This is a genomic window from Flavobacterium nitratireducens (genome assembly GCF_029625335.1).
Taxonomy (GTDB): domain Bacteria; phylum Bacteroidota; class Bacteroidia; order Flavobacteriales; family Flavobacteriaceae; genus Flavobacterium; species Flavobacterium nitratireducens.
The window spans coordinates 1,960,691-2,191,376 of sequence record NZ_CP121111.1 but is presented as its reverse complement, the minus strand read 5'-3'; the positions used below and the strand labels follow the sequence as shown (position 1 = coordinate 2,191,376).

Annotated in this window: 194 protein-coding genes, 3 tRNA genes and 14 pseudogenes (2 of these 211 cut by a window edge); 88 read left to right on the top strand and 123 right to left on the bottom strand. The window is 33.1% G+C overall.

The features are described from left to right. Positions 1-2,419, bottom strand: a pseudogene (locus P5P90_RS10365) (UvrD-helicase domain-containing protein); it reaches 750 nt to the left of the window's first position. Positions 2,420-2,594: 175 nt separating this feature from the next. On the opposite strand from P5P90_RS10365, the gene rbfA reads away from it, so the two are divergent. Both rbfA and P5P90_RS10355 read left to right on the top strand, forming a co-directional pair. Then, on the top strand, positions 2,595-2,987 hold the full coding sequence (gene rbfA, locus P5P90_RS10360; protein ID WP_278034619.1) for a 30S ribosome-binding factor RbfA: 393 nt from the start codon (positions 2,595-2,597) through the stop codon (positions 2,985-2,987). A gap of 4 nt (positions 2,988-2,991) precedes the next feature. After that, positions 2,992-4,191 carry an ABC transporter permease gene (locus P5P90_RS10355; RefSeq protein ID WP_278034618.1) on the top strand — a complete coding sequence of 400 codons (1,200 nt, stop codon included), beginning with the start codon at positions 2,992-2,994 and terminating at the stop codon, positions 4,189-4,191. Positions 4,192-4,199: 8 nt separating this feature from the next. On the opposite strand, the gene dusB is transcribed toward P5P90_RS10355, so the two are convergent. Then, positions 4,200-5,192 carry a tRNA dihydrouridine synthase DusB gene (dusB, locus tag P5P90_RS10350; protein WP_278034617.1) on the bottom strand — a complete coding sequence of 331 codons (993 nt, stop codon included), beginning with the start codon at positions 5,190-5,192 and terminating at the stop codon, positions 4,200-4,202. A 284-nt stretch (positions 5,193-5,476) separates the two neighbouring features. Here dusB and lepA point away from each other — a divergent pair, with 284 nt between their 5' ends. Further along, positions 5,477-7,273 carry a translation elongation factor 4 gene (gene lepA, locus P5P90_RS10345; RefSeq protein ID WP_278034616.1) on the top strand — a complete coding sequence of 599 codons (1,797 nt, stop codon included), beginning with the start codon at positions 5,477-5,479 and terminating at the stop codon, positions 7,271-7,273. A gap of 89 nt (positions 7,274-7,362) precedes the next feature. On the opposite strand, the gene P5P90_RS10340 is transcribed toward lepA, so the two are convergent. Then, the gene (locus P5P90_RS10340) at positions 7,363-8,295 is read right to left on the bottom strand and encodes a 1-phosphofructokinase family hexose kinase (RefSeq protein WP_278034615.1); all 933 of its coding nucleotides are present in this window, start codon (positions 8,293-8,295) and stop codon (positions 7,363-7,365) included. 144 nt (positions 8,296-8,439) lie between these two features. Between P5P90_RS10340 and thiL the strand changes: the two genes are divergently transcribed. After that, positions 8,440-9,486: a thiamine-phosphate kinase gene (thiL, locus tag P5P90_RS10335; protein ID WP_278034614.1), complete on the top strand. Its 1,047-nt coding sequence runs from the start codon at positions 8,440-8,442 to the stop codon at positions 9,484-9,486. A 63-nt stretch (positions 9,487-9,549) separates the two neighbouring features. Here thiL and P5P90_RS10330 read toward each other — a convergent pair whose 3' ends face one another. From P5P90_RS10330 to P5P90_RS10310, 5 genes are all read right to left on the bottom strand, one after another. Next, positions 9,550-10,230 carry a response regulator gene (locus P5P90_RS10330; protein WP_278034613.1) on the bottom strand — a complete coding sequence of 227 codons (681 nt, stop codon included), beginning with the start codon at positions 10,228-10,230 and terminating at the stop codon, positions 9,550-9,552. 8 nt (positions 10,231-10,238) lie between these two features. Further along, positions 10,239-12,257, bottom strand: a complete 2,019-nt coding sequence (locus P5P90_RS10325) for an ATP-binding protein (RefSeq protein WP_278034612.1) — start codon at positions 12,255-12,257, stop codon at positions 10,239-10,241. A 273-nt stretch (positions 12,258-12,530) separates the two neighbouring features. Further along, positions 12,531-12,770, bottom strand: coding sequence for a hypothetical protein (locus P5P90_RS10320; protein ID WP_278034611.1), 240 nt, complete (start codon positions 12,768-12,770; stop codon positions 12,531-12,533). A 179-nt stretch (positions 12,771-12,949) separates the two neighbouring features. Further along, positions 12,950-13,786, bottom strand: a complete 837-nt coding sequence (locus P5P90_RS10315) for a LytR/AlgR family response regulator transcription factor (RefSeq protein ID WP_278034610.1) — start codon at positions 13,784-13,786, stop codon at positions 12,950-12,952. A 365-nt stretch (positions 13,787-14,151) separates the two neighbouring features. Beyond that, positions 14,152-15,693 (bottom strand): glycine--tRNA ligase, encoded by a 1,542-nt coding sequence (locus P5P90_RS10310; protein WP_278034609.1) that lies wholly within the window; start codon positions 15,691-15,693, stop codon positions 14,152-14,154. Positions 15,694-15,790: 97 nt separating this feature from the next. On the opposite strand from P5P90_RS10310, the gene P5P90_RS10305 reads away from it, so the two are divergent. Further along, entirely contained in the window at positions 15,791-16,474 is a 684-nt protein-coding gene (locus P5P90_RS10305) for a ComF family protein (protein ID WP_278034608.1), read from the top strand. Positions 16,475-16,669: 195 nt separating this feature from the next. Continuing rightward, positions 16,670-17,278, top strand: coding sequence for a superoxide dismutase (locus P5P90_RS10300; protein WP_278034607.1), 609 nt, complete (start codon positions 16,670-16,672; stop codon positions 17,276-17,278). Between the two features lie 333 nt (positions 17,279-17,611). Here P5P90_RS10300 and P5P90_RS10295 read toward each other — a convergent pair whose 3' ends face one another. The 4 genes from P5P90_RS10295 to purN all read right to left on the bottom strand — a co-directional run bounded on the left by P5P90_RS10295 (position 17,612) and on the right by purN (position 21,741). After that, positions 17,612-19,510 (bottom strand): amidophosphoribosyltransferase, encoded by a 1,899-nt coding sequence (locus P5P90_RS10295; RefSeq protein WP_278034606.1) that lies wholly within the window; start codon positions 19,508-19,510, stop codon positions 17,612-17,614. Positions 19,511-19,689: 179 nt separating this feature from the next. Further along, on the bottom strand, positions 19,690-20,613 hold the full coding sequence (locus tag P5P90_RS10290) for a PfkB family carbohydrate kinase (RefSeq protein WP_278034605.1): 924 nt from the start codon (positions 20,611-20,613) through the stop codon (positions 19,690-19,692). A gap of 76 nt (positions 20,614-20,689) precedes the next feature. Further along, positions 20,690-21,169 (bottom strand): ribonuclease HI, encoded by a 480-nt coding sequence (rnhA, locus tag P5P90_RS10285; RefSeq protein ID WP_278034604.1) that lies wholly within the window; start codon positions 21,167-21,169, stop codon positions 20,690-20,692. A 2-nt stretch (positions 21,170-21,171) separates the two neighbouring features. Next, entirely contained in the window at positions 21,172-21,741 is a 570-nt protein-coding gene (gene purN / locus P5P90_RS10280) for a phosphoribosylglycinamide formyltransferase (protein ID WP_278034603.1), read from the bottom strand. A 175-nt stretch (positions 21,742-21,916) separates the two neighbouring features. On the opposite strand from purN, the gene P5P90_RS10275 reads away from it, so the two are divergent. From P5P90_RS10275 to P5P90_RS10250, 6 genes are all read left to right on the top strand, one after another. Then, positions 21,917-22,153, top strand: coding sequence for an acyl carrier protein (locus P5P90_RS10275; RefSeq protein WP_007137004.1), 237 nt, complete (start codon positions 21,917-21,919; stop codon positions 22,151-22,153). 171 nt (positions 22,154-22,324) lie between these two features. Further along, positions 22,325-23,578: a beta-ketoacyl-ACP synthase II gene (gene fabF, locus P5P90_RS10270; RefSeq protein WP_278034602.1), complete on the top strand. Its 1,254-nt coding sequence runs from the start codon at positions 22,325-22,327 to the stop codon at positions 23,576-23,578. 9 nt (positions 23,579-23,587) lie between these two features. Further along, on the top strand, positions 23,588-24,331 hold the full coding sequence (gene rnc, locus P5P90_RS10265) for a ribonuclease III (RefSeq protein WP_278034601.1): 744 nt from the start codon (positions 23,588-23,590) through the stop codon (positions 24,329-24,331). A gap of 108 nt (positions 24,332-24,439) precedes the next feature. Next, positions 24,440-24,934 (top strand): IPExxxVDY family protein, encoded by a 495-nt coding sequence (locus tag P5P90_RS10260; RefSeq protein ID WP_278034600.1) that lies wholly within the window; start codon positions 24,440-24,442, stop codon positions 24,932-24,934. A gap of 8 nt (positions 24,935-24,942) precedes the next feature. Further along, positions 24,943-26,376 carry a pyruvate kinase gene (pyk, locus tag P5P90_RS10255; RefSeq protein ID WP_278036513.1) on the top strand — a complete coding sequence of 478 codons (1,434 nt, stop codon included), beginning with the start codon at positions 24,943-24,945 and terminating at the stop codon, positions 26,374-26,376. 186 nt (positions 26,377-26,562) lie between these two features. Beyond that, entirely contained in the window at positions 26,563-27,330 is a 768-nt protein-coding gene (locus P5P90_RS10250) for a Bax inhibitor-1/YccA family protein (RefSeq protein WP_278034599.1), read from the top strand. A 52-nt stretch (positions 27,331-27,382) separates the two neighbouring features. Here the strand turns inward: P5P90_RS10250 and dinB are convergent. Further along, a pseudogene (dinB, locus tag P5P90_RS10245) lies at positions 27,383-28,467 on the bottom strand (DNA polymerase IV). 10 nt (positions 28,468-28,477) lie between these two features. Then, entirely contained in the window at positions 28,478-30,562 is a 2,085-nt protein-coding gene (locus P5P90_RS10240) for a recombinase (RefSeq protein ID WP_278034598.1), read from the bottom strand. Between the two features lie 233 nt (positions 30,563-30,795). Between P5P90_RS10240 and P5P90_RS10235 the strand changes: the two genes are divergently transcribed. Continuing rightward, the gene (locus P5P90_RS10235; RefSeq protein WP_278034597.1) at positions 30,796-31,263 is read left to right on the top strand and encodes a CYTH domain-containing protein; all 468 of its coding nucleotides are present in this window, start codon (positions 30,796-30,798) and stop codon (positions 31,261-31,263) included. A 1-nt stretch (position 31,264) separates the two neighbouring features. Here P5P90_RS10235 and P5P90_RS10230 read toward each other — a convergent pair whose 3' ends face one another. The 8 genes and pseudogenes from P5P90_RS10230 to uvrC form a co-directional block, all read right to left on the bottom strand. Beyond that, on the bottom strand, positions 31,265-31,768 hold the full coding sequence (locus tag P5P90_RS10230; RefSeq protein WP_278034596.1) for a septal ring lytic transglycosylase RlpA family protein: 504 nt from the start codon (positions 31,766-31,768) through the stop codon (positions 31,265-31,267). An 83-nt stretch (positions 31,769-31,851) separates the two neighbouring features. Next, positions 31,852-32,277, bottom strand: a complete 426-nt coding sequence (locus P5P90_RS10225; protein ID WP_278034595.1) for a hypothetical protein — start codon at positions 32,275-32,277, stop codon at positions 31,852-31,854. A 150-nt stretch (positions 32,278-32,427) separates the two neighbouring features. After that, the gene (gene pgi / locus P5P90_RS10220; RefSeq protein ID WP_278034594.1) at positions 32,428-34,071 is read right to left on the bottom strand and encodes a glucose-6-phosphate isomerase; all 1,644 of its coding nucleotides are present in this window, start codon (positions 34,069-34,071) and stop codon (positions 32,428-32,430) included. 174 nt (positions 34,072-34,245) lie between these two features. Beyond that, complete coding sequence (locus P5P90_RS10215) at positions 34,246-35,478, bottom strand: peptidoglycan DD-metalloendopeptidase family protein (protein WP_278034593.1); 1,233 nt, start codon at positions 35,476-35,478, stop codon at positions 34,246-34,248. Between the two features lie 33 nt (positions 35,479-35,511). Continuing rightward, positions 35,512-36,446 (bottom strand): annotated as a pseudogene (locus P5P90_RS10210) (tryptophan 2,3-dioxygenase family protein). A 6-nt stretch (positions 36,447-36,452) separates the two neighbouring features. After that, a pseudogene (locus P5P90_RS10205) lies at positions 36,453-37,217 on the bottom strand (DUF3108 domain-containing protein); the annotation flags it as partial. A gap of 429 nt (positions 37,218-37,646) precedes the next feature. Continuing rightward, positions 37,647-39,848, bottom strand: a complete 2,202-nt coding sequence (locus tag P5P90_RS10200) for a patatin-like phospholipase family protein (RefSeq protein WP_278034592.1) — start codon at positions 39,846-39,848, stop codon at positions 37,647-37,649. Between the two features lie 40 nt (positions 39,849-39,888). Beyond that, positions 39,889-41,689 (bottom strand): annotated as a pseudogene (uvrC, locus tag P5P90_RS10195) (excinuclease ABC subunit UvrC). A 124-nt stretch (positions 41,690-41,813) separates the two neighbouring features. Between uvrC and P5P90_RS10190 the strand changes: the two are divergent. Beyond that, positions 41,814-42,383 carry a 5-formyltetrahydrofolate cyclo-ligase gene (locus P5P90_RS10190; protein ID WP_278034591.1) on the top strand — a complete coding sequence of 190 codons (570 nt, stop codon included), beginning with the start codon at positions 41,814-41,816 and terminating at the stop codon, positions 42,381-42,383. Positions 42,384-42,455: 72 nt separating this feature from the next. Here P5P90_RS10190 and P5P90_RS10185 read toward each other — a convergent pair whose 3' ends face one another. From P5P90_RS10185 to ileS, 3 genes are all read right to left on the bottom strand, one after another. Continuing rightward, a complete protein-coding gene (locus P5P90_RS10185) occupies positions 42,456-43,058 on the bottom strand; it encodes a lipoprotein signal peptidase (RefSeq protein WP_278034590.1) in 603 nt (200 codons plus the stop codon). Positions 43,059-43,168: 110 nt separating this feature from the next. After that, positions 43,169-43,549: a TraR/DksA family transcriptional regulator gene (locus P5P90_RS10180; RefSeq protein ID WP_278034589.1), complete on the bottom strand. Its 381-nt coding sequence runs from the start codon at positions 43,547-43,549 to the stop codon at positions 43,169-43,171. An 8-nt stretch (positions 43,550-43,557) separates the two neighbouring features. Beyond that, entirely contained in the window at positions 43,558-46,959 is a 3,402-nt protein-coding gene (ileS, locus tag P5P90_RS10175; RefSeq protein ID WP_278034588.1) for an isoleucine--tRNA ligase, read from the bottom strand. Positions 46,960-47,564: 605 nt separating this feature from the next. Between ileS and P5P90_RS10170 the strand changes: the two genes are divergently transcribed. Continuing rightward, on the top strand, positions 47,565-47,828 hold the full coding sequence (locus tag P5P90_RS10170) for a hypothetical protein (protein ID WP_278034587.1): 264 nt from the start codon (positions 47,565-47,567) through the stop codon (positions 47,826-47,828). A 391-nt stretch (positions 47,829-48,219) separates the two neighbouring features. Here the strand turns inward: P5P90_RS10170 and recO are convergent, their stop codons facing one another. Next, on the bottom strand, positions 48,220-48,933 hold the full coding sequence (gene recO / locus P5P90_RS10165; protein ID WP_278034586.1) for a DNA repair protein RecO: 714 nt from the start codon (positions 48,931-48,933) through the stop codon (positions 48,220-48,222). Positions 48,934-49,095: 162 nt separating this feature from the next. After that, positions 49,096-50,439 (bottom strand): NADP-specific glutamate dehydrogenase, encoded by a 1,344-nt coding sequence (gdhA, locus tag P5P90_RS10160; protein WP_278036512.1) that lies wholly within the window; start codon positions 50,437-50,439, stop codon positions 49,096-49,098. A gap of 273 nt (positions 50,440-50,712) precedes the next feature. On the opposite strand from gdhA, the gene P5P90_RS10155 reads away from it, so the two are divergent. Next, positions 50,713-51,519, top strand: a complete 807-nt coding sequence (locus tag P5P90_RS10155; RefSeq protein WP_278034585.1) for a THC0290_0291 family protein — start codon at positions 50,713-50,715, stop codon at positions 51,517-51,519. 210 nt (positions 51,520-51,729) lie between these two features. On the opposite strand, the gene P5P90_RS10150 is transcribed toward P5P90_RS10155, so the two are convergent. The 3 genes from P5P90_RS10150 to P5P90_RS10140 form a co-directional block, all read right to left on the bottom strand. Continuing rightward, entirely contained in the window at positions 51,730-52,698 is a 969-nt protein-coding gene (locus P5P90_RS10150) for an IS256 family transposase, variant Zn-binding type (protein ID WP_422851737.1), read from the bottom strand. Positions 52,699-52,876: 178 nt separating this feature from the next. After that, positions 52,877-53,332, bottom strand: coding sequence for a DinB family protein (locus P5P90_RS10145; RefSeq protein WP_278034583.1), 456 nt, complete (start codon positions 53,330-53,332; stop codon positions 52,877-52,879). Between the two features lie 33 nt (positions 53,333-53,365). Continuing rightward, positions 53,366-53,821 carry a DinB family protein gene (locus P5P90_RS10140; protein ID WP_278034582.1) on the bottom strand — a complete coding sequence of 152 codons (456 nt, stop codon included), beginning with the start codon at positions 53,819-53,821 and terminating at the stop codon, positions 53,366-53,368. Between the two features lie 80 nt (positions 53,822-53,901). Between P5P90_RS10140 and P5P90_RS10135 the strand changes: the two genes are divergently transcribed. From P5P90_RS10135 to nadD, 4 genes are all read left to right on the top strand, one after another. Beyond that, entirely contained in the window at positions 53,902-54,258 is a 357-nt protein-coding gene (locus P5P90_RS10135) for an arsenate reductase family protein (protein ID WP_278034581.1), read from the top strand. Positions 54,259-54,522: 264 nt separating this feature from the next. Beyond that, positions 54,523-55,383 (top strand): YicC/YloC family endoribonuclease, encoded by an 861-nt coding sequence (locus P5P90_RS10130; RefSeq protein WP_278034580.1) that lies wholly within the window; start codon positions 54,523-54,525, stop codon positions 55,381-55,383. Between the two features lie 71 nt (positions 55,384-55,454). Continuing rightward, a complete protein-coding gene (gene gmk / locus P5P90_RS10125) occupies positions 55,455-56,027 on the top strand; it encodes a guanylate kinase (protein WP_278034579.1) in 573 nt (190 codons plus the stop codon). A 91-nt stretch (positions 56,028-56,118) separates the two neighbouring features. Further along, a complete protein-coding gene (gene nadD, locus P5P90_RS10120) occupies positions 56,119-56,700 on the top strand; it encodes a nicotinate (nicotinamide) nucleotide adenylyltransferase (RefSeq protein ID WP_278034578.1) in 582 nt (193 codons plus the stop codon). Position 56,701: 1 nt separating this feature from the next. On the opposite strand, the gene P5P90_RS10115 is transcribed toward nadD, so the two are convergent. Beyond that, on the bottom strand, positions 56,702-57,598 hold the full coding sequence (locus tag P5P90_RS10115; protein ID WP_278034577.1) for a LysR family transcriptional regulator: 897 nt from the start codon (positions 57,596-57,598) through the stop codon (positions 56,702-56,704). A gap of 90 nt (positions 57,599-57,688) precedes the next feature. Between P5P90_RS10115 and P5P90_RS10110 the strand changes: the two genes are divergently transcribed. The 3 genes from P5P90_RS10110 to P5P90_RS10100 all read left to right on the top strand — a co-directional run bounded on the left by P5P90_RS10110 (position 57,689) and on the right by P5P90_RS10100 (position 60,950). Next, positions 57,689-58,447, top strand: a complete 759-nt coding sequence (locus P5P90_RS10110) for a type 1 glutamine amidotransferase domain-containing protein (protein ID WP_278034576.1) — start codon at positions 57,689-57,691, stop codon at positions 58,445-58,447. Positions 58,448-58,531: 84 nt separating this feature from the next. Then, on the top strand, positions 58,532-59,689 hold the full coding sequence (locus tag P5P90_RS10105) for an iron-containing alcohol dehydrogenase (RefSeq protein WP_278034575.1): 1,158 nt from the start codon (positions 58,532-58,534) through the stop codon (positions 59,687-59,689). 265 nt (positions 59,690-59,954) lie between these two features. Next, the gene (locus tag P5P90_RS10100; RefSeq protein WP_278034574.1) at positions 59,955-60,950 is read left to right on the top strand and encodes an NAD(P)H-dependent glycerol-3-phosphate dehydrogenase; all 996 of its coding nucleotides are present in this window, start codon (positions 59,955-59,957) and stop codon (positions 60,948-60,950) included. Between the two features lie 211 nt (positions 60,951-61,161). On the opposite strand, the gene P5P90_RS10095 is transcribed toward P5P90_RS10100, so the two are convergent. The 5 genes from P5P90_RS10095 to P5P90_RS10075 form a co-directional block, all read right to left on the bottom strand. Continuing rightward, a complete protein-coding gene (locus P5P90_RS10095) occupies positions 61,162-61,476 on the bottom strand; it encodes a GIY-YIG nuclease family protein (RefSeq protein WP_278034573.1) in 315 nt (104 codons plus the stop codon). Between the two features lie 185 nt (positions 61,477-61,661). Continuing rightward, a complete protein-coding gene (locus P5P90_RS10090) occupies positions 61,662-62,012 on the bottom strand; it encodes a hypothetical protein (protein ID WP_278034572.1) in 351 nt (116 codons plus the stop codon). Positions 62,013-62,147: 135 nt separating this feature from the next. Beyond that, complete coding sequence (locus P5P90_RS10085) at positions 62,148-62,555, bottom strand: hypothetical protein (RefSeq protein WP_278034571.1); 408 nt, start codon at positions 62,553-62,555, stop codon at positions 62,148-62,150. Positions 62,556-62,639: 84 nt separating this feature from the next. Next, on the bottom strand, positions 62,640-63,659 hold the full coding sequence (pheS, locus tag P5P90_RS10080) for a phenylalanine--tRNA ligase subunit alpha (RefSeq protein WP_278034570.1): 1,020 nt from the start codon (positions 63,657-63,659) through the stop codon (positions 62,640-62,642). Between the two features lie 111 nt (positions 63,660-63,770). Continuing rightward, complete coding sequence (locus P5P90_RS10075) at positions 63,771-64,127, bottom strand: hypothetical protein (RefSeq protein WP_278034569.1); 357 nt, start codon at positions 64,125-64,127, stop codon at positions 63,771-63,773. A 131-nt stretch (positions 64,128-64,258) separates the two neighbouring features. Between P5P90_RS10075 and P5P90_RS10070 the strand changes: the two genes are divergently transcribed. Continuing rightward, entirely contained in the window at positions 64,259-64,789 is a 531-nt protein-coding gene (locus tag P5P90_RS10070; RefSeq protein ID WP_278034568.1) for a CvpA family protein, read from the top strand. A 53-nt stretch (positions 64,790-64,842) separates the two neighbouring features. Here P5P90_RS10070 and P5P90_RS10065 read toward each other — a convergent pair whose 3' ends face one another. The 9 genes and pseudogenes from P5P90_RS10065 to P5P90_RS10025 form a co-directional block, all read right to left on the bottom strand. Continuing rightward, the gene (locus P5P90_RS10065; protein WP_278034567.1) at positions 64,843-65,589 is read right to left on the bottom strand and encodes a tetratricopeptide repeat protein; all 747 of its coding nucleotides are present in this window, start codon (positions 65,587-65,589) and stop codon (positions 64,843-64,845) included. A gap of 31 nt (positions 65,590-65,620) precedes the next feature. Continuing rightward, entirely contained in the window at positions 65,621-67,372 is a 1,752-nt protein-coding gene (locus P5P90_RS10060) for a BatD family protein (protein ID WP_278034566.1), read from the bottom strand. Between the two features lie 47 nt (positions 67,373-67,419). Beyond that, a complete protein-coding gene (locus P5P90_RS10055; protein WP_278034565.1) occupies positions 67,420-68,178 on the bottom strand; it encodes a tetratricopeptide repeat protein in 759 nt (252 codons plus the stop codon). Positions 68,179-68,220: 42 nt separating this feature from the next. Continuing rightward, positions 68,221-69,255 carry a VWA domain-containing protein gene (locus P5P90_RS10050; RefSeq protein WP_278034564.1) on the bottom strand — a complete coding sequence of 345 codons (1,035 nt, stop codon included), beginning with the start codon at positions 69,253-69,255 and terminating at the stop codon, positions 68,221-68,223. 88 nt (positions 69,256-69,343) lie between these two features. After that, positions 69,344-70,345, bottom strand: coding sequence for a vWA domain-containing protein (locus P5P90_RS10045; protein ID WP_278034563.1), 1,002 nt, complete (start codon positions 70,343-70,345; stop codon positions 69,344-69,346). Continuing rightward, a pseudogene (locus P5P90_RS10040) lies at positions 70,345-71,969 on the bottom strand (hypothetical protein). Before P5P90_RS10040 ends, P5P90_RS10045 begins: the two are co-directional and overlap by 1 nt. 81 nt (positions 71,970-72,050) lie before the next feature. Next, on the bottom strand, positions 72,051-72,410 hold the full coding sequence (locus tag P5P90_RS10035; protein WP_278034562.1) for a four helix bundle protein: 360 nt from the start codon (positions 72,408-72,410) through the stop codon (positions 72,051-72,053). Between the two features lie 96 nt (positions 72,411-72,506). After that, positions 72,507-73,370 carry a DUF58 domain-containing protein gene (locus P5P90_RS10030; protein ID WP_278034561.1) on the bottom strand — a complete coding sequence of 288 codons (864 nt, stop codon included), beginning with the start codon at positions 73,368-73,370 and terminating at the stop codon, positions 72,507-72,509. Between the two features lie 77 nt (positions 73,371-73,447). After that, positions 73,448-74,452 carry an AAA family ATPase gene (locus P5P90_RS10025; protein ID WP_278034560.1) on the bottom strand — a complete coding sequence of 335 codons (1,005 nt, stop codon included), beginning with the start codon at positions 74,450-74,452 and terminating at the stop codon, positions 73,448-73,450. A 368-nt stretch (positions 74,453-74,820) separates the two neighbouring features. Between P5P90_RS10025 and P5P90_RS10020 the strand changes: the two genes are divergently transcribed. Next, positions 74,821-75,573, top strand: coding sequence for an SDR family NAD(P)-dependent oxidoreductase (locus tag P5P90_RS10020; protein WP_278034559.1), 753 nt, complete (start codon positions 74,821-74,823; stop codon positions 75,571-75,573). Positions 75,574-75,615: 42 nt separating this feature from the next. On the opposite strand, the gene P5P90_RS10015 is transcribed toward P5P90_RS10020, so the two are convergent. Beyond that, a complete protein-coding gene (locus P5P90_RS10015) occupies positions 75,616-76,431 on the bottom strand; it encodes a DUF4382 domain-containing protein (protein ID WP_278034558.1) in 816 nt (271 codons plus the stop codon). A 137-nt stretch (positions 76,432-76,568) separates the two neighbouring features. On the opposite strand from P5P90_RS10015, the gene P5P90_RS10010 reads away from it, so the two are divergent. Then, on the top strand, positions 76,569-77,633 hold the full coding sequence (locus tag P5P90_RS10010; RefSeq protein WP_278034557.1) for an ATP-binding protein: 1,065 nt from the start codon (positions 76,569-76,571) through the stop codon (positions 77,631-77,633). A 62-nt stretch (positions 77,634-77,695) separates the two neighbouring features. Here P5P90_RS10010 and P5P90_RS10005 read toward each other — a convergent pair whose 3' ends face one another. From P5P90_RS10005 to P5P90_RS09995, 3 genes are read right to left on the bottom strand one after another with little or no spacing between them, the layout of a single operon-like run. Beyond that, on the bottom strand, positions 77,696-78,106 hold the full coding sequence (locus tag P5P90_RS10005) for a response regulator (protein WP_278034556.1): 411 nt from the start codon (positions 78,104-78,106) through the stop codon (positions 77,696-77,698). Further along, the gene (locus tag P5P90_RS10000) at positions 78,103-78,576 is read right to left on the bottom strand and encodes a sensor histidine kinase (RefSeq protein ID WP_278034555.1); all 474 of its coding nucleotides are present in this window, start codon (positions 78,574-78,576) and stop codon (positions 78,103-78,105) included. Before P5P90_RS10000 ends, P5P90_RS10005 begins: the two co-directional genes overlap by 4 nt. After that, entirely contained in the window at positions 78,557-79,186 is a 630-nt protein-coding gene (locus tag P5P90_RS09995) for a PAS domain-containing protein (protein ID WP_278034554.1), read from the bottom strand. The genes P5P90_RS10000 and P5P90_RS09995 overlap by 20 nt, the downstream gene beginning before the upstream one ends. Before the next feature lie 325 nt (positions 79,187-79,511). Between P5P90_RS09995 and P5P90_RS09990 the strand changes: the two genes are divergently transcribed. Together P5P90_RS09990 and P5P90_RS09985 are read left to right on the top strand one after the other, a co-directional pair. After that, the gene (locus P5P90_RS09990; protein ID WP_278034553.1) at positions 79,512-80,237 is read left to right on the top strand and encodes a metallophosphoesterase; all 726 of its coding nucleotides are present in this window, start codon (positions 79,512-79,514) and stop codon (positions 80,235-80,237) included. Positions 80,238-80,274: 37 nt separating this feature from the next. Beyond that, complete coding sequence (locus tag P5P90_RS09985) at positions 80,275-80,760, top strand: DUF6646 family protein (protein ID WP_278034552.1); 486 nt, start codon at positions 80,275-80,277, stop codon at positions 80,758-80,760. Between the two features lie 69 nt (positions 80,761-80,829). Here the strand turns inward: P5P90_RS09985 and amaB are convergent. From amaB to P5P90_RS09970, 3 genes and pseudogenes are all read right to left on the bottom strand, one after another. After that, positions 80,830-82,384: pseudogene (gene amaB / locus P5P90_RS09980) on the bottom strand (L-piperidine-6-carboxylate dehydrogenase). A gap of 109 nt (positions 82,385-82,493) precedes the next feature. Continuing rightward, complete coding sequence (locus P5P90_RS09975) at positions 82,494-83,033, bottom strand: 3-hydroxyanthranilate 3,4-dioxygenase (RefSeq protein WP_278034551.1); 540 nt, start codon at positions 83,031-83,033, stop codon at positions 82,494-82,496. A 172-nt stretch (positions 83,034-83,205) separates the two neighbouring features. Next, positions 83,206-84,299, bottom strand: a pseudogene (locus P5P90_RS09970) (endonuclease/exonuclease/phosphatase family protein). 234 nt (positions 84,300-84,533) lie between these two features. Between P5P90_RS09970 and P5P90_RS09965 the strand changes: the two are divergent. From P5P90_RS09965 to P5P90_RS09955, 3 genes and pseudogenes are all read left to right on the top strand, one after another. Further along, positions 84,534-85,432: pseudogene (locus tag P5P90_RS09965) on the top strand (S66 peptidase family protein). 67 nt (positions 85,433-85,499) lie between these two features. Then, a complete protein-coding gene (locus tag P5P90_RS09960) occupies positions 85,500-85,859 on the top strand; it encodes a YraN family protein (RefSeq protein WP_278034550.1) in 360 nt (119 codons plus the stop codon). A 118-nt stretch (positions 85,860-85,977) separates the two neighbouring features. Continuing rightward, positions 85,978-86,634: an aspartate kinase gene (locus tag P5P90_RS09955; protein WP_066325704.1), complete on the top strand. Its 657-nt coding sequence runs from the start codon at positions 85,978-85,980 to the stop codon at positions 86,632-86,634. 89 nt (positions 86,635-86,723) lie between these two features. Here P5P90_RS09955 and P5P90_RS09950 read toward each other — a convergent pair whose 3' ends face one another. The 4 genes from P5P90_RS09950 to P5P90_RS09935 all read right to left on the bottom strand — a co-directional run bounded on the left by P5P90_RS09950 (position 86,724) and on the right by P5P90_RS09935 (position 93,881). Then, positions 86,724-87,593: a TorF family putative porin gene (locus tag P5P90_RS09950; RefSeq protein WP_278034549.1), complete on the bottom strand. Its 870-nt coding sequence runs from the start codon at positions 87,591-87,593 to the stop codon at positions 86,724-86,726. Positions 87,594-87,603: 10 nt separating this feature from the next. Further along, a complete protein-coding gene (locus P5P90_RS09945) occupies positions 87,604-89,688 on the bottom strand; it encodes an ATP-binding protein (RefSeq protein ID WP_278034548.1) in 2,085 nt (694 codons plus the stop codon). A gap of 172 nt (positions 89,689-89,860) precedes the next feature. Beyond that, positions 89,861-93,235: a transcription-repair coupling factor gene (mfd, locus tag P5P90_RS09940; RefSeq protein WP_278034547.1), complete on the bottom strand. Its 3,375-nt coding sequence runs from the start codon at positions 93,233-93,235 to the stop codon at positions 89,861-89,863. After that, positions 93,228-93,881 carry a hypothetical protein gene (locus P5P90_RS09935; protein ID WP_278034546.1) on the bottom strand — a complete coding sequence of 218 codons (654 nt, stop codon included), beginning with the start codon at positions 93,879-93,881 and terminating at the stop codon, positions 93,228-93,230. Before P5P90_RS09935 ends, mfd begins: the two co-directional genes overlap by 8 nt. A gap of 191 nt (positions 93,882-94,072) precedes the next feature. On the opposite strand from P5P90_RS09935, the gene P5P90_RS09930 reads away from it, so the two are divergent. After that, a complete protein-coding gene (locus P5P90_RS09930; protein ID WP_278034545.1) occupies positions 94,073-94,537 on the top strand; it encodes a hypothetical protein in 465 nt (154 codons plus the stop codon). Positions 94,538-94,664: 127 nt separating this feature from the next. Here the strand turns inward: P5P90_RS09930 and P5P90_RS09925 are convergent, their stop codons facing one another. The 3 genes from P5P90_RS09925 to P5P90_RS09915 all read right to left on the bottom strand — a co-directional run bounded on the left by P5P90_RS09925 (position 94,665) and on the right by P5P90_RS09915 (position 99,174). Further along, positions 94,665-96,539, bottom strand: coding sequence for a M1 family metallopeptidase (locus P5P90_RS09925; protein ID WP_278034544.1), 1,875 nt, complete (start codon positions 96,537-96,539; stop codon positions 94,665-94,667). Between the two features lie 64 nt (positions 96,540-96,603). Beyond that, entirely contained in the window at positions 96,604-98,235 is a 1,632-nt protein-coding gene (locus P5P90_RS09920; RefSeq protein WP_278034543.1) for a S8 family peptidase, read from the bottom strand. A 78-nt stretch (positions 98,236-98,313) separates the two neighbouring features. Further along, positions 98,314-99,174, bottom strand: coding sequence for an MBL fold metallo-hydrolase (locus P5P90_RS09915; RefSeq protein WP_278034542.1), 861 nt, complete (start codon positions 99,172-99,174; stop codon positions 98,314-98,316). Between the two features lie 247 nt (positions 99,175-99,421). On the opposite strand from P5P90_RS09915, the gene P5P90_RS09910 reads away from it, so the two are divergent. The 11 genes from P5P90_RS09910 to P5P90_RS09860 all read left to right on the top strand — a co-directional run bounded on the left by P5P90_RS09910 (position 99,422) and on the right by P5P90_RS09860 (position 108,335). After that, positions 99,422-99,751 (top strand): HesB/IscA family protein, encoded by a 330-nt coding sequence (locus P5P90_RS09910; RefSeq protein ID WP_278034541.1) that lies wholly within the window; start codon positions 99,422-99,424, stop codon positions 99,749-99,751. A gap of 132 nt (positions 99,752-99,883) precedes the next feature. After that, complete coding sequence (gene sufB, locus P5P90_RS09905) at positions 99,884-101,335, top strand: Fe-S cluster assembly protein SufB (protein ID WP_278034540.1); 1,452 nt, start codon at positions 99,884-99,886, stop codon at positions 101,333-101,335. A gap of 34 nt (positions 101,336-101,369) precedes the next feature. After that, positions 101,370-102,122, top strand: a complete 753-nt coding sequence (sufC, locus tag P5P90_RS09900; protein WP_278034539.1) for a Fe-S cluster assembly ATPase SufC — start codon at positions 101,370-101,372, stop codon at positions 102,120-102,122. Positions 102,123-102,196: 74 nt separating this feature from the next. Next, on the top strand, positions 102,197-103,513 hold the full coding sequence (gene sufD, locus P5P90_RS09895) for a Fe-S cluster assembly protein SufD (RefSeq protein ID WP_278034538.1): 1,317 nt from the start codon (positions 102,197-102,199) through the stop codon (positions 103,511-103,513). Between the two features lie 215 nt (positions 103,514-103,728). After that, positions 103,729-104,943, top strand: coding sequence for an aminotransferase class V-fold PLP-dependent enzyme (locus tag P5P90_RS09890; protein ID WP_278034537.1), 1,215 nt, complete (start codon positions 103,729-103,731; stop codon positions 104,941-104,943). Between the two features lie 7 nt (positions 104,944-104,950). Beyond that, a complete protein-coding gene (locus tag P5P90_RS09885) occupies positions 104,951-105,391 on the top strand; it encodes a hypothetical protein (protein ID WP_278034536.1) in 441 nt (146 codons plus the stop codon). Next, positions 105,381-105,800: a SufE family protein gene (locus P5P90_RS09880; protein ID WP_278034535.1), complete on the top strand. Its 420-nt coding sequence runs from the start codon at positions 105,381-105,383 to the stop codon at positions 105,798-105,800. The genes P5P90_RS09885 and P5P90_RS09880 overlap by 11 nt, the downstream gene beginning before the upstream one ends. 77 nt (positions 105,801-105,877) lie before the next feature. Next, positions 105,878-106,291: a GxxExxY protein gene (locus P5P90_RS09875; protein ID WP_278034534.1), complete on the top strand. Its 414-nt coding sequence runs from the start codon at positions 105,878-105,880 to the stop codon at positions 106,289-106,291. 201 nt (positions 106,292-106,492) lie between these two features. Then, positions 106,493-106,816: an SUF system Fe-S cluster assembly protein gene (locus P5P90_RS09870; protein ID WP_278034533.1), complete on the top strand. Its 324-nt coding sequence runs from the start codon at positions 106,493-106,495 to the stop codon at positions 106,814-106,816. 82 nt (positions 106,817-106,898) lie between these two features. Next, the gene (locus P5P90_RS09865) at positions 106,899-107,411 is read left to right on the top strand and encodes a DUF2480 family protein (protein ID WP_278034532.1); all 513 of its coding nucleotides are present in this window, start codon (positions 106,899-106,901) and stop codon (positions 107,409-107,411) included. A 72-nt stretch (positions 107,412-107,483) separates the two neighbouring features. Then, entirely contained in the window at positions 107,484-108,335 is an 852-nt protein-coding gene (locus P5P90_RS09860; protein ID WP_278034531.1) for a DUF3078 domain-containing protein, read from the top strand. 35 nt (positions 108,336-108,370) lie between these two features. Here P5P90_RS09860 and P5P90_RS09855 read toward each other — a convergent pair whose 3' ends face one another. From P5P90_RS09855 to P5P90_RS09820, 9 genes are all read right to left on the bottom strand, one after another. Continuing rightward, positions 108,371-108,958 carry a hypothetical protein gene (locus P5P90_RS09855; RefSeq protein WP_278034530.1) on the bottom strand — a complete coding sequence of 196 codons (588 nt, stop codon included), beginning with the start codon at positions 108,956-108,958 and terminating at the stop codon, positions 108,371-108,373. Positions 108,959-109,195: 237 nt separating this feature from the next. Further along, a complete protein-coding gene (gene hflX, locus P5P90_RS09850; protein WP_278034529.1) occupies positions 109,196-110,422 on the bottom strand; it encodes a GTPase HflX in 1,227 nt (408 codons plus the stop codon). Positions 110,423-110,523: 101 nt separating this feature from the next. Beyond that, positions 110,524-111,003 carry an FKBP-type peptidyl-prolyl cis-trans isomerase gene (locus tag P5P90_RS09845; RefSeq protein WP_278034528.1) on the bottom strand — a complete coding sequence of 160 codons (480 nt, stop codon included), beginning with the start codon at positions 111,001-111,003 and terminating at the stop codon, positions 110,524-110,526. Positions 111,004-111,055: 52 nt separating this feature from the next. Next, the gene (locus tag P5P90_RS09840; protein WP_278034527.1) at positions 111,056-112,405 is read right to left on the bottom strand and encodes a DUF5689 domain-containing protein; all 1,350 of its coding nucleotides are present in this window, start codon (positions 112,403-112,405) and stop codon (positions 111,056-111,058) included. An 18-nt stretch (positions 112,406-112,423) separates the two neighbouring features. Next, positions 112,424-115,261 carry a peptidase associated domain and porin domain-containing protein gene (locus tag P5P90_RS09835; protein ID WP_278034526.1) on the bottom strand — a complete coding sequence of 946 codons (2,838 nt, stop codon included), beginning with the start codon at positions 115,259-115,261 and terminating at the stop codon, positions 112,424-112,426. A gap of 310 nt (positions 115,262-115,571) precedes the next feature. Continuing rightward, the gene (locus P5P90_RS14205) at positions 115,572-115,820 is read right to left on the bottom strand and encodes an MFS transporter (protein ID WP_340696394.1); all 249 of its coding nucleotides are present in this window, start codon (positions 115,818-115,820) and stop codon (positions 115,572-115,574) included. A gap of 8 nt (positions 115,821-115,828) precedes the next feature. Beyond that, complete coding sequence (locus tag P5P90_RS09830; protein WP_340696393.1) at positions 115,829-116,785, bottom strand: MFS transporter; 957 nt, start codon at positions 116,783-116,785, stop codon at positions 115,829-115,831. A gap of 413 nt (positions 116,786-117,198) precedes the next feature. Further along, positions 117,199-118,239 (bottom strand): Gfo/Idh/MocA family protein, encoded by a 1,041-nt coding sequence (locus P5P90_RS09825; protein ID WP_278034525.1) that lies wholly within the window; start codon positions 118,237-118,239, stop codon positions 117,199-117,201. A 244-nt stretch (positions 118,240-118,483) separates the two neighbouring features. Next, positions 118,484-119,557: an NADH:flavin oxidoreductase/NADH oxidase gene (locus P5P90_RS09820; protein ID WP_278034524.1), complete on the bottom strand. Its 1,074-nt coding sequence runs from the start codon at positions 119,555-119,557 to the stop codon at positions 118,484-118,486. A 187-nt stretch (positions 119,558-119,744) separates the two neighbouring features. On the opposite strand from P5P90_RS09820, the gene rseP reads away from it, so the two are divergent. From rseP to P5P90_RS09805, 3 genes are all read left to right on the top strand, one after another. After that, entirely contained in the window at positions 119,745-121,088 is a 1,344-nt protein-coding gene (gene rseP / locus P5P90_RS09815) for an RIP metalloprotease RseP (protein ID WP_278034523.1), read from the top strand. Positions 121,089-121,222: 134 nt separating this feature from the next. After that, positions 121,223-121,296 (top strand) — tRNA-Asn (locus P5P90_RS09810). Positions 121,297-121,361: 65 nt separating this feature from the next. Next, positions 121,362-121,646 (top strand): GIY-YIG nuclease family protein, encoded by a 285-nt coding sequence (locus tag P5P90_RS09805; RefSeq protein ID WP_278034522.1) that lies wholly within the window; start codon positions 121,362-121,364, stop codon positions 121,644-121,646. Between the two features lie 321 nt (positions 121,647-121,967). On the opposite strand, the gene P5P90_RS09800 is transcribed toward P5P90_RS09805, so the two are convergent. The 9 genes from P5P90_RS09800 to P5P90_RS09760 form a co-directional block, all read right to left on the bottom strand. Beyond that, positions 121,968-122,822: a carbohydrate kinase family protein gene (locus P5P90_RS09800; protein ID WP_278034521.1), complete on the bottom strand. Its 855-nt coding sequence runs from the start codon at positions 122,820-122,822 to the stop codon at positions 121,968-121,970. A 441-nt stretch (positions 122,823-123,263) separates the two neighbouring features. Next, positions 123,264-124,451, bottom strand: a complete 1,188-nt coding sequence (locus P5P90_RS09795) for a RagB/SusD family nutrient uptake outer membrane protein (protein WP_278034520.1) — start codon at positions 124,449-124,451, stop codon at positions 123,264-123,266. 32 nt (positions 124,452-124,483) lie between these two features. Beyond that, positions 124,484-125,002 carry a RagB/SusD family nutrient uptake outer membrane protein gene (locus P5P90_RS09790; RefSeq protein ID WP_278034519.1) on the bottom strand — a complete coding sequence of 173 codons (519 nt, stop codon included), beginning with the start codon at positions 125,000-125,002 and terminating at the stop codon, positions 124,484-124,486. A gap of 9 nt (positions 125,003-125,011) precedes the next feature. Next, positions 125,012-128,161: a SusC/RagA family TonB-linked outer membrane protein gene (locus P5P90_RS09785; protein ID WP_278034518.1), complete on the bottom strand. Its 3,150-nt coding sequence runs from the start codon at positions 128,159-128,161 to the stop codon at positions 125,012-125,014. Positions 128,162-128,292: 131 nt separating this feature from the next. After that, a complete protein-coding gene (locus P5P90_RS09780) occupies positions 128,293-129,894 on the bottom strand; it encodes a glycoside hydrolase family 32 protein (RefSeq protein WP_278034517.1) in 1,602 nt (533 codons plus the stop codon). A 3-nt stretch (positions 129,895-129,897) separates the two neighbouring features. After that, positions 129,898-131,217: a sugar porter family MFS transporter gene (locus P5P90_RS09775; protein ID WP_278034516.1), complete on the bottom strand. Its 1,320-nt coding sequence runs from the start codon at positions 131,215-131,217 to the stop codon at positions 129,898-129,900. A gap of 598 nt (positions 131,218-131,815) precedes the next feature. Continuing rightward, the gene (locus tag P5P90_RS09770; protein WP_278034515.1) at positions 131,816-132,478 is read right to left on the bottom strand and encodes a glycoside hydrolase domain-containing protein; all 663 of its coding nucleotides are present in this window, start codon (positions 132,476-132,478) and stop codon (positions 131,816-131,818) included. Continuing rightward, on the bottom strand, positions 132,447-133,352 hold the full coding sequence (locus P5P90_RS09765) for a glycoside hydrolase family protein (RefSeq protein ID WP_278034514.1): 906 nt from the start codon (positions 133,350-133,352) through the stop codon (positions 132,447-132,449). The genes P5P90_RS09770 and P5P90_RS09765 overlap by 32 nt, the downstream gene beginning before the upstream one ends. Positions 133,353-133,686: 334 nt before the next feature. Next, positions 133,687-136,407, bottom strand: coding sequence for a substrate-binding domain-containing protein (locus P5P90_RS09760; protein ID WP_278034513.1), 2,721 nt, complete (start codon positions 136,405-136,407; stop codon positions 133,687-133,689). Between the two features lie 237 nt (positions 136,408-136,644). Here P5P90_RS09760 and P5P90_RS09755 point away from each other — a divergent pair, with 237 nt between their 5' ends. After that, positions 136,645-137,526 (top strand): IS982 family transposase, encoded by an 882-nt coding sequence (locus P5P90_RS09755; protein ID WP_278036511.1) that lies wholly within the window; start codon positions 136,645-136,647, stop codon positions 137,524-137,526. A 122-nt stretch (positions 137,527-137,648) separates the two neighbouring features. On the opposite strand, the pseudogene P5P90_RS09750 reads toward P5P90_RS09755, so the two are convergent. Next, positions 137,649-137,780, bottom strand: a pseudogene (locus tag P5P90_RS09750) (ATPase); the annotation flags it as partial. 310 nt (positions 137,781-138,090) lie between these two features. Here P5P90_RS09750 and P5P90_RS09745 point away from each other — a divergent pair. Continuing rightward, positions 138,091-138,164, top strand: a tRNA-Asn gene (locus tag P5P90_RS09745). A gap of 116 nt (positions 138,165-138,280) precedes the next feature. On the opposite strand, the gene P5P90_RS09740 is transcribed toward P5P90_RS09745, so the two are convergent. The 3 genes from P5P90_RS09740 to P5P90_RS09730 all read right to left on the bottom strand — a co-directional run bounded on the left by P5P90_RS09740 (position 138,281) and on the right by P5P90_RS09730 (position 141,512). Then, positions 138,281-139,108, bottom strand: coding sequence for an SMP-30/gluconolactonase/LRE family protein (locus P5P90_RS09740; protein WP_278034512.1), 828 nt, complete (start codon positions 139,106-139,108; stop codon positions 138,281-138,283). Positions 139,109-139,226: 118 nt separating this feature from the next. Beyond that, complete coding sequence (locus P5P90_RS09735) at positions 139,227-141,212, bottom strand: glycoside hydrolase family 97 protein (RefSeq protein ID WP_278034511.1); 1,986 nt, start codon at positions 141,210-141,212, stop codon at positions 139,227-139,229. A 156-nt stretch (positions 141,213-141,368) separates the two neighbouring features. Further along, complete coding sequence (locus P5P90_RS09730) at positions 141,369-141,512, bottom strand: hypothetical protein (protein ID WP_278034510.1); 144 nt, start codon at positions 141,510-141,512, stop codon at positions 141,369-141,371. A gap of 452 nt (positions 141,513-141,964) precedes the next feature. On the opposite strand from P5P90_RS09730, the gene P5P90_RS09725 reads away from it, so the two are divergent. The 9 genes from P5P90_RS09725 to P5P90_RS09685 all read left to right on the top strand — a co-directional run bounded on the left by P5P90_RS09725 (position 141,965) and on the right by P5P90_RS09685 (position 151,628). After that, positions 141,965-142,363: a (deoxy)nucleoside triphosphate pyrophosphohydrolase gene (locus tag P5P90_RS09725; protein WP_278034509.1), complete on the top strand. Its 399-nt coding sequence runs from the start codon at positions 141,965-141,967 to the stop codon at positions 142,361-142,363. A gap of 81 nt (positions 142,364-142,444) precedes the next feature. Then, positions 142,445-145,732: a DUF3427 domain-containing protein gene (locus tag P5P90_RS09720; RefSeq protein WP_340696467.1), complete on the top strand. Its 3,288-nt coding sequence runs from the start codon at positions 142,445-142,447 to the stop codon at positions 145,730-145,732. Positions 145,733-145,816: 84 nt separating this feature from the next. Then, a complete protein-coding gene (locus P5P90_RS09715) occupies positions 145,817-146,941 on the top strand; it encodes a PQQ-dependent sugar dehydrogenase (protein ID WP_278034508.1) in 1,125 nt (374 codons plus the stop codon). Between the two features lie 210 nt (positions 146,942-147,151). After that, entirely contained in the window at positions 147,152-147,610 is a 459-nt protein-coding gene (locus P5P90_RS09710; protein ID WP_278034507.1) for a c-type cytochrome, read from the top strand. A 109-nt stretch (positions 147,611-147,719) separates the two neighbouring features. Beyond that, positions 147,720-148,745: a hypothetical protein gene (locus P5P90_RS09705; protein ID WP_278034506.1), complete on the top strand. Its 1,026-nt coding sequence runs from the start codon at positions 147,720-147,722 to the stop codon at positions 148,743-148,745. An 18-nt stretch (positions 148,746-148,763) separates the two neighbouring features. Further along, complete coding sequence (locus tag P5P90_RS09700) at positions 148,764-149,621, top strand: polysaccharide deacetylase family protein (protein ID WP_278034505.1); 858 nt, start codon at positions 148,764-148,766, stop codon at positions 149,619-149,621. A gap of 277 nt (positions 149,622-149,898) precedes the next feature. Beyond that, entirely contained in the window at positions 149,899-150,087 is a 189-nt protein-coding gene (locus P5P90_RS09695) for a hypothetical protein (RefSeq protein WP_278034504.1), read from the top strand. Further along, entirely contained in the window at positions 150,068-150,766 is a 699-nt protein-coding gene (locus P5P90_RS09690; protein ID WP_340696466.1) for a circularly permuted type 2 ATP-grasp protein, read from the top strand. Before P5P90_RS09695 ends, P5P90_RS09690 begins: the two co-directional genes overlap by 20 nt. Beyond that, positions 150,696-151,628 (top strand): transglutaminase family protein, encoded by a 933-nt coding sequence (locus P5P90_RS09685; protein ID WP_278034503.1) that lies wholly within the window; start codon positions 150,696-150,698, stop codon positions 151,626-151,628. Before P5P90_RS09690 ends, P5P90_RS09685 begins: the two co-directional genes overlap by 71 nt. Before the next feature lie 73 nt (positions 151,629-151,701). Here the strand turns inward: P5P90_RS09685 and P5P90_RS09680 are convergent, their stop codons facing one another. The 16 genes from P5P90_RS09680 to porW (P5P90_RS09605) form a co-directional block, all read right to left on the bottom strand. After that, on the bottom strand, positions 151,702-153,033 hold the full coding sequence (locus tag P5P90_RS09680) for a murein hydrolase activator EnvC family protein (protein ID WP_278034502.1): 1,332 nt from the start codon (positions 153,031-153,033) through the stop codon (positions 151,702-151,704). A gap of 24 nt (positions 153,034-153,057) precedes the next feature. Continuing rightward, complete coding sequence (gene lolB1 / locus P5P90_RS09675) at positions 153,058-153,834, bottom strand: lipoprotein insertase outer membrane protein LolB1 (RefSeq protein ID WP_278034501.1); 777 nt, start codon at positions 153,832-153,834, stop codon at positions 153,058-153,060. Between the two features lies 1 nt (position 153,835). Continuing rightward, positions 153,836-155,158, bottom strand: coding sequence for a tetratricopeptide repeat protein (locus P5P90_RS09670; RefSeq protein WP_278034500.1), 1,323 nt, complete (start codon positions 155,156-155,158; stop codon positions 153,836-153,838). A gap of 129 nt (positions 155,159-155,287) precedes the next feature. Continuing rightward, positions 155,288-156,298: a sugar nucleotidyltransferase gene (locus P5P90_RS09665; protein WP_278034499.1), complete on the bottom strand. Its 1,011-nt coding sequence runs from the start codon at positions 156,296-156,298 to the stop codon at positions 155,288-155,290. Between the two features lie 204 nt (positions 156,299-156,502). Next, complete coding sequence (gene dut, locus P5P90_RS09660) at positions 156,503-156,937, bottom strand: dUTP diphosphatase (RefSeq protein WP_278034498.1); 435 nt, start codon at positions 156,935-156,937, stop codon at positions 156,503-156,505. 30 nt (positions 156,938-156,967) lie between these two features. Beyond that, positions 156,968-158,443 carry a lipopolysaccharide biosynthesis protein gene (locus tag P5P90_RS09655; protein WP_278034497.1) on the bottom strand — a complete coding sequence of 492 codons (1,476 nt, stop codon included), beginning with the start codon at positions 158,441-158,443 and terminating at the stop codon, positions 156,968-156,970. Positions 158,444-158,605: 162 nt separating this feature from the next. Beyond that, positions 158,606-159,466, bottom strand: coding sequence for an ATP synthase F1 subunit gamma (gene atpG, locus P5P90_RS09650; RefSeq protein ID WP_278034496.1), 861 nt, complete (start codon positions 159,464-159,466; stop codon positions 158,606-158,608). 77 nt (positions 159,467-159,543) lie between these two features. After that, positions 159,544-161,121 (bottom strand): F0F1 ATP synthase subunit alpha, encoded by a 1,578-nt coding sequence (atpA, locus tag P5P90_RS09645; RefSeq protein ID WP_278034495.1) that lies wholly within the window; start codon positions 161,119-161,121, stop codon positions 159,544-159,546. A 37-nt stretch (positions 161,122-161,158) separates the two neighbouring features. Continuing rightward, entirely contained in the window at positions 161,159-161,692 is a 534-nt protein-coding gene (gene atpH, locus P5P90_RS09640) for an ATP synthase F1 subunit delta (protein ID WP_278034494.1), read from the bottom strand. A 4-nt stretch (positions 161,693-161,696) separates the two neighbouring features. After that, on the bottom strand, positions 161,697-162,197 hold the full coding sequence (locus P5P90_RS09635) for a F0F1 ATP synthase subunit B (RefSeq protein ID WP_278034493.1): 501 nt from the start codon (positions 162,195-162,197) through the stop codon (positions 161,697-161,699). A gap of 121 nt (positions 162,198-162,318) precedes the next feature. Further along, complete coding sequence (atpE, locus tag P5P90_RS09630) at positions 162,319-162,510, bottom strand: ATP synthase F0 subunit C (protein WP_278034492.1); 192 nt, start codon at positions 162,508-162,510, stop codon at positions 162,319-162,321. A 98-nt stretch (positions 162,511-162,608) separates the two neighbouring features. Continuing rightward, positions 162,609-163,769: a F0F1 ATP synthase subunit A gene (gene atpB / locus P5P90_RS09625; RefSeq protein WP_278034491.1), complete on the bottom strand. Its 1,161-nt coding sequence runs from the start codon at positions 163,767-163,769 to the stop codon at positions 162,609-162,611. Positions 163,770-164,307: 538 nt separating this feature from the next. Further along, positions 164,308-164,538: an AtpZ/AtpI family protein gene (locus P5P90_RS09620; RefSeq protein ID WP_278034490.1), complete on the bottom strand. Its 231-nt coding sequence runs from the start codon at positions 164,536-164,538 to the stop codon at positions 164,308-164,310. Continuing rightward, a complete protein-coding gene (locus P5P90_RS09615) occupies positions 164,539-164,907 on the bottom strand; it encodes a bactofilin family protein (RefSeq protein WP_278036508.1) in 369 nt (122 codons plus the stop codon). 2 nt (positions 164,908-164,909) lie between these two features. Continuing rightward, positions 164,910-166,175 carry a type IX secretion system periplasmic lipoprotein PorW/SprE gene (gene porW / locus P5P90_RS09610; protein ID WP_479724211.1) on the bottom strand — a complete coding sequence of 422 codons (1,266 nt, stop codon included), beginning with the start codon at positions 166,173-166,175 and terminating at the stop codon, positions 164,910-164,912. 29 nt (positions 166,176-166,204) lie between these two features. Continuing rightward, on the bottom strand, positions 166,205-167,527 hold the full coding sequence (gene porW, locus P5P90_RS09605; RefSeq protein ID WP_278034488.1) for a type IX secretion system periplasmic lipoprotein PorW/SprE: 1,323 nt from the start codon (positions 167,525-167,527) through the stop codon (positions 166,205-166,207). Positions 167,528-167,890: 363 nt separating this feature from the next. Between porW (P5P90_RS09605) and P5P90_RS09600 the strand changes: the two genes are divergently transcribed. After that, positions 167,891-168,940 (top strand): ferredoxin--NADP reductase, encoded by a 1,050-nt coding sequence (locus tag P5P90_RS09600; protein WP_278034487.1) that lies wholly within the window; start codon positions 167,891-167,893, stop codon positions 168,938-168,940. Positions 168,941-169,016: 76 nt separating this feature from the next. Here P5P90_RS09600 and P5P90_RS09595 read toward each other — a convergent pair whose 3' ends face one another. The 4 genes from P5P90_RS09595 to P5P90_RS09580 all read right to left on the bottom strand — a co-directional run bounded on the left by P5P90_RS09595 (position 169,017) and on the right by P5P90_RS09580 (position 174,566). Continuing rightward, positions 169,017-169,781, bottom strand: coding sequence for a GLPGLI family protein (locus tag P5P90_RS09595; RefSeq protein WP_278034486.1), 765 nt, complete (start codon positions 169,779-169,781; stop codon positions 169,017-169,019). A 67-nt stretch (positions 169,782-169,848) separates the two neighbouring features. Continuing rightward, on the bottom strand, positions 169,849-170,850 hold the full coding sequence (locus P5P90_RS09590; RefSeq protein ID WP_278036507.1) for an outer membrane beta-barrel protein: 1,002 nt from the start codon (positions 170,848-170,850) through the stop codon (positions 169,849-169,851). A gap of 1,986 nt (positions 170,851-172,836) precedes the next feature. After that, positions 172,837-173,844 (bottom strand): glycosyltransferase family 9 protein, encoded by a 1,008-nt coding sequence (locus P5P90_RS09585; RefSeq protein WP_278034485.1) that lies wholly within the window; start codon positions 173,842-173,844, stop codon positions 172,837-172,839. Between the two features lie 116 nt (positions 173,845-173,960). Then, the gene (locus P5P90_RS09580) at positions 173,961-174,566 is read right to left on the bottom strand and encodes a DUF4254 domain-containing protein (protein ID WP_278034484.1); all 606 of its coding nucleotides are present in this window, start codon (positions 174,564-174,566) and stop codon (positions 173,961-173,963) included. Positions 174,567-174,664: 98 nt separating this feature from the next. Here P5P90_RS09580 and upp point away from each other — a divergent pair, with 98 nt between their 5' ends. After that, complete coding sequence (gene upp / locus P5P90_RS09575; protein ID WP_278034483.1) at positions 174,665-175,318, top strand: uracil phosphoribosyltransferase; 654 nt, start codon at positions 174,665-174,667, stop codon at positions 175,316-175,318. Here the strand turns inward: upp and P5P90_RS09570 are convergent. After that, entirely contained in the window at positions 175,313-175,966 is a 654-nt protein-coding gene (locus P5P90_RS09570) for a DUF6427 family protein (RefSeq protein ID WP_278036506.1), read from the bottom strand. The genes upp and P5P90_RS09570 overlap by 6 nt on opposite strands. Further along, positions 175,957-176,241 (bottom strand): hypothetical protein, encoded by a 285-nt coding sequence (locus P5P90_RS09565; RefSeq protein WP_278034482.1) that lies wholly within the window; start codon positions 176,239-176,241, stop codon positions 175,957-175,959. Before P5P90_RS09565 ends, P5P90_RS09570 begins: the two co-directional genes overlap by 10 nt. Before the next feature lie 136 nt (positions 176,242-176,377). Here P5P90_RS09565 and P5P90_RS09560 point away from each other — a divergent pair, with 136 nt between their 5' ends. Further along, positions 176,378-176,608: a DUF6341 family protein gene (locus P5P90_RS09560; RefSeq protein ID WP_278034481.1), complete on the top strand. Its 231-nt coding sequence runs from the start codon at positions 176,378-176,380 to the stop codon at positions 176,606-176,608. Positions 176,609-176,871: 263 nt separating this feature from the next. Here the strand turns inward: P5P90_RS09560 and purD are convergent, their stop codons facing one another. Continuing rightward, positions 176,872-178,146, bottom strand: a complete 1,275-nt coding sequence (gene purD / locus P5P90_RS09555; protein WP_278034480.1) for a phosphoribosylamine--glycine ligase — start codon at positions 178,144-178,146, stop codon at positions 176,872-176,874. 148 nt (positions 178,147-178,294) lie between these two features. On the opposite strand from purD, the gene P5P90_RS09550 reads away from it, so the two are divergent. Together P5P90_RS09550 and P5P90_RS09545 are read left to right on the top strand one after the other, a co-directional pair. After that, positions 178,295-179,605: a phenylacetate--CoA ligase family protein gene (locus P5P90_RS09550; RefSeq protein ID WP_278036505.1), complete on the top strand. Its 1,311-nt coding sequence runs from the start codon at positions 178,295-178,297 to the stop codon at positions 179,603-179,605. A 42-nt stretch (positions 179,606-179,647) separates the two neighbouring features. Then, positions 179,648-180,166, top strand: coding sequence for an ORF6N domain-containing protein (locus P5P90_RS09545; RefSeq protein WP_278034479.1), 519 nt, complete (start codon positions 179,648-179,650; stop codon positions 180,164-180,166). A gap of 168 nt (positions 180,167-180,334) precedes the next feature. On the opposite strand, the gene P5P90_RS09540 is transcribed toward P5P90_RS09545, so the two are convergent. The 5 genes and pseudogenes from P5P90_RS09540 to P5P90_RS09520 all read right to left on the bottom strand — a co-directional run bounded on the left by P5P90_RS09540 (position 180,335) and on the right by P5P90_RS09520 (position 185,903). Further along, the gene (locus tag P5P90_RS09540) at positions 180,335-181,135 is read right to left on the bottom strand and encodes a glycosyltransferase family 2 protein (protein WP_278034478.1); all 801 of its coding nucleotides are present in this window, start codon (positions 181,133-181,135) and stop codon (positions 180,335-180,337) included. 1 nt (position 181,136) lies between these two features. Next, entirely contained in the window at positions 181,137-182,120 is a 984-nt protein-coding gene (locus P5P90_RS09535) for a UDP-glucuronic acid decarboxylase family protein (protein ID WP_278034477.1), read from the bottom strand. A 56-nt stretch (positions 182,121-182,176) separates the two neighbouring features. Further along, positions 182,177-183,856 carry a DUF6909 family protein gene (locus tag P5P90_RS09530; RefSeq protein ID WP_278034476.1) on the bottom strand — a complete coding sequence of 560 codons (1,680 nt, stop codon included), beginning with the start codon at positions 183,854-183,856 and terminating at the stop codon, positions 182,177-182,179. Between the two features lie 6 nt (positions 183,857-183,862). Then, positions 183,863-185,345 (bottom strand): annotated as a pseudogene (locus tag P5P90_RS09525) (GH3 auxin-responsive promoter family protein). Between the two features lie 51 nt (positions 185,346-185,396). Then, positions 185,397-185,903, bottom strand: a complete 507-nt coding sequence (locus P5P90_RS09520) for a peptidase (RefSeq protein ID WP_278034475.1) — start codon at positions 185,901-185,903, stop codon at positions 185,397-185,399. Between the two features lie 212 nt (positions 185,904-186,115). Here P5P90_RS09520 and P5P90_RS09515 point away from each other — a divergent pair, with 212 nt between their 5' ends. Continuing rightward, positions 186,116-186,301 (top strand): Sec-independent protein translocase subunit TatA/TatB, encoded by a 186-nt coding sequence (locus P5P90_RS09515; RefSeq protein ID WP_278034474.1) that lies wholly within the window; start codon positions 186,116-186,118, stop codon positions 186,299-186,301. A 68-nt stretch (positions 186,302-186,369) separates the two neighbouring features. Here P5P90_RS09515 and P5P90_RS09510 read toward each other — a convergent pair whose 3' ends face one another. Further along, complete coding sequence (locus P5P90_RS09510; protein WP_278034473.1) at positions 186,370-188,493, bottom strand: Tex family protein; 2,124 nt, start codon at positions 188,491-188,493, stop codon at positions 186,370-186,372. A 55-nt stretch (positions 188,494-188,548) separates the two neighbouring features. Here P5P90_RS09510 and P5P90_RS09505 point away from each other — a divergent pair, with 55 nt between their 5' ends. Continuing rightward, complete coding sequence (locus P5P90_RS09505; protein ID WP_278034472.1) at positions 188,549-188,812, top strand: DUF1294 domain-containing protein; 264 nt, start codon at positions 188,549-188,551, stop codon at positions 188,810-188,812. 66 nt (positions 188,813-188,878) lie between these two features. Here P5P90_RS09505 and rpiB read toward each other — a convergent pair whose 3' ends face one another. Both rpiB and P5P90_RS09495 read right to left on the bottom strand, forming a co-directional pair. After that, on the bottom strand, positions 188,879-189,310 hold the full coding sequence (gene rpiB, locus P5P90_RS09500) for a ribose 5-phosphate isomerase B (protein ID WP_278034471.1): 432 nt from the start codon (positions 189,308-189,310) through the stop codon (positions 188,879-188,881). A gap of 667 nt (positions 189,311-189,977) precedes the next feature. Beyond that, a complete protein-coding gene (locus tag P5P90_RS09495; protein ID WP_278034470.1) occupies positions 189,978-190,217 on the bottom strand; it encodes a putative signal transducing protein in 240 nt (79 codons plus the stop codon). Positions 190,218-190,335: 118 nt separating this feature from the next. On the opposite strand from P5P90_RS09495, the gene rnr reads away from it, so the two are divergent. The 3 genes and pseudogenes from rnr to P5P90_RS09480 all read left to right on the top strand — a co-directional run bounded on the left by rnr (position 190,336) and on the right by P5P90_RS09480 (position 193,926). Further along, entirely contained in the window at positions 190,336-192,528 is a 2,193-nt protein-coding gene (rnr, locus tag P5P90_RS09490; protein ID WP_278034469.1) for a ribonuclease R, read from the top strand. Positions 192,529-192,539: 11 nt separating this feature from the next. Then, the gene (locus P5P90_RS09485) at positions 192,540-193,208 is read left to right on the top strand and encodes a head GIN domain-containing protein (RefSeq protein ID WP_278034468.1); all 669 of its coding nucleotides are present in this window, start codon (positions 192,540-192,542) and stop codon (positions 193,206-193,208) included. 38 nt (positions 193,209-193,246) lie between these two features. Next, positions 193,247-193,926 (top strand): annotated as a pseudogene (locus tag P5P90_RS09480) (LysE family translocator). A 261-nt stretch (positions 193,927-194,187) separates the two neighbouring features. Here P5P90_RS09480 and P5P90_RS09475 read toward each other — a convergent pair. Then, positions 194,188-194,258 (bottom strand) — tRNA-Cys (locus P5P90_RS09475). 127 nt (positions 194,259-194,385) lie between these two features. Continuing rightward, on the bottom strand, positions 194,386-194,745 hold the full coding sequence (gene folB, locus P5P90_RS09470) for a dihydroneopterin aldolase (protein ID WP_278034467.1): 360 nt from the start codon (positions 194,743-194,745) through the stop codon (positions 194,386-194,388). A 142-nt stretch (positions 194,746-194,887) separates the two neighbouring features. Here folB and P5P90_RS09465 point away from each other — a divergent pair, with 142 nt between their 5' ends. The 4 genes from P5P90_RS09465 to P5P90_RS09450 all read left to right on the top strand — a co-directional run bounded on the left by P5P90_RS09465 (position 194,888) and on the right by P5P90_RS09450 (position 198,373). Then, positions 194,888-197,005 carry a glutamine--tRNA ligase/YqeY domain fusion protein gene (locus tag P5P90_RS09465; RefSeq protein WP_278034466.1) on the top strand — a complete coding sequence of 706 codons (2,118 nt, stop codon included), beginning with the start codon at positions 194,888-194,890 and terminating at the stop codon, positions 197,003-197,005. Between the two features lie 434 nt (positions 197,006-197,439). Then, entirely contained in the window at positions 197,440-197,739 is a 300-nt protein-coding gene (locus tag P5P90_RS09460; protein ID WP_278034465.1) for a YtxH domain-containing protein, read from the top strand. A gap of 26 nt (positions 197,740-197,765) precedes the next feature. Beyond that, complete coding sequence (locus tag P5P90_RS09455; RefSeq protein WP_278034464.1) at positions 197,766-198,116, top strand: competence protein; 351 nt, start codon at positions 197,766-197,768, stop codon at positions 198,114-198,116. Between the two features lie 2 nt (positions 198,117-198,118). Further along, positions 198,119-198,373 carry a DUF6327 family protein gene (locus tag P5P90_RS09450; RefSeq protein WP_278034463.1) on the top strand — a complete coding sequence of 85 codons (255 nt, stop codon included), beginning with the start codon at positions 198,119-198,121 and terminating at the stop codon, positions 198,371-198,373. An 18-nt stretch (positions 198,374-198,391) separates the two neighbouring features. Here P5P90_RS09450 and P5P90_RS09445 read toward each other — a convergent pair whose 3' ends face one another. Next, positions 198,392-199,372: an SPFH domain-containing protein gene (locus P5P90_RS09445; protein WP_278034462.1), complete on the bottom strand. Its 981-nt coding sequence runs from the start codon at positions 199,370-199,372 to the stop codon at positions 198,392-198,394. A 77-nt stretch (positions 199,373-199,449) separates the two neighbouring features. Here P5P90_RS09445 and P5P90_RS09440 point away from each other — a divergent pair, with 77 nt between their 5' ends. Continuing rightward, complete coding sequence (locus tag P5P90_RS09440; protein ID WP_278034461.1) at positions 199,450-200,091, top strand: outer membrane beta-barrel protein; 642 nt, start codon at positions 199,450-199,452, stop codon at positions 200,089-200,091. Positions 200,092-200,125: 34 nt separating this feature from the next. Here the strand turns inward: P5P90_RS09440 and gltX are convergent, their stop codons facing one another. Next, the gene (gene gltX, locus P5P90_RS09435; protein WP_278034460.1) at positions 200,126-201,631 is read right to left on the bottom strand and encodes a glutamate--tRNA ligase; all 1,506 of its coding nucleotides are present in this window, start codon (positions 201,629-201,631) and stop codon (positions 200,126-200,128) included. A 157-nt stretch (positions 201,632-201,788) separates the two neighbouring features. Between gltX and P5P90_RS09430 the strand changes: the two genes are divergently transcribed. The 16 genes from P5P90_RS09430 (at position 201,789) to P5P90_RS09355 (ending at position 223,456) form a co-directional block, all read left to right on the top strand. Beyond that, positions 201,789-205,067, top strand: a complete 3,279-nt coding sequence (locus tag P5P90_RS09430; RefSeq protein WP_278034459.1) for a hypothetical protein — start codon at positions 201,789-201,791, stop codon at positions 205,065-205,067. Then, positions 205,064-205,483: an rRNA maturation RNase YbeY gene (gene ybeY / locus P5P90_RS09425; RefSeq protein WP_278034458.1), complete on the top strand. Its 420-nt coding sequence runs from the start codon at positions 205,064-205,066 to the stop codon at positions 205,481-205,483. Before P5P90_RS09430 ends, ybeY begins: the two co-directional genes overlap by 4 nt. 164 nt (positions 205,484-205,647) lie before the next feature. Then, positions 205,648-207,519: a tRNA uridine-5-carboxymethylaminomethyl(34) synthesis enzyme MnmG gene (gene mnmG / locus P5P90_RS09420; RefSeq protein ID WP_278034457.1), complete on the top strand. Its 1,872-nt coding sequence runs from the start codon at positions 205,648-205,650 to the stop codon at positions 207,517-207,519. Positions 207,520-207,728: 209 nt separating this feature from the next. Then, positions 207,729-208,589, top strand: a complete 861-nt coding sequence (locus P5P90_RS09415) for a class I SAM-dependent methyltransferase (protein WP_278034456.1) — start codon at positions 207,729-207,731, stop codon at positions 208,587-208,589. 234 nt (positions 208,590-208,823) lie between these two features. Continuing rightward, a complete protein-coding gene (locus P5P90_RS09410; RefSeq protein WP_278034455.1) occupies positions 208,824-209,390 on the top strand; it encodes an OmpH/Skp family outer membrane protein in 567 nt (188 codons plus the stop codon). Between the two features lie 111 nt (positions 209,391-209,501). Further along, positions 209,502-211,772, top strand: coding sequence for a helix-turn-helix domain-containing protein (locus P5P90_RS09405; RefSeq protein WP_278034454.1), 2,271 nt, complete (start codon positions 209,502-209,504; stop codon positions 211,770-211,772). A 189-nt stretch (positions 211,773-211,961) separates the two neighbouring features. Continuing rightward, a complete protein-coding gene (gene trhO, locus P5P90_RS09400; RefSeq protein ID WP_278034453.1) occupies positions 211,962-213,320 on the top strand; it encodes an oxygen-dependent tRNA uridine(34) hydroxylase TrhO in 1,359 nt (452 codons plus the stop codon). Positions 213,321-213,326: 6 nt separating this feature from the next. Next, a complete protein-coding gene (locus P5P90_RS09395; protein ID WP_278034452.1) occupies positions 213,327-214,568 on the top strand; it encodes a peptidase U32 family protein in 1,242 nt (413 codons plus the stop codon). After that, entirely contained in the window at positions 214,568-214,798 is a 231-nt protein-coding gene (locus P5P90_RS09390; RefSeq protein WP_278034451.1) for a ferredoxin, read from the top strand. The genes P5P90_RS09395 and P5P90_RS09390 overlap by 1 nt, the downstream gene beginning before the upstream one ends. Before the next feature lie 113 nt (positions 214,799-214,911). Further along, complete coding sequence (locus P5P90_RS09385; RefSeq protein ID WP_278034450.1) at positions 214,912-216,447, top strand: hypothetical protein; 1,536 nt, start codon at positions 214,912-214,914, stop codon at positions 216,445-216,447. A gap of 183 nt (positions 216,448-216,630) precedes the next feature. Beyond that, positions 216,631-217,938, top strand: coding sequence for a PSP1 domain-containing protein (locus P5P90_RS09380; protein ID WP_278034449.1), 1,308 nt, complete (start codon positions 216,631-216,633; stop codon positions 217,936-217,938). After that, positions 217,922-218,407 carry a gliding motility lipoprotein GldH gene (locus P5P90_RS09375; protein ID WP_278034448.1) on the top strand — a complete coding sequence of 162 codons (486 nt, stop codon included), beginning with the start codon at positions 217,922-217,924 and terminating at the stop codon, positions 218,405-218,407. The genes P5P90_RS09380 and P5P90_RS09375 overlap by 17 nt, the downstream gene beginning before the upstream one ends. 2 nt (positions 218,408-218,409) lie before the next feature. Further along, entirely contained in the window at positions 218,410-220,713 is a 2,304-nt protein-coding gene (locus P5P90_RS09370; protein WP_278034447.1) for a penicillin-binding protein 1A, read from the top strand. A gap of 118 nt (positions 220,714-220,831) precedes the next feature. Beyond that, the gene (locus P5P90_RS09365) at positions 220,832-221,533 is read left to right on the top strand and encodes a CoA transferase subunit A (protein WP_278034446.1); all 702 of its coding nucleotides are present in this window, start codon (positions 220,832-220,834) and stop codon (positions 221,531-221,533) included. A 91-nt stretch (positions 221,534-221,624) separates the two neighbouring features. Further along, complete coding sequence (locus P5P90_RS09360; RefSeq protein ID WP_278034445.1) at positions 221,625-222,284, top strand: CoA transferase subunit B; 660 nt, start codon at positions 221,625-221,627, stop codon at positions 222,282-222,284. Between the two features lie 17 nt (positions 222,285-222,301). Then, a complete protein-coding gene (locus P5P90_RS09355) occupies positions 222,302-223,456 on the top strand; it encodes an esterase (RefSeq protein WP_278034444.1) in 1,155 nt (384 codons plus the stop codon). A 56-nt stretch (positions 223,457-223,512) separates the two neighbouring features. On the opposite strand, the pseudogene P5P90_RS09350 reads toward P5P90_RS09355, so the two are convergent. The 7 genes and pseudogenes from P5P90_RS09350 to P5P90_RS09315 all read right to left on the bottom strand — a co-directional run. Continuing rightward, a pseudogene (locus P5P90_RS09350) lies at positions 223,513-225,114 on the bottom strand (fumarate hydratase). Between the two features lie 619 nt (positions 225,115-225,733). Next, positions 225,734-226,195 carry an IS200/IS605 family transposase gene (gene tnpA, locus P5P90_RS09345; protein ID WP_278034443.1) on the bottom strand — a complete coding sequence of 154 codons (462 nt, stop codon included), beginning with the start codon at positions 226,193-226,195 and terminating at the stop codon, positions 225,734-225,736. Positions 226,196-226,345: 150 nt separating this feature from the next. Next, positions 226,346-227,784 (bottom strand): annotated as a pseudogene (locus P5P90_RS09340) (nucleoside recognition domain-containing protein). A 97-nt stretch (positions 227,785-227,881) separates the two neighbouring features. Continuing rightward, the gene (locus tag P5P90_RS09330; protein ID WP_278034440.1) at positions 227,882-228,505 is read right to left on the bottom strand and encodes a HEAT repeat domain-containing protein; all 624 of its coding nucleotides are present in this window, start codon (positions 228,503-228,505) and stop codon (positions 227,882-227,884) included. A gap of 95 nt (positions 228,506-228,600) precedes the next feature. Continuing rightward, positions 228,601-229,314 carry a 3'-5' exonuclease gene (locus P5P90_RS09325; RefSeq protein WP_278034439.1) on the bottom strand — a complete coding sequence of 238 codons (714 nt, stop codon included), beginning with the start codon at positions 229,312-229,314 and terminating at the stop codon, positions 228,601-228,603. Between the two features lie 20 nt (positions 229,315-229,334). Then, the gene (locus P5P90_RS09320) at positions 229,335-230,486 is read right to left on the bottom strand and encodes a serine hydrolase domain-containing protein (protein WP_278034438.1); all 1,152 of its coding nucleotides are present in this window, start codon (positions 230,484-230,486) and stop codon (positions 229,335-229,337) included. A gap of 180 nt (positions 230,487-230,666) precedes the next feature. Further along, positions 230,667-230,686, bottom strand: partial view of a methylated-DNA--[protein]-cysteine S-methyltransferase gene (locus P5P90_RS09315; RefSeq protein WP_422851710.1) — the final stretch only. 466 nt of this gene lie beyond the right edge of the window; the window shows 20 of its 486 coding nt (coding positions 467-486); its start codon lies off the right edge, out of view — the gene reads right to left on this strand; the stop codon is at positions 230,667-230,669.

Below are 230,686 nucleotides of genomic sequence, written 5' to 3'. Positions count from 1 at the left end.
CTCTTCCTGTTTTTTCTGTTCATAAATCAACTTCGCATCTTCCCCAAAACCTTCTACAGCTTTACTATTATCCACCAAAGCTTTAGGCATATCCACATCTTCAACATTCAGCCACAATTTATCCTTTGGTTTCTTGACATAATCTTCTTCTGCGAAAGGCATAATTACCACTGGAAATTCCAAACCTTTTGATTTATGAATTGTCATAATTCGAACTGCATTATTTCCTTCCGGAGATGGGATACTATATTTATGGCTGCTTTTATCCCAAAATTCCAGAAAATCTGCAATTCCAGCCTGATTGCGAACATCGCGTTCCAATACAATATCTAAAAAATATTGCACATAAGCGTTCCCTACCTGATTCATATTTGACAAAAACTTGGACACAATAATTTCTGCCGTTTCATACAACGATTTTTTACGGATATTTTGAAACGAAATCGAAATAGCAAAACTTTGCAACCATTTTTCAAAATCATCTTCACTTTTCAGTACCATACCAGCAGCAATAAAATCATGAACTGCCAATTGATCTTGCATATTTCCGGCAACATAATGCAAGAAAAATGCTTTCGATTCTAAATCGGCATTATTTTTTAAGTATTTCAAAAGATGGATAATCAATCGAACTTCAGTCGCATTTTGAATCATTAAAGTTTCCGAAGACAACAAAGGAACACCTTGTTCTGTTAAATAATTTGCAATCGCAACTCCCTGATCGCGTTTACGAGTTAAAATCACAATGTCTTTGTATTCAAAACCTTGTTGTACAACCTTCTGAATGGTATTTAAGGTAGCCAATACATACAAATCCGTTTTATCCAATGCTTCCTCATCATTTTCCGTAGCTTCCACTTTAGGGATAAATGAGATATTTACATATCCACCCTTTTTAGCATTAGTATGCTGAAAACTATGATTTTCGTATAAATCCTTATAATCTGGGTGCTCAAATTCAGTAGCAATTAATTTAAAAAATTCGTTATTAAATTCAATGATCTGAGAATAGGAACGGTAGTTTTTATCTAAATGCTCTATTTTTTTATCCGGATTATTAAAAGGATTTTTATCCTTGCTCAACTCGATAAACTGCTCCGCTTTCCCTCCACGCCAACGATAAATGGATTGTTTTGGATCACCCACAATCATTAAAGTTCCTTTATTCCCATAATCATCCTGACCCGAAAGCGCATTATCAATAAGTGGAATTAAATTTTGCCATTGCATCTCAGAAGTATCTTGAAACTCGTCAATAAAAAAATGACGGTAACGTTCGCCCAAACGCTCATATATAAAAGGCGCAGGCTGATTTTGAATTTCGCGATGAATAATAGCATTAAACTCCGAAATGGAAAGTACATTTTGTTCTTCCTGAATTTTAGCCAACTCATTATTTACCGTATTCAATAAAGAAAGCGGTGTAATATTTTTTAGAAAGGCTTTATAAAAATCTCTTTTTTCAAAATTCTTATAAATAAAAGCTAAAATTTGCAATAATTCAGGAATGATATTTTCAATTAAAGCGCGGTCTTTAACAGTTTTATTGATGGCAATATCATCAAATTCGTGAAAGGTTTTGTTCTTTGGATTGAATTTCCCATCTCGAATACTGGTCAAATGATTTGGAAAAGTTCCTCTGGAAAAAGATTCTCAAATCTATTCCGTTTTTTTCAATCAAATCCAATGCAATGGTTGCTTTTTCTGCATTTTCCTTTTCTAATTCCTTACAAACCGCATTTAGCTTCTTTTTGATTTCAACAAATTCAGCGATGGATTTTTCTTGAAATTGCATAATCTCATTTCGATTATTCTCATTTTGAACCAATTTTCCAGTTTCCAGAATTTCTCTGGAAATATCCCAAGATTTATCATCATCGGTTTTTTCCATGGTAAAATCAATCAGTAAATCGGTCAGCGTTTTATCTTCACCAGCCTGAGCAATAATCGCATCTACCGCTTCAATTAAAAGATTTTCAGTATCCAAAGTAACTTCGAAAGTCATAGGTAAATTCAAATCATGTGCAAAAGCACGAATCACCTTATGCGTAAACTTATCAATGGTAGAAATATCAAAAGCAGCATAATTATGAATAATATGCTTGATGATTTGCTGTGATTTGGTTTTAATGAACTGCAATGACAATTTCACCTCCCAATCCTTAGTATCATTAACCAAATCCTGCATTAAATCCAGTGCTTTTTTGGAAGGTTCTTCTTTGGCAAATTCTGACAAACTGCCTACAATACGGCTTTTCATCTCATGCACTGCCTTATTGGTAAAAGTGATGGCTAGAATATTTCGATACGCATCATTTTTAGGTGAAGTCAGAATGATTTTAAGGTATTCTTTGACCAAAGTATAGGTTTTACCCGAACCTGCTGATGCGTCGTAGATTGAAAAGGAATGTCTTTGCATAAGTTTTTGTTATTGATTTCCCGATTTCTTAGCCCTGATAGTCCCGAAACTTCGGGAGCATCCTCTTGTATGGCGACAGCAAATACAAGAGATAGAGCGGATAGCAGGAAATAGCTCCTAAAAACAGAAGTTATAAATTTGCTTATTTAATGCTTAAAAGTAGTATTTTTGCTGTATGGAAACAAACAGACAGAAAAAAATAGGCGGCGTTATCCAAAAAGATTTGGTGGATATCCTACAAGGTGAAGTGAGAAAAAATGGAGTTAGCAATTTGGTTATTTCGGTATCCAAAGTTTCAGTAACTACCGATTTATCTGTGGCTACAGTTTACTTGAGTATTTTTCCTCAGGAAAAAGCAAAAGAAACATTGGAAGGAATAAAGTCGAATACACCATTGATTAAACATGATTTGGCGCAACGAGTTCGCAAACAATTACGTAGAGTTCCTAATTTAGTTTTCTTTATCGATGATTCTTTGGATTACATTGAAAAAATAGACAATGCTTTGAAAAACAAAGAAAATCCAATTGAAAATAGAGATTTATTAGAAAGAAGAAAACAATTTTAAGAACTTGAATTTTCCGCTATACATAGCCAAACGTTACATTCTTAGTAACAGTAAAAACAATGCCATCAACATCATAAACCGCATTGCCAGTATGGGCATCATTGTGGGGGCTATGGCTTTGTTTGTGGTTTTATCAGTTTTTAGCGGATTAAAAGTTTTTAGCCTTTCGTTTAGTAACGATATTGACCCCGATTTAAAAGTTGCAAGTATCTTAGGAAAATCATTTTTTGTGAGTCCTGAACAAGAAGCCGCAATTAAAAAAATTGATGGTGTAGCCTCTTTTTCAAAAATTATTGAGGAGCGTGTGTTATTTACTTTTGACAACAAACAAGAAGTCACTTATTTAAAGGGTGTTGACCCTAACTACAGCAAAGTCAATAATAGCCAAAAAATCCTTTACAACGGTCAATGGATTGAAGAAAACACCTATCAGGTTGTGGTGGGTTTTGGTTTAGTTCAAAAGCTTTCATTAGGTTTAATGGACTTTAACAAACACCTAGAGGTTTTAGTTCCAAAAGCAGGTAAAGGAAACATAGAAAATGCCGAACAGGCTTTTAATAAATCTGAAATTTTCCCTGTGGGTATTTACGCCATTAATGAAGATTTGGATTCTAAATATGTTTTTGCTGACTTAGGTTTGGCTCAGGAATTATTAGAATACAAAACCAATCAGGTTTCGGGAATTGAATTGAAAAAGAAACCAAATGCTGATGAAACAGCAATAATCAATCAGTTAAACAGCATTTTTAAAGGAAAAGTTACGGTTAGAAATCGGGCACAACTCAACGAATCTCTTTATAAAATGCTCAATACCGAAAATATAGCCGTGTACCTAATTTTTACCTTGGTAATAATTGTAGCGCTTTTCAACCTTATTGGTGCTCTTATTATGATGATTCTGGACAAAAAAGGAAATCTAAAAACTCTTTTTAACTTAGGAACGGAAATTAAAAATTTACGAAAAATATTTTTATTGCAAGGCACTTTACTAAGTATAATTGGAGGAATTATCGGACTTGTATTAGGAATCATAATTGTTCTTTTACAACAACATTTTGAATGGATTATGATTACCCCTACGCTGGCTTATCCGGTGGTTTTTTCGATAGAAAATGTACTGATTGTCATGGGAACCATCGTCACGCTTGGCTTTATTGCTTCACTTATTGCCAGTAGTAGTGTAAGTGAAAAGTTATTGGACTAGATAAAATCTTAAACCACTTCATAACCAGCATAAGACTGTGTAATTTCATCTAAAACAGCAAATAATTCCTCTGGATGATCCAAAGTAACTAACTTTTGTTTAAATGTTTTAAACGAATGAATTCCTTTGAAATAATTAGTATAATGCGGACGGGTTTCTACAATTCCCAATCGTTCCCCTTTCCAATCCATTGCCCAAGTTAGATGATTGCGAACTGCTTCTACTCTGTCAGCAACAGTTGGTTTAGCCAAGTGGTCACCAGTCTTAAAATAGTGTTTGATTTCGTTAAAAATCCAAGGATAACCAATAGCAGCACGACCAATCATGATTCCGTCGATACCATATTTATTTTTGTATTCTAAAGCTTTTTCAGGCGAATCAATATCTCCGTTACCAAAAATAGGAATGTTAATTCGAGGATTGTTTTTTACTCGAGCAATGTGCGACCAGTCAGAATGTCCTTTGTACATTTGAGCACGAGTTCGGGCATGAATACTCAAAGCCGCCACACCAATATCCTGTAAACGCTCGGCCACCTCATCGATATTAATGGAATTATCATCCCAACCCAAACGAGTTTTCACGGTTACAGGAAGATTAGTACTATCAATAACGGCTTTGGTTAAACGCACCATCAAATCGACATCTTTCAACACTCCGGCACCGGCACCTTTACAAACCACTTTTTTGACAGGACAACCAAAGTTAATATCAATCAAATCAGGATTTACCGTTGATACAATTTTTGAAGACAAACCCATAGCCTCCTCATCACCACCAAAAATCTGGATTCCAACAGGGCGTTCGTAATCAAAAATATCCAATTTCATTCGGCTCTTTATCGCATCACGAATCAAACCTTCTGAAGAAATGAATTCAGAGTACATCATATCGGCTCCATGCATTTTACACAAACGACGAAATGGCGGATCGCTCACGTCCTCCATAGGCGCTAATAATAGTGGAAAATCAGGTAATTCTATGTTGCCAATCTTAATCATCTTCTCAATTTTGCTGCAAAATTACGTTTTTTAGATGAAACGATAAAAGAAGAAATAGGAAAGACTTATCACTTAAGCAATTAGTTTACTAAATATACGCTTTGAACGTATAGAATTTAGCGTATATTTGCAGATTAAATGCCTTGTTTTTTTGGCATTGCGTGAGGGATAGTAGTGGAAATCCTTTTCCTTTTTAAAGAAAAAAGGAAAAGATTGTAGCGGATAGCCCGACCCGTAGTTTTTACGGAGGGTCACGCCCAAGTAATTATTGATATTTAGACAAAATGAAGCATATTAGGAATTTTTGCATTATTGCACATATTGACCACGGAAAAAGTACGTTGGCTGACCGTTTATTGGCGGCTACGCAAACCGTTACGGCTCGTGAAGAAAAAGCGCAGTTGTTGGACAATATGGATTTAGAGCGTGAGCGTGGGATTACCATTAAGAGTCACGCCATTCAAATGGAATACAAATACAAAGGCGAGGAATATATCCTGAACCTGATTGACACTCCGGGACACGTGGATTTCTCTTATGAGGTTTCTCGTTCTATAGCAGCTTGCGAAGGTGCTTTGTTGATTGTTGATGCTGCTCAAAGTATTCAGGCGCAAACTATTTCGAACTTGTATCTTGCTTTGGATAACGATTTGGAAATTATTCCAGTATTGAACAAAGTGGATTTACCAAGTGCTAATCCGGAAGAAGTAAGTGACGACATCATTGACCTATTAGGTTGTGATTTGGAAGATATTATTCACGCTTCAGGTAAAACCGGTTTTGGGGTTGAAAATATTTTGGCTGCTATTATCGAAAAAATTCCACCTCCAAGTGGAAACAAAGAAGAGCCTTTACAAGCTTTAATTTTCGATTCACACTACAATCCTTTCCGTGGAATTGAAGTTATTTTTAGAGTGGTTAATGGTGAAATTTCTAAAGGTCAGAAAATTAAATTCATGGCTACCGGTAATGAATATTTTGCAGATGAAGTAGGTACTTTAAAACTGAATCAAGTCCCTAAAAATGTTATTTCGACTGGTGACGTAGGTTACTTAATTTCAGGAATCAAAGAGGCTAAAGAAGTAAAAGTAGGTGATACCATTACTGATGCCAAAGTTCCAACTACCAATATGATTACAGGTTTTGAGGATGTAAAACCAATGGTATTTGCTGGAATTTATCCTGTTGACACGGAAGATTTTGAAGACCTTCGTGCTTCGATGGAAAAACTACAATTGAACGATGCCTCTTTAGTATTTTCTGCTGAAAGTTCGGCAGCTTTAGGATTTGGTTTCCGTTGTGGATTCTTAGGAATGTTACACATGGAAATTATTCAGGAGCGTTTGGAGCGTGAGTTCAACATGACGGTTATCACAACAGTTCCGAACGTTTCTTATTTGGCTTATACTAAAAAAGAACCAGATACACCTATCATCGTAAACAACCCAAGCGACTTACCGGATGCCACAAAATTAGACCGTGTAGAAGAGCCTTATATTAAGGCTACGATTATCACTAAAGCTGATTTCGTAGGTAACGTAATGAGTTTGTGTATTGAAAAACGTGGATTGATTACCAACCAAACCTATTTAACTACAGAGCGTGTGGAATTGAATTTCGATATGCCTTTGGCTGAAATTGTATTTGATTTCTACGACAGATTAAAAACGGTTTCTAAAGGTTATGCTTCATTTGATTACCACCCAATTGGGATGAGAGAATCTAAATTGGTTAAAATGGATATTTTATTAAACGCCAACCAACTGGATGCTCTTTCTGCTCTAATTCATGCTGACAACGCCTATACTATTGGTAAAAAGATGTGTGAAAAATTGCGTGAGTTAATCCCAAGACAACAATTTGAGATTCCAATCCAGGCTTCTATTGGAGCTAAAATTATTGCCCGTGAAACCATCAAAGCTTTACGTAAAGACGTAACTGCAAAATGTTATGGTGGAGATATTTCGCGTAAACGTAAATTATTGGAAAAACAGAAAAAAGGTAAAAAACGTATGCGTCAGGTAGGAAACGTAGAAATTCCACAAGAGGCGTTTATGGCTGTACTTAAATTGAATGATTAAGATTTCTGAGTATTAAGAATTAAGTACAAAGAATTAAAATAGAAAACCTGACGATGAAAATTGTCAGGTTTTTTTTGTTTCTTCCAATTCTATCTTTCCTTTAACAAATCAAACAATCTCAAAGCATCTTCTTTTTTAAAAAGTTGTGTCCCTTCGTTCATTGTTGCAGCAGAACCACAGGCTACTCCCCAACGAATAACTTCTTTCAGGCTTTTATTTTGCGAAATCGCCCAAGTCATTCCTCCTACCATACTATCACCAGCACCCACAGTACTTTTCTTAAGGACATTAGGAGCTGGTACAAATTCATATTCTTTATTAGTCACTAAAACAGCCCCCTGAGGACCCAATGAAACCACCACAATTTCGGCTCCTCCTTTTGCAATAATTTCCTTTGCCGCTTCTCTGACTTCATTCAATTCCAGCTGTTCTTTCCCTACTAATTTTGCCAACTCTCCGATATTCGGTTTTATCAAATAAGCCCCTGTTTGCAACACTTTTTTCAAGGCTTCGCCCGAAGTATCCACAATAAGTTTTGCATTGGTATCCTTGGCTATTTTTGCTATTTCCTGATAAAATCCATCTGTCAAACCTTCGTTCAAACTTCCGCTTACCACCAAAAATTTTGTTTTCAAATCAGCTACTACGCTCAAAATATTTTCTACCTCCTCTTCAGTAATTTTTCCTCCAGGAAACCCAAAACGATACTGAGAATTCGTATTATCGTCCACCGCAATAAAACTTTCTCTGGTCCATGCTTCTACTTCTATGGCTTTTGTTGCAATAGCTTCTTTTGCTAATAAATTTTCCAACATTTTTCCTGTTGGCCCTCCTGTCGTAAAAACAGCCAACGAAGCTCCTCCTAATCTAGAAATAGCTTTGGAAACATTAATTCCGCCTCCACCAGCGTCATATCTGGGTGCCTCACATCTTATTTTTTGTTCTGGAACCAAACCTTTTAAATGGGTGCTTTTATCTACTGCTGGATTTACTGTAAGCGTAACAATATCGAATGTATTCATTATTAAAATTTTAGTTTTCTAAAGATGCAAAAAAACAGAACTATAAGCAAGTAGAAACAATTATATTACGCTATTTTAAAATTAGCTAAACCTTTGCTCCCGAAGCTAAGGGATTGTATCTTTGCACCTTTGAAACTTAAAACTATGATTGAAGATAAAAACCCACAACGTACCAGCATTGCTCAATTGGGCGAATTTGGATTGATCGAACATTTGACTAAACATTTTGAAATCAATCAGGCTTCTACTTTAAAAGGGATTGGTGATGATGCAGCTGTTCTAGATTTTAAAGACAAAAAAGTAGTTGTTTCAACCGACATTATGGTCGAAGGCGTTCACTTTGATTTGGCCTATATGCCATTGAAACATTTAGGTTACAAAGCAGTTGTAACCAATGTATCCGATATTTGTGCCATGAACGCAAAAGCAACACAAATCACGGTTTCTATTGCCGTTTCCAATCGTTTCCCTTTGGAAGCCTTAGAAGAATTATACGAAGGAATTACGCTCGCCTCTAACGAATACAAAGTAGATGTTATTGGTGGTGACACCACTTCTTCTCAAAAAGGTTTAATTATTAGCATCACCGTTTTAGGTGAAGCAGACGCCGAAGAAATTGTATATCGCAATGGTGCTAAACCAACTAATTTATTAGTAGTCACGGGCGATATTGGCGCTGCCTATATGGGATTACAGGTTTTAGAAAGAGAGAAACAGGTTTTTCAAGTAAACCCAAATTCGCAACCTGATTTAGAATTATACACCTATTTAATAGAACGCCAATTAAAACCAGAAGCCCGAAAAGACGTTCGCACTTTATTACACGCATTAGAAATAAAACCTACTGCCATGATTGATATATCAGATGGTCTATCTTCAGAAATTATTCATTTGTGCAAACAATCTAAAGTAGGCTGTAATTTATACGAAGACAAACTACCTCTAGATCCACAATTTATAAATGTTTGTGAAGAATTTGATATCGACAGCACAACTGTTGCTATCAACGGAGGTGAAGATTATGAATTACTATTCACTATTCCAATTGAAGATTTTGACAAAATCAAAGGAAATCCAAACTTCACTATTATTGGACACATGACTGAAGAAAGTGAAGGCATTCATTTAGTTACTCGTGCCAATACCAAAATAGCTTTGAAAGCTAGAGGTTGGAATCCTCTTGGGGAATAAATTTAAAACAAAAAAAACCGCAAACTCATTTAGTACTGAATTTGCGGTTTTTTGTATCCTTTTTTAGAAAATCAAACCTTTATTTTTAGCTGCTTTAACCAAATCTAAATCATCTTGAACTTCAAGTAAATTTCTTAGATTTGCTTTGCGTGACTCGATCGCATTTAATGAAATTGGCACAAACTGAGGGATATCATCCAACTTTGTTCCTTTAGATAAATGAAATAAAATTTGTTTATCAAATAAATCAATCTCTATAGAATCATCATGTGAACTAAGCATTTCCAGTATTGATTTACTATAATACAATTCATTATTAATCACCTTGTCAAAAGCACTCAATAACTCGTCAAACGTTAAATCGTTTTTAATAACTATTCCGCTAGGACTTACTTTGTTTATTAAGGTTTTTAATTTTAAAAACTCTGTAAACATAGTCAGCATAATAATCTTGCAATTAGGCATATATTCCAAAACTAATTTAGCTAAATCTTCGCCAGAATACAACTCTTTCTCTTCATAATCAGGCATACTAATATCTAAAAATGCGATATCAAAATTCATTTGATCATTAGTAATTAGATTGTAAGCCGACTCGCAATCTTTAGCTTCGAAAATTGTAAATTCAAATTTATCTGGATTATACCTCGCTATGGCATTTTTGTATCCTTGAATAATAAATGGATGATCATCTACAATTAAGATGTTCATTTTAAGCCTAGCTGTAGCTGTTTCAATAGTCATTTTATTTGTTATGATATTTGATTTTCTAATGGTATTCTCACTGTAATAGTAGTACCCTCACCAATTTTAGATTGAACATGAAACTCTCCCTTACATTCTTTGGCTCTGGATATCATATTCTGTAAACCAATTCCTTTCTTCTTTAGATTTGCATTAAATCCAGCTCCATCATCAGTAATTGTTAACACTAACGTATTCTCCTTTCTTTTCAATTCGACATGAATAGTGGTTGCATTAGCATACTTATTAATATTTTGCAATGATTCTTGGATAATTCGGTACAAATTAATCTTCACTGAATTGACCGCTAAATCCCATCTAATTGTCGAATCGATAGTCGAAAATAATTTTGCTGAAAAAGTTTTTCTTTGTTCCTCAAAAAGATTATCAACAATTGCGACGAAGTTATTAATTAATTCTGATTTTTCCCTATTCAAATCATGTGAAATTTCACGAACATCCTGTTCAATTTTTTTCAATTCAACCAAATAATCAAGTCGCTGGGCAATTGCTAAATCATCATTAAATTGATTCAAACCTTCTAAATTCATTCGTACACCAAACATTCTACCCAAAACACCATCATGTAATTCTTGAGCGACACGTTTTTTTTCTTGAACCCTATTAGCTTCAATAGTATTCTGCTGGGAAATCATCAAATTATAAATTTCTTCATTGGCTTTTTGTTGCTGTTGTTTGTATAAAAGTTCTCGGTTCTTAGCCTTTTGTGATTTAATGACAAAGATAAATATCCCTAAAATTGCTATAGCTGTGAAAAAATATACTAATTTTCTATTCTTTGCTTCTAAATCAGAATTTTCACCTTTTATCTGGTCGGTTTCATATTGAATTCGAGAGAATTTTTCTCCTATTTTACGTTCTTCTTTTTGTAATTCTTCGTTGATAGCTATATATTCTTTGGTATACTTACCCGAATTTTGAGAATCAACTGTAGCAATATTTTTCAAAGAAGCTAAAATTTCACGTGGAGCTTTAATTTCACGAGACAACAAAAGAGCTTCTTTTGCAAATTTCAAAGATTTTATTGTATTTTTTTCAGATGCATAATATTCTGAAAGATGAATCTTATTTATTGGAATTTCAACATTTACCTTTAAACTATCCCTTATTCTTAATGATTGATAAAACAAGTTAGGCAAATCATCTTTTTCATTTAATTTAAACTTAGAATATCCTAGATTATCCAACAACAACGCATAAACTTTAGGATCTTGATTATAAATTTTCTGACGTTCGATTCCCAAAACAAAGAAATCCTTAGCTTCTTGATAGCTCTTTAAATTTACATATACCAACCCAAGATTTAAATATGAAACCGCCTCTAATTGACTTTTTCCTATTGATTCTAATTTACCAATTATATTTAAAGCCTTTTTCTGATAATCTATTGAACTTTCATAATCTTCCAAACTATTATAAACAATTCCTAATGTATTGTAGGCGTTGTAATAAATTTCATTCACGAGTTCTTTATTCGAATCTTCCTTAATGATACGCAAAGCTTTAAATACCTCTTTTTCACTACTAATAAAATCTCCAACTTTGAATAATAAATCAGCTTTATTGAGAAATGTTTTAGCCAATAGATAGTTATTATTTAACTTATCGTACATTTTCTCCGCTTTATAATAAAATAAAAATGCAGAATCTTCTACAGATTTTATCCTATAATAATCCCCAAGATAAACATATGCTTTAGCAATACTTTCGGTATCTTTAACTTTTTCTGAATTCTCTAAAACCGTTTTCACAGTATTCTTATATCCTTCCCAGCTATTTAAATTATTATACCTATTAGCTATTTTAAAAAGATTAACTCGATTCAAAGAATCATTTTTTTGAGAATTTACAATATCTTTAGCTTTCTCAATGTAAGATTTCCTCTTTTCATTAGAAAGATTGAAATCGTTAGCCAAAGAAAAATAAACAGAAAGACTATCGTCTAAAACAATGTTATCGCCAATATTATTTGTTTTCTTTTGATTACAACAAAAACAAACAAACAATAAAACCGTTAAAAAAAAATTACAATATTAGTTTTCAATAGTAAAAATTGATTTTTTCAAAAATACTAATTTTAAAGTTGTCATATTAAAAAGCTTAAAAAAAATGCTATCAATTCGAAAACACTAAACATTAAAATAGAAAAATTTCAATCAATACTTTTAAAATAAAATATTAAATCAATAATAATATTATATCTAATAAAAAAACCCAAAGAGTAGATAGCTCTTTGGGTTTTTTTAATATATTAATTAAAAATGTATTTACATCAGTAATTAATCATTTTTAATCTCACTTCTTGTTCCTCCTATTGAAGAATAATCATTTTTAATCTCACTTCTTGTCCCTCCTATTGAAGAATAATCATTTTTAATCTCACTTCTTGTCCCTCCTATTGAAGAATAATCATTTTTAATCTCACTTCTTGTCCCTCCAATATCTTCTTTAGAAACTGTGAAAGAAGTTAAAACTAACATTAATGTAAATAATCCGAATGTTACGATTGATTTTTTCATGACTTGGGTTTTTTATGTTTTTTAATACTTTTTGACTTGTTTTAATGAAAGCGTTTGTGCGTTTTCGTGAAATAAAATTACATAGCGAACCCTTATTTCAAGCGTGTTTTCAAGCGTTTATGGTAGAATGTCGTCATTTGTGAGTGAATGAACCTCAAATCTGGGTAGATGACTATTTTTTAAATTTCCAGATAATTTCCATTAGAAATTTCCGAAATTATAAGATCTATATTTGCCTTATAGGATTTAGAGAAAGGTAATTTTATAGCTGTGTTTTTAATGTAACACAATGCATTTCCTGTATGTATTCTGGAAATACAATTACTATTAACAATATAGCTGTTATGTATACGAACAAAAGGATAAGGCAGCACTCCTTCAAAAAGTTTAAGTGTTTTAAAAGCTGTAACCATTTCTCCATTGATTAAATGAATATCGGTAGAATTGTTATCTGCTTGAAAATAGGCGATGTCTCTAGTATCTATATACCGGTAATCGCCATAGGATTTAACACATAAGATAAGAGGCTCTTGCTGAATTCCAAGTGTTTCAGTTCTAACAACACTTGGTACAATAATTTCTTCAGGTTCAGGATCAGTTTCTTTAGAAGTAATCTTTAGTGGTTCCGTTTGATCTATTATATTAGACTTACCAATTTTTAATAGAGACTTCACCATATCAAATCTGGTTACCGGTTTGATAAAATAATCCGAGACCTGATATTGAATAGCCTCAAAAGCCAAATCCTTCTTAGAAGTAGTAACAATAATTTGAGGAATTACATTTAAATAACGATATAACTCATTAATTAAAGCTAAGGAAAGATTACTCTTCTTATTTTTAGGATCAATTTCAAGAAAAACCAGTTGCGGTTTATTTTCTAGAATGAGATTTAAACCTTCTTCGTAGTTATTTGCAGAGCCGACAAAGCTAAGTTCAGAAAAACTGTCAGCCATAGCCTTAGTTTCGATGACACTTTCTTGATTGTCGTCAATAATAACGTACGAATAATTCATTTGAGGCACATTCTAATAAAATTAGATCGCACAACATTAGCTCAAGTTAAATAATTTCAACTCAAATTATAGATTAAAGTATGTATAGTAGTTTTGGGAACTAGATTAAGAAGCTAATTTTCGGCTTAGAAAATGAACTTTTTAACTAGCTAAAAATAAACATTTAACTTTTTTTTTCGATTAATTCCCCTTACAAATCGATAAAGTACCCATTGTAGTTGATAAAGAGCAAATAAATCCGACCAAGAACATTCTTTAAAAATTTTAATATTCAAAATTCTACAATTTTTAAAGAAATAAATGAGCAAAAAACAAAAAAAGCTCCCCAAAAAGGAGAGCTTTGTTCTATATAGCTGTAAAACTATTTACATTTTCATCAGCCAGTTTCTCATCGAAACTTCGTTTTCAATAATTTCTCTTAATTCAGAAATTTTCACACGATCTTGTTTCATTGTATCTCTGTGACGTATAGTTACTGTTTCATCTTCGATTGTTTGATGATCTACAGTAATACAAAATGGAGTCCCTAAAGCATCTTGTCTTCTATAACGTCTTCCAACAGCATCTTTTTCATCATAAGCTACATTGAAATCCCATTTTAAATCGGCAATAATTTGATGTGCAATTTCAGGCAATCCATCTTTTTTTACCAACGGTAAAACAGCCGCTTTAGTTGGTGCTAGAACAGCTGGTAACTGCAACACTGTTCTTGTAGAACCGTCTTCTAAAGTTTCTTCTTTCAATGAAGTTGCGAAAACTGCCAGGAACATTCTGTCTAATCCTACTGAAGTTTCTACTACATAAGGAACATAGTTTTCGTTTAATTCTGGATCAAAATATTGTAATTTTCTTCCAGAATATTGCTCATGTGCTTTTAAGTCAAAATCAGTACGAGAGTGAATTCCTTCTAACTCTTTAAATCCAAATGGGAAATTAAACTCGATATCAGCTGCTGCATTTGCATAGTGAGCTAATTTCTCATGGTCATGGTATCGGTAATTTTCTTTTCCAAGACCTAACGATAAATGCCATTTTAAACGCGCTTCTTTCCAGTGCTCATACCATTTCATTTCTTCTCCCGGACGCACAAAAAACTGCATTTCCATTTGTTCAAACTCACGCATACGGAAAATAAACTGTCTAGCTACAATCTCATTTCGAAACGCTTTACCAGTTTGAGCAATTCCGAAAGGAACTTTCATACGTCCTGATTTTTGAACATTCAAGAAGTTCACAAAAATCCCCTGAGCTGTTTCTGGACGCAAATACAAATCCATTGCATTATCAGCAGAAGCACCTAACTTCGTTCCAAACATCAAGTTAAATTGTTTTACTTCTGTCCAATTTCTAGAACCTGATTCAGGACAAGCAATTTCTAACTCTTCGATTAATGCCTTTACATCAGCCAAATCTTCATTTCCTAGAGAACGAGCCATTCTTTCCAGAATTTCTCTTTCTTTAGCTTTATATTCTTTAACACGGGCATTTGTTGAAACAAATTCTTCTTCATTAAAAGCCTCTCCAAAACGCACTCTTGCTTTTTCGATTTCTTTGATTGCTTTTTGATTTAGCTTTTCAGCATAATCTTCAATCAAAACATCGGCTCTATATCTTTTCTTAGAATCTTTATTATCAATTAATGGATCATTAAACGCATCAACGTGGCCAGAGGCTTTCCATGTCGTAGGATGCATTAATATCGCAGCATCAAGTCCTACAATATTTTCATTCATCTGAACCATTGCTTTCCACCAATATTCACGGATGTTCTTTTTTAACTCCACTCCGTTTTGTGCATAGTCATAAACCGCACTTAAACCATCGTAAACTTCGCTTGACGGAAAAATAAATCCGTACTCTTTTGCATGCGAAATTACATTCTTAAATATATCTTCTTGTTTTGCCATAATGGTGCAAAAATATAAAAAGTGAATTTAAAAAAAGAAAATTATTAAAGTTTGAATCATTGATTTTTATATTTTTAGAATAAATAAACCTTAGAATATGTTACAAAGCATTCTAAATCTATTTTTTCCTAAAACTTGTATGGGTTGTGATAGTTTATTGACCCAGAACGAAATCGTGATTTGTAGTATTTGCAGACATCATATTCCATTAACCAATCATCATTTATGGAAAGAAAATGAAGCTTACAAGAAATTCTATGGTCGAATACCAGTGGAACACGCATCTGCTTTTCTTTATTTTCATAAAAAAGGAATCGTTCAAAAACTCATCCACAATCTGAAATATAAAGGACAGCAAGAAATAGGCCCTCTTTTAGGCGAATGGTATGCAGACGAATTAAAAGAAACATTCCAAAACAACATGGATTGCGAAATTATTATTGTTCCATTACATCCTAGAAAATTCAAAGAAAGAGGCTACAATCAAGTTAGTACTTTTGCAAAATCACTTTCAAAACAACTTCATTTTACCTACAACGATACTATCTTGTATCGAAAAGTATATTCGAAAACACAATCCAAAAAAAATCTATTAGGAAGAACCGAAGGCATAGACACTGTTTTTGATGTGCATTTTTCCGAGAAAGATTATAACAAACATTTCATACTTATTGATGATGTTATTACAACTGGAGCAACTCTTGAGGCCTGTTCGAGAGCGCTACTAAAAATCCCTGGTGCAAAAATTAGCATTATTTGCATAGCCATGGCACAATCGTAATCTTTAACAACAAAGAAAATTAGAATAATGCCGCTTTTGACAACTACTTAATTTATTGTTAAAAAAACTACTTATTGTCTAATAAAACAACAAAAAAACGCAATATTAAATTTATTTAACGAATCAGAGTTTCCGATTCCAAACTTAAATGTTTAATTTTGAATAAATTTTTATAAATCTTTAAACAAAAATATCATGGCTTTTGAATTACCTAAATTACCTTATGCGTATGACGCACTAGAACCACATATTGATGCTCGTACGATGGAAATTCACCACACAAAACATCACAATGCTTACACAACTAACCTTAACGCTGCTATTGCTGGTACAGACATGGAAGGTAAAACCATCGAAAACATATTAATTAACATTGATATGTCTAATGCTGCTGTTCGTAACAACGGTGGAGGTTTTTACAACCACAATCTATTCTGGACAGTTATGTCACCAAATGGAGGTGGACAACCAACAGGTGATTTATTAGCTGCTATCGAAGATGCTTTTGGAACATTTGAAGAATTCAAAGCTAAATTCAGTAAAGCTGGTGCTACTCAATTTGGTTCTGGATGGGCTTGGTTATGTGTTCAAAAAGGTGGAAAATTAGACGTTTGTGGTACTCCAAACCAAGACAACCCATTAATGCCAGGTGTTGGATGCGGTGGAACTCCAATTTTAGGAATGGATGTTTGGGAGCACGCTTACTACTTAAACTATCAAAACAGAAGACCAGATTACATCGAAGCTTTCTTTAATGTAATCAACTGGACTGAAGTTGCTAGAAGATACGCTTTAGAAAAATAATAGCTTTTTAATTAGCTCTATTTTTATTCAAAATAGACAAATTGACTCAAAGTTAATTTGTCTATTTTTTTTATTCTTTTCCAACACCAACTTGTAATAACAAAAAACGGACGATAATATATCGTCCGTTTTACTATTCAACTATTTTCAGTTTTTATATCTCACTTAATTATAATAAAAAAGGTGGAATTTCTTCCACCCTTTTTGCCCCAAATCTACCATAAACTTAACCTACTAATATTATGGTATTACAAATGTATTTTAGTTCTAACTTACCGGCAAATATTTAAGATAAACAACCTAAAAAAACCGACAAATAACTTAAATCAATCATTAATACGCTCTAGCGTCCTTACCTTCATAAAAATTCATAAAAGCTCGGTTTACTACTCTATTCCCTCCAGGAGTAGGATAATCACCTGTAAAATACCAATCTCCAAGATTTTTAGGACATGCTACATGTAAATCATCGACAGTTTGAAAAATAATTTTCACTTCTGCTTTAATTTCTGGAGAACTTAACATTTCAGCGATTTTATTTGAAATTTCCTGATCTGTAAAAGGCTCATATATTGCCGTCACATAATTTACTACATCAACATCTTTAAAGTCTTCTTGCGATTTACATTTTGCATAAACTTCATCTACGATATGATACATGTTTCTTTCTTTCAAGAGAGCCAATGCAGCTCTAAAAGCAACTAAACCTTCTAATTTAGCCATATCAATACCGTAACAATCCGGATAACGAATCTGTGGTGCAGAAGATACAATAACAATTCGTTTTGGATTTAATCGATCCATCATTTTGATGATACTCTTTTTAAGAGTAGTTCCTCTTACAATACTATCATCAATAATAACCAAGTTATCTTCTGGTTTAATCACGCCATAAGTGACATCGTATACGTGAGCCACTAAATCATCGCGACTATCATCCGCTGTAATGAAAGTTCGTAATTTAGCATCTTTAATTGCTACTTTTTCAGTACGAATCTTAACTGCTAATAATTCCTTTAAAGTTTCAGCTGTTAAAATATTTCTATTTTCTAAAATATAATTATTCTTTCTTTGATTTAAGAAATCCTGAGCCGCTTCAACCAATCCAAAAAATGAAGTCTCTGCAGTATTTGGAATATAAGAGAAAACCGTATTGTCAGTATCCTGATCAATTGCTTCTAAAACTGCTGGTAAAATTAATTTACCCAAATCTTTCCTTTCTTGATAAATCTCAGCATCACTACCTCTAGAGAAATAAATACGTTCAAAAGAACATGCTTTTTTTACAGTTGGAGTCACAATTTCTTTCATGGAAACTGTTCCATTCTTCTTAATAATCAAAGCACTTCCTGGATCAATTTCATTTACTTGATCAAAAGGAACATTGAAAACTGTTTGAATAACTGGTCTTTCTGAAGCTACAACAACCACTTCATCATCTTGATAAAAATATGCCGGACGAATACCTGCAGGATCTCTAAAAACAAATGCATCTCCATGACCTAATAAACCAGCCATTGCATAACCACCGTCGAGATTTTTCGCCGAACGAGCTAAAATTTTGGCCACATCTAATCTTTCAGCTATTACCGGCGAAGCACTTTGTTTAGAATAACCTTCAGCCTTGCAATCTTGATATAATTGCATTACTTCTTTATCCAAGAAATGACCTATTTTTTCCATCACAGTTACAGTATCTGCCATTTCTTTTGGATGCTGACCTAATTCAACCAAATTTTGAAAAAGCTCTTTAACATTAGTCATATTAAAGTTACCCGCCAAAATAAGATTTCGATGCATCCAGTTACTTTGTCTCAAAAACGGATGTACACTTTCGATACTATTTTTACCAAAAGTACCATAACGCACGTGACCCAAAAACAACTCCCCTATGTATGGAATATTTCTTTTTTGAGCCGCTACATCATCAGCATATTCAGGATTTGCAGTCAACTCTTCGTTAATACGCTCATTAATTTGAGCAAACACATCCTGAATAGGTTGCGCCTGATTAGAACGCACTCTACTAATATATCTTTCCCCTGGCTCAACATCTAATTTAATACTTGCAAAACCAGCTCCATCTTGCCCGCGATTGTGCTGTTTTTCCATCATCAGATACATTTTTTGTATCCCATAAAAAGCAGAACCGTACTTTTCTTTGTAAAATTCAAGCGGTTTAAGTAGTCTAACTAAAGCTATTCCACATTCATGTTTTAAAGCGTCGCTCATTGTAGTTGTGTTTGTTATTTTGTTTAATCTATGCTAGCAAACTTTAATAAATTTACTATTTGTTGTTTTTTGAATGTACAAAGTTCGTTTTTTCATTCCTTTTTAAGGTTAATCTAGATTAATAAATCCAGAAAGTACTAGTTACGGAACAAAAAAACCCCGTTTCCGAGGTTTATCTATTATAATTCTATATCAAATTGTGTCAATGATTTAAATTGTCTCAATCGAGACACAACTTCTTCTTTCTCTAAACTAAGCATTCGTTCCGTTCCAAATTTCTCCACACAAAAAGAGGCTAAATTCGACCCATAAATAATTGCATTTTTCATGTTTTCAAACGAAACATTCTCACTTTGAGTGATAAATCCAGTAAAACCTCCAGCAAATGTATCACCCGCTCCTGTTGGATCAAAAACTTCCTCTAATGGTAAAGCTGGCGCAAAAAACACATTGGTTTCATGGAATAACAATGCTCCATGCTCACCCTTTTTTATCACCACATATTTAGGTCCCATTTCCTGAATTTTAGCCGCAGCTTTTACAAGTGAATATTCACCAGAAAGCTGTCTTGCTTCTTCATCATTGATTGTAATTACATCTACTCTTTTAATTACATCTAACAATTCAGGTAATGCACAATCCATCCAAAAATTCATAGTATCTAAAACTACTAATTTTGGTTTACTTTCTAATTGATCTAAAACACCACTTTGCACTAATGGATGCAAATTTCCTAGCATTACTACATCGGCATTTTTAAAATTTTGAGGAACTTTTGGCTGAAAATCGGCCAAAACGTTTAATTGAGTGTCTAAAGTATCTCTTGAATTCAAATCGTTATGATAACGCCCACTCCAAAAGAATGTTTTTCCACCTTTCACAACTTCTAATCCAGAAATATCAATATTTCTTTCTATCAATAAATCAATGTATTCTTGTGGAAAATCATCGCCTACGACTGAGACAATGGCTGATTGTAGTTTAAAAAAAGCCGCAGAAAGACCAATATACGTTCCAGCACCACCTAAGATCTTATCCGTTTTCCCAAATGGGGTTTCAATTGCGTCGAAAGCGACTGTTCCAACAATCAATAATTTATTCATTTTATGAATTTCAAATTAAAGCTGCAAAGATAATTTATATGTTGCAATCTTGCAAAAGTTAAAATCTACAAAATTATCACAAAATACGCCCCTCTTCTTTTTCATAAAATGCATCAATGGATAAGTTTTTCTGACTAGATGCAAAAACAGCCAGTTCATCGCAACGTTCATTTTGAGGATGACTATTATGACCTTTTATCCATTTAAAATCAACAAGATGTTTTCTATACACAACTAAAAAACGCTTCCACAAATCTGCATTTTTCCGTCCAGCGAATGATTTTTTTTCCCAACCTAAAACCCACTTTTTAACAACTGAATCAACCACATATTTAGAATCTGAAACAACTAACACCTTCATGTTTGGCTTTTTTAATTTCTCAAGACCTACAATCACAGCCAATAATTCCATTCTATTGTTTGTAGTATACCTAAAACCCTCATAAAATTCTTTTCGATGAGAAGAACCTACTAATTCCATCACAATCCCATAACCTCCAGGACCAGGATTTCCCTTGGCCGCCCCATCTGTATATATGTGTACTTGATAATCCAATTTTACGATTTAGATTTAAGTATATCCTCGATTACACTAGGAAAATATTTTTGTTCTAGTTCGTGAATTTTTTCCGCAACCACTTCTGCGGTGTCAGTCCCTAAAACAGTAACTGATTTTTGAAAAATTATTGCACCTTCATCATAATGTTCATTTACATAATGAATACTAATACCTGTTTCTTTCTCTTTATTTTCCACTACAGCTCTATGTACATGCATACCGTACATCCCTTTACCACCATACTTAGGCAATAATGCTGGATGAATATTTATGACCTTATCAGGGTAAGCACTGATTAATTCATCTGGAAATTTCAACAAAAAACCAGCTAAAACAATTAAATCAGGCTTGATTGCGTTAATTTTATGTACAAAATTACTTTCATAAAGTTCGGTCTTTGTAAAAATTTCTACTGGCACTGCATTATTTTTTGCTCTATCAATCACCTTCGCATTTGCATTATTGGTAAAAACACTTACAACCTCTCCAATTGCACTTCCTTTAAAATATTTTATAATATTTTCAGCATTTGTCCCAGATCCAGAAGCAAAAACAACTATTTTTTTCATAATTCATCACGTTAATTTGACACAAAAAAAGAATAAAAAACCAAATAATACGGCATTAAGAACTCTTTGTTCAAAAATATTTTCTAATTTAGATGTTACATTTATCAACTTAATGGTGGTTTTAAAATAAAGTTTTTTATTTTTGCCTCCAAATTAAATTCTAAAATTAAAGATTATGTCAGACATTGCATCAAGAGTAAAAGCGATTATCGTAGACAAATTAGGCGTTGACGAAAACGAAGTTGTAACAGAAGCAAGCTTCACTAATGATTTAGGAGCTGACTCATTAGACACTGTTGAGCTTATTATGGAATTCGAAAAAGAATTTGACATCCAAATTCCAGACGATCAAGCTGAAAACATTGCTACTGTTGGTCAAGCTATCTCTTATATCGAAGAAGCAAAAAAATAATACACGTACACCCGATTACATAAATCTGTTGTCGGGTGTTATTATTTTTAAAAATTAAAAATACAGATTGAATTTCAATCTACATAGATAATACAGCACCCCATGGCTCTTAAGTAAACACAAAAGAAAGCGTGGGTTTTGTTTGTTTAAAGATAACAAAATACAGAATATATGGTATTAAGACGAGTTGTTGTAACAGGTTTAGGTGCACTTACTCCTATTGGAAACAATATTGAAGAGTATTGGAATGGCCTTATTAACGGAGTTAGCGGGGCTGCACCAATAACTTATTTTGATGCTTCAAAATTTAGAACACAATTTGCTTGCGAACTTAAAAACTTCAACGTTGAAGAATTTATCGACCGAAAAGAAGCCCGTAAAATGGACCGTTATGCTCAATACGCCATGGTTTCTTCTGAAGAAGCAATGAAAGACGCAAATTTTGATTTAGACAAAATTGACAAAGATCGTGCAGGAGTAATTTGGGGATCAGGTATTGGAGGTCTGGAAACTTTCCAAATTGAAGTTCTTAATTATGCTGCAGGTGACGGAACACCTCGATTCAACCCTTTCTTTATCCCAAAAATGATTGGAGATATTGCTTGTGGACACATTTCAATTAAATATGGTTTTAGAGGACCAAATTTCGGAACCGTTTCCGCATGCGCTTCTTCTACAAACGCTATTATTGATGCTTTCAACTATATTAGATTAGGTCATGCCGATGTAATGGTAACTGGAGGTTCTGAAGCCGCAGTGACTATTGCTGGTATGGGTGGATTTAACGCTATGCATGCTTTATCTACAAGAAATGAGGACCCAAAAACAGCTTCTAGACCAATGGACAAAGACAGAGATGGATTTGTACTAGGAGAAGGTGCAGGAGCAATCATTCTTGAAGAATACGAACATGCAGTAGCTCGTGGTGCTAAAATTTACTGCGAAATTGGAGGTGGAGGTATGTCTGCCGATGCACACCATATCACTGCTCCACACCCAGAAGGTTTAGGTGCTAAAAATGTTATGCTAAACTGCTTAAGAGATGCTGGTTTAAAACCAACAGATGTTGACGGAGTTAACATGCACGGTACTTCAACACCTCTAGGAGACATGGCAGAAAGTAAAGCAATCGAGCAAGTTTTTGGCGAACACGCCTACACAATGAACTTAAACTCAACTAAATCTATGACAGGTCACCTACTAGGTGCTGCCGGAGCTATTGAGACTATTGCTGCCATTCTTTCTATCAAACACGGAATAGTTCCTCCTACAATTAATCATTTCACTGATGATGAACATATAGATCCAAAGTTAAACTTTACTTTCAACGTTGCTCAAAAAAGAGAGATGAATGTTGTTATGAGTAATACTTTTGGTTTTGGAGGTCATAATGCTTGTGTATTAGTAAAAAAATTAGGATTCTAATTTGATACTATGAGTATATTCAAAAAAATATTTACAAAGTCCCGTCGTCCTCAAGAAGACGGGATTTTTTTTGAAGCTATTCAAAAAATTCTAGGCTTTGCTCCTAATGAATTAAATCACTATCACAAAGCATTTACACATCGTTCTTCGGGAAAAACCGATTCTAACGGCAACCCAATAAGCTACGAGCGACTGGAATTTTTAGGAGACGCAATGCTTAGTTCAGTAATAGCAGCACATTTATTTAACGAAGTACCACATGGCGACGAAGGGTATTTAACGAAAATGCGTTCTAAAATTGTAAGTAGAGAACACCTAAATGAATTAGGCAAAGACTTAGATCTTATCCGATTTGTGGACAGCAAGGTTCCAGTACAACATTTTGGTGAAAATATACACGGAAACATCTTTGAATCGCTCATAGGAGCAATCTACCTAGATAAAGGTTATCCATTTTGTGAAAAATTTATTCAAAAAAAAGTAATTCTTCCTTATGTTGATATCGCAAGACTCGAAGGTAAGGTGATTAGCTACAAAAGTTTAATTATCGAATGGTGTCAAAAAGAAAAAAGACAATTCCATTATGATATTTTTGAAGACAATGCACTAGATGGACAACGTTTATTTGGGGTAAAATTAAGCATCGATGAAAAAGTAGTTGCCAAAGCAAGAGCGACCTCTAAAAAGAAAGCTGAAGAAAAAGCTTCTCAAAGAGCCTATTTTGCATTTCAAGAAAAAATGAACAAAAAATAAACACAAATACACATTAGCTATATCGATTTCGTTTTAAATTTAACGAAATGATTATTTTTTAAACAGTTAAACTTCGGGAGAAATAGTATATTTACAACCTTATTTTTAATGAAGATGGCTGTTCATAAATTAAGTATTGATGAATTCGATGAAATTGATTACAATCTTATTGCAATTCACACTTCTTTAGAGGATTATAGATTGGCATATTTTATCAATCAAAAACTTCCCATAAATCTAGCTAAAAGCTCAGATGAAGTTCATATCAATATTAAAGAAGGGGAAACAAAATTTTCAAGGTTTTACTTTTATGACGAAGAAAGTACTGTGGGATGGAACTTAGTAGAAAACATTAATGAAGTAATACAAAAAAATAACGGTTCTACCCAAGATTTATTTTCAGATACAAATGAAGGGATTACTACTAAAGTATACCTTTTACCTGAATTTAAAAAAGCAGATTATTTTTTAAAAATTGAGAACGCAGATGATAGCATTGACATAAACAAAATAAAGACAATATTAAATACTATAGAAAACATAACAACGGTATATACTGTTGAAACAAAACAAATAAAATCTAAAAACAATCTAATTTTTTAATGCAAATGATTACTACAAACAAGAAAACTAAAATTGTGGCTACCCTTGGGCCTGCTTGCAGCACAAGAGAAACCATTAAAGATATGGTTGAAGCAGGTGTAAATGTGTTTAGAATTAACTTTTCTCATGCTGATTACAATGATGTAAAAAACAGAATTGAAATCATCAGAAGTCTTAATGAAGAATTTGGATACACTACAGCAATTTTAGCTGATTTACAAGGACCTAAACTTCGTGTTGGAGTAATGAACGACGGTGTGGTTGTTAATGATGGAGACCTAATCACTTTTACTACAGCTGAAGACATTATTGGAACAGCCGAAAGAGTTTTCATGAAATATAAAAACTTTCCTAACGATGTTAATCCAGGAGAAAGAATCTTATTAGATGATGGAAAATTAATTTTCGAAATCGTTTCAACAGATAAAAACACAGAAGTTGTTGCCAAAGTTATTCAAGGTGGTGAATTAAAATCTAAAAAAGGGGTAAACCTTCCTAATACTAAAATCTCTCTTCCTGCTTTGACAGAAAAAGATATTGCTGATGCTATTTTTGCAATTGAGCAAAAAGTAGACTGGATTGCGCTTTCTTTCGTAAAAACACCACGTGATTTACAAGACTTACAAGACTTAATTGCTGAACATTCAAAATACAAAATTCCAATTGTTGCCAAAATCGAAATGCCAGAAGCATTAGAAAACATGGATAAAATTGTAGCGTATTGTGATGCTTTAATGGTTGCTCGTGGTGACCTAGGTGTTGAATTACCAGCGCACGAAGTTCCATTAGTACAAAAAGACTTAATCCGCAGAGCAAAAACAGCTAGAATTCCTGTTATCGTTGCTACACAAATGATGGAGACAATGATTACTAGTTTAACTCCTACTAGAGCTGAAGTAAATGACGTAGCGAACTCAGTAATGGATGGTGCAGATGCTGTAATGCTTTCTGGAGAAACTGCAACTGGAAACTACCCAGTACAAGTAATCCAAAAAATGACTCAAATTTGTGAAGCAGTTGAAAACTCTCCACTTATCCAAGTTCCTCAAAATACGCCACAAATTAAAACGAATCGTTTTATTACAAAAACAATTTGTCGTCATGCAGCGGTTATGGCTAACTCAATCGAAGCTAAAGCCATTTCTACAATGACTAACAGTGGTTATACTGGATTCCAGTTATCAGCTTGTAGACCTACAACTGCTGAAATTTTAGTATTTACTTCAAACAAAAGAATCCTTACACAATTAAGTTTGCTATGGGGAGTTAGAACTTATTTTTACGATAAAGAAGAAAGTACAGATACAACAGTAACCGAAATCAACTCTATCGCTAAAGAAAAAGGACACGTTCAAGCTGGTGATTACATTATAAACCTTGCTTCTATGCCTATTAAAGATAAAGGAATGGTTAACACTTTGAGAGTTTCTGAAATTAGCTAATTTTTCGACTATTCTAATAATATAAACCCGTCTTGTCATCCAAAACAAGACGGGTTTTTTTGTAAAACAACTTTCAATCTATCTCATTAATAAAAACAAGCTAAATTCTTTAAGAAAATTAAGAAGATTTAAACAATGACCTAAGAAAATATCTTTTATATTTGACTAACATAAAATGAATACAGTATGAATTTTAAATCTAGAAACCCATTTTTAAACAATAAAAGCTTCTCACCTACTTCGAGAGCTGAGCAAATTCACGAAGCAACCGTTATTGGTTATGATCAAGAAATGTCATTATCAGGAACCATAAACAAAACCATTTTACTGTTCTTGTTATTAACTGCATCTGCAATGGTAATTTGGTGGCTAACATTTAATGGCATGAACCCTATTCTTCCTGCTATTGGTGGTGCAATTGTTGGTTTTGTATTAGTTATTATTTCCGCTTTCAAACCACAATATTCAGGATATCTAGCTCCAGGATACGCATTATTTGAAGGTTTATTTATTGGCGGAATTTCAGCTATTTTTGAAGCAAAGTATCCAGGTATTGTAATTCAAGCTGTAGGAGCTACATTCGTAACGTTTGCTGTGTGCTTAGGATTGTATAAATACCGAATTATCAAAGTTACAGAACAATTTAAATCAGTGGTAGTAGCAGCTACTTTGGCGATTGCTACTTATTACCTTATCTCTTGGCTTTTTTCTTTATTTACAAGTTACCAACCTGTGCACTACGGAAATTCGTTATGGAGTATTGGTATTAGTGTTTTTGTAATCGTGATTGCTGCATTAAACTTATTCTTAGACTTTGACCGAATCGAAGAAGGAGTACAACAAAGAATGCCAAAATACATGGAATGGTTTGGAGCCATGGGATTAATGATTACATTAGTATGGCTGTATATCGAATTCTTGAGATTATTATCAAAACTATCAAGTAGAGATTAATTGACCTCCTATATCATTACAAACCCTTCTTTCTCAGAAGGGTTTTCTTTTTTTAGAAATTAAATTTCAATTGCACAGCTACTACTGCTTTCTTGACTTCCGTATTTAAATTACTCATTGAGATCCCCAGTAATCTAACCGAATCTTTCATTCGTTCTTGATACAACAACTCTTTTACTATTTCCAGAATTAACCCTTTGTCAGCAATAAAATAAGGCAACGTTTTACTTCGAGTTTGCTGTGTAAAATCACTATACTTTATTTTTAATGTTACAGTCTTACCTGAAACATTGTGCTTTTTGAGTCTTCTTTCTAAACTATTAGCAATGAGTTCTAATTGCTCCAACATAAATACCTCCGAAGACAAATTAACATCAAAAGTATGCTCTGCGGCTACAGATTTGGCAATACGAGTCGGTTTAACTTCGCTATTATGAATACCCCTAACTACATTGTAATAGTATTGTCCTGATTTTCCAAAATGTTTCTCAAGAAACTCTAATGATTTACTTTTCAATTCTAATCCCGTAAAAATCCCTAGTTGATACATTTTCTCGGTAGTCACTTTGCCTACTCCATAAAATTTTCGAATAGGTAAAGCTTCTAAAAAAGGAATTATTTCCTCAGGAGTTACTGTTTTTTGACCATTAGGTTTATTATAATCACTGGCTATTTTTGCGACAAATTTATTAATAGAAATACCCGCCGAGGCAGTTAAACCAACTTCATTATAGATGCGATTTCTAATTTCTTGAGCTAATAAACTAGCGCTTGGATTCCCTTTCTTATTTTGAGTTACGTCTAAATAGGCTTCATCTAAAGAAAGAGGTTCAACTAAATCAGTATATTCTCTGAAAATTTTATGAATTTGATTCGAAATTTCTTTATACCGTTCAAATCTTGGTCTTACAAAAATTAATTCCGGACAATTTCTTTTGCTAAACTTCCACTTATAGCACTTCGAACACCAAATTTTCTAGCTTCATAACTTGCCGCAGCAACTACACCCCTGTTTTCTGAACCACCAACAGCAATAGGTTTCCCTCTCAATTCTGGATTATCCATTTGCTCCACCGAAGCAAAAAAAGCATCCATATCGATATGTATTATTTTTCTGTTGGGATTAAATTCTTGCATCTTAAAAAAATCAATGGCTTGTATCTTTCTTTGTTTGCAAATAATTTTCAATAACTTCTGTTTTTACTTTTTGCTCCATTGGAAAAAAGAAACTAAAAGGTCTGGATTTAAAATGACTCCAAATGGAAGATGAAATAAAACGAAGTTCTGATAGAGGTATTGCTCTAGAGCGAAATGCTAACCCTAAAGACAAAGTGAAACTAACCATAAAATTAACCAATCCTATAACTCCAATTCCAAAAATCCCCCAAAACAACATGGTATCACTAACCTGATAATTGGCGCCATACAATGCCAATGCTAAATTACCACTAGCAAAAGTAATATGTCTAATATCAAGATTTAATCCGAAAAAAAGTCCCAAAGCAGAAGTACTACCCATAAAAACACCAAACCAAAAATTAGAAACAATGCCTGCCCATTTTTTCTCATACAAAGCAGAAAATTTCAGCGTTCTTTTCTTTCCAAAACTCTTTTTCAACAAAGGATGTTCCGCAATTCTAAAATAAACCTGATTGTGTTTATCCCTATTCGCTACACTTCCAGAAATAATTCCCGATAAAAACAAAAACAGTCCTGCAATTGCCGCATGAAAAATAGCTAATGAATGTACAGGACTCAAATCACTTAAGAGGGTTTGCCATTTACTGGAAGCAATATTATAACCTAATGAATAATCAATAAGCCAAATCCCTAATAAAGAAACTGGAAATGCCAAAATTACATTCCCTATAAATGCTATAAATTGAGACCTAAAAACCCGAGCAAAAAGAATTGCAAATGCATTATATTTTTGCGTATTATTCCCCTGTTTAGACATTCCTTCCTCTAAAGCTTTGATTAATGCAGAAGCTGTCATAGCTGGTTGTTTTGTTGCTAATGTATAGCCCATTAAATAAATAGCGATGAAACCTAATGCATAATTCATACTATACAAGAAAGCATGACCAAAAATACTTGTATCGACTTTAGAAAGTAAAATTTTGATAATACACAAAAAACCAACAATTATTCCGCCACCTGAGGCATTCCAAAACATTTTGAAATATTCATTACGATTCTCTGTAATATATTTTTCGCCTGTTTTAGCTGTATGCTGGGTAATTTCATAAGAAATCAACTGAATGCTTTCGGCTATAAACTGCCGCACATTGTTTTTATAACAATTGAACTTAATTAACTGTAAGCCCATTAAAATTCCATTGATTTTTTTATCTTCTTCCTTCTCTACTTTTAACAATGAAATTAGAAACTTAAGCCTTTCTAATTGCTGCTTAATTTTTAATAAATTTTGATTTACACGAAGGGAAATTCCATATTTTGAACTATTACGAAAAGCTTTTTCTACAAACTCTTCACATTGTTTGAGTAAAACAATTAATTGAGCAAAAGACAAATCATCAGAATCAACATAATGCTTTTCTAAATTTTTGATTTGATCTTCGATTAAAAACAATTCTTTTTCAAATGCCGAAAAAGGACTTTCTAAACCATCAAATTCTGGAACCATCTTAATTACATCCGTCTCCATTGCACGACCACTAATGCGCTGAGTGATTAAGTGCATAGCTGTTAACACCTCTGATAAAGCCGAATTTAGTGTAACACTTTCATACATGGAAGTAAACCCAAAGAGATCATACAATTCATGCAACTGATGTAAAGGAATTTTATCAATCCAAACCCCATCATTAGCCAGATAAAACACCTGATTTAAAACATATTCTAAAGTTTCCTTCTCAGGTTGATAAGGTAAAAATTTGGCGATAATTCTTTTTCTAACTTCGAATACAAAATCTACATCTTGTAAAATAGCCGCATCCGAAAAAATTTTATTAAACTTCCTGTCTTCAAGAATATCTTTCAAATAGAAAGAAAAAGCATCTCTATAAGACGGATTATCCTTTAACAGAGTAATAAGAGGCTCCAAATCTACTATTTGTAAATTTCTAATCTTCAAAGGACGAATCAATTGAACCAATTCAATTAAAGGCTCCAAATTGTCTTTTTCCTCAAGCCATAACTGACTTCTATCGAAAAAATCAGTTAACAACTCCTGTAACGATGGTTTATTCTTTACTTTAAAAAGCGGCATAATTTATCAATTCAATTCCTGTAAAAATACAAATCACCCCTTGAAAAAGCTCTAACTATATCATAAAAAAAACACCGAAAGCTGTTTTATAATCTACTTTAAAAAGAAAAGGAGACAATAACAGTACTTTAATTTATGTATATAAAATACATAGGAATAGAAAAAAAGTATCTTTACACCAGATTTCTTACCCCAAAAAAAGAATTTAGAAAACAACACTAAAAACGGTCAAAATGATAGAAATAGAACGAAAATTTTTAGTCAATTCTGACGCTTACAAAAAAGAAGCCTTTTCTAAAAAAAGAATTATTCAAGGCTATTTGAGTTCAAATCCTGAACGCAGTGTTCGAATCCGAATAAAAGAAGATAAGGCCTATATTACGGTAAAAGGAATTTCAAATACTTCAGGTATATCGCGTTTTGAATGGGAAAAAGAGATTCCTGTTGATGAAGCCGAAAAATTATTATTGTTATGCGAAAAAGGAGTTATTGACAAAACTCGTTTTGAAGTAAAATCAGGATCTCATGTTTTTGAAATAGATGAGTTTTACGGCGAAAATGAAGGTCTTGAAATGGCGGAGATTGAATTGCAATCGGAAGATGAAAATTTTGAAAGACCTACTTGGTTAGGTGAAGAAGTAACTAATGACAAGCGTTATTATAATTCGTATTTAAGCAAAAATCCTTTTAAAAGTTGGTAAATTAATCTACAATTTCTTCAATAGTTACGATCATTGAACCCGTTCCTTTATTAGTTGCAATTTCCATGAAAGCTCTTTTTGTCAAATCAATTTCTCTTGATCTTACAAAAGGTCCTCTGTCAATAACCTCAACAATCACTGACTTACCATTGGATTCATTGGTAATTTTCAATTTAGTCCCGAAAGGAAATTTCTTGTGCGCTGCCGTATAACCGCTGTTGCTAAATCTCACACCACTGGTGGTACGTTTTCCATTAAATTTATCTGCATAATAAGAAGCATGTACACTTTTTTTATACAATTTTAATTTACGTGGCGGTTCAATTGATGAAATTGTATCCTTAAGGATTCCTTTTTTTAAATTAAAAGAGATTTTTTTATCTACTGTATCTTTTGCTTCTATATTTTTTTTCACAGGAGACTTTTGCAGCGTTGATTTTGATGATTGAGCATTAACCAAAACAACCGAAAGAAATAAAAAAAATAGTGTAATTGATTTTTTCATATTAACCTTTTTAGTTCGAATCTTATTTAAAACAAAAACTATACCTCGATAAAAAAAGCCCTTTTCAGGACTTTTTTTAAGTTTTATTTAAACCATAACGACCATGGGATCCTACTTAGTATAAGCACTAATCCTAATCCGTAAAAAATAGAAAAAGTTTTAAATTTTGATTTGCTTGTCGTTAATTTTTTATGTTTTGACCATCCAATTGTAATCAAAGTAATCGCAATTAAATTGATTAACGGATGCTCTAATGAAGTTAAACGCAACATTTTATCTGACATTTGCCCAAATGAATCAAGTCCTAGAGGAGAAACAAAATATAAAATCAAACCAATTAATAATTGTGTATGAGTTCCAATTAATCCAAAAATTGCAATCTTTCTATCTTTAGCCGTAAACTCTTTCGTAGAAGTGAAACCAATTAAAGCATTGACTACTGCAATTACTAATAATAAAAGTGCTAAATAAGCCCAACCAGAATGAAACTTTTGAATAAATGCGTACATGTTTTTGAATGTTTTTTTAACAAATATAAACAAAAAGGGATGAAAAAAACCTCATATAACTAAAAGCTAATGAGGTTTTTACTAATGCAATTTATCGTTTTTAAAAATAAGTATTGAAAATCAAATACTTACAACAAAAACAATGATATGTTATTTATTTCTTAAAAAATGACGTAATAAAGAAGTAGTTGAACTGTCATGATTTTTCACATCATTCGAATTAATTTCATCTAAAATCGAATTGGCTAATTGTTTTCCTAATTCAACTCCCCATTGATCATAACTGAAAATATTCCAGATAAATCCTTGTACAAAAATCTTATGTTCATATAATGAAATTAATGAACCAAGAGATTTTGGAGTTAATTTTTGAATCAAGAAAGTATTTGTTGGTTTATTACCTGAAAACACTTTAAATGGCAATAAAAATTGAGCAGCCTCTGCTGATAAGCCTTGTTTATCAAATTCAGCTTGAACTTTTGCTTCCTCTTTTCCGTTTAACAAAGCTTCTGTTTGCGCAAAAAAGTTAGACATTAATTTATCATGATGATTGTTATCTCCATACAAAGGCTGAACATAACCAATAAAATCAGTAGGAATTAGCTTTGTCCCTTGGTGAATTAATTGAAAAAAGGCGTGTTGAGCATTGGTTCCAGGCTCTCCCCAAATAATTGTTCCTGTTTGATAATCTACTGCTTTACCATCACGACCTACACTTTTACCATTGCTCTCCATTGTTCCTTGTTGCAAGTAAGGTGCTAATTTTTGCAAGTATTGGGTATACGGAATCAAGGCTTCACTTTCGGCTCCAAAGAAATTGTTATACCAAACACTTAATAAAGCCAAGACAACTGGTATATTTTCATCAAAATCAGCAGTTTTGAAATGTTCGTCCATTTCGTTAGCCCCATTTAATAGAGATTCGAAATTATCAAATCCAACCGCTAAACTAATTGACAATCCAACGGCACTCCAAAGTGAAAAACGTCCACCAACCCAATCCCACATTGGAAACACATTATCAGGATTGATACCAAATTCTGTTACTTTTTGCAAATTTGTAGAAACAGCCACAAAATGTTTGGCTATATCTTGTTGCTTAGCCGATTGTAAAAACCATTTTTTAATAGTCTCAGAATTACTCAAAGTTTCCTGAGTTGTAAATGTTTTAGAAACGATAACAAAAAGAGTTGTTTCTGGATTTAATTTTTTTATTACTTCTTGAACATGATCTCCATCAACATTAGACACAAAATGAACATCCAAGTCGTTTTTATAATATTTCAATGCTTCTACCACCATTGCTGGTCCTAAATCTGAACCACCAATACCTATGTTCACAACATCGGTAAAAGCTTTACCTGTATATCCTGTTTTTACACCTGAAGTAATTTCGTTTGTAAAAGTTTTAATCTTGTTTTTAACTTCATAAACTTCAGGAACTACATTCACTCCATTTACATTAATCACAGCCGATTCTTTGGCACGTAAAGCAGTGTGCAAAACTGCTCTTCCCTCTGTTTGATTGATAATTCCTCCCTCAAAATATTCTTGAATCCCATCTTTAAGACCCATTTCGTTTACTAATTCAAGTAACAAATTCATTGTTTCTTGATTAATGATATTTTTAGAATAATCGATCAAAAATTCATTCCAAAGAATACTAAATTTCTCTGCTCTTGTTGCATCTTCTTTAAACATTTCTTGCATCGTAACATTTTGCAATTTTTCAAAATGTTGTTCCAGCTTCTTCCATGAAGCAGTTTGTTTTGGGTTTAAAGTACTTAAAGCCATTTATTTTTTGTTTTTTAGTTTTTTAGATGGCCGTAAAAATACTCAAATTAGTTGTATTTATCGAGTGCTTTACAACTATATAACACATCTGTAAATTATTTTTATAAAAAATTAGGAGAAAGAATTGAATACCCAACTCTTTCTCCTTTAAATTTTCAACTTCAATAGATTCGATTAGAGGTTTCCTATACTATCTAATTCACGTTTTAAAGGTTCCATCATTTTCATAAATCGAGCTTTATTTCTTCCTTCCATTGGAGTCCCAGTAGGCAATTTTAATTTTAAAGCATCTACTTGCACCCCATTTTTCCAAAAACGATAACAAACGTGTGGTCCTGATGCTAAACCTGTACTCCCTACTCTTCCAATGACATCACCTTGATTGACTCTCTGACCACGTCTAACTAAAATCTTAGACATGTGTAAATATTGGGTTGCATAGGTACCGTTGTGTTTTACTTTTACAAAATTTCCATTTCCTGCTGTATAACCCGTTTTTTCAACAACACCAGAAGCAGTTGTCATAATAGGCGTTCCTCTAGGCGCAGCATAATCTGTTCCTTTATGAGCTTTCCAACGATGTTGTACCGGATGAAATCTATTCATGGAAAATCTTGATGTAATTCGGCTAAACTTAATAGGCGATTTCAAGAAAAAGTTTTTCATTGTTTTCCCTTCTTCGTCATAGTATTCAACTTTTCCAGATGATTCATTTTGAACAAAAGGGAAAGCATACATAATTTTTCCTTTGTATTCAAAAAAGGCCGCCTCAATATTACTAACACCGTTATATACCGTATCGTTAATGTAACGTTCATTAAAAGCAATTCCAAAACGGTCTCCTTTTTTTAATTTAAAAAAGTCGATAGACCATGAGTATATTTTTGTAATTTGATTAGCTAAATTAGCTTCAACTCCTGCATTAGATAACGTCTCAGACAAAGATCCTTTTAAGACTCCAGTTATTACTCTTCGTTTATAGCTAACTGGCCTCACTTTTTTATGAGCAACGACTAGTGAATCACGAAGATCAAAAACATAATACATTAAATCATTTGGTTGGTAAACAAAAACCTGAAGTTTATTGGTTTTATCCTTAGAACGCAACATTGTAAAGGCTTTATTAGGCCTAATGGATCGCACATCAAAAGTATCTTTAATACTACTTACAATTTCATGAATTTTTCGCTCTCCAATATTTTGTTTATTTATAATTATTCCAAAAGTATCTCCTTTTCTAACAGTATCCTGAACAACATTAAAATCGGAAAAATTAAACCCAAAATCAGACTTGTCTTTTTCTGGAGCTGATTTCTTAACCAAATTTTTAGCTTCCGTTTCCTTATCCGAATTTTTACAAGATACTACTAGTGTTAGTGCAATTATAAATGTTAAAACGTATTTCAAACTTTTTCAATTTATTCAATTCTACATAAAACTTTATTGTTCTTGACCCCAATTTTCTAATTCAATCTCAGACCATAATTCTGGAAAAAATATTCTTTTTTGATATTTTGGATGCATATATTTTCTCCAATCACTACCTCCGGTTGCTTCACCGTCACCCATACCACTTTGATCAATATACTTTATGGCTACATTTAGATGTTTCATAACCCAAGTTATGTTAACCGTATAATCTAAATGCCTCATAGCTTCCTTCAAAGCAGTTGACTCTTGATCTTCAACTGGTAATTGTTTATATTTTTGCCAAATATTAACTAATTTACAGGCTTCCATATATTCTAAAAATACCGTTTTGTATTTTTTTCAAATGCTTCTAAAGTATACGTCTTTTTTCCTGTTTGATAATCTTTACCAGCTGCTTGCCAATACAAAACTTCAAACGCTTCTTCATTAGAAATAGTATCATTGTAACTAGCTATAAAACGATTATCTATCAAATTAACTAAATCAGTAGCGCAAAATTCTATTAAACGATATTGAGCACTTTGAAATCCACTAGCTGGAGTAAGTGTATTTCTAAATTTCATATACTGATCTACATCCATACCATTTTCCATGATAGTAAATGAAGTAGAAAGCATATCAAAATAGCGACTTATACGTGATAATCGGTCGGTAAAAAAATCAACTTGAATAGTAACCATGGAAGAAATTTGATTCATCTCCCAAAGTATCATTTTGAATATTAATTCATTTACTTGATGATAGAGAATAAAAACCATTTCATCGGGAAGTGTTGTTTTTTGAACTTGTAAATTCAACAACGCGTCTGTTTGAATATAATCCCAATAAGTAGTAGGTTTAGACCACAACAATCCTTCTAATTGCGTATCTGTTTTTAGATTGATGGAATCGTATTTTTGTTCTATTTCCTTTAAAATACTTAGTGTATTCTCGTTAATATTCATTATTTCTTTATTTTTAAATGGTGCTTTCAATCCTTTGAAAGCATCCAAATCGGCTTTTAGTGAACCTACAGCCAAATCTGCCTTGATGCGAATAGGCAATCTATTCTCGTCATCTGAAACCCAAACAGTTAAACTTTCTTGTTCTTTAAAAACACGACCTGATTGAACCAATGGTCTAAAAATCATTGAAGATACAACTCCAAATTTAGTTTTAATATCCTCACGACCCATAAATTTTAACTTAAATTTTGTGGTTTCGTCATCAAAAAACATATCGATTTCCACAAACTCACCTGGTCTTATTTTATCAATAGTAGGATAATTACGTAAATAGTAAAAAGCGGAAAGAATATCCTGTGTGTTTTTAGGAACAACAAAAGTTTTTTCAGTCTTATTTTTATAGTCCTTTACAGTTACCCTATGTAATGGTTGATTAAAAAAGCCTTCTTGATTTTTAGTGTAGCCACCTTCATTAATATTTCGTACAAATTGATATGGATTACCCGTTTCTTTGTCTATATAACTTTCGTAAATATCTACAACTTTGAAGAAAAAGCGTGAAACACCAGTAGTATATCCTTTTCCTACTACATGAAAAACTTTTCTATTGTTTATGACTGCATCTTTTACTTCGAGAGTAGCATATCCTGCATTTACAAATCCGTAATGTATACGAAATTTAAACCACTCACCTACATCAAAAGCGTCATCAGAACGAGAGTCAAAACTAACGGTCAAAATCAATAATAAGAGTAACATTATTTTTTTCATAATTTACTGAGTTTTCTATTATTGATCGAATTTGCAAATTTTGTTCCAAAGATATTAAAACAAAAAAACTCAGTCAAATGATGACTGAGTTTTTATGCTATTAACCAACCAAAAAATTATAAACTATTATTTTATATAACCCAAAAGGAAACCACCCCTTTTGTTTTGATGTTACAAATATACGGCAACAAAATGCGATATTCACAACAAAAATTAAGTTTAACAAAATTTTAATCTAAGATTCTGAATATTTAGTCTTTTTTTTAATAATCATAAAAAAAGCAACAATAAAAAATTAAAATGATAATTTTTAATTTACCCCAGAAGTTAAAAAAGTGTTGAATTTGTAATTTTTAAGATATTTTAAAGAAAAAAATAGCTGTTCTGAATGGATTTAGCCACCGAATAATAGACTTTTTTAGAAAAAAATTAAAAAGGAAAACCTACACTGAACCAAGTATAACTTTTTTTGGTTTCTGGAGACCAACTGCGTTTTATTTCTATAGGACCTAACATGGTTTTTAATCCATAGCCTAAAGCATAACCCGATATTTTAGGAATGGATATCCAACTTACCGATTCAAAAATATCATTACCAATATTAGCATAGTTAGCCGTAAGATTGATATGATTGTTTTTAAAAATTTCATAATCAAAAGTAACCGCTGTCTTTATATAACTATTAGCGCCCAAACTCAAAAAATCATAGCCATAAAAATGACTAAAGTTATTAGAAATAGCATATCCGTATCCTCCCAAAACAAAGTTAAAAAACGATACACTATTACCACCAATAGCAGAACCGGCTTCGGCTTGAACCTTCATTGCTCCTGATTTGAATAAAGGAAAAGCGATTCCAAAATTAGCCTTGAAAATTGAAAATGGATTAAAATCGTTAGTATAATTCGAGGAATACAAATAAGAATGAATATCTCCCGAAAAAGACCAGCCTGTTTTAGGAAAAAATTTATCATCCATAGAATCATAATCTAATCGAGCAAAAACACTTAAATAATCGCTTTTATCAATTTTTGCACTAGCATTCGACAATGTTTTAGAATCGATATTCAAATATTTGTACTCTAAACCTCCTCCAATTAAAAATCGTTGTAAAAATTTTGTTTGAAAATACAACTGATTGGTTAGATCTAACAAATCAACATTCAAAGAATTGATCCCCAAATCCTCAAAATTGACATTACTGATTTGACCTTCAATATTTCTATTAAAATTATTTAAAAAGGATTTGAAACCTACGCTAATATTGTATCCATTTTCAATATAATAATCAAAATTATACCTGAAATTATCACCTAAAATCACATCCAGAGAGGCAACATCATTCTTAAAAATATTTTTCTTGTGCGTCACGTTTACTAAAACAGCACTTTTATAAAGTCCATCATAATGCAGTCCGAATTTTAAAAAACCATCTATGGGATTTTCTTTTAAAATCAAATTCAAATCATCCTTTCCGTTATTGTTTTCAAAATAATAATCTATTGCGCTAAAGTTTTCAGTAGCATTCAAATTATTAATTCCAGTTTGCAATTGGGAATAACTGATTTTAGTTCCTGGCTTAAATCGTAACTTACCATAAACATATTCTTTTGTATAATTCTTTAACGTATTGCAATTGATGTTGACAATATCCAAACTATCTATAGAATTTGATAATTGGGGTTTTTTGTAGTTGTTAGCCAATTCTCCAAGCTGTTGTAATCGTTCAAAAACAGAAAAAGCGGCTTCCTCTCCCTTAGCTAATATTTTTTGACCGCTATCAAAAGACATCACACTGTAATCGTTTATATCTGGTCGAATGTAAATATCCGTTTTCAAAACGTTGTTTTTCATTTTTTCAATTGAATGTAAATTGGTGATTTGCACTAAAATTTTAGTCGCATCATTCAATTCTTTTCTATTCAATAAATTACTTTGTACATCAACCCCAATAATTATATCGGCTCCTAATTTTCTTATCTCATCAACGGGATAATTATTAATCACACCACCATCTACCAAAAAATGATTTTGATATTCAACCGGAGAAAACAAAGAGGGAAAGGCGGAACTAGCCAACATAGCACGAGCCAAATTACCTGTATTCAACACCACCTGTTCTCCTGTTTCAATATCCGATCCAATACATAAAAAAGGGATAGAAAGTTGATTAAAATCCCTAACATGCCTAACATGGCTTGTTATTCGACTTAATAAATTGAAATTATACAAGCCTTTAGAAAGCGCATCTGGAATACCTAATCTATATTTATCAAAAGGCAAAACAACAGAATACACTTCATCATTTCGTTTTTCGTAAGAATTTTTGGTATACCTAGGAATATAATCATTTAGTAATTCATCAAAATCAGTAGCTTTAAATATAGAATCGAGTTGAGCAGCATTATAACCCGCAGCGTACAAACCACCGACTACAGCCCCCATACTCGTACCTCCAATATAATCGATTTTAATTCCCGCTTCTTCAATTACTTTAAGCACACCAATGTGTGCAAAACCTTTGGCACCCCCACCACTCAAGACTAACCCAATTTTAGGTCTATCTTTTACTTGAGAAAAAACCGCTAGACTACAACAAAAAAGGAGTAACAAAAAGAAATATTTTTTCATAAAAAGGTCTCTTTTTTGAGATTAAACAGCCACTATCCAATCAAGGCGCTGATGTTTTGTAAAAATCGGTAATTTTTTTAGCTTTTGATATACCTACAACGTCTGAAATTTCTTTTTCTGTTGCCAATTGCAATCTTTTAACACTTTTGAAATGTTTTATTAATGTTAACATCGTTTTTTCACCAATTCCAGGTATCGATTCTATCGAAGAATTCAAAGCAGCTTTACTTCGCTTATCTCTGTGATGAGTGATCCCAAAACGGTGAGCTTCATTTCGTAAATGCTGAATTACTTTTAAAGTTTCTGATTTTTTATCTAAATAAAGTGGAACCGGATCTTCTGGATAAAACAATTCTTCCAAACGTTTAGCAATCCCTATAATACTTATTTTACCACGCAATCCTAAATCGTCAATACTTTTTAAAGCCGAAGACAATTGTCCTTTTCCACCATCTATAATAATTAGTTGAGGCAAAGGTTCGTTTTCTGCCAACAATCGTTTATAACGTCGATAAACCACTTCTTCCATCGAAGCAAAATCGTTTGGCCCTTCTACAGTTTTGATATTAAAATGACGATACTCTTTTTTACTTGGCTTTCCGTCTTTAAAAACCACACAAGCCGAAACTGGATTCGTTCCTTGGATATTCGAATTATCGAAACATTCTATATGTCTAGGTTCTACTGGCAAATGCAAATCTTTTTTCATTTGCACCATAATCCTATTGGTATGTCTATCTGGATCCACTATTTGCAATTGTTTCATTTGTTCAATGCGATAAAACTTAGCATTACGAACAGACAAATCTAAAATTTGCTTTTTATCACCTAATTGTGGAACGGTAACTTTTACAGTTTCGCCCAAATCAACCTCAAAAGGAACAATCACTTCTTTAGACAACAACTGAAACCGATCTCTTAACTCAACAATAGCTAATTCTAATAATTCTTCATCAGTTTCGGCTAATTTTTTCTTGATTTCCATTGTATGCGAACGAATAATCGAACCATGAGAAATTTGTAAAAAATTCACATAAGCGGCACTTTCATCAGAAACTATAGAAAACACATCTATGTTAGTAATTTTTGGATTTACAATAGTTGAACGAGATTGATAATTTTCAAGAACTTCAATCTTTTCTTTTATTTTTTGGGCTTCCTCAAAATGCATATCATTAGCTAATTGCATCATCAATTTCTTGAAATCTTTAAGGGTTTCTTTGAAATTTCCTTTCAAAATTTCCCGAATCGCATTGACCTGTTTTTGATATTCTTCTAGGGATTCATAACCCTCACAAGGTCCTTTACAATTACCAATATGATATTCCAGACAGACTTTAAATTTCCCACTGTTTATATTCGATTCACTTAAATCAAAATTGCAAGTACGCAGCGGATAGAGTTCTTTAATGAGTTCCAAAATAGTATTCACCGTTTTAAAACTGGTATAAGGTCCAAAATATTCCGAACCATCTTTCACCATTCTTCTAGTGGAAAATATTCTGGAAAAAGGTTCCTTTTTAATACAAATCCAAGGATAACTTTTATCGTCCTTCAAATTGATGTTGTAACGCGGTTGCAAGGTTTTAATCAAATTGTTTTCCAGCAAAAAGAGCATCTGTTTCTGTTGGAACCACAATATGTTTTATGGTTACGATTTTCTTAACCAAGACATTTGTCTTAGCCGTATCGTGTATTTTATTAAAATAAGAAGAAACCCTTTTCTTTAAGTTTTTGGCTTTCCCTACGTATAATATTTTGCCTTCTTTATCAAAATATTGATATACTCCGGGACTATCGGGTAAGGTTTGTATTTGTAGTTCGAGGGCAGTTTGTTGCATTAAAATTTATTTCAAAAATGGTGAATCTATAGAAAATAACATCTATTGGGAATTCTATTCAAATTTACGAATTACAAATAATTTATTTCTACATTTAAGTTTTAATTGAGTAGTATAATTTAAAATGGAAAACACAAAAAAAGAATTACGTTCTAAATACAAAGACTTGCGTAAACAACTTTCTGAAAATGAAATTGAAGAAATGAGTTTAGCAATTTGCAATCAATTATTAAAACTCAAGATTTGGGACAAAAATTACTTTCATATTTTTCTTCCTATCGCTGAGCATAAAGAAGTAGATACCGAAATGATTTTGCATTTGCTTTCAGGAAAAGACAAGGAGATTCTAATTTCAAAATCTAATTTTGAAACAAGAGAAATGACGCATTTTCTTTTGACCGACAATACTAAAATCAAAAAGAACGAATATAATATTCCAGAACCTGTTGACGGAATCGAAGTGGCATCAAAAAAAATAGAAGTGGTTTTTGTACCTCTTTTGGCCTTTGACAAAAAAGGAAATCGCGTAGGTTACGGTAAAGGATTTTACGACAAATTTTTAAGCGAATGCAATCCAGAAACCTTAAAAATAGGACTTTCTTTTTTCGAAGCCGAAGAACAGATTGAAGATGTTTTTGAAAGCGATATCCAATTAGATTATTGCGTAACTCCAAAAAGCATTTACCAATTTTAATTCATAAAAAAATCCGTCTTGAAACCGATAACAATCGTAACAAGACGGATTTAATTTTTATTTTGGTTATAATTAATGCTTATGAAAAGCTTTTTTATTAAATACAATTAAAATCCCAACACCTGTTGAAATGGCTACATCAGCCACGTTAAAAATAGCATTAAAAAACGTAAATGGTTTACCTCCTAGAAATGGAACCCATTCTGGCATTGGATAATCTTTTATTATTGGAAAATAAAACATATCTACCACTTGACCGTAAAACCAAGTACCATAAGGTTGATCTGTAAATAGAGTTGCTAATTGAGCCGTACTATCATTGAAAATTACCCCATAAAAAACAGAATCGATAATATTCCCTAAAGCTCCCGCAAAAATAAGTGCTATGGCAACAATTAAATAATTACTACTGTGTTTACGTTCTACCGAATCCCATAACCAATAGCCAATTCCTCCTACAGCCACTAATCGAAATAAAGTAAGAATCAATTTTCCGTACTCACCAGGAATTTTTGTTCCCCAAGCCATTCCTTCATTTTCAATAAAATGAATTTTAAACCAATCAAAAACCTCAAATTCACCGCCTAAAACAAAGTTGGTTTTGACATATATTTTGGAAATCTGATCCACAAGTAATACTACGAAGATGAGTAGATACGCTTTTAGTAATGACATTTTTTAAATTTTAATTGCGCAAAAATAAGTAATTTATAAAAATCAAATTCCAAATTCCAACTTTAATTAAATCATTGGAATTTGGAATTCTACTATTGAAAAATCAATTGTTATCGTTGAAGATTTTTAGCCTCGATACTCATCGTAGCATGAGGAACGATTTTCAATCTTTCTTTACTAATTAATTTTCCTGTTACTTTACAAACACCGAAGGTTTTATTTTCTACGCGAAATAAAGCATTCTTCAAATCGCGAATAAACTTCTCTTGACGGGTTGCTAATTGAGAGTTTGCTTCTTTAGACATTGTTTCACTTCCTTCTTCGAAAGCTTTGAATGTAGGTGATGTATCATCCGTACCATTATTCAAGTCATTCATATAAGCACTTTTTATCAAATCTAAATCGGCCTGTGCTTTCTCAATTTTCTTTTGAATTATCTCTTTGAACTCTGCCAAATCGGCGTCGGAGTATCGTGCTACTTCAGCTACCATAATCAATATTATTTAGTAATTGTTATCTTCGTTTTAATATCATCAAACTCAATTTCTATACCATTTTCAATTTGAACTTCAAACACTAACTCTTCTGTCAATGTTTCTGATTTGATATAAGCCTTATTCGTATTTACAGCTAGTTCTAGGGCTGGATTACTTTGTAAACTTACTTTAATCTTATCAGTCACTTCAAATCCAGAATCTTTTCTGATGTTTTGAATTCTATTTACCAACTCTCTCGCAATCCCTTCATTTCTTAAATCATCAGAGATTGTGATGTCAAGCGCTACGGTAATTCCGTTAGAATTAGCAACCAACCATCCTTCAATATCCTGAGATGTGATTTCTACATCCTCTAAGGATAAAGTTACGTCTTTTCCTGCTACTACAATACTTATGCTTCCTTCCTTGTCTAATTGGTTAATTTGCTCCGAAGTAAAACTTTGTATCTCTTTGGAAATCAATCCCATATCTTTCCCAAAACGAGGCCCAAGCGCTTTAAAATTAGGTTTAATTTGCTTTACCAAAACTCCTGAAGCATCGTCCAAAAGTTCGATTTCTTTCACGTTTACTTCGGCTTTTATCAGGTCAGAAACAGCCTCTATTTCTAGTCGCTGATTCTCGTCAAGTACTGGAATCATTACCTTTTGCAAAGGTTGACGCACTTTGATCATCTCCTTTTTACGTAGTGATAAAACTAGTGATGAAATGGTCTGCGCTTTCTGCATTTTGCTCTCTAACAATTTATCAACAAAGTTTTCAACGTATTTTGGAAATTCCGCCAAATGTACACTTTCAAATTTTTCTGTTTGTGTAGCCTGTGTTAAGTCTCTGTAAAGCTTATCCATAAAGAAAGGAGCTATTGGAGCACTTAATTTACTTACGGTTAACAAACAAGTATATAAGGTTTGATAAGCCGCAATTTTATCCTGTGCATATTCTCCTTTCCAGAAACGACGACGACACAAACGAACGTACCAGTTGCTCAAGTTTTCCTGTACGAAATCAGAAATAGCACGAGCAGCTCGCGTTGGTTCATAATCGGCATAAGCTTCATCCACTAATTTGATTAAAGTATGTAACTCCGATAAAATCCAACGGTCGATTTCTGGTCTTTCGTTCAATGGCACCTCAGCCTCATCAAATTTAAAACCATCAATATTGGCATACAAACTAAAGAAAGAATAGGTATTGTAAAGTGTACCAAAGAACTTCCTTCTTACCTCAGCCACTCCTTCTATATCAAATTTCAAGTTATCCCAAGGATTCGCATTCGAAATCATGTACCAACGCGTAGCATCTGGTCCGTACTCTTTTAAAGTTTCAAATGGATCAACAGCATTACCTAAACGCTTAGACATTTTTTGTCCGTTTTTATCCAAAACCAATCCGTTTGAAACTACATTTTTATAAGCAATGTTATCAAAAACTAAGGTTCCGATAGCATGCAAGGTATAAAACCACCCACGTGTTTGATCCACACCTTCGGCAATAAAATCAGCCGGGAATGATTTATTATTATCAATTAAAGCTGCGTTTTCAAAAGGATAGTGCCATTGTGCATAAGGCATCGCACCTGAATCAAACCAAACGTCAATCAAATCCGACTCACGTTTCATTGGTTTTCCAGATGCCGAAACCAAAGTGATTCCGTCAACAACATTTTTATGCAAGTCAACCAAATCATAATTACTTTCGCTCATGTTTCCAATTTCAAATCCTTTAAATGGATTTTCGGATTGAACACCTGCAGCAATTGCTTTTTCAATTTCATTGTACAATTCTTCAACAGAACCAATCAAGATTTCTTCCTGTTTGTCTTCTGTTCTCCAAATCGGCAATGGAATTCCCCAATATCTTGACCGTGATAAGTTCCAATCGTTGGCATTTTTCAACCAATTTCCAAAACGTCCTTCTCCGGTAGCTTTAGGTTTCCAGTTGATTGATTCGTTCAAATCAAACATTCTGTCTCTTACCTCAGTGATTTTGATAAACCAAGAATCCAAAGGATAGTATAAAATAGGCTTATCCGTTCTCCAACAGTGTGGATAACTGTGCACGTATTTCTCTACTTTGAACGCTTTATTTTGTTCTTTTAAAAGGATAGCAATTTCTACATCAACCGAACGCTCTGGCGCCTGATCGGCATCATAATATTCGTTTTTCACATATTTACCTCCAAAGTCCCCTAAACTAGGAACAAATTTACCTTGTAAATCTACTAATGGAACCGGAGTACCATTTTCATCTAAAACCAACATTGGCGGTACTTCAGGTGTAGCTTCTTTGGCTACCTTAGCATCATCAGCACCAAAAGTTGGAGCTGTATGTACGATACCTGTACCATCCTCAGTAGTAACGAAATCTCCCGAAATTACTCTAAATGCATTTTCAGGATTTTGGTATGGCAACGCCCAAGGCAATAATTGCTCGTAACGAATGCCTACCAAATCAACACCTTTAGCCTCTGTTAAAATTTGGTATGGAATCCTTTTATCTCCTGCTTTGTAATTTTCAAAATCAGCTGCTTCTTCAGTAGCAAAATATGTTTTACCAAACTGTTTCCCAACTAAGTTTTTAGCCAAAATCACATTGATTGGCTCAAAAGTATATTGGTTGAATGTTTTAACTAAAACATAGTCGATTTTAGGACCAACAGTCAAAGCAGTGTTCGATGGCAATGTCCAAGGAGTTGTCGTCCAAGCCATGATGTGAATAGTTCCAAAACCTTCTAAAAAGCCAGGTAAACTTTCAGCAATCGCTTTAAACTGAGCTACAATCGTAGTATCTGTTACATCACGGTAAGAACCTGGTTGGTTTACCTCATGTGAAGACAATCCCGTTCCTGCCTTTGGAGAATACGGTTGAATCGTGTACCCTTTGTACATCAAATCTTTGTTATAGATTTGTTTCAAAAGCCACCAAACACTCTCCATATATTTTGGTTTATAAGTCACATACGGATCTTCCATATCTACCCAATATCCCATTTTTTCGGTCAAATCATTCCATACGTCAGTATAACGCATTACGGTTTTTTTACAGGCTTCGTTGTACTCAGCAACAGTAATTGTTTTCCCGATATCTTCTTTTGTAATTCCAAGTTCTTTTTCAGTACCTAATTCTACTGGTAATCCATGAGTATCCCAACCTGCTTTACGCTTCACTTGGAACCCTTTTTGAGTTTTATATCTACAAAAAATATCTTTAATCGCACGTGCCATTACGTGGTGAATTCCAGGTAATCCATTTGCCGAAGGTGGCCCTTCAAAAAACACATAAGGAGCATTTCCTTCGCGAGTGCTCACACTTTTTTCAAAAATATTTTCTTTCTTCCAAAAATCAAGAACTTCCGACGCTACCGTTGGCAAGTCAAGTCCTTTGTATTCAGTAAATTTTGTACTCATTTTATCCTTTTCTTAATCGAGGTGCGAAAGTAAGGAATTTTGAGGAAATTAGAGAAAAGAGGAAAGAAAAAAGAGCGAATAAACACAATAATAGAAGATTTTTGCAAAAAACAAGAAAGTTGCAACAATTAAAACGGTTACAACTTTCTAGATTTTACCGCAAAGCTAGTCGTTGCGAGGAACGAAGCAATCTCATCCTGTAACTCCACAAAGTGGCTCCTCTTTGCGGTCACAGAATACAATTTTGCGCTAACGTTTACGTATATCAGAGCGATTGGGTTAACCCTATACTTTTCAAGTTAAATTAAACCGCTAATAACGTTAAAAAGCCAAATAATTATGAGTAAATTTATATGTACCTCATTATAAAAAAAATCTAAAAATAAATATATTAAACAAAAAGAACCTTCTTATTCACACCCAAAAACAAGGTTAAAATATTCCCGAATTTACCTAAAACTGATTTTACTCTTTATAAATTTTTCTGAGAACATTTATATAAAAAACTAAAATCATGAAAACAATTACGCTCATTATTTTTTCAACAATTTTGATAGGATGCGCCCCCTGTGTACTATGTACCAAATACGCAAAACATTCCTATTATGAAAACGAAAGGTCAAACCAATTTAGGTATTGCTTATAGCGAAGGTGAATTTACCAAAGGCTACGAACTTCAGGCTGCTCATGCAGTTACAAATCATATCGCTTTACAGTTAAACACCGATTGGGTGAAAAATTTTGAAAACATGACTACAAATGACTATTCCGAAGAATTCAAAGCATCCGGTAATATGTTAGAAGTAGGTATTGGCTATTTTAATGATATCGCTCCTAATTTTACTTTTGAAACCTATGGGTTAATATGATTTGGCAAACTCAAATACGAACCTATCTCCGCAACAGACAATCAATATTTTTCAGCCAAATTCAATCGTATAGGAATACAACCTAGTTTAAGTTATAGCAGAAAATATTTTACCGCTTCTTTTTCATCAAGAATTGTCCATTTAAAATACAACAATGTAAATGGAAATTTAAATGATATCAATCCTAATTACTTAAAAGAAAATAATGCCTATTGGCTATTAGAACCTGCGCTTACTCTTCAGGCAGGTTTTGAGGATGTAAAATTTCAATTACAAAATATACACAGTTACAATCTAACGAATTCTTCATTCGAACAAGAGACAGACATTATTTCTTTTGGTATTAAGCTAAATATTAATCCTTAAAACATCACATTAATAAATAAGCAATCTAAGAAAAAACCTCTTTGAGCACTTCTAAAGATTTTGGACGTTTAAAACCATCCAAATGATAGACATAATAATCAATCAGGATTTTTAAAAGCAGTTGCCTTTCGACCACATGAAATACTTTTTGATGGTTGTCTAATTTTAAATGAATAAGTTTTTTGAACAATTGGGTCTCGTGTTCGCTCAAAGAACCTATGGCTTGAAAAGGAGTAAAAACGCCTTCGTTCATTTCGAAAAAAGGCATGTCAATATCGGAAACATCGGGGTAAAAACCAAAGTATTTGGTCATTTCCATCATTAGATTCAAGTGAAAATTAGCCATTTCGTCATGTTCGTCTAACCAATGCAAAGCGGTTTCCAGAAAAACAAAAAGGGCTTCGTTTTTTTCTTCTTCATGAATAGAATGATGCAAAATCTCTGAAAGAAATAGGACAATCGTACTCTTGTAAATATCGGAATGGATGGTATGAAAAGGATTTGCAATTTTAATTTCCTTGAAATGCTCCAGCGTTCCTTTGTTTTTGTGAGTAGCTTCGATTTCAATAATAGTCATGGGCTGAAAATAGGCCATTTTCTGATTAGACTTTCTACTCGAAAAAGCATCTCGAACAAAATAGGATTTCAATCCATGCGACAAAGTGAAGCATTTTACAATCAGGCTTTTTTCTTGGTACTTTAAAGCCGAAATAACGATTGCCTTGGTTTTAATTTGCATGAATTGGATGTTGCTAAAATGAATTGCGAAGATAGTTAAAAGTCCTTAGTCCTTAGCTTTACAAATATAAAGTCCTTAGTCCTTAGTAGTTAGCCCTTAGAAAACACTAAAAAAGAAACTAAAACTAAGGACTAGGGACTCACCAACTAAGGACTAAAAAAACTAAACCACCCCTTGAGCCAGCATCGCATCGGCTACTTTTACAAAACCAGCAATATTAGCGCCTTTTACATAATCAATATAACCCTCTTCTGTACTGCCATATTTTACACAGGCAGCATGAATATTGAGCATAATGCCTTTTAATCTTTCATCGACTTCTTCGGCTGTCCAACTCAAACGTAAGGAGTTTTGCGACATCTCTAAGCCCGAAGTAGCTACTCCACCGGCATTAGAAGCTTTGCCTGGTGAGAATAAAATTTTAGCCTTATGGAATACAGCTATACCTTCTGGAGTCGTTGGCATATTAGCGCCTTCGGCCACACAAATACAGCCATTGGCAACAAGGTTTTTGGCTTCTTCTTCATTCAGTTCATTTTGAGTAGCACATGGCAATGCGATATCACATTTTACTTCCCAAGGACGTTTCCCTTCAACGTATTTTGCATTTGGAAATTTCGAAACATATTCACTAATACGCCCCCGTTTTTCATTTTTCAATTCCATAACAAAAGCCAATTTCGCTGCGTCGATTCCGTCAGCATCGTAAATATATCCGTTAGAATCCGACATCGTTATCACCTTAGCCCCTAGTTGCGTTGCTTTTTGAACGGCATACTGGGCCACATTTCCAGAACCAGAAACAACAATGGTTTTTCCCTCCAGACTTTCACCTTTATTTTGAAGCATACTTTGTGCAAAATAAACCACTCCATAACCCGTAGCTTCAGGACGAATTAAGGATCCCCCAAAAGAAATTCCTTTTCCGGTTAAAACTCCTGTAAATTCATTTCGAAGTCGCTTGTATTGACCAAAAAGATAACCTACTTCTCGACCTCCTACTCCTATATCTCCTGCAGGAACATCGGTATCAGCCCCAATGTGTTTGGCTAGTTCGGTCATGAAACTTTGACAAAAACGCATCACTTCATTATCCGATTTCCCTTTTGGATCAAAATCCGAACCGCCTTTTCCACCACCCATTGGCAAAGTGGTTAAACTGTTTTTAAAAGTTTGCTCGAAAGCTAAAAATTTCAAGACACTCAAATTCACCGTAGGATGAAAACGAAGTCCGCCTTTGTAAGGACCAATCGCCGAATTCATTTGAATGCGATACCCTCTGTTAACTTGAATTTCTCCTTTATCGTCAATCCAAGTTACGCGAAAAGTAATAATCCTTTCGGCTTCTACCATTCGCTCTAAAAGCATTTTGTTTTGGTACTTTTTATGCTTTTCAATAAAAGGAATCACCGTTTCAGCCACTTCAAAAACAGCTTGTAAAAATTCAGGTTCGTTGGGGTTTTTTAAAGTAACCCCATTCATAAAATTTTGGACAGCTTGAGACATAATATTTAATTGATTAATAGAGTTAAGAAAACGTTTTCGTAAAGGTAAAACAAAGTTACGTTTTATACTCATTACTACACTCGTTTAGCCCCTTTTTAGACTACGAATTATCTAAAGTTAAAACTTCTTCCCAAAATTCAAAAATTACTATACCAACTCTTATAAAAACATTAACATTACAACAACTAAAAGGCTGTTTTACAACTTTATTTTAATTGCTATTATCCCATTTAAAGTTTTTCATATCTTTGTTCCACCCTGACTCACACTAAGATGCTCCGAAATAATTGGCTAGGTTTGTTTATCATATTTATTTTACTTGGAATTTCAAGTAAAATGAAAGCTCAGTTTGGGTTTTCTCATGAAATAGGTGTAATTGCTGGACCTGTAGCTTTTCAATCCGATTATGGTGTTCGTCATGATTTTGAAACCAATGTAGGAAACACAGGAAATGGAATAGGAATAATTCATTACCTCAACTTCTCCTATAAAGCAGAATGTAACTGTTACACACCTGAAACCTATTTTAACGACCACTTCAAGCTACGAAGTGAACTATCGTATAACAAAACCAATTTTGAACATTTAGGAGAATGGGTAAAAAGGACTTCTCTTGAGGCGATGCAATTACGAGAAATGAAAGGAGAAAGTGCCGTAACCAATATTGGAATGCAATTAGAATACTTCCCTCTGAGTATTCGCGACTTCACAGCACGTATTGGGAGTCTTGGTCCTTTTGTGAGTCTTGGTGCTCAATTTAGTAATTACAATGCTAAAGCTTATTCTACAATGGGTCCCTTAGGAACTCCGCTTACCACTTATCCAAAATACCTCACCCCTACAGATGATAGACAATATGGTTTTTCTACGGAAAACGGAACCGTATGGTCTATTGTTTCCAGTGTGGGTACGCGTTATAAATTATCGCCATTAAGCGATTTGATGGTTGATTTACGTTTTCAATATTACTTTTCGGATTGGGTTGATGGTTTAAAACCTAATCCAGATTTGTACAAAGAAAACAAAGCTAATGACTGGCTGGTTTGGTTTAATTTTGGCTACATTTATTATTTGCAATAGCTAATAAGGTAATGTGGTCAAAAATGGTTGGTGATTTTTCATTTTGGATTAGTTAAATTAGGCTGTCAAATTGAAGAGGAAGTTGGCTCTGCTGAGGAGCAACCAACCAGCAATAAATTTGATGATTATACGATAATTAAAAGGATAGTTTTTAGCTATCCTTTTTTTGTTTAATTATCGGCAATCTGATATGGCTTAGAAAAACCTATTTCAGATTTGGTTTTTATAATATAAATACCATTTCAAGAAGTTCTTCCTATTGGCTAAACTTAATCCTCTATGGATATTCAAGTTGCCTTTTAAGTGTCCAAAAAAGGATTCTAGAGAGTTTGTTGAGTTGGGTATTTTGTCATCCTTCAAGTACAGGAACATATTAGGTATAGCTTTTTTGATTACATTAAATGATCTTCTAACCATTTTATGAGTATACCAATATCTTCCTGTTTCAATATTAGATGATTTTTGGTTAATAAAATCTCTATATCGTTCTTCCCATTGAATGAGTTCTATTAGCCATAATTGTCGTTTGTATTCAGAATCAATATGATGGATTTTTATTGCTATTTGTTTGAGTTCAAAACCTGATTTATGTTTAGGGTTCTGTGTAAGCCATATTCTACACATTCTTGAAATATGGACTAAACATCGTTGAAAAGGTACTCTTGGACAAACTTTTTTAATGGCCTTTATAGATGATTTATCTCCATCAGATGTAATGCTTTTTATTTTGATTCCTAGACTTAATAAATTTTGCAAGTCTTCTGCTATTTCTTCAAAATGCTCTCCATTAGTCATTCTATAAAGCTGTGTCGACTTTAAATGAAAGTTTCTATAAACCACCAGACAAATATCGTTAGGAAAATAAGTTCCATCAATTACCAGGTAAATTTCATCTGTTGAACTAAATTCTAAAATTGGAGCTTTGGATAGCATTTTAGAAAAATAACGTTGTAATGTACTTTTGCTATACCCTGATTCGACCGATATTTTATCAAATGTATCTTTCCCTATTACCCAGTTTCTAAACCAAATTTCTTTATTAGAATCCGAAACTGATTTATTATTTGATGTAAATAATTGTCCGCAATCTTTGCACTTAAATCGTTGTTTATTTTCTCTTTTTCCCCATTTAATAGTTTGAAGACTTTTACATGTGGGACAGCGCTTTTTTTGAGTTATTCATAAATAAAAAAAGTTTATTGAAACGAATTTCAATAAACTTTCGGAAACATCATATTTCACAATGCTTTGCAGCGTTTTTACCAACCATTTTTGACTATTAAACCGCTAATAAAAAATAAAAAAAGAGCTCCGTACAAGAAACTCTTTCCTTTTAAAATAGTATTCGTTAAGAATATTAAACCAGTTTTCGGATTGCCATGATTACTCCAATGTGAAGACCTTCATGGAAATTATTAAACTCCATAGAATCCGCATTGCTTTTTAAAACAAAACCTGTAGAGGTTGGATATTCAGTGAAATTTTGAAACAAATTATTATCAATATCTTTTGCAGTTTGTTCAACTGTTGCATGTAACAAAGATAATATTTCGTCTACTTCTTCTTGTGTTGCCTGATGTTCTGTTTTAGTACCTTTCATGTATTTTTTAACAAATTCATCAGAAATCATCATCGGTAAGCCCGCTAATTTATATACCAACAATTGTTGTGTCACTACGATATGACCTACGTTCCAAATCAAATTGTTATTAAATCCTGCCGGAACTTTGTTCAATTGCTCTAATGTATATCCCTGAATCAACTTAGAAACCATGTTTCTACTCGTTTTGGTAATCTCTAATAGCTCTTTCATTGTATTTTTTTTGCTAAAATTAATCTTTTTGATTTAAATAAATTTTTTAATTGCCATCATTACTCCCACATGAAGTCCCTCATGAAAATTATTATACACCATTGCTTCTTCGGCACTTTTTAAATCAAAACCTATCGAGGTAGTATACTCGTTATATCCCTCAAAAAGACCGTTTTGATAATCCAAATTCGTTTTATGAATTGTATCAAAAAGCAATTGTTTTATTGCATCTAATTCTTCTTGTGTAACATCCTGCTCAGGTCTCGATCCATTTTTATATTTCTCCACCATCGCATCAGAAATCATCATTGGCAAAGCAGACAATTTATATACCAATACTTGTTGTGCAACAATAATATGACCAATATTCCAAATCAAATTATTATTAAATCCTTCCGGAATTTTATTTAATTGCTCCAAAGAGTACTTTTGAAATAATTCTGAAATCAATTTTCTAGATTTCAAAGTAGTTTCAAATACTTGTTGCATTTGAATCAGTTTAAAAATTTCGCGTAAAAATAAGCATTTAAGTCGCAAATGATTTTTCTTTGCATAAAGAATTAAAAATTATGAGCAATAAAGTATATCATCTTTCTTCTTGCGACACTTGTCGAAAAATAATCAAATCGTTACCTGAAAATCATAATCTAGTACTTCACGATATCAAACAAAATCCAATTTCAGTTGAAGAATTAGAACAAATGCACCAACTTTCAGGAAGTTACGAACTGCTATTTAGTAAAAAAGCACAATTGTATAAATCAATGGGATTAAAAGACCAAAACTTAACCGAAGCGGACTTTAAAAAATACATTTTAGAACATTACACTTTTTTAAGTCGTCCGGTTTTTATCATTGATGGCAAAATTTACATTGGCAACAGCAAACAAAATATTGAGAATGTAATTTTGGCTTTGCAAAAATAAATCCTTAATTACTACCAACAATCTAAGCTATTAAAAGAGGTTACCACAAATTACACCAATTGCCACTAATTTATTAGGAGGATTTAAATCGAATTTCTCTAATTCTCTCCATTTAAATGGTTCGTGAAATAAAAAATAAGTACTAATTTGTGTTTTTTGTGTAATTAGTGGCGAAAACCTTTATGGCGATTTCCTTGCACTGAAAACTGACTACTGAATACTGAATACTTTTTTAGTATCTTTGACCACTTTTTATAAAATGATATGATACAATCTATGACCGGTTTTGGTAAAGCGACTTTGCAATTACCAACCAAAAAAATAACAGTCGAAGTAAAATCGTTAAATAGCAAAGGACTTGATTTAAATGTGCGAATGCCTTCTGTGTATCGCGAAATGGAATTGGGTTTACGCAACCAAATTGCCGCTGCACTGGAAAGAGGGAAAATCGATTTTTCTATTTTTATCGAAAGTACTGCCGAGCAAACTTCGACCAAAGTGAATGTACCTATCGTAAAAGCTTACATTGCCCAACTAAGAAAGGTTTACGCCGATGCCGATGAAACAGAGTTAATGAAAATGGCCGTTCGTATGCCAGACACCATGAAAGTGGAAAGAGAAGAAATCGACGAAAACGAATGGGCTCAGATAAAAAATGTTATCGACGAAAGTTTAAGTAACATTCTTTCTTTTAGAAGAGATGAAGGTGAATCACTTGAAAAAGAATTCCAATTGCGTATAAACAATATTCGTCAATTTATGAACGAGGCTTTGGCTCTTGATCCGGAACGCGTTCAAAACATCAAAGACCGTTTGCAAACCGCTATAGATGAGTTAAAAGTAAATGTTGACGAAAACCGTTTTGAACAGGAATTGATCTATTATTTAGAAAAATTAGACATTACGGAAGAAAAAGTACGTCTAACCAATCACTTAGATTATTTCCTGGAAACCATCAAAGGCACCGAAGCTAATGGTAGAAAATTAGGTTTCATTACCCAAGAAATGGGACGCGAAATCAATACCATGGGGTCTAAATCGAATCACGCGCAAATGCAAAAATTAGTCGTGATGATGAAAGACGAATTGGAAAAAATCAAAGAACAGGTATTGAATGTTTTATAAGTAAATAGTACCTAGTCCTTAGTCTAGCATTGAAAACTAAGGACTAAGAACTAAGGACTAATACTAAAAAAATGAAAAAAGGAAAATTAATCGTATTCTCTGCGCCATCGGGTTCGGGAAAAACAACTATAGTTAGGCATTTATTAAAGCAAGAAGACTTGAATTTAGAGTTTTCTATCTCGGCAGCCACTCGTGAAGCCAGAGGCGAAGAAGTAAACGGAAAAGATTACTATTTTATCTCTTTGGACGAATTTAAAAACCATATCAAAAATGAAGATTTTGTAGAATGGGAAGAAGTATACAGAGATAATTTTTACGGTACTTTAAAAAGTGAAGTAGAACGCATCTGGGCTATGGGTAAAAACGTAATTTTTGACATTGACGTTGCCGGAGGTTTGCGTATCAAAAATAAATTCCCTGAAGAAACTTTGGCTGTTTTTGTAAAACCACCAAGTGTGGACGAATTAAAACGCCGTTTGAAAGAACGCTCTACCGAAAGTGAAGACAAAATCAATATGCGTATCGCTAAAGCCCACGTAGAATTGGCTACTGCTCCACAATTTGATGTAGTGACAAAAAATTATGATTTGGATGTGGCTTTGGAAGAAGCAACTGAATTAGTGAGAAATTTTGTGAACAAATAAAAATTAAAAGATTGAAGAATTGAAAGATTGAAAAATTATAAGAATACTCAATCTTTAAATCTTTGAATTTTTAAATCATTAAATTAAATCAATGAAAATCGGACTCTATTTCGGCACCTTCAACCCCATTCACGTGGGGCATCTCATTATTGCCAATCATATGGTGGAGCATGCCGATTTAGATCAAGTATGGCTAGTGGTTACACCACACAATCCTTTGAAGAAAAAAAGTACTTTGCTGGACGATTACCACCGCCTGCAAATGGTTTTTCTGGCTACTGAAGATTATCCTAAATTGAAACCTTCGGATATTGAATTCAAATTGGCACAACCTAATTATACAGTAAATACTTTAGCCCATCTTGAAGAAAAATACCCTAATCATGAATTTTCTTTGATTATGGGCGAAGACAATCTTAAATCGCTTCATAAGTGGAAAAACTACGAAGCCATTTTAGAACATCACGAGATTTATGTGTATCCGCGTATTTCTGTTGAAGATGAAAATCTGGAATTCAAAAACCACCCTAAGATTCATATAATTGATGCTCCCGTTGTCGAAATTTCTTCGACAGCAATTAGAAGCAACATCAAATTAGGTAAAAATGTCCGTCCTTTATTGCCTGAAAAAGTTTGGGAATACATTGACCATAATTTGTTTTATAAGAAGTAAATCAAACCAACACTTTTTTTAGTTCTTCCTCAATTTCCTGAGCAACCGTATTAAATCCTGAGTGTTTGCCAGATAAAAGATAAACCTCTGTATCTGGCATTCGGTCCGATTCCCATAACAATTGTAATTTTCCTGATTGAAGAAAAGACTTCGCATTAATATCCCAAGTAACCGCTACCCCTGTATTTCTGGAAAGCATTTCTAACATTTCATATTCGGAAGGAATAATATAATTAGAAACCATCGACGGTCTCTTTTTATTAAAAACATGAAGCCAAAATAATTTGATATGAGGAATTCCTGAATCATGACTGTACCATTTTTGTTCGTTTAACCAATTCTCAATCGCTACACTATCTTCTTTTTGAATATATGCCTGTAATGGAGTGGCATCTATATTACTTGAAGCAACAACGATTTGCTTAATTTTTCCTATTTCCTTTTGTACGGTATCAAAAGTTTCTATCATTTTAGTAACAATAGCAAAATCAATTTTTTTCGTATTGACTAATTCAAAAAGGCTATTATTTTCACAAAAACTAAAATCAATATAATCGAATTTTGCAATTAGAAAGCTCCCAATACTACTAAACAGATGTTTTGAAATACCTACCGTAATCAATCGATTAGCATCAAAAGCTTTGGAACGAAAACCGTTTTCTACATTTTCCAGACGATCTAAAGCTTCAATGATTAAGTTATTGAGTAACTTAGCATATTCAGTAGGTTCAACCCCTTTTGATTTTCGGTTAAATAATTTATAGCCCACATGAGCTTCCAACATTGAAATTTGCTGACTTACTGCTGGTTGACTGATAAATAATTCTTTAGCAGCCAATGAAAAATTACCATTTTTATATACTGATTTAAAGGTTCGATACCATTCTAAATTGACCATGATATAAATATATTTATCACAAACATAATTTAAATTATTTTTACTAATAACATATCCGCCTTAAATTTGTAAAAAATTAAAAAACGAATCATGAAAAAAACAACCGTATTTGCTTTGGTCCTATTAACAATCAATAGTATCGTAGCATTAGCACAAAATAAAGAAAAGATGAAAAAAGTATTATTTGTAGTTACCAGTCATGACCAATTAGGAAACACAGGAGAAAAAACAGGTTTTTGGTCAGAAGAATTTGCGGCACCGTATTATGAATTAGCCGATAGAGGAATCCAAATTGATATTGCTTCTCCATTAGGTGGTCAACCGCCTATTGACCCAAAAAGTGCCGATCCAGCTTCGGCAACAGAAGACACGAAACGATTTGATAAAGACACTGAATTATTAAACAAATTAAAACATACTTTAAAATTAGCGAACGTAAAAGAATCTGATTACGATGCTGTTTTTTATCCTGGTGGTCACGGTCCTTTATGGGATTTAACTAAAGACAAAAATTCTAAAGCATTAATTGCTTCTTTTTATACCAATAATAAGCCTATTGCTTTTGTATGCCATGCTCCAGGAGTATTAAAAGATGTAAAAGTAAATGAGGAATATTTAGTAAAAGGCAAAAAACTTACTGGATTTTCAAATACTGAAGAAGCTGCGGTAGGATTGACAAATGTAGTTCCATTTTTATTAGAAGAAGTGCTTCAGGCTAATGGCGGAATCTATTCAAAAACCGAAAATTGGCAACCTTATGCAGTCGAAGATGGCTTATTGATTACAGGACAAAACCCTGCCTCTTCAAAACTTGTGGCTCAAAAATTAATAGAAAAATTAAACAAATAAGACACTAAGTCCCAAAATGATTAAGAAGTTATGATTGAAATAACTAGCTGCTTAGAATCTTAGTATCTCAAAAACGTAAAGAATATGTTAAACTTCGAATTATATAACCCTACCCAATTGATTTTTGGAAAAGGTCAAATAGAAAAATTAAACACATTAATTCCACAAGGAACTAAAATTCTCTTAGCTTACGGAGGTGGAAGCATTTTTAAAAATGGAATTCATCAGCAGGTAATTGAAAACCTTAAAGGTTACGAAATTGTTGAATTTGGAGGTATAGAACCCAACCCTCATTTTGAAACTTTGATGAAAGCTGTTGAAGTTATAAAAGCAGAAAAAATTGATTTCATTCTGGCTGTGGGTGGAGGCTCTGTAATTGATGGAGTGAAATTTATTTCGGCAGCAGTTAACTTTAACGGAAATCCAATTGATATTCTTCAAAAACGTATTTTAATAAAGGAAAATGCAATGCCTTTTGGAACAATATTGACTCTTCCAGCAACAGGAAGCGAAATGAACTCAGGGTATGTAGTAACAATTAAAGCGACTCAGGAGAAATTAGCTGCTGGAGGAAGTGCTTTATTTCCAAAATTTTCAATTTGTGACCCAACTGTTATTCAATCTTTACCTAAAAGACAATTAGAAAACGGCGTAGTTGATGCCTTTACCCACGTAATGGAACAATATTTAACCTACCCACACGACGGATATTTACAAGACCGAATTGCCGAAGGAATTTTGCAAACATTAATTGAAGTAGGCCCAAAAGTAGTAGAACATCCAGAAGACTATGCATTAGCATCTAATTTTATGTGGTGTTGTACAATGGCCTTAAACGGATTAATTCAAAAAGGAGTTCCTAGTGACTGGGCTACTCACATGATTGGTCATGAATTAACTGCTTTATATAACATTGATCATGCTAGAACGTTGGCCATCATTGGTCCAAATCTATATCGCGTATTATTTGAAGCTAAAAAAGCAAAACTAGCACAATACGGAAAACGCATTTTTAATCTTTCCGGAAGTGAAGAAGAAATTGCAAAAGAAGCGATCGAAAAAACAGTAGCATTCTTCCATCAAATGGGAATGGATACCCAACTTTCTCAATATACAGATGATTATTCGAAAACAGCCGATTTTATCGTTAAGCGTTTTGAAGAAAGAGGATGGAAAGGATTAGGAGAAAACCAACAAGTTACTTTAGAAAAAGTAAAATCTATTGTTGAATTGAGTTATTAAAATAATTTCACTTTAAAACACCACAAAGGCGTCTTGGATTTTCTAAGACGCCTTTAAAATTAACACCAAAACCAAATTAACTAACTCTAATAACTAATAAAAACACAAATTTCTAATAACTAATATGTTACAACGGAAATAATGTATATTTTATTATATGATATTGTAAAAAAAATTAAAAAAATTTCTGCTCTCTTCGACTAAATCGGATAAGCCTTGCTTCGTTAGTACATTTTTAAGTACTTTTGATTAAACTATTAAAACAATGAGTCAAAATATAAAGTTTGCGGTAATAGGTGGAGGAAGCTGGGCAACGGCTATTACAAAGATGCTTTGTGTGAATCTTGATGAAGTTTGCTGGTACATGCGCAACGAATCGGCAATTGAACACTTAAAAAACTACAAACACAATCCAAACTACATAAGTTCGGTTGAATTTGACACCATAAAATTACTTTTAACAAATGATATCAATAAGGCTGTAAACTATGCCGACTATCTAATTTTTGCCATTCCATCTGCATTTTTAGATAGCGAATTGCAAAAACTTAATGTTTCCCTTAAAGATAAAATCATTTTCTCGGCCATCAAAGGTATCGTTCCTGAAACCAGTTTAATTGTAGGTGAACATTTTCACTTTCAATATGAAATACCCTATTACAACATTGGGGTAATAACGGGACCTTGCCATGCCGAAGAAGTAGCATTGGAACGTTTATCCTATCTGACTATCGCCTGCGGTGACCCTGAAAAAGCTAAAAATGTAGCTAAAAATTTGGCAAGCAATTATATCAAAACTAAAATTACAGATGATATCATTGGAACGGAATATGCGGCTATGCTCAAAAATATTTATGCCATTGCTGCCGGAATTGCACATGGTTTAGGTTATGGTGATAATTTCCAATCGGTGTTAATGAGTAATGCCATTCGAGAAATGAAAAAATTCATTCGAAAAGTACATAAAATGAAACGCAACATCAATGATTCGGCTTATTTAGGCGATTTATTGGTTACAGGATATTCTGTGTTTTCCAGAAACAGAATGTTTGGAAACATGATTGGTAAAGGCTATACTGTAAAAAGCGCTATGATGGAAATGAGTATGGTTGCTGAGGGATATTATGCCACAAAAAGTGCTTACAAACTTAACCAAGGTTATGGTGCTAAAACGCCAATTATCGACGCTGTTCATGACATTTTATACGAAGGTAAAAATGCCAAGGCTGTATTTAAAAAACTAACTGAGAAACTGGATTAATTCTAGTTCTATAAAATAAAACAACCGCAGATTCACAGATTATAAATGTGAATTTGCGGTTGTTTGTAATAGAACACGAAGTAAAAAGCTAAGTCCGTTATAGAGATTCCTCCTTCGTCGGAATGACAAAATACTTGTTATTTATATTTTAAACGACAGCTAAACCGCAAACTTGTCATTCCGACGAAGGAGGAATCTCCACAATCAAAGTTTATTCAAATAAATAATTCAAAAACTCTAAATCAGGATTGATTGTTTTGATTAAATCCATCTTTTTCTCCCTGCGCCAACCCTTAATTTCTTTTTCTCTGGCTATTGCTTCCTGAATCCAGGTAAACTTTTCAAAATACAATAAATAATGTACCTGATATTTTGAAGCAAAAGTTTTATTACCTAATTCTATATTGTCTTTATGTTGTCGCAATCTAATTTTTAGATGATTTGTCACACCTGTGTATAAAACCGTTTTGGCTTTATTGGTAATAATGTAAATGTAATAAGTGTGATAACCTTCTTGAAATTGCATAGCTCAACTTTGGGTTAATTACTTTGCGGAGATTCCTCCTTCGTCGGAATGACAAAACTGGGTGTATTTACGGTTATTGCTACAAAATGTAATTCTACATTAACGTATGTGACAAATCTAATCTGCAGAGGAATTCATTCAAATTTTCTAATACGAAGAGATTCACTCTAGATCGAGTACCGCTTTTATTTCGTTTTGAATTTATTCTTTTTCAATTCCAATCTTTCGGGATATTTTCCTCCAAAATAAAGAACAAATCCCCCTCTCAAGACAGCTTTATTTCCCGCTTTAGGAATTGTTTCAGAATACTTAAAATATAATGTATCGTTTTTCAATTCCACAGTCCCACCATAAATATCTCCTCTGTGTTCTATTCCTCGAGATTCAAATTCGAATGTTTTATCCCTATAAATTCTTAAATAAACCCAACCTAAAGGGGCTTCTCTATCAGCTAAAAGAATAATTTCTTTTTTCTCTGTCCGATTACAAAATGTCAGTAGTAAAATTAAAGTAAATATGGGAATTGAGTACTTCATTCAAATGGAATATACCTTTAGTCTGATAAATTAATTCTTTAAACTTTGTTTAAATATATAAAATATACTTACAAAAAAACCGCAAATTCACACATAAAATGCGAATTTGCGGTTCTACTATCTTTTAAAAAAAGCTTACCTCACGATTACCCCATCGACAAACAGAATAGGCACTTCTTCTACATTATTTTCATTAATAGAATTGGCTTTGAAAATGTATTTCTTGTCATATAAAGTATTACCAATAAAGAATGTCAGCATGAACTCGTTATTCAATGGCAACAAACTTTTTTCAATCATTTCGATTTTCACTACCGAAACAGCAGGTACCTGAACAAAAGCATGACGCAAAACCGAAGTTTTCTTCATTTCGCCATCAATGGTTCCGAAAGCTTTAGAAACCACCATCACGCTATCGATATCAAAGTCACTGTCGTTTACTAAATAGGCGTACCAAACTTTCTCCATAAAATCATCGCTCCACTCTTGAACAGCAGCAATGAATACGTTTTCTACTTCGGGAATAATGATGTCTTTTTTCATTGTATAGATTAAGAGTACTTAGTCCCTAGTCCTTAGTAAAGAATTCTTGCTAAGGACTAGGGACTATTGACTAAGGACTTATAATTATATTATTGATTTGAATTGCTCTAAGAAACGTACGTCGTTTTCATAAAACATACGGATGTCTCCAATTTGGTACAACAACATCGCAATACGCTCTACTCCCATTCCAAATGCAAATCCATTATATTCATCAGGATTGATGCCACAGTTTTTCAAAACATTAGGATCTACCATTCCGCAACCACCAATTTCTAACCAACCGGTTCCTTTAGTAATTCTATAATCGGTTTCGGTTTTTAATCCCCAGTAAATATCAATCTCGGCACTAGGCTCTGTAAAGGGGAAATAAGAAGGACGCAAACGGATTTTAGATTTTCCGAACATTTCTTTAGTGAAATACAAAAGGGTTTGTTTCAAATCGGCAAAAGAAACCTCTTTGTCAATATACAAACCTTCTACTTGATGGAAAATACAGTGCGAACGGGCAGAAACGGCTTCGTTACGAAAAACACGCCCTGGAGAAATCGTTCTAATAGGCGGTTTATTGTTTTCCATATAACGCACCTGAACCGATGACGTATGGGTACGCAATAAAACATCAGGATTTGTTTGAATGAAAAAAGTATCCTGCATATCACGCGCCGGATGGTATTCAGGCAGGTTCAAGGCTGTAAAATTATGCCAATCGTCTTCAATTTCTGGACCTTCGGAAACATTAAATCCAATAGTCGAGAAGATATCGATAATTTGATTTTTTACGATAGAAATAGGATGACGGGAACCAATAGTTACTGGTTCAGCGGTACGGGTCAAATCGCCATAAAGTCCTTTAGCTTCTTCCTTGCTTTCTAAGGCTTCTTGAATAGATTTTACTTTTTCTTCAGCAGAACTTTTAAGTAAATTAATTACTTGCCCAAATTCCTTTTTTTGCTCATTAGGCACGTTTTTAAATTCGGCAAAAAAATCTTTTATAATTCCTTTACTTCCTAAGAATTTAATTCTAAACGCTTCTAGTTCGGCAGTATCTTGTGTTGAAAAAGTTTGTGCTTCACCAATATATTCTTTTATCTTATCTATCATTTTCATCCAATAATTGAGTGTGCAAATTTAAGTAAAAGTTAGAAGTTAAAAGTTAGAAGTTAGAAGTTTTTCTAAAATTCTTAACTGATTACTGCTACTGAACATTGAATACTAATCGATAAGTTCTTTTTCTATAAAATAATTCACAATAGCTTCTTTCATTAAAACTGTTTGCTCACCCGCTTTTAAGGGTGGTAATTCCTCTTTTACTTTATAATGAGGCCAGCCATCTTCGTCGAAAAAGTCAAATTCATAAAAACCGTAAGGTTCTAATAATCGACAAATAGCAATATGCATCAGGTTTACTTTTTCATCTTTTTTAAATTCACGATGAAATTTACCTAATTCCTGAACTCCTATTAAAAAAATGATGGCATCTAAATCTAAATCTTCACCTTGTGAAAATTGAATAGAAAGTATATCGACGAGCTTTTCCCAGCGCTCTTTTAGTTGTGTATCTCTTGACATGTTTAAAAGTTAGAAGTTAGGAGTTAGTAGTTAGAGGAACACCTTCAAATTTCTTTTTCCTACTATTATTTCGGCAAAGATACCAACATAATTCTTTTATCTTTGCCCTTTATACTTTTCTATTTTTTTCTATGAGTTTTTTAGACATTATTTTAGGCGCCTTACTTGCCTTAGCCATGTATAAAGGAATTGTAAACGGACTTTTTACAGAATTGGCTTCATTTCTTTCTTTAATGATTGGAATTTATTTTGCAGTAAAATTTTCTGTGATTACTAAAGATTTTCTTTCTGAACATGTTCATTGGAATCCAAATAGTATCCAAGTTGTTGCTTTCCTACTCACTTTTATTCTTGTTGTTGTTGGAATTCACTTCCTTGCCAAAATACTCACGGGCATTGTCGATTTTGCTTTTTTAGGCTGGATCAATAAATTAGGCGGCGGAATATTTCGGGTGTTAAAGATAGTTTTGATTATTGGAATGCTTTTTTCTCTTTTTGAAAAAATAAATCACAATCACTTTTTTGCTAAAAAAGAAACTTTGGATAAATCTATTTTTTACTATCCTATTCAAAAAACAGCTGCTTTTATGTATCCGACTATTGCCAAATGGTATGGCGATTTTAAAAAGAGTGGGCAGACTTCAGAAAGCAATGAACAGTAAGTAGATTTCAGAACTCAGACGTGATCTGCATTCTGAAATCTATAATCTTATTTCTATTTTACTTCACGAATGGCTTCGCTTTCAATCCAGCCTTCGGTTCCATCAGTCAATTGGACTTTTTTCCAACTGTCAAGTGTTTCGATTACATAAACTTTAGTCCCTTCATGTAAAACAACTACATCGGCCGCTTTATTTTGTGGCTCGCTTTTTACTTGGGTCATTTCGGCAAAAATGATAGCTGGTCGTTCGTTTTTAAAATAACTTTTCTCAAAACTTGCAGAGGCAACTCCTATAAGAACCAAAACCAACATTAAAAACATTCCAAAAAAGAATAATCGTTTATTGAGAGCGAGGACTGAAAAATAATATCCTAAGAAGCATCCTAAAAACAAAATGGAAAATACCACTGAAATCCATGCCCAAGTGTTATAATGATACATGCCTGTAAAATCACGTAATAATTTGTCGAATCCTACTTTTGGAACTACTTTGATTTCATCGACAGTTCGCTTTTGAGCAAACTTCAAATTGTTCACTATGTTATTATCATTTGGACTTAATACCAAGGCTTTTTCATAGTTATAAATTGCAGGCGCTACTTTATTTAACTTATAGTAGCAATTTCCAATGTTGAAATACAATTCTGCTGATTGTTTTTTTGTACTCAAAACAGCATTATAAGCCTCCAAAGCTTGCTCGTATTTCCCATTTTTATAGAAATTATTTCCTTTTTCAAAATTATCTTGAGCAAAGAAAACCTGACTAACTAAAAAGAATATTATGGTTACTAAATTTTTCATTTCAATTTATGTTCTTCGTGGTTAAAAAAAATTAAGACAGTTGTTTTTCTAACTCTGAAATTATCCCTACCGCTTTTTCGTAATCATTTTGAATACTTGCACTTGAAGAAGGTGCATATCTAGCAATTTCACAATTTTCTGTCAATGCAATAAACTCGTTCACTGCTTGAGGATTTGCATTTTTAGACAACAAAATTTCTTTGATATTATCCTTACTCATCTCCGAAGTTTCAATATGCAGCTTTGCTTTTAGGAAATTATGCATCGCTTTTTCCAATGCCACATAAAATGGTTCTTTGTTATTGATGTGCTTTTTGGCTTCCGATAAATATTTCTTAGCCAAACGGTTATTTCTTTTAATTCGGTTTCCTACAACATCGCCATCTATGGCTTCTTTTTTCTTCTTAGCCAATATTATCACAGGCAACAATCCAAAAGGAATTAACAATAAACTATAGAACAATTTAGAACCAAAAAAGTCTTGAGTAGCTACTGGTTCTAACTTAGTATCCAACTTAATATACTGAAATTGTTCATTAGCCACTACTTTATTCTTAGCTTCACCTGAATTTGAATTAGAAGCGGTAGCAGCGGTAGGGCCGTCTAATACTTTAATAATAATTTCCGGTGATGTGATTGTTTTATAACTTCTTGAATTCAAATCAAAATAAGAAAACTGCATCGGTTTAATTGGATATTCTCCTTTAAATTGTGGAATGATAGTATAACGATCCGCAATTTTTCCAGCCATTCCAGAAAGTGGTGTATTTACCTGTTCTTTATGTTCAGGATCATACATTTCTAATGCATTAGGCACTATAGGTTTAGGCAAGGTAAATAATTTTAGATTTCCTTTCCCTGCTACACTTACGGTTAAATCTAAACTTTCTCCACTTTTAAGCTCTGTTTTGCTTGGGATAACTTTAAAATCAAAACTACCTACAGCTCCAGAAAAATCAGCTGGTTTACCGGCTTCTGGAAGTGATTTCACAGCAATAACTCTAGCCCCTGCCGAAACTCGTTTACTATCTTCTTTGATAAGCATTTGTCCAAACATATTTCTACGATTGGTAGGCAATTCTACATCAATATCAAGAGCAAGCGGGTCGATAGTGAGTTTTCCTGATTTTTGCGGATATAAAACCACTTTTTTCAAAACCACATATCGAAATTTTTCGCCTTTAAACATTCCTTCTTCCAAAGACAATTGTTTGATATCAATATTTTGACTCCAAAAATCATTGTACTTAGGTTTGCCAACATCTCGCCAATTTTTAATTCCGATATTGTAACTGAAATACAACTTATAAACCACGGTTATAGGCTCGTTGATATAAGGATTTGTTTTTGAAATATCGGCCACCAAATACAAATTATTATCTACCGAAACACTAATATCATTAGGGTCTTTAGGTTGTTCGATAGCATTAGTCACCGTTACCTTTACAGCTGCTGTTTTATACACTTGACCATTATATTCAATGGTAGCTGGTTTAATTACAATAGCCCCTTTGTGAGTAGGCATTAAATAATAAGAATATATTTTTTCAAAAGAACTTCTTCCGTTAATCCACGACTGACTAACCTGCTGACTTGGCCCAGCAATTACCCTAAATCCTTCAAAAGAAGGTTCGTTAAAATTATCGCCATCTATATTCATTACAAAATCCACACGAAGTCTTTCATTAAGACCAAGTGTGTTCTTGCTTACTTTAGTCTCAAATTGTACTTGAGCCCAAAGTCCTTGAAAACATAACAGTAGTAATACTAAATATTTTTTCATTTTTCTACCTCTTATCCTTTATTTAGAATACAATCATTAAATAGAAATTACCAATCTTTGTCTGTTTGAACAGGTCTTCCTTTTTCTTTATTCGATTTTACCTTGTCCTGAACTTTCTTTTCTTCATTATTTACCGCATCCAAAAGATTTTTTAAACGGTCTTGAGAAATTCCTCCTGGCTGTGGTTTTGGAGGCTGATTTTGATCTGGTTTGTCTTTGCCGTTATTCTTGTCTTTATTTTGATCCTTGTTGTCTTTTTTATCTTTGTCTTTATCTTGGTTTTTCTTGTCCTGATCTTTTTTGTCCTTATCCTTATCCTTGTCTTTATTTTTATCTTTATTGTCTTTGTTATCTTTAGGAGGATTTTCTTTTAGCATTTTTTTTGCCAAGGCATAATTGTATCGGGTTTCCTCATCATTAGGACCATTTCTAAGTGCGTTTTTATAAGCTTCCACAGCTTGAGAATAATCTTTCTCTTTCATAAACACATTTCCTAAGTTATGATAGGCTTTGTGTTTTTGAACTCTTGACCTAGCGTTTTTTAAGGCTTTTGCGTAAGCGTATTTGGCCTCCGAAGCCTGATTTTGTTTGTAAATAGCATTTCCTAAATTAAATGGAGCAACTGATCGATTAGGAAATTTTGAATTCGATATTCTATAATTAGCCTCTGCTTCAGCAAACTTACTTTTATTGTATTCATCATTGGCTTTCGGTAAAGTTTTATCTTTTTCTTGTGCCAATACAACACCTAATCCTAGGAATAGGAAAGCAAAAAAAATAAATCCGTATTTTATAAAATTCTTCATTTTCATTTTATTATGTTCTTTCTCTACAGCGAGAATTGACATTTATTTTTCTTCGTTAAACAAGTCTAACTTCTTCACCCAATTTGTCTTTTTCTCCAAAAGGAATACATCCAAGAATAAAAGCACAAAGGCAAATCCTAAAAACCATTGAAATTGCGATTGAAAATTGGACATTTGTGTCGATTCGAATTCGGTTTTTTGAATATTATCCAAGGTTTTCTTGATGTAATCCAATACTTCTTTGGTATTGTTGCCACTTACATAACCCCCTTTTGTTTCTTTTGCAATTTCTTCTAAGCTTAGCGGATTTAATTTAGTAACTACCACTTGATCATTCTGATCTCTTTTATAACCTTGAATTGTGCCATTAATTCGCAACGGAATTGTACCTCCTTTTTCAGTTCCAATTCCTACTGTTACAATACGCATCCCAATTTTATTAGCTTCTTCAGCGGCGGCCTGAGCTCCTTCGGAATGATCTTCTCCATCCGAAAGCATAATCAATAACTTAGATGTTTTGCTTTTTTCGTCAAAATAGGTAGAGGATAACTTAATTGCTTCATCCAAAGAAGTTCCTTTAGACGAAACAATATCAGTGTCCATACTTTGTAAAAACATTTTGGCAACACTATAATCAGTAGTAATGGGTAGTACAGGAAATGCACTCCCTGCATAAGCTACAATTCCTATACGATCACTTCCTAACTGATTGATTATTTGAGAAACAATTTGTTTGCTTTTTTCTAATCGATTAGGTGCAACATCCTCGCAAAGCATACTCTTTGAAACGTCCATTGCAAAAACAATATCAATTCCTTCGCGTTTTACTGTTTCTAATTTGGTTCCTATTTTAGGATTCACCAATCCTAAAATTAGACCAAGTAATGCCAATAAAAGAACAATCAATTTGAAAACCGGTTTAAAAACAGAACGTTCCGGACTTAGTTTATTGATCATTTCTAAATCACCAAACTCCTTTTGTTTTTTCTTTTTCCAATACATATTCATAAGAAAAAGTAAAACCAATAAAGGCAGTATTATGAGTAAGTACAAATATTTTTTTTCGTCTAATTCCATATCATTTTTAAGTTCCAAAAATTAAATTCCAAATCCCAATTGTTGGAATTTGGGATTTTAAAACTTGTAATTTTTTTATTCTTGAAAATCAAATAAAGCTTCTATAAACTGTATTTCTTAATCCCATTTCGATTAAAACCAATAAACAGGCAAACAATACAAAAGGCCTGAATTTTTCGTCGTAATCATAAAATTTTAATTCCTGAATTTCCGTTGTTTCCAGCATATTGATTTCGTTATAAATCTCAGCCAATTTGCTATTACTTGTCGCTCTAAAATACTTACCATCGGTTTTTTGAGCGATACTTTTCATCAATCGTTCATCAATTTCCACCTTCATCATTTGGAACAAGAAATCTCCGTTTGGAGCTAAAGCATAAGGAAACATTGCCATTCCATTTGTCCCAATACCGATTGTATACACTTTAATACCATATTGTTTTGCAATATCTGCAGCTGTTTCTGGCTCAATAAAACCAGCATTATTTACCCCATCCGTCAATAAAATAATAACCTTACTTTTAGCTTTGCTATCTTTTAAACGATTGACTGCTGTTGCTAATCCCATTCCAATTCCGGTTCCGTCTTGCAAAACGTTATCGTACTTGATACTTCCAATAGCCTCTTCTACAATAGCTTTATCACTTGTAACGGGTGTTTTAGTATAGGCTTCAGAAGCATAAACTACTAAACCTATGCGGTCGTTAGGACGTTGTTCAACGAAGTCAGCAGCTACTCTTTTTAAAGCTTCCATACGGTTGGGCTTCAAATCTTTAGCAAGCATACTTCCTGAAACGTCTATAGCCATTACAATGTCAATTCCTTTAGTCGTTTTCGTTTTATTACTAATATCAACCGTTCTTGGTCGGGCCAAAGCAATAATTAAGGAACACAATGCCAGAATACGTAAAACACTCAAATAAGGCTTTAGTTTTGCCAATGTTGAAGGTTTCGTTTTAAAACCTTTAATCGAACTCACTTTTAAAGTTGCCGATTGCTGGTTTCTTTTTACAACTAACCAAGCAATGGCCAATGGAATTAAAAGAAACAACCAAAAAAACTCTGGATTTAAAAAAGTTATATTTTCCATTATATCCCTTCGTGTTTTAATTCAACGGAGTGCAGCACTCGTTCTGAAATTTGATTCGCATAATTGTCGCCTTCCTGATGTAAAATTAATACCTGTTGCAATCCTCCATCTTGGCTAAACAATAGCACTTCATAATACATTCGCTCTTTTTCATTCAATATTGAATTATTTCTAGTAAACGTCCCATAGGCTTTCAATCCAGTAATACCTTCACCCGTTTCAAAATCTTCCTGTTTCACAATCATATTTTGTGCTCCTTGCGATTCCATAGTTTGCAAAGTAACATCCATTGTTTTTTTCAAATCAATTTGTGTTTCTTGCTTGTATTTTAAAGTAGAAACCATCAAATAAAATGGATCTATTAAACTGCCATAGGTGAATGATTGCATTTCTTTGACAACGGCCAATCCTTCTTTAGGTAATGATTTTGTCAAATCGGTACGCACCAAAACCTTAGGTGTTTCAATAATTACTCCTGGATTTCCATATTCGCTTTTCACCCATTCGCCCTCTAATAATTCTTTGGATGGATGCCCCAGAACATTATCTTTCACATAATCAAATCCTCGAGTAATCATGAAATAAAAAGTAGTAGCTAATAACAAGCAAATGATAGTAGCGATGCTAATGATAATACGATCTTTTCTCTTTTTCTTTAACTGAAGTGCTATCTGCTTTTGTCTTTGAACTTCATTTAACAACACATCTTCTTCTTCAGGAATTTCAACTGGAATAGCACTATCTAAGGTTAAAATCGCTTTTTGGATTTTTTCTTTATCGCTAGTAATTTCATACTCTACGGGTTTGGATTTAGCAAATTTTACTAAATCGGCTTGTTTTAAAACTCTTTCTAAGTTTTCTATTGTCTCAGGCGTTACAGTCATTTTCTTTTTGACCGAAGCCGCTTTAAGCCCCGCAATCAATTCAGAAGTTGTGCTTTCCATTGCTGGAATTTCGATAGCTTCTTCAATATAATTTCGGGCAATATCAGTCAATTCACTGTAATATTCTTTTATTTCTCCTTTTTGCCAAAGTTCTTTCTTTTCCAGATTATTCAACAAACTCGTTGCCTTTTCTATTGGCGTTTTATAAACCTCCTCCTCAATTTTTTCTTTTGCTTGTTTTTTACAAACCAATAAACTCCTGCTCCAATTGCTAAAAGGATAAGCAATCCAACAAGGTATTTCCACCAATTACCAATAGAATCATTCGCCGGTTGAATATCTTTGATATCAAACATTTTTTGCTTTAAAGTATCCACTTGAACATTGGCTACCTCAACAGCAATAGAATCACTTAAATAAGGTTTATTATTGATCAGAATCTTAACACTAGGAATCACAAATCGTCCAGAATCAAACTGAGTCAAACCGTATTTTTTTATTAACTCATAACGGTCGTTGTTTTTTACTGTATCAATTGGATACGATTGGATAACCTCTAGACTTCCAAATGACTTTAGATTAGGAAAAACAACCTTAGACAAGGTATCTACGGATGTTTTAAAAGTTAATTTGAACTCGGCTCCAATTTTATTTTTTGTAGTATCAATACTTGTTTCTACTCTTTTTTGTTGAGCAAAAATGCTAGTAGAAAGCAGTAATAGTAATAATATTTTTTTCATCCTTTATTTGGAAACTTTTGATTTCAGATTGAAGATTAACGATTTTTGATTTCAGATGTCTCACGAAATTTTAAAATCATCTTATTTCATATTTGCTTTTGCCGTTTTAATACTTGACACGAAAATAGAAATTAACTCATTGGCTTCTATCTTTGCCATCGATAAATTCTTCAGATCTGTTGTTAAATTCGCTTTTTCAATAATTTTCAAACAGACAAAACTTTCTCTTAATTCTTTTAAACAAACCCCCATTTTATGAACGAAATCTTTGCTGCTTTCGGCACTTTGAGCTTCTCCATAATTTAACGCAGGAGAAGTTCCTGAACGAATAATTTGACCTGCTAAATGATTTCCTGCATAATTTTTCTCAAAATTACTAGCAACAATTATTATACTTGCCGCAAAATCTATCAATCTATTCTCCAGTTCTTGTTTATTCATTTTTAATTATTCTTTTAGTTTAAAAAACTATCAATTCTAATTTTCTATTCCAAAAAAATCTGAAATCAAAAATCGTTAATCGTAATTCTAAAATCGCTATCTCGATTTAAAATAACCCAATAACTTAGTTACGTAACTTTCGTCAACTCTTGTATTTACAATACCCGAACCTGATTTACTGAAAGTCTCTTTGAAATAATTCAACTGATCTTGATAATACTTCTCATAACTCATTCGAACAGCCTTAGAACCCGTATCGACCACTTGGATTTCGCCTGTTTCGGCATCAATCATTGGAACCATTCCAAGATTTGGCATTTTCTCCTCTCGTATATCATACACTCGAATACCGGTTACATCATGTTTTTTTGCTGCAATTTTTAGTGTATGCTCATAATCAGCCGACATAAAATCGGAAATGACAAAAACAATGGCTTTCTTTTTTTGAGTACTCGATAGGAATTTCAATGCCTGAGCAATATCTGTTTTATGACTTTTAGGTTCAAATTCTATCAATTCACGAATGATACGCAATACGTGCGACCTTCCTTTTTTAGGAGGAATGTACAATTCGATTTGGTCTGAAAACAAAATCAGTCCAATTTTATCATTGTTTTGCGTAGCCGAAAAAGCCATCGTGGCAGCAATTTCTGTTACGATGTCTTTTTTGAATTGATTTTTAGAACCAAAACTTTCTGAACCCGAAATATCTACCATAAGCATCATGGTTAATTCGCGTTCTTCTTCAAAAACTTTTACGTGAGCTTCATTATAACGAGCGGTAACATTCCAATCAATATTTCGAATATCATCGCCATACTGATATTGACGTACCTCACTAAAAGTCATCCCACGCCCTTTGAAAGAAGTATGATATTCACCAGAGAAGATATGATCACTCAATCTTCGGGTTTTGATTTCTATTTTTCGTACTTTTTTTAAAAGCTCTTTTGTATCCATTTGATTGTTGATTGTTGATTAACGATTGTTGATTTCAGATCTAAAATCTAAAATCAGTAATCTAAAATCTAAAATCTTTAAGGTACTTCTACTTCGTTTATAATTTTGTTGATGATATCTACCGAAGTGATGTTTTCGGCCTCAGCCTCGTAAGTTACACCTACTCTGTGACGTAATACATCATGAACTACAGCACGAACATCCTCTGGAATTACATAACCTCTACGTTTGATAAATGCATAACATTTTGCCGCATTGGCTAAATTGATACTTCCACGTGGAGAAGAACCAAAGCTGATTAATGGTTTTAAATTGGCTAATTTGTATTTTTCTGGGTAACGCGTAGCAAAGATGATATCTAAGATGTATTTCTCAATTTTTTCATCCATGTAAACTTCACGAACAGCCTGTTGCGCACGCAAAATTTGTTCCACTGAAACAACTGGATTTACTGTTTCGTAACTTCCTGTTAGGTTTTGACGAATTACCAAACGTTCTTCATCCATTTTAGGATAATCAATAACTGTTTTTAGCATAAAACGATCCACTTGTGCTTCTGGTAATTGATAGGTTCCTTCTTGTTCAATTGGATTTTGTGTAGCTAAAACCAAGAAAGGTTTTTCTAATTTAAAAGTGGTATCTCCAATGGTTACTTGCTTTTCCTGCATTGCCTCTAGCAAAGCCGATTGTACTTTTGCAGGAGCACGGTTGATCTCATCGGCAAGAACGAAATTTGCGAAAATTGGTCCCTTCTTAATGGAGAATTCATTTTGCTTGATATTGTAAATCATTGTCCCGATAACATCGGCAGGAAGTAAATCAGGGGTAAACTGGATTCTGCTAAAAGAACCTTGAACTGCTCTAGAAAGTGTATTAATTGCTAATGTTTTTGCTAATCCCGGCACTCCTTCTAATAATATATGCCCTTGCCCTAATAATCCAATCAATAATCGTTCAACCATGTGCTTTTGACCCACAATCACCTTGTTCATTTCCATAGTAAGAAGATCTATAAAAGCGCTCTCTCTTTCTATCTTTTCATTGATTGCTCTAATGTCTAAAGTCGATGTATTCTCTTCCATAAAATTATTTTTAATTCCTTGAATTTAATGCCTCAGTTTTGATAGTGCAAATTGAATTTTTTTTTAGAGGAAAGATGTTAAAAAATGGTTAAAACTTCTACAAATACTGCAATTTTAAGGACGAATTATGATACAATTTCCATAATTTTAAGAACTTTAAAAAATACATTCTAAAAAGTTACAGAAATCCATTTTTCTAAAAAAGAAACCTATTTAAATCAATTCTAATTTACAGAATGTAAAGCCTTTAGAAATAGATATTAGAATTATATATTTCTACCTAATTTTGCTATTTTTTTAATTCCTATTATTTAAAATATACGCTAACAAAATTTTCAAACTCAATTCTTAAGTTCAAATACAACATCATGACTAAAACAGTCTTAATAACAGGAGCTACAAGCGGAATTGGAAAAGCTACAGCACAACTTTTAGCAAAAAATAATTACACAATTATCATTTGTGGAAGACGAAAAAACCGTCTTGAAGAATTGGAAAAAGAACTGAGTCAATACACTAGTGTTTACAGCCTTGAATTTGATGTAAGCGACAAAAATGCGGTTTTTGCAAACATAGATTCACTCCCTGAAACCTTTTCAAATATTGATGTTTTAATTAATAATGCGGGTAATGCACATGGACTAGATCCTATTCAAGATGGGAATCTAGACGATTGGGAAAACATGATAGATATTAACCTAAAAGGATTATTGTATGTATCTAAAGCTATCATTCCGAAAATGATTGCTCAAAAATCAGGACATATCATTAACATCGGTTCTACAGCTGCCAAACAGGTGTATCCAAACGGCAATGTATACTGCGCTACTAAACACGCTGTAGATGCTATAAACAAAGGAATGAAAATGGATTTAAATCCTTATGGTATACGTGTTGGAGCTATTCATCCGGGACTGGTAGAAACCGAGTTTAGTGAAGTTCGGTTTAAAGGCGATACCGAAAAAGCAGCAAATGTATACAAAGGGTTTACACCACTAAAAGCCGAAGACATTGCCGATATTATTCATTTTGTCATTTCCAGACCGTACCATGTTAACATTTCTGATATGGTGGTTATGTGTACGGCTCAAGGTTCGGCAACTCTTGTTCAACGGGAATAGTAAGCATAAAAAAACAGCTCATAAGAGCTGTTTTTTTTGTAATTAATTAAAAGTAACTGAACCTACATCGGTGACTTGACCATTGGACACAACCACACCATTAACTACAACGGCTGTTTTTCCTGATGCCGTTTCTGGAGTTAAAGTCAAAGTATAAGTCCCTTCAGGAACACCATTTAACTGAAACTTTCCAGTTTCGTCTACAAAAGTAGTAATAACATCATCCCCAACTGGTACAGAAACAGCAACCTGATATCCTTCAAGTACAGGATTAATCATCCCTTTTATCACGCCTGAAGTTGCAGCAGCCGAAACACGAATAACAGGTTTTAAATTATACGACCCTGAACTACCTGCAGAAACAATAGATTTACTAGCATCAAAATCCAAAACAAACTCATAAGTTGCACCTGCAAGCAATGTTTGTTTTACATTTAACTTTAATCCAGATTGCATAGCACTTGGGGTACTTAATTGCATTACTTGATCTCCTTTTACTAAGGTATTATTTTCTCCTAAAACCAATCGAATTTGTCCCAAATATCCAGAGGGAACAACATTGTCAGCTAATAAAAGACTTACGCCTCCTGTTAGGTCTAATAAATTATATACACCCGGAGTAAAATTATCATCAACAATACTTATCCAGCCTTCTGAATCATCGGTACCATCTGATTTTTTAATCATTATGTCTTGGACATCAATATTTACTTCATCAAAATCTCCTGGCGCATCTACCATTCGAACCATAACTCTAGATGTTTGATTTCCGTCATCATTATCATTACAGGCAGTAAAAAAAATTGCAAGCAAAGCAATGATAAAAAACGATTTAGGGCAAAATTTAATCTTTTTCATTTTCTTTGATTTATTTAAAATTAGTATCTTAACAACGTAATAAAAGCAATAAAATTGTATTAAAAAATAAGGTTTTTCAAAAATCAAATCGTAAATCTTACTCTCAAATGATTAACAAACGGCTTTTAATAAAAAACTTGCTTGCTCATAATGATGAAAATAGTTTTTACGACAAAAAACGGCAATTAAATTTACACACAAAAGAAGGAAAATCCAAATTCTTAAAACACATTTGCGGACTGTCAAATTCAAATCCGGCTAACAATTCCTATATTGTAGTAGGAGTTGAAGACCAAGACAACGAAATTATAGGCACTGATTTTTTTGACGATAGCCATATCCAAAATCTTGTAAATGCCTACCTGGACAATCCGCCAAAAATTCAGTACGAAAATGTTCCTTTTCCCAACTTACCCAAGGATAGAGTAATAGGTTTAGTAACTATAAAGCCTAAAAACAAAGTATCCTCCTTTAAAAAAGGAATCCATACTATTCCTGCTCATAGTATTTTTATTAGGCGAGGAAGTAACACCACTCCCACGGAAGATAAAATTGAAAAAAACTACTTAAATACCGCAACGGTAATTGACCTTGAAAACAATTCCCGTAATAATATCCAATATACGCTGGACGGCTTCTATGATTTTATGAATTCGAGACATAAAAATATGGATCCAAAGTACAAGGTTTTCAAGGAATTATTTGTTATTTGCTGGGCAGGAATTCCTAAAACAGTAAGAGATAAAACCTTTTTATCAAGAGTAGATATCGAATTAATTAACGAGCATATTAAACTTTTTTATTCGGCGCAGGATGTAGTAACGATCTCTTTTGATCAAAACAGTTTCACAATTATCGAATATATTCCACTGGGATTAAATGATAAAACCAGTTTTTACCCTTTAGAACAACAAACTATTTATTTTTTTGAAAATGGCTATTATAAAATTGAAAGCAAAATGTTATTTGAACCACCCGTTTTCAATAAAAAAATGCTTTTTCATATTTATAATTCAAACGAAGCATTAGTAAACAAACTCAAAAAAGGCATGCAGCTCACGCCAAGAGAACTAAAAGACTTAGAAAATCTTCCTTCTACATTCATGATTTGTTATCTCAATGGTTTTGATGATGCCAAAAGAAAATTAATAGAACGCAAAAACCTACTTAAAACCTTTTCCCGCTATTTATTCTTTGTTTAAAGAAGCGATGCGTGTTCTTAGAAAAATGAAATATGATGTACAAACCTAAAACAGAATTTCAATCACATATCTTCAATCATATTTTTTATCAATTCTATTAATTTTTCTTTAGTAATAGGCTTAATTACGTAATCTGTTACTAAACTATTTTTTTTAGCCAATTGAATATCATTAGGAGATATGGACGAGGAACAGAGATATATAATTATTTTTTTATCAATTTTAGGTGCTAACTTCGAAAATTGATCTAAAAATTGCCATCCATCCATAATTGGCATGCTTAAATCCAGTAATATAATTTCAGGCAAAGCATCCACATTGTTACTATTTTCTCTTAGAAAATCAATAGCATCTAATCCATTACTAAAAACCCTAATCAATTCTACTAAATGGGTTCTTTCAATTGCTTTTTTTGTCAAAAAAACAAAAACCTCATCGTCATCAATTAAGGTCATATTATTAATTGTCTTCATAATTTTAAATTTTTAAATTCAACAAAAAAAGTACTGCCTACATCTACTTTACTCTCTACCCAAATCCGACCTCTCATTGCCTCAACCTGAGTTTTAATTAAATACAGACCAAATCCTTTTGCATCTTTGTGTCTATGAAATGTTTTTCGTATTTTAAAAACATGATGCTTATGCATATCCAAATCAATCCCTAGTCCGTTATCGCTTACAGATAATATAAATTTATCTTTTACTTGTTTGGCTTCAATTGTTAGGACTAATTTTCTATCGGGAGAACGATATTTTAAAGCATTACTAATCAAGTTAGTTAGTATACTATCAATATATTTTTGTGGAAAATAAATTAAAGAAACATCTAATAAATTTGTTTTTACAGTAACATCGTACTCTTTAATTTGAGTTTCAAAAAAACTTAAATTGTTTGCGATACAATCCCCAATATTAATTTCGTCAATTTTTAATACCTGCATCTTGTTGTACTTGAATCGACTCCACTAATTCGTTAAAAACCTCCAATAAATGGTTGATTACCGGTTTGATTTTCACTTGAATTTCTTTACGCTCCTCTTCATCATCACTCTGCTCAATAAAATCTACTAACATTGCTATATTAGTTAATGGTGCTCTTAGATTATGGGAAACAATGTTACAAAAATCAATCAACTGCTTATTTGTAATTTCTAGAGCAGTCGAATATCGAATTAAATTTTCTTCCGCCTTTTTCCTATCAGTGATATCCGAACGTATGGCCACATATTGATAAGGCTTTCCATGTTCATTTATAAAAGGAACTATAGTAGTATCTACCCAGTACGTTGAGCCATCCTTAGCTTTATTTTTCAATTCCCCTTTCCAAATATTTCCACTAGAAATAGTCCTCCATAAATTTCTAATAAATTCTTTCGAATGATAACCGGAATTAATGATTCTATGATCTTTTCCTAGAAGTTCTTCTTTAGTGTATTTCGAAATTCTACAAAAGTTATCATTAGCATGAATAATAATTCCTTTTTGATCTGTTATAGCGACTATTGAGGATTCGTCAAGAGCATGTTTGTAATCTGAAAGTTCATTTTTCATCCTAAACCCATTTTTAAAAGTGAACTTTTTATAAAGTTCAACTCATCTTACTTATAACATTAAAAACTAGACTTTTAAAGCGTTGATTAAAATCAAAAGTTATTTTGTACAGTTTTTCTCAATACTAAAAATATTGATTTTCAATAATCTGCATAAATTTATAAAAAAAATATCACCAAAAAATCACCAAAAAATCACCAAAAGCAGGTATATTTATCACTAAGAATAAAGGGGACAAAAACTCAAAAAAATATTTAAAAAAAAGTTCCTCTAAACACTTTTATATATTTTTACTATCTTGAAAAACTAAAGAAGATTTTAAAAAATGAGAACATTAGTTATTGGAGACATTCATGGCGGATTACGTGCTCTGCATCAAATAATGGAAAGAGCCAAAGTAACAAAAAAGGATAAGCTCATTTTTCTAGGAGATTATGTAGATGGATGGAGTCAATCTCCGCAAGTATTGGATTATTTAATAGAATTAAACAGCACGAATGATTGTATTTTCATTAGAGGCAATCATGATGAATTACTACTCCATTGGTTAAAAGACAGCAAAGACAACCTTTTATGGTACAATCACGGAGGAGAAGCCACTGTACTAGCGTACGAAAAAGTAAGTACTGAAAACAAACAATTACATGTTGAGTTCTTACAATCTTTACAGGATTATCATCTGGATGACAAACAACGCTTGTTTATTCATGCTGGATTTACCAATATGAATGGGGTAAATTATGAATATTTTCCAAAACTATTTTACTGGGACAGAACCTTATGGGAAACAGCTTTAGCTTTAGATACTAGCATCAATCCAAATGATGTAAGCTACCCTAAAAGACTCACTTTATACAACGAAATTTATATAGGCCACACCCCTGTGACACGAATCAACAAAACGATCCCAATCAAAAAAGGATGTATTTGGAATGTTGATACTGGAGCTGCTTTTAAAGGTCCTTTGACCATTATGGACATTGATACCAAAGAATTTTGGCAAAGCGAGCCCTTACACCAATTGTATTTTGACGAAAAGGGCAGAAATTAATTGTACTACTTTCAAACTCATACTATGAAAAAAATATTTGTATTATATAGGAATACTATCAATTGACTTGGCAAATGCTCAAGCTTATAAAGGAAAAACGGATGAAAAATTTGATATCGTGGCCAATCTTCAAGAACATGGTTCCGGAATTAGAATATCAAATGATTATGGATTAGGCAAAAACATTTCGGTGGGCGGAACTATTTCCTATTTACTGTCGGTTAGTAATGACGCACTTGGTAACAAACCTGATTTTGGAGACAGATTCGATCTAAAAATTCGCTTTAATGCCAATATTGGTAACATCTTCGATAGTAACGAAAAATTAGATATTTATCCTGGGCTGGATTTAGGGTTGAGAAATTTTGGTGGTCATTTAGGGGTTCGTTATTTCTTTACAGATGGCTTTGGAGTTGTAAGCGAAATTGGTTTTCCAATTTCCAAATACAAACCAGAAGCTACTGGATTTGACCTTTTGAACAATCAATTTACTTTTAATATAGGTGCTTCTTTTAATTTGTAAACGAAAAACAAAGCCAAAAAAGACAATTGAATTGGTTTAATTGTCTTTTTTAACTCACTCTATACCTAGCTACAAATCAAACTTTATTCCTTGTGCCAAAGGCAAGCTAGTGCCATAATTAATCGTATTGGTTTGTCTTCGCATATAGACTTTCCAAGCATCAGAACCCGATTCACGACCGCCGCCTGTTTCTTTTTCTCCACCAAAAGCACCACCAATTTCGGCACCGGAAGTCCCAATATTGACATTAGCAATTCCGCAATCAGAACCAGCAACGGATAAGAAAAGTTCTGCTTCACGCAAGTTGTTTGTCATTATTGCCGAAGATAATCCCTGTGCAACGTTGTTTTGAAGAGCAATAGCATTTTCGACTGTTCCAGTGTATTTTATCAAATACAAAATCGGAGCAAATGTTTCGCTTTGGACAATTTCAAACGCATTATCCGCTTCAACAATGGCCGGTTGAACATAACATCCACTTTCAAATCCCGGACCAGAAAGCACTCGTCCTTCTACCAGAATAGTAGCTCCTTCAGCAACTGCTTTTTCTAATGCTTTGTTGTATTTTTCCACAGCATCTGCATCAATAAGAGGTCCCACATGATTGTTTTCATCCAATGGATTTCCTATTCGCAATTGTTGGTAAGCAGCCACCAAGGCTAATTTCAACTTTTCATAGATACTTTCGTGTATAATTAAACGACAGCGTCGAAGTACAACGCTGACCAGCAGTTCCCACGGCACCAAAAACAGCACCTATAACAGTCATTTTAACATCGGCATCAGGAGTTACAATGATTGCATTATTTCCTCCTAATTCCAATAGCGATTTACCTAATCGAGCGGCAACAGTTTGCGCTACTATTTTCCCCATTCGGGTTGAACCTGTAGCAGATATCAAAGGAATTCTAGCATCATTGGTCATTAATTCCCCTAAAACATAATCTCCTGTTATCAAACAAGAAATTCCTTCTGGCAGATTGTTTTCCTGTAAAACTTGTGCTAAAATGCTTTGGCAAGCAATACCACACAGCGGTGTTTTCTCTGAAGGTTTCCAAACACAAACATTGCCACAAACCAAAGCCAAAGCCGCATTCCAAGACCAAACAGCTACTGGAAAATTAAAAGCCGAAATGATTCCAACCACTCCAAGTGGATGGTATTGCTCATACATTCGATGATTAGGTCTTTCCGAATGCATTGTCAATCCGTGTAATTGACGAGACAATCCCACGGCAAAATCACAAATATCAATCATTTCCTGAACCTCGCCGAAGCCTTCCTGCAAAGATTTCCCCATTTCATAAGAAACCAATTTCCCTAAGGCTTCTTTATTTTGACGTAATCTGTCGCCAAATTGCCTCACAATTTCGCCACGCTTGGGTGCTGGAATTAAACGGAAGGTTTTAAAAGCTTCGGAGGCTGCCTGCATTACTTGTTCGTAATCAGCAGCTGAAGTTATTTTTACTTTCGCAATTAATGTTCCATCTACTGGGGAGTAACTTTCCAAAACCTCTCCTTCTGAGAAAAAATGAATTCCCGTAGAAGTTCCTTCATTTACTTCCTGAATTCCTAATTGCTTTAAAGCTTCTTGAATTCCAAATTGTGTAGCGATTGTTGACATGGTTATGAATTTTTGTTTTTAGCCCCGGTAGGAGCGGCATCCTTTTCCTATCCGCCGCGGCGGACAGGAAAAGATATAGCGGATAACGGGAATAGCTCCTGAAAAAAAATTATTTTTTTGCTGTGAATCTTGGATCGGTTGCCATAACAGTTCCGCATTTTTCGCAAGAACGAAGACTTTCTGAATTATAAAAATGTTCAAAATGAGGCAGAAAATCTTTCTCTATATTATTCAATTCAAAATAGACCTCGTGCAATTTGTGATTGCAATTGTCACAAAACCAAAGCAAACCATCTACATAACCTTGATTGGCTCTTTTGCGCTCAATCACTAAACCGATAGAACCTTCGGAACGAGCAGGCGAATGAGGAACCATAGCCGGGTGTAAATACATATCTCCAGCATTCAGTTGCATTACTTTGCGCTCTCCATCTTCTTGAATATGCACTTCGATAGAACCTTCTAATTGATAAAACAACTCTTCTGTTTCGTTGTAATGAAAATCTTTTCGAGCATTAGGCCCAGCGACAATCATTACAATATAATCGCCCGAATCAACATATAAATTTTTGTTTCCAACAGGTGGTTTTAATAATTGACGGTTTTCGTCAATCCATTTAGTAAGGTTAAAAGGTTTTGAAATTGCCATTTTGAGTTGTTTTTTGAGAAATGCTAATGTACGAAAAAAAGAATTTTGGTTTCTATCCAACCGCAAAGTACGCAATGAGAAATCATTCTTTGTCTTTACAAACGCAAAGAACACAAAGTTTTGCGATCCTTGCGAAATACTTTGTTTTCTTTGCGGCTAGACCTTTTGCTATCTATTTTGCCTGCTTTATCAAATAAATATAAACAGGAAAATGATCACTAAAACCTACTTCGGTAGCCGAATGTCGTTTGGGATATCCTTTGTATCGTCCCGAACTTTGAATCAAATAACTTTTATTAAAAATGCCTGCTTTCCAATATTGATAAGTTGAAAAATCGTTTTTTATCAATGACTGACTCACAATAATTTGATCAAAAATATCCCAAGCATCCCCAAAAGCAATGGTTCCCAAACCCTTTTTAGCCATTTCTTCAAAAGGGTTATACATTCCTAATTCAGGAACCTCCTGTTTTTGAGCTTTAGCTCCCAAAGCTTTTTTGACACTCGTATTAAAAGGACTATCGTTCAAATCGCCTAAAGTAATCACCTTAGCATTTGGATTTATCTTTTGTAACGAATCAATTATCTTTCGATTTAAAAGGCCAGCAGCTTCTCGATACGGACTTGATTTTTCTCCCCACCGGAACGCGAAGGCCAGTGATTAACAATCACATGAACTTCTTCACCTTCTAACAATCCTGTCACTAAAAGCTGATCACGAGTAAAAATTCGGTTTTGATAGCTTTTTTCGGCAAAATCCTCCGCTGTTTCTTCTAAATCCAGAGCCAATTCTTGATTTGCTTTTTTATAGATATACAAGGGTATAGTAGTAAATGAAATGGGTTGAAAAAATTTCTTTTGGTACAAAAGCGCCACATCAATACCCCGTTTGTCTGGTGAATCGACATGAACAATCCCATAATCATGAATCGCTAGATTGTGTTGTTGAATTAAATCCTCCAGAACAGCTCGGTTCTCAATTTCAGCCCCAGCAATTAATGTAGGTGAGTTGGTATTTTCGGGTTTTCCAATTTCATTCAAAACCCGAGCTAGATTCTGTAATTTTTGCTGGTACTTATCATAAGTCCAATGTTGTTTCCCTTGAGGTGTCCATTCCTCGTCATACGCTTCTGGATCATTTAGGGTGTCAAATAAATTTTCGAAATTATAAAAAGCTACGGTGTGAATACGATAACTTTTAGGTTGTGCGAAACCTATTTGAAAAAAAATTAAAAAAAGAAATACAATACTTCCTGATTTAGACATAAACAACTCGTATTAAAGGTGTTTCGTAAATTTAATCCATTTCGTATAATTTGCAATACACTATTTTTTAATTTTAGCTATCTTTGTTTTGATACTTAACAGAAGTATTTTCATTTTTTAATTTTTCAGGAGAACACTCGTATGCCTACTTCTCGATTTTTATCATTAAACCGAATATCAAGTGTATTCCTATTATTCTTTTTTCAAACTTTCACCATTCAAGCCCAAAAACCTATGATTACACCGGCTACTTTACAAAAAGGAGACACTGTTGCCATTGTTGCAACTGCCCGAAAATATACTGAAAACTTATTACAACCTGCCATCGACCTTTTACACAATTGGGGACTAGAAGTCGTAATTGGTAAAAGTATTGGTTTAGACAACAATCAACTTGCGGGTACTGATGAAGAAAGAACGGCTGATTTTCAAGCCCAACTAGACAATCCAAATATTAAAGCTATTTGGTGTGTAAAAGGAGGCTATGGAACAGTTAGAATTATTGATTCATTAGATTTTACACAATTCAAAAAAATCCAAAATGGATAGTAGGTTTTAGCGATATTACTGTTTTGCACAACCATTTAAATACACTTGGTTACAAAACCATTCATGGAATTATGCCTGTAAGTATTCCAAGAGCCACTTTAGAAGCCAAAGAAACATTAAAAAAAGCTTTGTTTAACGAAGCTTTACGTTACGAAATCCCTTCAGATCCTATGAATCGATTAGGTAAAGCAGAAGGAGAATTAGTGGGCGGAAATTTATCTATTTTATATAGTTTATTTGGTTCACCTTCGTCCATAGATTGTACAGACAAAATATTATTCATTGAAGATTTAGACGAATATTTATACCACATCGATCGCATGATGATGAATTTAAAACGAAATGGTTGTTTAGAAAGCATCAAAGGTATCGTTGTAGGTTCGATGACAAAGATGAAAGACAATGAAATCCCTTGGGGAAAGAATGCTGTCCAAATTATTGAAGATGTAACTAAAACTTATAACATCCCGGTGATTTACAATTTCCCGGCGGGACATATTCAGGACAACAGAGCACTGGTTTTAGGCAGCCAGGTAACTATGGAAGTTACAGCCGAAAAAAGTATTTTGAAATTTGAAGACTAGTCAATTTTAATAATTGAGCAACTAATACGCTGAATTCTAAAAAACTTACTACTGAAGACTCTTACAAATGGCCGAACACAACGAATTAGGAAAATTAGGAGAAGAATTAGCCGTTGATTTTTTAAAAAACAATGGCTATTCTATAGTAGAAACCAATTGGACTTTTCAGAAAGCCGAAATAGACATTATTGCACAACTTGAAGATACACTTGCCATAATTGAAGTAAAAACGCGTTCGTCACTTGAATTTGGCCTTCCACAAGATGCTGTAAACAGCAAAAAAATAAAACTACTTACGAAAGCGGTTGACAACTACGTAGTCGAAAATAATCTTGATCTCAACGTCCGTTTTGACATCATTTCCATTCACAAATCCGATAAATCATTTGTAATTGAACATATTACTGATGCTTTTTTTCATTTTTAACGACATTTTTTATGTTATTTTTATAACAAATTGTTTTTTTTATTATATTTGCGTGCAATTTTAACGACTTTACTAAGTAAATCGAATTTAAAACTACGTAAAAATACCTAAATTAATTATGAAAACTGTTTCATCAATAGTAGAGAATTACATCAAAACAAAGCCTTTTCTTTTAAATGCTCTGTCCCTTGGAATTATCAATTTAACCTCTTTATCCCGAAACATCATGTCGGAATTAGAGAGTGAGTTTGGAAAAGAAGTTAAACAAGGAGCTGTTGTAATGTCCTTAAAACGATTAACAGAAGAACTGGATTTCAGACTAAACCATAAAATCAATAAGGTAATTAAAAACATTGGTGAAATTACGGTACGTTCAGCTTTAACAGATTATACTTTTGCGGTTTCAGAAACTGTTTTAAATAAACAAGCCGAATTAATTTCGGACATCAATGGTTTTCCGGATGTTTTTTACACTTCGTCAAGAGGAGTAAATGAGATTAACATTGTGGTAAGCAACACCGTTAACAAACTGGTAGACAAACATTTTTCTAATGAAAAATTAATTCAGAAATTAGACAATCTAGCTTCTATAACAGTTAAATTACCAAAAGAAAACATTGTGGTTCCAGGAATTTATTATTTTATTTTCCAACGTTTGGCTTGGGAAGGAATTATCATCAACGAAGTAATTTCGACTTCTAATGAATTCACTATTTTGGTTGGTGAAGATCAGGTTGATGTAGCTTTCAAAGTAATCAAAGATTTGAAAAACTAAAAACAAACATAACAACTGAAAAAAGCAGGCTTTTTTTAAAGACCTGCTTTTTTTATGCTTTTTATTCAAAAAAATTATTTGAAATCAAATCAATAACTAAAACTAACCCCCGCAATTAAGAAATTCTTCCCAAAAAAATCAGTGTTTTTTGTTGCTCCATTATGCACATAATTCAGCGAAATTGGCATTATAATATTACTCCCTAAATCAAACTCCTTACTTGCTTTTAATGCTAAATTAACCAACGAAGGTTTATCATAATCAGCAAAATTGTAATATGCAGCCTTGTTATTTAAAACAACACCGGCCGAAGGCGCTAATTCTATATTTTGAATTAATTTATGAGGGGAATTTTCGAACAAATTAAAAACATATCCCAATTCGAAATAAGTAGTGTAATTACGCTTAGGTTCATCTCTGCTGTTGTATTGATAATCATTACCTCCCACAAATGTACTTATGGTAGCATTAAATGGGTATTGATATCCTTCAGAAAAATCAAAATACAAGATTGCGTCTATTGTTTGTGAACTCGTAGGCCCATAATCAAATAATTTATTACTCACTCCTTCCACTCTGCTTACCGAAGGCCAATAATAATCCCAAAGTTGGAGCTGTAAAAAATTAGTAATTTGGTAACTCAAATACAAATCAACTTCTTGATATCCTTTATAATAATTTTCATTATCAGGATAATAGTAATCCTTTTTAAAATTAGTAGTTGCCCAGCTTCCTATTGTAAATTTTGGAGTAACTGCGTATTCTAACGAAGGTTGTACAGCCAAATAATCACCTCCCCAACATTGTCCTCTCCAAACATAGCGACTCACTACATCAATAGTGAAACTAATTCTTTTATCTTCTGAAACCTCATCCTCACCAGGTTTTTCTTCTTGCGAAAAACCAAAACCCGATAACAACAGTAGTACTGGACAAAAAAAACTTTTGATTACATTCATTTGAAATACATTAATATTTATCAATTAATTCAAACAAACGTTCTCTATTCAAGGGCTTAGTTATATAATCATCAAAACCTGCTTTTTCAATTTTAGCTTTATCTTCTGAAGAAGAATAAGCTGTCTGGGCTATAATAATTAATTGTGGACGAATAGGCCTTATCAGTTCAATGGCTTCAAACCCATTCATGACAGGCATTTTGATATCCATTAAAACCAAATCAATATCAGAATTATTGATGCAAATATCTACTGCCTCCTGTCCATTTACGGCTCTTATAATCTGATAACCTTTATCTTTCATCATTTTTTGAAACAATAAAAATTTTAAATTATCATCTTCAGCTATCAAAATTACCCTATTCTGGGATTTTGCTAATTCTTTTTCACGGATTGGCTTAACCACTATATGCTCCACTTTTGCATATTTCAAAGGAATTGAAAAATAAAAGATAGAACCTTCTCCTACTTTTGACTCCAGACTAATAGTTCCTCCCAGAATTTCTATATAAGCCTTAGAAATAGAAAGTCCCAGTCCCAATCCTCCTACTGTTATAGACTGATCATTTTCTATACGCTTAAATCGGTCAAAAACATGCTTATGATGATTTTCATCAATTCCCGAACCCGTGTCCTGTATGGTAAAATGAATTAATTTTTCTTCTTCATTAATCTCATACTTAAAAGTTACCAGACCTTCATCGGTATACTTGATTGCATTTGTCAATAAATTAATTACAACTTGTTTTAATTTAATCGCATCTGTAACAATATTATAATCCGCAGGAACAGAACTCTTGTATAACTTAAACTTTAAAGGTTTCTTTTTCGGTATTGTTACCTTAACCGTTTTATAAAGTTCTTCAATACAGGATTCCAAGTTGATTTCAGTAAAATTCGGTGTTATCTGATTGGTATCAATTTTTGACATTTCAATCAAATCATCAATAATTGATGTTAAATTTTTTCCGTTTTGTTGAATGATAGTCAGATATTCTATTCGTTCTTCTTCACTAAGTTCTGTGTTCAAAATAAGTTCTGTAAAACCATTGATAGCATTCATTGGCGTTCTTATCTCATGGGATAAATTGGCCAAAAAAGAAGCTTTTAACAAATCACCTTCCTCTGCCTTAATCTTGGCTTTAATCAAAGCTATTTTTTGGTTATTATTTTCTTCAAATAATCTACCTATGTAACTAAACTCACCGGAGGTTTTTTTCAACTCGGCTATTGCACTCAAACTCCCCCTTTGAAGCGCTCTTCGCACGAAATACAATGGGCGATAAACTAATTTTTGTGTGTAATAAATACTTACTACTAAATACACTATAAAAACAGTAATGATGATATATAAAATTCGAATAGTATTCTCAAAATACACATCAAAATTTCGCTCAAAAAGTAATTTACCAATAAGTAAACCTCTGGAGTTTTTTAAAGGATAAACAGTACTAACAATATGCCTTTGCTCAGCTCTATTTTCATCACTATTTAAAAAAGCAATTTTGGAAGTTGTAATTTTTTCTAAGTTCTTTATAAATTTTTGATTAATTAAACGAACAGCAAAAAAGTAACCAAAAGGCTTTGTCTTTATTTTTAAAGGATCGTCTGAAGGATGAATCGTAGCACCCGTTACTTCTACAATACCTTCGGGAATTTTTATATAGAATTTTGCTACTCTTTTTTTATCCAAAACAAGCATAGCTTGCCTCGGAATAAAATCAATAGTCTTAATTACAGCAGTTGGGGTACGGGTTATAAACTTTTTATTTTGATCATAAACCCCTAAGTAATCGGCACCATAAATATCTAATTCATTACTAATAGTCTCATCATACCAGCTTTGTTTTTTTGTTTTAATAAATTCAACAAACTCATCCCAGTTGGTATCATTCTTTAAAGCCGTGAGTATAGGTTTTGATTCTAATAATAATAATTCATTGATTTTGCTTTCAAATAATTCCACCGAATTACGATAAGCATCCTTTTCTGTCTTATTAATATAATACAATAAAACAGCATAAAGCATCAAAAAAACTACACTTGAAGAAACAATTAAACAAAGTATTTTAGGGGACGTTTTTTTTAATGTCATATAGCCGATAACTAAAAATTTAATATTAAAAAGATTAAATTTATAAAAAAAACAAAGCAATACTCCTTAAATTCAAATTATTCGTCAAACTACATTGAAATTATTTTTCAACCCAAAAAACATTCAAATTTTTAATACAAAAATCAAACAGAAAGTTACAAAAGAAACAGTTTTATTCTTCTTTTCCTCCCAATAGCTCCATCAATTCCAAAGCTCTTCTGGTTGATTTTACGTTATCAAAAGTCAGCAATAAACGTAAACCATTAGCGGTTTGTTTTTCTTTCATTTTGCAAAGTGTTGGATTTTTTTGAACAAAGACTAAAACTTTATGAAAACGATTCGACTGGTAAAAATCCGATTGTTGATCAGAAACAAAATAACCTATCATTTTTCCTTGTTTCATGACCAGTTTTTCAATTCCCACACGAGTAGCCACCCATTTGATTCGGATACTATTCATTAACGCATTAGCTCTTGGAGGCAAAGGACCAAAACGGTCAATGAGTCTATTTTGGAAAACCTGCAATTCCTCTTCATTTTTAATGGCGCTCAATTCGTTATACAAATTCATACGCTCCGAAATATTATTGATGTATTCATCCGAAAACAACAACTCAAAATCGGTGTCAATTTGCAGGTCTTTTACGTATTCTTTGGTTTCAATATCATTCTCAACCGGATACAAATCTTTGAATTCGTTTTCTTTCAGCTCTTCAATTGCCTCGTTCATAATTTTCTGATAGGTATCGAAACCAATTTCGTTAATAAAACCGGATTGTTCTCCTCCCAATAAATCTCCAGCACCACGAATTTCCAAATCCTTCATGGCAATATTGAATCCGCTACCCAATTCAGAAAATTGCTCCAAAGCCTGAATACGTTTTCGGGCTTCCTCAGTCATCGACGAATAAGGCGGGCAAATAAAATAACAGAAGGCTTTCTTATTACTTCTTCCCACTCGTCCACGCATTTGATGCAAATCCGAGAGACCAAAATTATTGGCATTATTGATAAAAATGGTATTGGCATTAGGCACATCCAATCCACTTTCGATAATAGTCGTCGCTACCAAAACATCAAATTCACCATTCATAAAAGCCAACATCAGTTCTTCGAGTTTTTTACCGTCCATTTGTCCATGACCAATTCCCACTTTAGCATTGGGCACCAAACGCTGAATCATTCCGGCTACTTCTTTGATATTTTCAATGCGGTTATTGATAAAATAGACCTGACCGTTACGCTGAATTTCATACGAAATCGCATCACGAATTACTTCCTCATTAAAACCTACTACATTCGTTTCAATAGGATATCTATTGGGTGGAGGTGTTGTAATAACTGACAAATCACGAGCTGCCATTAATGAAAACTGCAAGGTTCTAGGAATTGGCGTTGCTGTTAAAGTCAGCGTATCCACATTGGCAGCAATAGTTTTTAATTTGTCTTTTACGTTTACACCAAACTTCTGTTCTTCGTCTACAATCAACAAACCTAAATCTTTAAAAACGACATTTTTGTTCACCAATTGATGTGTTCCAATCACAATATCTAATTTCCCTTCAGCTAATTCTTTTAGGGTTTCTGCCTTTTGTTTGGCTGTTCTAAAACGATTCAAATAGCCAATTTTTACTGGCATATCTTTCAATCGCTCTGAAAAAGTTCGGAAATGCTGGTAGGCCAAAATAGTTGTTGGCACCAAAACCGCCACCTGTTTACTATTATCCACTGCTTTGAAAGCGGCACGAATAGCGACTTCTGTTTTTCCAAAACCTACGTCTCCACAAACCAAACGATCCATTGGGCGGTCGCTCTCCATATCGGCTTTTACTTCGGCTGTCGATTTGATTTGGTCCGGTGTATCTTCGTAAATGAACGAACTTTCTAATTCGTTTTGCAAATAACTATCGGGCGCGTATTGAAAACCTTTTTCCAATCGCCTTTTAGCATACAATTGAATCAGGTTGAATGCAATATGCTTGACTCTGGCTTTGGTTTTTTGCTTTAAAGCTTTCCATGCATTCGAGCCTAATTTGTATATTTTTGGTGGCGTTCCATCTTTGCCGTTGTATTTTGAAATTTTGTGTAGCGAATGAATACTCACATACACAATATCATTATCAGCATATACCAATTTAATGGCTTCCTGCGTTTTGCCTTCGACCTGAATTTTTTGCAATCCACCAAATTTCCCAATTCCGTGGTCAATATGTGTCACATAATCGCCCACTGAAAGTGTAGTCAGCTCTTTTAAGGTGATATTCTGTTTTTTAGAATAACCGTTTTTGATGCTAAATTTATGGTAGCGCTCAAAAATTTGGTGATCGGTATAGCATGAAATTTGGTTCTCTTCGTCAATAAAACCTTGATACATAGGCAACACAACGGTATTGTATTGCTTACGGATATTCTCCGAATTGGCTTCATCTAGGGTTTCAAAAATATCATGAAAACGCTTTGCCTGAGCCTCATTCGAACAAAACAAATAATTTTTATAGCCATTAAAATGATTCTCGCTCAAATTATTCAACAACAAATCAAATTGTTTGTTGAACGAAGGTTGCGGATAAATGTGAAATTCAAACTTTTTAGTAGTTCTGAAAATCGCTTTTGAACTTAATTCGACAACTGAAAAATCCAACGCACGTTTTACAAAAGCTTTTTGGTCTAAAAATAATTGCTCAGGTGTAGCGTGCTTGATATCCTTAGACAATTTCTCAAAAGCTTCTTCGGCACGGGCAAATTGTTTGTCTAATTGCGCTAAAACATCTTCCGTATTCTGTATAAAAAGAACGGTTTTCTCTGAAATATAATCTAAGAAACTCTCTCTATTTTCCTGAAAAACTTTGTTTTCGACATTAGGAATTATGGTGATTTTCTTTTGCTGTTCAATCGACAATTGGGTAGCCACATCAAAAGTTCGGATACTTTCGACCTCATCGCCAAAAAACTCAATTCGGTACGGATTATCATTCGAAAATGAAAATACATCTACAATTCCACCACGCACTGAAAACTCACCGGGTTCCGTAATAAAATCAACCCTTTTGAATTCGTATTCGAATAAAACTTCATTGATAAAATCAATTGAAACCTTATCGCCAACAGTTACCTTGAGAGTGTTTTTGTCCAAATCACGACGAGTTACTACTTTTTCAAATAGCGCTTCAGGATAACTGACTATAACAGCTGGTTTTTTGCGCGAATTAATTCGGTTCAACACCTCTGCACGAAGCAATACATTGGCATTATCCGTCTCTTCAATTTGGTACGGACGACGATAGGAACTAGGATAAAACAACACATCTTCCTCACCTACCATTTGTTCTAAATCGTTCAAATAATAAGCTGCTTCTTCTTTATTATTTAAAATAAGTAAAAAAGGAAGTTCCGCTTTTTTAAACACCGAACGAATAACAAACGACATGGCCGAACCTAACAATCCACTTAGATGTAATTTGGCACCCTGCTTCTCTTCTAACGCTTTGGTAATTTGTATTGTTTTAGGAGAAGTTTCGTAAATAGTATAAAGGGCAGATTTACTCAACTCTCGCATCGTTAGGATTAATAATTGCTCTTGTACTTGAAGGCATCATCGAGCCATTTGGCATCATTGGACCGTTAGGAATCGCTCTTGCCGAGTCCAACAACATTCTTCTCATCTCGTCTTCCCCTTCTTCAACAGGAATTTTACTTTTCTCTGTCAAAATATCCATTTGGCGCTGTAAAGTGGTCAATTCTTTATTGATTTCGCCCACTAATTCCACCACTTTTTTATCCGGAATATTGTCCAAATGAATGTACATATCGAGTAAACGCACCTTAGTAATCAAAACCTGAATACGGCTTTTAATTTGTGGTTTATCAAATAATGGTGGAATATTTACGTTCAACACCATGGCTTTTTTTGAAATCGCATCCGATTTTTGTTGGAATGCGCCAATCGTTTTTTTAGGTTTTTGTGCCAATTCCTGCATGAACATACGAAGTTCATTCCAGGATATTATACTTTCTTCTGTAGCCTCATTGATGGGTTCATCATAAAAATCCCAGCCTTTCTGGATGTTTTCAAAAATGACTTTTTTCTTTTGGGCGTCTTTGAGCTGTTCAGCTAGTCTTTTTCGATTGTCTTCTTCCTTACAAGAAACCATCAAAAGCAACAAACCAAATATATAGAATAGCTTGTATTTCATCGTAATTTTCATTGAACCGCAAAGTTACAAAGTAAAACTAATTTCGTACACTTCTTTAAGTAAAGAATAACAACCGATAAGTGTAAGAATATTTTTATTAGATTTGTTCTTGATAATCTTTGTGGATACGAATTAAAATTAAATCCTATCCACTCTAGTTTATTGAAACAAAATCTTACATTATCAAAAAAATGATACTACATAAAAACCTCATTTTTAGTTTTTTTGCTTTTTTCCTATTCATGCTGTCTACAGGATGTAAACATAGAGATTATCAAACCTTAATTATCAATACAAAAAGTAATGAAATATCTCTTTTAAAATCGAATGATTTTATTATTGATTCAATTAGTATTGATTATTTAGGTAAAAATTATTTTTCTCTAGCTTTAATAAATAAATTAAAAGGAACCAATAAAATATTACTAATAAAACCGGATAATAATTACAAAATTTATCTAAATAATTTAAAAAAATTAACCTGCAAAGATGATATAAATCTAAATGTAGTAATTAGAAAAAAAGACTCAAAAACTAAATTAACTAGTGATATTGCAAATAATTACAAACATTCCAAAGATATTCAAGTACTAAAATCATATAAATTTGATCTATGCTTTAAAATTGTTGACACAGTGAAAATAATGTATCGATAAAATCGAAACCCAATCGCTCAGATAGAGACAAACTTTAGCGCAGGCATTTGTCTGTGACCTTTAAAACAAAACCCGACAGCTTTCTAAAAACTGTCGGGTTTATTGTTTCTAAATGTGACTTTAAAAATTACTTCACTTCGTAACTATTATTTTCTGCTTTGACATCCGCCATTAAACCACTTGGGTCAATGGTGATTTTTTTGATGCTGCTTTTTACCACGGGAATGCTTAATTTGTATTTTGGATTCGCCCAAGTCCAATCGCTTAGGATTGTTCTTTTAACAGCTGGATTAGCATTTGCTTTTTCAAAATACATCATGCGCAACGGAATGTAAAAATTTTCTAAAGTCCCATCTGTATATTCGACTTGTAAGTCAATAGGCATTGGCATTCTACCTATTCGCTCTAAATTAATTACTGTTTTATCTCCTTTTTCCACAACAGAAGAAATTCCGTAATCTATCGTATTGGTTGTTTGTGTCCAATCGGTTAAATACCAATCCAATTCGGCTCCCGATACACGCTCCGCTGTACGTTTAATATCATTAGGTGTAGGATGTTTGAACTTGAAATCATTGTAGTACTTCTTTATGGTTTCTGCTAATTTATCCTGACCTATAAGATAGCCCAACTGCGACAAAAAGATACTCCCTTTGATGTAAGACGAAATGCTATAAGGCCTGTTTTCATCATATCGGTCGGCATGGGTAGTTTGCGGTTGTTCCTTACCGGAATTCACCAGTGAATAATAAGCTTTATAATTTCCTTCAAATGGATTCTTGGCTTTATTGCCTAAAACTTCATTGACCGCTAAATCTTCAACGTATGTCGTAAAACCCTCGTCCATCCATGGATGCTTAGATTCATTTGATGCTAAAATATGCTGAAACCAAGCGTGTCCTAGCTCATGTGTTGCCGTTCCAAAAGTACCTTCAAGTGATCCATTTCCTAAAATCAACGTACACATGGCATACTCCATTCCACCATCGCCTCCTTGGATAAACGAGTACTGATTGTAGGGATAATTGCCTATATTTTTGTTGTAAAAATCCATCACCTTAACCATTAAAGGCTGCATTTTTTTCCAGTTTTCAATAATTTTAGGATTGTTTTTGTACAGGAAATGTAGGTCTACATTATTAGGGCCTTTTACCACATCATGTAGATATTCCTTATCGGCTGCCCAGGTAAAATCATGAACCATAGGTGCAATAAAATGCCAAGTTAGTTTTTTAGTTCTTCGGGAATGTTTCACAACTACTCCAGCATCTTGATAACCATGCCCTATTTTATTAGGCTTTTGTAAATAGCCTGAACCACCCAAAACGTAATCTTTGTCAATGGTAATTTTTACATCAAAATTTCCCCAAACACCATGAAATTCTCTGGCGATATAGGGATCGGCATGCCAACCTTCAAAATCAAATTCGGCTATTTTAGGATACCATTGTGACATGGATAAGGCTACACCTTCGGCGTTATTTCGACCTGAACGACGAATTTGCAAAGGTACTTGTCCTTCAAAATCCAACGTAAAAGTGGTTTTCGAATGAGGCAAAATGGGCTTTGCTAAGAGCACTTCTAGAATAGTACCCTTTGTCTTTGTTGTAGCTTCAAGTCCATCTTGCTTAAAATTAGTTACTTTCAAATAACCAATTTCGTTTGGCTTTAAATTTTGAATCCGATTTTCTTTAACAATAGAATCTCCTACTTTATTTTTTCGTACCATTCTAGCATCAGGATCTTTGATGTTATCAGCCCTTTCTGCCATTTCGCTTCCTGGTTGGAATGCATTATTATACAAATGATAATACACTTTTTTTAAAGTATCTGAAGAATTATTAGTGTACACCAATAGTTGTTTCCCTTTGTACTGATACTTTTCGGCATCTACAGCTACTTCCATTTTATAATCAACAGCTTGTTGCCAATAAGGCATTTTTTGAGCCTCAACAGAAAATGCATTTATAAAAAGGAATGCAAAAAATAGAATTTGTTTCATACTAGTTGTAAAATAAAAAATGGAAGGATGTTAGGTCCTTCCATTAAATTTCGATAAAGATAAATTATTTTTTAGCCATTTCATTAGCCATTAAAACAGCATTGTAAGCATTGACGATTTTTCCTGTTTTAGACAATTCTTTAAACGGACGAACATCATTAGGATTCCCTCCCACAATAACATCCTTATCAATTGCCACACCAGATTCCATTAAAATATGTTTTACTTGTGCAGCTGTTAATTTTGGATAATATGAGCGAATTAACGCAGCAACTCCAGCCACATTAGGAGAAGCCATTGACGTTCCTTGTAAAAACTGATAGCTATTTTCAGGAGTTGTAGCATAAATTTGTACTCCTGGTGCAAAAACATCTACATTGATTTTTCCAATATTTGAAAAACGAGCTACTATATTTTGATCATATTGAAAATTTAAAGCACCAACAGTGATTACATTGTCAGCAATTTCGGTGATTTTATCCTCAGAATCATTTGGGAAATTATCAGCATAGTCAATATTTTTAGCATCATTTCCAGCAGCATGAACAAATAAAACGTCTTTTTTAGCAGCGTACTTAATAGCATCAAAAACCCAATCTTTGTGAGGAGAAAATGATTTACCAAAACTTCCATTAATTACCTTCGCCCCATTATCTACTGCATAACGAATAGCCAATGCGATATCTTTATCATATTCATCTCCATCTGGTACGGCACGAACAGTAAGGATTTCGACATTATTACTAGCTACTCCATCTCCGCCTAAACCATTTCCTCTAGTTTGAGCTACAATACCAGCAACATGAGTTCCATGAAGTGCTTCTTTTTTGTCTGGTCCAATTACATTTCCATTACCATATTTAGTATCAGTGATGTCATTAGGATTATCGCCTAACACCTTTCTGTAATCGATATTTAAAGTTTCTTGTCCTTTTAAAATTTCATACTTAGCTTCTATTTGCTGTTGAATTTCTGATTTCAACTCTGCTATTGGAAGACCATAGGAAAACATTCTTTGCATAAGTGTTTTACTTTTTTGAACCAAAGTATCTTTAGATTCGACAGCCTTTAAATCATCCGCCGTATAAATTGGTTTCCCTAATAGTTTTTGAAGTACTTTATCGGCTTCTTCAACATTAGCACTCATCATGGTGTAATAACTCATTTCGTTTTGAGCATCAACAAATTTTTTATCATAAAGCTTTTTAGCTTCTTGGAAAGTCGTTTCATCAACTAAGGATTTATCTTTTACAATCCTTTCATATTCCAGATGCTCTTTTACAATATCTCCAAGGAAATTCCATCCATGAACATCATCTACAAAACCATTTTTATCATCATCAATTCCGTTACCAGGAATTTCTTTTTTATTTGTCCAGATAACAGGTTTCAAATCCTCGTGCTCAATATCAACACCTGAATCTACAATACCTACAATTACTTTAACGGCTTTACGGTCCTTTAACAATTCGGCATAAGCCCTATCCATGCTCATACCTGGAATAGTATCTTTTACTAGGTCTAAGTGACTCCATCTTTTTAAATCCTCCTGTTTTAAGGGAGAAACTTTTTTTACATTTAAAGGAGCGCTAATAGCTTTGAAAGCACTATAGTTTGCTACTTGTCTTTGTGAACCACAAGCTGCCAATACTAAAGCAGAAATAAGTGATATACCACTAACTTTGATACTATTCATTGATACAATTTTTATTATATGTTTGGTAAAAATAACAAAAGTATGTTTTTTTGTTAATTAGATAGCTTTTGGTTAACATTAAATTAAGAAATCTTCATTAGACAAAATTTCTTTCAATCGAACACCTTTCTCAGTATGTTGCACTGTGATAATTTCGTTGTGGGCATCATGTTCTAAAAACAAATAGTAATTATTACTAGCAGCTATGTTCATGAACTTGGTTTTCTCATTCATTGTTAGCAATGGTCTAGTATCGTATCCCATGACATAAGGAATAGGAATATGACCGGCAGTAGGCAATAAATCGGCACAAAAAACAATGGTCTTTCCTTGATATTGGATAAGTGGAATCATCTGTTTTTCGGTATGACCGTCTACAAAGAAAATATCAAAACCCAACTCGGATTTATCTACAAAATCACCTTCATATCTTTTAATAAAATGCAACTGCCCGCTTTCCTGCATTGGCAAAATATTCTCTGACAAAAAGGAAGCTTTTTCTCTTGAATTGGGTTCAGTAGCCCATTTCCAATGATTTTCATTCGACCAAAATCGGGCATTTTTAAAAGCTGGCTCATATCCTGTTCTGTCTTTATTCCATTGAATACAACCACCACAATGATCAAAATGCAAATGGGTTAAAAACACATCTGTAATATCATCGCGATGAAAACCATATTTAGCCAAAGAGGCATCCATAGAATGTGTTCCCCAAAGCGAATAATATCCAAAAAACTTTTCGGATTGTTTATTTCCCATTCCGCTATCAATTAAAATTAATCGGTTTCCATCTTCGATCAACAAACATCTTGCAGCAATATCGATTAAATTATTAGCATCAGCTGGATTGGTTTTATTCCAAATGGTTTTTGGCACTACGCCAAACATAGCTCCTCCGTCTAATTTGAAATTTCCGGTTTCTATAGGATATAATTTCATGTATATATAAATTTCTCAAACAATTGAATTTGCAATTTATGAAAAACCATTCACCGATATTTGAAAAAATGCATTTATTACTACAAATTCTCCATGAAACATTCCTATAAAGTTCGCTTTCCCATCAATAAACAGTTTAAAAATAAATAATATCTATTTCCATATTAGTTATAAAAATGTTATCTATTGTAGAATACAGTTTTTATGCCTTATCTTTGCAGTTAATTTAGACAAAATCTATACAACAATGATAAAGGTTTCTGATACAGCCAAAAAGAAAATTATCGACTTGATGGAAGAAGATGGTTTTGATGCCGCGACCGATTATGTTAGAGTAGGTGTTAAAAGTGGCGGATGTTCGGGCTTATCTTACGATTTAAAGTTCGACAAAAACAAAGGTGAAGATGATAAGATTTTCGTAGACAATAACATCACTATTGCTGTGGAGAAAAAATCATTTTTATATCTCGCTGGAACAATTTTAGAATATTCAGGTGGATTGAATGGAAAAGGATTTGTTTTCAATAATCCAAATGCAACAAGAACCTGCGGATGTGGGGAGAGTTTTTCTCTATAATCAAACAGAAAAATGATTTTTAGGATTCTATCCTTAACGAAAGAATAAACGATTAAAAACTATTTAAAGAAACCCAATTCTTTAAATTTTTTCGTCTCAAATTAAAGACGAAACAATCTTTAAACACACAAAATGAGTAATAAATATACAGAAGACGATTTAAAAATCGAACTCGAAACGAAAGAGTACGAGTATGGATTTTACACCAATTTGGAATCGGAGACTTTTCCTATTGGTTTAAATGAAGACATTGTTCGTGCCATTTCACACAAAAAAGGCGAACCACAATGGATGACTGATTGGCGCATTGAAGCCTTTAGAGCTTGGGAACAAATGATTGAGCCAGAATGGGCAAATGTTCATTATGCAAAACCTGATTTTCAAGCGATTTCCTATTATTCGGCACCAAAAAAGGTTGACCCAAATAAAACTCTTGACGATGTAGATCCTGAACTTTTAGAGATGTACAAAAAGTTAGGTATCTCTGTCGATGAGCAAAAAATGATGAATAATGTAGCGATGGATATCGTAGTTGACTCGGTTTCGGTAGCTACAACATTTAAGAAAACATTAGGTGAAAAAGGAATTATCTTCATGAGTATTTCTGAAGCTATCAAAGAACATCCAGAATTAGTGCGTAAATATTTAGGAACAGTAGTGCCCCAAAAGGACAACTTTTATGCTGCTTTGAACTCGGCTGTTTTCTCTGATGGTTCCTTCTGTTATATTCCAAAAGGAGTAAAATGTCCAATGGAACTTTCAACTTATTTCCGTATTAATCAGGCAGGAACAGGTCAGTTTGAAAGAACTTTAGTTATTGCCGATGAAGGAAGTTATGTATCGTACCTAGAAGGCTGTACTGCTCCAAGTCGTGACGAAAACCAATTACACGCTGCAGTGGTTGAATTAATCGCTTTAGATAATGCTGAGATTAAATATTCTACCGTTCAAAACTGGTTCCCTGGAAACAAAGAAGGAAAAGGTGGAGTTTACAACTTTGTAACTAAAAGAGGTTTATGCGAAACGAACGCTAAAATTTCATGGACTCAGGTAGAAACTGGTTCAGCTGTTACTTGGAAATACCCTTCTTGTGTATTAAAAGGGGATAATTCGGTAGGTGAGTTTTACTCGATTGCTGTAACGAATAACTTCCAACAAGCAGATACTGGAACAAAAATGATCCATTTAGGTAAAAACACTAAATCGACTATTATTTCTAAAGGTATTTCAGCAGGAAAATCGCAAAACAGCTATAGAGGATTAGTGCAAATAAGCCCAAGAGCTGAAAACGCACGTAACTTCTCTCAATGTGATTCTTTATTAATGGGTAATAATTGTGGAGCACATACTTTCCCTTATATCGAAAGCAAAAATCCAACTGCTAAAATAGAGCATGAAGCAACGACTTCTAAAATTGGTGAAGACCAGGTTTTCTATTGTAACCAACGTGGAATACCAACTGAAAAAGCCATTGCCTTAATCGTAAATGGTTTCAGTAAAGAGGTTTTGAACAAGTTGCCAATGGAGTTTGCCGTAGAAGCTCAAAAATTATTAGAAATCTCATTAGAAGGTTCCGTAGGATAGTCATAAATCAAAGTATAAAAAACACATTCGAAAAATGTTAAGCATAAAAAATCTACACGCCACTGTAGGCGATAAAGAAATTCTTAAAGGAATTAACCTTGAAATAAAAGCAGGAGAGGTTCATGCGATAATGGGACCAAATGGAGCTGGAAAAAGTACACTTTCTGCAATTATTGCAGGAAACGAAAATTACGAAGTAACTGAAGGAGAAATCCTTTTGCAAAACGAAGATATTTCAGAACTAGCTCCTGAAGAAAGAGCACACAAAGGGGTATTCCTTTCTTTCCAATACCCTGTTGAAATCCCAGGTGTATCCGTAACTAACTTCATGAAAACAGCTATCAACGAAACTCGTAAAGCAAATGGCCAAGAAGAAATGCCAGCTAACGAAATGTTGAAACTAATTCGTGAAAAATCAGAATTATTAGAAATCGACCGTAAGTTTTTATCTCGTTCATTAAACGAAGGTTTCTCCGGTGGGGAGAAAAAACGTAACGAAATTTTCCAAATGGCAATGTTAGAACCAAAATTAGCTATTTTGGATGAAACCGATTCTGGATTGGATATCGATGCTTTACGAATTGTTGCCAATGGTGTAAACAAATTAAAAAGCGACAAAAACGCAATTATCGTTATTACACACTATCAAAGATTATTAGACTATATTGTTCCTGATTTTGTTCACGTTTTATACAACGGAAGAATTGTAAAATCTGGTGATGCTAGCCTAGCCTTAGAATTAGAAGAAAAAGGATACGACTGGATTAAACAAGAACAAGAAGTATAATTAGTTTGCAGTTTACAGTTAGCAGTTTACAAAACTCATAACTCATAACTCACAACTCATAACTAAAAAGACAAATGGAATTAAAAGAAAAATTAATCTCATCGTTCATGGCCTTTGAAGAGCGCGTAGATGTTCAAACCGAGCTTCACAACGTTAGAACTTCGGCATTAAAGAACTTTGAAGAAAAAGGTTTCCCAACAAAAAAAGAAGAAGCTTGGAAATACACTTCGCTAAATGCCATTATTAAGAATGACTTTACTGTTTTTCCTAAAAAAGATAGCGCTATTGAATTTAATCAAGTAAAAAAATACTTCCTTCATGAAATTGACACTTACAAAGTAGTCTTTATCGATGGTATTTTTAGCTCGCACTTATCTTCTACAACTCACGACGGAATCGATGTTTGTCTAATGTCTTCGGCATTGACAAAACCGAAATACAAAATGGTTATAGATAACTATTTTAACAAAATCGCCAATACAGAAGACAGCCTTACTTCATTGAATACTGCTTTTGCAATCGAAGGTGCTTATATCAACATACCTAAAAGCAAGGTGGCCGACAAACCAATTGAGATTATGTATTTCTCTACTGGAAACGAAGCAGCTTTAATGGTACAACCAAGAAACTTAGTAATTGTAGGTGAGAATTCACACGTACAAATTATTGAGCGTCATCAAAGTTTAAGCGATAATCCAGTTTTAACCAATTCAGTTACGGAGATTTTTGCTCAAAAACGTGCCATTGTTGATTATTACAAAATTCAAAATGACAATCACGAAGCCAACTTAATTGACAATACTTATGTATCGCAACAAAAAGAAAGTCACGCTTCTGTTCATACATTTTCTTTCGGTGGAAATTTAACGCGTAACAATTTGAATTTTTACCACTTTGGCGAAAGATTGACCAGTACATTAAACGGAATTACCATCATTGGAGACAAACAACACGTAGATCACTATACTTTGGTAAATCACGCTCAGCCAAACTGCGAAAGTTTCCAAGATTATAAAGGGATTTACAATGACCGTTCAACAGGAGTTTTCAACGGAAAAGTTTTCGTAGAAAAAGAAGCCCAAAAAACCAATGCGTTCCAACAAAGTAATAACATTGTTTTAAGCGACAAAGCAAGCATCAATGCAAAACCACAATTGGAAATCTTTGCCGATGATGTAAAATGTTCACACGGATGTACCGTAGGACAATTAGATGAAACCGCTTTATTCTACATGCAACAACGCGGAATTCCTAAAAAAGAAGCCAAAGCCCTTTTGATGTATGCGTTTTCTAATGCAGTAATCGAAAACATTAAAATACCTGAATTAAAACAACGAATTACAATTATCATTGCTATGAAATTAGGAGTGAAACTAGGATTCGATTTGTAATTTTAGACAAAAAATAGTTCAAAGGGCACAAAGTTTATTCCGATAATCTTGTGCCCTTTTTGATTTTATAATACAAAAATGAAATAGAACTATTTTTATACTATAAATCCTTCTCATAAATTAAACTGATACCACAATCAATCAAAACAAATAATTGAAGCAAAAAACAATTTTAGTTTTAGTACTTTTGTAAAATAGAATTTTTCTAAATAGTTATGCTAGACATTCAAAAAGTAAGAGCCGATTTTCCGATTTTAAATCAAAAAGTAAACGGAAAACCATTAGTATATTTCGACAACGGAGCCACTTCTCAAAAACCACAGGTGGTAATTGATGCTATTGCAAAATATTATCAAGAAATCAATGCCAACATTCACCGTGGTGTTCACACCTTAAGCCAACTAGCTACTGATGCTTATGAAATAGCTCGTGGTAAAGTTCAAAATCATATTAATGCCAAACATGCTCATGAAGTACTTTTTACTTCGGGGACTACTTTTGGGATTAATTTGGTTGCCAATGGTTTTGCTGCCATTTTAAAACCTGGCGATGAAGTAATCGTTTCTCATTTGGAACACCATAGCAATATTGTTCCTTGGCAAATTCTTTGCGAAAAAACAGGCGCTACTCTGAAAGTAATCCCAATGGATGAAAATGGCGAATTGATTATGGCTGAATACGATAAATTACTTTCTGAAAAAACCAAAATTGTCGCTGTTAATCATATTTCGAATGCTCTAGGAATTATCAATCCTATCAAATACATGATTGACAAAGCCCACGAAGTAGGTGCTGCTATTTTAATTGATGGAGCACAATCGGTACCGCATTTAAAACCGGATGTTCAGGCGCTGGATTGTGATTTCTATGCTTTTTCAGGACACAAAATGTGCGGACCTACAGGAACTGGTATTTTATACGGAAAAGAAACTTGGTTAAATAAATTACCACCATATCAAGGAGGAGGCGAAATGATTAAGGAAGTTAGTTTCGAGAAAACGACTTATGCCGAATTGCCTCATAAATTTGAAGCAGGAACGCCTAATATTGCCGGTGGAATTGTTCTAGGAACAGCAATAGATTATATGAATTCTGTTGGTTTTGAAAATATTCAACAACAGGAATTAGAACTATTGGCCTATGCCACCGAAAAACTTTCTGAAATTGAAGGTTTACGCATTTATGGGAATTCTAAAAACAAAACATCGGTTGTATCGTTTAATATCGAAGGCATTCATCCTTACGATATTGGAACTATCATCGATAAATTAGGAATTGCAGTTCGTACAGGTCATCACTGTGCCCAACCGATTATGAATTTCTTTGGAATTCCGGGAACTATTAGAGCTTCATTCTCTTTTTACAATACCAAAGAAGAAATTGATGCCTTGGTTGAAGGGGTAAAAAAAGCAAAAATGATGTTATCTTAACTATTTTATGAAAGTACTAGCCTTATTTCTATTAACTATTTTTCTAAACAAAGGCTGCTGTGAAGGCGATGCACAAAAGAAAATGCAAAAAGCACAGCTAATTTATACAGCCACTTCCAGAGGATTTTTTAGAGAAATAATTATCAAAAATAAAGAAGTTAGTGTACAATCAAATAGAAAAGAAAACATTGTTACCACTAAAATAAATGATACCGACTGGAAAGAACTGATACATCTTTTTAACGAAGTTCATTTAGAAACTATTAAAGATTTAAAATCACCAACAGAAAAACGATTTTATGATGGTGCCGCGATAGCGCAATTAAAAATAGTCTTTGAAGGAAACACCTATGAATCACAAAGTTTCGATCATGGTTATCCTCCTGAAGCATTACAAACATTAGTGACTAAAATAAATTCATTTGCAAAACAAAACAATGAAAATTAAAGACATACAAGAAGAAATAGTAGACGAATTCTCGATGTTTGATGACTGGATGCAACGTTATGAATACATCATCGAGTTAGGAAAAAATCTTCCATTAATCAAAGAAGAGTACAAAGTAGACGAAAATTTAATCAAAGGCTGCCAGTCTAAAGTTTGGTTACAAGGCGAAAAAAATGACGACAAAGTAGTTTTTACTGCCGATAGCGATGCTATCTTAACAAAAGGAATAATCGCTATTTTAATCCGTGTTTTTTCTAATCAAACGCCAAAAGACATCATCGATGCCAACATGGATTTTATTGACGAAATAGGTTTAAAAGAACATTTATCACCAACAAGAGCTAATGGTTTAGTTTCAATGATTAAGAATATCAAAATGTATGCTTTAGCTTTCGAGTCTAAGAATTAAAAATTTTAATTTTAAAACATATAAGTCATATAAGTTCTTAATAGTAATGATTTAAACAATACAAATTTTTGAAAAAGATGATAATCACAAGAAGTTATCTCAAGGATTTAGTTTACCAGGTTAATGGCGCTGCCATTGAAGTACATAAAAGTTTAGGTCCCGGACTATTAGAAAGTGTGTATCATCAATGTTTTAAAAAAGAATTAGAATTAAGAAAGATTAACTATTCATCAGAAGTATTGATACCATTGAACTACAAAGGTCATGAATTAGATTCAAAACTTAGATGCGATTTATTAATAGAAAACACTTTGGTAGTAGAATTAAAATCAGTTAATGAAATTAATCCAATTTGCGAAGCACAATTACTTACTTATATGAACTTACTAAAAGCACCAATGGGTTTATTGATTAATTTTAATGTGAAAAACATTTTCTATGAAGGTCAAAAAACCTTAGTAAATGATTTTTACACTAAACTTGAAGATTGAATTATTAAAAGTCACATATAGAAAACTAAAATGAACTTATTTTTACTTCTAATAGTAAACCAAAAACTTATATGACTTATATGTTTTAAAATCATTTAAGACAACAAGAAACTCAAACGAACTATAGGTCCACTTATAAATAAATTAATAAAAACTTAAATGAACTTATATGTCTTATATGGTTCAAAAAATAATTAAAAAATGGAACAAGTAATAAATACCGAAGAATTAGGAGAATCAATTGTAATGAAATTAAAAACCATTTACGATCCAGAGATTCCCGTAGACATTTACGAATTAGGTTTGATCTATGACGTAATGGTAAATACAGACAACGAAGTAAAAATTTTAATGACACTTACGTCTCCAAACTGCCCAGTAGCAGAAAGTTTACCTAGAGAGGTAGAAGAAAAAATCAAATCGATTCCAGGTGTAAAAGGCGCAGAAGTTGAAATTACTTTTGACCCACCATGGAGCAAAGATTTAATGAGCGAAGAGGCAAAATTAGAATTGGGAATGCTTTAAAAAAAGTATTCAGTAGACAGTAGCAGTAGGCAGACAGCATATCTACTGTTTACTATAAACTATAAACTGAACACTAATGATAATGGAAGAAATAGTTAACAAAGTAGCAAATAGTGTATTGGAAGTTTTCGATTTAGAAGATTACTTTCCAAAGGGCATTCGTACGCAAATTGACATTTCGCAATGGTTATTTGAAGGTTTTTTATTAAGGGAAAAGGACTTTAGAGAACAGTTAAAAAACCATGATTGGTCGCAATACCAAGATCATTTTGTTGCGATCAATTGCAGTACTGATGCTATTGTGCCGGCATGGGCATCCATATTAGTTGCGGTACATTTGGCCCCTTATGCCAAAAAAATTATAGATGGAACAATCGATGATTTGAATGCAGCATTGTATGAAGAATTACTTCCTAAATTCGATTATACCGCTTATGAAAACAAGCCTGTAATCATTAAGGGCTGTTCTAAAAAACCGGTTCCAACTCGTGCTTACATCTTAGCTGCTCATTATTTGCAAGCTTACGCCAGAAGCATCATGTATGGAGAAGCCTGTTCGGCTGTACCTTTGTACAAGGCACCTAAAAAAGCTTAGGAAAATACTAACTCAAATGCTACTTTTTAAGTAGCATTTTTTTTATATTTACTTAACATAAAGTCCAAAAAAATGAAAAACATTCTTCTTACCACCGTATTTGTATTTTCATTCTTAATCACAAAAGCACAAGAAACAATAAAGGATACTACTAAGGTTTGGACAACCAAAGGCAATATGAACCTATTATTAAGCCAATCTGCCTACAACAGACAATGGCTAGGTGGAGGAACGAGTAATGTTGCAGGGAATTTTGGTATAAACTATGATTTCAATTACAAAAAAGGCAATGTAGTTTGGGATAGCAAATTCATATTAGCCTATGGATTGAGTAAAATTAAAGGGAATGAAAGAATAGCAAAAACGGATGATCGCCTTGAATTAAATTCGCTATGGGGTAAAAAATCGACGGCTAAAAATTGGTATTACTCCATGTACTTTAATTTTAAATCACAAATGGATACTGGACTTGATAAAAATGATGTCAAAATTTCGCATCTTTTTTCACCAGCGTATTTCCAATTTGGGCCAGGATTTTTATGGAAAAAAGACAACAATGCCAGTGTAAACTTCTCTCCTGCAGCAGGAAAATTAATTGTAGTACACCAACATTTTACAGATTTGGGTACTTCATTTGGTGTTGCACAAGGGAAAACTACCCGATTCGAATTAGGAGCAAGCATATCAGCATATTACAAATTCAGTCCCATAACTAATGTGTCTATTGAAAACATTCTGAATTTGTATTCTAATTATCTTGAAGACCCTCAAAATGTAGATATTAACTATCAGATGAACATCGTCATGAAAATTAACAAATACCTTTCCGCCAATATCAATATGCTGGCTATTTACGATGACAATGCCATAAAAGCAGTTCAGGTTAGGGAAATTTTTGGCTTAGGAATTAATTATGGTTTCTAATTTTCATTGAACTCATAAAAAAATCCCTTTTGAATTTAAAAAAAATCAACTACGTCAAATAATTCTTTAAATATTCCTATATCATTTTTTTCTGTCCCATTATGAAGATTATCTGGAACATCAGAGTTAATCAATACTCCAAAATCTTTGTTGTCAATATTATATTTTTTTATTAATTCATCCTTCGTAATAATAGTTATTCCCTTAAATATTTGATCATCTATTGATGCCAAATTTGCCTCGAAATTATCATTTAAAATTTTGTCATTTAAAATATATTGAATATTAATTTCTTTTTCTAAATCAGGGACAATATTAAAATAGTCAGACGATTTTGATTTGAAATATTTCCAATATCTAATTCTTGCAAATTTTTTTGTTTCTATATATATAACTCCATCTTTACCATCTTCACCCATTAAATTCACAGCGTCTTTATCTAATAAAACCGTAAAACTTGCAATTTGATCAGCTTCATACTTTGCAATTTGACTATAATCTACTTTTGCGCTATCTATAAAAACAATAGGCTTGTCTCCTATTTTTTTAATAATTCTATTTCGCGATTGTGCGAATGAAACTAAAGAAATTAATAAGCAACTTAAGATAAATTTAAAATTCATAATTTATTGTTTTTGATTAATTATTATTCAATTATTTACTAATCGTAATCTTAAACTAATTGTGCTGTCAAAATAGGGATAATAATTTTCTCAAACATACGTGTTTTTTCTTATATAAAGTAAAAAATAATTTTAAAATGTAAATTTTATTCTACACTTACAAAGAACTATATTTCTAAAAAAAATCCCTCTTGAAAAACTCAAGAGGGATTTGCAGTAATCTATATTTTAGAAATGCTACTCTTCTTTCTCTGTCGCATCCTTATAGTCCGGATACAAGAATTTGTTGTAGGGAAAACGGGTAATATGTATTTGACGTACGGCTTCGTAAACTCTTTCTCGGAATTCTTCGAAGTTTTGTTTTTGAGCTGCCGAAATAAACAAGGCATTTTGCTCTCCTACTCGACTCATCCAAGTAGATTTCCACTCGTCAAGTGTGTAGTGTTTAGTCGTTTTCTCAGTCATCAAATCGTCTTCATCAATGGTCAAATGACGATAAGCGTCAATTTTATTGAATACCATCAATGTTGGTTTATCACTCGCTTTAATGTCTACTAAAATTTGGTTTACCGAAGCAATATGATCCTCAAAATCTGGATGAGAAATATCTACTACATGCAATAACAAATCGGCTTCACGAACCTCATCCAGCGTACTCTTGAACGATTCTACCAATTGTGTAGGCAATTTTCGAATGAATCCTACGGTATCCGAAAGTAGGAACGGTAAGTTTTTAATCACCACTTTTCGAACAGTAGTATCCAAGGTAGCAAACAATTTGTTTTCGACAAAAACATCGCTTTTCCCAATGGCGTTCATCAAAGTCGATTTTCCCACATTGGTATAACCTACTAAAGCCACACGAACCATAGCGCCACGATTACTGCGTTGCACGCCCATTTGCCTGTCGATGGTTTTGATTTTATCTTTCAACAATGAGATTCGGTCACGTACAATACGACGGTCGGTTTCAATCTCCGTTTCCCCAGGACCACGCATCCCGATACCTCCTTTTTGACGCTCTAAGTGTGTCCACAATCCTGAAAGTCTTGGTAACAAATATTGGCATTGTGCCAATTCTACCTGAGTACGCGCATAGGAAGTTTCGGCTCTTTGGGCAAAAATATCCAGAATCAAATTCGTCCTGTCCAAAATTTTACAATCGATAATTTTGGAAATATTTTTTTGTTGTGAAGGCGTTAATTCGTCATCAAATATGATAGTTGAAATACCATTTTCTTTTACAAAATAATGGATTTCTTCAATTTTACCTGTACCTAAAAACGTTTTAGGATTCGGTTTATCCATTTTTTGCGAAAAACGTTTCACCACCTGTCCACCAGCGGTAAAGGTCAAAAACTCTAACTCATCAAGATACTCATTGAGTTTCTCCTCACTCTGGTTTTGGGTAATGATACCTACAATGACCGATTTTTCAAAATTTATTACTTCTTTTTCTAACATGTCTTTAAATAAGGTTACAAATTTAGTGATTTGTAACGTAGAAATGGGATTTATAATTCCTTAAAAACACCCTAAAAACCATTGAAATTTAAAAAAAGAAATTAGTTAACTGAAATCAATTTTACATCAAAAACCAATACGGAACCTCCTGGAATAGCACCATTATCACTACCTCCATATCCTAACTTAGCTGGAATAACTAGTATTGCACTTCCGCCTTCTTTTAGATACGAAATTCCCTCTGTCCAACCTTTAACTACTTGATTTAAATTAAAAGAAATTCCTTTTTCATCACTTTGATCAAATACTTTACCATCCATAAAATATCCTTTGTAAGCAACCGTTACATTAGACGCTGGAGTAGCTTGCTTTCCTGTACCTGGATTATTGATTACATAATATAATCCTGATTCGGTTTTAGTTCCTTTTAATCCTTTTTTAGCTACATAGTCTTCAATTTCTTTTTCATTTTTAGCAATGTACGGAATCTCACTTGGAGCTACACTACTACTTTCGCTAGTTTCTTTTTTACAAGAAATAAAAAGAGTCATAACCAATAAGGCCGATAACAAATGTTTCATAGTTAATTTTATTTTTTTAATAGCCAAATATAGTAAAGGGATTTACAAAAAACTAATCTCCATAAATTTGAACATCATCTATTTGAAAAGTACCATCTAAAGCTAGATTTTTTCCTGAACCAATATATCGAAAAGCAATATTGATTTTCCCTGTGTAACTCGATAAATCAATAGCTCCCGAACCTATAAACTCATTCCAAGGAGTAGATTGAGTGGGGATTTTTGCAGGGAGTTTAGTCCATGTTGCGGAAGTTACATGCAGTCCATCAAAATTAGTTGAAACATATACTTCCAAGGTATTTAATGGCGAATCGACATCCAAGTGGTCTTGGGCTGAACGAAATGATAAACTTTCATGAGTATGTGTATCCATATCAATTTTAGGCGAAATTAACCAAACAATATTTGAGGCAACTTTAGTCCCCGTGATCGCAAATTCGGCATAGCCATTTGTACCGGAAATTCCTCCTTTCCAAACGATTGCTCCTGCTTCTATAAGATTACTCCATCCGGGCAAACTTAAATTTGTCCCATCAGTAACTGTTTGAAAATCTTCAACAAAAAAAGGAATATTTCGACTGGCAGTCATTTGCACATCGGCTTCTTTTCTGACTATTAACTGATAATCGGTATCGTATTTAGTGAGTACGCCTCTTATTTTTCCACTACCCGTTGGCACTAAATTCTTCGAAAAATCAGCGAAGGAACTCGTTCTAAAAATAAGTTGGTTCCCATTTTTGTCTACCAAATTCCAATTGGTTGCACCGCCTACATTATTCGTTTCTTCAAAGTAGTGACGACCAATAGCTGGTTCTGTAAACTGTACATCCGACAATTCAACAAGCGTGTTTAAATGACTATCGTTAATTTCACCTAAATTCAGCGCGCTAACTAATTGTTCCTCTTTTACATTCGTACAGGAAGCATACAAAACTTTTTTATAATCATTTTGCGAAAGCCTACCAACTCCTCCCAAATTAAAAGCATTGACATACAAAGAACCCATACGTAAACCTCCAAAGTACAAATCAGTATATTGATTTTTTAATTTCACATACACTTTATTACCCACTCTATAATCTACGTACAAATTAGACACATCAACAGGAACCGAAAATCCCTGAGCAGGACTACTCGCAGTAGGCAACGTTTGCAACGAAATCGTCTTAAAAAAATTACCGTTTTCATCACTCGAAACCACATAAGCCTCAATTACATCATCATAGGCATATTGAGCCACAATTTCTGCTGAAGCGGATTTAATATCCGCCACAGTTTTATTTGCTGTAAAATCGGGTTGGTTACAGACGAGTTTTGGAATTTGGGTTTCATCATTTGCGCAAGCTCCAAAAAACCATAAACCAACTAAAAGATAAATAAAGGTAGTATAGCTACTTTTCATAAAATTTCCATTTAAAAATTAGAAACTGAAATACAGATTTACAAAATAAGTGCGGCCAAAACCATTGAAATACTTGTTACCAAAAGCAGGTGAACCACTGGAAACATCTTGATTGAGTTGCCTAAAATTGGCATTTCGGGCTTGCTCATAACCACCTGTTTTAAATTGTGAGTCCAGCAAATTATTAATACTCACAAAAAGTCCGAGCGTGTTACTTTTAAATCGCCAAGATTTACCACCAATCAAATTGAGCAATAAAACCGAATCCAATTTTTCTTGTCGCAATAATTCGGCTGCTCTTTCCTCAGTTGCTTCTGGAAATGGAAAACCGCTAGCTGGATTGGTATAAAAACGATTGGTTCTGGATAGTGGCGAAATATCAATATAAGTATCGGCTAAGAAATTCACATTGGTTCCAACCCACCAATATTTAGGATTTCGGTATTCCAATCCTAAACTATACGCCTGCTGCGGCATACCTGCCTGTTTGTAATTTTTTAAAAGTGCGGTTCCAAAATCAAATGAAGGTGTTGTGTTATCAACACTTGCCACCGCATCATTATTAAAGCTCACATTCGGGTTGCTATCATAGGTATATTGACCATAAGCAGCAGAAAAAGTAGTTTTAAGCGTGGGGTCTATTTGGTATTCCAAACTGAATTCGGCTCCCCAATTCTTTTTATCCAAACGAGTCAATGTCTGACTCACAAAAGCATTTGTATTCGTATAACCTGCTTCATTATCAAAAATTCCTTCGGCATAAAAAAAGCTGACTTTCGTTGTATTATTAATCGTTGCATAATAAGCGGTCAATCGGGTTTTGATTTTTGGAGTCCGAAAAATATAAGTCGCATCAATACTATTGAGTGTTTCACTTTCCAGTCCGTCCACCACACTATTATTCAAACGGGCATTAGAAAAACTGTTTCTCAAATTAGGTGGTCTTGTTAGATGCGCGGCATTACAATTAAACAATTGATTTCCAGCAATTTTAAAAAGAACGCCCCCTTTGAATCCATAATTTTCAAAGTTAAGTTTTTGACTTTTGCCAAAAGAAGTCGTGGGATAAATTCCGTTTTTATACCAACCTTCTCGTTGGTAATTGGTTTTCGAAAACGACTGAGCCAAATAAAAATCAACTTTGTTATAGGAAAATTTAAACTGAGTAAAGGCTTCTACAGCAGTTGCCGAAAGCTTATAATTATAACCATAAAGATCACCCACTTTCACCTGACGATTGGGATTATTCAAGTCGGATTGTGCTTGAGAACCACTATAAAACCCATCAATATCTTCAAAAAAAGTTCCGCCTAATAAATCCAAGAGTTTTTGAAAATTATGCGACTTCAAGTCCCGAAAAGAGATTCCGGTATTGAAAATCATATTTTCATTAAGTTGCGAATTGAAATTAGTAGACATGGACAATGTTTTATCGTCGGAACGATCCTCGTACAACACATAATGACTTTGCGCTGGCACATAACCAATGATATTAGAATTTGAATCCACTACAGGATTTTGATTGGCACGATACATCGCTTCCCAATCGATTTGGGGATGGGCTAAAAAAGCTTCTTTACTTTTCGCTGCATTTTCATAATCGGGTGTAAAATCTCCCGAATATTCTCCGTTGTCAGGAGCATACATGGACAAATAATAGCTTGGCATTTTTCGATAATAAGTAGGATCAGGACTATTAGCATTTTGATAATCAACATTGCTGTTGCCTACTTTTCCCCATTGGTACATTAGACCCGAATTGAGATTGCTATGGTCGTTAACTTTAAAATAATGGTTGAGCATCACTATGGGTTCGGCAACAGTTCGCACTCTGGAATTTCTAATTTTCCCATTTTGGTATCCCCAATACGAATTGTATTTTTCGTTTGTTAATTGGATTACTTCGGCCGTATTTGGCGAATTTTTACCTCTTTCATTTGGGGTATAAAAGCCTAAAATGTTAAGTGAATGCTGGTCGTTTAATTTCTTTTCGATACTAAAAAACAAAGAATTAGCATCATAATTTGTGCCGTGAAAATACCCTTCTTGTGCATAGCGTTTCCCTGCCGAAACCACATAAGCCCAGCCTTTGTTACTCATTCCTGAAGCGTAGGTTGCCATAGCACGCCAAGTATAATTTGTATTTGTTCCTGAAAAAGTCAGTCGGCTTCCTTCTCTATAAATGGAAGCCCTAGTATTGATTTCCTGTGTCCCTAAAATTCCTCCAAAGGTATAATCAGAAGGAGTCGTTCCTACCGAGAATTCCTGATTTCGAGTTGCATCATTGAGACCGCCCCAGTTGTTCCAATTGGGTCTACCATCATATATTTTATTCATTATGATTCCATTAATCATGGTACTTGCATTTTCAATATCCAAACCCCTGATTCGAAAACGAGCTTGTCCCCAATTGAAAGCGGCCGCTTGTTGAAAGGCATCTTTAGAAGATTGTAATAAACCCGAAGTAGTTTCTGAACTACTGTTATCATCTGTCAAATCGTCTTCCAAAAGTTGAATAAGAGCTGCTTGTTGGTCCGTAATTTGGTCTAGTTCTAATACAATAGTTCCTAAATCGACTTCTAATGAATTTTGAGTTGAAACTGGAAACAAAGCATCTTTATAGCCTTGACTATGAAATAGAATTAAATAATCGGCAGCGTGAATGGACTCAAAAATGACTATTCCATCCGAATTAGAAAGTTGTGTATAGGAGGTATTTTGAATAGAAACCACAACACCTACAAGTGGTTTCAACGTTTTAGAATCTAAAACCTTAGCTATAATTCGCGCCTGATTTTGTGCAATTACACTTTTGAATGCCCCAAAACTCAAAAGTAGAACAAGAAAATATTTCATAAATCCAAATGATTTTAATGCCATAACTAAAGACTCAGAAATATTCGAAAAATGAATATTTCCAATCCATTAGGATTCTTGTTTTTGGGAAATCAGACTATCGTCATAAATGAACCAAGCCTAATTCAAAGCGGTGGTATCAAACCAATTAAAAAAATGATTCGGCACTTTGAATAATTTAAAAGTAAGAAAAAAATGATTTGATTAAATAATTTTTTGGGTTTTTTATTGGATAATTATTGAGCTGAAAAGGAGACGACTAATTTTCTATGCCTTTTCTAATAGTTTTTAAAAAACTTTTGATAAAATCCTACTGAATCACTTTAATTCTTGGAACAAGGAAAGCAATAATAATCCCGAAAACACCAATAAAAGCAAATGAAAATCGAAGCCCAAACAATTCGGCTATGTAACCAATTACGGGTGGTCCCATCAAAAAACCAAGGAAACTCACACTAGAAACAGCTGTTAAGGCTTCCCCAGGAGGAATAGTTGGATGTTTTCCTGCCAGACTATAAAGTGTTGGTACAATGGTTGAAACACCAAGTCCTACCAACATAAATCCAATCATTGACGAAACCAAATAGGAAAAAATACGGTTGTAAACAGTCCTGTAGAAATAAGAATTCCTCCAGTTTGCAATACTAATTTCCTTCCATAACGATTAATCATACCGTCGCCTAAAAAACGTCCAGTAGCCATCATAATCATAAATGAGGTATAACCTAAAATGATTAGTGGTCCCGGTGCCTGAACAATATCTTTGAAATAAATTCCGCTCCAATCAAACATAATTCCTTCGCTTGCCATTGAACCAAATCCTATAACTCCCAACCAAATCAAAGCCGAATCAGGTTTTGAAAACAGTTTTTTCTTCTCCGGAGCTTTTCGTTTTTCTTTGGCTTTCACCAAATATTTATAATTGAATACGATAAGTAAAATAGTAATAATTCCTACTATAATAAAATGATAGTACGGAATTAAATCCAATGCTAACATTCCTAAACCAAGTAAAGCTCCTGTAAAACCTGCAAAACTCCATACTCCATGAAAAGAGGCCATGATGGTTTTTTTGAAAAGTTGTTCGGTATAAACGCCTTGGGTATTGACAGCAATATTGTTCATATTCCCAAACATTCCAAAAACATATAAAGCCAGTGCAAGCTGCCAGGCATTTGTAGCTAATCCTAAATTAGTCAAACAAAAAGCATATACACTCAACGAAATAACCAATAAACGATGACTGCCAAAACGTGTAACTAATTTACCCGAGAAAGCCATCATGGTTAATTGTCCCACAGGCAAAGCAAATAAAATAGAACCTAAATCGGCATCACTAAGATGAAGCGCTACTCTAATATCTGGAATCCTACTTGCCCAAGTAGCAAAACACAAACCCATTGCAAAATAAAAAGAAGCTACAGCAAGTCGAACTCTATTTAAATAAGAAATCTTAGCATTTCTAAAACTCTTTTTTATCTTTCCTTGCGCTCTAAAGCTCCCTATTAAATTTAATCGTAACAAAGGCGTAGTGTTTAGGGATTGAATATGCAAAAATACAAAAAGGAATTTTCACCGCCTGTTAATTTAATTGAAGCAAGCAATAATACATCGTTATCGTTTGTTGTTTTTAACATTTAAATAACAATAGATGCCTCATAATCAAAAACAAAAACCGCAAATTCGCAGATTTTCTTAATCTGTGAATCTGCGGTCAATATCATTAAATTAAGTTTTTTTGTCGTCACTTCGTGTGATTTTAAATGATAATGCGATAGCTTTATTATTTAATCCCGAAGTGTCGGGAGTATCGAGAAGCCTTGTTTAAAACTAGAGTTCTCGATACTGGTTTACAATTTTCTATCGCAAATTGTAAACCAACTCGAACAGACGAATTCTTGACTTAAATAACTTTAAATCTACCAATACTAAAACATTTACAAATCAACCACTCTTTTTTCTTTATTACTTAGGATAGCGGCTTCAATTATTTGCATTACTCTTGCGCCATCTTCAGCGGTAACAGGTTCTGCAGTATCATTGACAATAGCATTATAAACCCCATCAAAAAAATCATAGTAATTCCCTTTAAGCGTCGGGATTCTGCCGTGCATGATTCTGCCGTCAATTTCAGTGTGTAAAAAACCTTCTTTATCCAAAGGTTCTGTTCCCCAGGAATCCAAATTAGGTTTTTTCATCACTTTCAAATCGTCTTCCTGTACATCGCCTCTTGGTTTTAAGAAAGAACCTTTTTTACCATGAATCACATAAGCCGGATTGGTTTCGCGCACAAAGAAACTCGCTTTCAAACGCACTCTGAAATCAGTATAGTACAATACCACATCAATCCAATCATCAACTACTGAGTTTTCACGAGTTATACGAATATCAGCAAAAACAGCTTTTGGGAAACCAAACAAATACAATGCTTGATCAATAATATGCGGACCCAAATCTTTCAAAATTCCGGAACCTGAATTCACGGTTTCCTTATGTTGTTTCGGACTCAATTGCGGATTATAACGGTCAAAATGAAATTCGGCTTCTACAATTTCACCCAGAGAACCATCTACTAGAACTTGGCGAACCGTTTTAAAATCACTATCCCATCTCCTGTTTTGAAAAACGGCTAATTTAACCCCATTTGCCTTTGCCAAAGCAGCTAATTCTTCCGCTTCCGCTACTGTTGACGTGAATGCTTTTTCTACAATAGCATGCTTGCCCGCTTCCAAAACTTTTTTGGTATATTCAAAATGCGTTTCAATGGGTGTATTTACCACTACCAAATCAACATCATCAGCCAGAATTTCATCAATAGAAGCATAACTTTTTACGTGTGGATAATCTTCCTGAATTAATTTTTTACTTCTTTCCCAAGAACCAACTAACTCAAATCCTGGATGTAATTCTAAAAAAGGTGCCTGAAACACTTTTCCAGACATTCCATAAGAAAGTAAAGCCGCTTTTATTGTTTTCATATTTTTATCTTGTATTTTTTATGCCACGAATGCACGAATTATTTTTTAAATCTTTGTGGTTACATTTCAACACAGACCTGCCTTGCCGGCAGACAGGTTAGACAAATTATCACAGATTTTTCATTTTCGTAAATGAAAATAATCTTATATGAACTTTTAAAACACTTATAGAAGATAAAAAACTTAAATGACTTATATGTTTTAAATGTTTAGCCTAAAATTAATATCTTAATAAGTCCAATTTCTATTTTAATTTTGCTCTTTCGTATTGTTTTGGCCAATCGACTTCTGCTCCTAATGCTTTCGCAAAATCCAATCCCAAATTAGGATTGCGAAGCGATTCACGGGCAAAAAGAACCATGTCTGCTTGTTTATTCTGCAAAATTGCTTCTGCCTGAAATGCATCAGTAATTAAACCAACAGCTCCCGTTAAAATTTCGACTTCTTTTTTAATTCTTTCGGCAAAAGGAACCTGATACCCCGGACCTAAAGTAATTTTTTGATGTGAAACTGCTCCTCCAGAAGACACATCAATCAAATCGACTCCTTTTTCTTTTAGAATTTTAGAAAGTTGGATAGATTCTTCTTCATTCCATCCACCTTCCGCCCAATCCGTAGCCGAAATACGCACAAACAAAGGTAAATTTTCAGGCCATTCGGTTTGAACTGCCTCTAGAACTTCCATCGTAAAACGAATTCGGTTTTCAAAACTTCCTCCATATTCATCGGTTCTAGTATTCGACAATGGTGATAAAAACTGATGCAATAAATAACCATGAGCGGCATGAATTTCTAAAACCTCATAACCTGCTTGAACAGCTCTCTTTGTTGCTGCTTTAAAATCAGCAATCACTTTTTGGATTCCGTTTTTGTCCAAAGCTTCTGGAAGAAAAGGTTCTGAATCGTGATAAGGTATTGCAGATGGCGCCACTGTTTGCCAGCCGCCTTGTGAAGCATCCAGTTTTTTATTGCCTTTCCAAGGTGAAGAAACACTTGCTTTTCGACCAGCATGCGCCAACTGAATTCCCGGAACTGCATTCTGACTTTTGATAAAAACGGTAATAGCCTTCATTTTTTCGATATGCTCGTCTTTCCAGATTCCTAAATCTTCGGGTGAAATTCTTCCTTCAGGCGATACCGCAGTCGCTTCCTGAATAATCAGTCCCGCTCCACCACTGGCACGACTGCCCAAATGTACCAAATGCCAATCGTTAGCAAAACCGTCTGTTGACGAATATTGGCACATAGGAGAAATGACAATTCTGTTTTTTAGCGTAATACTTTTTATCGAAAGAGGAGAAAATAATTTTGAAGACATAATCCTGTTTTTTAAAAACGATAAAATAATTTTATTTGAGAAAAGTAAAGTTACAAGAGCTTAGCCAATATCTGAATTCAAATTGAAATTAATTAACAAACATTTAAATGCTTATGGAATAATTATTGTGAAATAAACAAACAGAAAACCTTACTTTTGTACGTCATATTAGAACCAAAATTAAAAAATGGAAATTTTTATTAAGCTTTCTCAATTTTTATTGAGCTTATCATTACTGATTATACTTCACGAACTGGGACATTTTATTCCTGCTAAATTATTCAAAACCAGAGTTGAGAAATTCTATTTGTTTTTTGACGTTAAATTTTCCTTGTTAAAAAAGAAAATTGGTGAAACCGAATACGGAATTGGTTGGCTGCCGTTGGGTGGTTATGTAAAAATTTCGGGAATGATTGACGAGAGTATGGACAAGGAACAAATGGCTCAACCTCAACAACCCTGGGAATTTCGTTCTAAACCGGCTTGGCAACGTTTGATTATTATGCTAGGCGGAGTTACGGTCAACTTTATTTTAGCTTTTATTATTTACATTGGGATGGCATTTGCTTATGGTGACACTTATATCGCAAATGAAGATTTGAAAGATGGTCTTTTAATTGAAAACCCTGCCATGATTAAAGCTGGTTTTAAAACCGGAGATAAAATCCTTGCGGTTGATGGAACTTCAATTGTTAAATTTGACAACGAAATCAACATGAAAATCGTAATGGGTAAAGAAGTACTTATCGAAAGAAACGGTACTGAACAAACTTTAAAAATGCCTAAGGATTTTATTGACCAACTTACCAAATACGAAAAATCTCCTGTGGTTTCTATCCGAATGCCATTTGTAATTGGTGCTGTAACTGAAGAATCTACTAATAAAGCTTTACAATCTAAAGACATTATCTTATCCTTAAACGGTCAAAAAACAAAATACTTTGACGAAGCCAAAACTATTTTAGACCAAAACAAAGGAAAAACAATTCCTGCTGTGGTTTTGCGTGACCAAAAAGAAACAGTTGTTCAGCTTGTGGTGAACAACGAAGGAAAATTAGGTGTTCAATTGGGAGGTTTAGGAATGGACTCTTTAGAGAAATTAGGCTACTATAAAGTAAGTACACAAAAATATGGTTTCTTAGAATCTATTCCTGTTGGAATCGAAAAAGGGAAAAACCAATTAATTGGATACGGAAAACAATTGAAAATGATTTTCAATCCAGATACAGGTGCCTATAAACAAGTAGGCGGATTTGCTGCTATTTATAATATTTTCCCAAATAGCTGGAGTTGGGAAGTATTTTGGGGTATCACTGCTCTGTTATCCATTATGCTTGGTGTAATGAACTTATTACCTATTCCGGCTCTTGATGGTGGACATGTTATGTTTTTGTTATACGAAATAGTTTCAGGCAAAAAACCAAGTGATAAATTCCTAGAGAACGCCCAAATGGTTGGTTTTGTTTTGCTTATCACACTGTTAGTATTTGCTAATGGAAATGATATTTATAAAGCCATTATAGGCAAATAAAAAAAATGTATTTTTTTTCATTTTTTGTTTGCCACATTCAAAAAACGTCTTATATTTGCATCCGCTAAGAACAAGCTAACACAGCTTAACAATAGCAAATAAATACGTTCCTTACGCATATTAAATATACAGTTTCCTCCTTAGCTCAGTTGGTTAGAGCATCTGACTGTTAATCAGAGGGTCCTTGGTTCGAGCCCAAGAGGGGGAGCTTTTATTTGAAAAGACTATCAGAAATGATGGTCTTTTTTTGTTTAAAACCTATTCACGAATTGTATGCACTTTGTTTACATTATTTATTCTTCAGATAAAGATACTTTCTACATCGGTGAAACTTCAGATATTGAACTTAGGCAGGAATGGCACAACTCAACCATATTTAAAAACTCACATACTAAAATAGCAAATGATTGGACAGTATTTCATCTTATCAAATGTGTAGACATTTTTCAAGCAAGAAAAATAGAAAAACACATAAAAAGCATGAAAAGCAAAACATACATTTATAATCTCAAAAAGTATCCTGAAATTTCCGAAAAACTACTACTTAAACATAGTTAATCAGAGGGTTCTTGTTCCGATAGCTATCGGAACGAGCCCAAGAGGGGGAGCTTTTATTGGAAAAGCCATTCTTTCGGAATGGCTTTTTTTATTTCCATACTTTCTAAACTCCCGGAAATACTGGACATGACCTCCACTACCTCATTAAGGGAATTGGTTCGAAAACCCTCATTTACTATGATTAAGTTTTCAAGGTAAATTATACTCAAAAAACTCGCTTTTCCCGCGCCAGAAAAGTGGTTGAACACTTTTTCTAAAATACAGATTTATTGCCTTGACAAAACTAAAGAATTGCTCCGTTTTTTGATTTTTTATATTGGTTTAAATATTCATAAATGATTTTAGTTGCTCAATAGAAATATCAGGGTTTGCTCCTTCACTTGCAGCTACCAGAGCACCAATAGCACAAGCGTAATTTAAAGATTTTTGTGGTGATTTACCTTTTAATAATCTAATGATTAGTGTTGCCAAAAAGGAATCTCCTGCCCCAACGGTATCTACTACATTTACAAAATAGCCACTATTATAATAAAACTTTCCTTTGTTGTATAATACCGCTCCAAAAGCGCCTTTCGTTACACAAATCTGCTGAGTATTAGTCTTCTCAGAAATAAATTTTATATTTTGCTCAAAGGAATTATAAGGAGAATTCATTTTTTTGCTTATTTCAACTAACTCTTCATCATTCAGTTTTATAAAATCAGCTTTATTCATTAATTCGATTAATATGTCTAAAGTATAATATGGAGCTCTTAAATTGGCATCCAAAATTTTATATTTTGCTTTATCTAAAAGAGTCATTAAAGTTGACCTTGATACCTCATCTCTACAAACCAAGCTCCCAAAAACAAAAGCATCAGCATCGCTAATTATTTTAATCATTTTATCAGATATGCAAATTTTATCCCATGCAGAAGGATAATGAATATCATAAGAAGCATTCCCTTTTTCATTAATCATCACATGTACAACTCCAGTCTTATAATCATTATCAATTTGAATTAATTCTGAATTTACTTTGTGATTGTCAATATATTTTATAATTTCCTCTCCATTTGTATCGTTACCAATCTTGCTAATTATGGTAATCGTTGCACCTAAAGAATTCATTCTTAAAGCTACATTTAAAGGAGCCCCACCAATTTTTTTATGTGTTGGGAATTCATCCCATAACACTTCTCCAAAACATATTACACTTAATTTTTTTTTCTATCCATTCTATTTTATCTTCTAAATTATATAACCCATTTATATCAAACAACATAAAAACCTCTTTAAAATAACATTTAAATTAAAACTTATTTTCATTTAAAAACTGGAATAAATAAATTCCAAATTATATCGCAATAAATGCAAAAGAATAGAATTTATTATCCTTAAAAACACAATTTTATTAAGCCCGATTTTTTATGTTGCACTTAAATAAAACCAATCATCAATAAATAATAAAAAACGACAATTTTATCTGAAATAACTTCAAAAGAACCTCCAATTCACCAGCGGTTAAATCATAAAAAAATTAACAATATCTTATTAGTTTTAAAAATTAAAGGCAAGTTTACACCTGCCTCTAACTCAATTAAAAAAACACCAAAATAACCATTATTAACCTTATTCTTAATAACCAGGATTTTGTTTATATAATCCTCCTGTAAAATCAATTTCTCTTTGAGGTATTGGATAATATTCATCTCTACCCGCTGTAAATTTTGCATTTGACAAGAAATCTTTTTTCGTTTTCTCCTCAGTAAGATAAGCATTCAAAACTTGCTCTGCAATACCCCATCTTACCAAATCAAAGAATCGAGGCCCTTCCATTCCAAACTCCAATCTTCTTTCAAACATCAGTGCTTTCATGGCATATTCTTTTGAAGGAAAAGAAACATAAGGTTGCACATTGTACACATCTGAAGCTCCTGCTGCCAAAGGCATTGCAGTACTGGCGGCTGCTCTGGCTCTTATCAAGTTGATGATAGGCAAGGCTTCCGTATATCTGTTCAATTGTATTAAAGCCTCTGCTTTAAATAGCAATACATCTGCATATCTGATAAAATCAACATTTTTTGAAGTACCAATGAATGGTCCGTTTTTCACATAACAAGAACAGTCCGGAGATTGTTGCTCTTTCATATTTCCAAAGTAACCATAAACTCCCGGATCTCTCGCCCAACTGAATTTATAAACCATATCTCCGGAAGCTTTCAATGTATTTTTATATTTGAATGGTCTTCCAGGGACCCCAACCGTATGGTCAATTCTTGGGTCAATAGTAACTCCGGAAGCTAAAACTGCATCCCCATTACTGATAGTATTAAAAATATCGCTATTATTGAATGTATCCAATAATGGCAAACCATTTGCATCCGTTCTAAAAGCATTAACCATGTTCTGACTTGCCATATGAAAACCACAACATCCATAAAGTGGTGTACCGTGAGGTGAATTCAATCCGGTAACAAAACTCACTCTGCCGGTATTGGTACCATCATTGATAGAAAACTGAACTGCCCAAATAGATTCGGAACCATTATCGTGACCGTCTAAAAAGTTATTCCCAAAATCGGTTTCCAAACTACCCGTTACATCATCCGCATAATCAATTACTTCCTGTAATCTAGCTGCATTAATATTTATAACTTGGTGCGTATCATTTTGCTCATATGCCTGATACAATCTTAATTTTGCCAAATAGGCCGCAGCAGCATTTTTGTCAGCTCTACCCACTTGTTCTTGAGATTGAGGCAAATTATCATATGCGAAAATAAAATCGTCTGCAATTTTATTCCATAAATCTTCATTTGACAAATCATTTGACGTTTTTAAAATTTCCTCTTGAGTCAAATCCTCTGTAATAAAAGGAATTTTTTGAACAACAATTTCAGCATAAAATGAGAATGTGCTCTTAGAAAACGTAATTCTGCCTGTCTGGTTTTCTTCAACGGATAATCAGCATCCGGAATGGCATTAATTACAGATAAAGCAAAGTTGGCTCTTGAAATCGCTTTATAATGATTGGTCCAAGTTCGCGGCAACATCCAATCACCGTAATCAGCAATTGTCAAATTGTATTGTTCGTAACGATCCACAACATCTACATCGCCACGACCTCCTCCGCCTTTGTAGGCATCATCAGAACGCACACTTCCATAAACCCACTGGTGTGTGATAGGCCCCACCATTTCATCATTCCCTATTCCGGCATAAGCCGCATTCACAAGCGCTTCTGCATTTTGGGCAGTTGTCACGTTACTGGAAGACAATACTCCAGTAGGTTCATAATCTAAAAAATCTGAGCTACATGATGCCAAAAGTAAAACTGACATGAAGCTGATAACTATTTTATTATATTTTTTCATGAGAATAATTTAAAAATTAAAGTTTACACCTAATGACAAAGTGGTAGGTACAGGGATTCTGTTCACATCTGTTCTTTCTGGGTCTTTACCAATATAACCTTTTGGAGTAATCCAAAATAAATTTTCACCCTGAGCATATACTCTACAACTTGTTAAAAATCCTGTTTTGTTTAATAAACTTTCAGGCAATGAATATCCAATTTGTAAATTTCTCAATTTAAAATATGAATTATTTCTAAACAAATAATCTGAAGTTTGTGTATCATTATGTGCCAAAGAAAGTGAAGGAACATCCGTATCAGTATTCGTTGGTGTCCAAGCATTTAAAGTTCCTGGTCCTGCATTTTCTCTTCCCTGAACAAAGTTATTCCAGAATATGTAGGGATCAACACCAATTCTTCCTGCTACACCAGAACCAAATAATGACAGATCAATTTGTTTGTAAGATAAACTAACATTAACACCATACTGTAATTTTGGAAGCGTTGTACCTATAAAAGTTCTATCATTCGAATTAATTATACCATCATTATTAATGTCAACAAATTTAATACCTCCTAAACGAGCACCAACCTGAGTTGCATGTGAATCAATATCATCCTGACTTTGAAACAACCCATCAGTTTTATATCCAAATATTTCAAATTGTGAATGACCAATTATTGAATTTGCTGCTGTTCCTGGATATGCTGCTCTTACTTCTTCTGGTAAACTTGTAATTTTATTTTTTGTATGACTAAAATTCGTAGAAACACTGTAAGAGAATCCAGATTCAGTTTTGTCTGAATAACCAATTGTGAATTCCCATCCTTTATTGGATGTTGAAGCACCATTTACGAAACGTTGTTGTCCTTCTCCTATAGCAGAAGCAACTGGTGGTTTAATTAAAATACCATCTGTTTTTCTAGAAAAATAATCAAATGTTCCTGATAATTTATCCCCAAAAAATCCAAAATCAAGACCTACGTTCACCTCTTTTGTAGATTCCCACTTTAATCCTGAATTAGCTGCCTGAATAGAAACAAAACCAGAAGGTAAATTACCTGTGTTAGTCCCATTCAAATCATAGGCTGTACCGACATTATAATAAATATTAAAAAAGTCAGGGAAATATACATTTTGGTTAGGTCCATATCTAGCTTCATATAATCCAAAACGAGCATTATCCCCAATAGACTGATTTCCAACTTCTCCATATCCTGCACGTAATTTAAGATTAGATATAGTAGTGATCTTTTTCATGAAATCCTCATTATTTAATTTCCAACCTACAGTAGCTGCAGGGAAAATTCCATATCTATTATCTTGACCAAACCTTGAGGAACCATCTCTTCTTAAAGTAAATGTTGCCAAATATTTATCTGAAAAAGCATAATTTAATTTTCCAAACTGAGAAAGCAATCTACTTCCAGTAGACATTCCATTATTTGTTCTTGCTCCTGTAGCAGCAGAAAGTGTAAAATAAGATTCTGATTCAACTGCAAATCCTTCAGCTTTTGCATATAAAGTATTTAAATCAGTTTTAGTTGATTCAGTACCAACCACTACTCCAAATTTATGGTTTGATAATTTTAAATCATAGTTTAAAGTATTTGAAATAGTTAAGCTAGAGTATTTATTAGTATCTAAAGCTAAGCTATTATTAGCTCTATTAACAAACCCATTAATTACAATTGGCTCAATATCTTTTTTATGGAAATCATTAAAATCCATACCAATGCTATTTCTGAAAGTAAGATTATTCAAAATTTTAATTTCAGTGAAGACATTTCCATATAAAGACATTTTTCTAGTATTATCCCATCTGTTTAAATATTGCATCAACAAAGGATTATTTCTATCTGAATATCCTGAACCTAATGGCCCTGCAAATTCGCCAGAAGCTGTATAAACAGGAATTGTAGGTGCTAATGTGATAGCTAAACCAGGAACCGGTGCATTACCTACGTCGTTAGCAGCATTTCTTTCATTTGATTGAGTGAATTGAGAATTTACACCAAATTTAACTCTGTCATTAAATAATTTGAAATTAGCATTAAGTCTAGCAGAATATCTTTCATAATTAGTATATTTTAATATTCCATTATTATCTAAATATCCTAAACTTAAAACTGCATTAGATTTATCAGATCCTCCTGAGACTGATAAATCATTATTTACCAACAATCCTGTTTTATAAACAGTATCCTGCCAGTCTGTATCTCCTGCAGGTACATTTGTATCCCCACCAACATAAGGTTTAACTGAGACACTATTTAATACAGGATTATTAAAATTATTGTTCCAATCAAAGTTATAGATTTCTCCATAACCTCCTGATGGATCAGCTCCATCATTTACAGAAGCTTGCCAAAGCACTTTTCCTCTATCTAAAGCATTAAGCATTTTGTAGCGTTGTTTTTTCTCTGAAAGCACCGATACATTGGTGCTATATGAAACTCTTGTAACGCCACCTTTTCCAGCATTTTTTGTTGTCACAATAATAACTCCATTTGCTGCTCTAGAACCATAGATTGAAGAAGCTGAAGCGTCTTTTAAAACTTGAACGGATTCAATTATACTTGGGTTTAAACTTGCAAAAACTTCAGGACGAACTGTTGGCACTCCATCAATTACATACAAGGGGTCGGTATTACCTAAAGTACTTACTCCTCTAATCAAGATTCTACTACTTGCACCACTTGGATCACCAGATTTTTCAATTTGTAAACCAGCAACCCTACCTTGTAAGGCTTGCATAGCATTACCTGAACTCATACTTTGCCCTTCAATCGGCTTTAAATCAACAACTGTAACGGCTCCGGTAACATCTACCTTACGTTCTTTAGAATATCCAGTTACTACAACCTCTGTTAATTCTTGAGATTCAGTTGCCATCACAACATTCAATGTTGATTGATTATTGATTTTTACAGTTTGATTTTTATAGCCCACATAGCTAAAAATTAAACTTGCATTTGGAGCAACATTTTTAAGTTGGTATTTTCCATCAAGATCAGTTGTTGTTCCAATATTAGTCCCCGTCACCAAGACTGATACTCCTGGCAAAGACAAACCATCTTCAGATGAGGTTACAGTTCCTTTTATACTGATGTTTTGTGCAGAAAGAGAAAAAAAGGACCCCATCAAAATTAAATACAGAATGATTTTACATTTCATAATTTAAATAGTTTAGTTAAAATTTAATTGATTAACACTTAATTTTCGATTACTAAATCGAATTTTGCTAATTAGTAGCAAATATTTTTTTTAATTTGGTTATTTATTTAACATTTCATAATTCATAGGGTTTAGTTTAAATTTAATTGGTTAATAGTTAAGTTTTCGATTTTAAAATCAGAATTTCCTTTGGTTACATAAAATTGTTCCATCGGTTTATCTGAAAAAAAGATTTCTGTCATTACCGTTTTTCCATTATCATAAAACACTTCTATTGAAGTTTTATCAACGATAATTCTAATATCTATTTTATTGAAATCTCCGGAAAAAGGAGCTTTTGAAATTTGTTTTGCAAAATCATCTGAAAAAGACAAATCACCTGATTTCTTTCTATCAATGAAAAAATAATTTTCCTTTTTATTTAAACCAAAACTGACAACATTATTGGCACTATTGGAGATTGAAAATGTATAAATATCTTTTTTCAAATTATCGAGAGTAAATTGTATATCTAAACTTGAAAAATCAAGCAATGATTTATCAAACAATACCGTTTTATTATCCTTAATTCTAATAACATCTTTTTTAATTGTTTTTGATGCATAGTTCAACAACTCTCTAATAGGTAGTGAAGCAACTTTATAGTGACCATTTTCTTCAAAAAGACTCAATTCTCTGGGTATAGTCATACTACCACGCCATTTTTCTGTAGGTACTTTATTAGCATATTCCCAATTAGACATCCATCCTACAAACAGCTTTCTTCCATCAGTTTCAGAAATATTAGACCAAGTCACCCCCGCATAATTATCTTTCCCATAGTCAATCCAAATACCTTTTTTATTTTCTATATCTTTTGCAAAAGTTTTATCTAAAACGAAAGTTTTCCCATCGAAGTCACCTACAAAATATTGAGTAGCAGATCCTCCATTGGGACCTCCAGGGTTAATACTAAGTAAAAGCACCCACTTATATTCGTCTTTTCCATTTACCATCATTGGAAAAAAATCAGGACACTCCCATACTCCTCCATGAGCTCCAATATTTTCACCGAAATCGGAAAGTTTTTCCCAATCTTTCAAATTCTTAGAACTATAAAAAATTGTTTTATTTCCAGCAGCTAAAACCATTAACCATTGTTTGTGAATGTTATCCCAGGTCATCTTTGGATCTCTGAAATCTTTAATCGAAGGAAATTCTACTACCGGATTTTTTTCATATTTTTTCCAAGTTAAACCTTCGTCTAAAGAATAAGCGATACCTTGGGATTGAACTCCTGGCTCACCAGTTTTTTCTTTTTTAGGATCATGATAGGTAAACATCGCTACAATAGGCGGATTTTTCAGACTTCCAAAACCAGAAGTGTTTTTTAGATCTACTATTGCACTACCTGAAAAAATATATCCTTTCTCATCTGGATAGATTGCAATTGGCTTTTCAGTCCATCTAACCATATCTGTACTAATTGCATGCCCCCAATGCATAGGCCCCCAAACATTGGAGTCAGGATAATGTTGAAAAAAAAGATGGTAATAACCATTATAATAAAACATTCCATTAGGATCATTTGTCCAACCTTTTTTAGGTGTAAAATGTAAATTCGGTCTATATAATTCTTCTTCCGTATATGCTTTTTTATCTGATACTGAAGACTCTTTACAATTAAACAAAGTCAGTAAACCTATGGTACACAACAATAATTTAGCGTGTTTTTTAATAGCAATTTTAGTCATGATCTATTCTTTTATTAATTTTTTACTTAATTCTTCTAAAGAAATTCCTTTGGTTTCCGGCATTAAAAAAGCCACAAACAAAAGTTGAAAAACCATCATTACGGCAAAGAATAAAAACACCACACCCGCTCCGATTGAAGAAAATAAAAATGGAATTAGTGATGGAATTATTGCTGCCAAAACCCAATGCGTAGTACTCCCGAAAGCCTGTCCTGAAGCTCTGAGGTGATTAGGGAAAATCTCTGAAATAAAAACCCAGATTACAGCACCCTGACCAATTGCGTGAGCTGCAATAAAGAGGAACAGAAAAATAGGAACTGCCATTCCCTGCCATTTTAAAAAGAAAGCAATAGCAACAAGACTCAGCGAAATAATATAACCTACTGACCCAATATACATGAGTACTTTTCTACCCAACCTGTCAATTAATGAAACTCCCAATAAGGTGAATACTAAATTGACTACACCGATACCAATACTACTCAATAATGCAGTACTCTCGCCTAAACCTGCTTCCTGAAAAATTCGGGGAGAATAATACAGAAAAGCGTTAATCCCTGATAACTGATTAAATAAGGCTATTAAAAAAGCCAGGATTAGTGGAGTACGGTATTTTTTTAAAAAAATGTTGTCATTGGTATTAGCGGCATTGCTATTATCCAGCTCAATCTCTTTTTTCATTTGCTCATAATCGGCTTCCTGCCCCATTAAAGCCAAAATCTTTTTAGCTTCTTCATTTCTGGATTTAGACAACAGCCATCTTGGACTCTTAGGAATACCAAAAACGAACAGCGTATATATAAAGGAAGGAAAGGCTTGTACTCCCATCATCCATCTCCATGAATTCTCTCCTGTATTTCTCAACAAATAATTAGACAGAAAAGCCATCAAAATCCCTAAAACAATATTAAACTGATAGAAAGCAACTAATTTCCCTCGGTCTTTTGCCGGTGCTATCTCAGAAATATAAGCCGGAGCAGCAATTGTAGATGCTCCTACACCCAAACCTCCAATAAATCTAAATGCTGCAAAAACATAAGGATCATTTGCTAAAGCGGATCCAATAGCAGAAAAGAAAAACAAAATACCTATCCATAATAAAGTATTTTTTCTTCCTATTTTATTAGTAGGTATACCTCCAAATATAGCACCAAAAACAGTCCCCCAAAGCGCCATACCCATTACAACTGTACCATGAAAAGCATCTGATGAATTCCAGATTGCCTGTAATTTTTTATCGGCTCCTGAAATCACTACCGTATCAAATCCAAAAAGAAAACCTGCTAATGAAGCAATCACAGACCAAACAACTATTTTTTTCATTATTTAAAAATTAATATTGAGTTGCTAAGCTATATGTAAAAAAAAGCTAGCTATTTTGAATATGTATCAATTACATACAATCTCACCAAAACCCCAATACCACACCCTCAAAACACTTGATTTCAGTAGCTTAAAATAAAACACAGGCCAAAAACTATTTCGTTATAGTTACAATGATGTTACACCAATTACAATGATGTTACGCTTGTTTTCAGAAAATGAAAGATGATTCAGTGTACTTGTGTTTCATTTAACATAGTCTTATGCTTTTTTTAGAGATCACCGGGATTTTTTTATGAAAATTTTAGGCACGTTGATTTTTCAAAACACTATTAGTTCAATCAGATTCATTTTAGAACGGGATTAAAAATGAAATCATAATATCCTTTCGATGAACTATTTTAGTAAATAAGTCTAACAGCATGGTCTTATTAACAGTGTTATTCTTTTACAAAAATCCTTTTTAATCTGATTATAAAAAAGCCCGTCAAAAATATCTTTTGATGGGCTTGATTGTAAGGCTAAAAAATAAGCACGCTCTTTTCAAAACGTGCTTATTAGAAGCGAAACTGATTTATCTTTTATCTTGGTTTTAGACTTATTTGAAAATTTTCAAATCTGAAAAAGTAACCTCACCATTATCTGCAAAAACAGCCCACGGATTTCGGTTCATTTTATAAATACGGTTCGTAAATGCTATTTCATTATTAATATATATGACGCACACTGAATTCTCGGATACAATTGTAACATCAAATTCTTTGTTAGCTGGTACTTTAAGCGGTAATTGAGTCAGGTTTAACGGCGCACTGTTTTTGATTACTTTATCCAATCTCAATTGATTTTTGGCTAAATCAAACACAAGGGCAAAAACTTCATTTCGTGTTCCACAGGCCCCAAATTCAAAACCAAATTGCGAAGAAGTTGTCGCTTTGATATGTGTTTTAATTTTAAAAACGTCCGCTCTCCTGTCGAATACTGAAAATGCTTTTTGCGAACCATTAGCCTTCAAAACATAGGCGTCACCTTGTTTTGTCATCCCAAAATTACTTACGGATTGCAGTGCTTCATTAACATTAAACTTATCATTCACCCCATCCGGAATGGCAACCGCAAAAGTTCCATCGGAATGCTGAATCAGGCGATGAGTCACTAATGATCCTGCCCAATCAAAAACATTGGAATCACTATTTTTATTTTTGGTAGGACACCAGCCCATTATATATCGATTAGCTCCATCTGAGAACGGTTCTCCCTGCATAAAAAGCAATACCGTCTAATTTACTGTTTTCGGGAGTTATCCAGACATTTGAAGTTAAAGAGCGGTATTTGTAATGCACCATACGGTCATCAATATTAGAATAAATCAGATATTGATACTGTCCCATCGTGAATATGTCAGGACATTCGGTTATAAATGTAGAAGTATCTTCATAAAAAGGTTTCTCCAAAGTCCAATCGATTAAGTTGGTTGAACTGTATTGCGCAATCACAGCGCGCCATGGCACATTCGCATTCGAAACCAAATCGACTTCAGAACGTGTCGCAATCAACATTTTAAAGGTTCCGTTACTTTTATCTTCTATAATAATTGGATCTCTAAATTCGTTGCGATCGTATCCCCAAGAAGCCTGTAACTGAAATGACGGATTCTTTGTCCAGCTTTTTAAATCGGTTGAAGTGGCTAACATAATTTTTTCTTTGGGATCCAAAATTCCGTTATGCCCGGTATAGAAAGCATAATACGTTCCGTTCCATTTAAAAACGGAACCTGTTCCTAATGCCCCGTCTTGGTCTGTGGCATTCCCAGTTGGAATCATCTCGCTATTTTCGGTAAATGTGGCAAAATCAGCCGTCATCACTTTATACCAGGGATGAAAAGTAGGCAAGGTGTTTCTGGCATCATACAAATAGAAAATATGAAATTTTCCATTTTCATAAAACGGCATCGGATCTCCTACCCAACCGTTTGTTGGTTTATAAAAAGTGGTATACTGATTTGCTGATTCAGCTATCGTCTGACAAGCTGGAGCATTGGTTGCAGCATCAGGATTTTCGATAGCCGCACCACTATCTTTACTGCAATTATAAAATAGTGCGAAACAAAAAGAAAGGCATACAATTTGAAAATTCATTCTCATGGTTTTTGTTGGTTTAACGAAACTATCATGCATTCAAGAATACCCGACAATTCCGGATTAAATAATTTAGTTAGCAATAGATTCGATTCAAAAAGGAAAAAAGATATTTAAGCAAATCCCTTTTATAATCTTAAGAATAGTACAATTCTATTACTAAGATATTTACTAAATTACCGTTAGCCCTCCTGAAATGTTACCATTTCCTACAATACTATTTAAAAACACCTCAAATTCACAAAGAACTAAAAATCAACAAATTAAACTGAAAAAAAATCACAATACAGAACGCTAATTCTGTTTATGTTACCAGAAAGTACACTGATGATACCTAAATATTTTTATACTCCTTAGGGGAAATTCCAAATTTATTTTTGAATGAGGTTGAAAAGTAATTCGGTGTAGAAAAACCTACCGCATAAGCAATCTCTGAAATTGTTAGATCTGATTTTTTCAAAAATTCTTTAGACTTTTCTAATCTTATATTATTGATATGATCACTGATGCTAATTCCCAATATTGCTTTGACTTTACGATACAATTGCACACGGGAAATAGCCAGGTTTTTAGCTAAATCTTCCACGGTATAAGCCGAATTATCTAAGTTTTTCTCAATCAGTTCGTTAAGCTTTTTAAGAAAATCCTGTTCGCTAACTCCAAAAGTCCTTTCTTCGATATTAATTATATTATTGGTATAATAATACCTTAATTTCTCTCTGTTAAAAAGCAAGGCTTTGATGGACTGCGCCAATACTTTTAAATTAAATGGTTTGGTCAGGAAAACATCTGCACCACTATCTAAAGCCTGTAAATAAGAATCCTGATCGTCCGAAGAGGTTAATATAATCGTCGGGATATGAGAAGTTCTCAAATCTTTTTTGAGTTTTTCACAAATTTGAAATCCATTCAGCTCCGGCAAATTCAAATCGCAAATAATAATATCAGGAATTAACTCTAAAGCATATTCCACAGCATTAGTTCCATCTGAAGTAAAAAAAGTATATTCGGTTGAAAACTTATTCGATACAAAATCCAAAAGATCTTTATTATCCTCTATATAAAGAATCGAATACCTATCCTCATTATGCTGAGGTTCTTTCTTTTGAATAACTTCAGAATCCAAATAATCGGATTGATGTACATAATCTAATGCAGCTTCTTTAACTATCGATTTTTCATCTAAATGCTCTTTTCCAAGTGGTAATGTAATGATAAATTCTGCTCCGTTTTTTGAAACAACATCAATACTTCCTTTGTGCAAATCAATAAAACTCTTTGATAAATGCAGTCCAATTCCCGAACTGTTTCTATAATTATTAGACCCCTGATAAAAAGCGTTAAATACCTGATCAATTTCTTTTTCTGGTATGCCAATTCCCGAATCCTTAAAGTGAATATGAACAACATTATTCTCCCTATCTTCTTTTATCGAAATACTGATTTTACCGTTTTCAGGTGTAAATTTAAAGGCGTTTGACAACAGATTAAAATAGACTTTATCCATTAAATTTCTATCGATATAAACCTCTAAATTTTCATTGTTAGTAGTCAATGAAAAATCAATATTCTTTTTCTTTGCTTCGCGGTCAAAATCACTTACAATACCTTTTGAAAAATCCAATAAATTGGTTTGCGATGCTCTCAAAGTAAATTTTTGATCCTCGGTTTTTCTATAATCCAATAACTGATTGATTAAACGCAGTAATCTTCTGGAATTGTTATACATCAAATTAATTTCTTTATTGAAAGCAATTCCTTTATTCTTAAATTCACTTTCCAGGGATTCAACCGAACTCAAAATCAGCGTTAAAGGTGTTTTGAATTCGTGTGACAAGCCCGTAAAAAAGTTCAATCTCGCCTCATTACTTTGTTTTAATTCATTAGAAAACTTTTTAATTTCATTTCTTTGGTGTTTGATTTTTTTATTGGTTTCCTCTAATTCCTGTTTCTTTCGACTAATCATAATTCTCGAGTAAATACTATAAATAGCCAGACCTAAGACTATTACCAATAAAAAAGTCAACAATTTTAAAAGATTATTCTGGCTTGCATATTTTTTCTCCTGATTTTTGATAACCTTTTGCTGCTGCTCAATATCCGATTGCTGAATTGTAATTTTATCAAACTGATTACTCATTATATCTGCATTTAGGGAATCAATTAAAATTGTATTTAATTTATTGTTTTTGGGAACTATCTCTTTGTTCGCTAAACGTATTGCCAATTTGATAGCTTCACTACCTCCTGTAGGATATAACACAGTCGACTCTAATATACCATCTTTTACTAATTGAATTCCACCATATGGACCATTTAAACCATCAACTCCAATAAAGTTTATTTTCTTTTCTAAACCTTTTTTCTTTGCAATTTTCCACGCATCATATGCAATTAGATCATTAAATGCATAAACAAAATCAACACGTTGTAAACTATCCAATATTTCATTATAATTTTGATTTGGATGACCAAAATCATCAGCTGATATAGAAATCACCTTAATTCCCGGATATTGCTTAACAATTTGTTTAAATCCAAAACTTCTTTCAAAACCTGGAGATGTCTTCAAATCAGCTTTAATTTCAATAACATTTCCACTACCATGAGTACTAGACACGATGTGTTTTCCCGCCAATCTGCCCACTTCTATATTATCCGCACCAATAAATGCAGTATAATTAGAAGTATTTGCTTTACGATCAATTATAATTACAGGTATTCCATTTTCTCTCGCTTTTTCAATAACTGGGACTATTGAGTCCGAATCGAATGGAGAAACAATTATTACATCTACTTTACTGTCAATAAATTTCTGTATATCACTAATTTGCCTGCTAGCCGATCTGTTAGCATTGTAAATTGTCAAATTTATTCCCGGATGGAGCGAGGCTTCCACTTCCATTGAGTGATTCATAGAAGTTCGCCAAAGATCATTACCTACACTTTGAGAAAATCCAATTGTAATTTTATCTTCTTTTCCTGAAGATTTTCCACATGAATGCAACAAAACAATAAAAAAGCAGATTATTATAGAGTAATACTTTGATGACATGAGATTAAATTTGGTTAAATCAATACTGTAAATTAAACAGTTATCTGAAAAATTTTTAGAGCAATAATTTCAACTTTTATCCATTTTAAAAATATATGTAAATCTAATAAATATGAGCAATATCTATCATTTTTATATCATTTTTATATTTTTTAAAACCCGTAGTGCATTATAAAAAGAAGTTGCTCAAAACACCAAAAAGTGTTAAATTGTAATGATTACCAGTCAATTACAGCTATGAGCAACTTAGAGGCAAATTACGAATTAATTCTTACGGAATTACGAAAACTAACAAAAACAGAAAATTTTTATTTCAAACCTATAAAACCAAAATTATCTGACATTGAACTGATTAGCTTAATTGTTTTGGCAGAATTTAAATCTATTGATTCTGAACATCAGCTTTTTAGAGAAATAAAGGGTCTTGATATTAGTTCAAAAATCGAACGTACTGTTTATAACAGAAGAAAACGACAGTTGTTTTTTCATATTGAAGAAATAAGAATGAAAATGGTTGAAAAATTTAATGAATTTGAAAATTATTTTGTGGTTGATAGTATGCCTTTAGAGGTTTGCAAAATAGCTCGTTCTTCAAGAAGTAAAATTTGTAAAGAAGAAGATTATGCCCTTCCAAATAAAGGATTTTGCGCCTCTCAAAATTTACACTATTACGGATACAAATTGCATGCTGTATGTTCTATTGAAGGAGTTTTTCAAAGTTTTGATTTAACTCCTGCTTCGGTTCATGATATTCATTATCTAAAAGATATAAAATCGCAATTATCAGATTGTGTGTTGCTTGGAGATAGAGGATACCTCTCTCAAACCATCCAACTTGATTTGTTTAATGAGGTAAATATCGAATTGGAAACTCCGAAACGGGTGAATCAAAAAGACTATAAACCACAGTTTTATCAATTTAAAAAGTTTAGAAAACGTATAGAAACCTTATTCTCTCAATTGTGTGATCAGTTTATGATTAGGCGTAATTATGCTAAATCTTTTAAAGGATTTAAAACAAGGATTCTTTCTAAAATAACGACATTAACCACTATACAATATTTAAACAAATTCGTCTTTGGAAGAAACCTCAATAATCTGAAAATTAATTTAACTTAATAATGCACTACGGGTTTTTTAAAGTTATTTTTTTAATAATAACCATTTTACTCAGTGTGGATTAATTGTAATATTTTAAACCCTTATTTTAGTAATCTAAATTTATGTGCTAAAAGTTTAATTTACCTCTTATCTTTCGTTTCCTTATCAAATGCAATCAAATTAAACATTTGCCTTAAACGAGTACGCACATGGTTACCATAGGCTTTTTCAATTTCAGAAGCGGAAAGATTGGTTGTTATATTAGTTTCTATATTTCAATTTACCTTTTACTAGGTAACAAAAAATTATACTCTAAGTTCTAAACTCATTACATATTATTTCTCTGAATCTGTCTTAAACCGGTTCGAAAAAACTATATTTTGAGGAGCTTTTATTAGAAAGACCATCAGCAATGATGGTCTTTTTTTTTTGCACTAAACTTTCCAAATCTTATAATGAATTAACAACTCTTTTATTTGCTACATTCAAAAAAGCTCTTATATTTGCATCCGCTAAGAACAAGCTAACACAGCTTAACAATAGCAAACAAATACGTTCCTTACGCATATTAAATATACAGTTTCCTCCTTAGCTCAGTTGGTTAGAGCATCTGACTGTTAATCAGAGGGTCCTTGGTTCGAGCCCAAGAGGGGGAGCTTTTTTTAGAAAAGACTATCAGGAATGATGGTCTTTTTTTTGTGCTAAACTTCACAAAAAAACCTCCGCATCACTGCAAAGGTTTTTCTATTTTACATTCTTTAAAAAAAAAAATTTAATCCGCCAGCAACTTATAAGCAATAACACTGTTATGGTTAAAAGTGGGAATGTACAACACATTTTCCTTAGAATTATACCCCAAATCAGCGGTGTTCATTTGTCCTTGTACATCCTGTAATTTATTGATTTCGCCATTGGCTTTGACATAATAAATCAATCCTGCCCAGCATGTAACTATGAAATCGCCGTTTTGAAGCTGTTCCACGCCATCGCCCGGCTTTTCAAAACCTTTGGCAACAACGCTGCTGTTTTTATTTTCGTCAATTTTCCAAAGCTCTGTACCCGCCAAAACGTACAACTTTTTATTAATCCATTTTAAACCATTAGTATTGGTTACGTTTTCTAGGTAAAGTTCGCTTTTACCGTCATTGATACGATAAACTTTGTTAGATCGTGTATCCGATACATAAACAACGCCTTTTTTATCTACCGTTACATCATTCAGGAATACCGCATTTTCAATTTCCAGTTTGTTTATAATTTTTCCTGTTGGAATATCAATGCTTACCACAGTGGTTATATCTGCCACATAAAGCGTTTTTTTATAGACAGCCAAACCTTTGGGTGCATTTAAGCCTTTGACCCAGTTGGCTTTTTTCACACTACCATCGGGATTAAGAACAGCTATACCTCCTTTTCCGTCTTTTACGTTGCCCGCACCGTCAATTAGGCTTACATACAAATTTTTTTGGGTTTTATGATACAAGACAGATTCAGGTACTGGTAAATTTTGACTTTCCCAAATAACTTTTGAAAGATGCTGAGCTTTTACAGTAAAACTAATTGCTATAAAAACCGATAGGATTAAAAATTTATGTTTCATGATATCTCCAAATTATTTAAACACATCAAATACAATAAATAAAGCGATATGATTCTTTGAATCTTTATTGTTGCTTAATAATTTGGTTCTTAATAAAAACCTAAACAAAAATAAATTATTAATTCAAAATCAAAATTGCTCCGTTACAAGGAATAACCAATTCCATTTCTTGATTTTTCTTCAATTTAGAACTAATCACTTTTCCGTTTAATTGCGCATCATCCAGATATTGTTTCAACTCCGCACCAGCAGCAATCATTGGTAATTTTACTTTAATCTTCAAGGTTTCTTTTTGTGCATTAATTCCTGCCACGTACCATTTAGTACCATGACGACGCGCAATTACTGCATATTTTCCTGGATAACCATCGATAAAACGCACCTCATCCCAAGTAGTAGGGACTTCCTTCATAAAATCGATAGCCCATTTTGGAGCATCGGTTAAATTGTTTGGTGCCAATGCAAAATGCTGCACCCCACTTTGAAACAATACTGCCGTTGCCAATGCATACACATCCGATGTCATTCGTTTAGAACCTTTATTAGGCGTATTGTTCTCATTGTAAAATTTATTCAAAGCACTTCCTCCAAAATCCATACTTCCCACTGTATTTCGGATAAAAGTATGTAAAGTAGCACTGAAAGCTTCCAAATCACAACTTCTTTGACCGAAATACAAATTTTCACTAGCTAGAACCGCTTCACTTGATGCATAATTAGGATACATGCGCTCCCATCCACGAGGTAAAGTAGTACCATGAAAAATTACCATAATTCCGTAATCATTCGCATCGTACAAAATATCTTCATACAATTTCATGGTTTCTTGTTTGTCTCCTCCAAAGAAATCTACTTTGATTCCTTTGATACCAATACTTTTCATCCAAGCCATCTCTTTACGACGCGCAATGGTTTTATCCATAATTCCTCTTGGACTTTGTGGGGCATCATTCCAATATCCATTCGAATTATACCACAAATACAAACCAACACCTTTTGTTGCTCCATATTTCGCTAATTCGGCAATCTTATCACGTCCTACTTGAGTATCCCAAAGTGCATCAACTAAAACCGTTTCATACCCCATAGCAGCACTAAAATCGATATAACGAAGTTGCTCCTCATATACCGTACTTTTATCCATACCAATAATCCAACTCCAAGAACCCTTAGTATACTTATAATTTTGAGAAGCTTCGTAACGAGGTTTTACTAAATCAAACGGAACTGTCGTAGTTACAATAGGTTCTAAAGTTTCTCCAACAGTAATGGTTCGCCAAGGCGTTTCGCCAGGAAGTCTAATTCCAGGAGTTGATGAACCATTTCCATTATTTTCACCTTGCATAGGAAAACCAATAGTGTACAAACCTTTCTCATGACCTATCAATCGACTGGCACAATACTGACTGTCCACTCCCGTTTCGGATACTAAAATCCAACCTCCATTGTTTAATTTAAAAAGACAAGGAAAAGTATAACCTTCGCCTTTTCCATTTTCACCTACGGCTGCATCAACAACATACGGAATTTCGTAACTAGGCATCGTTCGCTCCCATCCCACCATAGCTTTACTTTGTGCTGAAAGAAATGAAGTAGTTCCCGCAGGGAATAAAAATCCAGATGCTTCTGCCTGAACCACTGCGGCAAGTGCTGATTTTTGCGGATATACTTTATACTTAAAAGCCACATCATTATTGCTCACTCTGAAAATAACATCAATAGCTGAACGGTTGTCTTTTACAAAAGAAAAAACGGATTCATTAGCTACATAATGCACTTTAGATTGCTTGATATTAGGCAATTCATACGTTTCATCAATTGTTTTTTGATTGACTTTATCTTTCAACTCTAAACCCCAGCTAAAATCACCCACATTGGTTTTTAATCCCAATGGCGATGGCTCTAAATATACTTTCCCTTTATAAGAAACACTATAAGATGCTGTGCCGTTTTTTACCATTACATTTACACTAAGTTTACCATCAGGACTTGAAAGGGTCTTAATTAGTTCTTGAGAATGAACTTCTGAAAAATTGAACAATAAAAAAATAAAAGCTACTTTAGAAAAAAGTATTTGTAAAGTTTTTGAAATTGAATCAGTCATTTTTGGTTTATAATTGAGTTAAAAATCAAAAATATCAAATAATTATACTCTAATAACGAATAAAGTGTTAATTACACACTAATTTGTAGTTTTAACAAAAAAAACTCCAAAATCTAACATTTTGGAGCTTAATATCCTTGGGGAATTGCATTAAAACTAAACGGCTTTTTTGGAAACCTTATCACCCATTGTTGTTTTATTAGACAAATTGGAAGTCGTCAAATCAATATTCTCACAAGCTCCTCCATTAATTGTAACTGCCTTAGAAGAAGTGGAATTGATTTCAACATATTTGAACACACTATTTTAATATTGAAGATATCTATTACATTACTTTCTTTAATGTCCAATTTGGCGTTACTAATTTTAATTCCTTTGGCATCAATAATGGTAACCCCTTTATCGGTTTTTGCGAGAAATTAGAAATCTCAATATTTTTTTGTTTCTTTTTTGATCGAGCAAAAAAGAAAAATCAACAATATAAGCCTTTCCTGAAGTATAGAAAGTTGTTTATAAGAAGCTTTATCCTGCCCTCCGCTCCACTCTGATTTTGCTGGCTTGCATTTTTCTAAGTGCCAAAAAGGAGCTTCCTTCAGTCGCTCTTTTGGCACAAGAAAAAATTCCAAGCCAGCCGCATCAGGAGTTCCACTGCGGTCAGGGCTAGGGGAAATTGAAAAACATATGGCTTGTCAATTCAAAAAATGTATATTTGTAAATAATGATAATTTAACATACATACTTTCCATTTCAAAATGAAAAAAATTGAAGTAGTAGCTGCAATAATATATTTCGAGAATAAAATTTTATGTGTACAAAGACCACAAAATAAATTGCCATATATTTCTGAAAAATTCGAGTTTCCCGGAGGAAAAATTGAAAAGGGAGAAACTAAAATAGAAGCTTTAAATCGAGAATTAACTGAAGAATTAAATATAATTAACGCAGATATAAAATCTTTATTTCTTACTGTTGTTCATCAATATCCTGATTTTGAATTAACAATGCACGGTTTTATTTGTGAAGTTAAAACACCTGAACTTATCCTAAATGAACATATTGCACATGAGTGGCTAAGTCTAAATGAACTTAAAAAACTAGATTGGGCTGCAGCTGATATTCCTATTGTGGATAAACTAATAAAAAATGGATAAGCTAATTCAAATTTTCAATTCAAGTTTACAAACAGGTTATGTGGATAAAAATATCTTATCTGATGTAGCTTATCAACCTGAATTGCTTGTCAATCAAAAAAATCCACCAAAAAAATTCTTTCAACCATACTACAGGAGCTTGAAAATTGTAATTATTTCTATATCTCTGTAGCATTTGTTACTACGAGTGGAGTCGCTACTATTATCAACAAATTAAAAGAACTAGAAAATCGCGGAATAAAAGGCGAAATTTTGGTTTCTCAATACCTAAACTTTACTCAACCAGAAGCACTTAAAAGATTATTACAATTCAAAAACATAAACTTAAAAATTGCTACAATCGGTAACGCTCATGCAAAAGGGTACATCTTTAAAAACAAAGAACATTACAATCTAATTGTTGGAAGTAGTAACTTAACTGCTCAAGCTTTATCAACAAATAAAGAATGGAACATTAAAATCTCCGCATTAGATGATAGTGGTATTGTAGAAAAAGTAGTAAATGAATTTCAATCTGATTTTAAAAAAGCTACACCTGTAACGAAAGAATTTTTGTTGCATTACAAAGAAATTTATCAGAATCAATTTCTTCTAAATAAGGAAAATTCTATTAATAGTGTTATTGAATCTCAAACAATAATTACTCCTAATTCAATGCAAATAGAAGCATTGGAAAATTTAAGAAAATTACGCGAAGACAAAAAAAATAAAGCTTTAATTATTTCTGCTACAGGTACAGGTAAAACTTATCTTTCGGCTTTTGATGCAAAAGCTTTTAAAACTAAGAAATTATTATTTGTAGTTCATAGATTAACAATTGCGAAAGATTCTTTAAAAACATTTAAAAAAGTTTTTGGAAAAAATAAAACCATGGGGCTTTACTCTGGTGATAAACGAGAATTAGATTCTGATTTTATATTTTCAACAATACAAACAATTTCAAAATCAACCCACTTAGAAAACTTCCCTAAAGATCACTTTGATTATATAATCATTGATGAAACTCATAGATCTGGTGCAGATTCATATTTACGTTTATTAGATTATTTTGAGCCTAAATTCCTTTTAGGAATGACAGCTACACCCGAAAGAACTGATGGGAACAATATTTTTCAATTATTTGATCATAATATTGCCTATGAGATTAGATTAAATAGAGCAATGGAGGAAGAAATGTTAAGTACATTTCACTACTATGGAGTAACTGATTTATTAGTTGATAATAAAGAGATTGACAATAAATCAGATTTTAATTTATTAATATCAAGTGAAAGAGTAGACAGAATAATTGAACAAGCATCTTTTTATGGAAGCGACAATGGAATAACTAGAGGCTTAATATTTTGTTCAAGAAAAAACGAAGCAATCGAATTATCTGCGTTATTCAATTTGAAAGGGTTTAAAACAATTGCTCTAACAGGTGATAGCTCAGAAGAAGAAAGAGCTAAATCTATTGAAAGATTAGAATCAGATAATTTAAACGAAAAACTAGATTATATTTTTACAGTTGATATTTTCAACGAAGGAATTGATATTCCAAAAATCAATCAGATTATTATGCTCCGCCCTACAGAATCTGCAATTATATTTATTCAGCAGTTAGGTAGAGGGCTAAGAAAAGTTGATGGAAAAAGTTATGTAACAGTGATTGATTTTATTGGGAATTATGAAAATAATTATCTAATTCCTATTGCATTGTATGGTGATACTTCTTACAATAAGGACACTTTAAGAAAACTAATTACAGAGGGTAGCAGAATGATTCCTGGTGCTTCGACCATCAATTTTGACGAAATTACTAAAGAAAAAATATTTAAGTCAATTGATTCTGCAAATATGCAATTATTAGCTGATTTGAAAAAGGATTACAATTTGTTGAAATTCAAATTAGGTCGAATTCCAATGATGATGGATTTTATTGAACATGGTTCAAGAGACCCATATTTGTATGTAAACTATTCCAATTCATATTATAATTTCATTTTAAAAATCGAAAAAGATTATAAATCAGAATTATCCCATAAAGAAATTAAACTTTTAGAATTATTTTCTAAAGAAATTAATAATTCTAAAAGAGTTGAAGAAAGTTATATATTAAAAGAATTAATACTAAAACATGAATTAAGTGTTTCAGAATTTAAAAAAACTATATTTAGTCTTTATAATTATACTCCAAACCAAGCAACTATTGATTCTTGCATAAGAAACATAAACTTTTTATTTATTAGAAAAGATGAGAAAATTATATCTTTAAAAGAGAACACATTACAGTTTCAACATGAATTTAAAGAAGTATTAAAGAATTCTATTTTTAAACATTTTCTATTAGATTCTATAAATTATTCGATTAGTACATTTGATACCTTATATAAAAAAGAATACTTTTTAAATGGATTAATTCTCTACAACAAATACAGTCGAAAAGACGTGTGTAGATTGTTAAATTGGGAAAAAGACATCAGTAGTACTGTTTATGGCTATCGTACAAACGAAAGAATCACACCATGTTTTGTAACATATCATAAATCTGATGAAATAGATAACAATATAAATTACAATGACCATTTTATTAATCCCTCGACATTTGCATGGGAATCAAGATCAAATAGAAAGATAGATAGTAATGAGATTAAAGATGTAATTAATTCAAATCGAATTTTACTATTTGTAAAAAAAGAAGATGGTGAAGGAACTGATTTTTATTTCATGGGAGATGTTACTATAATACCTAATTCTATTGAACAAAGTTATATGCCCATTACTCAATTACCAGTTGTACATTTTAAATTTCATCTTAAACAACCAGTAATTGACAGTATTTATCATTATATCACAACAGAAGAAAAATTAAAAACAATAGATAATAAGGTTGATATTGAAAATCAAATCTTTCCAATTCAAGATACAATCGAACCTAAGAATCTTATACCATTATATAACTTTTATGCTGCAGCAGGAACTTTCAGTGAAATGCAGTACGACAAAGATTTTAGCTTAATTGAAGTCCCTAAAAACATCAAAATTAACGCCGATTATTTTGCTTGTAAAATAATTGGTGAATCTATGAATAGAGTAATCCCAAACGGTTCAATTTGTTTATTTAAAAAGGATTCAGGTGGTAGTAGAAACGGTAAAATCGTTTTAATAGAAAATATGGACATTCAAGATCCAGATTTTAATTCTGCTTTTACAATCAAAACTTATTCAAGTGAAAAAACATATACAGAAGAAGGATGGCAACACCTTTCAATAGTTTTGAGACCTAATTCATTTGATGATTCATATGAAAATATTGTTATCAATGAAGAAAATGGAGCAGCAATGAGAGTTGTTGGCGAATTTGTTTCTATCATTAATTTATCGATATAGTTATTTCATTTTCAACAAATAAGTATAAGAAACACATTTATTATTTTTTCCCTACCTTTAAAGTCGAAGTCTAACACTAAAACTATGAAAACTTTAGCTTTATTATTCTTTTCCTTTTTCATTTTTAATTGTGAGGCACAGTTAAAAACTAACGATGCCATTCCGCTACAGGAAGAGGCGGTAAACTACCGTTTTGAAGCCGTTGCCGATGGCATTAACAATCCTTGGGGCATGGCATTTTTACCGGATGGCTCATTATTAGTTACCGAAAAATCAGGTATTTTATACCATGTCAAAAATGGAGTTAAAACCGAAGTTAAAAATGTTCCTGCGGTGTACAATCGCGGTCAAGGTGGTTTAATGGATATTGAATTGCATCCAGATTATGCCAAAAATGGTTGGATTTACATGAGCTATTCTTCCATGGAAGGCGAAGGCGAAGCAGGTGGCGCCAATACCGCCATCATTAGAGCCAAACTGGAAGATGAAAGTTTAGTAAATATCGAAAAGATTTATAAAGCAACGCCTAATTCTAAAAGATCGCATCATTTTGGTTCCCGAATTACTTTTGACAACAACGGTTTTCTTTTCTTCTCTATTGGGAGTCGTGGTTTTGAAAATGAAAATCCGCAGGACCTTACTCGTGACGCAGGTAAAATTTACCGCCTTAACGACGACGGCAGTATTCCAAAAGACAATCCTTTTGTAGGTCAGGCCAACACAAAAGAGGCTATTTACAGCTATGGTCATCGTAATCCACAGGGATTAGTCAAAAATCCTTTTACAGGTGCTATTTGGGAACACGAACACGGTCCGCAAGGTGGTGACGAAATCAACATCATCAAAAAAGGCGCAAATTACGGCTGGCAAGTGATTACCTATGGCATCAATTATGACAACTCTATAATCACAAACGAAACGGAGAAAGCCGGAATGGAACAGCCTCTTTATTATTGGGCACCTTCTATTGCTCCATCTGGAATGACTTTTGTGACCAGTGATAAATACCCAGATTGGAAAGGATATTTACTAGTGGGTTCGCTCAAATTTCAATATTTGGAATTGGTTAAACTCAACGGTGATACAGTCATTGGCAGAAAAAAAATTGCCACTAATATGGGCCGAATGCGCAATGTAAAACAAGGACCGGATGGTTATATTTACATGGGTGTAGAAGGAAAAGGCATTGTGAAAATTATACCGAATTAATCCAATATGACTGTCCGCTTTGCGGACTAATAGCTCAATATAGCACGCAGATAACACGGATTAGGCGGATTTTCACAGATTAGTGAACTAAAAATATCCGTTTTTATCGATTTAAATCCGCCTCACCTGCCTGTCAGCAGACAGCTTAGTGTGCCATTTTTAAAATATGTACCAGTAACAGATCGTAATTTAATTCAAACAAATTTCCTCATGATTAATAAACTTTCTTTCGGATTCTCATTATTGGCTGCTGTCTATTTTTATCATTCGCATAGCGAAAAAAACTTCAGTTCAACATCATCCTATCTAAGCCTTACCGAAATCCAACAACAAACGGCTTTGCAAAAAAGTATTGCCCGAGGCAAAGAAGTCTACAGCGAATTTTGTATTCAATGCCACATGGCCAATGGCAAAGGAAATGCTAGTACGTTCCCACCTTTGGACGGTTCCGATTGGTTAAAAAAGAAAAGAACCGAAAGCATTCATGCGATAAAATACGGTCAAAAAGGAGAAATTCTAGTCAATGGCAAAAAATACAATGCCATGATGCCTCCAATGGGTTTGAGCGATGAAGAAGTTGCCGATGTAATGAATTATGTGTCAAATTCTTGGACAAATTCAAACAAAAAAATGGTAACTTTTAAAGAGGTTTCCTTGGTTAAACCCTAAAAAGCAGACAGGAAAAATTAACATATTTCGGCTTGAGAATCCTTGCTAAAATCCAAAATCGATAGCCGAAATACTTTACATTTGTGTACCGTCTCAAATTGATTTTTCTATGAAAAAATATGCTTTAGCCCTACTCATTAGCCCGTTTTTATTTTTTGTTTTTACCAATTGTAACCAAAGTAAATCGGATACAAAAGAAGCAAAGAACATCGATAGTACCGAAGTAAAAAAGGATTCGGTCGTTACGAAACCCAAAGTCATTGACACTGTCGATTACAATCGGAGAATGAAAGCTTTAGCCAATAAAGATACCACGGGTTTGTGGCCCGTAAAAGCGCCTTATCCATTGCCGGGAGCGTTATTACCCTATCACCGAATTATTGCTTTTTATGGTAATTTGTATTCGAAAAGAATGGGCGTACTAGGCGAATATCCAAGAGCAGAAATGATTGAAAAATTAAAAGCCGAAGTAGCCAAATGGCAAGCCGCCGATTCGACTGTGATTACAATTCCCGCCTTACATTACATTGCTGTTTCGGCTCAGGGTGCACCTGGAGCGGGCAATCGCTACAATATGCGCATGCCTTTTAAACAAATAGACACCCTTTTAAACTGGGCCAAACCCATTAATGCTTTAGTTTTTTTAGATATTCAAGTAGGGCACAGTACGGTGAAAGAAGAAGCGACTTTATTAGAAAAATATTTGGCCTTACCTAATGTTCACCTAGGAATTGATCCTGAATTTTCGATGAAAACAGGACATGTTCCTGGTAAAAAAATCGGAACCATGTCTGCCGATGATATTAATGACGCTGTCACTCTTTTGGCGAGAATTGTACGCGAAAATAAATTACCACCCAAAGTCTTAGTGGTACATCGATTTACTCAAGGAATGGTAACGAATTACAAAGACATTAAAAAAGTACCCGAAGTCCAAATTGTGATGGACATGGACGGTTTTGGTAGTCAAGTATTAAAACGTTCTACTTATTTAAGATACATTTACAGAGAACCGGTACAGTTTACAGGATTCAAATTGTTTTATAAAAATGACAATTGGAATGATTGGAAAATCTATACTCCAGAGCAATTGTTAGAATTCTCTCCAAAACCAAGTTATATTCAATTTCAATAATTTTACCCCATTTCTACAATGAAAAAATGGATATTACCTGGTATTTTCAGTCTTTTTTTAATATTCTCTTGTCAGGAAAAAAAGAACAAACAAATTGAAAAAGAAGTCAGTGCTACACCTGATACTATTGCTGTTCCAAAAGTACAACCAAAATCAGTTGCCAATGAGGCAGCCGCAATTTTAGCACGCAAAGAAGTTCCCATTTTATGCTATCATAATATCAAAGATTTTTCGGCTTCTGCTGGGGAAATGACCAAAACCTACACCGTAAAACCAGCTGCTTTTGCCGAGCAAATGAAAGCCCTTTCTGATGCGGGTTACCACAGTATTTTACCCCACGAACTATACGATTATTTGGTGTACAACAAAGCATTACCGTCAAAACCAGTGATGATTACTTTTGATGATACTCGTGGAGAACAATTCAGCATTGGTGCAGCCGAAATGAAAAAATACAATTTCAAAGGTGTTTTCTTTATCATGACTGTTGCTATCAATCGTCCTAATTATCTAAGCGAAAGCGAAATCAAAACACTTTCTGACGATGGAAATTGCATTGCCGCTCACACTTGGGACCACCACATGGTAACCAAATATGCTGGCGAAGATTGGAATACACAATTGGACAAACCTAAAAAAAGACTGGAAACCATCATTGGAAAACCAATCGATTATTTTGCCTACCCTTTTGGATTATGGAACACCGCAGCAATTCCTGAACTTAAAAAAAGTGATTATAAAATGGCTTTTATCTTAGCGACCAAAAGAGATTCTATCAATCCCTTGTATACCGTTAGACGTATGATTGTGTCTGGGAATTGGTCTACTGATAAAATGATGAAAGCGATGGAAGCTACTTTTACCAACTCCAAATAAAAAACAATAATCCCTACTTCTAATTTTTACTAGTATATTTTTCATCCAAATAGACTAGTAAAGGTATTCTGTGTCAATTGTTGATTGAGAAATTTTAAAAAAAAATGTGTTAAAAACAGTATTTATCAAAAAACATATTGACAAAAAAAGAATGTTATATAAATTACATTATTCATAACCTATTTTAAATTACTTATCTTAAAAATTATTAAATCAGCCTAAAGACTAAAATATTTTTAATGAAATTTAGCTTTTATTAATTTTTCAATAATTGCAGATGGTAAATTTAACACCTAAATTAAGCCCAAAAGGATGGGATGAAATGTTTTCTAAAGAGGGCGTAAGAGATGCTTACAAACAAGTATTACAAACATTAGAAAGTCTAACTATTGACAAACTTAATGTAAAACAGAAACAGGCTTCGGATATTTTTATAAAACCAAGGTATCACCTTCACAGTCTATAGTGATGATAACCAAGGAATCGAAAGAATTTTTCCTTTTGACATTATTCCTAGGATTATTACCAAAAATGAATGGATCGAAGTTGAAACTGGAATTGCACAACGCTTAAAAGCCTTGAATTTATTCTTAGAGGACATTTACAACGAACAACTAATTATAAAGGAAGGAATCATGCCTGCTTCATTAATTGCTTCTTGTCCGCATTATATTCCAGAGGTACACGGTATCAAAGTGCCTCATGATATTCATGTTCATATTGCTGGAATCGATTTAATAAGAGGTGAAAAAGGCGAATTTTATGTTCTAGAAGACAATTTAAGATGTCCTAGTGGTGTAAGTTATATGTTGGAAAATAGTGAGATTACCAAACGTATTTTCCCAGAAATGTTTCGGGCAAATAATGTGAGCATGGTAGCCAATTATCCGATGATTTTCCATAATATTTTAGTTTCGCTTTCGCCAAGAAGCATTTCAAACCCCAATGTTGTTTTGCTTACTCCAGGGGTATACAATTCGGCTTATTACGAACATACCTTTCTGGCTAGACAAATGGGAATTCCGCTTGTGGAAGGTCGCGACCTAGTGGTAAACAATCATAAAGTGTATATGAATGGCTGTTTTCAACATAATACATATTACCAAATACAAATACAATTTTCCTATCAAAGAAAGCATCAATGAGGTACGCTTGTTTCCTCATAATTTTGAAAATCAAGACGTTCTTCAATACTCCCTTTTAATTTCTAATGACCCAAATGTATCTTTTACTAATGATTATCATGGTAACAAAGTGGGGAATTTTAATATCCTGGAGGCACATACCGAAATGACTATAGAATCCCGAATGCTAGTGCGAGTGAATCATTCGCTCAAAATTCCTGAACTTGACGACACTAAGGTTTGTGATTTGAATTTGCATAACGATATTTATTTGTTACGCCTTTGTACACCGGAAACTATCAAAAAACAAGAGGAGATAAATGCCATATTAAAGGAAATAAATTACGAAAACAAATCCATTATTGCTATTGCTTTTGATTGTAGCCAATATATTTTCAATCATTTTACGTATACCAAAGGCATCACAAATATTGAAACAACAGTAGATGAAATTTTAGGTCATCGAAAAGGCGTATACCAAGATTTTGCTCATGTTCTTTTACAACTATTAAGAACCGCTGGTATCCCCTCAAGATATGTAAGCGGATATATTTGTCCAAACGAAAGCGGACTTCGAGGCGAAGGAGCAACCCATGCCTGGGTAGAAATTTACACCCCAAAACAGGGTTGGCTTGGTATTGATCCTACTAACAATATTTGGACGATGGATAACCATGTCAAATTATCTGTTGGAATGAATTTTAAAGATTGTACTCCTGTAAAAGGAACATTCAAAGGATTTTCTAAACAAACACTCTCTGTGTGTGTTTCCATTGGCTACGAAGATGGCCGTCACTTTGAAGGTATTAATGATGTAGAATTAGAAAAAAATTCTGTTGAATTTGAATTACAGTTAAATCACGCCGAACAACAACAGCAGTAATTTTTCAATAAACTCCATTTCTAAACATAAAAAAAGCGAATCATTTGATTCGCTTTTTACTTTTATATTTTGCTTAATTCGCTAACCAACCTTGAGGATTCATATAAGTTGTATTTTGCAACAATAAAAACTTAATTACAGTTTTACCGGTATCTCCACTGGTACGGATTCTACCCAAACTTTGTTTCGTACTTACCTTATCTCCTTTACTTACATTAACAGAACTTAGGTTTTGATAAATCGTAAAATAATCTCCATGTTGAATCATTACCGCTTTGTTTACTGGAGATAATACCATTACACTGGCTACTTCTCCACCAAAAACGGCACGAGCATTAGCTCCATCATTAGTAGTAATTTCCACTCCACTGTTATGTACAACCAAAGTATTGTAAATTGGATGCGGCTGATCTCCATAACCTAAAGAAATAAATCCTTTTTCTACTGGCCAAGGCAATTTTCCTCGGTTAGCTCTAAAATTATCCGCAATTAATTTATCTTCAGGAGTCATTTCGATTCTTGAAGAAGATACAGGTCCTCTGGAAACTGTTTCTCTTACTTCTTTCTCTTCTTTTGCAGAACTCTTTTCTTTAGACGAACCCTTAGTAGTCGATGCTTTTGATTTTTCGGCAGCAGCTAAAGCTGCTGCTTTAGCGCGTTCAGCAGCCGCTTTTCTGTTGGCTTCGGCAATAGCTTCACGAATTAAACGATTAATTTGAGCATCAATAGTTTTAGACTCTCTTTGTTTTTTTCGAATTTCAGAAACAATTCGGTTTTTATCTTTCTTGATTTGGTTCACTAATTTTTCCTGCTCTTGTTTTTCTTTCAACAACGATTGTCTTTCCTTTTCATTTTCGGCAATTAATTTTTGCTTCTCAATTTTTTGAAGTTTTAATTTTTCATTATACTTCACTAATTCTGTTGATTTAGCATAAATTTCCTCTCCTTGTGATTTTCTAAAACTGGTATATTGTTTTAAATATTGTGCTCTTTTATAGGCTTGCAAAAAATTCTCGGAAGAAAGAATAAACATTGCTCTACTTTGTTCTGAGCGACTTTTATACGAATTGACAATTTTTTTTGCATAATCTTCTTTAAGCGCATTCAACTCTCTATTCAACTTATTTATTTGAAGCTGATTGCGATACATATCATCCGCCAAAAGTCGTTTTTGCTTTTCGGTTGTATTAATCAAATTCTCTTTCAGCTTGATTTTGTTTTTTTGAATCAAATAAACATTCATCGCCGATTTTTCCTTCGATTTAACGTTTTTCAACATCTTTTCGTTCTCTCGAATTTCTTTTTGAATTTGCGCTTTACGTTGTTCTAACTTTTCTTGCTGCGTTTGGCTCCACATCACAGAAGTCAAGCATACAAATAACAGGCTAAGGAAATATTTTGGCATCTTAAAAATTTTCTTTTTGCAAATTTACTTAATTATTATTCTTTTGTAACCATCTGGCACACTATATGGAAAAGAAAGTTCTTCATTAAATGAAACCGAATTATAATTCAAATTAATTTCTGAATTGCCTTTAGGTTGTAGTGTTTTAATGGCTATACTGGCTGGTAAATTAGCTTCTTTATATGCCACTCTTTCGGGATATGAAATTTGGATATTTCTATTTTCAGTTGGCTGAGAAACTTCTTGTTTATTGATGGTAAAATCAGTGACATTAAAATAATAGGTTTTCTTAGTGTTCTCGCTTTTAGCATCATCTAAACGGTACAAATTATCCACTAATATTTCGGTGTATTTTCCTTTATTCAAATCGTCTAAAGCTTCACCCACTAACATATTTTGAATTTTAGAATAATCTAAATCTGTTCCTAACCACTGACTCAATGTAGTAAAATCGCCTTCAAAATAAGTGCCTTTTATTTTTTCGTAATAACTAACCGAAGTAGGTGTTATGGAAGCTTTAGCCATTGTAATTCCCAGAAAACGAATACTAACTAAAATTTGTTGGTCTTTTTTAATTCGGATTTCAGCATTTATATTTTGAGCTTGTTTATCATCAGTATAACGTGCGTTAGCTTTAATATATAAGGTCGAAAAATCAATTTTATTGTTGTAATGATTATTGATTATTTTGCTTGACTTCATATAATCAACTGGTTCTGCAACGTTTGTAGCTGCCACGATAGCTTTGGGCTTACATGAAACCATGATACTAATTATTGCAAATGCTAAGACTTTTTTCATTTTACTTTTGTTTTTTTAATAATGCTTCGGCTTTTGAAAAATATACTGCTTTTTTATAGTTATCCCCCAAACCGTTGTAGGCTTCTCCTAACTGAATATTATAATTAATTTCCAATGTAATATCCTCTACTACATAATCCATGCCTGTTTCAAGCATTTCTTTTGCTTTTTTATATTGCTTTAGTTGATTATTAGCTAATCCTGCATAATAATAAAATTGTGGTTGCACTGGATACAACTCTACCATATCGCCAGCAACCTTAGCCATTTTATCATATTTTTCTAATTGCGTATAGACTTCTAAGAGTAACAAACTGGATTCTATATCGGGTGTTGCTGTTTTAGAAAGTCCTATTTGATAATATTTTTCGGCCTTATCCCATTGCTTTTTAGTGTGGTAATATTTGCCTATTTCTTTACCTACATTCACACTACTGTCTTCCTCAAAATAGGCAATTGCTTTGTCTAAATCGGGAGTCAATTCAGGATGGGTATTCACATAAATTAAAAACTCATTAAAAATACGATGCTTTATTTTACTGTCAATTTTAGTGCTGCCTAAAACAATATTCATGGCTTTTACAGCCTTATCACTTTCGTTAGCCACTAAATAATTTTTGAATAAACTCACTTGTGCCCACTCCGAATTTGGAATTTCCTTTTCCAGTTTTCGGGCTGTTTCCAGCACTTTTTCTAAATTGTCTTTTTTAGAATACAGATAAATCAGCGCAATATAATTTTCTTCAAGCTTTGGATATTTATTAATTTGCTCAACTAGGTTTGTAATTTCTGTATCTTGATGTTTGCCTTGGGAAAGAATTTGAAGTTTGTAATTTTCCCTTCTTTCTGATTTACCAACGGTTTCGTTTAATTCATTGATAAGCAACAAGGCTTTATCAAATTCGCCCGTATTCATGTATAAAGAAGTTAGATCTTCTTTGAACTTTGCATCAAAGGGAATTAGCTTTTCGATTACTTTTACAGCATCTGCATAATTTTTGGTAGCATAATCTATATCATACATTCCTATTAAAAACCATTTGTTTTTAGGATCAATGGTATTTGCTTTTTCAAAAGAAGCATAGGCGTTTTTATAGTCTTTTTGAGCGAAATAATTTTTACCTAATTCATGATAAATGGTAGCATTATTAGCATCTAATTTCAAACAGCGTTCAAGTGCTACGATGGCTTTATCGTAATTCTCGATGGCTTTTTGCTTTAAGGCTTCATAAAAATATTCTTGAAATTTATTTTCTTCCAGTTTAATGGCATCCGGCTCGGTTTGAGACCAAGACAAATCTGGATTGCAAAGCAAAACAACCATTATCCCAAAAAAATTCCTTTTTTCATTTTTAGCTAAAAGACTTCAAAGTACTTAAATAATTTTACCATTAAGAAATTAAAACATAAAATTCAACTCCTTAATGGTAAAACGTTTATCTGCTATTAAAAATTATTCTAAAACCGAATAATCTCCAATACTAATACTTGTAAAATTGCCATCAAAACTAGCGTGATTTCCAATCATTGCGTTGTCTAAATTGGCATTTTTAATATGCGCATGTGTTTGAACCAAACTATTTTTGATACTACTGTCTATAACATGGCAACCGTTACCTAAAGAAACGTTAGGCCCTACGGTAGCGTTGATTAAAACTACATCATCCCCAATAAAACAAGGTTCTATGATAGTAGAGTTTTCCATTTTCACTTTAGAAGAAACCAAACTTTCTTTGTCTTCTGCAAGGAAAGCTAACATTCTCGAATTGGTTTCAACAGTTACATTTTTATTACCGCAATCCATCCAGGCACTTACTTCACCTGTTTTGAAAACTTTCCCATTCGCCATCATATTTTTGATACCATCATTAATTTGGTATTCACCTCCATTCTGAATGTTGTTATCTAAAACATTTTGCAATTCTTGTTTTAGGATAGCGATGTCTTTGAAATAATAAATACCAATAACTGCCAAATCACTAACGAATTCTTTTGGTTTTTCAACCAATTCAATGATTTCATTATTAGCATTCAATTTGACAACACCAAAAGCTTCTGGGTTTTCAATTTGTTTCACCCAAATTACAGCATCAGCTGTTGGATCTAATTCAAAATCGGCTCTAATCAAGGTATCTGCATAAGCAATTACGGCTGGACCTGACAGCGAATCTTTAGCACACATAATAGCATGTCCTGTTCCTAGAGCTTCATTTTGATAATAGATAGTGCCTCTTGCACCTAATTTTTGAGCAATAGCAATTAAGTCTTGCTCTACTTTTTCGCCAAAGCTTTCATGAATAATAAAGGCTACCTCTTCAATTTCCTGATTTAAAACAGCCGCGATATCTTCTACCAATCGATGAACGATTGGTTTCCCAGCCACTGGAATGAGTGGTTTAGGAATGGTTAATGTATGAGGGCGAAGTCGGGAACCTCTACCCGCCATAGGGACGATTATTTTCATTGTTCTTAAGTTGGTTATTTAAAAGCAAAGTTCGCGAATTCCTTCGACAAGCTCAGGATGATTCGCAAAGTTCACGAAGGATTTTTTTATTAATTTAACCCACGGATTAAACGGATTAACGTGGGTTTTTATTTAAACGTTATTAAAATATTTCAGATTGTATTATAACTGCGACTGAAAACTAAAATTCTGAATACTGATTACTTACTTCACCCCAGTACTCCCAAAACCTCCTGCTCCTCTAGACGTTTCAGTCAATTCAGTTACTTCTTCCCATTCGGCACGTTCATGTTTTGCAATGATCAATTGAGCAATGCGTTCGCCGTTTTGAATTTCAAAAGCTTGATTCGATAAATTCACTAAAATCACACCAATTTCGCCTCGGTAATCCGCATCAATTGTACCAGGACTATTTAAAACCGTAATTCCGTTTTTAAAAGCCAGTCCGCTTCTTGGACGCACTTGTGCTTCATAACCTATTGGCAATTCGATAAAAAGACCGGTTTTTACTATGGCTCTTTCTAGGGGTTGCAAAACAATTGATTCGGTTAAATTAGCTCTTAAGTCCATGCCTGCCGAAGCTATAGTTTCATAATTAGGCAAGGCGTGTTGTGATTTATTGATGATTTTTATTTTCATTGTAAATTTGGTTATAAAGGCAAAAACCGCTTATACTCGCGGATTGCTTTTTGTTTTAATAATACCCATCAAAGTAGCTTTCTCATTGTGGTAAATAAAATAGAGAAACAAAAGTAATAAAGTGATTCCAACAAAATAATTTTCTCTGAAACCATAAAATGAAATCACCGAAAATAAAACAGAGGTACCTAAATAAGCGCCTATTTTTTTGAAATCATACGGAATAGGATAATATTTATTCCCTAAATAATACGAAATAAGCATCATGCTTCCATAAGCTGCTAACGTAGCCACTGCCGAACCCATATAACTCATCTTTGGAATTAATAGAAAATTTAAAACTAAAGTGATGATCGCTCCAACAATTGAAATATAAGCCCCAACATAGGTTTTGTCAATTAACTTATACCAAACCGAAAGATTGGTGTAAATTCCCAAACAGAAATTAGCCAAAATAATCAATGGTACTACTTTCATGGCTACCCAATAGGATTCGTCACGAATCATGATCATTTTAAATAAATCGGCAAAAACAATTACGCTTAACATGATAAAAGAACCGAATATCACAAAATATTTGGTTACCATGGCATAGGTTTGTGGCGCATTTTTTTCGGAAGCGTGACTAAAAAAGAAAGGTTCAATTCCGAGCGTATATGCCGTACGGTACAACACCATAAACAAGCCCAACTTATAACAAGCCGAATACACGCCTACTTCGTCATCAGCTATAGCTTTCGGTAGTAATTTAGACAATAGAATTTTATCAAATTGTTCGTTAACGGCAAAGGCTATTCCTGCAAACAGAATTGGCAAACCATAGACCATCATTTTTCGCCATAAGCTAAAATCAATTTTCCATCTTAAGAAAACATAATCGGGTGAAAGTACCACAAAAGTTAACAAACTAGCAATTATATTTGCCAAAAAGATATAGCCTACCTGAAAGTTTTCGATATAAAAGGAACTCACTAATCCTGTTGGATTATGCTCTGATAATTTGGGCAAATAAATCAAAAATAGAATACTAAGTAATAAATTCACTAAGACATTCCCAATTTTAATGACTGCATACATAATAGGTCTTTGCAGTGCTCTTAACTTGGAAAATGGAATAATTACTAAGGCATCCAATACTAAAATCCAAATAGAATAAGTAATGTATTGTGAATCAATCCCAGACCATTCGGCTAAGGTAGTTCTAAATAAAAGTGCTGTAACTAAAAAAACAATAGTAGTCCAGAAAATAGAAACCATTGAAGTTTCCACCACCGATTGTTTGTCTTCTTCCTTATTAAAAAAACGAAAGAAAGCCGTTTCCATACCATAAGCCAAAATCACATTGAAGAAAATCATCCATGCGAATATGATGGTTACTTTTCCGTATTCGTCTTTGGGAAGCAAGTCAGTATATAATGGCACTAACAGGAAGCTAAACATCCTTGGGACAACCGTTGCGAGTCCGTAAATAGCCGTTTGTTGAAAAAGTTTTTTATATAACCCCAAAGTATACTGTCTTAATACATTTCGTAAAACAAAAATAACTAAATCTTTGGTTTAATCAGCGTAGGAAAGTATCGATTCTATTCTTTTTATAAACAGTTGGCACAAAAAAAATAGCCGTGCAATTGACACGGCTATTTCTATATATGAAAATGAACTTTTCTATTAAGCATTCAAGGCTTCCGCTCCACCAACAATCTCTAAGATTTCGTTAGTAATAGCAGCCTGACGTGCTTTGTTGTATGTTAATTTCAATTGATTTCTCAACGCAGTTGCATTATCAGTTGCTTTATGCATAGCCGTCATACGTGCACCATGTTCTGAAGCAAATGAATCACGGATTCCTTTGTACAATTGTGTTTTTAATGATTTAGGAATCAAAGTCAACACAATCTCTTCTTTAGATGGTTCAAAAATGTAATCAGAAGCAGCAACATTTACATCCGATTTAACAGGAGCTAACGGTAAAAATTGTTCTGTTTGAACGATTTGAGTAGCCGCATTTTTAAATTGGTTATACACCAATTCAATTCTGTCGTACTCTCCTGCAACAAATTTTTCAGTTAATGTATCAGCAATTGCAGCTACGTTATCAAAAGTCAAAGTATCAAAGATTGCACTTTGATTTGAGATTACATTGTTAGTTTTGCTTAAAACATCATTTCCTTTTTTACCAATAGCAAAAACGTCAACTTGTTTTCCTGCATAAAATGCAGCACGATTTTTAACTTCTTTAATTACGTTTGAATTAAAAGCACCACACAAACCTCTGTTAGAAGTAATCGCTACTAATAACACTTTTTTAATTTCACGTTGTGTAGTAAATTCTTCTCCTACTCCTCCTTCAAGAGTCGCAGAAAGACCTTGTAATAATTCCGTTAATTTTTCGGCATAAGGGCGCATGGCTGTAATTGCATCCTGAGCTTTTTTAAGCTTAGCTGCAGAAACCATTTTCATCGCCGATGTGATTTGCATCGTAGATGAAACGGAAGTAATTCTATTACGGATTTCCTTTAAATTTGCCATTTTTCTTTTGTATTAAGACTTTAGTATTAAGTACAAAGACCATCTTGATACTTTGTACTCAATACTTAATACTTATATTAGTTATATTTTGCAGAAACTTCTTTCGCTACTGATTCGATAACATCAGTAATTGTATCATCAAGTTTACCTGCTTTTAAAGCATCAAGAGTTGGTCTGTGCTTAGCGTTCATGAATTCTAAGAAATCTTTCTCGAATTCTTTTACTTTAGCAACAGGAACATTTCTTAATAAGTTTTTAGATCCAGCATAGATAATTGCTACTTGGTCTTCTACAGTATAAGGATCGTTCAAACCTTGTTTTAAGATTTCAACGTTTCTTTTTCCTTTTTCAATTACGTTTAATGTAACAGCATCTAAATCAGAACCAAATTTAGCGAAAGCTTCTAACTCACGGAATTGAGCCTGGTCTAATTTTAAAGTACCAGATACTTTTTTCATTGATTTAATTTGAGCATTACCTCCTACACGTGATACAGAGATACCTACGTTGATTGCAGGACGAACCCCAGAGTTGAACAAGTCACCATCAAGGAAGATTTGTCCGTCAGTAATAGAGATTACGTTTGTTGGGATATATGCAGAAACGTCACCAGCCTGAGTTTCGATAATTGGTAAAGCAGTTAATGAACCTCCACCTTTAACGATTCCTTTGATAGACTCTGGTAAGTCGTTCATGTTTTTAGCAATTCCGTCATCAGCGATTACTTTACAAGCACGCTCTAATAAACGAGAGTGTAAGTAGAAAACGTCTCCAGGATATGCCTCACGTCCCGGTGGTCTTCTTAATAAAAGAGATACCTCACGGTAAGCAACAGCTTGTTTAGATAAATCATCATAAACAATTAAAGCTGGACGACCTGAATCTCTGAAATATTCTCCAATAGCAGCACCAGCGAATGGAGCGTAAACTTGCATTGGAGCTGGGTCAGAAGCATTAGCAGCGACGATAACTGTATAAGCCATTGCTCCTTTTTCTTCTAACATTTTTGCAATTCCTGCTACCGTTGAAGCTTTTTGTCCAATAGCAACATAGATACAAAATACTGGTTTACCAGCATCATAAAATTCTTTTTGATTTAAGATAGTGTCGATACAAACAGTTGATTTACCTGTTTGACGGTCACCAATAACCAACTCACGTTGTCCACGACCTACTGGGATCATTGCATCTACTGCTTTTACTCCAGTTTGTAATGGCTCAGTAACTGGTTGACGGAAAACTACTCCAGGAGCTTTTCTTTCCAATGGCATTTCGTATAATTCTCCACCGATTGGTCCTTTACCATCAATTGGTTGACCTAAAGTGTTTACTACACGTCCTACCATTTGCTCTCCTACTTTAAGAGAAGCGATACGTTGTGTTCTTTTTGCAGTAGAACCTTCTTTGATTCCAGTAGATGGTCCTAAAAGTACCACACCTACATTATCTTCTTCTAAGTTCAATACAATAGCCTCAAGACCATTTTCAAATTCTACTAACTCTCCGTATTGTACATTTGAAAGCCCGTAAATACGAGCAATACCATCTCCAACTTGAAGTACCGTTCCTACTTCCTCTAGCGTAGCGCCAGATTCAAAACCTTCTACTTGCTTTCTTAATATTGCTGAAATTTCAGCTGGTTTGATTTCCGCCATCTTAATTTATAATTTAGACACTTAGTGTGCAATAAAACTAGTTACTTAATTCTTTTCTTAATACTTGTAATCGGTTAGCGATAGATGCATTGTATTGCTTATCACCTATAGTTAAAATAAATCCTCCAATGATAGCAGGATCTACTATATTTTTGATTGTCACTTTTTTATCTGACAAAGATGCAATTTTAGCCAATACTTTAGCTTCTAAAGCTGCATCCATTGGAATAGCTGTTGTTACTTTGGCTACTTCAACACCATTAGCTGCATCAAATTGACTTGAATAAGCTACTGCAATAGCTTCAAGGATTTCGAATCTTTTATTTTCAAATAATAAATGAAACAATCCTTTAGTTACTCCATTAATAGAAGCAAAAACCTCTAACAATGCTTTTTCTTTAACATCAACACTAATAGTAGGACTCTGAATAAAAGTATTTAACTCAGAATTACTTTTAATTGTTGAAGCGATTAAAATCATATCGTTATTCACCTCGCTAGCTACTCCAATAGAGTCTGCCATATCAAGGATTGCTTTTGCATAACGAATTGCTGCTCTTGTACCTGCCATAATATTAGTTTAGCTTTACGTCACCTAACATTTTCTCAACTAATTTAGTTTGAGCTTCAGTATTAGATAATTCGTCTTTCAATAATTTTTCTGCGATACTCAATGATAATGTAGAAACTTGAGATTTTAATTCAGCCATAGCTGCATTTTTCTCGCTTTCAATTGCAGCTTTAGCTTGATCAATCATTTTTTGACCTTGAGCCTGAGCTTCATTTTTAGCATCAGCAACCATTTTCTCTTTCATCTCACGAGCTTCTTTCAACATAGCATCACGCTCTGCTCTAGCTTCGTTTAAAATTCTTTGATTATCAGCTTGAAGATCTTGCATTTCTTTTCTTGCGTTTTCAGCAGAAACTAATGCGTTTTTGATTCCTTCTTCTCTTTCATTAACTGCATCAAGAATAGGTTTCCAAGCGAATTTTTTTAATAAAAATATTAATCCAACAAATATTAATACTTGCCAAAAAAACAAACCAAACTCAAACTGATTAATTAACTTTTCCATTATATATAATTCTAAGTTTTATTTTTTATTTAATCTTATTGCAAGACTGCAATGTAATGTTTTAATTTTAAAAACAATAGTTACAACCAACCGTTGCAACTATCGTTTTTTTGAATTTTAATTAAGCTGCGAATAAAGCCGCGAAACCAATACCTTCAATAAGTGCAGCAGCGATAAGCATAGCTGTTTGGATTTTTCCTGAAGCTTCTGGTTGACGAGCAATAGCGTCCATTGCTGAACTACCGATTTTACCAATACCTAAAGCTGCTCCGATAACGATTAATCCAGCTCCAATAATTTGTGGAATTTCCATGATATATATATTAAAAATTAAACATTCTTTTTTGAGGTTAGAGTTGAGAACTTAGAAATTAGAACAACTTCTAATTTCTACTTTCACATTTCTAACTTTTAGTGGTGCCCTTCTTCGTGGTGGTGTTCTTCAACAGCAGCACCAAAATAAAGTGCTGATAACATTGTGAAAATATAGGCTTGTAAAAATGCCACCAAGATTTCAAGGATTGAAAGAACAAAAGCTAATCCAAATGATAAACTACTTCCGATCCAACTTTTGAAAATAAACATTAAACCTAAGATACTCATCAATACAATGTGACCTGCAAAAATATTAGCATACAAACGAATCATTAATGAGAATGGTTTGATAAACACTCCTAACAATTCAATTGGTGCTAAAATGATACGCATTGGTTTTGGTACACCTGGCATCCAGAAAATGTGACCCCAATAATTTTTATTTGCAGTTAAATTTGTAATCAAGAAAGTCAAAAGCGCCAAAGAAAAAGTTACTGTAAAGTTTCCAGTAGCATTAATTCCAAGTGGTGTTAATCCAAAAATATTTAAGAATAATACAAAGAAGAAAATAGTCAATAAATAACTCATGTATTTTTTGTATTTCTTTTCTCCAATATTTGGGATCGCAATTTCGTCACGAACATACACTACAAGTGGCTCAAAGAAACGTCCAACTCCAGTAGCAATTCCACCATTTTTAGCATACGATTTAGCTAAGTTTGTGAAAACAAAAAACATTAAAATTGCAGCTGCAATAATTGAAACTACAGTTTTAGTGATTGAAAAGTCTATAGGACGAACATTGTCAGGGTGACCTGTTTCTTCATTCTCATGAATTGTCCCTGATGCATCTGTTTTATAGATTTTACCATCGTGGTGATTAATTACATAATAATTTCCGTTAGACTCAGCTACTTCTTTTCCGTGGTGAAATTTAGCAGAAGAAAAAATATGCAAACCATTATCCCACAAGATAACTGGTAATGGAAATCCCCAGCTTTCTCCTGTTTCATCATCTTGAGTTAATGAGAAATCATGAGAATCTAAAACGTGGTGATTAATAAATGCTTTGATTTTTGATTTTACATCAGTTGACTCTGCATGACCTTCTTTATTGTGGCCTTCAGCTACAGCTTCATGAGTGGTTGCTTCATGAGTTTGAACCGAATTAACTTCTTCATTTGCAAAACTAATCAACGGAAGACACGCTAAAAATGCTACTAAAATCAATCTAAGTGGTCTCTTTATAATCACCATAATTACAGAATATGTTATATTTACGTTTCTAAAATTTGGCGCAAAGGTACATTTTTTATTAATATCCGAAAGGATATGAAATCATATTTTTTATAATCCCTTGCTAAACCCTGTTTTTTAAGCCTTTTTGCTTAGTATTCTTATAGTTACAATTGTTTCAATTGTTAAAAATAGGATAAACATAACAAAAAAATTTCGCTTCTCAATTGTTATGTCATGATGCCTAATCTCCAGAATAGGTTTCAATAGTAAATAATAAATACCCATTTTGAAAGTTGTTACCAACAAAAAAGACATTCCTACCTGATCAAAATTACGCTTCTCAATGATTAATAATATCGTAATAACGACAAATGTGAGCCCAAAAAAGATAGCATAAAGTTTTTCCAAACTATAATAAAACAGCTCTTGATTAATATTGAATAGATAAAAACTCAACTGGTGTAGCCCATAACCTATAAGCACTAAAAACACTAATAATAAATAGGTTTTATAATTTTTCACAAACATCTTTGCTGTTTTAAAAAGCAATTTTTAACTATTCTTTATCCTTATTAATTTCATTAACTTGACGTATCACATTGTACAGTGCCACAAAAACACCTACTAAAACCAACACTTTATTGTAATAGAATTTAGGATGCGGATGATTCTCATCTAGCCAATCACCTAAATAAGAAAACAAAAAAATGATCACTCCCATTTGAATTGGAATGTTTATCAAGGCTAACCATTTACTTGTTCTTTTATTGTTAGGCTTTTTATCCATCTATTCTATTATTTGATTGTTTTTCATGATACAAGTTGCGCTAAAATCGGCACCCGGTTCAACTGCTAATTTGCCTACAATGGCTTCACCATGAATACTCGCCTTAGATTTTACATTTAACAATTCCGTCACTTGAATTTTTCCTTTAAATTTCCCTTCAATATCAATATTGTTGCAACTTATATCACCTGTAACACTGCCCGAAGGCCCAATAACCAATTTACCTGTAGATTGAAAATTACCTATTAATTCTCCATCCAATCTAAAATCAGCCATAGAAACGATATCCCCTTTTATTACCGTACCTTCCACTATTCGATTGGTTTTTCCTAAAAGGTCAGTATACGGTTTTTCTTTTTTATTAAACATCATTATTGCTTTTTAAATTCTAAATATAAATTTAGATTTTTCTTCATTTGCACAAGATTGTAATTTTCGTTTGATATTACAATTGCTGCAGTTTCCATTTTATAAGTTGGATTTTCCTTAAGCATTGAGGCAACATAATTAGCATAGTCCTGTGAACTAATACCCTGAACAATTACAAATCCACTGGTAGCATCATAATTTTGATAGCTTACGTTCATTTTTGAGGTGTTTTCAAGCTGAATAAATTTAGCTATTTTCTCCTCAATCGTTTTTTTATCATTTAGTGCTGTTATTGCTACAGGATATAAAATTTTCCAATTTTTGGATGCTGTTTTTTCAAAATTTTTATTTTCTAACAACGGAATTTGTTCTGCTAAGATACTCGTAGCATTTTTACCTTCTTCGGTATTAGGATAATTGCTGGCTACATTTTCCAAGGCTGCTTTGTATGCTGCTAATCCATTTTGTTTTCCAATCGTATTGGCTTTAAGCAATTCTAATTTAGAGACAATTTCTTCACCTGAAAATTGATTAATTAATCCGTCAATTTTTGCCATCACCACATCAAATTCTTCGTTAAGGTATTGCTGGTAGATTTTTTTATAAACCACTTCTGGACTCCCTTCATCGATTACAACATTAGCATTATTGAGTATTTGAGCATATCTTGAGTCAGGATACTGTGCAAGAATCTTACTTCTGTAGGTTTCTGCTTTTTCGCTATCAAAAGTTTGATAAATTTTATACAAATGGTACATAATAGGAAGGACCAATTTTTCTTCGGGTTGATAGCTCAATAATTGCTCGAGTTTTTTGGCTGCTAGTTCATTTTCTTTGAACTTCTCTTTGTAAATAACTCCTAATTGATAATAAGCATCATTACGTTCCTTAGCAATACTATCAATAGCTGTTGTTGCTGTAGGTAATTGCCCAATATAAAAATCTGGAGTATATCTTGGATTTACTTCCTCTACTGGTTTTGGATTTCCGGCTGTTGCTTCTTCTGAAACTACCGCTGTAGAATCATTTTGTTGCTGATTAGCAAGACTCGATGTCGAAGAGAGTCTCCAATAGCCTCCTAAAGTACGTTTGCCCCAATTTTTCTTAAATGCTACTTTTCCAAAAGAAACTGTATTGGGATTGTAAAAATAAAAACTGTTTTCCGATGGAAGATTTGCCATTGAGGGCGGTGCAAATGGAAGTGCCGCTACTGGGTTATTAGCGGATACAGGACCGTCGTTTACTGCCGCTTTGTTATTTCTTTCGATGTTTTTTTGCTTTTCAGCTTCTTTTTCTTCTAACTTTTTTTAGCCTCATCCTCTTTTTTAAACTTTTGGATTTGCTCTTCGTAGTACGCTATTTTTTCTGCTTCTGGTAATGCTACTACTCTAAGGATACTATCATTCCTAAGTGCAATTGCTTCGTAGAAAATAACTTCATCCAAATTTTTACGTCTCTTTTCAATATGAATAAATTCTCTGGTCTTAGGATTTAATTTTACCAAAGTACTATCGTAATATGTAGCCGCTTGTAAATAACGAGCATTTCTGAAATGAATATTTCCAATATTTCTATAATTGGAAGCTGTTAAATAATTATCCGATTGGGATTTCCTCAAAGAGGTAGTATAGTATTCAATAGCCTTATCTTCCTTTCCTGTTTTATCATAAAAAATCGCCATTTGATGATTTAAAATATCCAAATACGGACGATTTTCTCTGTTTTCCAACAATTTATGGTATTTTTCATCAAAGGCCAATTTGTCCCCATTTTGATAATCGAATAGCTGGGCTAACAGGGCTTGAGAATGCATCATGTACTTTCTATCCGATTTTCGGTTCATCTTAATTACGGCTTCAAAATAAGCTCTTGCTTGATCATTATCCCCTTTCTCTTGATACAATTGTCCTATAATAAAACGGTATCTGGCTTTTTCATTGTTTCGGGTGCTAAAATTGACTGCTTTTTTTAAACGAACAATAGCACTGTCTTTTTCCTCTAAATTCAAAAAAGAGGCAGCCATTAGAGCATTGGCATCAGCCATAATTTGTTTTTTGGGATGGGTTTCCTTGAGCATTTTAGAAATGTTTTTAATAGCTAAAACATCATTTCCTAAACGCATATTGGTTTTTTCACGCCAAATTTTAGCCTCATCTATACGGCTACTATTAGGATATTTATACAAAACATAATTAAAAGCATCCAATGCGGGAATAAAACGTTTGTCGTAATAACGTGCTTTACCTAATAATATATAAGCTTCATCGATTTGCGAGTTGCGCTCCCTTCCTTTAATATACATGGAATGCTTTTGAATAGCCTTAGTTGCTTTTTCCTCTGCTTTTGCAAAATCGACATTTTTAGAGGTATCTGCCACCACTAGATCTTCATCAATATTCATAGGCTCAACTGGCAAAAGTTCCCAAAAATTATCTTGGTTACTCGCATCGATTGCCTTGATTCCCTTATCCAATGCAATTTGTCCATTATATAAAATGTTATACTGTGTACTTAGGGCATGTGAATTTCTAGCCAAAAAAGTATCCTTCCTTGTAGAGCAGGCTACTAATATGCACAAACATCCTAAAGGAATGTAATATTTAAATCTATTGGTTTTCAATGATTGACGTTTTTTATCATTAAACTTTCAAAAAGTTTTTTTAGTGTAATGACTGGTAAAAATACGTTTCTTTTTGAAATATAGAAATTTAAAGAAAGAAAAAGCTTGCTATGATTTTGTGTTAAATCAATACGTAGTAACGACTATCATCTAAGCTTAAGGATTATCACCATAAATTATCTGAGAAAACACTGTTTTCACATCATTAGTAAACTTTGAAATTAGTAAAACAGCTACTTTTTTAGAGTAAAATTTCAAATAAATAGTTTTATAAAACAAAATTTGAATATTCTTCAAAATATTCCTTATTCAGAGTGACTTAATTTATTTATGGTTTTTTATTTTTGTCAAAAATTATATCACATGCCAAATTTTTTGAAACTCCTTATAAAAGAGGTAAAAAGGGAAACGGCTGCTGCTGTTTCTATCCTTTTTAATGTGCCTGAAGAATTAAAAGAGAATTATAAATTCATTGCAGGACAATATGTAAACCTAAGATTAACCCTTGACGGAAAAGAAATTCGTCGTGCGTATTCTATTTGCTCTTCGCCTGAAAGTGGCGAATTGCGCATTGCTGTGAAAGCGGTAAAAGATGGTTTGTTTTCTCAGTTTGCTAATAACAAATTAAAAGCTGGAGATGTTCTTGAAGTAGGAAAACCAGAAGGAAAATTTACATTTGAACCAGAAGTTAATCGTCAAAAAAATTACGTAGCTTTTGTTTCTGGTAGTGGAATTACTCCCGTAATGTCGATTATCAAATCGGTTTTAAAAAGTGAGCCAAAAAGTTCATTTGTATTGGTTTACGGGAACAAATCTCCTGAAGAAACCATTTTTCACCAAGAATTACACGACTTGCATTTGCAATATGTAAACCGCTTATTTGTACACTATGTTTATAGTCAGGCAAGAGCAGAAGATGCTTTGTTTGGTCGCATAGACAAATCGGTAGTGAATTATGTTTTAAATAATAAAAATGCAGCTTTAGAATTCGAAAAATTCTATTTGTGCGGACCGGAAGCGATGATTGATACGGTTTCTAATGTTTTAAAAGAGAAAAACGTAAAGGACTCGGCTATCAAGTTTGAATTGTTCACGGCTTCGGCTTTTGAAAACGAAATCAAAGATTTATCAGGACATTCGAAAATTACCATTATGGTGGATGACGAAGAAACTTCGTTTGAAATGTCTCAAAAAGAAACGATTCTGGAGGCAGCCTTAAAACAAGGTATTGATGCTCCGTATTCTTGCCAAGGCGGAATTTGCAGCAGCTGTCTTTGCCGAGTAACAGAAGGAAGTGCCGAAATGAAGAAAAACTCAATCTTAACAGTCAAAGAAATTGCCGAAGGTTTAATTTTAAGCTGTCAGGCACACCCAACATCAGATACAATTTATGTAGATTTTGATGATGTGTAAATATTAAATTCCAATATTTATATTTCCAAATTCCAAATTTATACCGTTGGAATTTGGAAATTTTTATTAGTACATACTACAGGAAAGCATTCCAAATAAACATATTTTTTTGACGTTCGTTTTCTTCTTTGTTATCACCATAACTAAACCAATCTTTTGTTTTTTCTTCAATCAATGACTTTAAACCTGTAAAATCATAGGTTTTTTTGGCTGTAACAGGAGTTATTTCTGCTGCATTACTATAACTAACATCAACCTTTGTAGCAATATACGAAGTATACAATCTAGGAATAGTAAGTCCTAAAATCATACCCGGCAAACCACTTATAGAACAAGGACCGCCTGAAATGGTGATATCATCGGTGTAAAAGGCAAAAACATAAACATCATTCATAATTTTACCTACCGCTTTTCGGCAATTATAACCTGCTATTTCTCGGTTTTCATTAGTAATTTTCCATTCAATTTTAGGAATACTATCGGCAATGACAAAATTTGTCCCTACAATTTGTTTTTGCATGTTCATTGTTCCTGTATTGAAGTCAAAATACCAACTGTTTTCTTCATCTACTTCTTTGTAATATTTTGGAATTCTGGTTTTTGGGCTCCATCTGTTGAATTTGAAAACACTTTTATTATTCGCAAAAGTATAGTTGAAATAGGATATTTTTAAATCCGAAAGATTCTCTTTCATCATCTCGTCCCAACTATCATTAGTCATCGTTTTTTTTAGATTGGTACTCACTTCAAATTCAATAACCGCCTTTTCTACAAATTGCTGAGCAAAAGTAGTTGTTGTAAATAATAGCGCTGTAATTATATAATATAGTGTCTTCATCATTTAATAAGTTATGGGTTATAGGTTATGCGTTATGAAATAGTCATTAAAACTGTACAACCTAATTAATTTATTTCTTTGCTTTATCTGCTCCATTTTTAAAATTCCAAGTAAAGCCTACCATCACATATCGCTTCAATCGGTCGTTTTGTTCCTGACTAATGGTATTTTGATACACATTTCTTTGTATACCAATATTTTGATTTAAAATATCTCTAATCATTATATAAGCTGTAAACTCGTCTTTCTTAAAATTACGTTCCAACCTTGCATTCCACAACTGACTGGTTAAATTATCCTGAAAATCAACTGTTTTTTGTCTAGTATTTAAGCTGTAATCAGTAGATAACTTCCATTTTTCTGCAAAATATACACCTACAACTAAATCTAGGGTGTTTGTATTGAACGATTTGATTTCCGTATTTTGAGTGGTGCTATTTCGATTGTAGGTAAATTGATTACTTAAACTAATATCGTATTGTTTTTGTTTTGACTTATTCAAATAAACCGAAAATCCCGCATTCAGATTCTCTGCTTTACTCATATTGTTATTAATGCTTAAAATTGACTTATTAAATCCAAAAGAAGGACTAAAATCAGCTCTCAAATCTATTTTCTTAATTTTAAATCCATAACCCATATAATAATTTCCAGAAAAATTTCCATTAGTATTAATTGGTTTTGAAGTAGTTTTAGCCGTTTGAGTATCTATTACACTGCTATAAATAATAGCGTTTGTTGTTGTACTAAATGAAAGCCCTTGATAGATTTGAGTTTCAGAAAGCATATCATAACTACTCTGACCTATGTTTATATTATTTGTAAAAGATTGTTTTAAATCAGGATTACCCAAAGTTTGATTAAAAAAGTCTTGATTGTTTCTTAAAGGCTGCAATTGATCCAGTGTAGGTTGTCTAGTGTAACCTTGATAATCAAATCGTAAATTACTATTGCTTTTATATCGGTAAGTGAACGTTGCAGCTGGAAAAAAATTAGTATAGCTTCGCTTGTACTCCTTTTCCATTGTTTTATCGAATAAATCAAAAGTGGTGAAACCAAAACCACTTCCAATACTGTAATTGATTTTTTTGTGTTATAATTCAGTTTTAAATTGGGTCTGTGTGTAATTATGTCCTGTTCAAATTCATTAGACAATGCACTTACTAGTTGATCATACTTTCCGGAAGTTTCTGAATAATCATAAGTAAAATAGTTGTTTTTACCCCTATCATAATTTAACTGATAAGCAAATTGTAAAGAAAGTTCTTTTAATAAAGGTTCAGAATAACTTAAGCCAACAGCTAAATTTTGATTGGATCTATCCCCTATTTTATTCTGATCAACATCTACTTTAGAATCAAAATTTCCATCTATATAACTTTCGTTGGATGACTTTAAAAAATTATTAGAGTTTGTATTTAACCTACTCCAACTACTATTTAAAGTAAAAGTACGTCGCGGTTTGGCAAATTTGTGTTTGAATAACATACTTGCTGAAAGTGATGTCTTATCCGAATTTGTTGAAGACATCCTTTGTTGTTTATTTTTCAATATACCGCCATCACCTGTGGTACTACCCTGCGTAAAATCATCACTTGCGGTGTCATAAAAATTAGTTTTAGCAGAGAATTTTATAGAATTTACCGAATCTAATTTTACATCATAAACTGCACTCAATTTAAAGTTGCTTCTGTTCACGTTTGTTACAGTGGCTCTTTCTTGATTTAATTGCGTATCTCCAATTTGAGTTTGCGAAATACTACTATTATTGTTTGTGTAAATTTGTTTATTGAATTTTGGCGAAACATTTAGGTTTTGTTTATCGTTCCATTTGTTCGTGTATTGTAAACCTGCATTTGTGTTTTTAGTAAATCCGTTTTGTGTATTTATATAGGTTTCATCATCATTATTGCCCCCTGCCCATTCGTAACTTACATTTCCATCATCATCCATGTTCATACTCCAGCTGTTATCGCGAGCTCCAAATTTCTCACTATCTTCCCATCCCAAACCATCTTGGCCCGTATTTCCATTTAACAAAAAGGCAGAAAGTTTTCTTTTCCCTTTAAAAGTACTAAACATTAAATTTGTATTGTATCGGGAGTCGGCATCAGTAAAAGGCTGATTAGCGCCGTCAATTTTTCCAAAATATCCATTCTTCTTGTCTTCTTTTAATTTCAGATTAATTGTTTTTTGAGTTTTACCATCATCAATTCCTGTAAATTCGGCTTGCTCACTTTTTTTATCAAAAACTTGTACCACTTTTACCGCATCAGCCCTCAAATTTTTGACAGCCATACCAGGATCATCACCAAAAAATTCTTCTCCGTCCACCAACACTTTTTGAACGGTTTGACCCATTGCTTTTATAGCGCCATTTTTATCAACTTGAATTCCGGGTAATTTTTTTAATAGTTCTTCAACATTAGCGTTCTCACTCACTGCAAAATCACTGGCTCTATAACTTGTCGTATCACCTTTTATTCTAATGGAACCCGATTTAACTACAACCTCTCTTAATACTTCTATTTTACTTTTTAAAACAATATTATCTAACTTTAAATCCTTTCCATTGACATTAATGACATCTACATAATCTGCATATTGATTATGAGAAGTCATCAAAATATAATTTCCAGATTTTACCTCTTTGAAATTAAATTTACCCTGTTTGTCTGAACGTGTAAATTGATACAAAATGGAATCGGTAGGTGTTAATAATGCTACAACCGAATTATAAACAGCTGATTTATCTTTACTATCCGTTATTAAACCAGAAACACTTACTTTTTGAGAAAAAGCCGAACATGATATTAAAAGTAAAATTGTTGTAACTAAACCCAAGGTTTTTTTCATAAATACTTTTGCTTTAAAGTAGTAACACTGCTTAATTCTCAAAACAGACTAATACCAGTTAAAAAATAGTGTAAAAAACAGACGTATTAAAAAGTAAAATTAGCATTATATACTTACAAAAAATAAAGAGGATTGTTAAAAATAATATAAAACTATTCTTTCATAAAAAAGGTCGTAAAAAAACAAAAATATTCTAAACAATTTAGATACAATTGGATAGAGCCGATAGGATAGAATCAACAGAAATAGTACGCATAGCGTCTTCATAACCTTCTACTCTTTTGTTTCCATATATTGAAGTAGGTAATTTTGGAAACAAATTTCTATCGGAAACCAAGGCATTTTCCAATGGCTGATTAAATGGGGAAAAACCGGCAAAAGGATGAGTGGCTCCCCAAAGCGTAACCACTTTTACACCCAATAGGGCAGCAATATGAGCATTTCCGGAATCCATGGAAAGCATCACGTCAAGATTACTAATCAATTCTAATTCTTGCTGAAATTTAATTTTTCCAGCTATAGTAATGACATTATCATAGGATGCTGAAATCGATTCTAAAATTTCAATTTCTCTTTTTCCTCCACCAAAAAGAAGTATTTTATTAGAAGATTTTTTTGCTAATTTAGCAATAACTTCTTCCATTAAATCCAAAGGATACACTTTAGAATCGTATTGTGCAAAAGGTGCTATTCCAATTAATTTTTGATGATTATCCCCTATAATTGCTTTAATATCATCCGTTAAAACAGCTTTGTCAGGAAAGTTAGGATTAGATAAATCAATGTCAAAACCCAATTGTTCAAACACTTTTGTATGTCTTTCAAACATAGTGGGTAATTGTTTAAACACTTTATTTTCGGCTGCTGTTAGTGCTTTTTTCTCAGCACGACCTTTATCTACAGCAGCTACTTTTTTTCCGCTCAAGGCAAAAAGTGTACGCACCACTTTAGAACGCAAAACATTGTGTAAATCGGCAAAAGCATCGATTTTTAATTGTTTCAGGTCGGCAAATAATCGAAGTAAGCCCAAAAAGCCTTTATGACGTTCTTTATCATCAAAAGCAAAAAAACCGATATTGGGTATCGTTTCAAAAAAAGGCTTGAAAAACGGACGGGAAATAACCGTTATTTTAATATCCGGATGTTGTTTTACAAAGGCTCGTAAAACAGGAACCGTCATGGCGACATCTCCCATAGCGGATAGTCTCATGACGGCTATATGTTTAATTTTTTTGACAATTAATTAATGAAATAAAACCATTAAGAAAATAAGAATCATTAAGTTTTACTTAATTGGTTTAATCCCTTAATGGTAAAATTGTATTTTTATTTTTTTGCCTGATACAAAATCGGGTTCAATTCATCATCATTGTACATTTTCATTTGTTTGTACACTTTCATGAATTTATCACCATTTTCAATATCAGTCAACAAATCATCAATAGCAGTTGACAAATCGGTTCTTTGTTCCAAAAGAACATTTAATTTTTCCTGACATTTATCTCTGTGCTCCTGAGTAGCTTCTGCACGTGTAGCTTCTTCTTGCATGTGATAAATTTTTAAGGCTAAAATAGACAAACGGTCAAAAGCCCAAGCTGGACTTTCAGAGTTGATTTTGGCATCATCTTTTACAACTACCTTGCTGTATTTTTGCAAAAAATAACTATCAATATATTCCACCATATCGGTACGTTCTTGATTAGAAGCGTCAATTCTTCTTTTCAAAGTCAAAGCGGCAACTGGGTCAATTTGTGGATCACGAATAATATCTTCAAAATGCCATTGAACCGTATCAATCCAGTTTTTTAGATATAATAAATGTTCAAACTGATCCTTAGGATAAGGATTGTTTATCGGTTGGTCAACATTATCAAATTGGTGATAATCTTTTATACTTTGTTCAAAAACGGAATAAGCTAATTTTGAAAACATCTCTATATTTTTATTTGGACAAAGATACTTTTTATACTTTTATAAAAAAATAAGAATTCTATTTTATATTCTTCATTTCAAACCCAAAAAAATCAATTATGCAAATTCATTATTTATCAGAAAAGAACAGCATTCTAAATCATTTTTTAGGAGAAATAAGAGATGTTAATGTTCATAATGATGCCATGCGTTTTAGACGAAATATAGAACGGATTGGCGAAATCATGGCTTATGAAATTAGCAAAAATTTAGAATATAAAGAAATAGCTATTCAAACACCATTAGGTATTAAAAAAACAACTCAAATTGCCAATTCAGTGGTGATCTGTTCGATTTTAAGAGCGGGTTTAAGTATGCATTTGGGCTTTTTAAATTATTTTGATAAAGCCGAAAATGGATTTATTTCGGCCTACCGCTACCATCCTAACAATGATGATTATTTTGAAATAAAAGTTGAATATCAAGCCATAGCCGATATTAATGACAAATATCTTTTACTTGTTGATCCAATGCTGGCAACTGGACAATCTATTATAGCGGTTTATAAACGTTTGATAGAAAGAGGAACTCCCAAAGAAATTCACATTGCAGTAACTATTGCAGCTCCAGAAGGAATAGCCTATTTACAACAACATCTACCCGAAAATTGTCATCTTTGGATTGCTGCATTAGATGAAAAACTCAATGAACACAGCTACATTATTCCCGGTCTGGGTGATGCTGGTGATTTGGCCTACGGAATCAAATTATAATTGGGAGAAAAAACAAAATAAACTACACAAAATTAAAACGCCTAAAGCCAACTCTTGATTCAATTTTTGTTGGGGCATTTCGATATGTGCCGTTGTTATCATTGCCAAAGGAGCTATGGTAAACAATAATAAATCATTGCTCTTATTAGCCGAAATTACATAAATACCAACCGCAATAAAAAAAGCAAACAACAATTTTTTAAACGATGCATGCAATTGCAAAGGTCTGGAAGATAGCGTTGTTACCATTGAAAAAACAAATACCAAAGCAACCGTAGCATAAATAGAAAGTGCGGCATTTTGATAATTATTAGTAAAATAATCAATACTAAAATTCATTTGAACACCATTAGTTATATAAGCTATAACATCTGCATTAAAAAGCAATGAATACATGGCAAATAAAATAACTATTGCAAAAAAAGCAATAAATGGTAATAGCCAGTTTCTATAATCGCCTATAACGTGAGCAATGATTGAAATGAATACCAAAATCAAATACAAAATAGACCAAAAATGGAACAATGAAGCCACTAATATCCAAAAAGAAGCATCAAATATTTTTTCTTTAGACGCTTTTTGAGACTGTAAAGAAATCAATCTTCGAAGCGCCAAAAGAATAAAAAAGTTAGCAAATACTACATTAATATTGTCAAAAAGACTGGGAAAAAAAGAAAAAACAACAAGAAAAATAAAACCGTATAAGCACTGTCTTTACTAAGTCCGTTGCGTTTTGAGATAAAATTAGTAAGCAATGCCGAAAACAAAATCAACAACCCAATGCCTACTTTTTTAGCTATTGAAATCGCCGAATGAGACCAAGCTAAATCTTGCATTTGATAGATAAAATCAAAAAACAATATCAAAAATACTACTAAGGAAAAATTTAATGGTGTAGATTTTTTAAAAACACTTGTAATCATAAGGATATTTTATACTTTTGTGACTGTAAATATACTACTTGTTCAAATAAGGAAACGAGTTAAGACAAAATTATTATTCGCATAACGATTTTAGATATTTACTTTTCAACGATTAATAAAATTTAAATTCTATATCATGAAGGCATTTTTCGAAGGAATACAATCACTTTTTGTTGATTTTCTTTTCAAACCATTAGATTGGTTACGCTCTTTAGAACTTGTAAGCTGGTTTGGAGCTAATACTTTAAACTGGATTTTTATGATTATCTGTTCAGCAGCAATCGTTTATTGGATTAAACAATTACGTATTTTTGATGATGCTGGAACTGAAAATCAAGATACAACAGCTCACTCTTTCTTGAAATAAGAAAAAGTCAAAATATAAAAAAGCCGTCTCGTTCAAAAAATGAGACGGTTTTTTTATACCATTAAATTTTATTTAAACCATTAAGAAATTAAGAAATTTAAGAATACACTTAATGAAACTTAACTTCTTAATGGTTTAATTTTAAAACTAATGTTTTTTTTAATCTTTAACTTTTAAGAAAAAAAGCAGCAAACCGAAGAGCTTACTGCTGTTTAAAAATTGTATTTTTTTATTAGTTCTGTATACTAAATATTTAGTTTCAACTAAACTAAATCGAAACCAATATCTTTTCTGTAATACACATTTTCCCAGTTGATTTTTTCCACATTTTTATACGATTGTGCTAAAGCTTCCAGGAAAGAATCACCATAAGACGTAATAGCCATTACACGACCTCCATTAGTCACTACATTTCCATTATCAAATTTAGTTCCTGCGTGAAAAACTATTGAATTTTCAACTTTATCTAAACCTGAAATTACTTTTCCTTTTTCGAAATCTTCCGGATAACCACCAGAAACCATCATTACGGTAGTAGCACTTCTTGGATCAATTTTTAATTCAAATTCGTCTAATTTTTCATTGGATACAGCTAAAAACAACTCTACTAAATCAGATTGTAATCTTGGTACCACAACCTCAGTCTCTGGATCTCCCATTCTCACATTATATTCAATAACCAATGGTTCGTTTTTCACATTGATTAATCCAATGAAAACAAATCCTTTGTATGGAATTCCATCTTTTTGTAATCCCGCAATTGTTGGTTTTACAATGCGTGTTTCAATTTTTTCCATCAAAACAGCATCTACATAAGGAACCGGAGAAACCGCTCCCATTCCGCCTGTATTTAATCCTGTATCTCCTTCGCCAATACGTTTGTAATCTTTGGCTGTTGGTAAAATTTTATAGCTTTTTCCGTCAGTTATTACAAAACAGCTTAATTCAATTCCGTCCAAAAACTCTTCGATAACTACTTTTGAACTGGCAGCACCAAATTTTTGTCCCACCAACATATTTCTTAATTCCGATTGCGCTTCGGCTAAATCTTGAATAATCAACACTCCTTTTCCGGCAGCTAAACCATCTGCTTTTAATACATAAGGTGGTGCCAAAGTTGCTAAAAAGGCACATCCTTGCTCAACTGTTTCAGCCGTAAAACTATCGTAAGCAGCCGTTGGAATATTGTGTTTTACCAAAAATTCTTTGGCAAACTCTTTACTTCCTTCCAATGTTGCTCCAATTTTTGATGGACCAATCACTGGAATATGACTTAAAGCAGCATCATTTAAGAAAAAATCATAAATACCTTTTACTAATGGATCTTCAGGACCTACAACAACCATTTCGATATTTTCTTTGATAACCAAAGCTTTAATCGCTTCAAAATCGGTTACAGCAATTGCTACATTAGTGGCAATATCAGCTGTTCCAGCATTTCCAGGTGCCATAAAAAGAGTATCGCAAAGCGGACTTTGAACCATTTTCCATGCAAATGCATGCTCTCTTCCTCCTGAACCTAATAGTAATATATTCATGTCTTAAAATTTTAATTGAAAACTCATTTTTAGAGTGCTGCAAAAATAATTGCTTTTGAACGTAAAAAATAATTATTTAGTAAAAAGTTGTCGATTCGCGACCTTAAGTTCTTGTTATAATATTATTTTTGAAGAAATAACCGTTTTCATGTTTTCTATTTTCGACCTTTCGCTGCAACTAAATGCCTTTCCTATCAGAAAAGCAAAATCCGATTTGGACAAAATAGTCGCTCTTTCTCCAACGGAAAAAAAACAATTTATTGAAAATCAGAAACAAGCAATTGTAAAATATCATTTAGAAAACAATACCTTTTATCAAAAGTTAGTTGGCTCTAAAGACTGTAAAAACTGGGAAGATTTACCCATTTTGAATAAAACCAATCTTCAGGTTCCTCTTAAATCAAGACTTTCAGAAGGTTTTACTTTAAAAAATTCCTATACCAATAAAACTTCAGGATCGAGCGGTGAACCCTTTATTTTTGCCAAAGACAAATATACCCATGCCCTTACCTGGGCGTCTAATATGTATCGTTTTGGATGGTTTGGCATTGATTTTAACCATTCGCTTCAAGCCCGATTTTATGGAATCCCATTGGATTTTATTGGAAACAAAAAAGAGCGAATCAAAGATTTTCTGGCCCATCGTTATCGCTTTCACATTTTTGATTTATCGGATGTGGTTTTAGAAAAAATGGTCGAAAAGTTTCAGCATAAAAAATTCGAATACCTCAACGGTTACACAAGTTCAATAGTTTTGTTTGCTAAATTTTTGCGTAAGCGAAACCTCATCTTAAAACAAATTTGTCCTAGTTTGAAAGTATGTATGGTCACTTCAGAAATGCTTTTTGAAGAGGATCGAATCTTACTTGAAACGCAATTTGGGATTCCTGTTGTCAATGAATATGGGGCTTCGGAGCTGGATTTAATTGCTTTTGAAAATCCGCAAGGCGAATGGCAAATTAATTCCGAAACCCTTTTTGTAGAAATAGTAGATGAAAACAATCAGGTTTTACCCTATGGTCAAGAAGGACGCATTGTGATTACTTCCCTGTTCAATAAAGCACATCCATTTATTCGATATGATATTGGAGACATTGGAATTTTGGACGAAAAAAGTACTTTGGACAAACCTATTCTAAAGCAACTTATTGGTAGAACAAATGATATTGCGGTTTTGCCAAGCGGTAAAAAATCGCCGGGATTGACGTTTTATTATGTGACCAAATCCATTATTGAAGACGATGGAAACGTCAAAGAATTTGTTATCAAACAAAGAAAAATAGACCATTTTGAGATTGAATATGTCAGCGAAACCACATTAGATTTAGCACAAATTCTAAAAATAGAACAAGCGATTACTTTGTATTTAGAACCCGATTTGCATTTTACATTTATTCGAAAAAACAGTCTGGAAAGAACCGCTAGAGGAAAATTGAAGCAATTTACTTCTTTTTTATAATGTAAATAAATTCATATATTAGTTGTTTCTAAATAGGAAACAATGGATTCTAAACATATTCTTTCAGAAGAAACAATTACTAACACTATTTATTACATCAGAAATCAAAAAGTGATGTTAGATAGGGATTTAGCAACTCTTTATGGTATTGAAACCAAAAGACTTAATGAACAAGTTAAAAGAAATTTAAGTCGATTTCCTGAAGATTTCATGTTTCAACTTACGGAAAACGAATTTCAAAACTTGAAGTCGCATTTTGCGACTTCAAGTTGGGGAGGAACTAGAAAGTTACCTTACGCATTTACGGAACATGGTGTTTTAATGCTGTCCAGTGTTTTGAATAGCGAAAAAGCCATTCAAACGAATATACAAATCATGCGTATTTTTACCAAAGTGAGACAAATGTTACTAGACACCACCGAAATGAAATTGGACATTGTACAAATCCAGAAAAAATTGGAAAATCAGGGTAAAAATATTGAATTGGTTTTCTCTTATTTAGATGAGTTAACCGAGAAAAAAGAAGAAAAGCCAAGAACCAAAATTGGTTACAAAAAATAATTAAATCCTTTTTATGACTATCCGTTTCTTATACCAATCATTGAGAATGGCACACTGATGAAACGGATTTAACAGATTATCGCAGATTGTGATTCACAAAGAGCTACAAAAATCCGTTTTTATCTGTTCAATCAGTGTCACCTGCCTGACGGCAGACAGGTCTGTGGTCTATTTTTTATTTAATCCGCTATGAGGAGAGTCATAAATCCTTTTTATGTAACTTGGTTTTACAAACAATTGCGTAAACAAAAATCCAAGCATACAAAAAACCGAAACCAAGACATTAAATCCGTGAAACTGTCTATAAACCGCAAAATTATATCGGATTAATTCGGTTTTTGAAGTGGAAAGTGAATTGCTTCGTAAACGGTAAAAAGCCAAACTTTCAGGTACCGGTTTTGCTATTTTTATCTTTTTCAAAATGCTGAGCCAAAGCATCCAATCCTGACGTTTTCGGATACTGGAAATGCTTATTTTCCCAAAATAACCCACATCATAAATTCCGGTTAAATTCCCCACATAATTGCAAAAAAACAATTGCCAGTACGATAAATTTCGGGGAGCTTCTACCCTTCTTCCTAATGCATCTCCATCTTCATCGATACATTCATAAAACGAAAAAGTAAAAGGCAAATCATTTGATTGCATGAAAGCAATTTGCTTTTGGAGTTTTTCAGGCTTCCACAAATCATCAGCATCCAAAAAAGCAATGTATTTTCCTTTGGCTTTCGCCAAAGCAGTATTTCGGGCTATTCCTGTTCCGGAATTGATTTCCAACGGATAAAATTGAATCCTTTTATCCGTTAGAAAAGTAGTAATTATTTTTGGTGTTGTATCCGTTGAACAATCATCTACTAAGATAATTTCCCAGTTTTGATAAGTCTGATTTTGAACCGATTGAATAGTATCCGAAATGTATTTTTCAGCATTGAATGTTGGAATAATAACAGATACTAATGGGCTTTCCATTTTATTTGATGTAATCGGTAAAGTCCTTATGTTCTTCTTTTGAAAGTTCTTCTGGAGACAAGGATTTGAAATATTCATACGTAATTTTCATCCCTTCGGCACGGTTAACTTTTGGTTCCCAACCTAATATTTCTTTGGCCTTTGTAATATCTGGTTGGCGTTGTAATGGATCATTAACCGGCAAAGGATGATACACTACTTTTTGATCTGTTCCTGTTAATTTGATGATTTCTTCGGCAAAATCTTTAATGGTAATTTCGTCCGGATTTCCAATGTTTACTGGATACACATAATCGGAATGCAACAAACGGAAAATACCTTCGACCTGATCATCTACATAACAAAACGAACGCGTTTGCATTCCATCTCCAAAAATGGTTAAATCCTCACCACGAATTGCCTGCCCGATAAAAGCCGGAATTACACGACCGTCATTGAGACGCATTCTTGGTCCGTAGGTATTAAAAATTCGTACAATGCGGGTTTCTACACCGTGAAACGTATGATACGCCATCGTAATGGATTCCTGAAAGCGTTTCGCCTCGTCATACACTCCGCGAGGACCAATAGTATTCACATTACCATAGTATTCTTCCGTTTGTGGATGCACCAATGGATCGCCATAAACTTCAGAAGTGGAAGCAATCAAAATTCGAGCTTTTTTAACTCTTGCCAAGCCTAACAAATTATGTGTTCCTAACGAACCTACTTTTAAAGTTTGAATTGGAATTTTTAAATAATCAATTGGACTGGCTGGTGAAGCAAAATGTAAAATATAATCCAACTCACCTGGAACATGCACAAACTTGCTAATATCGTGATGATAAAATTCAAAATTTTCCAGTTTGAACAAATGCTCGATGTTTTTTAAATCACCAGTGATGAGATTATCCATCCCAATAACATGATAGCCTTCTTTAATAAAACGATCGCACAAATGAGACCCTAAAAATCCCGCAGCTCCAGTAATCAGTATTCTTTTCATAGTTGTATTTTAACCGTTGCAAGGTATAAAAAGCATTCCAAATACTCACTCCTCATCTATTGTATATTAAAAATTTGTTCTAAAATTTTTATGGTAATCAAGTACGTTGATTTTACTCCTGTAGTTCCCAATCCTCCAGAAGCTAATGTACTTCCGGTTTCCAAAGGATTATCCGAAGCATAATAGGCATAACGAACTTTGACGTCTTTCGGGATACTTTTTCGGATTTTGGATGCCGATTGAATTGCTTTTTGATAATGCGAACCTTCCATTTCTAGTCCAATCACGCCCCAAGTAGAATCATGGAAAAACTTCAATAAATCCCTATTTTGCAATGAAGTTCCTAAAACCGTAACCATGGCACCTTCGTAAACTGCAATACCGTTCCCCTGAAACATGGCAGCCGTTAATTCATTTTCAAAATAATAATTATCCGCAGTCCCTTCGTTGATGTGTGCATTCGGAATCATAATATCTCCTTTGCCACCTTCTAAAATTCCTGCTTTTCCCATGATTGAAACCGATTCGACATTTAGAAAAACATTCTTTTTATATGGTTTTAATAACTCATCTACCGTTTCATAAGCCTGTTCACCAAAGGCATAATCCATCACAACTAAAACCGGTTTTGGACCTTCAAAATTAGCTTTAGGAAATGAAGTCTTTGTCCAATCGATTTTGGCGGTATCAAAAATTTGTACGTCAATGTTTGTTCCTTCAGTTTCCGGTAAAAAAATCATTCCTTGTTCTAAGGCCAATTCTTTAACGGCATTTCGAACACCATTGGCAGTTGGTTTACTCAATTCTTCAAAAATCTCAAAATCCGATTTGACTTTAAAAATGGATTGTAAGGCACTTTTCGCGAATATAGAATTCATCACCGAATGCATATTAGCACTTATCACATGAATAGGACGATCTAAAAGATGATTTGTCTTTAAAACCTCCTTGATATTTGTAGCCCAAATTTCGCCATGAATATGATGCCCTAAACGCTCTCTGAGAATCGGACTAAAAGTGATCGTTCTTTTATTGTTATGCACTACCTCATCAATGGCTAATTTACCCAACCAAAAAATGATGTGTAAAAAACGATCTGGCATTTCTTCGGTTCCAAAATCATCATATATTTCTAACACATCTTCAAAAGTTCTTGCCAGAATATTTGCCGCGTGCGAAATAGCGATTTCTTTTTCAATTAAAGACAAAGCTTCGTCTTTCAAAACTGCTTGTTCTAGTTTTATCCAATCTCTGGAAACTTCGCCAGAATCGTCAATTAAAGCTCTGTCTTTGATTTTGTGTGATTCAATAAAAATAAAAGTCAGATGCGTCAAAATATCGTAAATATCCGAACGTCCACGGGTGATTTCCACGTTCATTTGTTCCTCGTCAATTCTATAGCAATTGCGTCTTCTTTTAGGAGGAACTATGGCTTGAAAGTGTGATTTGGAATAGCCTTCATCAGAGGTCAAATTGATATAACGACATTCTTCGATACCTATTGGCAATCGCTCAATCACGTATAAAAGTCCTTTTAATTCTACTTTTTCATCGGCTATATTTCCATAAATTTCCGGACGCAACGTCATCAAAGCGTCACGCAAAGAATCGCCAGAAACGCCCATCGGTTTATAAAAACCTCTGCTGAACAAATGACGCATGGTTATGTACATTTTTTCAATAGCAGCCGAAGATTCCTGAGCTCGGGTTCTCGATATGTTTATGGATTCTTTCATGGTATTTTAATTAAAAAAATCAGCGATTTTTCTATCATTAGACAATCGCGGAATTTTATTTTGTCCGCCTAATTTTCCGATGGATTTCATGTAGTCTTGAAAACCATTTTTAGGCACTTTGGTAATGACTACTTTTTGCAGAATGTTCCCCACAATCAAGTCATCATAATAAATATTTTGTTTGCGCATAGCGTTGTCTATCGCTTCCGCAAATGTGTTCATATCTACCGGTTCATGTTCGAACTCAATTAACCATTCGTGAGAACGGTAATCCTTCAAGCGGATTAATTTGAGGAGCAACCGTAAACTCATTCACACGAACGTCTGTCCCTTCCATCGCTTCCTGCAAAGCACATTCTACTTCTTTACCAATAACATGTTCTCCAAAAGCCGAAATATAATGTTTGATTCTTCCCGAAACAATTACGCGATAAGGCGCTAATGAAGTAAACTGTATCGTATCGCCAATATTATAACGCCACAATCCGGCATTAGTAGAAATAATCATCACGTAATTCACGCCTAATTCTACTTCACCAATGGTATAGGATTTAGGATTTTCTGAAAAGAATTCTTCGGATTTTATAAATTCATAGAAAATACCTGAATTCAGCAATAACAACATTCCTTTTGCTGCCTGGGAATCTTGATAAGCAAAAAAACCTTCTGAAGCAGGAAACAATTCGATACTATCCACTTTTCTTCCAATCAGGTTTTCAAACTTGGCTCTATACGGTTCATAATTCACGCCACCGTAAATAAACAAATTGAAATTTTTGAAAATTTCGCCCACCGGCTTCTGCCCTTTTTGTTGCAAACGTTCAAAATACATTTGTACCCAAGAAGGAATTCCAGAAATCACGCTCATATTCTCATTGAAAGTTTCTTCAACAATGGCATCAATCTTCGTTTCCCAATCGTCAATGCAATTGGTTTCCCAAGATGGCATACGGTTTTTTTGCAAATATTTCGGAACAAAATGTGCTACAATTCCGGAAAGTCGTCCAAACTGAATGCCGTTTTTTTGTTCCAAAATGGGACTTCCCTGCAGGAAAATCATTTTTCCATTTACAAAATCGGCTTTGCCTGTTTCATGAATGTAGGATAAAATGGCATTTCGAGCCGCTTCAATATGATAGGGCATGGATTCCCTAGTTAGCGGAATGTATTTAGCTCCGGAAGTAGTTCCGGATGTTTTAGCAAAATACAAAGGTTTGCCTTTCCACAGCACATTTTCTTCGCCTTTTACTACCTTTTCTACATAGGGTTTTAAATCCTCATAATCCCGGATAGTAACTTGATTTGTAAAATCTTCAAAAGTTTTGATTTGTTCAAAATGATGGTCTTTTCCAAATTGGGTTACTTTCGCTTCTTCGATTAATTGTTCAAAAACGGCCTGTTGCGTAGCCACCGGATTTCTAGCCCAAGCTTGTGTTTTTTTGTGAATATATTGCGCAAATAATTTTGATACTATTGATTTAATTGACATTTTGATTGACTGATTAAAATGGTTGAAGAAAAAAATGGATTGAATTTAAAACTATTTCTTCTTCTTCTTTGGTTCAGCAGACTCCTGTGCTTTTTTATTTTCTTTTTCTACTTCGGCCCTCAATACTAACTCGGCTTCTGAAGGCGATAAATCTGTTTTTGGTATCGAATCTACTGCAACTGCTAAGATGGAATCTTTATTGAATTTAGCATAGTCTAATTTACCCGTTAATACTTTTTGTATGGATGAAATATAAGCTTGGTTTTTCTTTAAAATATTGGTTAGCGAATCTGATTTTAAGGCTAATTCCATGGCGTCTTTTTTCAATTTGGTAGAAGAATAACCCGGAATAAATTCGCGCAATGGTGTAAAAGCAATAATAAAAGTGGTTACTGCAATCAGGAAAATAGCTCCTAATGATGCCACCACAAAAACATTCATCAGGGTTAATTTTAAAGAAAAGGTTTCCTCAAAAGTATCCTCATTCAAAATAACCAAACGGTTTTTGGTGAACAGTTTTTTGTGTAATTTTTTTCTCTTTAGCCTTTTTTCGGACATACTTTTTGCTTTTTCACAAATATACTAATTAAAGTCAATCCCTGTGCTTTGTAGGCATTAGCTTCTAGTTATAAATGTTTGAAAAAAATTAAATATTTTTTAACGCCATATAAATTAAATAATTACCCTAAAATGAATTCATATTAATTTATTCTATTTACATTTGTAGCTAGTTTTTAATACAAATTTGCTTCGGCATAAATTATTCAATCATGGGAAGATTTGGAGTTACAGAAATCCTTGTTATACTGGCAGTAGTTTTATTACTTTTTGGAGGTAAAAAAATTCCAGAATTAATGAAAGGTCTTGGTAGTGGAATTAAAGAATTCAAAAACGCTGCAAAAGACGATCAAAAACCAGCCGATAAAGCTGATACTAAAGAAGAAGAAACTAAGTAAAAAATTCTTTTTTTATCAAAAATTCAGATTCGAGAAGTTTAACTTTCGAATCTGGATTTTTTGTTTTTTTACAAAATCATTGTCAGTTGGATACGTTTTCGGTCTTCGTCAACTTCGGTTACTTTTACCTGAACCTGTTGGTGTAATTTCACTACTTCGTTTACATCGCTAACAAAACCGGACTTCAATTGTGAAATGTGAACCAATCCGCTTTCTTTTATTCCTAAATCCACAAAGCATCCAAAATTGGTAATGTTATTCACAATACCGGGTAAAACCATACCTATTTTCAAGTCTTTTATGGTTTTTACATTTGGGTCAAATTCAAAGATTTTAGCTGCTTTTCTAGGGTCTAATCCCGGTTTTTCCAACTCTTTGATGATATCCTTGATGCCTAATATTCCAATGGTTTCATTGGTGTAATTTTCGGCTTTTATTAAGGCTGTTTTTTCTTTATTGGCAATCAAATCATTTACAGAAATTTTCAAATCTTTCGCCATTTTTTCCACAATTTCATAGGCTTCCGGATGTACCGCCGAATTGTCTAATGGATTTTTTCCTTCCTTAATTCGAATAAAAGCAGCCCCTTGTTGATAGGCTTTTTCACCTAAACGTGGCACTTTTTTCAGTTGTTTTCTATCTTGGAAAGGTCCGTTTTCCGAACGGTATTGCACAATATTTTCGGCCAACTTCTCTCCTATTCCACTCACATAACTCAACAAATGTTTACTCGCCGTATTAATGTTAATACCAACGGAATTCACACAACGAATCACTGTATTATCCAGTTCTTCTTTTAATTTACTTTGGTCCACATCATGTTGGTACTGTCCTACGCCAATCGCTTTTGGGTCAATTTTTACCAATTCGGCTAAAGGATCACTCAAACGACGACCAATAGAAACAGAACCTCTTACTGTAACATCATAATTAGGAAATTCTTCTCGGGCAATTTTAGAAGCCGAATATACCGAAGCTCCAGCTTCTGAAACGACAAATACCTGAATTGGCTTATCAAAAGCTATTTTTTTTATGAAAAATTCGGTTTCTCGAGAAGCTGTACCGTTTCCAATAGAAATAGCATCAATATTATAGGCATTGACCATCGAACGGATCTTTTTCATAGCCATTACCGTCTCATTTTGTGGCGCATGAGGATAAATGGTTTCATTGTATAATAAATCGCCTTTTTCGTCAAGACAAACCACTTTACAACCACTTCTAAATCCCGGATCAATTGCCAAAATACGTTTTTCTCCCAAAGGTGGCGCTAACAACAACTGACTTAAATTGGACGCAAAAACCTGAATCGAATTGGCATCAGCCTTAGCCTTAGCTTCTTGTAAAGTTTCATTAGAAATAGCAGGCTGTAACAAACGTTTATAACTATCTTCAATTGCCAATTGTACATGAGGAGTCGTACTATTTTGGCCTTTTAAAACCAATTCGTCAATAATATCATAGACTTCATCAATATCGGCCTCCACTTTGAACTTAATAAATCCTTCGTTTTGAGCACGTAACATCGCTAATAATCGATGAGAAGGTGCTTTTGAAATTGGTTCTGACCAATCAAAATATTGCGAAAATTTTTGGGCTCCCTCCTCTTCTTTTTTGGATTTTACCACTTTGGTTGTTATCGTTGCTTTACGTTGATACAATCGGCGTAATTGTTTACGAACAAAAATGTTTTCGTTAATCCATTCGGCAATAATATCTCGTGCTCCCTGCAAAGCTTCTTCTTCATTTTGCACATTTTCGTTTAAATATTTGGTTGCCAAAAAATCAACATCATCATTGTTTTGCGCCATGATGATTTTAGCCAAAGGTTCCAATCCGTTTTCACGAGCCACATCAGCTTTTGTTTTTTTCTTCTTTTTATAAGGCAGATAAAAATCTTCTAATTCTTGTAAATCAAAACTTTGCTCAATTTTTTTCTCTAATTCAGGCGTTAAGGCTTTTTGTTCCTCTATTGATTTTAATATGGCTTCTTTGCGTTTTACAATTACTTCGTACTCTTTTTGAAGTTTAGCAATTTGTTCAATCACCGTTTCATCCAGATTACCGGTTTTATCTTTTCGGTAACGGGAAATAAAAGGAATGGTACAGTCTTCTTCTAATAATTGAACCGTATTTTGAATGTTTATTGCTGCCGTAGCAACGCTTTTGGAAATGAATTGTATATTGGTCATTGTAAAATTTTTCGAATAGCTAAAATAACATCTTTGGAACTTATAAAAACTAAAAATGCCTCTTTTATTCTATTATTTTTTGATTGTCAATGTATTCGTTTTTTTCCAAACTGCTTATGATAAACGTCAGGCTATAAAAGGCGGAAGAAGAATTTCCGAGCGAAGTTTATTAACTTTTGTATTCTTGGGAGCAACTATTGGCGCCAGTTTAGCTATGCTTATTTTTAGACATAAAACGGCTAAATTTAGCTATTTATGGAAGTTTTTTGGAATTTTGATTTTCCAATTGTTAATAATCTATTGGATATATCAAGCATAAAAAAAGCCCGGTGAAATACCGAGCCTTAACTATTTACCTTGGTGCGAAGCACCGCGAATTTTTTTGTTAAGAACAAGCAATTTTGTTTACTCTGTTTTGGTGTCTTCCACCTTCAAAAGCAGTTTCTAGGAAAGTTTCAACAATTTCAACCGCTTGTTGAATTGATGTATAACGTGCCGGAATACTAACAACATTAGCATCGTTATGTAAACGTGTTAAATACGCAATTTCTTTTGTCCAGCATAAACCAGCTCTTACTCCGGCATGTTTATTAACAGTCATTGCAATTCCATTTCCGCTTCCACAAATTACAATTCCAAAATCAGCTTTTCCTTCTTCAACATCAGTTGCAACAGGATGACCAAAATCAGGATAATCTACAGAAGCCTCTGTATCAGTCCCATAATTAGTTACCTGATGTCCTTTTGATTCTAAATATTGAACAATTGCTTTTTTATATTCTGGTCCTGCGTGATCGTTTCCTATTGAAATTTTCATTTTAGTATGTTTTAATTTTGTTGCAAATTTACCAAATCTATTTCTATTTTATTCTTTTTTAAAAAGCTAAAAAATACCACAACATTTTTATAAATATAAAAAATACATTTTCAGATAGATATGAGGTTATCAACATTTTTAACAATTTATAAATTATTGAAAATCAATAGATAATCCATAATTAATTTGTTAAAATTTTATATTGTTAATATTAAAACCTAAATCATTGATTTTCAGTTAACTTTAATTTAACACGAATTGTTGATAACTATGAATAGAAAATTAGAACTTTTTTTTGCTTGTATGAGAAAAATTTACAATCAAAAACAGCAATCAAAAATCCAAACAAAGTTTGTTGAATTTTTAGAATAGTTATCAATATTTAAAATAGAGGTTATCAACATTTTTTGACTATGAACTTATTTACATTTTTAAATAATTTTAGGTTATCAACAGTTGTTAATTATAATTTAAAAAGTCTTAAAAATTAAAACATTAGACTAAAATAACTATGTTAATAACTCTTGATAACAAGCTAAAACTTGATTTAAAAACAATTTCTAAAATAATTATTGCATCTATTAACACACTATAATAACAATAAATATTTTTTAAAATTTTAAAATTTCTTTTTTATAATATTAATATATGTTGACAACTTTGAAAACTAAACAATTTTTAGATTGTTATCGTATTTCATTTCTTGAAGAATTGTTTTTACTGTTTCAGAATCGTTAGGGTGAATTTTAAGTTTGATTCCGCCCAAAGCAGTCGAGTAGAAGGGAGCAATAGCTGTCATGAATTCGTTTTCAAAATAGTATTGTAAGCCTTCTTGATCTAAACGATGTTTCAAAATTTCGATTTCATGGATGTAATTAAAAGTAGCGATGGTAATAAAAGTTTCCATATCGAATTGATTTTATTGAAGAAACAACTCAAGTATACGTTATAATTTCTTTAAAACTGATTCTTTTCTTTAGAACTGGCTAACTATTTCGTAATTTTCGACTTTTAAGAAAAGAAGTATGGGAAAAAGAATAAGAAAGCCTGCTAAAAAAGAGAAAAGTTTCTCTGATAAAATTATAAAAATTTTGTCTAAAAGTGCTAATAAAGCATTCAATTATAAGCAAATAGCAGCCATTTTAGAGAAAGATGATACACAAAGTAGAAATCAAATTATAAAAGATTTAAAAATTCTTGCTGCCGAAAAGAAAATCATCGAGTCAGAACCTGGAAAATATTTAATTAAAGCTGTAAGTCAAGATTATTACGAAGGAACTATAGATATGACGAGCCGTAAAACGGCTTATTTTATTTGTGAGGAATTTGAAGATGATATTTTTATCCCTACCAATAATTTGAATCATGCTTTAGATAAAGATAAAGTCAAAGTGTATGTCTATAACCGAAGAAAAGGAAGACGTCCTGAAGGTGAGGTTGTTGAGATTGTAGAAAGAGCTAAAACTGACTTTGTTGGAGTAATTGATATTCAAAAAAACTTTGCTTTTGTATCGACTGCTAATCCAAAAATGTATACTGATATTTTTGTTCCAAAAGATAATTTAGGTGAAGCTCAAAACGGAGATGTGGTATTGGTTCATATCGAAGATTGGCCTAAAAGAGCTGATAGTCCTTTTGGAAAAGTAGTAAAAGTTCTTGGAAGACCAGGAGAACATGATACTGAAATCCATGCTATTTTAGCCGAATATGGTTTACCGGCAGAGTTTCCAATTGAAGTAGAAACTTATGCTCAAAAGATTGATACTTCAATCACAGAAGCTGAGATTGCTAAGCGTCGTGATATGCGTGATACGCTAACATTTACTATTGATCCAAAAGATGCCAAGGATTTTGATGATGCACTTTCGTTCAAAAAATTAGAAAATGGAAACTACGAAATTGGTATTCACATTGCTGATGTTTCGCATTATTTAGAAGAAGGAACTATTCTTGATGATGAAGCTTATCAAAGAGCTACTTCGGTGTATTTAGTGGATAGAGTAGTGCCAATGTTACCTGAAGTTTTATCCAATTTTGCCTGTTCTTTGCGTCCGCAGGAAGAGAAATATACTTTTTCGGCAGTATTTGAAATCAATGAAAAAAGTCAGGTTATTAATCAATGGTTTGGTAGAACCGTTATTTATTCAGACCAACGTTTTTCATACGAAGAAGCACAATACATCATTGAAACCAAAAACGATGTAATTCCGGAAGAAATTTCATTAACGGGTACTTCGTATCAAGTTCCTGCCGAAATTGTCACAGCAACGCTTAAATTAGACGAATTAGCTAAAATTCTTCGTAAAAAGAGAATGAATGATGGAGCGATTTCATTTGATAAGGTAGAAGTGAAATTTAATTTGGATGCCGAAGGAGAACCAGAAGGAGTTTATTTTAAAATTTCTAAAGATGCTAATCACTTAATTGAAGAATTCATGTTGTTAGCCAATAGGAGAGTAGCGGAATTCATTGGTAAACAAAAGAAAACTTTCGTTTACAGGATTCACGACGAACCTAACGAAGATAAATTAATAGCTATGCAAAATGTAATTGCAAAATTTGGTTATAAAATTGATTTTAGAAATCCAGGGGATATTTCGAAATCATTGAATAAACTGATGGAAGATGTAAGTGGTAAAAAAGAACAAAATTTAATTGATACACTGGCTATTAGAAGTATGAGTAAAGCCAAATATTCTACGGATAATATTGGTCATTACGGTTTAGCTTTTGATTATTATTCGCATTTTACTTCGCCAATTCGTCGTTATCCTGACGTTATGGTGCATCGTTTGTTGCAGTATTATTTAGACGGTGGAAAATCGGCTGATGAAGAATTGTTTGAAACAAAATGTTTGCATTGTTCTACGATGGAAGGTTTAGCTACAAATGCTGAAAGGGATTCTATCAAATACATGCAGGTAAAATACATGCAGGATCATCAGGATCAGGAGTTTTTAGGTGTTATTTCTGGGGTTACCGAATGGGGAATTTACGTTGAAATTATCGAAAATAAATGTGAAGGAATGATTCGTATTAGAGATATAAAAGAAGATTATTACACCCTTGATGAAAAACAATATGCTCTAGTGGGTGCAACTTCTCATCAATTATTACAATTAGGAGACGAAATTTACGTTAAGGTTAAAAACGCCGATTTAGTTAAAAAACAATTGGATTTTAATTTTTTAAGAAGATCAGAAGAAACAGAAAATTAATGAAAATGAAAATGAACAAATTATTTTTAGTTGCATTTGTTATTGCAACACAATTCACATTTGGACAAGTAACCAAAAAATTAGGTGATTTTAACTCTGTTAAAGTCTTTGATAAACTTACAGTTAAGCTAATTCCATCGAATGAAAACAAAGTAGTAATTAAAGGAAATAGAGAAAAAGAAGTAGAAGTTGTGAATAACAATGGTGAACTAAAATTGAGAATGCCTTTCCCAAAATTGTTATCAGGAGATGACATTTCGATACAATTGTATTATAAAAATATTGATGATATTTCGGGAAGTGAAGGTTCAGTAATAAGTAGTGATGCTGTTTTTAAAGAAACAATTTTAGGAATAAGTGTAAAAGAAGGAGCTAAAATAACTGTAAAAGTAGATGCTCAAAAAGTGAATGTAAAAGCGGTTACTGGTGGGGTTATTGAATTGAGCGGAGCTGCTGCTAATCAAGATGTAGTAATCATGTCTGGTGGTATTTTAAAAGCTAAAAATTTACATACTTCACAAACTACAATTAACCTCTCCGCTGGAGGTAATGCCGAGATTAATGCTAGCACCTTAGTTGATGCTAAGGTAAAAGCAGGAGGTACAGTTTCGATTTATGGAAAACCAAAACAAATTAATCAACAAACCATTTTAGGAGGAAAAATTGAAGAAAAAGAATAAAAAAATGTATTTTTATTCTCTTTAAAATTCTAAAATTAATGATTAACGATATTTTATCAGGTATTCCTTGGGGAATATTTTTGAGTTTTATGATTGGTCCTGTTTTTTTTATTTTATTGGAAACCAGTATTATAAAAGGATTCAGGGCCGCTCTTTTTTTGATTTAGGAGTAGTTACTGGAGATATTATTTTTATTGCAATTGCCTATTTAGGTAGTTTTAGATTAATTCAAAGTTTAAAAGATAAGCCTGCTCTTTTCATATTTGGAGGAATATTAATGTTGGCTTATGGTATAATTTCTTTTATAAGTTTAAGAAAAGAAAAGAAAATTAATACTAAAGAGATTGATAAAGAAATCCTTAAAAAAGATTATTTCAGTTTGTTTATTAAAGGACTTTTTTTGAATATCATTAATATTGGAGTATTAGGTTTTTGGTTGGCTGTAATTATTTCTGTTGGTCCAAAATTAGAGATGCAAACCTCCAGAATGATGACTTTTTTTAGTACCGTAATCATCACTTATTTGTTAGTCGATTGTATTAAAATCCTTTTAGCAAAACAATTAAAATCTAAAATGACACCTTCCAATATCCTTAGAATTAAAAAAGGAATCAGTATTGTTTTGATGTTTTTTGGATTAGTTTTAATTGTTCAAGGCTGGTTTCCAAAAGAAAAAGAAATGGTGAAGCAAGCTTTTGAAAGGATTGAAAAACAATAACAAAAATGATATTTAAACCGCTTATTTTGAGCGGTTTTTTTGTGTTTTGTATTGCGATTGTAGAGTGGAAATCTCACTAAATTTAATTAAACTAAATGAGATTGCTTCGTTCCTCGCAATGACTAAATAATTGACATAAAAAAAACTTTTAATTTCTTTATAGATTCTAGAGTATTCGTCCGGATTTGAACCTATGCTTTACTTAATTTTTCTCAAAAATTAGATATAAAAAAAAGAGACACATTTCTGTATCTCTTTCTGAGGCATCGTCCGGATTCGAACCGGAGTAGGAGCTTTTGCAGAGCCCAGCCTAGCCGCTCGGCCACGACGCCATTGTTTTTATGGATTGCAAAGGTAAAATAAAAAATCATAAATCCAAATGTCGAATTCTAAATAAAACGGTTTGAAGTCAAGTTTTAAAATCTGAAATCACAAATCATTTATATAAAATCACAAATCCTAATTTCTGCTTTCTTCTAAAATTAAGGTAACTGATTCAACATCACCACCTATTGGAGGGTTTATTTTAGAAACGGCAACTTTAGTTTTTTGAACCATTGGTAATTCGTCAAGTATTCTTTTATTGATTCTTTTAGCTACATGTTCTAATAATTCCGATCGTATAGCCATTTCTTCTACTACTATTCGATTCAAATGTACATAATCTACAGTATCAGCCAGCTTATCAGATTGAGTTGATTGTTGTAAATTAGCTTTAATCGTTAAATCAACAGTGTAATCAGAACCTATTTTTGCTTCTTCTAATAAGCATCCGTGATTAGAAAAAGTTCGGATATTTTTTAATTTGATAGTTTCCATATTCTTGTTGCTGATTTATTAGTTTGAATTGGTGGTAAAAGTACAAAATATTTGAAATTTTAGCCTTCAAAGTCAATATGCAATTGTTCTATCCTTTATTTAATGAACAATTTTGATAACTTTGTCTTTTTAAAATTTAGACATGTCAACTGAAGAAAAATCACTGCATTTCATAGAACAAATTATTGAAGATAACTTATCAAAAGGTTTTCCTCAAGATAAATTAAGATTCCGTTTTCCGCCTGAACCTAATGGTTACTTACACATTGGACATGCTAAATCCATTTGTTTAAATTTTGGTTTGGGATTAAAGTATAATGCTCCTGTAAACTTACGTTTTGATGATACAAATCCGGCTAAAGAAGAGCAGGAATATGTAGATGCAATTAAGGAAGATTTACAATGGTTAGGTTTTCAATGGGATAAAGAATTGTATGCTTCTGATTATTTCCAACAGTTGTATGATTGGGCTATTATTTTAATTAATAGTGGTAAAGCTTATGTAGATAGTCAATCTTCAGAAGCTATGGCTGAACAAAAAGGAACACCTTCTCAACCAGGTGTTGATAGTCCATTTCGTAATCGTACAATAGAGGAGAATTTAACTCTTTTTAATGCTATGAAAAATGGTAAATTCCCTGAAGGAAGTCATGTTTTAAGAGCTAAAATTGATATGAGTTCTTCTAATATGTTGATGCGTGATCCTATTATGTACCGAGTTTTACATAAGGAACATCATAGAACAGGAAATGATTGGTGTATTTATCCAATGTATGATTATACACATGGAGAAAGTGATTATTTAGAGCAAATTTCGCATTCTATTTGTACACTGGAATTTGTAATGCACCGTGAATTATACGATTGGTTTTTAGACCAAATTTATGATGCTACCTTAGTTAGACCACATCAATATGAATTTGCACGTTTAAACCTGAATTATACTGTAATGAGTAAAAGAAAACTGTTACAATTAGTTCAGGAAAATCATGTAAATGGTTGGGATGATCCAAGAATGCCTACCATTTCTGGTTTAAGAAGAAGAGGTTATACAGCTGCTTCTATTCGTAAATTTTGTGAAAATATTGGTGTTGCCAAACGTGAAAATATCATTGATTTCTCTTTATTAGAATTCTGTTTACGTGATGATTTAAATAAAACTGCACCTCGTGTAATGGCTGTTTTAGATCCTGTAAAAGTTGTAATTACTAATTATCCTGAAGGAAAAGAAGAATGGTTAGATGCCGAAAATAATCAGGAAGATGAAAGTGCTGGATTTAGAAAAGTACCTTTTTCTCGTGAAATGTACATAGAAAGAGAAGACTTTTTAGAAGAAGCTCCTGCTAAATTTTTCCGCTTAAGTTTAGGTAATGAAGTACGTCTTAAAAATGCCTATATTATTAAGGGTGAAAGTGTTGTAAAAAATACTGAAGGAAATATTACTGAAATTCATGTTACTTATGATGAAGACAGTCGTAGTGGAAGTGGAAGTGAAGCTTCTAAGCGTAAAGTAGCAGGAACATTACACTGGGTTTCTATAAAACATGCTGTTGAAGCCGAAGTTCGTTTGTATGATCGTTTGTTTATAGACGAAGCTCCAGACTCTCATAAAGAGAAAAGTTTTCTTGATTTTATTAATCCTAATTCGTTGTTAACAGTAAAAGGATTTGTGGAACCAAGTTTACAAACTGCTGTTTCTGGTGATAAATTCCAATTTCAACGCCTAGGATATTTTAATGTTGATAAAGACTCAACTGCTTCAAAATTAGTATTTAACAAAACAGTTGGATTGAAAGATGCCTGGGAAGAGAAAGGTAAAAAAGACAGCAACAGTATTAATAATGCTTTGAAAGATATCAACAAATATTTCAAAGTTAATACTAGAGAAGAGCGAATTGCTATCAGAGCTGCAATAGGAGAGACCCTTTCCGGAATTTCAAATTATAGTTTGTTGCAAAATTCATTCAAGAAAAATATTAACAATAATAAAAGTTCATTGTTGTTTGCTAACTTGATTTTGAAATATGCTCCTTTGAAAATTTCTGATTTTGACAATGAAGAAATTTCAAAATTATTCACCATGTCATTACGAAGTGAATCTACTTTTGTTCGATCGAGGGCAATTTTAAATTTAAACAAATTAGCTTTTGATTCAGAGTTCAAAAATTTCTTTAAAGATGAAATTTTGAAATTAAAAGAAAATCCTCCTAAGAGTTCTACCGAAAGAGAATTAGAATTTATAGAAGAATTTTTAAAATAAATTATTACTATCAAAAAGCGCTTAATAAGCGCTTTTTTTTATTATTTATAAAAACTATTTTAATTATAAAAACTATAATTTTTTTAGATTAAAAATCGCTTTCATATTTTAATTTTAAGCGCTTTTTTTAAATCTGTCGATAAATAACTCATTTTTTGTATTTTTATTAATTAGAAAGCTTTATTTGAGTTTTTACTTTTTTATGGCTATTTTTTTTAAATTCAGGAGTTAAAAAGTTATACTATTTGTTTTTCGAACTTTTTTTCTTCTAAAAAAATGGAGAACCATTTTTTAAAGTTTCTTGTAAAACATTTTATTGTCTTTAGATCTTATTTTCCCTTTTTTATGAAAATATTATAAATTTTATATAAATTCTTATAAAATGCTTTTTTAAAATTATCGTATCTTTATAAAGAACTTAAAAAAATAAAATTATGGCAAGTAGTACAGGAAAAACTTTGATAGCTCTTGCAAGTGGCGCTGCAATTGGAGCTGTATTAGGAATTTTGTTTGCTCCAGACAAAGGAGAGAAAACCAGACAAAAAATTAAAGACGGTTATAAAGATTTGGAAAAAGACATAAAATCTAAATTAGCAAATGCTAAAGTTGATTTAGAAGAGTCTTATGATAATATGATTTCAAATATGAGTTATAAGACAGAAGATGCTATTACTTTCTTAGAAAAAAAATTAGCTGAATTAAAAGAAAAAAATGCTAAACTTTATAAGAATTAGTTACTTATTAACTCAATTAGACAAATATGGCTTTTGAAGAACTAAAAGAACATACCGAAAATATTCAGGAGAATACGAAAGAATTTATTGAAAAAAATCTTGAATATTATAAATTATCGGCATTTAAGATGGCTATGAAATCAACGACTATGATTTTCAAGTTCACCTTAATTTTGCTTTGTATTTGTATGGTTTTATTGTTCTTTTCAATAGCGTTAGCTTTTGCTATAGGAAATTATCTTGGAAGTTATACTTTTGGTTTTCTTTGTGTAGGTTTTCTGTATATCATTTTTACTGGACTATTGTTTTTGGTTAGAGATAAAATAGTAGAAGGACCTATTCTAGAGAAATTTTCAGAAATCTTTTTTAATGAATAATTATGGTAAAGAAAAAATATTCTTCTTATGCTCAAATTGATAGCGAATTGGAGATTCTGAAAGTGGAAAAAGAAATTAGTTATCAAAAGTTGATTTTAAGTATTGAAAAGACTAAAGATAGTTTGTCTTTTTTAAATGTAGCATCTAATGTCATAGGAGTTGTTAAAAGTAGTTTTTTTAGCTCTTACAGCACGATTTTACAGTTGTTGATACCAATAGTCATTAAATGGTTTAGAAATAAAAAAAGAGGCGATTAAGCCTCTTTTTTGTTGTATTTATGCCTGATCTGTTTCAGTTGTAGTATCTTCAGGTTTATCTATTTTTTTCTTTTCTAGTTTTGTATTTGATTTTACCGTTTTCTTCATTGATTCTCCTACCAAATTACTTGCAGTAAAACTAGCTACCATGTTGTTAAGCATATCACTACCTGCTTGTGGCGAATTAGGCAATAAAATCAAATTAGAATTAGTATCTGCACCTATGGCTTGAAGTGTATCATAGTGTTGTGTAACCACAATCAATGCAGATGCTTCTTGTGAATTGATTCCAACTTTATTTAAAACGTCCACACTTTCTACTAATCCACGGGCAATTTCGCGTCTTTGATCGGCAATACCTTGTCCTTGTAATCTTTTGCTTTCTGCTTCGGCTTTAGCTTTAGCTACGATTCTAATTCGGGATGCTTCGGCTTCAAATTCGGCTACTGTTTTTTCTCTGTCTGCCGCATTAATTCTATTCATGGCATTTTTTACCTGAATATCTGGATCAATATCAGTTACTAAAGTGTTGATGATGGTATATCCATAAGTGGTCATGGCTTCGTTTAATTCTCTTTTTACAGCAACAGCTATATCATCTTTTCGTTCAAAAACATCGTCTAGTTTTAATTTAGGAACTTCGGCACGAACTACATCAAATACATACGAAGTAATTTGATCATGAGGGTATTCCAGTTTGTAAAAAGCATCGTAAACGGTTTCTTTTACCACCATAAACTGAACAGAAACTTTTAGTTTTACAAATACATTGTCTTTCGTTTTCGTTTCAATAATAACGTCCAATTGTTGGATTTTTAGATTAACACGCCCCGCAATTCTATCAATTAAGGGAATTTTTAATTGTAGTCCAGAATGTCTAATACTAACAAATTTTCCAAAACGTTCTATAATAACAGCCGTTTGTTGTTTCACTGTGAAGAAGGAGGAAAGGAAAATAAACAGTGCTATGAACAATAAAAATAAGAATGGTACATTCATAATGTGTATAATTTAATTAGAAAATATCTGTTAAATTACAAAAAAACTTTAGGTTTATGCCTGTAAAATCTTTTTATATGAAAAAGCTAACTTTCTCTCTTTGTTTTCTTTTGGTATCTGTCTTAAGTATAGCACAATATCATTATCGAGATTCTAACAGAATTGGAATTACAGTAGGGGTGAACCAATTTACTTTAAATACCGATAATTTTGAAACAAAACCAGCTAATGGTTGGAATGCAGGTTTATCTATGAGAGGTAATTTTTATAACATTTGGGATATGGTTTACGCCATTCAGTTTTCTGAAAACAATTTTTCTGTTGAAACTAATTCTTTAACTTCTTTACAAGAAGAGGTCAATTATAAGATTCCATCGGCTCAAATTTCTTTAGAACTAAGTTATGTACTTGTTGAAAATCATTTATCGATAGAATTTGGTCCATTAGTTCAAATAAATGGTAAGTCAAAAGTGCAATCTGGAAAAGAAAATAATGTGATTTCAGGTACTACTTTATTGGCAAAAGATATCCAAGATATCAATAAATTCAACTTTTATCCAACAGTTGGACTTACTGCCGGAGCGAAACATTTCAGAGTAAATGTTTCTTATCAATATGGAATAACTAATATGTTTGGAAATTTGAATAGCAATTATCCCAATAACAATTTGAAAGCTAATCCAGGAATTCTTAACGGAAATGTTATTATTTATTTATAAAAAAAGTCCCGACTAATTATCGGGACTTTTTGTTTTATATAGTTTCGATTGCTTTTTGAATTCTTGAAATACTTTCTTCTTTTCCAATAATTTCAACAATGTCAAATAGGTGAGGACCTTTTAAAGCGCCTACTAAACTTAATCTAAATGGTTGCATTACTTTACCCATTCCAATTTCGTTTTTAGTTAACCAGTCTTTGACAATAGTTTCAATATTAGCAGATGTAAAATCAGTGATTTCTTCCAGTACAGGAATTAATTCCTGCATTAAAGCCGGTGTTTCCTCTTTCCAGTTTTTCTTAGCCTTTTCATCATAAGCTGTTGGAGCTTCAAAAAAGAAATCACTTAAATCCCAAAATTCAGAAACAAAATTTGCTCTTTCTTTTATTAAGGAAACAATTTTGCTTGTCAGTTCTAGCGAAGTCGAGAACCCTTTTTCTTTTAAAATAACAGCAAAATCTTCGGCTAATTTTTCATCTTTTGCTTGAACTAAATATTGGTGATTAAACCATTTATTTTTCTCAGGATCAAATTTAGCTCCTGCTTTATGCACTCTGTTTAAATCAAAAGCTTCGACTAATTCTTCTAAAGAAAACAATTCTTTATCTGTACCGTCATTCCATCCTAATAAGGCCAGGAAGTTTACTACAGCTTCTGGGAAAAACCCTTTTTCTCTATAACCAGATGAAGTTCCGTCTTCCGTTTTCCACTCTAATGGGAATACTGGAAAACCTAATTTATCTCCATCACGTTTTGATAATTTTCCGTTTCCAACAGGTTTTAAAATCAATGGTAAGTGTGCAAATTCAGGTGCAGCCCATCCAAAAGCATGATACAATAACACGTGTAATGGCATAGATGGCAACCATTCTTCTCCTCGAATTACGTGTGTGGTTTGCATTAAATGATCATCAACAATATTGGCTAAATGATAGGTTGGCATCCCGTCACTTTTAAACAAAACTTTATCATCTAGTAAGTTCGTTTCAAATTTTACATGACCACGAATAATATCTTTAAGATGTAAAATTTCATCCACAGGAGTCTTAAAACGGATTACATAATGTTCTCCATTAGCAATTCTATGTGCAGTTTCCTCTGCAGAAAGCACTAAAGAAGTATCCAGTTTTTCTCTGTTAGTATGATTGTAAATAAAAGTTTTTCCTTGTTCTTCTTCTGATTTTCTGTAGGCATCTAATGCTTCAGGAGTATCAAATGCATAATAGGCCCAACCTGATTGTATCAATTGATCAGCATATTGTTTGTATAAATGTTTTCTTTCGCTTTGACGGTAGGGTCCAAATTTTTCATTTTTTCCAATAGTTTCATCTGGAGCAATTCCTAACCAATCCAGAGCTTCCATAATGTATTCTTCTGCTCCTGGTACAAAACGATTTTGGTCAGTATCTTCAATTCTTAAGAAGAAAGTTCCACCATTTTTTTTGGCAAATAAATAATTAAATAGGGCAGTACGTACACCACCAATATGTAAAGGTCCCGTTGGACTAGGTGCAAAACGCACACGAATTGGGTTTGACATTTTGATATAATTTTTTGCAAAGATACTTAGAAGTTAGAAGTCAGTAGTTAGATGTTAGAAGTTTTTCAAATTATAATGTAAAATTTGGAATTTTGTATTTGATTTTTTGTATTGTTATAATTGTTACTTTTATAGGTTATTATATAGCATTTTTATTTTGAATAGTTCCAATTTTATATATCAAAAATTAGAAGCTTTCATCCGAAAGTATTATTTAAACGAACTAATAAGAGGCATCGTTTTCTTTATTGGTTTGGGTTTATTGTATTTTCTTTTTACCCTGTTCATAGAATATTTTCTTTGGTTGAAGCCATTAGGAAGAAGTATTTTGTTTTGGACTTTTGTTGGGGTAGAAGTGTTCTTACTATTTCGCTTTATTTTGTTTCCCATTTTTAAACTATTAAATTTTAAAAAGGGAATTGATTACAATGATGCTTCAGCTATTATTGGAAATCATTTTTTAGAAGTAAAAGATAAATTACTCAATTTTATTCAGCTTTCTAATCCTGAAAATCATGGAGCAAAATCGGAATTATTATTAGCTTCTATTGAACAAAAAGCGAATGCCTTGCAACCAATTCCTTTTACAAATGCTGTAAATTATAATTCGAATAAGAAATATTTACCGCTTGCTTTGATACCTCTTTTCTTGTTTTTTTCTTTTTATATTTCAGGAAATAAAGGAATCATTACTCAAAGTTTGAATAGAATAGTTCATTTTAATGCTACTTTTTTACCACCTTCCCCTTTTGAATTTGTTGTTTTAAATTCAAATTTGCAAACCGAACAAAACAAAGATTTTGTTTTAAAAGTAAAAACTATTGGAAAAGTAGTTCCTGAAAATGTTATGATTTTCATTAATGATGAAAGCTATTTTATGGAAACTATTAAGCCTGGTGAATTTCAGTTTACAATTGAAAAACCTACTACCGATATTAATTTTCATTTACAGGGTAATGCTGTTTCATCTGTGGATTATCTTTTGAAAGTTGTTGCTGTTCCTTCTATTTTAAATTTTGAAATGCTTTTGAATTATCCTTCTTATCTTCATCGTAAGGCAGAAATTATCAAAGGGAATGGTAATGCCGTTATTCCTGAAGGAACTAAAGTAACTTGGAAAATTAATACTCAGGCAACGCAAAAAGTGGTTTTTTCTAATGGAAATTCTGTTTCTGAATTTTCTAAATCAAAAAAAAGCTTTGTTTTAGCTAAAAATATTACTGAAAATACAGATTATCAAATTATTAGCTCTAATTCTTCCATAAAAAACTATAAAAAACTCAATTATCAGTTATCCGTAATCAAAGATCAGTATCCTAGCATTACAGTGAATCAGGCTCCGGATAGTTTACACGTTGCATCTAATTATCTTTTAGGAAAAATTAGTGATGATAATGGTTTACGATTTTTACAAATTGTCTATTATGAATCTAATAAACCTGCAACTGCCAAACGTGGAACAATTTCTATTAAGCAAGGAGTTTTCGATCAATTTGTTTTTTCATTTCCTGCTAATTTTCCTGTCAAAGAAGGTGTGACTTATGATTATTATTTTGAAGTTTTTGATAATGATGTTTTACATCGTTTTAAAAGTGCTAAGTCCGCGGTATTTTCTAATCGTATCCGAACTGCCGAAGAAAAACAAGATATGCTTTTGCAACAGCAATCTAACAATATTGATGGTTTACAAAAGTCTTTAAAAAATCAAGATAAACAATTTTCACAGTTAGATAAGATCCAAAAATCTGGAAAAGAAAAAGAAAATTTTGAATTTAATGACCAACAAAAAATAAATGATTTTATCCAACAGCAAAAAAATCAAGATGAGATGATACTTAATTTTATGGATAAAATGAAAAATAATTTAGATGAATTTAAATCAAAAAAAGAAGATGAATTCAAAAAAGAATTAGAAAAACGAATCGATAGAAATAATACCGAATTGGAAAAAAATCAAAAGCTTTTAGATGAATTAAAATCTTTGAATGATAAATTAAAGAATGAAGATTTATTAGAAAAATTAGATCAGTTCAAACAAACTAGTAAAAATCAAATTAAAAATTTACAACAATTAGTTGAACTTACTAAGAAGTATTATGTTCAAAAAAAGGCTGAACAAGTAGCTGATAAATTAGATAAACTTTCTAATAAGCAAGATAAACTTTCCGAAAGTGAAAAGGAGAATTCATTAAATAAACAACAGGAAATTAATAAAGAATTTGATGCAATTCAAAAAGATTTAGATGAATTACAAAAGGAAAATAAAGAATTAAAATCTCCTTTAGATATTCCTAATAATGATTCAAACGAAAAAAATATTAATGATGATTTAAATAAAGCTTCTGATGAATTAAAGAATAATAATACTTCTAAAGCTAAACCAAATCAAAAAAAAGCTGCCAAAAAAATGAAGTCTATGTCCTTGAAAATGGAACAAGGTATGGAAGGTGCAGAGATGGAACAAATGGAAGAGGATGTAAAAATGTTACGTCAGGTTTTAGATAATTTATTAGCCTTTTCTTTATCAGAGGAAGCGGTTATGGCTCGTTTTAAATCATTGAACTCGGCTTCACCAGCTTTTAATAAAAATATAAAATTACAGCAAGATTTACGATTGCAATTTAAGCATATTGATGATAGTTTATTTGCTATGTCTTTACGTAATCCTAAGTTCACAGAAGAAATAACGAAAGAAGTGGGTAATGTGCAATACAATATTGATAAATCTCTTGAAAGTTTAACCGATTCACAGTTTTCTAAAGGTATTTCTCATCTACAATATGCTGTTGCTTCCGCTAATAAATTAGGTGATTTTTTAAGTGAATTGCTAAACAGCATGCAAATGTCTTTATCCAGTATGGGTCAAGGAAAATCTAAATCAGGTAAAAGTGAAGGTATGCAATTGCCGGATATTATTTCCAAACAACAATCACTTGCTGATAAAATGAAAGCCGGAATGAAGCCAGGAGAATCTCAAAAAGGAAATATAGGCGATAAAAAGAATGGTGATTCCGGTCAGGATGGAGAAGGAGATGCCCGTTCTATTATGGAAATATATAAAGAACAAAAAGCTTTACGCGAAGCCTTAGAAGGAGAGTTAAAAAAGCAAGGTTTGGGCAATTCCGGCCAAAGTACTTTAGAAAAAATGAAGGATCTTGAGAAGCAGTTATTGAATAAAGGTTTTAAAAATGAAACGATTCAAAAGGCTAATAATATCAAACAGGAATTACTAAAATTAAATACTGCTATCCGTCAACAGGGAGAAGATAATAAACGTCAATCTGAAACCAATCTAAAAGATTTTTCTAACACTTCAAAAGCTTTACCTAACAGCTTATTAGAATATCTTAAAAGCATAGAAATATTAAATAGACAATCATTACCTTTGCGCTCGAATTTTAACCGCAAGGTTCAAGAATATTTTAATACAAAATGATAGATTTTAATTACGAATGTGATTTTACTTTAGAGAACGAAGAAGCTATTTCTGCATGGTTGTCTGCTGTTATTATTTCTGAAAATAAGAATGAAGGTGAAATAAATTATATTTTTTGTGATGACGAATATCTTCATAAAATCAATATGGAATATTTAAATCACGATACTCTTACCGATATTATTAGTTTTGATTATACTGTAGGTAATGAATTAAATGGTGATATATTTATTTCTGTAGAACGTGTTCAGGATAATGCTAATGATTTTAATGTTTCTTTCGATGAAGAATTAAAGCGTGTTATTGTTCATGGTGTTCTTCATTATTGTGGTTATAAAGACAAGGATGAAGAAAGCGAACAATTAATGCGCGCAAAAGAAGATGAAAAAATTGCTATGTTCCACGTGGAACAGTAATCTTAAAATTCTACTTTTGAATAATATGTTCCACGTGGAACGTTTGAAAAAATAATAAAAATATGCTTCCGTAGGAAGCGAAATTTAAACTGGTTTTTTTGAATTCATTTTTTGTAATTGTTTTCAAAATGGCTTCCCTGAAAAGAGGGTAAATAATAAAAAGAATGTTTCTAGAAGAGTATGATGTAATTGTTGTTGGTGCTGGTCACGCAGGTTCTGAAGCTGCTGCCGCTGCCGCAAATTTGGGTTCAAAAACTTTATTGGTTACAATGAGTTTGCAAAACATTGCCCAGATGTCTTGTAATCCTGCAATGGGTGGAATTGCAAAAGGTCAAATTGTTCGTGAGATTGATGCGCTTGGTGGTTATTCAGGAATTGTTTCTGATAGAACGGCAATTCAATTTAAAATGTTGAACAAATCAAAAGGACCTGCCATGTGGTCTCCGCGAGTTCAAAGTGACCGTATGCGTTTTGCCGAAGAATGGAGAATGATGTTAGAAGGAACACCAAATCTAGATTTCTATCAGGAAATGGTTAAAGGTTTGATTATTGAAAACGGAAAAGTAAAAGGAATTAAAACTTCGCTTGGAGTCGAGATCCGTTCTAAATCGGTTGTGTTAACCAATGGAACTTTTTTGAATGGATTGATTCATATTGGAGAAAAACAATTTGGTGGAGGTAGAGCAGGAGAAAGTGCTGCTCACGGAATTACCGAAGATTTAATCGAAGCTGGTTTTGAAGCTGGAAGAATGAAAACAGGAACGCCTCCACGTGTGGATGGTCGTTCTTTGGATTATTCTAAAATGAACGAAGAAAAAGGAGATGCAAAACCTTCTAAGTTTTCTTATTCGGATTTGACTTCTCCATTAACGCATCAACGTTCTTGTTATATGACGTACACTTCTAATGAGGTGCACAATATTTTAAGAGAAGGTTTTGATCGTTCTCCAATGTTCAATGGTAGAATTAAAAGTATAGGTCCAAGATATTGTCCTTCTATCGAAGATAAAATTAATCGTTTTGCTGATAAAGAACGTCACCAACTTTTTGTGGAACCAGAAGGTTGGAATACTTGTGAAGTTTATGTAAATGGTTTTTCAACTTCGCTTCCAGAGGATATTCAATTTAAAGCTTTACGTACAGTAGCAGGTTTTGAGAATGTAAAATTCTTTAGACCAGGTTATGCTATCGAATATGATTATTTTCCACCGACACAATTAAAACATACTTTAGAAACAAAGTTAGTTGAAGGTTTGTATTTTGCTGGACAGATTAATGGAACAACTGGTTATGAAGAAGCTGCTTCGCAAGGATTGATGGCTGGTATTAACGCGCATTTAAAAGTTCATGAAAAAGCACCTTTAATTTTAAAAAGGGACGAAGCTTATATTGGGGTTTTAATTGACGACTTAATTACGAAAGGTACAGAAGAACCTTATCGTATGTTTACATCACGTGCTGAGTATAGAACTTTATTGCGTCAGGATAATGCCGATTTTAGATTAACTCCAATGTCTTATGAAATAGGATTAGCTTCTGAAGCTCGTTTACGCAGAATGGAACGTAAATTAAACGAATCTGAAAAAATGGTTTCGTTTTTTAGAGAAACTAGTATTACGATAGGAGAGACCAATCCAATTTTAGAAGCAAAAGAATCGGCACCAATTTCGCAAGGCGATAAAATGTTTAAAATTTTCTCCCGTCCGCAAATTGATTTAGAAGATATGATGAAGTTTGAAAAAGTTCAAGCTTACGTTGCCGAAAATGATTTAGACGAAGAAATTTTAGAACAAGCCGAAATTCAGGTAAAATATTCGGGCTATATCGAAAAGGAAAGAAATAATGCTGATAAATTGTCCCGTTTGGAAGATGTAAAAATCCCTGAAGATTTTGATTATAATAAAATTAAATCGATGTCGATAGAGGCGAAGCAAAAATTAAATAAAATCCGTCCGGTAACTATTTCTCAGGCTTCAAGAATTAGCGGAGTTTCTCCAAGTGATATTTCGGTATTGCTAATTTATATGGGACGATAAGATTTGAGATTGTAAACAAATGCTAACGATTTTTGATTTAATGTGCAATCAAAAATCGTTAATCTATAATCTGCAATCAGCATGTTCCACGTGAAACTACGCTGTTAACCCTTATGAATACTAAAAAAAGTCTGTTTCTTTTATTTTTAAATTTAGCAAACTTTTAAACTGATTACTAAAAACGGACCACTGACCACTATAAAACTAAAATGGATATTTCAAATAAAAAACATTTTCTTACTGTAAAAGATCATTCAGTTTCAAAAGAAATCTTCGAATTATATTATGACGAAAATTTGGATATGTTGATTACACATCCACAACCTAGTTTAGAAAATTTAGGGAAGTATTACGAAAGTGAAGATTATATTTCGCATACGGATAACAAAAGATCTTTATTTGAAAAAGCCTATCATTTTGTAAAAGGAATTGCTTTAAAAAATAAATTGAATTTAATTAATTCTCAGCAATCCCAAAAAGGCCGAATTTTAGATATTGGTGCCGGGACAGGTGATTTTTTAATGGTTGCTAAAAATGACGGTTGGCAAACAGTGGGAATTGAACCGAGCGATAGAGCGAAGGGTATAGCAAAGAATAAAGGAATTTCTTTTGTTGAAAATACATCTGCTTTAGAAAATCATTCTTTTGATGTGATTACAATGTGGCATGTTTTAGAACATGTACCCGATTTAGAATTTCAAATCAAAGAACTGAAACGTTTATTAAAACCGGATGGGACGCTTATTGTTGCAGTACCTAATTTTAAATCTTTCGATGCTAAATATTATGATTCGTTTTGGGCAGCTTATGATGTGCCTATTCATTTTTGGCATTTTTCCAAAAAAGCTATTCAAATGCTTTTTGCAAAAGAAAATATGAAATTAGAAAAAGTGCTTCCAATGAAATTTGATTCTTTTTATGTGAGTTTGCTTTCTGAAAAATACAAAAACGGAAAAATGAATTTTATAAAAGCATTTTTTATCGGATTGCAGTCAAATTGGAAAGCAAAACAAAATTTAGAGTATTCTTCCTTAATTTACGTGCTAAAAAACAACCAAAACTCATTTTAAAGCCTTTTAAGAGGCTTTTTTTGTTTAAATAGTATTATTTGCTGTCTTTTTTTAGATTTATCTTTATTCTTAATTTATTTAATTCGTTTTTTATAGCAATAAATTATGGGTTTTGGTTTTATTATAGTAATTCTTAATAGTTTAAAATTTTCCCATTTTTTTGTTGTTTCTTAGGTTACTATCTATTTTTTTATATTTTTGCTTCAATCACATCAATTACACAATTTAATCACAATGAAGAAATTATTATTAATTATTGCAATTTCTATTTCAGTTGTTGCTTGTAACGACAAAACTGCCGAAGTTAAAGAAATGAAAACAGCTTATGTAGATACTTCGGAATTAATGAAGGAATATACAGAAGCAAAAGATCTTGAAGCAAAATATAAAGCACAATCAGAAGAAAAAGGGAGACAATTAGAAGCTGAAATTAATCGTTTTAAACAAGATGCTGCTAATTTCCAATCTCAGGCTCAAGCTAATGGTCAGGAATGGGCCCAAAAAAGAGGAGCTGAATTGCAAAAAAGAGAGCAACAATTAGGTTATGCTCAACAAGCTTTGGCACAACAATTACAACAAGAAAGTGGTGCAGAAATGGATACGCTTATCAAAGGAGTTAAAAAGTTTATTAAAGATTACGGTAAAGAAAAAGGTTATTCTTATATCTACGGAACAGGTGATGCTGCGACTATTTTATATGCAGAGGATAAATATGATATTACTAAAGATATCATTAAAGCTTTGAATGACAAATACAAAGCTTCTTCTAAATCAGAAACTAAAGCTGAAGAAAAGAAATAATTCTTTCTATAAATAATTAAAATGCCTTCATTTCTAATTTGAATTGAAGGCATTTTTTATTTACTTTTAGCTTTTAAATTATATTTAAGAAAATACTTATATTACTTATAAATGCAAACCTTATCAGAAGCCGCAAAATATACTTTACAGTTCATTAACCAAACCCAGCGTTCGGTTTTTTTGACTGGAAAAGCGGGTACGGGTAAGACTACTTTACTTCGGGAAATAATTGAAACTACGCATAAAAATACTGTGGTGGTGGCACCTACAGGTATTGCCGCTCTAAATGCCGGCGGCGTTACGATTCATTCGATGTTTCAATTGCCGTTTAGCGGATTTATTCCTTCGCATACTGCCGAATCTCAATTTTCCGAAACGGTCAAATTTGAAACTAAGGAAAGTTTGCGTAGGCATTTTAAAATGAACAGTTTAAAGAAATCGGTGATTCGAAATATGGAATTACTGGTTATTGACGAAGTGAGTATGCTTCGTGCCGATTTGCTGGACGCGATGGATTATATGATGCAAACCGTTCGCAAAAAAACGGCTCCTTTTGGTGGTGTTCAGGTTTTGTTTATTGGCGATTTATTACAATTACCCCCTGTGATTCGGGATGAAGAATGGCGTACTCTGCGTAATTATTACAAAGGGAAATTCTTTTTTCATTCGCATGTAGTTCAGCAAAGTCCGCCGTTGTATATCGAGTTGTCTAAGATTTTCAGACAGACGGATTCTAGTTTTATTTCGGTTTTAAATAATTTGAGGAATAACCAAATTACCCCTGAAGATGTTCAGACTTTAAACCAATATGTCAAACCCGATTTTGATTTAAAAGCTAACAAAGGTTATATTACCTTGACCACTCATAATGCTAAAGCCGATGCTATGAATGCACAGTCTTTGGAAGATTTGAAAGGGGAGTTAATTACGTATACACCTGAAATTACAGGCGATTTTCCAGAGAAAATTTACCCGATTGAATACAATTTGCAATTGAAAGTGGGAGCTCAAATCATGTTTGTGAAAAACGATTTGGCTTTCGAAAAAAACTATTTCAATGGCAAAATGGGAATTATCAAATCACTTTCAAGTCAGGAAATATTAGTTCATTTTCCGGAAGAAAATAAAACCATTGAAGTAGAAAGATACGAATGGCAAAACATCCGATACAAAGTCAATGCCTTAACCAAGGAAGTAGAAGAGGAGGTGTTGGGAACTTTTGTGCATTATCCTATCAAATTGGCTTGGGCCATAACCATCCATAAAAGTCAGGGTTTAACTTTTGACAAGGCAGCGCTTGATGTTTCGCAGGTTTTTATGCCGGGACAAGCGTATGTGGCTTTATCGCGTTTACGTTCGTTAGAGGGCTTAATTTTACTGTCTCCGTTGCGAATGAATGGTATTTCCAACGACCAGGATGTGATGGATTATGCCCAAAATAAAGCCACTGAGGAAGTATTGAAGCAATCTTTACATTTTGAAACTAAGAATTTTATTCATAATTATTTGATTAACTGTTTCGATTGGTACGATTTGGCTCAGGAATGGCGCAATCATAAATTCAGTTATTCGGATAAATCGGAAAGTTCTATAAAATCCAAAAATGCGCTTTGGGCAGCCAAACAACTTGCAACTATCGAATCGGTTTTGGATCCATCCAAAAAATTCATCATTCAGTTGAATAAAATTTTTGCCAATGAAACGGTCGATTTGATTCATGTTTCTGAACGTATTCAGGCTGCTATTGGTTATTTTTTCAAACCAATGGATGATTTGGTTTTTGAAATTTTATGGAAAATCGAAGAAGTCAAACGTGCTAAAAAAGCCAAAGCTTATTTTGAAGAATTATCCGAATTGGAAGAGTTACAATCTAAAGCAGTTCTGCGATTGATGAAAGCCAAATTACTTATCGAAACCGTCATGGCAGGAAAGGCTATTTCTAAAGAAAAACTCAGTTCGGACGAGATTAAAAAATATCTTTCAAGGAAAAAAGAAGCCATCCAAAATCAGTTCAAAGCAACCCATGTGAATTTGATTGAAGATGATGCGGATGTAGACCGTTATATTTCGAAGAAAAAAGATAAAAAGGAACCGAAAAAATCGACAGTTGAAGAGACTTTCGATCTTTGGATTGCCAAACATTCGATTGAGGATATTGCCAAAATTCGAACGTTAACGGTAAACACCATTCAGGGACATTTGGTCAAATTAATTCAGGACAAAAGAATTTCTATTAGCGAAATTTTGCCTCAGGATACAATTGATGAATTGGCGGAAGCCTTCAAATACTACAAAGAAGAATCGTTAACCCCAATGAAAGAACAATTTGGTGACAAATACAGCTGGGAAGAATTGCGAATGTTCAAGGCGAGTTTGAATTAGTTTTGGTAGACGAATTCCACTAATTCACTCGAACAGCATTGAGTTTAAATTTCACTAAAGAATTTATAATCAGAAATATTTGTGAAATTTTTAGCTGCTAATTGATTTGTGGAAATCCGTGCAATTCGTGGTTAATTAAATTTTTTATACTTTTGCAAAAAATTTTTCTAAACTTAAACTGTTTATAGCATGCAACTGTACAACACCTTAAGCGCAGAAGAAAGAGCTGAATTGATTGATCAAGCAGGTAAACAACGTCTTACGTTGTCTTTCTATGCGTATGCCAAAATTGAAGATCCCAAAAAATTTCGTGATGATTTATTTATTGCCTGGAATGCACTCGATGCACTAGGTCGTATTTACGTTGCACATGAAGGTATTAACGCTCAGATGAACGTTCCTGCCGAAAATTTTGAAGCTTTCAGAGAAACGCTGGAAGTGTATGATTTCATGAAAGGCATTCGCTTGAATGTAGCTGTTGAACATGACGATCACGCATTTTTAAAATTAACAATCAAAGTACGTCACAAGATTGTTGCTGACGGACTAAACGATGATACTTTTGATGTAACCAACAAAGGGGTTCACTTGAAAGCCAAAGAATTCAACGAAATTCTGGAAGATCCAAATACTATTGTGGTAGATTTTAGAAATCACTACGAGAGTGAAGTAGGTCATTTTAAAGGCGCTATCACTCCTGATGTAGAGACTTTTAGAGAAAGTTTACCTATTATCAACGAACAACTTCAGGACTTTAAAGAAGACAAAAATCTGGTAATGTACTGCACCGGTGGTATTCGTTGTGAAAAAGCCAGCGCTTATTTCAAACACCAAGGTTTTAAAAATGTTTTCCAATTGGAAGGTGGAATCATCAATTATGCGAAACAAATCCAGGAAGAAGGTTTGGAAAGCAAATTCATTGGTAAAAACTTCGTTTTTGATAATCGTTTAGGAGAAAGAATCACGGATGATATTATTGCACAATGCCATCAGTGTGGAAAACCATGTGATAATCATACCAATTGCGCTAATGATGGTTGCCATTTATTGTTTATCCAATGTGACGACTGTAAAGCAGCTATGGAAAATTGCTGTTCTACCGAATGTCAGGAAATCACGCATTTACCATACGAAGAGCAAATCAAACTAAGAAGCGGAAAACAAGTAGGAAATAAGGTTTTCCGTAAAGGAAAATCAGAAAGTTTGAAATTCAAACATTCAGGAAATTTACCAAACGCTGCCTTAGCTACTGCTTCAAGAACAAATGATATTCGCCAGAAAATAAAAGTAAAAAAGACCTTAGTAGGTAAAGCCGAGCATTATTATGTAAAAGCGGGAATTGGTCTTTTTACGATTGAAAACCAAGAATTGAATTTGGGTGATAAAATCCTTATCTCGGGTCCAACAACAGGAAATCAGGAATTGGTTTTAGAAAAAATGTTTGTTAATGGATACGAAGGAACTCAGGCTGTAGCTGGCGACAAACTAACATTTGCAGTTCCTTTTAGAATTCGTTTATCTGATAAATTATATAAAATTTTAGACTAATTTATCATGACATTGACGAATAAAATTGAGCTCATGGCTCCCGCTGGGAACTTTGAGTCACTTCAGGCTGGAATAGATAATGGTGCTGATTCGGTTTACTTTGGGGTAGAGCAATTAAATATGCGCGCCCGTTCGACAGTAAACTTTACCATAGACGATTTACCGGAAATTGCCCGACGTTGTGAGGAAAAAAAGGTGAGAAGTTACCTGACTTTGAACACCATCATTTACGATCACGATTTATCGGTTGTAAAAACTTTATTGAATAAAGCCAAAGAAGCCAATATTACTGCGGTTATTGCTTCGGACCAGGCAGTTATTGCTATGGCGAGAAGCATTGGAATGGAAGTGCATATTTCCACTCAGTTGAATATCACTAATATTGAAACTATTCGATTCTATAGCCTTTTTGCCGATACGATGGTTTTAAGTCGCGAATTGAGTTTGCGTCAGGTAAAAAGCATCACTTCTCAAATTGAAAAAGAGCAAATAAAAGGTCCCTCAGGGAATTTAGTAGAAATCGAAATTTTTGGTCACGGTGCCTTGTGTATGGCAGTTTCAGGTAAATGTTATTTGAGTCTGCATTCGCATAATTCTTCAGCCAACAGAGGTGCCTGCAAGCAAAATTGCCGCAAAAAATATACCGTAATCGACCAGGAGAGCGGATTCGAAATCGAGTTGGATAATGAATACATGATGTCGCCAAAAGATCTATGCACTTTGGATTTTCTGGATCAGGTAATCGATTCGGGTATTCAGGTTTTAAAAATTGAAGGTCGTGGCCGTGCTCCGGAATATGTGGCAACAGTAATCAAAACTTATCGTGAGGCGATTGATAGCTATTACGAAGGAACTTATTCGAAAGAAAAAGTGGCTGTGTGGATGGAAGCATTGAATACGGTTTACAATCGCGGATTTTGGGCCGGATATTATTTGGGTCAGGAATTAGGTGAATGGAGTGAAGTTCCCGGTTCTGTGGCTACCCAGAAAAAAGTGTATATTGGAAAAGGAACACATTATTTCCCAAAAGCCGAGATTGGTCAATTTAAAATTGAGGCTTACGATATTAAAATTGGAGATAAAATTTTAATTACGGGACCTAACACAGGAGCTCAGGAAATGCTTATTGAAGAAATGTTTGTGAACGATGCTCAAGCCGATAAAGCAACCAAAGGAGATGATTGTACGTTCAAATTGCCATTCCGAATCCGTATGTCGGACAAATTATATAAAATTGTGGAAGCCTAATGGTTATAGTTACCTTGCAAAGAGATAAATGTATTGGTTGTAATTATTGCGTAGAAATGGCTCCATTACAGTTTCAAATGTCTAAAAAAGACGGTAAATCAGTTTTATTGCATTCGCAAAATGCCAAAGGGTTTTTTACCTTAAAATCGCATGATTACAGCATTGCCGAAAGTTGTGAATTAGCCGTAAAAGCCTGTCCTGTGAAAATAATTACAATAAAAGAAACTTAGCTATTTGTCTTAGGATTACTACGCTTAATTACTGTCCATTTTAAAAAATATAATCAGACGACAATACTTTTATTGCAAAATTTGTATCTTTATGATTGGAAAAATAATCAAAATTGATTGTCAATATGTTGAAATACAGCATCAATAGTATTCAAATTATAAAATCAATTGCTACGTATTTAGTGTGCTTGTCAACTTATGGTGCATTTTCACAGTCTGCAGAAAAACAAATAATCCAGATTGAAAAAATGGAGTATGGCTATAACGCCAACATCGTGGAAGCAACAAATGGATTTGCACCCAATTATAATTTCCGAGTAATTTTGGCCACAGATGATGCAATTGCTGAAAAGATGAAACAAAGCATCCTTTCAGCAATAAATGCCCGTTGGAATGCCGTTGCCCTTAATCCCCAACTGAAATTGCGTCAGATTGACAACCTTTTCAATTCATCCAATTTCAAAACGAAATTAAGAAACAGAAAAAACGGTAGCTGGCATTTATTTTTTCAAATAATTGACAACGGTCCTTATCCAATAACTGATAAAAAAAAGAACGTGTTTTCAAACGTGTTTGATACCGGCCCATTATTCGAAAGTCTCGATAATGCCCCATATCATATGCGTTTCAAAGCATTAATTGTTGACGGAAACAACGAGTCCGTAATTTTTTCTAATGAAATGATGGTCGAAATGCAAAGGTCTTTGGTTCCTGATGGTAAAATTTTGCTTCGAAAAATTCCTGCACTTACGGAATCTTTTCTTCAGGCATTTGACAAAGCTGTTCAAATTTTTTTTTCCAGTACTCCACAAAAAGAGCTGAAACTGGAAGTTACACCAGCTTGCCTGTTTTTAGATGTTGATAAAACATTGGAAAAAGTTCAAAAACTAAATTTTGTTGCCAAAAATGACTCCCTAATAGAACAACTTCAATTAAAACAAGAATGGATAATTCAAAAAACTAAAATCCGAAAAACAAAAAGAGTAAATAATTTTGGGAATAACCTTTTCAATACCTCTCTTACCTTATTGTCCAGCTTGGAAACAGACAAAATAAGAGCAATAAGATATTTGGCAAAATTTGGTTTTATGGATGTCAATGACAATGTTTCCTATTTTTGTGAAATTCCTTTTATCGAAGAAACTCGGGAAGGGAAAGAACGCGAATTAACTAGGGATTCCAACGGAAATAAATCATACAACACCTACCTCAAAGGTCAATCTAGCACAAATCGGTTTATTGACCCAAAGCAAATATCCTATTTGATACGTGGCAAGGATACCATTGGCCATTTCAAAATTATAATAGGAAATAGTATAGATTCAAAAAATCATTTCTCGCAAAGTTGGGATGGAAAAAACGAATCCTCCATAAGCAAAATACCCGAATTTTGGAATAATTCCTCTTCAGAGCAAAATGGTACAACTCCTTATATTCTGGAAGGCGAACTCTACAAAATTCCTTTTGTGATTGAAAACAGCAAAGCCGGAAACCAAACTGATCTTGAGATTAATGGACAAGAAATGACAACCTTAAAAATCTATAATAAAAAGCCCGTTTTTGGCTTATTATATTCTACTCCAACTGATGAAAAAGTGTTTAACATTTTAATGATGCTTTCAACGCTGCGATTCAATTCCATTCTATAAAACAGTATCCTTTGAGTTTAAATTCAACCCATTACAGCATCTTTTGTAATGGGTTTTTTTAGTATAAATTTATGATTTATTGCTCTTTTGAACGGTTGTAACTTAAAACTAAAAAATACTATCTTTACACATTAATCGTTTTAAGAACTTAAGTTGCTTTTTTGCAACACTACATATAAAATTATGGCATGTACAAGTTGTTCAACTTCTGATGGTGGTTCACCTAAGGGTTGCAAAAATAATGGGACTTGCGGCACCGACAGCTGCAACAAATTAACGGTTTTCGATTGGCTTTCTAATATGAGTTTGCCTAATGGCGATGCCCCTTTTAATTGTGTTGAAGTCCGTTTTAAAAATGGAAGAAAAGAGTTTTTTCGCAATACCGAAAAATTGACTTTGAGTATGGGGGATATTGTTGCTACAGTAGCTTCTCCTGGTCATGATATTGGAATTGTTACGCTTACAGGTGAATTGGTTCGTATCCAAATGAAGAAAAAAGGAATCAATCCGGATGCGAATGATATTCCTAAAATTTACCGTAAGGCTTCTCAAAAAGACATCGATATTTGGACAGCAGCCCGTGATAAAGAAGAGCCAATGAAAGTACGAGCACGCGAATTAGCGATTGCTCAAAAACTAGAAATGAAAATATCTGATATCGAATTTCAAGGAGACGGTTCTAAAGCAACTTTTTATTATACTGCTAATGATCGTGTCGATTTTAGACAATTAATTAAAGACTTTGCTAAAGAATTCAATACCCGAATCGAAATGAAACAAGTAGGTTTCCGTCAGGAAGCGGCTCGTTTAGGAGGAATTGGTTCGTGCGGACGTGAATTGTGTTGTTCGACTTGGTTAACGGATTTCAGAAGCGTAAATACTTCGGCGGCGCGTTACCAACAATTGTCCTTAAATCCTCAAAAATTAGCCGGACAATGTGGAAAGTTAAAATGTTGTTTGAACTATGAGTTAGATACTTATATGGATGCCTTAAAAGGTTTTCCAGAATTTGAAACCAAATTAATTACCGAAAAAGGAGATGCTGTTTGTCAAAAACAGGATATTTTCAAAGGATTAATGTGGTTTGCTTATACCAATAATTTTGCCAATTGGCACGTTCTAAAGATTGATAAGGTTAAAGAAATTATTGCCGAAAATAAGTTAAAAAATAAAGTTTCATCATTAGAAGATTACGCTATTGAAGTGACTCAAGAGGTTGAAAAAGACTTCAATAACGCAATGGGTCAAGAAAGTTTAACACGTTTTGATCAGCCAAAAAGAAACAAGCGAAACAATAAAAAGGCTAAAAAAACAGTTGAAAGTACAGCGGCAACACCAAATGCTAAAAAACCGTCACATAAAAATAAACCATCTAATAAACCAGCACAGGGAGCTCCAACAGCTACAACTGAGCAAAAACAAGCAGGAGATAAAAAGTCCAAAGGACCTAGAAAACCTATAATTATTAAAAAAAATGAAGCTAAAAAATAGCGTTTTAATACTTTTAGTGAGCGTGTTCTTTTTGTCTTGTGATGACAAAAGGGTTTTTGATGAGTACAAGTCGGTAGGGAGTGCTTGGCATAAAGATAGTGTGGTTTCTTTTAACTTACCAGAATTGGATTCGACTAAAAAATACGATCTTTTTTTAAATATCAGGGACAATAATAATTATCCGTTTAGCAATTTATTTTTGATTGTAAGTTTAGAAAAACCAAATGGTTATACTAAAGTAGACACTTTAGAATACGAAATGGCGGCACCTGACGGTACCCTTTTAGGTAACGGATTTACAGATATCAAAGAAAGTAAATTGTACTATAAAGAAAATGTAAAATTTAGAGGAAAATACAAACTCCATATCAAACAAGCCGTTAGAGAAGGAGGAAAAGTTCCTGGAGTTACCCAATTAGAGGGTATTACAGAAGTGGGTTTAAGAATTGAAAAAAAGAATAAAAAATAGTTATGGCAGTTAAAAAGACAAATAATACAGAACAGGATATTAAATATTATGCTAAAAAATTCTGGAAGTTTTTCTTTTATGGATTAGGAGGCGTTTTTCTCTTTTTCTTATTTGCTTCCTGGGGTCTTTTTGGACCTATGCCTTCTTTTGAAGATTTAGAAAATCCAGATTCTAATTTGGCAACCGAAATTATATCATCAGATGGGGTTGTAATTGGGAAATATTTTCAGGTAAATCGTTCGCAATTAAAGTATTCTGATTTACCTAAAAATTTGGTTGATGCATTAGTAGCAACTGAAGATGAGCGTTTTTACGAGCATTCAGGAATTGACGGTAGAGGTACTTTAAGAGCTATTTTAAGCTTAGGGACAAATGGTGGAGCGAGTACTTTAACCCAGCAATTAGCAAAACAACTTTTTCACGGAGAAGGTTCTAAATTTCTACCTTTTCGTATCGTTCAAAAAGCGAAAGAGTGGATTATTGCTATTCGATTAGAAAGACAATATACTAAGAATGAGATTCTTGCAATGTATTGTAACGTGTATGATTTTGGAAATTATGCAGTAGGAGTGAGTTCGGCAGCTCAGACTTATTTTTCAAAAACACCTAAAGAATTAACGGTAGACGAATCGGCAATTTTGGTGGGTATGTTCAAAAATTCTGGTTTATATAATCCTGTTAGAAATCCTGTGGGTGTTAAAAACCGTAGAAATGTGGTGTTGGCACAAATGGAAAAAGCGGGTATGATTACCAATGCACAGAAAGAAAAATTACAAGAGTTGCCTATCAAATTGAAATTTAAATTAGAAAGCCATAGAGAAGGTACGGCAACCTATTTTAGAGAATATTTGAGAGATTATTTAAAAAAATGGGCCGAAACCAACAAAAAACCAGATGGTACGGACTACGATATTTACAAAGACGGTTTAAAAATTTATACTACAATAGATTCAAGAATGCAAGCCCATGCCGAAGAAGCAGTGGCTGCCCATATGGCGAATCTTCAAGAGGAGTTTTTTATAGAACAAAAGAATAACAAAAATGCTCCTTTTGTAAGCATAACCGAAAAGGAAACCAATCGTATATTAAAACAAGCCATGAAGGCATCTAATCGTTGGTTTATTATGAAATCAATGGAAAAAACGGATGATGAGATCATTGAATCTTTCAATAAGAAAGTCCCAATGACCGTATTTACTTGGAAAGGTGAGAAAGATACCATTATGACTCCGTTGGATTCTATCCGTTATTACAAACACTTTTTACAGGCAGGTTTAATGGCAATGGAACCACAAACAGGTCATATAAAAGCTTGGGTAGGTGGAATTAATTATAAGTATTTCCAATACGATCACGTAGCACAAGGAGCAAGACAAGTAGGTTCTACCTTTAAACCCTTTGTTTATGCCACCGCAATTGAGCAGTTAAATATGTCGCCATGTGATACCATTATTGATGCGCCATTCACTATTCCTGTAGGACGTCATCATGTAACTGAAACCTGGACACCTAGAAACTCTAATAACACTTATCTTGGAATGGTAACGCTTAAAAAAGCGTTGGCCAATTCTATTAATACGGTTTCGGCTAAATTAATTGACAAAGTAGGTCCTGAGGCGGTTATTAAATTAACGCACAAATTAGGGGTTAAAACTCAAATCCCTGCTCAACCTTCCATTGCACTTGGAGCGGTTGATATTACGGTTGAAGAAATGGTAGCAGCTTACAGTACATTTGCTAACCAAGGTGTTTATAATAAACCACAATTTTTATCCCGTATTGAAGATAAAAGTGGGGTAGTAATCTATGAGCCTATTCCAGAATCTCATGATGTGTTGAATAAAGATATTGCTTTTGCAGTAGTTAAATTGTTGGAAGGGGTAACCGAAGGCGGTTCTGGTTCTCGATTACGAACAGAATACGGAGGAAGTGGAGATAATAGATGGACTGGATATCCGTATATGTTTACTAACCCAATCGCAGGTAAAACAGGTACTACACAAAATCAATCAGATGGTTGGTTTATGGGAATGGTTCCAAATTTAGTAACTGGTGTTTGGGTAGGATGTGAAGACCGTTCGGCACGTTTTAAAAGTCTTACCTACGGACAAGGAGCTACGGCTGCCTTACCTGTTTGGGGGTATTTTATGAAATTGTGTTATCAAGATCCTAATCTTAAAGTGTCGAAAGAACCTTTTGAAAGACCGGCTAATCTTTCTATAAAAGTAGATTGTTATCAGCCAAGAGTTGTTAGAGATACAGTCGCTAAAGATACCGTTCAAACAACAGATGAATTTGAATTATAGAAGTGAAATAGAGAACCTCCCAATCGGGAGGTTTTTTTATGAATGTTAATGGACCACATTATTTTTTTTCATTTGAAAATAAAGCCTTATTTTTAATAAAAAAAGAAATCGATTCGTTATGATTAACAAAAAAGTAAATAACGTTCATGAGGCGCTCCAAGGAATTGAAGATTGTATGACTTTGATGTTGGGTGGTTTTGGATTATGTGGTATTCCTGAGAATTCCATTGCCGAATTGGTTCAAAAAGGCACCAAAAATCTAACTTGTATTTCAAACAATGCCGGAGTAGATGATTTTGGATTAGGACTGCTTTTGCAAAAAAAACAAATAAAAAAAATGATTTCTTCTTATGTAGGAGAAAATGCCGAATTTGAACGTCAAATGCTTTCGGGTGAACTCGAAGTCGAACTCATTCCACAAGGAACTTTAGCCGAACGTTGTAGAGCGGCTCAAGTAGGTATTCCTGCCTTTTTTACTCCTGCAGGTTATGGTACGGAAGTAGCCCAAGGCAAAGAAACCCGAGAATTCAATGGGAAAATGTACGTAATGGAAGAAGCTTTTCAAGCCGATTTTTCTATTGTGAAAGCCTGGAAAGGCGATATAGCAGGAAATTTAATCTTTAAGGGAACAGCCCGAAATTTCAATCCTGCCATGGCTGGTGCTGCTAAAATTACCATTGCCGAAGTGGAAGAATTAGTTGAAGCAGGAACTTTAGACCCCAACCAAATTCATATTCCTGGAATTTTTGTGCAACGTATTTTTCAAGGGGAGAAGTATGAGAAGCGAATTGAGCAACGAACAGTTCGTTCTAAGAAATAAATAATTTGAAAATGTGATAATTTGAAGATTTGAAAATGTTGTTGATTGATATTTTCAAATTTCCAAATTTCCAAATTGACTCATTACAATTATGGCTTTAACAAAAGAAGATATTGCAAAACGAATTGCTCAGGAATTACAAGACGGCTTTTTTGTTAATTTAGGGATAGGAATTCCTACGCTGGTAGCGAATTATATACCAGAAGGAATAAACGTCGAAATTCAAAGCGAAAATGGCGTTCTGGGTATGGGTCCTTTCCCTTTTGAAGGAGAAGAAGACGCCGATGTGATTAATGCGGGAAAACAAACCATTACTACACTTGCTGGAGCCAGTTTTTTTGATTCAGCAATGAGTTTTGGGATGATCCGTGGGAAACACGTCGATTTAACGGTTTTAGGGGCTATGGAAGTAGCCGAAAACGGAGACATTGCCAACTGGAAAATTCCTGGAAAAATGGTCAAAGGAATGGGTGGTGCGATGGATTTAGTGGCTTCTGCCGAAAATATAATTGTGGCCATGATGCATGTCAATAAAGCTGGAGAAAGTAAAATTCTAAAAAGATGTACTTTACCATTGACAGGTGTGGGTTGCGTTAAAAAAATCGTGACTGAATTAGCAGTTATGGAAATTACACCTAAAGGAATTAAATTGCTGGAAAGAGCACCTGGTGTTACAGTAGAGCATATCATCTCTGCCACAGAAGCAGAATTGCTAATTGAAAGCGATATTCCAGAAATGAAAATTAATTAAACTTACTTTAAAATCAAATGAAAAAAATTATTCCATTTTTTGTTTCTTTCCTTTTAGGATTGGGAACTTACGCACAAGAAAACGTTAATTTTTCAACACAAAAAGAAATTATTTCTCCCGAAATTAATCCTGATGGTAGTGTTGTTTTTCGATTAGATGCTAAAAATGCTACAACAGTAAAAGTTCAATGTGATTGTCTTCCAGAAGGTGGTTCATTAACTAAGGGAGAAGATGGAATTTGGTCACTAACCACAAAACAACTCAATCCTGAATTGTATAGTTATTCCTTTTGGGTGGATGGTGTTAAAGCTTTTGATCCAAATAATGCATTTTTAATACGCGATGTTTCCACTGTGGTAAATGTATTTTTAGTTGGCGGTGGCAAAGCTGATTTGTATAAAGTAACAGATGTACCACATGGTACAGTTTCAAAACGATGGTACACATCCCCAAATTTGAAAAGCACTCGTAGGCTTACCGTTTATACACCTGCAGCTTATGAAAATAATCAACTGACTTACCCTGTGTTATATTTAATGCATGGTGCAGGCGGTGATGAAAATGCTTGGATGGAATTAGGGCGTGCTGCTCAAATCATGGATAATTTAATCGCACAAGGCAAAGCAAAACCTATGATAGTTGTCATGACCAATGGAAATGCAGATCAAACTGCAACACCGGGTGAATCCAGTGAAGGATTTGTAAAACCTATTTTTATGCGTCCTGCTACATTTTCTGGAATGACAGAAGCCGCTTTTGGAGACATTATCCAATTTATTGAAAGTAATTACCGTGTAAAGAAAGAAAAAGCTTCTCGTGCCATTGCAGGTCTTTCTATGGGTGGAATGCACAGTTTAGTTATCTCAGCTAATTACCCTAATACTTTTGATTATGTGGGTGTCTTTTCTTCAGCCATGTTGCAACCTAAAGATTCACAAGCAACAGTGTATAGCGATTTTACTAACAAACTAAAAGCACAAAAAAACAATGGATTTAAATTGTATTGGATAGGAATTGGTAACACCGACTTCTTATTTGAAAGATCTAATGAATTTAGAAAACTATTAGACAGTCTAGAATTCAATTACCAATACCACGAAACAAAGGGAGGGCACACTTGGTCTAACTGGCGTGATTATTTATCCGAATTTGCTCCTTTATTGTTCCAATAAAATAAAAAAAACCGCTAATTCAGCGGTTTTTCTTTTTTAATAAGATGATTTGATTTTTATAAATTCTCAAAGAAATCATTTCCTTTATCATCAGTAATGATGAAAGCAGGAAAATCTTTTATGGTGATTTTTCGAACAGCTTCCATGCCTAATTCTTCAAAGTCAACTACTTCAACCGAAAGAATGTTTTCCTTAGCTAAGATGGCAGCAGGACCACCGATAGAACCTAAATAGAATCCACCGTAGGTTTTACAAGCGTTCATAACGTCTTTGGTGCGGTTTCCTTTAGCAAGCATTACCATACTTCCGCCATTTTTCTGGAACTCTTCCACATACACGTCCATTCGCCCAGCCGTTGTAGGTCCAAAACTTCCTGATGGCATTCCGTCCGGTGTTTTAGCAGGACCTGCGTAATAAATCGGGTGATTTTTAAAGTATTCTGGCATTGGTTTTCCAGCTGTCTAATAATTCTTTTATTTTAGCGTGAGCAATATCACGAGCTACAATCAAGGTTCCGTTTAATTTTAAACGTGTTTTGATTGGGTATTGAGATAATTTTTTAAGAATCTCACTCATTGGTTGGTTCAAATCGATTTCTACTGCTTCTTCCAAGTGAGGAGGAGTAGCAGGCAAGAAACGTTGCGGATTAGCTTCTAATTGCTCTACATAAATACCGTCTTTGGTAATTTTTCCTTTGATATTTCTATCGGCAGAACAAGAAACGCCTAATCCAACCGGACAAGAGGCTGCGTGACGTGGCAAACGAATTACACGTACATCATGCGTGAAATATTTTCCGCCAAATTGCGCTCCAATAGCACTTTCTTGGCAAATTTGTTGTACTCTTTTTCCCATTCCAAATCACGGAAAGCCTGACCAGCCATATTTCCAGTTGTTGGTAGGTTGTCATAATAACCAGCAGATGCTTTTTTAACTGCTGCTAAAGTCGCTTCGGCAGAAGTTCCACCAATAACTAAAGCCAAGTGATAAGGGGGACAAGCCGAAGTTCCTAAATCCATGATTTTAGCACGAATGAAAGCATCTAATGATTTTTCATTCAATAACGATTTTGTTTGTTGGTATAAGTAAGTTTTGTTAGCTGAACCTCCACCTTTTGCTAAAAATAAGAATTCATACGAATTTCCTTTTTTAGCATAAATATCGATTTGAGCTGGAAGATTTGAACCAGAGTTTTTTTCTTCAAACATGCTGATAGGCACAATTTGAGAATAACGTAGGTTTCTTTCCTGATAGGTGTTAAAAATCCCTTTAGAAAGCCATTCAGCATCGTCAACACCTGTATATACGTTTTCTCCTTTTTTAGCCATTACAATCGCCGTACCAGTATCCTGACAAGATGGTAATTGTCCGTCGATGGCAACTGCAGCATTTTGCAATAAATTGTAAGCTACAAATCGGTCGTTGTCGGTCGCTTCCGGATCATCAAGAATAGCACTTAATTTCTCTAAATGCGAAGTGCGCAACATAAAAGAAACATCTTTCATTGCTTCTTGCGAAAGTAACTCTAAGCCTTTTGGATCAACTGTTAGGATTTCTCTGTCTCCTAATTTTTCTAATTTTACGTAATCTGAAGTGATTTTGCGGTATTGGGTATCGTCTTTTAAAATTGGATAAGGATCCTGATAAATAAAGTCCATTAGTTTTTTGTTTTTTGACAAATATAAAAATTATTTAGCGTAGCCACAGTTTTTTGACAGCTGTGATTCCTTTAAAAAATCAAACTTTTTGTTATAAAATCAAATAAAAAGAGATGCTATTCAATAAAATACCATCTCTTAATTTTTACGATTAATGTTTTAAAAACTAGCCTAATAAGCTGGTAACTAAAAATAGAATTAGCAATCCTATGGCGATGTATTTAGTGTATTTTGACATTTTTTATTTGTTTAAATGAGTTTATAAATAGTAATTTTTGTAAAATTCAAAAGAATGAAAAATAGATTAGAAATCCTAGAACTATTGTTGTGTTAATCTGTTAAAATTGATTGTTTGAATATAATTCGTTTCCATGACAACGGATTATATTCTTGCGATATGTTCCGTTCCTACGGAACTCGGTTTCTTGCTATTTCATATCACAAACGGATTAAAATCCGTTGCTACAAAATGTTTCGAGCCGAAGGCTCTATGATATGTGTTAAATGTGAAAGTTCCGTAGGAACGACAAATATTGTAGAAACGGATTTTAATCCGTTGAAAACAATCAAATCCATTCAAATGAGAGCCTTAGGCTCGGTACATATATAATTTTTCATTTTATATCATATCCTGAAAAATATATCTTTCGTCAAATGGAACTTGGAATTTATCTAAAAACTCTAAATATTCTTCCTTGAAAGTTTGCTTTTTATGATGTTCTTCTTGATTAGCAACATAATTGTAAACTACATTAATTTGAGAATGACCATACGAAAACGCACCATAACCTTCCTGCCATTCAAATTTTGATTTGGTCAAATGATGATCATTAATGTATTTTGATGATTTTGCTTTTACCGTTTTCATTAATTCCGAAATTGAAACAACAGGTTTAAGACCCAAAAAACAATGAACATGATCTTCAACACCATTAACAATTATGGTTTTACATCCAGTTTCATTTATTAAATTACCAATTACGCCAAACAATGTAGATTTCCATTCATCAGCAATAACAGCTTCACGATATTTTACCGCAAAAACAACCTGAATGTAAATTTGATGATAGGTATTTGCCATAATTGTTTTTTATTGTTTTACATCATCAACGGATTAAAATCCGTTTCTACAATCTAAATCGTTCCTACGGAACTTACACATTTTCATATATTTTAGAGAGCCATCGGCATAGCGACGGATTTTAATCCGTTGTAAACAATCAATTCACATTTAAAAAAACCAACTCGCCACAAAAATAGCTGTAATTACGCAAATAACATCGACTATAAGCATGGTTCCTAAAGCGTAACGGGTATTTTTGATATTCACCGAACCAAAATAAACCGCAATAACATAGAAGGTACTTTCGGCACTACATTGAAAAATACTGCTGAGTCTCCCTGTTAATGAATCAGCACCAAAGGTATTCATCGAGTCAATCAAAAATCCTCTTGAACCGGCTGAACTAAAAGGTCTTAGCAAGGCAACAGGCAAAGCATCGACAATTTCTTTTGTCACTCCCATACTAGAGAAAACAAATCCAAGTCCGTTGCTAATAATTTCAAATAATCCACTGTTTCTGAACAATGAAATAGCTACTAACATCCCTAAAACATAAGGAAAAATAGTAACTCCGGTTTTCACACCATTATTAGCTCCTGATACAAAAGCTTCGTAAACAGTTGTGTTGGCTTCGGTAAATTTTTGCTCTTTAACAAAAGAGAAAATCAAGGTGGCCACAATAATTCCGATTAAAATTAATGCTGAAAGATTCGTCGTAAAATAGTTTTTACCAATTAAATCCAGATGGTTTACATACATCAGCAAACCAATAATGGCAGCAATCAATACGATCAAACCCATAAGTAACGAAGCACTTTTGAAATTAATTTTTTGTTTTACTCCAACAATTAGAAAAGCGGCGATGGTACCAATAAACGAAGTGATAATACAAGGCAGCATTACATCGGCTGGATTGGCAGCATTGGCAGCGGCACGATAACCAATGATTGAAGTCGCAATCAAAGTCAGTCCCGAAGCATGAAGGCACATAAACATAATTTGGGCATCGCTGGCCTTGTCTTTTTCGGGGTTGATTTCCTGTAAACTTTCCATGGCTTTTAATCCAAAAGGCGTTGCAGCCGAATCCAATCCTAGGAAATTAGCAGCAAAGTTTAAGGTCATATAGGAAATCGATGGATGATTTTTAGGAATACTTGGGAACACTTTTACAAATACCGGACTCAACACTTTAGCCAGTTTTTCGGAAACTCCCGAAATAATTAAAAGTTCCATTAATCCACAGAAAAAGCCAAATAAGCCATCAATGGCAAAATCAAATCCAGTAAAGTACTTTTACAGGTTGGCAATAAACCATCTGATTTTTGAACGCCACTATAAATTTTTACCGTTTTGTTTTTGTAAACATAAGTAGTATCAGCATTCAGTGTGTCTCTATTGATTGTAAAGCTTTTTTCTTCTGATTTATAGATGCTGTCTTTTATAAAAGCAGGAATTTCATCAAGATACTTTTCAGAAACTAAAATAGGATCATCTTTTTTTCCGTTTAAAACATGGTCTATTGTATAATTGCTGCCTGAAAACAAACTGAAAATAACAAATGCAATTGACGAAATGAAAATAACCAACCAAAATCTGCTTAATACCATAAATTTATAATTTTTGTAAATGTAAATATTTAACCCCAAAGTTCACAAAGGCTTTTCGCAAAGAGCAGTAAGACTTTAAATAAAAGTTTAAAAAAGATTATCGCTTTTTAATTTCAATCAGAGCACTTTCTAAAAAATATTTATAATCTCTTCCTTTAGCTGTTTTCAATTTGTTTTCAAGTATAGGAATAGATTTATTGCTTCCTACTGTTTTTAAAGTTGATGCAATCATTTCCTGTAAATGTTTGTTTTTTTCTTTTTCAAAAGAATTTAATAATTCAATTTCTATATCTGGATTTTTTGCATTTTTCAATGCTATTGCTGCAGAAGTTTTCATACCCATTTTTCCGTTTTTCAAGATATTTATAATTGGAATTAAATTGTATTCCAACGGTTTGTCCATATTTGTGATTGAAATAAGAATTGTTTCTTGAATATTTTCTGATTCGCTATTTAATTTATTTACTAAAAAATCGAAAATTTCTTTATCTGATAAATTTTTACATAAATGACCTAAACAGAAATAAGCTTTTCTTCTAATTTCATAGTTTAAATTAGAGTTTTCAATAATCTTTATTAATGTATCTGCTTCTTTTCTATCAACAATTTTTTCAGCTTCTCTTGTAGCAAACCATGAAATCCATTTTCCACTTTCTATTGAATTTTTAGCAAAATATTTTTTCCAAATATTATTGGGGAAATAATATTTATTATTTGTCATTTCAATTAAAAGTTTTTCTACTGGTAATTTCGCAAGTTTCTTTTTTAATTGATTTTCAAAAAGTTTAGTAAAAGTAAAACCATCTCTAAATATTTTTAAACATGTATAATCTCCTCTTCAATCAATAAATCTTCTCTTCGCAAACGCAGGAAAATCTGAGCTACAGCAATGGTGTCTTTTTCGCAATAGGTTACAATTCGGTCAATATCTTTTTCGACATAAAAAACATGACCTACCTGACTACCATCGATATCGCCTTTTGGAGAAGGAATTCCAAGCACTTTACACATGAGTTTTAAGGAAGTGAAATGCTTGTAATCGCCAAATTTCCACAATTCTAAAGTGTCCAAATGCGGAATTTCCCAAGGCTTTTTGCCAAAAAGATTCAGTTTATCTGGAATGGCAATATTATTAATAATCATACGGCGGGCGATAAAAGGAATATCAAATTCCTTAGCATTGTGACCACACAATAGGTGTTGCGGTCCATTGAAATGGTTGTTCAACAGATTGCTGAAATCTTTTAATATTTTCTTTTCTTCTCCAAAAAATGAAGTTACTCTAAAGTTTCGTATGTCATTTTTATTTGCAAAGAAACCAACGGATATACAAACAATTTTTCCAAATTCCGCCCAAATCCCCGCACGCTCATAAAATTCCTCAGCCGAAATTTCTTCCTTGCGCTGGTATTGTGTTTTTTGTTCGTACAAAGCTTGCATTTCCGAATCCAATTCGTTGAAATCGGCTGTTTCAGGAACCGTTTCAATGTCCAGAAATAAGATGTTGTTGAGATTTATTTTTTCAATCATCAGTTTTTGTTTTTACAAAATTAGTGTGCTCCCAGCATTTTATAGCTTTCTTCCAGATATACGAATAGGTCTTTACTATGCGGATTTTCGATAGTTCCCTTATTTTCCTTGTTTCCTAATCGAACAATGATTAACTGATCTTCAGGAATCACAATCACATATTGGCCTAAATGACCTCGCATATAAAAAAGCGGTTTGTTTTTGTATTGGCTTAGCCACCAACCATAACCATATTGAGGCGATTCTTTAAAACGTGGTCTTACTGATTTGGCTACAAAAGTACTGTCTAAAAGTTGTTGGCCGTTCCATTTACCGTTATAAAGATAGAGTTTTCCAAAACGGGCAAAATCCCTAGCGTTACTAGCTACACAACAGAAAGCCTTTACCAGTCCTTTTTTATCGGTTTGCCATAAGGCATCACTCTCGGCACCCATAGGTTTCCAGAAAGATTTCGAAACATAATCGGCTAATTTTTTGCCTGTGGCTTTCTCAATGCACATGGCCAGTAATTGAGTGTTTCCGCTTAAGTATTTATAGGTCTTCCCTGGTGTGTCGATTCCTTTTAAACCCAAAATAATGGGGGTTAAATTGTCATCAAAATAGGCTTGAGTGGTAATGGAGAAAGGGCTGTAGTAAGCTTCATCCCAGTTTAATCCAGAAGCCATAGAAGCCAAGTCACCCACAGTCATTTCGGCCGATTTTCCTTTGGAGAATTCAGGAAAAAAGTCACTGACTTTCTGGTCTAAACTTTTAATTTTTCCTTCCATGATGGCTTTTCCTAAGGATGCCGATACGATACTTTTGGCCATGGAAAATGAATTTGATTTGGAAGCTGCAGCGTAATTATCATAATAGTTTTCGTTCCAGATACTATCGTTTTTTATAATTACAAAAGCGACTGTTCCCATTTCTTTATGTAAGTCTTCTAATTTAGAAGTTGGTTTTACCTTGTTATAATCTTTGGCTAAATTCCAGGGTTGTGGTTGATTGCTTTTCTGAATGATTGCATTATCAAAGTATTTGTAATCATCCAAAAAAGCTGTTGAATGTCCGTTGAGGTAGGTCACCCGAACTGCTCTTAATAAATAATCCTTTTTGAAAATATAAAGTGAAAGTATCATAAGTCCTATCACAATAACGAATCCTATTAGAATTTTTTTGAGTTTTTTCATGGATTTGGATTTAGCTTCGGTACGAATTTACATAAAAAAAGATAATTCAAATTATCATTTATGCTTTTAATTAAACCATTCAGGAGTTAAGATTCTTCGTTTTCTTTGCGTAAAACTTTGTATCCTTTGCGGTAAAGTTAAATCTTAATTTATCTTAATTTCTTAATGGTAAAAAGTATTTTAAAACAACAATTCTTGTT

Coding starts and splice junctions, on each gene's coding strand:
- P5P90_RS10050 (WP_278034564.1), bottom strand. CDS start 69,255: ATGGAATTAGACGAAAAAAAATATTTGTACTTACTCATAATACTGCCT.
- P5P90_RS09585 (WP_278034485.1), bottom strand. CDS start 173,844: ATGAGACTATCCGCTATGGGAGATGTCGCCATGACGGTTCCTGTTTTA.
- hflX (WP_278034529.1), bottom strand. CDS start 110,422: ATGTTAGAAAAAGAAGTAATAAATTTTGAAAAATCGGTCATTGTAGGT.
- P5P90_RS09845 (WP_278034528.1), bottom strand. CDS start 111,003: ATGAAACATTTGTTATCGGCCTTATTGGTTATGACTCTTTTTATTTCT.
- upp (WP_278034483.1), top strand. CDS start 174,665: ATGCAAATTCATTATTTATCAGAAAAGAACAGCATTCTAAATCATTTT.
- P5P90_RS10025 (WP_278034560.1), bottom strand. CDS start 74,452: ATGGAAGAGAATACATCGACTTTAGACATTAGAGCAATCAATGAAAAG.
- P5P90_RS09620 (WP_278034490.1), bottom strand. CDS start 164,538: ATGGATAAAAAGCCTAACAATAAAAGAACAAGTAAATGGTTAGCCTTG.
- ileS (WP_278034588.1), bottom strand. CDS start 46,959: ATGAGTACAAAATTTACTGAATACAAAGGACTTGACTTGCCAACGGTA.
- nadD (WP_278034578.1), top strand. CDS start 56,119: ATGAAAATCGGACTCTATTTCGGCACCTTCAACCCCATTCACGTGGGG.
- P5P90_RS10005 (WP_278034556.1), bottom strand. CDS start 78,106: ATGAAGACAATTAATAATATGACCTTAATTGATGACGATGAGGTTTTT.
- P5P90_RS09910 (WP_278034541.1), top strand. CDS start 99,422: ATGATAAAGGTTTCTGATACAGCCAAAAAGAAAATTATCGACTTGATG.
- P5P90_RS10045 (WP_278034563.1), bottom strand. CDS start 70,345: ATGGAAAATATAACTTTTTTAAATCCAGAGTTTTTTTGGTTGTTTCTT.
- P5P90_RS09875 (WP_278034534.1), top strand. CDS start 105,878: ATGATAATCACAAGAAGTTATCTCAAGGATTTAGTTTACCAGGTTAAT.
- P5P90_RS09950 (WP_278034549.1), bottom strand. CDS start 87,593: ATGAATGTAATCAAAAGTTTTTTTTGTCCAGTACTACTGTTGTTATCG.
- P5P90_RS09995 (WP_278034554.1), bottom strand. CDS start 79,186: ATGAAAAATGAACTTTCAGATTACAAACATGCTCTTGACGAATCCTCA.
- P5P90_RS10140 (WP_278034582.1), bottom strand. CDS start 53,821: ATGCAACAAGTATTTGAAACTACTTTGAAATCTAGAAAATTGATTTCA.
- P5P90_RS09550 (WP_278036505.1), top strand. CDS start 178,295: ATGTTTTCTATTTTCGACCTTTCGCTGCAACTAAATGCCTTTCCTATC.
- P5P90_RS10100 (WP_278034574.1), top strand. CDS start 59,955: ATGAGTCAAAATATAAAGTTTGCGGTAATAGGTGGAGGAAGCTGGGCA.
- P5P90_RS09440 (WP_278034461.1), top strand. CDS start 199,450: ATGAAAAAGCTAACTTTCTCTCTTTGTTTTCTTTTGGTATCTGTCTTA.
- P5P90_RS09545 (WP_278034479.1), top strand. CDS start 179,648: ATGGATTCTAAACATATTCTTTCAGAAGAAACAATTACTAACACTATT.
- rbfA (WP_278034619.1), top strand. CDS start 2,595: ATGGAAACAAACAGACAGAAAAAAATAGGCGGCGTTATCCAAAAAGAT.
- P5P90_RS10300 (WP_278034607.1), top strand. CDS start 16,670: ATGGCTTTTGAATTACCTAAATTACCTTATGCGTATGACGCACTAGAA.
- P5P90_RS10185 (WP_278034590.1), bottom strand. CDS start 43,058: ATGTCATTACTAAAAGCGTATCTACTCATCTTCGTAGTATTACTTGTG.
- P5P90_RS10155 (WP_278034585.1), top strand. CDS start 50,713: ATGCTCCGAAATAATTGGCTAGGTTTGTTTATCATATTTATTTTACTT.
- P5P90_RS10180 (WP_278034589.1), bottom strand. CDS start 43,549: ATGGTAGCTGAAGTAGCACGATACTCCGACGCCGATTTGGCAGAGTTC.
- P5P90_RS09530 (WP_278034476.1), bottom strand. CDS start 183,856: ATGAAAGAATCCATAAACATATCGAGAACCCGAGCTCAGGAATCTTCG.
- fabF (WP_278034602.1), top strand. CDS start 22,325: ATGGTATTAAGACGAGTTGTTGTAACAGGTTTAGGTGCACTTACTCCT.
- P5P90_RS09885 (WP_278034536.1), top strand. CDS start 104,951: ATGAAAGTACTAGCCTTATTTCTATTAACTATTTTTCTAAACAAAGGC.
- P5P90_RS09915 (WP_278034542.1), bottom strand. CDS start 99,174: ATGAAATTATATCCTATAGAAACCGGAAATTTCAAATTAGACGGAGGA.
- P5P90_RS09855 (WP_278034530.1), bottom strand. CDS start 108,958: ATGAATTTTAAATTTATCTTAAGTTGCTTATTAATTTCTTTAGTTTCA.
- P5P90_RS09365 (WP_278034446.1), top strand. CDS start 220,832: ATGATTAACAAAAAAGTAAATAACGTTCATGAGGCGCTCCAAGGAATT.
- dusB (WP_278034617.1), bottom strand. CDS start 5,192: ATGATTAAGATTGGCAACATAGAATTACCTGATTTTCCACTATTATTA.
- P5P90_RS09805 (WP_278034522.1), top strand. CDS start 121,362: ATGCACTTTGTTTACATTATTTATTCTTCAGATAAAGATACTTTCTAC.
- P5P90_RS09835 (WP_278034526.1), bottom strand. CDS start 115,261: ATGAAATATTTTCTTGTTCTACTTTTGAGTTTTGGGGCATTCAAAAGT.
- P5P90_RS09355 (WP_278034444.1), top strand. CDS start 222,302: ATGAAAAAAATTATTCCATTTTTTGTTTCTTTCCTTTTAGGATTGGGA.
- P5P90_RS09935 (WP_278034546.1), bottom strand. CDS start 93,881: ATGAAATACAAGCTATTCTATATATTTGGTTTGTTGCTTTTGATGGTT.
- P5P90_RS10055 (WP_278034565.1), bottom strand. CDS start 68,178: ATGAAGAATTTTATAAAATACGGATTTATTTTTTTTGCTTTCCTATTC.
- P5P90_RS10340 (WP_278034615.1), bottom strand. CDS start 8,295: ATGAATACATTCGATATTGTTACGCTTACAGTAAATCCAGCAGTAGAT.
- P5P90_RS09955 (WP_066325704.1), top strand. CDS start 85,978: ATGAAAACTGTTTCATCAATAGTAGAGAATTACATCAAAACAAAGCCT.
- P5P90_RS10260 (WP_278034600.1), top strand. CDS start 24,440: ATGAAGATGGCTGTTCATAAATTAAGTATTGATGAATTCGATGAAATT.
- P5P90_RS10170 (WP_278034587.1), top strand. CDS start 47,565: ATGAAAACGAAAGGTCAAACCAATTTAGGTATTGCTTATAGCGAAGGT.
- P5P90_RS09715 (WP_278034508.1), top strand. CDS start 145,817: ATGAAAACTTTAGCTTTATTATTCTTTTCCTTTTTCATTTTTAATTGT.
- P5P90_RS09370 (WP_278034447.1), top strand. CDS start 218,410: ATGGCAGTTAAAAAGACAAATAATACAGAACAGGATATTAAATATTAT.
- P5P90_RS10095 (WP_278034573.1), bottom strand. CDS start 61,476: ATGCAATTTCAAGAAGGTTATCACACTTATTACATTTACATTATTACC.
- P5P90_RS09540 (WP_278034478.1), bottom strand. CDS start 181,135: ATGGAAAGCCCATTAGTATCTGTTATTATTCCAACATTCAATGCTGAA.
- P5P90_RS09695 (WP_278034504.1), top strand. CDS start 149,899: ATGGTAAATTTAACACCTAAATTAAGCCCAAAAGGATGGGATGAAATG.
- P5P90_RS10225 (WP_278034595.1), bottom strand. CDS start 32,277: ATGTACGCATTTATTCAAAAGTTTCATTCTGGTTGGGCTTATTTAGCA.
- P5P90_RS09635 (WP_278034493.1), bottom strand. CDS start 162,197: ATGGAAAAGTTAATTAATCAGTTTGAGTTTGGTTTGTTTTTTTGGCAA.
- P5P90_RS10135 (WP_278034581.1), top strand. CDS start 53,902: ATGAGCAATAAAGTATATCATCTTTCTTCTTGCGACACTTGTCGAAAA.
- P5P90_RS10305 (WP_278034608.1), top strand. CDS start 15,791: ATGTTACAAAGCATTCTAAATCTATTTTTTCCTAAAACTTGTATGGGT.
- P5P90_RS09820 (WP_278034524.1), bottom strand. CDS start 119,557: ATGTCTTCAAAATTATTTTCTCCTCTTTCGATAAAAAGTATTACGCTA.
- P5P90_RS09390 (WP_278034451.1), top strand. CDS start 214,568: ATGGTTATAGTTACCTTGCAAAGAGATAAATGTATTGGTTGTAATTAT.
- P5P90_RS09960 (WP_278034550.1), top strand. CDS start 85,500: ATGGCCGAACACAACGAATTAGGAAAATTAGGAGAAGAATTAGCCGTT.
- P5P90_RS09510 (WP_278034473.1), bottom strand. CDS start 188,493: ATGACCAATATACAATTCATTTCCAAAAGCGTTGCTACGGCAGCAATA.
- P5P90_RS10015 (WP_278034558.1), bottom strand. CDS start 76,431: ATGAAAAAGATTAAATTTTGCCCTAAATCGTTTTTTATCATTGCTTTG.
- P5P90_RS10110 (WP_278034576.1), top strand. CDS start 57,689: ATGAAAAAAACAACCGTATTTGCTTTGGTCCTATTAACAATCAATAGT.
- P5P90_RS09790 (WP_278034519.1), bottom strand. CDS start 125,002: ATGAAAAAATATAATAAAATAGTTATCAGCTTCATGTCAGTTTTACTT.
- P5P90_RS09975 (WP_278034551.1), bottom strand. CDS start 83,033: ATGGCAATTTCAAAACCTTTTAACCTTACTAAATGGATTGACGAAAAC.
- tnpA (WP_278034443.1), bottom strand. CDS start 226,195: ATGGCAAATACCTATCATCAAATTTACATTCAGGTTGTTTTTGCGGTA.
- P5P90_RS10190 (WP_278034591.1), top strand. CDS start 41,814: ATGGAAAACACAAAAAAAGAATTACGTTCTAAATACAAAGACTTGCGT.
- P5P90_RS09375 (WP_278034448.1), top strand. CDS start 217,922: ATGAAGCTAAAAAATAGCGTTTTAATACTTTTAGTGAGCGTGTTCTTT.
- P5P90_RS09685 (WP_278034503.1), top strand. CDS start 150,696: ATGGCTGTTTTCAACATAATACATATTACCAAATACAAATACAATTTT.
- P5P90_RS10240 (WP_278034598.1), bottom strand. CDS start 30,562: ATGCCGCTTTTTAAAGTAAAGAATAAACCATCGTTACAGGAGTTGTTA.
- P5P90_RS09580 (WP_278034484.1), bottom strand. CDS start 174,566: ATGTTTTCAAAATTAGCTTATTCCGTTTTTGAACAAAGTATAAAAGAT.
- P5P90_RS10020 (WP_278034559.1), top strand. CDS start 74,821: ATGACTAAAACAGTCTTAATAACAGGAGCTACAAGCGGAATTGGAAAA.
- P5P90_RS09595 (WP_278034486.1), bottom strand. CDS start 169,781: ATGATGAAGACACTATATTATATAATTACAGCGCTATTATTTACAACA.
- gltX (WP_278034460.1), bottom strand. CDS start 201,631: ATGTCAAACCCAATTCGTGTGCGTTTTGCACCTAGTCCAACGGGACCT.
- P5P90_RS10065 (WP_278034567.1), bottom strand. CDS start 65,589: ATGAAAAATTTAGTAACCATAATATTCTTTTTAGTTAGTCAGGTTTTC.
- P5P90_RS09825 (WP_278034525.1), bottom strand. CDS start 118,239: ATGAAAACAATAAAAGCGGCTTTACTTTCTTATGGAATGTCTGGAAAA.
- P5P90_RS09495 (WP_278034470.1), bottom strand. CDS start 190,217: ATGGAAACTTTTATTACCATCGCTACTTTTAATTACATCCATGAAATC.
- pgi (WP_278034594.1), bottom strand. CDS start 34,071: ATGGCTTTAAGTACTTTAAACCCAAAACAAACTGCTTCATGGAAGAAG.
- sufD (WP_278034538.1), top strand. CDS start 102,197: ATGGAATTAAAAGAAAAATTAATCTCATCGTTCATGGCCTTTGAAGAG.
- rnc (WP_278034601.1), top strand. CDS start 23,588: ATGAGTATATTCAAAAAAATATTTACAAAGTCCCGTCGTCCTCAAGAA.
- P5P90_RS10310 (WP_278034609.1), bottom strand. CDS start 15,693: ATGGCAAAACAAGAAGATATATTTAAGAATGTAATTTCGCATGCAAAA.
- P5P90_RS09515 (WP_278034474.1), top strand. CDS start 186,116: ATGGGAAGATTTGGAGTTACAGAAATCCTTGTTATACTGGCAGTAGTT.
- P5P90_RS09890 (WP_278034537.1), top strand. CDS start 103,729: ATGCTAGACATTCAAAAAGTAAGAGCCGATTTTCCGATTTTAAATCAA.
- P5P90_RS10105 (WP_278034575.1), top strand. CDS start 58,532: ATGTTAAACTTCGAATTATATAACCCTACCCAATTGATTTTTGGAAAA.
- P5P90_RS09380 (WP_278034449.1), top strand. CDS start 216,631: ATGGCATGTACAAGTTGTTCAACTTCTGATGGTGGTTCACCTAAGGGT.
- lolB1 (WP_278034501.1), bottom strand. CDS start 153,834: ATGAAAAAAGTCTTAGCATTTGCAATAATTAGTATCATGGTTTCATGT.
- trhO (WP_278034453.1), top strand. CDS start 211,962: ATGCAACTGTACAACACCTTAAGCGCAGAAGAAAGAGCTGAATTGATT.
- folB (WP_278034467.1), bottom strand. CDS start 194,745: ATGGAAACTATCAAATTAAAAAATATCCGAACTTTTTCTAATCACGGA.
- dut (WP_278034498.1), bottom strand. CDS start 156,937: ATGAAAATAAAAATCATCAATAAATCACAACACGCCTTGCCTAATTAT.
- P5P90_RS09325 (WP_278034439.1), bottom strand. CDS start 229,314: ATGATTGAAAAAATAAATCTCAACAACATCTTATTTCTGGACATTGAA.
- P5P90_RS09785 (WP_278034518.1), bottom strand. CDS start 128,161: ATGAAATGTAAAATCATTCTGTATTTAATTTTGATGGGGTCCTTTTTT.
- P5P90_RS09465 (WP_278034466.1), top strand. CDS start 194,888: ATGTCAACTGAAGAAAAATCACTGCATTTCATAGAACAAATTATTGAA.
- P5P90_RS09360 (WP_278034445.1), top strand. CDS start 221,625: ATGGCTTTAACAAAAGAAGATATTGCAAAACGAATTGCTCAGGAATTA.
- P5P90_RS09735 (WP_278034511.1), bottom strand. CDS start 141,212: ATGACTGATTCAATTTCAAAAACTTTACAAATACTTTTTTCTAAAGTA.
- P5P90_RS09485 (WP_278034468.1), top strand. CDS start 192,540: ATGAACAAATTATTTTTAGTTGCATTTGTTATTGCAACACAATTCACA.
- P5P90_RS10000 (WP_278034555.1), bottom strand. CDS start 78,576: ATGCAGGTATTAAAAATTGACGAAATTAATATTGGGGATTGTATCGCA.
- P5P90_RS10085 (WP_278034571.1), bottom strand. CDS start 62,555: ATGAAAAAAGACATCATTATTCCCGAAGTAGAAAACGTATTCATTGCT.
- P5P90_RS09680 (WP_278034502.1), bottom strand. CDS start 153,033: ATGCCAAAATATTTCCTTAGCCTGTTATTTGTATGCTTGACTTCTGTG.
- P5P90_RS09405 (WP_278034454.1), top strand. CDS start 209,502: ATGCAAACCTTATCAGAAGCCGCAAAATATACTTTACAGTTCATTAAC.
- P5P90_RS09725 (WP_278034509.1), top strand. CDS start 141,965: ATGAAAAAAATTGAAGTAGTAGCTGCAATAATATATTTCGAGAATAAA.
- P5P90_RS10330 (WP_278034613.1), bottom strand. CDS start 10,230: ATGACTATTGAAACAGCTACAGCTAGGCTTAAAATGAACATCTTAATT.
- recO (WP_278034586.1), bottom strand. CDS start 48,933: ATGCAAATTAAAACCAAGGCAATCGTTATTTCGGCTTTAAAGTACCAA.
- P5P90_RS09560 (WP_278034481.1), top strand. CDS start 176,378: ATGAAGGCATTTTTCGAAGGAATACAATCACTTTTTGTTGATTTTCTT.
- atpE (WP_278034492.1), bottom strand. CDS start 162,510: ATGGAAATTCCACAAATTATTGGAGCTGGATTAATCGTTATCGGAGCA.
- P5P90_RS10075 (WP_278034569.1), bottom strand. CDS start 64,127: ATGTCAAGAGATACACAACTAAAAGAGCGCTGGGAAAAGCTCGTCGAT.
- P5P90_RS09920 (WP_278034543.1), bottom strand. CDS start 98,235: ATGAATAGTATCAAAGTTAGTGGTATATCACTTATTTCTGCTTTAGTA.
- P5P90_RS09665 (WP_278034499.1), bottom strand. CDS start 156,298: ATGAAAATAATCGTCCCTATGGCGGGTAGAGGTTCCCGACTTCGCCCT.
- P5P90_RS10035 (WP_278034562.1), bottom strand. CDS start 72,410: ATGAATAAACAAGAACTGGAGAATAGATTGATAGATTTTGCGGCAAGT.
- P5P90_RS09740 (WP_278034512.1), bottom strand. CDS start 139,108: ATGAAACATAAATTTTTAATCCTATCGGTTTTTATAGCAATTAGTTTT.
- P5P90_RS09880 (WP_278034535.1), top strand. CDS start 105,381: ATGAAAATTAAAGACATACAAGAAGAAATAGTAGACGAATTCTCGATG.
- P5P90_RS09670 (WP_278034500.1), bottom strand. CDS start 155,158: ATGGTTGTTTTGCTTTGCAATCCAGATTTGTCTTGGTCTCAAACCGAG.
- P5P90_RS10115 (WP_278034577.1), bottom strand. CDS start 57,598: ATGGTCAATTTAGAATGGTATCGAACCTTTAAATCAGTATATAAAAAT.
- atpG (WP_278034496.1), bottom strand. CDS start 159,466: ATGGCAAATTTAAAGGAAATCCGTAATAGAATTACTTCCGTTTCATCT.
- mnmG (WP_278034457.1), top strand. CDS start 205,648: ATGTTTCTAGAAGAGTATGATGTAATTGTTGTTGGTGCTGGTCACGCA.
- P5P90_RS09775 (WP_278034516.1), bottom strand. CDS start 131,217: ATGAAAAAAATAGTTGTTTGGTCTGTGATTGCTTCATTAGCAGGTTTT.
- P5P90_RS09760 (WP_278034513.1), bottom strand. CDS start 136,407: ATGTCATCAAAGTATTACTCTATAATAATCTGCTTTTTTATTGTTTTG.
- P5P90_RS10235 (WP_278034597.1), top strand. CDS start 30,796: ATGATAGAAATAGAACGAAAATTTTTAGTCAATTCTGACGCTTACAAA.
- P5P90_RS10230 (WP_278034596.1), bottom strand. CDS start 31,768: ATGAAAAAATCAATTACACTATTTTTTTTATTTCTTTCGGTTGTTTTG.
- P5P90_RS14205 (WP_340696394.1), bottom strand. CDS start 115,820: ATGTTGGTAGGACTTGGTGTTTCAACCATTGTACCAACACTTTATAGT.
- P5P90_RS09455 (WP_278034464.1), top strand. CDS start 197,766: ATGGCTTTTGAAGAACTAAAAGAACATACCGAAAATATTCAGGAGAAT.
- P5P90_RS10275 (WP_007137004.1), top strand. CDS start 21,917: ATGTCAGACATTGCATCAAGAGTAAAAGCGATTATCGTAGACAAATTA.
- atpH (WP_278034494.1), bottom strand. CDS start 161,692: ATGGCAGGTACAAGAGCAGCAATTCGTTATGCAAAAGCAATCCTTGAT.
- sufB (WP_278034540.1), top strand. CDS start 99,884: ATGAGTAATAAATATACAGAAGACGATTTAAAAATCGAACTCGAAACG.
- P5P90_RS09925 (WP_278034544.1), bottom strand. CDS start 96,539: ATGAAACAAATTCTATTTTTTGCATTCCTTTTTATAAATGCATTTTCT.
- gmk (WP_278034579.1), top strand. CDS start 55,455: ATGAAAAAAGGAAAATTAATCGTATTCTCTGCGCCATCGGGTTCGGGA.
- P5P90_RS09755 (WP_278036511.1), top strand. CDS start 136,645: ATGAGCAACTTAGAGGCAAATTACGAATTAATTCTTACGGAATTACGA.
- P5P90_RS09410 (WP_278034455.1), top strand. CDS start 208,824: ATGAAGAAATTATTATTAATTATTGCAATTTCTATTTCAGTTGTTGCT.
- pheS (WP_278034570.1), bottom strand. CDS start 63,659: ATGATAGATAAGATAAAAGAATATATTGGTGAAGCACAAACTTTTTCA.
- P5P90_RS09865 (WP_278034532.1), top strand. CDS start 106,899: ATGGAAGAAATAGTTAACAAAGTAGCAAATAGTGTATTGGAAGTTTTC.
- P5P90_RS10070 (WP_278034568.1), top strand. CDS start 64,259: ATGAGTTTTTTAGACATTATTTTAGGCGCCTTACTTGCCTTAGCCATG.
- P5P90_RS09445 (WP_278034462.1), bottom strand. CDS start 199,372: ATGAATGTACCATTCTTATTTTTATTGTTCATAGCACTGTTTATTTTC.
- purN (WP_278034603.1), bottom strand. CDS start 21,741: ATGAAAAAAATAGTTGTTTTTGCTTCTGGATCTGGGACAAATGCTGAA.
- P5P90_RS09840 (WP_278034527.1), bottom strand. CDS start 112,405: ATGAAAAGTAGCTATACTACCTTTATTTATCTTTTAGTTGGTTTATGG.
- rnr (WP_278034469.1), top strand. CDS start 190,336: ATGGGAAAAAGAATAAGAAAGCCTGCTAAAAAAGAGAAAAGTTTCTCT.
- P5P90_RS09945 (WP_278034548.1), bottom strand. CDS start 89,688: ATGACATTAAAAAAAACGTCCCCTAAAATACTTTGTTTAATTGTTTCT.
- lepA (WP_278034616.1), top strand. CDS start 5,477: ATGAAGCATATTAGGAATTTTTGCATTATTGCACATATTGACCACGGA.
- P5P90_RS09395 (WP_278034452.1), top strand. CDS start 213,327: ATGACATTGACGAATAAAATTGAGCTCATGGCTCCCGCTGGGAACTTT.
- P5P90_RS09990 (WP_278034553.1), top strand. CDS start 79,512: ATGAGAACATTAGTTATTGGAGACATTCATGGCGGATTACGTGCTCTG.
- P5P90_RS09460 (WP_278034465.1), top strand. CDS start 197,440: ATGGCAAGTAGTACAGGAAAAACTTTGATAGCTCTTGCAAGTGGCGCT.
- atpA (WP_278034495.1), bottom strand. CDS start 161,121: ATGGCGGAAATCAAACCAGCTGAAATTTCAGCAATATTAAGAAAGCAA.
- purD (WP_278034480.1), bottom strand. CDS start 178,146: ATGAATATATTACTATTAGGTTCAGGAGGAAGAGAGCATGCATTTGCA.
- P5P90_RS10060 (WP_278034566.1), bottom strand. CDS start 67,372: ATGAAAAAATATTTAGTATTACTACTGTTATGTTTTCAAGGACTTTGG.
- P5P90_RS10200 (WP_278034592.1), bottom strand. CDS start 39,848: ATGAAAAAATATTTCTTTTTGTTACTCCTTTTTTGTTGTAGTCTAGCG.
- P5P90_RS09505 (WP_278034472.1), top strand. CDS start 188,549: ATGCCTCTTTTATTCTATTATTTTTTGATTGTCAATGTATTCGTTTTT.
- P5P90_RS09930 (WP_278034545.1), top strand. CDS start 94,073: ATGATACTACATAAAAACCTCATTTTTAGTTTTTTTGCTTTTTTCCTA.
- rseP (WP_278034523.1), top strand. CDS start 119,745: ATGGAAATTTTTATTAAGCTTTCTCAATTTTTATTGAGCTTATCATTA.
- P5P90_RS10295 (WP_278034606.1), bottom strand. CDS start 19,510: ATGAGCGACGCTTTAAAACATGAATGTGGAATAGCTTTAGTTAGACTA.
- atpB (WP_278034491.1), bottom strand. CDS start 163,769: ATGGTGATTATAAAGAGACCACTTAGATTGATTTTAGTAGCATTTTTA.
- sufC (WP_278034539.1), top strand. CDS start 101,370: ATGTTAAGCATAAAAAATCTACACGCCACTGTAGGCGATAAAGAAATT.
- P5P90_RS09700 (WP_278034505.1), top strand. CDS start 148,764: ATGAAAAAATGGATATTACCTGGTATTTTCAGTCTTTTTTTAATATTC.
- P5P90_RS10130 (WP_278034580.1), top strand. CDS start 54,523: ATGATACAATCTATGACCGGTTTTGGTAAAGCGACTTTGCAATTACCA.
- P5P90_RS10315 (WP_278034610.1), bottom strand. CDS start 13,786: ATGAATTATTCGTACGTTATTATTGACGACAATCAAGAAAGTGTCATC.
- P5P90_RS09860 (WP_278034531.1), top strand. CDS start 107,484: ATGAAAAACATTCTTCTTACCACCGTATTTGTATTTTCATTCTTAATC.
- P5P90_RS09780 (WP_278034517.1), bottom strand. CDS start 129,894: ATGACTAAAATTGCTATTAAAAAACACGCTAAATTATTGTTGTGTACC.
- P5P90_RS10250 (WP_278034599.1), top strand. CDS start 26,563: ATGAATTTTAAATCTAGAAACCCATTTTTAAACAATAAAAGCTTCTCA.
- P5P90_RS10145 (WP_278034583.1), bottom strand. CDS start 53,332: ATGAAAGAGCTATTAGAGATTACCAAAACGAGTAGAAACATGGTTTCT.
- P5P90_RS10320 (WP_278034611.1), bottom strand. CDS start 12,770: ATGAAAAAATCAATCGTAACATTCGGATTATTTACATTAATGTTAGTT.
- P5P90_RS10030 (WP_278034561.1), bottom strand. CDS start 73,370: ATGGATACAAAAGAGCTTTTAAAAAAAGTACGAAAAATAGAAATCAAA.
- gdhA (WP_278036512.1), bottom strand. CDS start 50,439: ATGTCTCAAGCTGTCCAAAATTTTATGAATGGGGTTACTTTAAAAAAC.
- P5P90_RS09565 (WP_278034482.1), bottom strand. CDS start 176,241: ATGATTACAAGTGTTTTTAAAAAATCTACACCATTAAATTTTTCCTTA.
- P5P90_RS09330 (WP_278034440.1), bottom strand. CDS start 228,505: ATGACAAATAATAAATATTATTTCCCCAATAATATTTGGAAAAAATAT.
- P5P90_RS09770 (WP_278034515.1), bottom strand. CDS start 132,478: ATGCAGGGAGAACCGTTCTCAGATGGAGCTAATCGATATATAATGGGC.
- P5P90_RS09710 (WP_278034507.1), top strand. CDS start 147,152: ATGATTAATAAACTTTCTTTCGGATTCTCATTATTGGCTGCTGTCTAT.
- P5P90_RS09450 (WP_278034463.1), top strand. CDS start 198,119: ATGGTAAAGAAAAAATATTCTTCTTATGCTCAAATTGATAGCGAATTG.
- P5P90_RS09600 (WP_278034487.1), top strand. CDS start 167,891: ATGCCAAATTTTTTGAAACTCCTTATAAAAGAGGTAAAAAGGGAAACG.
- P5P90_RS09535 (WP_278034477.1), bottom strand. CDS start 182,120: ATGAAAAGAATACTGATTACTGGAGCTGCGGGATTTTTAGGGTCTCAT.
- P5P90_RS09870 (WP_278034533.1), top strand. CDS start 106,493: ATGGAACAAGTAATAAATACCGAAGAATTAGGAGAATCAATTGTAATG.
- ybeY (WP_278034458.1), top strand. CDS start 205,064: ATGATAGATTTTAATTACGAATGTGATTTTACTTTAGAGAACGAAGAA.
- P5P90_RS09705 (WP_278034506.1), top strand. CDS start 147,720: ATGAAAAAATATGCTTTAGCCCTACTCATTAGCCCGTTTTTATTTTTT.
- P5P90_RS09520 (WP_278034475.1), bottom strand. CDS start 185,903: ATGTCCGAAAAAAGGCTAAAGAGAAAAAAATTACACAAAAAACTGTTC.
- P5P90_RS09415 (WP_278034456.1), top strand. CDS start 207,729: ATGGATATTTCAAATAAAAAACATTTTCTTACTGTAAAAGATCATTCA.
- P5P90_RS10090 (WP_278034572.1), bottom strand. CDS start 62,012: ATGAAGTACTCAATTCCCATATTTACTTTAATTTTACTACTGACATTT.
- P5P90_RS09615 (WP_278036508.1), bottom strand. CDS start 164,907: ATGTTTAATAAAAAAGAAAAACCGTATACTGACCTTTTAGGAAAAACC.
- P5P90_RS09765 (WP_278034514.1), bottom strand. CDS start 133,352: ATGAATTTTCAAATTGTATGCCTTTCTTTTTGTTTCGCACTATTTTAT.
- rpiB (WP_278034471.1), bottom strand. CDS start 189,310: ATGAAAATTTCAATAGGAAACGATCACGCAGGACCAGAATATAAAAAA.
- P5P90_RS09320 (WP_278034438.1), bottom strand. CDS start 230,486: ATGAAAAAACTCAAAAAAATTCTAATAGGATTCGTTATTGTGATAGGA.
- thiL (WP_278034614.1), top strand. CDS start 8,440: ATGATTGAAGATAAAAACCCACAACGTACCAGCATTGCTCAATTGGGC.
- P5P90_RS10290 (WP_278034605.1), bottom strand. CDS start 20,613: ATGAATAAATTATTGATTGTTGGAACAGTCGCTTTCGACGCAATTGAA.